Source organism: uncultured Psychrobacter sp. (assembly GCF_947495825.1).
GTDB lineage: Bacteria > Pseudomonadota > Gammaproteobacteria > Pseudomonadales > Moraxellaceae > Psychrobacter.
Genome location: NZ_CANMAH010000004.1, coordinates 57,672 through 274,949, shown reverse-complemented (window position 1 = coordinate 274,949; position 217,278 = coordinate 57,672). Strand labels below are relative to the sequence as shown.

At 43.7% G+C, this 217,278-nt stretch carries 186 protein-coding genes, 4 tRNA genes and 3 pseudogenes (1 of these 193 cut by a window edge); 110 read left to right on the top strand and 83 right to left on the bottom strand.

Going from position 1 to position 217,278, the window contains the following annotated elements; genetic code table 11:
- Positions 1-77 precede the first annotated feature (77 nt).
- From Q0895_RS06740 to Q0895_RS06730, 3 genes and pseudogenes are all read left to right on the top strand, one after another.
- Positions 78-875, top strand: a pseudogene (locus Q0895_RS06740) (ATP-binding cassette domain-containing protein); the annotation flags it as partial.
- Positions 876-877: 2 nt separating this feature from the next.
- Complete coding sequence (locus Q0895_RS06735; protein ID WP_299186813.1) at positions 878-2,047, top strand: HlyD family efflux transporter periplasmic adaptor subunit; 1,170 nt, start codon at positions 878-880, stop codon at positions 2,045-2,047.
- 107 nt (positions 2,048-2,154) lie between these two features.
- Positions 2,155-2,835: a YetF domain-containing protein gene (locus Q0895_RS06730; protein WP_299186810.1), complete on the top strand. Its 681-nt coding sequence runs from the start codon at positions 2,155-2,157 to the stop codon at positions 2,833-2,835.
- 3 nt (positions 2,836-2,838) lie between these two features.
- Here the strand turns inward: Q0895_RS06730 and Q0895_RS06725 are convergent, their stop codons facing one another.
- Positions 2,839-3,321 carry a CinA family protein gene (locus tag Q0895_RS06725; RefSeq protein WP_299186807.1) on the bottom strand — a complete coding sequence of 161 codons (483 nt, stop codon included), beginning with the start codon at positions 3,319-3,321 and terminating at the stop codon, positions 2,839-2,841.
- 235 nt (positions 3,322-3,556) lie between these two features.
- Entirely contained in the window at positions 3,557-3,835 is a 279-nt protein-coding gene (locus Q0895_RS06720) for a CsbD family protein (RefSeq protein ID WP_366139918.1), read from the bottom strand.
- A gap of 394 nt (positions 3,836-4,229) precedes the next feature.
- On the opposite strand from Q0895_RS06720, the gene Q0895_RS06715 reads away from it, so the two are divergent.
- The 17 genes and pseudogenes from Q0895_RS06715 to Q0895_RS06635 all read left to right on the top strand — a co-directional run bounded on the left by Q0895_RS06715 (position 4,230) and on the right by Q0895_RS06635 (position 22,061).
- A complete protein-coding gene (locus Q0895_RS06715) occupies positions 4,230-4,664 on the top strand; it encodes an MgtC/SapB family protein (RefSeq protein ID WP_299186805.1) in 435 nt (144 codons plus the stop codon).
- Positions 4,665-4,959: 295 nt separating this feature from the next.
- On the top strand, positions 4,960-6,159 hold the full coding sequence (locus Q0895_RS06710) for a globin domain-containing protein (protein WP_299186802.1): 1,200 nt from the start codon (positions 4,960-4,962) through the stop codon (positions 6,157-6,159).
- A gap of 345 nt (positions 6,160-6,504) precedes the next feature.
- Positions 6,505-6,849: a multidrug efflux SMR transporter gene (locus Q0895_RS06705; RefSeq protein ID WP_299186800.1), complete on the top strand. Its 345-nt coding sequence runs from the start codon at positions 6,505-6,507 to the stop codon at positions 6,847-6,849.
- 31 nt (positions 6,850-6,880) lie between these two features.
- Positions 6,881-7,456, top strand: coding sequence for a TetR/AcrR family transcriptional regulator (locus Q0895_RS06700; RefSeq protein WP_299186797.1), 576 nt, complete (start codon positions 6,881-6,883; stop codon positions 7,454-7,456).
- Between the two features lie 129 nt (positions 7,457-7,585).
- A complete protein-coding gene (betB, locus tag Q0895_RS06695; RefSeq protein ID WP_299186795.1) occupies positions 7,586-9,100 on the top strand; it encodes a betaine-aldehyde dehydrogenase in 1,515 nt (504 codons plus the stop codon).
- 158 nt (positions 9,101-9,258) lie between these two features.
- Positions 9,259-10,959, top strand: a complete 1,701-nt coding sequence (gene betA / locus Q0895_RS06690; RefSeq protein WP_299186792.1) for a choline dehydrogenase — start codon at positions 9,259-9,261, stop codon at positions 10,957-10,959.
- Between the two features lie 349 nt (positions 10,960-11,308).
- Positions 11,309-13,354, top strand: a complete 2,046-nt coding sequence (gene betT / locus Q0895_RS06685) for a choline BCCT transporter BetT (protein WP_299186789.1) — start codon at positions 11,309-11,311, stop codon at positions 13,352-13,354.
- Positions 13,355-13,595: 241 nt separating this feature from the next.
- The gene (locus Q0895_RS06680; RefSeq protein WP_299186786.1) at positions 13,596-14,084 is read left to right on the top strand and encodes a M48 family metallopeptidase; all 489 of its coding nucleotides are present in this window, start codon (positions 13,596-13,598) and stop codon (positions 14,082-14,084) included.
- A gap of 425 nt (positions 14,085-14,509) precedes the next feature.
- Positions 14,510-15,415 (top strand): urease accessory protein UreD, encoded by a 906-nt coding sequence (locus Q0895_RS06675; RefSeq protein WP_299186839.1) that lies wholly within the window; start codon positions 14,510-14,512, stop codon positions 15,413-15,415.
- Between the two features lie 102 nt (positions 15,416-15,517).
- Positions 15,518-15,820: an urease subunit gamma gene (gene ureA / locus Q0895_RS06670; RefSeq protein WP_299186783.1), complete on the top strand. Its 303-nt coding sequence runs from the start codon at positions 15,518-15,520 to the stop codon at positions 15,818-15,820.
- Positions 15,821-15,831: 11 nt separating this feature from the next.
- On the top strand, positions 15,832-16,179 hold the full coding sequence (locus Q0895_RS06665) for an urease subunit beta (RefSeq protein ID WP_299186781.1): 348 nt from the start codon (positions 15,832-15,834) through the stop codon (positions 16,177-16,179).
- Positions 16,176-17,879, top strand: a complete 1,704-nt coding sequence (gene ureC, locus Q0895_RS06660; protein ID WP_299186778.1) for an urease subunit alpha — start codon at positions 16,176-16,178, stop codon at positions 17,877-17,879. The genes Q0895_RS06665 and ureC overlap by 4 nt, the downstream gene beginning before the upstream one ends.
- A gap of 21 nt (positions 17,880-17,900) precedes the next feature.
- Positions 17,901-18,437 carry an urease accessory protein UreE gene (ureE, locus tag Q0895_RS06655; protein WP_299186776.1) on the top strand — a complete coding sequence of 179 codons (537 nt, stop codon included), beginning with the start codon at positions 17,901-17,903 and terminating at the stop codon, positions 18,435-18,437.
- On the top strand, positions 18,412-19,134 hold the full coding sequence (locus tag Q0895_RS06650) for an urease accessory UreF family protein (protein WP_299186773.1): 723 nt from the start codon (positions 18,412-18,414) through the stop codon (positions 19,132-19,134). Before ureE ends, Q0895_RS06650 begins: the two co-directional genes overlap by 26 nt.
- A gap of 98 nt (positions 19,135-19,232) precedes the next feature.
- A pseudogene (ureG, locus tag Q0895_RS06645) lies at positions 19,233-19,870 on the top strand (urease accessory protein UreG).
- 124 nt (positions 19,871-19,994) lie between these two features.
- Positions 19,995-20,594 carry a HupE/UreJ family protein gene (locus Q0895_RS06640; RefSeq protein WP_299186771.1) on the top strand — a complete coding sequence of 200 codons (600 nt, stop codon included), beginning with the start codon at positions 19,995-19,997 and terminating at the stop codon, positions 20,592-20,594.
- 189 nt (positions 20,595-20,783) lie between these two features.
- Positions 20,784-22,061 carry a RidA family protein gene (locus Q0895_RS06635; RefSeq protein ID WP_299186768.1) on the top strand — a complete coding sequence of 426 codons (1,278 nt, stop codon included), beginning with the start codon at positions 20,784-20,786 and terminating at the stop codon, positions 22,059-22,061.
- 189 nt (positions 22,062-22,250) lie between these two features.
- Here Q0895_RS06635 and Q0895_RS06630 read toward each other — a convergent pair whose 3' ends face one another.
- The 6 genes from Q0895_RS06630 to pstS all read right to left on the bottom strand — a co-directional run bounded on the left by Q0895_RS06630 (position 22,251) and on the right by pstS (position 28,052).
- On the bottom strand, positions 22,251-22,628 hold the full coding sequence (locus tag Q0895_RS06630) for an MliC family protein (protein WP_075102757.1): 378 nt from the start codon (positions 22,626-22,628) through the stop codon (positions 22,251-22,253).
- A gap of 102 nt (positions 22,629-22,730) precedes the next feature.
- Positions 22,731-23,504: a phosphate signaling complex protein PhoU gene (gene phoU, locus Q0895_RS06625; protein WP_299186761.1), complete on the bottom strand. Its 774-nt coding sequence runs from the start codon at positions 23,502-23,504 to the stop codon at positions 22,731-22,733.
- A gap of 98 nt (positions 23,505-23,602) precedes the next feature.
- Complete coding sequence (pstB, locus tag Q0895_RS06620) at positions 23,603-24,361, bottom strand: phosphate ABC transporter ATP-binding protein PstB (RefSeq protein WP_299186836.1); 759 nt, start codon at positions 24,359-24,361, stop codon at positions 23,603-23,605.
- 250 nt (positions 24,362-24,611) lie between these two features.
- Positions 24,612-25,499, bottom strand: a complete 888-nt coding sequence (gene pstA / locus Q0895_RS06615) for a phosphate ABC transporter permease PstA (RefSeq protein WP_299186833.1) — start codon at positions 25,497-25,499, stop codon at positions 24,612-24,614.
- Positions 25,500-25,584: 85 nt separating this feature from the next.
- Complete coding sequence (gene pstC, locus Q0895_RS06610) at positions 25,585-26,538, bottom strand: phosphate ABC transporter permease subunit PstC (RefSeq protein ID WP_058369301.1); 954 nt, start codon at positions 26,536-26,538, stop codon at positions 25,585-25,587.
- 353 nt (positions 26,539-26,891) lie between these two features.
- Positions 26,892-28,052 carry a phosphate ABC transporter substrate-binding protein PstS gene (gene pstS / locus Q0895_RS06605; protein ID WP_299186752.1) on the bottom strand — a complete coding sequence of 387 codons (1,161 nt, stop codon included), beginning with the start codon at positions 28,050-28,052 and terminating at the stop codon, positions 26,892-26,894.
- Positions 28,053-28,497: 445 nt separating this feature from the next.
- Between pstS and Q0895_RS06600 the strand changes: the two genes are divergently transcribed.
- The 18 genes from Q0895_RS06600 (at position 28,498) to Q0895_RS06515 (ending at position 45,486) form a co-directional block, all read left to right on the top strand.
- Positions 28,498-29,169: a 2Fe-2S iron-sulfur cluster-binding protein gene (locus Q0895_RS06600; protein WP_299186749.1), complete on the top strand. Its 672-nt coding sequence runs from the start codon at positions 28,498-28,500 to the stop codon at positions 29,167-29,169.
- Entirely contained in the window at positions 29,166-30,158 is a 993-nt protein-coding gene (locus Q0895_RS06595; RefSeq protein ID WP_299186746.1) for a xanthine dehydrogenase family protein subunit M, read from the top strand. Before Q0895_RS06600 ends, Q0895_RS06595 begins: the two co-directional genes overlap by 4 nt.
- Positions 30,159-30,160: 2 nt before the next feature.
- The gene (locus Q0895_RS06590; RefSeq protein WP_299186744.1) at positions 30,161-32,656 is read left to right on the top strand and encodes a xanthine dehydrogenase family protein molybdopterin-binding subunit; all 2,496 of its coding nucleotides are present in this window, start codon (positions 30,161-30,163) and stop codon (positions 32,654-32,656) included.
- 122 nt (positions 32,657-32,778) lie between these two features.
- Positions 32,779-34,098, top strand: a complete 1,320-nt coding sequence (locus Q0895_RS06585; RefSeq protein ID WP_299186742.1) for an XdhC/CoxI family protein — start codon at positions 32,779-32,781, stop codon at positions 34,096-34,098.
- Positions 34,095-34,793: a nucleotidyltransferase family protein gene (locus Q0895_RS06580; protein ID WP_299186740.1), complete on the top strand. Its 699-nt coding sequence runs from the start codon at positions 34,095-34,097 to the stop codon at positions 34,791-34,793. The genes Q0895_RS06585 and Q0895_RS06580 overlap by 4 nt, the downstream gene beginning before the upstream one ends.
- A 261-nt stretch (positions 34,794-35,054) precedes the next feature.
- Positions 35,055-36,350: a gephyrin-like molybdotransferase Glp gene (gene glp, locus Q0895_RS06575; protein ID WP_299186737.1), complete on the top strand. Its 1,296-nt coding sequence runs from the start codon at positions 35,055-35,057 to the stop codon at positions 36,348-36,350.
- Between the two features lie 201 nt (positions 36,351-36,551).
- Positions 36,552-37,589, top strand: coding sequence for a GTP 3',8-cyclase MoaA (moaA, locus tag Q0895_RS06570; RefSeq protein WP_299186830.1), 1,038 nt, complete (start codon positions 36,552-36,554; stop codon positions 37,587-37,589).
- 66 nt (positions 37,590-37,655) lie between these two features.
- A complete protein-coding gene (moaB, locus tag Q0895_RS06565; RefSeq protein ID WP_299186734.1) occupies positions 37,656-38,186 on the top strand; it encodes a molybdenum cofactor biosynthesis protein B in 531 nt (176 codons plus the stop codon).
- A 24-nt stretch (positions 38,187-38,210) separates the two neighbouring features.
- Entirely contained in the window at positions 38,211-39,008 is a 798-nt protein-coding gene (locus tag Q0895_RS06560) for an NTP transferase domain-containing protein (RefSeq protein WP_299186731.1), read from the top strand.
- A gap of 18 nt (positions 39,009-39,026) precedes the next feature.
- Positions 39,027-39,548 (top strand): cyclic pyranopterin monophosphate synthase MoaC, encoded by a 522-nt coding sequence (gene moaC, locus Q0895_RS06555; protein ID WP_299186729.1) that lies wholly within the window; start codon positions 39,027-39,029, stop codon positions 39,546-39,548.
- Positions 39,549-39,615: 67 nt separating this feature from the next.
- On the top strand, positions 39,616-39,924 hold the full coding sequence (locus Q0895_RS06550) for a MoaD/ThiS family protein (RefSeq protein WP_366139917.1): 309 nt from the start codon (positions 39,616-39,618) through the stop codon (positions 39,922-39,924).
- Positions 39,925-39,975: 51 nt separating this feature from the next.
- Positions 39,976-40,467 (top strand): molybdenum cofactor biosynthesis protein MoaE, encoded by a 492-nt coding sequence (locus tag Q0895_RS06545; RefSeq protein ID WP_299186726.1) that lies wholly within the window; start codon positions 39,976-39,978, stop codon positions 40,465-40,467.
- Entirely contained in the window at positions 40,460-41,287 is an 828-nt protein-coding gene (modA, locus tag Q0895_RS06540; RefSeq protein ID WP_299186723.1) for a molybdate ABC transporter substrate-binding protein, read from the top strand. Before Q0895_RS06545 ends, modA begins: the two co-directional genes overlap by 8 nt.
- A 50-nt stretch (positions 41,288-41,337) precedes the next feature.
- Positions 41,338-42,036, top strand: coding sequence for a molybdate ABC transporter permease subunit (gene modB, locus Q0895_RS06535; protein ID WP_299186721.1), 699 nt, complete (start codon positions 41,338-41,340; stop codon positions 42,034-42,036).
- A gap of 195 nt (positions 42,037-42,231) precedes the next feature.
- Positions 42,232-43,095: a universal stress protein gene (locus Q0895_RS06530; RefSeq protein WP_299186719.1), complete on the top strand. Its 864-nt coding sequence runs from the start codon at positions 42,232-42,234 to the stop codon at positions 43,093-43,095.
- A gap of 148 nt (positions 43,096-43,243) precedes the next feature.
- A complete protein-coding gene (locus Q0895_RS06525) occupies positions 43,244-43,981 on the top strand; it encodes an SDR family oxidoreductase (RefSeq protein ID WP_299186716.1) in 738 nt (245 codons plus the stop codon).
- 51 nt (positions 43,982-44,032) lie between these two features.
- Positions 44,033-45,121, top strand: coding sequence for an NAD(P)-dependent alcohol dehydrogenase (locus tag Q0895_RS06520; protein WP_299186713.1), 1,089 nt, complete (start codon positions 44,033-44,035; stop codon positions 45,119-45,121).
- A 77-nt stretch (positions 45,122-45,198) separates the two neighbouring features.
- Entirely contained in the window at positions 45,199-45,486 is a 288-nt protein-coding gene (locus Q0895_RS06515; RefSeq protein ID WP_299186710.1) for a DUF4031 domain-containing protein, read from the top strand.
- Positions 45,487-45,598: 112 nt separating this feature from the next.
- Here Q0895_RS06515 and Q0895_RS06510 read toward each other — a convergent pair whose 3' ends face one another.
- Together Q0895_RS06510 and Q0895_RS06505 are read right to left on the bottom strand one after the other, a co-directional pair.
- Positions 45,599-46,117 (bottom strand): DUF302 domain-containing protein, encoded by a 519-nt coding sequence (locus tag Q0895_RS06510; protein WP_299186708.1) that lies wholly within the window; start codon positions 46,115-46,117, stop codon positions 45,599-45,601.
- A 175-nt stretch (positions 46,118-46,292) separates the two neighbouring features.
- Entirely contained in the window at positions 46,293-47,195 is a 903-nt protein-coding gene (locus Q0895_RS06505; protein ID WP_299186705.1) for a LysR family transcriptional regulator, read from the bottom strand.
- 209 nt (positions 47,196-47,404) lie between these two features.
- Here Q0895_RS06505 and Q0895_RS06500 point away from each other — a divergent pair, with 209 nt between their 5' ends.
- On the top strand, positions 47,405-48,529 hold the full coding sequence (locus Q0895_RS06500) for an S-(hydroxymethyl)glutathione dehydrogenase/class III alcohol dehydrogenase (RefSeq protein ID WP_299186702.1): 1,125 nt from the start codon (positions 47,405-47,407) through the stop codon (positions 48,527-48,529).
- Positions 48,530-48,709: 180 nt separating this feature from the next.
- On the opposite strand, the gene Q0895_RS06495 is transcribed toward Q0895_RS06500, so the two are convergent.
- On the bottom strand, positions 48,710-49,405 hold the full coding sequence (locus tag Q0895_RS06495) for a haloacid dehalogenase type II (protein ID WP_299186700.1): 696 nt from the start codon (positions 49,403-49,405) through the stop codon (positions 48,710-48,712).
- Between the two features lie 156 nt (positions 49,406-49,561).
- On the opposite strand from Q0895_RS06495, the gene Q0895_RS06490 reads away from it, so the two are divergent.
- Positions 49,562-50,176: a TetR/AcrR family transcriptional regulator gene (locus Q0895_RS06490; protein WP_299186697.1), complete on the top strand. Its 615-nt coding sequence runs from the start codon at positions 49,562-49,564 to the stop codon at positions 50,174-50,176.
- Position 50,177: 1 nt separating this feature from the next.
- On the opposite strand, the gene Q0895_RS06485 is transcribed toward Q0895_RS06490, so the two are convergent.
- Together Q0895_RS06485 and Q0895_RS06480 are read right to left on the bottom strand one after the other, a co-directional pair.
- Entirely contained in the window at positions 50,178-50,846 is a 669-nt protein-coding gene (locus Q0895_RS06485) for a DsbA family oxidoreductase (protein WP_299186694.1), read from the bottom strand.
- Between the two features lie 65 nt (positions 50,847-50,911).
- Complete coding sequence (locus Q0895_RS06480; protein ID WP_299186691.1) at positions 50,912-51,466, bottom strand: carboxymuconolactone decarboxylase family protein; 555 nt, start codon at positions 51,464-51,466, stop codon at positions 50,912-50,914.
- Between the two features lie 279 nt (positions 51,467-51,745).
- On the opposite strand from Q0895_RS06480, the gene Q0895_RS06475 reads away from it, so the two are divergent.
- Positions 51,746-52,597: an SDR family NAD(P)-dependent oxidoreductase gene (locus Q0895_RS06475; RefSeq protein WP_299186688.1), complete on the top strand. Its 852-nt coding sequence runs from the start codon at positions 51,746-51,748 to the stop codon at positions 52,595-52,597.
- A 214-nt stretch (positions 52,598-52,811) separates the two neighbouring features.
- Complete coding sequence (locus tag Q0895_RS06470) at positions 52,812-53,147, top strand: GlpM family protein (RefSeq protein WP_299186686.1); 336 nt, start codon at positions 52,812-52,814, stop codon at positions 53,145-53,147.
- 12 nt (positions 53,148-53,159) lie between these two features.
- On the opposite strand, the gene Q0895_RS06465 is transcribed toward Q0895_RS06470, so the two are convergent.
- The 3 genes from Q0895_RS06465 to Q0895_RS06455 all read right to left on the bottom strand — a co-directional run bounded on the left by Q0895_RS06465 (position 53,160) and on the right by Q0895_RS06455 (position 59,495).
- Positions 53,160-53,399, bottom strand: a complete 240-nt coding sequence (locus tag Q0895_RS06465; RefSeq protein ID WP_299186683.1) for a hypothetical protein — start codon at positions 53,397-53,399, stop codon at positions 53,160-53,162.
- 194 nt (positions 53,400-53,593) lie between these two features.
- Positions 53,594-54,049: an outer membrane protein assembly factor BamE gene (locus Q0895_RS06460; RefSeq protein ID WP_299186680.1), complete on the bottom strand. Its 456-nt coding sequence runs from the start codon at positions 54,047-54,049 to the stop codon at positions 53,594-53,596.
- A 100-nt stretch (positions 54,050-54,149) separates the two neighbouring features.
- Positions 54,150-59,495, bottom strand: coding sequence for a YadA-like family protein (locus Q0895_RS06455; protein ID WP_299186677.1), 5,346 nt, complete (start codon positions 59,493-59,495; stop codon positions 54,150-54,152).
- A gap of 648 nt (positions 59,496-60,143) precedes the next feature.
- Between Q0895_RS06455 and Q0895_RS06450 the strand changes: the two genes are divergently transcribed.
- Positions 60,144-60,716: a GNAT family N-acetyltransferase gene (locus Q0895_RS06450; RefSeq protein WP_299186674.1), complete on the top strand. Its 573-nt coding sequence runs from the start codon at positions 60,144-60,146 to the stop codon at positions 60,714-60,716.
- A 354-nt stretch (positions 60,717-61,070) separates the two neighbouring features.
- Here Q0895_RS06450 and Q0895_RS06445 read toward each other — a convergent pair whose 3' ends face one another.
- From Q0895_RS06445 to Q0895_RS06425, 5 genes are all read right to left on the bottom strand, one after another.
- Complete coding sequence (locus Q0895_RS06445) at positions 61,071-61,691, bottom strand: hypothetical protein (RefSeq protein ID WP_299186672.1); 621 nt, start codon at positions 61,689-61,691, stop codon at positions 61,071-61,073.
- 47 nt (positions 61,692-61,738) lie between these two features.
- Entirely contained in the window at positions 61,739-62,416 is a 678-nt protein-coding gene (locus Q0895_RS06440; protein WP_299186670.1) for a hypothetical protein, read from the bottom strand.
- An 84-nt stretch (positions 62,417-62,500) separates the two neighbouring features.
- Positions 62,501-63,256: a phosphate/phosphite/phosphonate ABC transporter substrate-binding protein gene (locus Q0895_RS06435; protein WP_299186667.1), complete on the bottom strand. Its 756-nt coding sequence runs from the start codon at positions 63,254-63,256 to the stop codon at positions 62,501-62,503.
- Between the two features lie 3 nt (positions 63,257-63,259).
- On the bottom strand, positions 63,260-63,754 hold the full coding sequence (locus Q0895_RS06430) for a PAS domain-containing protein (RefSeq protein ID WP_299186665.1): 495 nt from the start codon (positions 63,752-63,754) through the stop codon (positions 63,260-63,262).
- 49 nt (positions 63,755-63,803) lie between these two features.
- Positions 63,804-64,166: a roadblock/LC7 domain-containing protein gene (locus tag Q0895_RS06425; RefSeq protein WP_058369317.1), complete on the bottom strand. Its 363-nt coding sequence runs from the start codon at positions 64,164-64,166 to the stop codon at positions 63,804-63,806.
- A 676-nt stretch (positions 64,167-64,842) separates the two neighbouring features.
- On the opposite strand from Q0895_RS06425, the gene gdhA reads away from it, so the two are divergent.
- The 5 genes from gdhA to Q0895_RS06400 all read left to right on the top strand — a co-directional run bounded on the left by gdhA (position 64,843) and on the right by Q0895_RS06400 (position 72,215).
- Complete coding sequence (gdhA, locus tag Q0895_RS06420) at positions 64,843-66,189, top strand: NADP-specific glutamate dehydrogenase (protein ID WP_299186657.1); 1,347 nt, start codon at positions 64,843-64,845, stop codon at positions 66,187-66,189.
- 707 nt (positions 66,190-66,896) lie between these two features.
- Positions 66,897-68,633 (top strand): glycosyltransferase family 2 protein, encoded by a 1,737-nt coding sequence (locus Q0895_RS06415; protein ID WP_299186655.1) that lies wholly within the window; start codon positions 66,897-66,899, stop codon positions 68,631-68,633.
- A 73-nt stretch (positions 68,634-68,706) separates the two neighbouring features.
- Entirely contained in the window at positions 68,707-69,912 is a 1,206-nt protein-coding gene (locus Q0895_RS06410) for a glycosyltransferase (protein ID WP_299186652.1), read from the top strand.
- Positions 69,913-69,980: 68 nt separating this feature from the next.
- On the top strand, positions 69,981-71,186 hold the full coding sequence (locus tag Q0895_RS06405; RefSeq protein WP_299186649.1) for a hypothetical protein: 1,206 nt from the start codon (positions 69,981-69,983) through the stop codon (positions 71,184-71,186).
- A 42-nt stretch (positions 71,187-71,228) separates the two neighbouring features.
- A complete protein-coding gene (locus tag Q0895_RS06400; RefSeq protein WP_299186646.1) occupies positions 71,229-72,215 on the top strand; it encodes a glycosyltransferase in 987 nt (328 codons plus the stop codon).
- A gap of 73 nt (positions 72,216-72,288) precedes the next feature.
- Here Q0895_RS06400 and Q0895_RS06395 read toward each other — a convergent pair whose 3' ends face one another.
- On the bottom strand, positions 72,289-73,122 hold the full coding sequence (locus tag Q0895_RS06395; RefSeq protein WP_299186644.1) for a hypothetical protein: 834 nt from the start codon (positions 73,120-73,122) through the stop codon (positions 72,289-72,291).
- A gap of 243 nt (positions 73,123-73,365) precedes the next feature.
- Between Q0895_RS06395 and Q0895_RS06390 the strand changes: the two genes are divergently transcribed.
- A complete protein-coding gene (locus Q0895_RS06390; protein WP_299186641.1) occupies positions 73,366-73,983 on the top strand; it encodes a PepSY domain-containing protein in 618 nt (205 codons plus the stop codon).
- Positions 73,984-74,095: 112 nt separating this feature from the next.
- On the opposite strand, the gene hutI is transcribed toward Q0895_RS06390, so the two are convergent.
- The 5 genes from hutI to hutU form a co-directional block, all read right to left on the bottom strand.
- Complete coding sequence (gene hutI, locus Q0895_RS06385) at positions 74,096-75,433, bottom strand: imidazolonepropionase (protein WP_299186638.1); 1,338 nt, start codon at positions 75,431-75,433, stop codon at positions 74,096-74,098.
- A 38-nt stretch (positions 75,434-75,471) separates the two neighbouring features.
- Entirely contained in the window at positions 75,472-76,539 is a 1,068-nt protein-coding gene (gene hutG, locus Q0895_RS06380) for a formimidoylglutamase (protein WP_299186825.1), read from the bottom strand.
- 204 nt (positions 76,540-76,743) lie between these two features.
- Complete coding sequence (gene hutH / locus Q0895_RS06375) at positions 76,744-78,306, bottom strand: histidine ammonia-lyase (RefSeq protein ID WP_299186635.1); 1,563 nt, start codon at positions 78,304-78,306, stop codon at positions 76,744-76,746.
- 141 nt (positions 78,307-78,447) lie between these two features.
- On the bottom strand, positions 78,448-79,839 hold the full coding sequence (locus Q0895_RS06370; protein WP_299186633.1) for a YjiH family protein: 1,392 nt from the start codon (positions 79,837-79,839) through the stop codon (positions 78,448-78,450).
- Between the two features lie 67 nt (positions 79,840-79,906).
- On the bottom strand, positions 79,907-81,640 hold the full coding sequence (hutU, locus tag Q0895_RS06365; RefSeq protein ID WP_299186630.1) for a urocanate hydratase: 1,734 nt from the start codon (positions 81,638-81,640) through the stop codon (positions 79,907-79,909).
- Positions 81,641-81,944: 304 nt separating this feature from the next.
- Here hutU and Q0895_RS06360 point away from each other — a divergent pair, with 304 nt between their 5' ends.
- From Q0895_RS06360 to Q0895_RS06345, 4 genes are all read left to right on the top strand, one after another.
- Positions 81,945-82,712, top strand: coding sequence for a UTRA domain-containing protein (locus Q0895_RS06360; protein ID WP_299186626.1), 768 nt, complete (start codon positions 81,945-81,947; stop codon positions 82,710-82,712).
- 272 nt (positions 82,713-82,984) lie between these two features.
- Complete coding sequence (locus Q0895_RS06355) at positions 82,985-83,821, top strand: amino acid ABC transporter substrate-binding protein (RefSeq protein WP_299186623.1); 837 nt, start codon at positions 82,985-82,987, stop codon at positions 83,819-83,821.
- Positions 83,821-84,558 (top strand): amino acid ABC transporter permease, encoded by a 738-nt coding sequence (locus tag Q0895_RS06350; protein ID WP_075102776.1) that lies wholly within the window; start codon positions 83,821-83,823, stop codon positions 84,556-84,558. Before Q0895_RS06355 ends, Q0895_RS06350 begins: the two co-directional genes overlap by 1 nt.
- 54 nt (positions 84,559-84,612) lie before the next feature.
- Positions 84,613-85,356: an amino acid ABC transporter ATP-binding protein gene (locus Q0895_RS06345; RefSeq protein WP_299186620.1), complete on the top strand. Its 744-nt coding sequence runs from the start codon at positions 84,613-84,615 to the stop codon at positions 85,354-85,356.
- Positions 85,357-85,507: 151 nt separating this feature from the next.
- Here the strand turns inward: Q0895_RS06345 and Q0895_RS06340 are convergent, their stop codons facing one another.
- The 8 genes from Q0895_RS06340 to uraD all read right to left on the bottom strand — a co-directional run bounded on the left by Q0895_RS06340 (position 85,508) and on the right by uraD (position 93,273).
- Entirely contained in the window at positions 85,508-86,458 is a 951-nt protein-coding gene (locus Q0895_RS06340) for an EamA family transporter (protein WP_299186617.1), read from the bottom strand.
- Between the two features lie 160 nt (positions 86,459-86,618).
- Positions 86,619-87,173 (bottom strand): ureidoglycolate lyase, encoded by a 555-nt coding sequence (locus tag Q0895_RS06335; RefSeq protein WP_299186614.1) that lies wholly within the window; start codon positions 87,171-87,173, stop codon positions 86,619-86,621.
- 69 nt (positions 87,174-87,242) lie between these two features.
- Complete coding sequence (locus Q0895_RS06330; RefSeq protein WP_299186612.1) at positions 87,243-88,076, bottom strand: bifunctional allantoicase/(S)-ureidoglycine aminohydrolase; 834 nt, start codon at positions 88,074-88,076, stop codon at positions 87,243-87,245.
- Between the two features lie 68 nt (positions 88,077-88,144).
- On the bottom strand, positions 88,145-89,125 hold the full coding sequence (puuE, locus tag Q0895_RS06325) for an allantoinase PuuE (RefSeq protein WP_299186610.1): 981 nt from the start codon (positions 89,123-89,125) through the stop codon (positions 88,145-88,147).
- 127 nt (positions 89,126-89,252) lie between these two features.
- Entirely contained in the window at positions 89,253-90,764 is a 1,512-nt protein-coding gene (locus Q0895_RS06320) for an NCS1 family nucleobase:cation symporter-1 (protein WP_299186607.1), read from the bottom strand.
- Positions 90,765-90,896: 132 nt separating this feature from the next.
- On the bottom strand, positions 90,897-92,273 hold the full coding sequence (locus Q0895_RS06315; RefSeq protein ID WP_299186605.1) for a urate hydroxylase PuuD: 1,377 nt from the start codon (positions 92,271-92,273) through the stop codon (positions 90,897-90,899).
- Positions 92,274-92,339: 66 nt separating this feature from the next.
- On the bottom strand, positions 92,340-92,708 hold the full coding sequence (gene uraH, locus Q0895_RS06310; protein WP_058369291.1) for a hydroxyisourate hydrolase: 369 nt from the start codon (positions 92,706-92,708) through the stop codon (positions 92,340-92,342).
- Between the two features lie 43 nt (positions 92,709-92,751).
- On the bottom strand, positions 92,752-93,273 hold the full coding sequence (gene uraD / locus Q0895_RS06305; protein WP_299186598.1) for a 2-oxo-4-hydroxy-4-carboxy-5-ureidoimidazoline decarboxylase: 522 nt from the start codon (positions 93,271-93,273) through the stop codon (positions 92,752-92,754).
- A 300-nt stretch (positions 93,274-93,573) separates the two neighbouring features.
- Here uraD and Q0895_RS06300 point away from each other — a divergent pair, with 300 nt between their 5' ends.
- Positions 93,574-94,236: a TetR/AcrR family transcriptional regulator gene (locus Q0895_RS06300; RefSeq protein ID WP_299186595.1), complete on the top strand. Its 663-nt coding sequence runs from the start codon at positions 93,574-93,576 to the stop codon at positions 94,234-94,236.
- A 147-nt stretch (positions 94,237-94,383) separates the two neighbouring features.
- Here Q0895_RS06300 and Q0895_RS06295 read toward each other — a convergent pair whose 3' ends face one another.
- Positions 94,384-95,823 (bottom strand): nucleobase:cation symporter-2 family protein, encoded by a 1,440-nt coding sequence (locus Q0895_RS06295; protein ID WP_299186593.1) that lies wholly within the window; start codon positions 95,821-95,823, stop codon positions 94,384-94,386.
- Positions 95,824-96,533: 710 nt separating this feature from the next.
- Between Q0895_RS06295 and Q0895_RS06290 the strand changes: the two genes are divergently transcribed.
- Both Q0895_RS06290 and Q0895_RS06285 read left to right on the top strand, forming a co-directional pair.
- Entirely contained in the window at positions 96,534-98,624 is a 2,091-nt protein-coding gene (locus tag Q0895_RS06290; RefSeq protein WP_299186590.1) for a TonB-dependent receptor, read from the top strand.
- 257 nt (positions 98,625-98,881) lie between these two features.
- Complete coding sequence (locus Q0895_RS06285) at positions 98,882-99,637, top strand: siderophore-interacting protein (protein WP_299186588.1); 756 nt, start codon at positions 98,882-98,884, stop codon at positions 99,635-99,637.
- A 26-nt stretch (positions 99,638-99,663) separates the two neighbouring features.
- Here the strand turns inward: Q0895_RS06285 and Q0895_RS06280 are convergent, their stop codons facing one another.
- The 4 genes from Q0895_RS06280 to Q0895_RS06265 all read right to left on the bottom strand — a co-directional run bounded on the left by Q0895_RS06280 (position 99,664) and on the right by Q0895_RS06265 (position 103,988).
- Complete coding sequence (locus Q0895_RS06280) at positions 99,664-100,425, bottom strand: ATP-binding cassette domain-containing protein (protein ID WP_299186586.1); 762 nt, start codon at positions 100,423-100,425, stop codon at positions 99,664-99,666.
- 80 nt (positions 100,426-100,505) lie between these two features.
- Positions 100,506-101,600, bottom strand: coding sequence for an iron chelate uptake ABC transporter family permease subunit (locus tag Q0895_RS06275; RefSeq protein WP_299186584.1), 1,095 nt, complete (start codon positions 101,598-101,600; stop codon positions 100,506-100,508).
- Between the two features lie 171 nt (positions 101,601-101,771).
- Positions 101,772-102,875, bottom strand: coding sequence for an iron chelate uptake ABC transporter family permease subunit (locus Q0895_RS06270; RefSeq protein ID WP_299186581.1), 1,104 nt, complete (start codon positions 102,873-102,875; stop codon positions 101,772-101,774).
- A 57-nt stretch (positions 102,876-102,932) separates the two neighbouring features.
- The gene (locus Q0895_RS06265) at positions 102,933-103,988 is read right to left on the bottom strand and encodes an ABC transporter substrate-binding protein (protein WP_299186579.1); all 1,056 of its coding nucleotides are present in this window, start codon (positions 103,986-103,988) and stop codon (positions 102,933-102,935) included.
- 436 nt (positions 103,989-104,424) lie between these two features.
- Here Q0895_RS06265 and Q0895_RS06260 point away from each other — a divergent pair, with 436 nt between their 5' ends.
- From Q0895_RS06260 to Q0895_RS06250, 3 genes are all read left to right on the top strand, one after another.
- Positions 104,425-105,372, top strand: coding sequence for an energy transducer TonB (locus Q0895_RS06260; RefSeq protein WP_299186577.1), 948 nt, complete (start codon positions 104,425-104,427; stop codon positions 105,370-105,372).
- A 120-nt stretch (positions 105,373-105,492) separates the two neighbouring features.
- Entirely contained in the window at positions 105,493-106,176 is a 684-nt protein-coding gene (locus Q0895_RS06255) for a MotA/TolQ/ExbB proton channel family protein (protein WP_299186575.1), read from the top strand.
- Positions 106,177-106,288: 112 nt separating this feature from the next.
- Positions 106,289-106,690, top strand: a complete 402-nt coding sequence (locus Q0895_RS06250) for a biopolymer transporter ExbD (protein WP_299186573.1) — start codon at positions 106,289-106,291, stop codon at positions 106,688-106,690.
- 245 nt (positions 106,691-106,935) lie between these two features.
- On the opposite strand, the gene Q0895_RS06245 is transcribed toward Q0895_RS06250, so the two are convergent.
- Positions 106,936-107,487, bottom strand: coding sequence for a DUF2799 domain-containing protein (locus Q0895_RS06245; RefSeq protein WP_299186571.1), 552 nt, complete (start codon positions 107,485-107,487; stop codon positions 106,936-106,938).
- A gap of 352 nt (positions 107,488-107,839) precedes the next feature.
- On the opposite strand from Q0895_RS06245, the gene Q0895_RS06240 reads away from it, so the two are divergent.
- Both Q0895_RS06240 and topA read left to right on the top strand, forming a co-directional pair.
- The gene (locus Q0895_RS06240; protein ID WP_299186568.1) at positions 107,840-108,436 is read left to right on the top strand and encodes a hypothetical protein; all 597 of its coding nucleotides are present in this window, start codon (positions 107,840-107,842) and stop codon (positions 108,434-108,436) included.
- A gap of 257 nt (positions 108,437-108,693) precedes the next feature.
- Entirely contained in the window at positions 108,694-111,372 is a 2,679-nt protein-coding gene (gene topA / locus Q0895_RS06235; RefSeq protein WP_299186566.1) for a type I DNA topoisomerase, read from the top strand.
- Between the two features lie 99 nt (positions 111,373-111,471).
- Here the strand turns inward: topA and Q0895_RS06230 are convergent, their stop codons facing one another.
- Positions 111,472-112,026, bottom strand: coding sequence for a superoxide dismutase family protein (locus tag Q0895_RS06230; protein ID WP_299186564.1), 555 nt, complete (start codon positions 112,024-112,026; stop codon positions 111,472-111,474).
- Positions 112,027-112,406: 380 nt separating this feature from the next.
- Entirely contained in the window at positions 112,407-114,956 is a 2,550-nt protein-coding gene (lon, locus tag Q0895_RS06225; RefSeq protein ID WP_299186561.1) for an endopeptidase La, read from the bottom strand.
- 386 nt (positions 114,957-115,342) lie between these two features.
- Here lon and Q0895_RS06220 point away from each other — a divergent pair, with 386 nt between their 5' ends.
- Positions 115,343-116,719: a Na+/H+ antiporter NhaC family protein gene (locus Q0895_RS06220; RefSeq protein WP_299186559.1), complete on the top strand. Its 1,377-nt coding sequence runs from the start codon at positions 115,343-115,345 to the stop codon at positions 116,717-116,719.
- Positions 116,720-116,729: 10 nt separating this feature from the next.
- Here Q0895_RS06220 and Q0895_RS06215 read toward each other — a convergent pair whose 3' ends face one another.
- Positions 116,730-117,185 carry a hypothetical protein gene (locus Q0895_RS06215; protein WP_299186557.1) on the bottom strand — a complete coding sequence of 152 codons (456 nt, stop codon included), beginning with the start codon at positions 117,183-117,185 and terminating at the stop codon, positions 116,730-116,732.
- On the bottom strand, positions 117,166-118,065 hold the full coding sequence (locus Q0895_RS06210; RefSeq protein ID WP_299186554.1) for a 5-formyltetrahydrofolate cyclo-ligase: 900 nt from the start codon (positions 118,063-118,065) through the stop codon (positions 117,166-117,168). The genes Q0895_RS06215 and Q0895_RS06210 overlap by 20 nt, the downstream gene beginning before the upstream one ends.
- Positions 118,066-118,246: 181 nt before the next feature.
- Here Q0895_RS06210 and fumC point away from each other — a divergent pair, with 181 nt between their 5' ends.
- Both fumC and Q0895_RS06200 read left to right on the top strand, forming a co-directional pair.
- Positions 118,247-119,650 (top strand): class II fumarate hydratase, encoded by a 1,404-nt coding sequence (gene fumC, locus Q0895_RS06205; protein WP_299186552.1) that lies wholly within the window; start codon positions 118,247-118,249, stop codon positions 119,648-119,650.
- Positions 119,651-119,934: 284 nt separating this feature from the next.
- Positions 119,935-120,462, top strand: a complete 528-nt coding sequence (locus Q0895_RS06200; protein WP_299186549.1) for a peroxiredoxin — start codon at positions 119,935-119,937, stop codon at positions 120,460-120,462.
- Positions 120,463-120,930: 468 nt separating this feature from the next.
- Here Q0895_RS06200 and Q0895_RS06195 read toward each other — a convergent pair whose 3' ends face one another.
- From Q0895_RS06195 to Q0895_RS06165, 7 genes are all read right to left on the bottom strand, one after another.
- Positions 120,931-121,359 carry an Hsp20/alpha crystallin family protein gene (locus tag Q0895_RS06195; protein WP_075102789.1) on the bottom strand — a complete coding sequence of 143 codons (429 nt, stop codon included), beginning with the start codon at positions 121,357-121,359 and terminating at the stop codon, positions 120,931-120,933.
- 108 nt (positions 121,360-121,467) lie between these two features.
- On the bottom strand, positions 121,468-122,328 hold the full coding sequence (locus Q0895_RS06190; protein WP_299186542.1) for a DMT family transporter: 861 nt from the start codon (positions 122,326-122,328) through the stop codon (positions 121,468-121,470).
- Between the two features lie 148 nt (positions 122,329-122,476).
- Complete coding sequence (locus Q0895_RS06185) at positions 122,477-123,286, bottom strand: MipA/OmpV family protein (RefSeq protein WP_299186539.1); 810 nt, start codon at positions 123,284-123,286, stop codon at positions 122,477-122,479.
- A 114-nt stretch (positions 123,287-123,400) separates the two neighbouring features.
- On the bottom strand, positions 123,401-124,306 hold the full coding sequence (locus tag Q0895_RS06180; RefSeq protein WP_299186537.1) for a rhomboid family intramembrane serine protease: 906 nt from the start codon (positions 124,304-124,306) through the stop codon (positions 123,401-123,403).
- 163 nt (positions 124,307-124,469) lie between these two features.
- Positions 124,470-125,678 (bottom strand): alpha-hydroxy acid oxidase, encoded by a 1,209-nt coding sequence (locus Q0895_RS06175; RefSeq protein ID WP_299186535.1) that lies wholly within the window; start codon positions 125,676-125,678, stop codon positions 124,470-124,472.
- Positions 125,679-125,769: 91 nt separating this feature from the next.
- Positions 125,770-127,542: an L-lactate permease gene (locus Q0895_RS06170; protein ID WP_299186533.1), complete on the bottom strand. Its 1,773-nt coding sequence runs from the start codon at positions 127,540-127,542 to the stop codon at positions 125,770-125,772.
- A 488-nt stretch (positions 127,543-128,030) separates the two neighbouring features.
- A complete protein-coding gene (locus tag Q0895_RS06165) occupies positions 128,031-128,348 on the bottom strand; it encodes a glutaredoxin family protein (protein WP_075106799.1) in 318 nt (105 codons plus the stop codon).
- Between the two features lie 219 nt (positions 128,349-128,567).
- On the opposite strand from Q0895_RS06165, the gene mtgA reads away from it, so the two are divergent.
- Positions 128,568-129,254 carry a monofunctional biosynthetic peptidoglycan transglycosylase gene (mtgA, locus tag Q0895_RS06160; protein ID WP_299186525.1) on the top strand — a complete coding sequence of 229 codons (687 nt, stop codon included), beginning with the start codon at positions 128,568-128,570 and terminating at the stop codon, positions 129,252-129,254.
- A gap of 106 nt (positions 129,255-129,360) precedes the next feature.
- Complete coding sequence (ppk1, locus tag Q0895_RS06155) at positions 129,361-131,559, top strand: polyphosphate kinase 1 (protein ID WP_299186523.1); 2,199 nt, start codon at positions 129,361-129,363, stop codon at positions 131,557-131,559.
- Between the two features lie 6 nt (positions 131,560-131,565).
- On the opposite strand, the gene Q0895_RS06150 is transcribed toward ppk1, so the two are convergent.
- Positions 131,566-132,111 carry a DUF2058 domain-containing protein gene (locus Q0895_RS06150; protein WP_299186520.1) on the bottom strand — a complete coding sequence of 182 codons (546 nt, stop codon included), beginning with the start codon at positions 132,109-132,111 and terminating at the stop codon, positions 131,566-131,568.
- A gap of 324 nt (positions 132,112-132,435) precedes the next feature.
- Here Q0895_RS06150 and Q0895_RS06145 point away from each other — a divergent pair, with 324 nt between their 5' ends.
- The 4 genes from Q0895_RS06145 (at position 132,436) to Q0895_RS06130 (ending at position 133,813) form a co-directional block, all read left to right on the top strand.
- Positions 132,436-132,606 carry a hypothetical protein gene (locus Q0895_RS06145; protein WP_299186518.1) on the top strand — a complete coding sequence of 57 codons (171 nt, stop codon included), beginning with the start codon at positions 132,436-132,438 and terminating at the stop codon, positions 132,604-132,606.
- Positions 132,607-132,701: 95 nt separating this feature from the next.
- Complete coding sequence (locus tag Q0895_RS06140; protein WP_058369214.1) at positions 132,702-132,953, top strand: hypothetical protein; 252 nt, start codon at positions 132,702-132,704, stop codon at positions 132,951-132,953.
- Between the two features lie 70 nt (positions 132,954-133,023).
- Entirely contained in the window at positions 133,024-133,506 is a 483-nt protein-coding gene (locus Q0895_RS06135) for a hypothetical protein (RefSeq protein WP_299186511.1), read from the top strand.
- An 88-nt stretch (positions 133,507-133,594) separates the two neighbouring features.
- Entirely contained in the window at positions 133,595-133,813 is a 219-nt protein-coding gene (locus Q0895_RS06130) for a hypothetical protein (RefSeq protein ID WP_299186508.1), read from the top strand.
- Between the two features lie 200 nt (positions 133,814-134,013).
- Here the strand turns inward: Q0895_RS06130 and Q0895_RS06125 are convergent, their stop codons facing one another.
- Positions 134,014-134,718 carry a tRNA-(ms[2]io[6]A)-hydroxylase gene (locus Q0895_RS06125; protein WP_299186505.1) on the bottom strand — a complete coding sequence of 235 codons (705 nt, stop codon included), beginning with the start codon at positions 134,716-134,718 and terminating at the stop codon, positions 134,014-134,016.
- Positions 134,719-135,406: 688 nt separating this feature from the next.
- On the opposite strand from Q0895_RS06125, the gene Q0895_RS06120 reads away from it, so the two are divergent.
- From Q0895_RS06120 to Q0895_RS06060, 13 genes are all read left to right on the top strand, one after another.
- Complete coding sequence (locus tag Q0895_RS06120) at positions 135,407-137,605, top strand: malate synthase G (protein WP_299186503.1); 2,199 nt, start codon at positions 135,407-135,409, stop codon at positions 137,603-137,605.
- 589 nt (positions 137,606-138,194) lie between these two features.
- A complete protein-coding gene (locus Q0895_RS06115; protein ID WP_299186501.1) occupies positions 138,195-139,274 on the top strand; it encodes a porin in 1,080 nt (359 codons plus the stop codon).
- A 196-nt stretch (positions 139,275-139,470) separates the two neighbouring features.
- Positions 139,471-140,583, top strand: a complete 1,113-nt coding sequence (locus Q0895_RS06110) for a porin (protein WP_299186498.1) — start codon at positions 139,471-139,473, stop codon at positions 140,581-140,583.
- Between the two features lie 260 nt (positions 140,584-140,843).
- The gene (locus Q0895_RS06105; RefSeq protein ID WP_299186495.1) at positions 140,844-141,971 is read left to right on the top strand and encodes a porin; all 1,128 of its coding nucleotides are present in this window, start codon (positions 140,844-140,846) and stop codon (positions 141,969-141,971) included.
- 230 nt (positions 141,972-142,201) lie between these two features.
- A complete protein-coding gene (locus tag Q0895_RS06100; RefSeq protein ID WP_299186493.1) occupies positions 142,202-143,836 on the top strand; it encodes a CTP synthase in 1,635 nt (544 codons plus the stop codon).
- Positions 143,837-144,058: 222 nt separating this feature from the next.
- Positions 144,059-144,934, top strand: a complete 876-nt coding sequence (gene kdsA / locus Q0895_RS06095; RefSeq protein ID WP_299186491.1) for a 3-deoxy-8-phosphooctulonate synthase — start codon at positions 144,059-144,061, stop codon at positions 144,932-144,934.
- 24 nt (positions 144,935-144,958) lie between these two features.
- Complete coding sequence (locus tag Q0895_RS06090; RefSeq protein WP_299186489.1) at positions 144,959-145,213, top strand: hypothetical protein; 255 nt, start codon at positions 144,959-144,961, stop codon at positions 145,211-145,213.
- 226 nt (positions 145,214-145,439) lie between these two features.
- Positions 145,440-145,664, top strand: a complete 225-nt coding sequence (locus tag Q0895_RS06085; protein ID WP_058369205.1) for a cation transporter — start codon at positions 145,440-145,442, stop codon at positions 145,662-145,664.
- A gap of 361 nt (positions 145,665-146,025) precedes the next feature.
- Positions 146,026-148,374, top strand: coding sequence for a cation-translocating P-type ATPase (locus Q0895_RS06080; protein WP_299186484.1), 2,349 nt, complete (start codon positions 146,026-146,028; stop codon positions 148,372-148,374).
- 316 nt (positions 148,375-148,690) lie between these two features.
- Positions 148,691-150,007, top strand: coding sequence for a phosphopyruvate hydratase (gene eno / locus Q0895_RS06075; protein ID WP_299186482.1), 1,317 nt, complete (start codon positions 148,691-148,693; stop codon positions 150,005-150,007).
- A gap of 114 nt (positions 150,008-150,121) precedes the next feature.
- Complete coding sequence (locus tag Q0895_RS06070; RefSeq protein WP_299186479.1) at positions 150,122-150,430, top strand: septum formation initiator family protein; 309 nt, start codon at positions 150,122-150,124, stop codon at positions 150,428-150,430.
- A gap of 123 nt (positions 150,431-150,553) precedes the next feature.
- On the top strand, positions 150,554-151,321 hold the full coding sequence (locus Q0895_RS06065) for a 2-C-methyl-D-erythritol 4-phosphate cytidylyltransferase (RefSeq protein WP_299186477.1): 768 nt from the start codon (positions 150,554-150,556) through the stop codon (positions 151,319-151,321).
- Between the two features lie 465 nt (positions 151,322-151,786).
- Positions 151,787-152,389 (top strand): BLUF domain-containing protein, encoded by a 603-nt coding sequence (locus Q0895_RS06060; RefSeq protein ID WP_299186475.1) that lies wholly within the window; start codon positions 151,787-151,789, stop codon positions 152,387-152,389.
- A gap of 187 nt (positions 152,390-152,576) precedes the next feature.
- Here Q0895_RS06060 and Q0895_RS06055 read toward each other — a convergent pair.
- The 3 genes from Q0895_RS06055 to pyrC all read right to left on the bottom strand — a co-directional run bounded on the left by Q0895_RS06055 (position 152,577) and on the right by pyrC (position 155,222).
- Positions 152,577-152,652: transfer RNA gene (locus Q0895_RS06055), tRNA-Glu, on the bottom strand.
- Positions 152,653-153,206: 554 nt separating this feature from the next.
- Entirely contained in the window at positions 153,207-153,866 is a 660-nt protein-coding gene (gene rnt, locus Q0895_RS06050) for a ribonuclease T (RefSeq protein ID WP_299186822.1), read from the bottom strand.
- Between the two features lie 276 nt (positions 153,867-154,142).
- The gene (gene pyrC / locus Q0895_RS06045; protein WP_299186472.1) at positions 154,143-155,222 is read right to left on the bottom strand and encodes a dihydroorotase; all 1,080 of its coding nucleotides are present in this window, start codon (positions 155,220-155,222) and stop codon (positions 154,143-154,145) included.
- Between the two features lie 482 nt (positions 155,223-155,704).
- Here pyrC and Q0895_RS06040 point away from each other — a divergent pair, with 482 nt between their 5' ends.
- A complete protein-coding gene (locus Q0895_RS06040; protein ID WP_299186469.1) occupies positions 155,705-156,943 on the top strand; it encodes an argininosuccinate synthase in 1,239 nt (412 codons plus the stop codon).
- A 120-nt stretch (positions 156,944-157,063) separates the two neighbouring features.
- On the opposite strand, the gene Q0895_RS06035 is transcribed toward Q0895_RS06040, so the two are convergent.
- Positions 157,064-158,323: a hypothetical protein gene (locus Q0895_RS06035; RefSeq protein WP_299186467.1), complete on the bottom strand. Its 1,260-nt coding sequence runs from the start codon at positions 158,321-158,323 to the stop codon at positions 157,064-157,066.
- Positions 158,324-158,460: 137 nt separating this feature from the next.
- Between Q0895_RS06035 and Q0895_RS06030 the strand changes: the two genes are divergently transcribed.
- Complete coding sequence (locus Q0895_RS06030) at positions 158,461-158,976, top strand: L,D-transpeptidase (protein ID WP_299186465.1); 516 nt, start codon at positions 158,461-158,463, stop codon at positions 158,974-158,976.
- 134 nt (positions 158,977-159,110) lie between these two features.
- Here the strand turns inward: Q0895_RS06030 and Q0895_RS06025 are convergent, their stop codons facing one another.
- Positions 159,111-160,712, bottom strand: a complete 1,602-nt coding sequence (locus Q0895_RS06025; RefSeq protein ID WP_299186462.1) for a CYTH and CHAD domain-containing protein — start codon at positions 160,710-160,712, stop codon at positions 159,111-159,113.
- Positions 160,713-160,843: 131 nt separating this feature from the next.
- Positions 160,844-162,430, bottom strand: a complete 1,587-nt coding sequence (locus Q0895_RS06020) for an isocitrate lyase (protein WP_299186460.1) — start codon at positions 162,428-162,430, stop codon at positions 160,844-160,846.
- 785 nt (positions 162,431-163,215) lie between these two features.
- Here Q0895_RS06020 and Q0895_RS06015 point away from each other — a divergent pair.
- Entirely contained in the window at positions 163,216-164,205 is a 990-nt protein-coding gene (locus tag Q0895_RS06015) for a LysR family transcriptional regulator (protein WP_299186457.1), read from the top strand.
- Positions 164,206-164,582: 377 nt separating this feature from the next.
- The gene (locus Q0895_RS06010) at positions 164,583-165,965 is read left to right on the top strand and encodes an NAD-dependent succinate-semialdehyde dehydrogenase (protein WP_299186455.1); all 1,383 of its coding nucleotides are present in this window, start codon (positions 164,583-164,585) and stop codon (positions 165,963-165,965) included.
- A gap of 145 nt (positions 165,966-166,110) precedes the next feature.
- Here Q0895_RS06010 and purN read toward each other — a convergent pair whose 3' ends face one another.
- Complete coding sequence (gene purN, locus Q0895_RS06005; RefSeq protein ID WP_299186452.1) at positions 166,111-166,803, bottom strand: phosphoribosylglycinamide formyltransferase; 693 nt, start codon at positions 166,801-166,803, stop codon at positions 166,111-166,113.
- The gene (gene purM / locus Q0895_RS06000) at positions 166,803-167,864 is read right to left on the bottom strand and encodes a phosphoribosylformylglycinamidine cyclo-ligase (protein WP_299186449.1); all 1,062 of its coding nucleotides are present in this window, start codon (positions 167,862-167,864) and stop codon (positions 166,803-166,805) included. Before purM ends, purN begins: the two co-directional genes overlap by 1 nt.
- 361 nt (positions 167,865-168,225) lie before the next feature.
- On the opposite strand from purM, the gene Q0895_RS05995 reads away from it, so the two are divergent.
- From Q0895_RS05995 to Q0895_RS05985, 3 genes are all read left to right on the top strand, one after another.
- Positions 168,226-169,332 carry an AI-2E family transporter gene (locus Q0895_RS05995; RefSeq protein WP_299186446.1) on the top strand — a complete coding sequence of 369 codons (1,107 nt, stop codon included), beginning with the start codon at positions 168,226-168,228 and terminating at the stop codon, positions 169,330-169,332.
- A gap of 321 nt (positions 169,333-169,653) precedes the next feature.
- Complete coding sequence (hda, locus tag Q0895_RS05990; RefSeq protein ID WP_299186443.1) at positions 169,654-170,457, top strand: DnaA regulatory inactivator Hda; 804 nt, start codon at positions 169,654-169,656, stop codon at positions 170,455-170,457.
- A gap of 99 nt (positions 170,458-170,556) precedes the next feature.
- Positions 170,557-171,264 (top strand): DUF2057 family protein, encoded by a 708-nt coding sequence (locus Q0895_RS05985; RefSeq protein ID WP_299186440.1) that lies wholly within the window; start codon positions 170,557-170,559, stop codon positions 171,262-171,264.
- A gap of 102 nt (positions 171,265-171,366) precedes the next feature.
- On the opposite strand, the gene Q0895_RS05980 is transcribed toward Q0895_RS05985, so the two are convergent.
- Positions 171,367-171,852, bottom strand: coding sequence for a Dps family protein (locus Q0895_RS05980; protein WP_075102806.1), 486 nt, complete (start codon positions 171,850-171,852; stop codon positions 171,367-171,369).
- Positions 171,853-172,091: 239 nt separating this feature from the next.
- Positions 172,092-172,754 carry a YcxB family protein gene (locus Q0895_RS05975; protein ID WP_299186437.1) on the bottom strand — a complete coding sequence of 221 codons (663 nt, stop codon included), beginning with the start codon at positions 172,752-172,754 and terminating at the stop codon, positions 172,092-172,094.
- A 531-nt stretch (positions 172,755-173,285) separates the two neighbouring features.
- Here Q0895_RS05975 and serS point away from each other — a divergent pair.
- From serS to Q0895_RS05960, 3 genes are all read left to right on the top strand, one after another.
- The gene (gene serS, locus Q0895_RS05970) at positions 173,286-174,572 is read left to right on the top strand and encodes a serine--tRNA ligase (RefSeq protein ID WP_299186435.1); all 1,287 of its coding nucleotides are present in this window, start codon (positions 173,286-173,288) and stop codon (positions 174,570-174,572) included.
- 276 nt (positions 174,573-174,848) lie between these two features.
- Positions 174,849-176,846 (top strand): transketolase, encoded by a 1,998-nt coding sequence (gene tkt / locus Q0895_RS05965; RefSeq protein ID WP_299186433.1) that lies wholly within the window; start codon positions 174,849-174,851, stop codon positions 176,844-176,846.
- 606 nt (positions 176,847-177,452) lie between these two features.
- On the top strand, positions 177,453-177,842 hold the full coding sequence (locus Q0895_RS05960) for a hypothetical protein (protein WP_299186430.1): 390 nt from the start codon (positions 177,453-177,455) through the stop codon (positions 177,840-177,842).
- 284 nt (positions 177,843-178,126) lie between these two features.
- On the opposite strand, the pseudogene Q0895_RS05955 reads toward Q0895_RS05960, so the two are convergent.
- A pseudogene (locus Q0895_RS05955) lies at positions 178,127-179,287 on the bottom strand (alpha-hydroxy-acid oxidizing protein).
- A gap of 352 nt (positions 179,288-179,639) precedes the next feature.
- Between Q0895_RS05955 and Q0895_RS05950 the strand changes: the two are divergent.
- Complete coding sequence (locus tag Q0895_RS05950; protein WP_299186428.1) at positions 179,640-180,593, top strand: MBL fold metallo-hydrolase; 954 nt, start codon at positions 179,640-179,642, stop codon at positions 180,591-180,593.
- A gap of 170 nt (positions 180,594-180,763) precedes the next feature.
- Here the strand turns inward: Q0895_RS05950 and Q0895_RS05945 are convergent, their stop codons facing one another.
- From Q0895_RS05945 to Q0895_RS05935, 3 genes are all read right to left on the bottom strand, one after another.
- A complete protein-coding gene (locus tag Q0895_RS05945) occupies positions 180,764-181,105 on the bottom strand; it encodes a DUF779 domain-containing protein (RefSeq protein ID WP_299186425.1) in 342 nt (113 codons plus the stop codon).
- 183 nt (positions 181,106-181,288) lie between these two features.
- Positions 181,289-182,317: an alcohol dehydrogenase AdhP gene (gene adhP / locus Q0895_RS05940; protein ID WP_299186422.1), complete on the bottom strand. Its 1,029-nt coding sequence runs from the start codon at positions 182,315-182,317 to the stop codon at positions 181,289-181,291.
- Positions 182,318-182,454: 137 nt separating this feature from the next.
- A complete protein-coding gene (locus Q0895_RS05935) occupies positions 182,455-183,981 on the bottom strand; it encodes an aldehyde dehydrogenase family protein (protein WP_299186420.1) in 1,527 nt (508 codons plus the stop codon).
- A gap of 466 nt (positions 183,982-184,447) precedes the next feature.
- Between Q0895_RS05935 and Q0895_RS05930 the strand changes: the two genes are divergently transcribed.
- The 3 genes from Q0895_RS05930 to Q0895_RS05920 all read left to right on the top strand — a co-directional run bounded on the left by Q0895_RS05930 (position 184,448) and on the right by Q0895_RS05920 (position 187,770).
- Positions 184,448-186,388: an AAA family ATPase gene (locus Q0895_RS05930; RefSeq protein WP_299186417.1), complete on the top strand. Its 1,941-nt coding sequence runs from the start codon at positions 184,448-184,450 to the stop codon at positions 186,386-186,388.
- A 53-nt stretch (positions 186,389-186,441) separates the two neighbouring features.
- On the top strand, positions 186,442-187,617 hold the full coding sequence (locus Q0895_RS05925) for a type I glyceraldehyde-3-phosphate dehydrogenase (RefSeq protein ID WP_299186414.1): 1,176 nt from the start codon (positions 186,442-186,444) through the stop codon (positions 187,615-187,617).
- Between the two features lie 62 nt (positions 187,618-187,679).
- Positions 187,680-187,770: transfer RNA gene (locus Q0895_RS05920), tRNA-Ser, on the top strand.
- 147 nt (positions 187,771-187,917) lie between these two features.
- On the opposite strand, the gene Q0895_RS05915 is transcribed toward Q0895_RS05920, so the two are convergent.
- The 5 genes from Q0895_RS05915 to Q0895_RS05895 all read right to left on the bottom strand — a co-directional run bounded on the left by Q0895_RS05915 (position 187,918) and on the right by Q0895_RS05895 (position 191,614).
- Positions 187,918-188,691, bottom strand: a complete 774-nt coding sequence (locus Q0895_RS05915; RefSeq protein ID WP_299186412.1) for a hypothetical protein — start codon at positions 188,689-188,691, stop codon at positions 187,918-187,920.
- A 391-nt stretch (positions 188,692-189,082) separates the two neighbouring features.
- Positions 189,083-189,412: a CopG family transcriptional regulator gene (locus tag Q0895_RS05910; RefSeq protein ID WP_299186409.1), complete on the bottom strand. Its 330-nt coding sequence runs from the start codon at positions 189,410-189,412 to the stop codon at positions 189,083-189,085.
- Between the two features lie 237 nt (positions 189,413-189,649).
- Positions 189,650-189,725, bottom strand: a tRNA-Asn gene (locus Q0895_RS05905).
- Between the two features lie 339 nt (positions 189,726-190,064).
- A tRNA-Asn gene (locus tag Q0895_RS05900) sits at positions 190,065-190,140 on the bottom strand.
- A 271-nt stretch (positions 190,141-190,411) separates the two neighbouring features.
- Entirely contained in the window at positions 190,412-191,614 is a 1,203-nt protein-coding gene (locus Q0895_RS05895) for a pyridoxal phosphate-dependent aminotransferase (protein ID WP_299186407.1), read from the bottom strand.
- A gap of 336 nt (positions 191,615-191,950) precedes the next feature.
- Here Q0895_RS05895 and Q0895_RS05890 point away from each other — a divergent pair, with 336 nt between their 5' ends.
- Both Q0895_RS05890 and Q0895_RS05885 read left to right on the top strand, forming a co-directional pair.
- The gene (locus Q0895_RS05890) at positions 191,951-192,517 is read left to right on the top strand and encodes an acyl-CoA thioesterase (RefSeq protein WP_299186405.1); all 567 of its coding nucleotides are present in this window, start codon (positions 191,951-191,953) and stop codon (positions 192,515-192,517) included.
- A gap of 152 nt (positions 192,518-192,669) precedes the next feature.
- Positions 192,670-193,734: a cation diffusion facilitator family transporter gene (locus Q0895_RS05885; RefSeq protein ID WP_299186403.1), complete on the top strand. Its 1,065-nt coding sequence runs from the start codon at positions 192,670-192,672 to the stop codon at positions 193,732-193,734.
- A 176-nt stretch (positions 193,735-193,910) separates the two neighbouring features.
- Here Q0895_RS05885 and dps read toward each other — a convergent pair whose 3' ends face one another.
- Positions 193,911-194,393 carry a DNA starvation/stationary phase protection protein Dps gene (gene dps / locus Q0895_RS05880; protein ID WP_299186400.1) on the bottom strand — a complete coding sequence of 161 codons (483 nt, stop codon included), beginning with the start codon at positions 194,391-194,393 and terminating at the stop codon, positions 193,911-193,913.
- Between the two features lie 431 nt (positions 194,394-194,824).
- Here dps and uvrB point away from each other — a divergent pair, with 431 nt between their 5' ends.
- From uvrB to Q0895_RS05865, 3 genes are all read left to right on the top strand, one after another.
- Complete coding sequence (gene uvrB, locus Q0895_RS05875) at positions 194,825-196,936, top strand: excinuclease ABC subunit UvrB (RefSeq protein WP_299186399.1); 2,112 nt, start codon at positions 194,825-194,827, stop codon at positions 196,934-196,936.
- 244 nt (positions 196,937-197,180) lie between these two features.
- On the top strand, positions 197,181-198,233 hold the full coding sequence (locus Q0895_RS05870; RefSeq protein ID WP_299186396.1) for a histidinol-phosphate transaminase: 1,053 nt from the start codon (positions 197,181-197,183) through the stop codon (positions 198,231-198,233).
- A gap of 335 nt (positions 198,234-198,568) precedes the next feature.
- On the top strand, positions 198,569-198,949 hold the full coding sequence (locus Q0895_RS05865) for a hypothetical protein (protein WP_299186393.1): 381 nt from the start codon (positions 198,569-198,571) through the stop codon (positions 198,947-198,949).
- 130 nt (positions 198,950-199,079) lie between these two features.
- Here the strand turns inward: Q0895_RS05865 and Q0895_RS05860 are convergent, their stop codons facing one another.
- Together Q0895_RS05860 and Q0895_RS05855 are read right to left on the bottom strand one after the other, a co-directional pair.
- Entirely contained in the window at positions 199,080-199,460 is a 381-nt protein-coding gene (locus Q0895_RS05860) for a hypothetical protein (protein WP_299186390.1), read from the bottom strand.
- Between the two features lie 193 nt (positions 199,461-199,653).
- Complete coding sequence (locus tag Q0895_RS05855; RefSeq protein WP_299186388.1) at positions 199,654-200,169, bottom strand: hypothetical protein; 516 nt, start codon at positions 200,167-200,169, stop codon at positions 199,654-199,656.
- A gap of 294 nt (positions 200,170-200,463) precedes the next feature.
- Between Q0895_RS05855 and recJ the strand changes: the two genes are divergently transcribed.
- On the top strand, positions 200,464-202,227 hold the full coding sequence (gene recJ / locus Q0895_RS05850) for a single-stranded-DNA-specific exonuclease RecJ (RefSeq protein ID WP_299186385.1): 1,764 nt from the start codon (positions 200,464-200,466) through the stop codon (positions 202,225-202,227).
- Positions 202,228-202,307: 80 nt separating this feature from the next.
- Here the strand turns inward: recJ and Q0895_RS05845 are convergent, their stop codons facing one another.
- From Q0895_RS05845 to Q0895_RS05820, 6 genes are all read right to left on the bottom strand, one after another.
- Complete coding sequence (locus Q0895_RS05845) at positions 202,308-202,943, bottom strand: trimeric intracellular cation channel family protein (protein ID WP_299186383.1); 636 nt, start codon at positions 202,941-202,943, stop codon at positions 202,308-202,310.
- 132 nt (positions 202,944-203,075) lie between these two features.
- Positions 203,076-204,149 (bottom strand): multidrug resistance efflux transporter family protein, encoded by a 1,074-nt coding sequence (locus Q0895_RS05840; protein ID WP_299186380.1) that lies wholly within the window; start codon positions 204,147-204,149, stop codon positions 203,076-203,078.
- A 99-nt stretch (positions 204,150-204,248) separates the two neighbouring features.
- Positions 204,249-204,980 (bottom strand): 7-carboxy-7-deazaguanine synthase QueE, encoded by a 732-nt coding sequence (gene queE / locus Q0895_RS05835; RefSeq protein WP_299186377.1) that lies wholly within the window; start codon positions 204,978-204,980, stop codon positions 204,249-204,251.
- A 328-nt stretch (positions 204,981-205,308) separates the two neighbouring features.
- A complete protein-coding gene (gene dapD / locus Q0895_RS05830) occupies positions 205,309-206,130 on the bottom strand; it encodes a 2,3,4,5-tetrahydropyridine-2,6-dicarboxylate N-succinyltransferase (RefSeq protein WP_299186375.1) in 822 nt (273 codons plus the stop codon).
- Between the two features lie 124 nt (positions 206,131-206,254).
- Entirely contained in the window at positions 206,255-207,205 is a 951-nt protein-coding gene (locus Q0895_RS05825) for an alpha/beta fold hydrolase (protein WP_299186372.1), read from the bottom strand.
- Between the two features lie 113 nt (positions 207,206-207,318).
- A complete protein-coding gene (locus tag Q0895_RS05820) occupies positions 207,319-209,097 on the bottom strand; it encodes an amidohydrolase (RefSeq protein ID WP_299186370.1) in 1,779 nt (592 codons plus the stop codon).
- A gap of 350 nt (positions 209,098-209,447) precedes the next feature.
- On the opposite strand from Q0895_RS05820, the gene arsS reads away from it, so the two are divergent.
- The 4 genes from arsS (at position 209,448) to Q0895_RS05800 (ending at position 212,702) form a co-directional block, all read left to right on the top strand.
- Entirely contained in the window at positions 209,448-210,425 is a 978-nt protein-coding gene (gene arsS / locus Q0895_RS05815; protein WP_299186368.1) for an arsenosugar biosynthesis radical SAM (seleno)protein ArsS, read from the top strand.
- A 73-nt stretch (positions 210,426-210,498) separates the two neighbouring features.
- The gene (locus Q0895_RS05810; protein WP_299186366.1) at positions 210,499-211,320 is read left to right on the top strand and encodes a DUF547 domain-containing protein; all 822 of its coding nucleotides are present in this window, start codon (positions 210,499-210,501) and stop codon (positions 211,318-211,320) included.
- Between the two features lie 9 nt (positions 211,321-211,329).
- Positions 211,330-212,040 (top strand): TIGR04283 family arsenosugar biosynthesis glycosyltransferase, encoded by a 711-nt coding sequence (locus Q0895_RS05805; RefSeq protein ID WP_299186364.1) that lies wholly within the window; start codon positions 211,330-211,332, stop codon positions 212,038-212,040.
- A 17-nt stretch (positions 212,041-212,057) separates the two neighbouring features.
- Entirely contained in the window at positions 212,058-212,702 is a 645-nt protein-coding gene (locus Q0895_RS05800; protein WP_299186363.1) for a TIGR04282 family arsenosugar biosynthesis glycosyltransferase, read from the top strand.
- Between the two features lie 104 nt (positions 212,703-212,806).
- On the opposite strand, the gene mtnP is transcribed toward Q0895_RS05800, so the two are convergent.
- Positions 212,807-213,739 (bottom strand): S-methyl-5'-thioadenosine phosphorylase, encoded by a 933-nt coding sequence (mtnP, locus tag Q0895_RS05795; RefSeq protein WP_299186361.1) that lies wholly within the window; start codon positions 213,737-213,739, stop codon positions 212,807-212,809.
- 240 nt (positions 213,740-213,979) lie between these two features.
- On the opposite strand from mtnP, the gene Q0895_RS05790 reads away from it, so the two are divergent.
- The 3 genes in view from Q0895_RS05790 to Q0895_RS05780 are tightly spaced (each overlapping or abutting the next) and all read left to right on the top strand, a layout consistent with a single transcriptional unit that may run on beyond the window.
- Entirely contained in the window at positions 213,980-214,984 is a 1,005-nt protein-coding gene (locus tag Q0895_RS05790) for a TAXI family TRAP transporter solute-binding subunit (RefSeq protein ID WP_299186820.1), read from the top strand.
- The gene (locus Q0895_RS05785) at positions 214,965-215,489 is read left to right on the top strand and encodes a DUF1850 domain-containing protein (RefSeq protein ID WP_299186359.1); all 525 of its coding nucleotides are present in this window, start codon (positions 214,965-214,967) and stop codon (positions 215,487-215,489) included. The genes Q0895_RS05790 and Q0895_RS05785 overlap by 20 nt, the downstream gene beginning before the upstream one ends.
- Positions 215,461-217,278, top strand: the 5' portion of a protein-coding gene (locus tag Q0895_RS05780) for a TRAP transporter permease (RefSeq protein ID WP_299186357.1). 267 nt of this gene lie beyond the right edge of the window; only the first 1,818 of its 2,085 coding nucleotides appear in the window; it begins with the start codon at positions 215,461-215,463; its stop codon lies beyond the right edge, outside the window. The genes Q0895_RS05785 and Q0895_RS05780 overlap by 29 nt, the downstream gene beginning before the upstream one ends.

Sequence of the window (217,278 nt, the reverse complement as noted above, 5' to 3'; positions counted from 1 at the left end):
CTGTACTTTTTTACTTAGTTTACAACGGGTTATCTTCATAAAAGTAGTCTAGCATAGTGCTTATCTACTACAGCCCCAAGGGTTTTTATCAATGCAATAATGTCGTCTTTAACTATCAAGACAATGACCGACCTGCTATTGATATTCAAAAATTAACCATTCGCCCTGGTGAGCGTATTGCCATTCTTGGGCCTATAGGGTCAGGTAAGTCTACTTTACTCAAAGTGTTGTCAGGTTTATACGCACCGACAAAAGGGCAGGTATTATTAGATGGTTTAGATATACATCAGATAAGCCGCGAGACATTGAGTGAACGTCTGGGTTATTTACAACAAGACCACCGTTTATTCCAAGGAACGTTGAGAGATAACCTACTCATAGGAATGGCAGCACCTGATGATGATGTTATGCAAGAAGTATTAAGAAAAACGGGTTTAATAAATTTAGTAGCTAGCCATTCAAGTGGCCTTGATTTACCAATTAGTGAAGGCGGGCGCGGACTATCAGGCGGACAAAAACAACTTGTCGCTTTTACGCGCTTATTGTTGACCAAGCCAGATGTGTTTTTACTCGATGAACCGACCGCGTCTATGGATAACAGGCAAGAGCAACGTTGTCTACAAGTGCTTAAACAAGAGCTTAAGAGCGGACAAACCTTTATAGTATCCACTCATAAGACCGCGCTACTCGAGTTAGCTGATCGGATTATTATTATGGAAAATCAACGCATCATTATAGATGGTCCAAAACAGGCTGTCCTCGATGAGCTTATGAATAATAAACAAGCAAAAAATCAAACACCCTCAACGATGAGCCAACCAATTAAACCTAAGCCTATCATCACCAAAGCTTCAGCAGACGTTCAAGGTAAATAGATATGGCAGACTATAAGTATACACCCACTACCGTTGAAGTAAATCGTTCAAGACTGAGTATTTGGATCGCCTTAATCGGTATTATAGTTTTATTAGTATGGGCATCATTTGCCAAAATTGATCAGGTAACTCGTGCTAAAGCCACGGTGATTGCTAGTGCCCGAACACAAGAGATTCAAGCATCAGAAGGCGGGGTGTTAACAGAGCTTGCGGTTACGGAGGGGCAGGAAGTGCAAGCAGGTCAACTGCTTGTCGTTTTAGAAGAAGAGCGCGCAAAAGCAGCAGTAGACAACTCCGCCTCTAAAACAGCAGCGCTCAAGGCTAAATTGGCTCGATTAAATGCAGAAATCTTCGATAAACCCTTGGTATTTCCCAAAGAAGTAGAAAGCTATCCTGAATACATACAGAACCAAAGCGCATTGTATAGCCGTCGTCGTCAAGCTATTAATGAAGAGGTCTCTTCTCTGAAAAAAACACTGGTACTGGCCCAAAAAGAGCTTAGTATGAATGAGCCATTATTAGAGTATGGCGATGTCAGCCAAGCAGATGTTATTAAACTGCGCCGGCAAGTCGCTGATATTGAAGCCCAAATCAATAATAAGCGCAATAAGTATTTTGAAGAAGCGCAGGCAGAGATGACCAAAGCACAAGAGGAGCTTGATACCGAGCTTGAGCAATTACGAGATCGCATGCAAGTATTAGAAGAAAAGCGTTTGATGGCGCCTACAGAAGGTAAGATTAAAAACATCAACGTAACCACTATTGGCGGTGTCGTAAAGCCGGGCGAGGTAATCATGCAAATCCTGCCAACCAGTAGTGATCTAGTCATAGATGCAAAGGTTAGTCCTGCTGATATTGCCTATGTCAAAGAAGGTCAAGATGCGTCCGTTAAGCTTGATGCGTATGATTATTCAATTTTTGGCGCGATGACGGGTACTGTAAATTATATCAGCCCAGATACCTTGATAGAGAAAACTCCTAAAGGAGAGGAGCCTTATTATCGAGTATTAATCGTTATTACGGGTGTTGAGTTTGCAGGACGAAGTGATGAGATTGTAATCAAACCAGGTATGACGGCTGCTGTCGATATCAAAGCCGCGGAGCGTACAGTATTGTCTTATCTAACGAAACCGATTACCAAAACCTTGTCAGAGGGAATGGGAGAGCGTTAAAACAAACCCCAAAGCTGATGGTTTAAAACTTGCGCTAGCCTATCTAAAAAAATAGATCCTATCCGTGCTATAGTCGAATGCTCAACACATCCTAATAAGAGAGCAAAATGGATTGGGTAAGCATTTTTATATATGACACGACGTGGTCTTTTGCGGCAGAAATAGTCATACGTACCACCTTCATGTTTTGCCTAGTTATTTTATTACTACGAAGTACCGGCAAGCGCGGCATCCGCCAACTTTCTATTTTCGAATTAACGATTATTTTATCACTGGGTTCTATCGCTGGTGACCCTATGTTTACCGAGGATTTACCGCTTATCCAAGCGGTGCTCATCATGGGTCTTGTTTTACTTCTTTATAGACTTTGTACGTGGTTCACTACAAAACACAAGCTCTTTGAGCTTCTCTTAGAAGGTGATCCTACTTACATCGTAGAAAATGGTTTGTTAATTATGAAAGATGTTGAAAAAGGTAGAATGTCGCACGACGAGTTCTTTACTGAAATGCGTCAACAAGGAGTGCGTCACTTAGGACAAGTAGAAGTAGGCTTACTCGAAACAGATGGTGAATTTAGTGTATTGTTATTTCCACACGATGAAACGCAGTATGGACTGCCTATTTTCCCTAAAGAGTTTCAGGCAGCAAAAGTATTAGAAGATGGACATCCTTATGCCTGTATGCACTGCGGCTATGTGCAATGTATCTCAGCGCTAAATGAAGTATGTAATCGTTGCCTTCATTCAAGAGGATGGGCCAAAGCTCTTAATAATAAAATCGTGAACTAGTCATTAATGATTGTTTACAATATCAATAATGCTCTTACAAATAAGGCTATTTATGCTGCGTAGTTTTTGCTCAGGTGGCCCCTCACATAAGCTGCGAAAATCATATACTTCACCCTTATAGCCAATACAATAAAAAAAGGTACCAACAGGCTTTTCTTCGGTCTCAGAGCCTCCTTTTTTTAGCAGACCTGTACAAGCGACATGTAAGTCTGCATCAAACATCGTTTTAGATTTATTGACGAGCTCTTGCGTGACTTCTGATGATTCAGGAGTACAATCATCAATCAATTGGCTGGACACATTTAATACATTCTTTTTTATTGAGACGTCATAGCATACCAGTCCACCCATTAATACATCACCTGAATACGGGCACACAGAGAACCGATGCGATAAATAGCCAGCGGTCGCACTTTCAATAAAGACAATAGTCAGTTGCTTATCCGCTAACACTTTTGCACAGCTATCAGACAAGATAACCTCCATTAGACAATCAGAACCAATCCCAAATATTACAGTACTATTCCATTTAAAAATCAATCTATGTCGTGATTGGATTGCGTAATAATATGTCTTCCATTTTATTATCGCATAGCACTGGTAATGGCATTGATATGTAACGCACGAAGTAAAAAAAACTGCATCATATATCGATGCAGTCCTTTTTTCATTTTAATGATAGACGATAATACAGAGTGATACGCCTACCGAAAAGTTGTTTTTAGTATTGATTTTCACGGCGCCATTCATCTACGTCACGTTCAGCATCCGCTCTTGAATGACCGTAACGCTCTTGGACACGACGAACTAATCTATCACGGTCGCCTTCAATATGATTGAGGTCATCATCTGTTAAGTCAGCCCACTTTTGTTTGACTGTATTTTTAAGTTGGTTCCATTCGCCTTTTAGGGTCCGATTGTCCATATTATGCTCATCCATTTTTTGTTGATTTTTGTATTGATCATCCATACTTTCTTCATGGGTGGTTTGATTGTCCATTGTAGTATTCCTTTTTTGTTTATTGTCATGTAATTTTTATGTATCAGCCTTTTTATTTGACTGATATAAATAATATAGAATAACTACTGCCATGTTGTCTGTACGGAGAGTGTTTATAATTATATTAAGTTATTAATATTATTACTTTAATCTTTCGTCCATTTAAAATTATTGTCAGACTATCAGACTATCAGACTTATAAATACAACAGATATTTGCGTAATTTTGCGAAATGAAGTGGGGATTTTTTAATAACCCAACGCTTGATACGGGCTATGATTTCAGCTTAGACTAATTAAATGATAGTTAAAAACCTATGGTTAGCTTGTAGGACGCAATATCTACTGCAATAAACAATGTCACTTAATCCTAAAACAGCTTTTAGGTCATATCTATGTTTGAATTCGATATTAGTTTGAGGATCTTAACGTACCATGCCTTTCAGTTAGGCATCGCTTTTATACTGTCGCTACCAATCGCACTGAATCGTGAGCTTGAAGACAATGGTGCTGGGCTAAGAACCTTTCCCTTAGTGACGATTGCATCATGTGCTTTTATGCTAGTAGGCATGGATATCTATCAAGGATCTGATGCAGAAGCTAGAATTATGTATGGCATTATTACTGGGATGGGCTTTATTGGTGGTGGGGCTATCTTTAAGAATGAAGATGGTGCAAAAGGCACGGCAACCGCTGCAGGACTATGGAATACAGCGGCTATCGGTATCTCTGTTGCCTATAGCCGTTATGAGATTGCTATTATACTGTCTGTAGTCGGATTTTTAATCCTGCAATTCTCAAAACCCTTTAAGCCGGGACATGAGCGATAAAACTATCAATGACGAAGAGACTTGTTAAATAAAAAGATTCCCAGTTTAACGACTGGGAATTTTTTTGCCTATAAAACATGGCTGTAGCGAAAGTAGAAGCAATCATAACAGCGATACAGATTGATATTGTCATAAAAATATTATAAGATTCATTTTAAATGAATTTTTAAGAGTAGGCGACCTATACTTTGAGTATTTGTTCTAACAAGGCTGAATTAAGAGTCAAAATTTTAGTTACTGTTGCCGATGTCAGTACCTCGACTTATCAATGTAATGAAACACTAAGGAAAATATTATGGCTTCACCAAAAACGATAGAGATTGTAAAAGCAACCGTACCTGTACTCGAAGAGCATGGCACTGCGATTACTACCGTGTTCTATCAAAACATGTTCAAAGAGCATCCTGAGCTGTTAGACATCTTTAATGAGACCAACCAAAAGCTAGGTCGGCAGCAGACTGCCCTTGCGACCACGGTTTTAGCCGCTGCCAAACACCTTGAAAATTTGGCAATCTTGCTGCCGCAAGTGACCCAAATCAGTCACAAGCATCGCGCTTTACAAATCCTACCAGAGCATTATCCGATCGTGGGCAAGCATCTACTTGGTGCGATAAAAGAAGTACTCGGCGAGGCGGCTAATGACGATATCATTGACGCTTGGACTGAAGCTTATGATGAGATTGCTGGCGTCTTTATTCAGCTCGAAAAAAATATGTATGAACAAGAGATGTGGGAGGGTTTTGCGCCCTTTAAGGTCGTAGAAAAGACGGCTACAGCCACCGATATCGCGGCCTTTACTGTCGTTCCAGTCAATAACAATGCAAAAAACAGCCAAGACATTGACCTAAGTAAGCTCAATCTAACTGCCGGTCAATATATCACGGTAAAAACGGATCCAAAAGACAGTGACCATCTCGCCCTACGTCATTATTCTTTATATTCTGCCGATACTGATAAGGGTATCCAGTTTGCTGTCAGACGCGATAATCGCAATGAGCATTATGGTTTGGTCTCCAACTATTTACATGATGAAGTAGAGGTTGGCGATACTATTTTATTATCTGCCCCTGCTGGCGACTTTGCGCTCAACCAAGATTTGGTGCAGCAAAACGATATTCCATTAGTTTTGATGAGTGCTGGCGTCGGCGTCACGCCCATTTTATCGATGTTAGAGACGCAAGTAATAGCAAACCCAGAAAGACCTATCATCTGGGTATATGCGTGCCAAAATGAAGAGCATCATGCTTTTGACGCTAAGGTCGATAAAATTTTAGAGACAGCGGCAAATGTGAATAAAAATATTTTCTATTTTGACGCGGGGCAAATACTCGATGAACGTTATCTTGCGACGCTGCCAGAGCCTGCTGATATCTATGTATGCGGGTCAATGCCGTTTATGGAAAGTATGATTGATGGTCTGATGAAGCTTAATCATGGGGTAGATAATGTCCATTATGAGCCATTCGGTCCCAAGATGAGCTTAGAGCTGTCTTAATTTAATAAATAAAATATATTTAAGTCATTACTGAATAAAAATAATAGAGCGACATTTAAACGTTTTATTGAGTGGCATTAAAGCCATTCACGTTTAAGTGTGGCTCTATTTTTTGTGTTTAGCTTTGACAAAAACAAAGTAGCGTACTTCTCCTTAGTAATTTTACATTTATGTAGTTACCTTATAAACAAATAACAAAAACAGAAACTTACCCTTCACATTACTAGAGTATTTGTATAAAATACCGTCTGTATGGTTTCTTTAAGATGTATTGATATAGTTTATTATTGGCCCTTTTACGTTCAATCGAGAGAATATGCTTGATTTAAAACAGGTAATTTAATTATGAGTCCTACCACTATTGCTTACGGTTATCTCGCGATTGCTATCATTTGTGAAGTGGTTGGCACGACGTTTTTGGTTAAGTCAGAGCAATTTACGCGTTTGGTGCCGACCCTGATTATGGGCGTGCTTTATGCCATCTCGTTTTATTTATTGACCCAGACCATCAAGACCATTCCGCTTGGCATCGCCTATGCGCTGTGGGGCGGTCTAGGTATTGTACTGACCTCACTGGTCGGGGTGTTCTTTTTTAAACAAAGTCTCGATACAGCGGCGGTGGTTGGCATAGCGATGATCGTCGGCGGTGTGGTGGTGATGAACGTATTGTCAAACTCGGTGGTGCACTGACAGGTAGGTAAAAATGAACATGGACACAAAAATGGAAACAAAAAACGCGCATAAACGTAAAAAACAGCCAGAGCTGGTGCGGCGGGCGCTGCTCGATCAAGCAGCGCGTATCACGCTAGAGCAGGGCTTGTCTAAAGTGACCTTTCAAGCGGTGGCAGATGCCGTCGGTGTGACCAAAGGCGGAGTGATGCATCATTTTGCTACCAAAGACGCGCTTATCTTAGAGGTGTTTTATGATGCGATGGCCAAGTTTGAGGCAGAAGTCAATGCCGCCATGGCAAAAGATCCGGTCAGCTACGGCTCGTTTACCCGCGCTTATATCGATGCCACGATTAGCTTGGGCGAAAAAGGGCAGGCCGAGTTTAATAGCCAAGCGACCTTGTATGTGTTGATGCTAGGAGACCGGATGCTGCGCGAACGCTGGGCTGAGTGGTCAAATGAGCAGCTAAAAAAACATGCCGCTACCGATAATACTGAAACGCTATGTATGGTGCGTTTGGTCGCCGATGGTATTTGGCTCTCTGATTTTTCGGGTATCGATATCTCGGACAAAGCCTCAATACGTGAGCGCTTGATAAATATGACGCAGCAAGACTTTGATAACTGACTTTGATAAACAGCCTTGATAAATAATTCTGATAAATAACACGCACACAGGAAATTTACCCTTTAACCCATGACGGCAAGATTTACTGAACGCTTTTTTATAAAGCTTTAATCGCCTTAAGGAAAACTTATGACAACTACTCAGACAAACGTAAATAATTTACAAGACATTATCGATTTAACACAAACGCAGACCGCTTATATCAACGGTCGCTATCTGGCGGTCGATGAAACGCTGACTACCTTTGACGATATCAACCCAGCGACAGGTGAAGTGCTGGCGACCATTCAGCAAACCACTGCCGAGCAAATCGATGAAGCGGTAAAAGCGGCGCAACAAGGGCAAAAAGTGTGGGCGGCAATGACCGCAGTTGAGCGCGGCCGTATTTTATCAAAGGCAGTTGCGATATTGCGCGAGCGTAATGACGTGCTAGCACTGCTTGAAACCAAGGACACCGGCAAAGCATACTCTGAGACTAAGTACGTCGATATCGTCACTGGTGCCGATGTCGTTGAATACTATGCAGGGCTTGCGCCAATGATTGAGGGTCGTCAGATTCCACTACGTGATAGCAGCTTTGTCTATACGCGCCGTGAGCCACTCGGCGTCGTCGCTGGTATCGGTGCGTGGAACTATCCGATTCAGATCGCGATGTGGAAGGCTGCGCCAGCGTTGGCCGCGGGTAACGCGATGATTTTTAAACCCTCAGAAGTCACGCCATTAACGGCGCTGAAACTGGCGGAAATCTTTACTGAGGCGGGCATGCCAGATGGCGTGTTTAACGTCGTACAAGGCGATTATAAAGTAGGCGAAGCATTAACTCAGCATCCTGATATTGCCAAAGTCTCGTTTACAGGCGGCGTGCCAACGGGCAAAAAAGTCATGGCAAGTGCGGCATCATCATCTCTCAAAGACGTAACCTTAGAGCTGGGCGGTAAGTCGCCATTGATTATCTTTGACGATACCGATATCGATATGGCAGCGGACATCGCCATGATGGCGAACTTCTATAGTACCGGTCAGGTCTGTACCAATGGCACACGGGTGTTTATACCAAAAGCGCTACAAGCCAAGTTTGAAGAAGCGATTTTGACGCGGGTCAAACGTATCAAACTCGGTGATCCGATGGATGAAGATATCAATATGGGGCCGCTAGTGAGCTTCCCTCATATGGAGCGAGTGCTTGGCTATATCGAGCAAGGTAAAGCCAGCGGCGCGCGTTTATTGGCGGGTGGTGAGCGAGTGACGACAGACGAGCTGGCTAAAGGCGCGTATGTCGCGCCGACAGTGTTTACCGATTGCACCGATGACATGACCATCGTACGTGAGGAAATCTTCGGCCCTGTGATGTCGATATTGACTTATGAGACTGAGGAAGAAGTCATTCGCCGTGCTAATGATACCGAATACGGCTTGGCGGCTGGGGTGGTAACCAAAGATCTAACCCGCGCGCATCGCGTCATCGGTCAAATAGAGGCGGGTATTTGCTGGCTAAATACTTGGGGCGAGTCGCCTGCGCAAATGCCAGTCGGTGGTTATAAGCATTCAGGTATCGGCCGCGAAAATGGCATCGAAGCCCTTGAGCATTATACGCAGACTAAATCTATCCAAGTCGAGCTGGGTAAGTTTGAATCGGTATTTTAATGGTTTATTAACTGCCTGTTTTTTAACTATCTGTTTTAACCACCTGTTTTAATGTACAAAGAAAGCTGTCGTCAGTAAGCGCGTCCTGTAGGCGGATATACCCGCATGATGTGAGCTTACTGATGACATGACGTATTTTTACTATTATGGAGCGTTTTATGACATCAACCACACCTGAGTATGACTACATCATTGTCGGTGCAGGCTCAGCTGGAAACGTGCTGGCCACGCGTTTGACCGAAGATGCCAACATTAAGGTGTTGCTGTTAGAGGCGGGTCGTCCAGATCATCGACTAGACTTTCGCACGCAGATGCCAGCGGCGCTCGCGATGCCGTTACAAGGCACTACTTATAACTGGGGCTATAAAACTGATCCCGAGCCATATATGAATAACCGCGTCATGGACTGTGGCCGCGGTAAAGGGCTGGGCGGTTCATCACTCATCAATGGCATGTGCTATATCCGTGGTAATGCGCTCGATTTTGACGATTGGGCGAAAATCAAGGGCTTAGAAGACTGGACGTATCTCGACTGCTTACCGTACTTTAAGAAGTCAGAGAACTGCGACGCAGGCGAAAACGACTATCATGGCGTCGGTGGTCCAGTAGAAATGACCACCTCAAAACCTGGGGTCAATCCGTTGTTTGAAGCGATGATTGAAGCAGGCGTGCAAGCTGGCTATCCGCGTACCGATGATCTAAACGGTTATCAGCAAGAAGGCTTTGGGCCAATGGATCGTTTTGTCACGCCTAATGGTCGCCGCGCATCAACGGCTCGTGGGTATCTGGACCGTGCCAAACCGCGTAGCAATATTACGATTTTGACTGGTGCCTTGACCGATGTGATTTTATTCGATGGTAAGCGCGCGGTCGGTGTCAAAGTAGAACACCAAGGTCAGACTAAGCATTTTTATGCCGCTCGTGAAGTAATCGTCTCCTCAGGTGCCATTGCCTCACCGCAATTATTGCAGCGCTCTGGCATTGGCCCTGGCCAGTGGCTCAAAGATTTGGGGATAAATGAGGTTTTAGAGTTGCCAGGCGTTGGTAATAATCTACAAGACCATTTAGAGCTGTATATGCAGTACGAATGTAAATTGCCGGTATCGATTGCCCCTGCCAATAAATGGTGGAATAAGCCTGCGATTGGTGCTGAATGGTTGTTTATGGGTACCGGACTTGGTGCGTCTAATCAGTTCGAGGGTGGCGGCTTTATCCGTACCGATGAGAAATTTACCCATCCCAATATCCAGTATCACTTCTTGCCATTAGCGGTGCGTTACGATGGTCGCAGTGCCGTAAATTCTCATAGCTTTCAAGCACACGTCGGCTCATTACGCTCTCCAAGCCGTGGCCGCGTTAAGCTGACCTCAAAAGACCCAAGCGCGCATCCAAGTATCTTATTTAACTATATGTCGCATGAGCAAGACTGGCAGGAGTTCCGCGCGGCGATGCGTATCACTCGTGAAATTATGCATCAGCCAGCGCTTGACCCGTATCGCGGCCACGCTATCGCGCCGACCGATGATCTGGTGACTGATGCGCAGCTCGATGAGTATGTCCGTAACCATAGCGAGACCGCTTATCATCCGTCGTGCACCTGTGCGATGGGCGAAGGTAATGATTCGGTAGTCAATGGTGAGGGGCTAGTGCATGGTATCGATGGCTTGCGAGTCGTTGATGCGTCTATCATGCCAAATATAATTAGTGGTAATCTTAACGCCACCACTATTATGCTGGCCGAAAAAATCGTCGATAAGATGCGCGGTAAACAATTACCACGCTCGACAGCGGACTATTATGTCGCCAATGGCGCACCGCTCAGAGCCGAGCCGATGCGCGCTTATGGCGCTGCTGTTTAACCGCCTGTATAAGCGATTTAACATTATTGGATAATTTCAACAAGAAGGCCTTTCAAAGTAAAGGTCTTTTTTATCAGCGTCAATCTATTTGTGCTGGCAATAAACGAGAAAAACTTGTTCCTAGCTATAGGTTCTCGGTTTTTATTTGACTATAGCGTAATCGCTATTCTTGTTTATATTGCTGGTTTTTGAGGTCTTGTTAAGGAGTCTGCGGACTGCTTAGTAAGTTTTATTGATTGGTACTGCTTTGTGCATCCTGCGCTTATATAGATAACGTGGTAATTCTGCACTATGTTATGACGGACAAAGCACTATCAGATCCTGTTTCATTTACCTATTGAGGTCTTTTATGTACAGTTCGCCATCAGAAGATGCGACGAAACCCTTGAGCCTAAATAAAGCGGTTTTTTTAGGCTCTGCGATTATTTCTATTTTATTGATTATCTGGACGATTGCCTTGCCAGATTATAGTGAGGCATTATTAGGCGCGAGCATGGCCTGGGTATCAGAGAGCTTTGGCTGGTATTACATGCTGGTGGTCGCCGCTTATAGCATATTTGCATTATTTGTGGGCTTTTCTAAATATGGCGATATCAAGCTGGGACAAGACCACGAAAAGGCGCAGTTTCCTTTTTTAGCATGGGCGGCGATGCTGTTCTCTGCTGGTATTGGTATCGATTTACTATTTTTCGGTGCCTCTGAGCCATTGATGCATTATCTCACGCCGCATACGGGGCTTGAGCCTGCTAGTGAGGCGGCTATGCGCGAAGCACTGTCGCAGACCTTCTTGCATTGGGGTCTACATGGTTGGGGCATTTATGCGCTTATCGGCATGGCGCTAGCGTACTTTGCCTATCGTAAAAATATGCCGCTGGCGTTACGTTCACCATTGACTCCAGTCTTTGGCGAGCGCTTAATCAAAGGCTGGCTCGGTGATGGTATCGATACCTTTGGTGTGGTCTGTACCTTAATGGGTATTGCCACTAGCTTAGGTATCGGCGTGTTGCAGGCCAATGCAGGCTTGACCCATGTCTTTGGTATCGAGTCGAGCAAGATGGTACAGAGCCTGATTATTTTGGGCGTAGTAGCTGCTGCCGCTATCTCAGCCATGACCGGTGTAGAGCGAGGCGTACGCCGTTTATCTGAGTTCAATATGCTCTCGTCGATACTGCTATTGATCGCGATACTGGTGATGGGCAATACGATATATTTGCTTAATACTTTTACCCAAAGTATCGGTCAGTATTTTCAGACCATAGTTTACAAGACCTTTGATGTTTATGCTTATGATGGCAGCGCTGGGGCCGATTGGAAATCTGGCTGGACGATATTTTTCTGGGCATGGTGGGTCGCTTGGGCACCGTTTGTCGGTTTGTTCATCGCCCGTATTAGCCGTGGCCGTACCTTGCGTGAGTTTGTCTTTGGCGTGATGTTTATCCCGCTAGGCTTTATCTTTGCGTGGTTCTCTATTTTCGGTAACTCTGCAATAGACTTGGTCGCTAATGGTGCGACAGAGCTTGGTGAAATCGCTATCAATGACGCTGCGATGGGCATGTTTGCCTTGTTTGAGTACTTTCCTTACAGTGATATTTTATCATTCGCTGGTGTGGTTATTGGCTTAGTGTTCTTTGTGACCTCAGCGGACTCTGGCGCTTTAGTACTGGCTAATCTAAGCTCAAAAGGCATGACCAATGACACCGATGCACCGGTTTGGCTGCGTCTGTTTTGGGCAGCAGCGACGGGTTTGATTACCTTAGGTCTATTGTTCGCTGGCGGCTTTGCTTCCTTGCAGTCGGTGTCTGTCATCGCAGGTTTGCCGTTCTCGCTTATTTTAGTGCTCTACATGATGTCGATGTGGAAGTCGCTCAAAGAAGAGGGCAATAAGCGTAAAGCCAGTACGGTTGGCACGGCTAACGTCCTCGATAATGGCAAGAGCTGGAAGGCGCGTCTGCAGCGTATTGTCAGCTTCCCAGGCCATGCGCAAGTGGAGAGATTCTTGCAGACTGTGGTCATGCCAGCGATGAGCGAGTTTGAAAAAGAGATGCAAGCAGGCGGTCTCAATACTGTTTTAGAGAGCCATAACGTGGACAATATTAGCGATAATATCAATGCAAATATGGATCACGATACTCATCATATAGATGGTGTCAAACTGCGCGTTGGTCATGGCGATGAAGACGACTTTGTTTATGAAGTGAATCTCATCAAAGCTGAGCGTCCAAACTTTACCTTAAACACTTCGACTAAGCATGCTGAGTTCTACTACCGTGCTGAGGTGTTCTTAAGTGATGGCTCGCAAGAGTATGACTTGGTGGGCTATACCAAAGAGCAAGTGCTAGTCGATATCTTGCATCAGTACGAGTGTCATTTGCAGTATCTACATTTAGAGCGTTAATGAGCTAGATGTTAACTGGCTAGATGTCGTGACAAGTTTGTCTTTTATATGACCTCATAAGTTGGATGCAGCTTATGGGGTTTATTTATGGACTGACGATAGGTAAGTAGGAAGGATAAAGTAAAATATATAGAGATAAATTTTAAAGTATAGTCAGTGAAAAGTGATGTCTATACCAGCAGTACTGTAGTGTACTCAAAGTATTTTGACTAAGACATACCCTATATAAAAGGATAAATCTGTGACCACACTCAAGTACATCGCTCATTATTCTGAGCACATCCAAAGCCAAGCGGCTCGGCTCATCAGTGAGGGCAGGCTGGGCGATTATCTAGAAAGCAAATATCCCAATCGCCACCAAGTGCAAAGCGATAAGGCGCTTTATCAATATATAAACGACATAAAAAACCAGTCTATGCGCAAAATTGGCCCTCTATCGAATGTCAGTTATAGCAGCAAATTAAAAGTCCTCAAGCAGGCGCTGGGAGTTCATACCGCCCAGTCTCGCGTCCAAGGTAGTAAGCTTAAATCGCACAACAGCATCACGGTGGCCAGCTTATTTAAAGAAGCGCCGCCTGAGTTTTTGCGCATGATCGTCGTGCACGAGTTGGCGCATTTTAAGGAGCATGAGCATAACAAAGCGTTTTATCAATTATGCTGTCATATGGAGCCAGAGTATCATCAGCTCGAATTAGACACGCGTTTGTGGCTGCATTGGCGTGAGTTATGATTTGATTAATTGTACCAATCTAACTCATTGATATAATTTAGATTCAACCATAGTTTACCCTTCGCTAAATTCTCAGTATTATCCTGACAAGCCTATACGAATGGCCTATAAGAGTTATAGAGTATAGGCTATTTCATAAGCGTTTTTTACGCATAGAATAATCAACGCCAACACATACCAAAGGATATATCTAATATCTTGACGTTTGATCTGACGATCATTGCTTTACAGTTTTGAGGCAATCAATGCCTATACTTTGACATTCATTAATGGCTGTTAAGCCAGTGTTGTCAATCTCACCTGCGCACGTGAACGATTTTGATCATTTTGCTTTTTTAAGTTCATTACCTGCCTATCAGGACGATTGAGTGACGATTCAGCGATATATGTCGCGCTGGGTTTATAAAAAAGGATTTGATGGAATGATGACATTATCCGATAGTTCTACAATACAACAGATTGCCAAAAACTCCGGACACCACTTCGATGCCAACCGTCGTTGGGCAGCATTTTTGACGTTGGGGTTTGGGGCGCATGTTGATGATGATACCCTTATCACTCGTATGAATATAGCTCGCCATTATGGTCCCCTACGTGTCCAAAGACCATTCTATCCTGAAGGTCGCGATGGTTGCTGTCATGTCTATCTGCTACATCCCCCAGGTGGTATCGCTAGTGGTGATACGCTCAACATCGATGTTACTGTAGCGTCAAACGCGCATACTTTGCTAACGACAACTGCTGCCAATAAGCTTTACAAAGCTGATAGTAATGGCGTTGCTTGGAACCAACACACCCACCTAAAAATCGCTAATGATGCCATTTTAGAGTGGTTACCACAAGAAACGCTCTCTTTTAACGGCTCTCGCGGCGAGCAGACCATCATCATTGATTTAGAAGACAACGCTAAATGCTTGGGGTGGGAGATTCTCGGTCTTGGTCGTCCTGCCAGCAAGCTGCCTTTCGTCAGTGGTCGCCTCGAACAGCGTTTTCAACTTACTCGTAATGGTCGCCCATTGTGGATAGAGCGCCAATGCATAGATCCAGATCATCCAAGATTCGCTGGCATGTGGGGGCAGGGCGGTGCCACCGTACATGGGACGCTGTGGGCGGTAGGATTGGACGATTCACAAGAGACCATCGCCGCGTTACGTGAGTATATACCCGCTGCCAATCACTGGGCTGTGACCTATCGGCGCGGCGTATTGCTGCTACGCTATTTAGGCGTTGAGCGTAACGAAGCTTGGGAGATATTTCAGCAAGCGCGAGAAGTACTGCGTCCGCGTTTGACCGGACACACCGCTATCACACCACGAATTTGGTTGACTTAATTACCTATTGATAATCAAGAATGAATAAAAAAAGCCTTTTTATAGTGGCATGGGCTTTTGATAAAACGATAACGATAAACATAATATAAGAAGGAGTCAGCGATGGAGTTAACGCCAAGAGATAAAGATAAGTTGCTATTGTTTACAGCAGGGCTGCTCGCTGAGCGCCTTAGGGCTAAAGGCCTTAAACTGAATTATCCTGAAGCAATAGCGCTGATCAGTTGCGCCATTATGGAAGGCGCGCGTGAAGGCCGTACCGTGGCAGAGATGATGAGTGCCGGACGCGAAATCCTTACCCGAGATGACGTCATGGATGGCATCGCTGAGATGATCGAAAGCCTGCAAGTTGAGGCAACCTTTCCTGACGGCACGAAGCTTGTGACCGTTCATAATCCTATTGTCTGAGGAGACTTGCTATGATTCCTGGTGAATATCAGCTAAAAAGTGATGATATTGAGCTATGTGCCAATCGTGAAAGCATCACTATCAACGTCGCCAATACAGGTGATCGACCTATTCAAGTCGGCTCTCATTACCACTTTGCCGAGACTAATGCAGCCTTAGACTTCGACCGTAAAAAAGCTTATGGGCACCGCTTAGCGATTGCGGCAGGCATGGCGATACGTTTTGAGCCGGGACAACATCGTGATGTGCCGCTGATTCCTTTTTCAGGCTTATGCCGTATTTATGGTTTTCGTGGTGAGGTCATGGGACCCTTAGATCAAGGTCAGGACCAAAACTCAGACTCAGGAGCGACATCATGAAAATTACTCGTCAAGCTTATGCAGATATGTATGGTCCAACGAGTGGCGATAGAATTCGTCTAGGCGATACTGAGCTGTGGATTGAGATCGAAAAAGACTACACGCATTATGGCGAAGAAGTCATGTTCGGTGGTGGCAAGGTGATTCGTGATGGTATGGGTCAAAGTCAGCGCTGCGATGATGCTGTGATGGATACGGTCATCACCAATGCTGTCATTATCGACTGGTGGGGTATTGTAAAAGCCGATGTGGGCCTAAAAAATGGCCGTATCGCTGCTATCGGTAAAGCTGGCAACCCTGATACCCAGCCTGATGTCGATATCGTTATTGGACCTGGTACCGAAATCATCGCTGGTGAAGGTCAAATTTTGACAGCAGGTGCGGTTGATACTCACGTGCATTATATTTGTCCGCAGCAGGTTGATGAAGCGCTAATGAGTGGTCTAACAACGATGATTGGCGGCGGTACGGGACCTGCGACTGGTTCAATCGCGACCACTCACACGCCAGGCCCTTGGCATTTGGGCAAAATGATGCAAGCCGTTGATGACTTACCTATTAATATTGGGTTTTTGGGCAAAGGCAGTGCCAGCACGCCAGAAGCCATTGTCCAGCAAGTAGAGGCGGGTGCGATGAGTCTAAAAATCCATGAAGATTGGGGCGCGACCCCAGCCTCTATTAGCAATGCCTTAGATGTGGCTGACCGTTATGACATACAGGTTGCCATTCATGCTGATAGCTTAAATGAGTCAGGCTTTGTAGAAGATACGATAGCGGCATTCAAAGATCGCTGTATTCATACTTACCATTCTGAAGGTGCTGGTGGTGGTCATGCACCCGATATTATCGTCGCTTGTAGCCTACCCAACGTCTTGCCTTCCTCTACCAATCCGACACGCCCATATACGATTAACACCGTTGATGAGCATCTCGATATGTTGATGGAATGCCACAATCTAGACCCAAGTATCCCAGAAGATGTCGCCTTTGCCGATTCGCGTATTCGCCGCGAGACTATTGCTGCCGAAGATATCCTGCATGATATGGGTGTGATTTCGATGATCTCATCTGACTCACAAGCCATGGGCCGTATCGGTGAAGTAGTGTGCCGCACTTGGCAGACCGCTCATAAAATGCGTCTGCAACGCGGTCTATTGCCAGAAGATCAAGAACGCGGCACAGATAACTTCCGCGTGAAGCGCTATATTGCTAAGTACACTATTAATCCAGCCATCACTCATGGCGTGGGCCATGAAGTCGGTTCTGTCGAAGTCGACAAGCTGGCAGATCTTGTGCTGTGGAAGCCGGGCTTCTTTGGGGTGAAACCATCCATTGTTCTAAAAGGTGGCATGATAGCTGGCGCTGCTATGGGTGACCCTAATGCAGCTATCTCTACCCCGCAACCTGTACATTATCGCCGTATGTTCGGTGCGCTAGGCCGCGCCGCTGCCGCTACTCGAATTACTTTTGTCAGTCAAGCCGTCATGAATACGGGACTAGAAGAAAGACTTGGGCTAAAGAGCAGGCTGGTTGCATGCAAAAACGTTCGTCAAATGCGTAAGAGCGATATGAAGCTTAATGACGCTTGTCCAGAGTTGACAGTGGATCCACAAACCTATGAAGTTCGTGCAGATGGCGAGTTACTAACTTGTGAGCCATTGTCCGAGTTACCATTAGCCCAACGTTACCATTTGTTTTAGAGCGCTTGTAAGGATATCAATATGCTTGAATTAATACAGAGAATCGATGGCAGCACTCAGGCCGATGTATACGACACCCTGACTCTCCCTTATGAGCTACGCATACGTGGCCGGCTAAAGGCTGTGACTGATAGCGGCCTTGATGTTGGCTTGTTCCTTGATCGTGGTCCGGTACTGCGTCAGGGTGATTTGCTACAAGCGAGTAGTGGTGAAGTCATTCAGATTCGTGCCGCTGATGAGCCTGTCACGACAGCTTATGTTGAGGACGGCTTAGCGCTGGGACGGCTAAGTTATCATTTGGGTAATCGCCATGTATCACTTGCTCTTGGTAGTGATACAGATGGGCGCTACTGGGTTCGATTTCCGCCAGATCATGTGTTAGAAGAATTAGCCGTTCTGCTTGGAGCCACTTTAAGTCATCATCAAGCGCCATTCGATCCAGAATCTGGTGCTTATGCACAAGCTGGCCGTGAGCATTCGCACTCTCATAGTCATTCTCACGAACACCATCATGCCCATGGACATTCTCACGATGACAACCACAACCATGCACACTGACACCCAGCCAAACACAACCAGCGATTTGGCGCTGCTCGGACTGATGCAGCTGATTAGCCCTGCATTGCCAATCGGTGCATTCGCTTGGTCACAAGGCTTAGAGAGTGCATTTGAGCTAGATTGGGTATGTAACGAGGCTGAGCTTTATGAGTGGCTAGTAGGCGTACTTAACGATGGTTTGTCCCGCTGCGAATTACCAGTGCTGGCACGCTTGCAAACCTGCTGGGAGAATGGGGATAGTGAAGGTCTTGCTTTTTGGAATGATTGGATACATGCCAACCGTGAGACTGCTGAGCTGAGCGACGAAGACATACGTTTAGGACAAGCACTGATGCGCTTGCTCAACAGTTTAGAGTTGCAGCCGCAGTCAGAGTTAGGTCATGCCACGCTACCAGAAGATCCTGGTTATGTGACGGTTTTTGCTTGGACTGCCCATCAGCGACAAGTACCGATACGCCAAAGTCTACTTGGCTTTGCATGGGGCTGGCTAGAAAACCAGCTGGCAGTCGCCTGCAAAGCTATGCCCCTTGGTCATACTGCCGCGCAGCGTTTAAACGAGCAGCTTCGCCCGCAACTGGTCGCTGCTGTCGATACTGCGCTGGCTTTAACCGATGAGCAGTTGGGGCCGATTTTACCGGGTTTAGCACTCGGTAGTGCCCAGCATGAAACCCAATATTCAAGATTATTTAGAAGCTAATCGTTTTTGCAGCCGTTTTTATTTAATGGTCGCTTTAATTTTATAACAACTTCGTTTTTATAACCGCTTTGACTAACAAGATATAAGGAAAGATAGCCATGAAACATTGTTTACGAGTAGGAGTCGGTGGGCCAGTTGGTTCTGGCAAAACGGCCTTATTACGCCAATTATGTAGCGCCCTAAAAGATCACTATGACATCGCTGTAGTCACCAACGACATCTACACCCGTGAAGATGCTGACTTTTTGCTAAAGCACGACGCCTTGCCTGCTGACCGTATTCTTGGTGTGGAAACTGGCGGCTGTCCGCACACGGCTATCCGCGAAGACGCCTCTATGAATCTGGCCGCCATTGATGACTTACAAACGCGTCATCCCAAACTAGAGCTGGTGTTAGTAGAGTCTGGCGGTGACAACCTAGCGGCTACCTTTAGCCCAGAGTTGTCTGATTTAACCCTATACGTCATCGATGTCGCTGCTGGTGACAAAATCCCTCGTAAAGGCGGCCCAGGTATTACCAAATCAGATTTATTGATTACAATAAAATTGATATCGCAGAATATGTACATGCTTCACTAGATGTGATGGAACGTGACTCGAAAAAAATGCGCGGCGAGCGTCCTTTTATATTTACCAACTTATACGACGGTGTGGGCGTAGAAGAAATCATTAGCTTTATTTTAAAGCAGGGCATGTTGCCTGAGCGTCGTCCTGAAAAGCTCAGCGATAATGCTTAATCAATCATAAAGCGCCGCTGCTAAATTGTTAGTACTTAAACATAGCTATAACCACTGTACAAACATGAAAAGAAAAAGCAGTTATAGATAAGCGAATAATAAACAGAAAAAGAGGGAGATTACCATGAATAAAATGACCAAGTTGCCAGCGGTGAAACTATTAATGACCATTGGGCTGATGCTGACAGCGACTTTAGCTATTGCCCATCCTGGTCATGGCGAACATGTAAGCAGCGGCTTTCTTAGCGGCTTATTACATCCATTGATGGGTCTGGACCATTTATTATCCATGGGTGCGATTGGTTTTTGGAGTATCCGTCAAAACACCACGATGAAACGCGGCACGCCTTTGTTTGTCGTAGGTGGCATGATAGCGGGTGCAGGCCTCGCTTGGGCGGGTGTCAGCTTGGCTGGGATAGAGACAGGTATTGCTATGTCAGTACTGCTAGTTGGCGTGCTAATCGCGACGCTTGCAAAACTGCCGACTGCTGTAGGTGGCACTTTGGTTGCGCTGTTTATGGTCGCTCATGGTTACGCTCACGGCACTGAGATGACCCAAGGCTCAAGCTTGCTACTTTATATGGCAGGCTTTGTGGTCGCAACTTTAGCGATTACCTTTTTGGGTCGCGGTCTAGGTAACATGATGCTCAAAGCTGATAACCGTATTACTCGTGCATTAGGCGGCGTGGTTGCTGTCATTGGTGGAGTATTGGCTGCTGGCTAATCCCGACTAGCTAATCTCTACTAGTACTGTAACCCAACTCTCATAAATCTAAAAAGCCGCACAGATTTCTTGCGGCTTTTTGAGTTTAAGTATCTGATTTTACGCCACTGCTAGCTTTTAGTGGTACGCGTTACTGCTTTATTAAACTGAGATTCATATAAAAACACATATCAAATAGGGAATACCGATATGAACGACACTACTAATGACACTATCATAAAAGTATCAAGAAACACGGACATTGCCCCGCAAAACTCACTCTCTACCCAAACCGTTGCGTTTTCGCATTACAACTATATCTCAGCACAACTGCCTGTGAATATTACTACTGGCGCTTTGGTCGCAAATGATATAAAAGTACAGGCCGCACAATGCCTAAAAAACATCAAAACCATTGTAGAAAGCATCGATCATGATATGAATGATGTGATTAAAATTAATATATTTTTAAAAAATATCGCCGATATTAAAGACATAGATACGATTTATCCTGCATTTTTCCAAGGTTATCTGCCGACACGGACAGTCATAGCAGTCGCAGAATTGCCGATAAATAATGCCTTAGTACAAATGGATGCTGTCATATCAAATGGAGAAGGCACGTATCCGCAAGCGCCAGTTGAGCTGGTAAAAGTACCAAGAAACAATGAAAATGTTCCAAAAGATTCTGTATCTCCGCATACCATCGCTTTTTCACATTACAACAATATCTCAGCGCAACTGCCTGTAGATACCACCACAGGGAAACTGGTCACTGGTGGAATAAAAGCGCAAACGCAGCAATGCCTAAAAAACATCGAAGCGATTTTAGATAGTATTGATGTTCCTCTTCAAGAAATTGTCAAAGTAAACATATTTTTAAAAGACGTGGCCGATGTAGACGCGGTGAATGACGTTTATAAAACATTTTTTCCAGAGACAACCAGTACTGGCGATCCTGCCTATTTACCTGCCTTGACGATAGTTATAGCGTCAGACTTGCAGCTAGATGCCTTGGTGCAGGTTGATGCAATCGTGTCTCATGGAGACGGCACACCGCCCCAAGCCACGGAAGATAAACATGGTATCACCATTAAAGCGAACAACACTGATAAAGCACCAAAGAGCCCGCTATCAACGCAAACAGTAGCATTCTCCCATTACAACCATCTCTCAGGTCAATTACCTATCAATCCTGAAACCGGCAAACTAATCGACGGTGATATAAAGGCGCAGACCAAGCAATGCTTAGAAAATATTAAAGCTATTGTAGAAAGTACCGATCATGTGATGGATGATGTGGTAAAAATGACCATTCAGCTTAACAATATCAAGGATATCGATACGGTTAATGAGGTATACAAAACCTTTTTTGACAACGACTTGCCAGCTAGGACGGTGATTGGCGTCGCTGCTATTCCGATGGACGCATTGATACAGATTGATACTGTTGTATCCAACGCTGAGGGTACGCCACCAGCGTCATAATGGTAGCGAGTATTACCATTATTATTTAGTAGACGTTAGATTTCTTAATAAAAAAGTGCCAGTCATTTTAACAACTGGCACTTTTTTTAAATCTTCCTAACAATAGGAAGAGGGTTTATTTAGAAAAAACGTTAATTAAAAGGGGTGCTATTTAAAAAAGGAACTGTTTAAAAAGAGACAGTGCGGCTTTTATAGTTGGCAAGTAATGCTGTATTTACGATCGTTTACTGAGCGGATACTCAGAACGCCGCGATTGGCTTTGGTATGCCACTCATAGCTGGCTTTAGAGCTTGATTCTTTAATGTAGCGCGCACCAGAGCCCGATACTGCTCGTTTAAGACTTACTCTTTGATTTTTTGTACCAAGTTTGGGCAGCGTCAAGCTTAAATTAGCCACTTTACCATTCGCTGAATAAATAGCAGTCACTTTACTATTATCTTCACAGCTAAAAGCATAAGATTTTTGTATTTGAGGTTTATGTCCACTATGAGCGTTGTTTATTGGTGCATTAGTCGCACATGCTGCTAATAATAAAATAGTAGGGGTTACAACCAGTAATTTTTTCATGATATTCCTCGATAGTGCTAGTAGCTGATAAGAGTAGCAATGCGAGGCGTATCTTACAATATGTGGCGGCTATTTTATCAGTCGCTATTATTATTTAGCGCATCAATGATTGGGTGCATTAATATCTGCCGCTGCCACGTTATCAGTTTGACGCGCCGCCATTCGATCATTGGCTTCTTGCACCGCTTTTTTGACCAGTGCATAGTCTGAGTGGCGTACATCTTGGCCACTGATATAGTTGATGACCAGCTCAGCGATATTTTGTGCATGATCGCCAATCCGCTCAAGCGCACGCAATACCCACACGATATTGATAACCTTGGAGACGTGGCGCGCGTCCTCCATGATATAAGTCATCAAGGCACGAATCGCTGACTGATACTCTTCATTGACCACATCATCATTGCGCATCACCTCAAACGCCTGCTCAGCATTGGACTGACTAAAAGCCTCTAGCGCATTGTGCAGCATCAGACGTACTTGATTGCTCAGGTGCTGCACTTCGGCATAGCCATACGCTGATTTGCCTTGGGCGGCGAGCTTATTGGCCATTTTGGCAATTTTGACCGCTTCATCACCGATGCGCTCCAAATCCACCACGCCTTTACTGATGGACATCACCAAACGTAAATCACTGGCCGCTGGCTGGCGTTTGGCGACCAATAACAAGATATGCTCATCGAGCTCGACCTCCTGCCGATTGATATCAAAATCCATCTCGATGACTTCTTGCGCCAGTGTATCATTTTTATCGATAAGGGCGTGAATGGCTTTGGCAACTTGGCTGGCTGCATGGTCGCCCATCACCAAAAACAGACGAATGGCTTCATCCAAATCTTGATCAAAACTTTTGGAGATGTGCTTGTCACTTTGCATAAGAGGTATTCCCTAAATATCTGTATATTAATGGCGTGCTGCTGGCATAGCTGTATTGTTGTTATTAAAAATTAACGATAGTTTTTATTTGCACAGCGTTAGCCATAACGACCCGTAATATAATCTTCCGTGGCTTTTTGCGCCGGTGTGGTAAATACTTGATTCGTCTCGCCCATCTCAACCATATCGCCCAGATACATATAGACCGTATAGTCTGAGACGCGCGCCGCCTGCTGCATATTATGAGTGACGATGGCGATGGTGTAGTCTTGTTTTAAATCTTCAATCAAATCCTCAATGGCGCCTGTCGAGAGTGGGTCAAGCGCCGAAGTTGGCTCATCAAGCAGGAGTACTTCAGGTTTGGTAGCGACACTACGAGCGATACACAGACGCTGCTGCTGGCCGCCTGATAACGACAAGCCTGAGGCTTTGAGCTTGTCTTTTACCTCCGGCCATAGTGCCGATTTTTTTAGCGCCCATTCCACCCGATGGTCCAGCTCAGCTTTGCTTAGCCTTTCATAAAGACGCACACCAAAGGCGACATTGTCATAGATGGACATTGGGAACGGCGTCGGCTTTTGAAACACCATACCGACCTGCGCACGTAGCAGGTTGACATCGATGTCTTTGCCCAAGATGTTTTTGCCATCGAGGTTGATACTGCCTTCTGCACGCATGCCAGGATATAGGTCATACATACGGTTAAAGGTACGGAGCAGGGTCGACTTGCCGCAACCTGACGGGCCGATAAAGGCGGTGACTTTTTTATCAGGAATGTCGATATTGATATTTTTTAGCGCCTGAAACTCTCCGTAATAAAAGCTTAAATCACGAATCTGCATCTTCGCTGCTGGCATGTCTTTGGGGATATCATGCAGGGTTTGCTTATTTAAGTTTGCTGCATTTGGCTGCGACAGTTGCGTGGTCGTCGCCATCGATCTATGTAGTAAGCTGGCTGTGGTCGTATCAAAGTTACTGCTATCTGCTGTGCTACGCGTTTTGCTGATGACGTCATTCATAATGTTATCCAACCTAGCTTGATGAATATAAATTTAGGTAAATGGGTATATAAAGTGATTTGGTGGCAGGCCTTATCGACTCTGGCTGCTATTTACTGGAGCTGCGACCACCGATAAATCTTGCCAAAATATTTAGTACCAATACCGAAGCGGTAATCAGCAGTGCAGCGGCCCATGCAAGTGCATGCCAATTGTCATAAGGACTCATGGCAAACTGATAAATGGTGTTCGGCAAGTTGGCAATCGGCTGACTCATATCGGTACTAAAATATTGATTGTTCAATGCCGTAAATAGCAATGGCGCCGTCTCACCGGTAATTCTGGCAAAGGCCAACAGCACACCAGTGGTCAGCCCCGCTCGAGCCGCTTTAATCGTCACTTGCGTGACCATCTTCCACTTCGGTGTACCCAGTGCGTAGGCCGCTTCACGAATGCTATTGGGCACCAGATTGAGCATGTTTTCAGTCGTTCGTACCACCACAGGCACCACAATCAGCGCCAATGCCAATGCGCCCGCCCACCCAGAGAAGCTTTGACCTTTTACCATCAAGGCATAAATAAACAGACCAATGACAATCGAGGGGGCAGAGAGCAAAATGTCATTTAAAAAGCGCGTCACTTTGCCAAGCAGGCTGCCTTGCGCAAATTCAGACAAATAAATCCCTGTCATCAGGCCAATGGGCGCACCGATAAATAATCCCGAAAACGCCAACATCACCGAGCCGACAATGGCGTTACGTAGGCCGCCTGCGCTCATCGGTGGCGGCGTATCGGCGGTAAAGATAGGCATCTGTATCATGCCCTGAAAGCCTTCGACAAACAGCGTCACCAATATCCAAAACAGCCAAATCAAGCCAAATACCATCGCCGACATGGCAAAACCCAAGCCCAGCTTATTGGCCCAGCGCCGTTTGTTATAAAGACGCTTGTCGTAGCGGCTATCAAAGCCAGTCTGCGCAGGTAACGCTGAGTGCATCGCATTAGTAGGCATAAAACTCATTTCCATTTTTCAAGATTTTTTATCAGCCTGTACATCACTATTGTCTGTATGTCGTTATGTGTTAGCGGTTGCCTGCTTTTTGATCCATACGCATCAGCATGAGCTTAGCCAGCGACAGCACAATAAAGGTGATGATAAACAGTATGAGGCCAAGGTGCAGCAGCGAGGCCAGATGCAGCTCACTGGAGGCTTCGGCAAACTCATTGGCCAGCGCTGAGGTAATGGTGACGCCAGAGGTAAATAGACTTGGACTGATATTAAAGGCGTTACCAATAAGGAAGGTCACGGCCATGGTCTCGCCCAGCGCCCGACCCAGCCCCAAGATAACCCCACCGACCACACCAGCTTTGGTATACGGCAAGATAATCTTAAACATCACTTCCCAAGTGGTCGCACCCATGCCATAGGCTGATTCTTTGAGCAGGTCTGGCACCACAGAGAAAACATCACGCATGGTAGCGGCGATAAAAGGAATGATCATGATAGCCAGGACAAGAGAGGCGGTAAACATGCCCAGTCCCATTGGCGCACCGGTAAACAGCTTACCGATGATAGGTAATGGGCCGATATGCTCGATAAACCACGGTTGAATGTGATCGCCAAAGAAGGGCGCAAATACAAACAACCCCCACATACCGTAAATGATAGAGGGGATACCTGCCAGCAGCTCAATGGCGATGCCAAGGGGCTTTTTTAAAAAGTTTGGACACATCTCAGTCAAAAATATCGCAATGCCAAAGCTGACGGGTACAGCGATTAAAATGGCGATAAACGAAGTCACCAGCGTGCCATAAATAGGCGCCAGCGCACCATACTCATTGGCGACCGTATCCCAGTTATTACTGGTATAAAACCCCAGACCAAATGCTTGAATACTCGGCCAAGCGCCAATGATCAAAGAGAGCAAAATACCGCCCAATGATAGCAGCACGAGGATGGCAAACGCCTTGGTGGCATTGACAAATAGTGCATCGTAACGTTTTTGTTTTGCCAGTTGCGACCTTAAATCATTCATAAGTGTCTCAGCATTAAATAATGTTAAATCAAAATCTTTAAAAGACTCATCAGGTCTTATCACAGCAAACTAAATCTTAATAAAGGGTGCTATTAACGATGCAATTAAGTCAATATGAAAGAGATACCGCAAGACTGGAATAAATTTTTTGCAGCCTCTGTCTGCGCAGGCACAGCAAGCAAGAAAAATTGATACCAGTCTTGCACTATAAGGATAGATATCCACTTTATTTATTATTGACTATCGTTAACGGCTCTACTTTTAAATTTGTTGTGATAAAACCTTTGAGACAACCACCGGAGAATAGGTGTCTCAAAGGGGCTCACAAGTGCTGCTATACATATATAGACAAACTACTGAGCTGGGGTGTAGACAGGTTGACCATCATGGCCTTTGACTTCATTCCACTTGTCTTTAAACAGTGCCACTGCGGTATCAGAGAAAGGCACATAATCAAGCGCCATGGCACTATCATCACCTTGGGCATACGCCCAATCAAAGAAGTTCAACACGCCAGCCACTTGCTGCGGGTTTTCTGGCTGCTTGTGAACCAAGATAAAGGTGGCAGCAGCGATGGGCCACGCCTGCTCAGTCTCAGAGTTGGTAATGACTTTATAAAAGCCTGCTTGCTGTGACCAATCGATGTCACCTGCCGCGGCAAAGGTCTCAGCAGATGGCTGCACGAAGTTACCCGCTGCATTTTTCAAAGCCGCATGCGCCATGTTGTTTTGCTTGGCATAAGCATACTCGACGTAGCCGATAGCGTTTTTCATACGATTGACGTAACTTGATACGCCTTCGTTGCCTTTACCGCCTGCCCCTGTGGCAGAGGTAGGCCATTTGACGGTTTTATCAACACCCACGCTGTCTTTCCAGTCGTTTGAGACTTTGGCTAGATAATCGGTAAAGTTAAAGGTCGTGCCTGAGCCATCTGAGCGAAATACGGTAGTAATGGCAGCATCTGGCAGGGTCAAATCTGGGTTCAAGGCGGTGATGGCAGGGTCATTCCATTTGCTAATCTTACCCAGATAGATATCGGCTAGAGTTGCGCCGTCCAGCTTTAGCTCACCTGGCCCCACGCCATCGATATTGACAATCGGTACCACGCCACCGATAACGGTTGGAAACTGAATGAGACCTGCCGCATCCAGCTCTTCAGGGGTCATAGGGGCGTCAGATGCGCCAAAGTCGACGGTTTTTGCTTGGATTTGTTTGATGCCGCCTGAGGAGCCGATAGACTGATAGTTGACCTGACCGCCCGTTGCGGCATGGTAGTCATATGACCATTTAGCATAGATAGGCTGCGGGAACGACGCGCCAGCACCAGTGATGTTCATGGCGATGTTTTCAGCTGATTTAAAATCGCTTGCTGATGATGATGTTTTGTTGGTGGTTTCTGTATGAGTTATGGCGCTACTACTATCAGCAGCAAGCTCTGTCGTATCGGTGGATTTATTACAAGCGGTGAGTACTAAGGTGCAACTAACGGCGACTGCCAATAACGAATAACGCATGTAGGACTCCTAAAGTTTGACAACAACACAAATTTGGAAAAAGCAAAAACGACTACCTGTGAGATGCGTGGTAGTTTGCCAAGCTTTCATGACAGTTTGATGACAATAGGAAATTTATCTTGTTAGCAGTGATATTTTAATTTCGCAAGCACAGGTGAAGAAGAGCGGTATTTGTTTAGTGTTAACACTTTTTGCCTATCTACTACAAAAAAACAATATCGTAAGTTTTGCTGAGCATATTAATATATAGATTGTTTTGATTGTATTTTTCTATATTAATGATGACGTTAGCGCATATTAAAGGCATAAAACTAGTCTGTGGTAATGTCAAAGTTAAATGTTCAATACGTCTTAATATTAAATAATCAATACTAAATAACTAGATGGATGGATAAAAACTCATCCGCGAATTCTTATCAACTGCCAGCGAGAAGCCAGCATGTCTATGTCTACGATAACTTTGATGATCAACGGTGAACAGCACCGCTTTGAGAATCTCGACACCCGCACGACAATTCTAGATTTATGTCGTCAACATCTACAAATTACCGGACCCAAAAAAGGCTGTGATCACGGTCAATGCGGTGCCTGTACCATTCTTATCAATGGTGAGCGCATCAACTCGTGCTTGACCCTTGCGGTTATGCATGACGGCGATGAGATCACCACGATCGAAGGCATCGGAATGCCTGAGTCGTTATCAGCCTTGCAACAAGCCTTTAAAGATCATGATGCCTTTCAGTGTGGGTATTGCACGCCAGGGCAGATTTGTTCCGCCACGGCTTTAATAGAAGAGGTGAAACAAAACTGGCCAAGCTATGTGACGACCGATCTCAAAAACCCGAATGGGTTGTTAGTCCAAGAGATCGCTGAGCGCATGAGTGGCAATATTTGTCGCTGTTCTGCTTACCCCAATATCGTGGATGCTATCTCACAAGTGCTTGAGAGCGAAGTGTCAAATAAGCGTGCTTCTTCTAGTGAAGAGACGACTACAGGTTCGCTGCAAGACTCAGCAGTGACAGGTATTTGGTCACCGCCGCCCAGTCAGTCCCAACTTGGTAACCAATCAGTAAACCATAATAAAAATACCAGTAGCACAGCAGGAGGCCGCTCATGAAACGCTTTGAATATATCCGTGCCCTTGAACCGCAGCAAGCGGTAATGTTTGCTACTCCTAAAGAAGCCTCGTTTATCGCAGGCGGTACCAATTTGCTTGATCTCATGAAGTTTGAGATTGAAACGCCAACTAAGCTGGTTGATGTGACACGCTTAGAGCTTGGACAGATTGAAGACACTGCCGATGGCGGCCTACGTATCGGAACCTTAGTAAGCAATAGTGATTTGGCCGCGCATCCTAGCGTGATTGCCAATTATCCGGTATTGTCTCGTGCGATATTAGCAGGGGCGACCGGACAGCTGCGCAATAAAGCGACGACTGGCGGTAACTTCCTGCAGCGTACGCGCTGCTACTACTTTTATCATACCGATAGCCCTTGTAATAAGCGTGAACCGGGTACGGGCTGTCCTGCAATTAACGGTGAGAACCGCCCCCTTGCAATCTTAGGCACAAGTGACGCTTGTATTGCTCAACACCCGTCCGATATGGCGGTCGCTATGCGTTTGCTTGACGCTACTATTGAGACTGCCAAAACCGATGGATCAACTCGGCAGATTCCAATAAAAGACTTTTATTGTCTGCCAAAAGACACTCCCCATATCGAAAACGTTTTAGAGTCAGGCGAGCTTATCACGCATGTCGTGCTGCCAGCGCCTATTAAAGGTATACACACTTATGACAAAGTGCGTGACCGCGCCTCTTATGCTTTTGCGCTTGTATCGTGTGCAGCTGTGATAGACGCTGATGATAATGGTAATTTGGCGACAGTACGCTTAGCATTTGGCGGTATTGGTACTCAGCCATGGCGCAATGAAGATGTGGAAGATTTGTTGACGGATACGCAGGGCGACGATGACACTATCAATCAGGCAGCAGATTTGTTGTTAAAAGATGCCAAAGGTAGCGGTCAAAACGATTTTAAAATACCACTAACACGCCGTTTGCTAAAACAGGCCATTAAGCGTGCATTAGCGGGCGAGGGAGCATAATCATGTCATTATTAGATTCAGTACTACCGGCAGAGCCCACTAACAAAGAGAAGATGGATAAGCCGGTTGAGACGTTATTCGGCAAAACAGCGAGTAATTTGGTAGGTAAACCAATTAACCGCGTTGAGGGCTCGTTAAAGGTTAGCGGTCAAGCTCATTATTCGGCAGAGATTCAACTAGACAATAAAGTGTATGGTGTCTTGGTTGGCTCAACCGTCGCCAAAGGAAAAGTTGAAAAAATCGATAGCGACTCGATTGCCCATATATCAGGTATTATTAAAGTCGTCACTGATCCTAAGCGCTTCTTACGTAACTCACAGCAAGGCGGTGAGACCGAAGCACCGACTCAGGGTGTGAGTGAGGTTTTTTATCATGGTGAGCCTATCGCAGTCGTTGTCGCTGAAACTTTTGAAGCAGCGACCGAAGGCGCCAAGGCCCTTAAAGTCACTTATAAAGACGAAACCGATCAAGCGGCTTTGGATTTTACTAAAGAGCTACCTAACGCCCACGAGGTAAATGAGAAAAAAGGCTCGGATAAGAATGCTAAACACGGCGATCCAGAGCAAGGCCTTGCTGATTCGGCGGTAACCCTCGATAGTGTGTACCATACCCCAAGTCAGAGCAACTCACCGATGGAACCGCACGTTACTTTGGCACATTGGGAAGATGACAAGCTGGTCTTATATACTTCAAACCAGATGATCGCCTCTTGTAAGCAGCAAGTAATGGACGCATTAGATTTGAAGAAAGATCAAGTCGAGCTGATCTCATACTATGTGGGCGGTGGTTTTGGTAGTAAGCTAGGTATCGCGCCAGAATCTATTGCTGCCGCTATTGCTTCTAAAGAAGTCGGTCGTCCGGTACTCATTACTATGACGCGCCCGCAAGTGATGGAGGCGACGGTAAGACGCTCAAACACCCGTCAGCGTATTGCTATTGGTTGTAATGAAGAGGGTATTATTAATACCTTTATTCACGATACCACGACCAGCAATTTACCAGGCGAGGCGTTCTTTGAACCAACAGCATTATCCACTCACTTTTTGTACCGCGGAGAGAATCGCCGCGTCAGCTATCAGATGGTGGATATGAATCACGTATTATCAGGCTCTATGCGTGCTCCTGGTGAAGCGGTGGGTATGATTGCTGTTGAATGTGCGATGGATGAGCTGGCGAACAAGCTTGAGATCGACCCTATTGAACTGCGCCGCCGGAACGAACCTGAAGAAGACCCTAGCAAAGAGATTCCGTTCTCCACACGTCAGCTGGTCGCCTGTATGGAAAAAGGCGCTGAAGCATTTGGTTGGGATGAGCATAATCCCAAACCTGCCAGCCGACTAGAAGGCGACTGGTGGATAGGTACCGGTATGTCTGGCACTTCTCGTGGTAACACGTTACAACCTTCTGAAGCGCGGGCGATACTACAAGTCGATGACTCAAAAGAACTTGGCGTCAAAGCCATCATCGAAACGGATATGACAGATATCGGCACTGGCTCTTATACCGTATTTACTCAGGTCGCAGCTGATTTGTTAGGACTGCCTATCGATCATATCGAGATGAAACTTGGCGACAGTGATTTACCGCCAGCATCAGGTTCTGGCGGTAGTTTTGGCGCGGCCAGTGCTGGTAGTGGGGTTTATTTGGCTTGTGAGCAGCTACGCGCCATGTTAGCCAAAAAAGTAGGTCTACATGCCGATACGATTCGTATAGATAACGGTCAAATCAAAAAATCAGGTGAGCACGAACCTAGTAAAGTAGAAGTAGCCATTGATACGGGTAAAGAAAAAGTCACAGAGCTGGTTGATGAAAAATTGGCTAATAAAGTCTCAGGCTTAATGGATAAAGCCGTAGATTTGATGGATATAGCATCAGAGAAAACAGGTATACCGCTGCCAGAATCGGCATCAAATCTGAAAACAGCAACCGAGCATTACGATTTTGATGATAATCAGTCCTATGCACTAGCTGATATCATCGCTGAGTTTGACGAGCAAGAAATCAGCGCCAAAGGCCAGATCAAACCAGGAAAAAGTGAGAAAAACCATCGCCAAGCCTCGTTTGGGGCCAACTTCGCTGAAGTGGCGGTACATAAAGTCACCGGTGAGATTCGCGTCAAGCGTATGACTGGCGTGTATGCAGCAGGACGCATTCTCAACCATAAGCTTGCAACCTCGCAGTGTTATGGCGGTATGATATTTGGTATAGGTTCTGCTTTGATGGAAGAGGTCATTCATGACAAGCACGATGGGCGCTTATGTAACCATGACCTTGCCGAGTACCATGTGCCAGTCAACGCTGACGTACCGCAGTTGGATGTGATTTTGTTAGAAGAGGATGACCCTTATACCAACCCTATGCATATTAAAGGCATTGGGGAAACCTCTATTTCAGGGTCAGCGGCAGCCATTGCCAATGCCATCTATAATGCAGTCGGGGTGCGTGTTTATGATTTTCCAATTACACTGGATAAGCTGCTTGCTGAGATGCCAGAGTAAGGGTTATTGGTAGATTGTTTATCAATACCTATCATTTCCACCTCAAGAACCCGCTTTAGATGTTTGCTAAAGCGGGTTACTCTTTCTTTAAAATGGTTATCTCTTAATATAAGAGGCATATTATGACGCAAATTGCTGACATTCTTAGGCTAGCAGACAAGGCGCAGCAGCAAAAAATCGATGCCGTACTCGCAACCGTAGTACGCACCGAAGGTTCAGCGTATCGCCGCGCCGGGGCTATGATGCTCATTTTAGAGGATGGGCGTTCAGTGGGGATGATTAGTGGCGGCTGTCTTGAACCGCACATTATCAAGCGCGCCTTTTGGCTGACTCGTAATGGCGCAAGTGTACAAGTCTACCAAACGGGCGATGATATTGGCTATACTGAGGATGGCAAGGCTAAACCTGACTCTGAGTTTACACAAAACGATGTAAGGGACGACTCGCATGATGATTTATACTATGAAATGGATGAATTGAATTTTGGTCTAGGCTGTAATGGGCGTGTACATGTACTGTTTGAGCGTCTGACGTCCGCTATGCCTTTATTAGCTGCTGTTCAACAAGTGCGTGCAACGCAGCAACCAAGGAAGATCGCAACATACATTCGTTCTGTTGATCAGCAAAATTTACACTCTAAATTTCCAATCGGTCTGCGTATTGATTTGGATAATTATACTGAGTCAGGACAAATCACCACAATTGGCGCTGATAAAATCGGTATCAATAACAAGACAGATCAAGCTGGAGCTAACACTTCAAATGTGATTGTAGATACGGTTAAAAAGTTAGCACAACATGAGCTTGGTGATAAAAATGCCGAGTACATTGTTTTAAGAAACGATAACAACGATGACAATGCTAACTTGTCAACAGAGTGGCTCGTACAAAGCATACAGCCGCAGATACGCCTGCTGATTTGCGGCGCGGGCGATGATGTGATGCCGCTGGTGACAATGGCAAAATTGCAAGATTGGCATGTCACAGTTGTAGATAGTCGTCCAGGGTACGCGACTCGCTTGCGCTTTTCTCAAGCAGATATGGTGACGCAGTTGCCTCTTGATGCGACAGATGAGTTACTGGCGCTAAGTGAAAATGCGGCAGTGGCGCTTATGTCGCATAGTTTGACTCAAGACCGTACTCGCCTTGCAACCCTACTAGAGCATGCCAATCATTATAAATATCTTGGACAACTAGGACCGCGCTATCGTACCGAGCGTTTAATTAACGAGATTAGCGCGACCAAAGCTGACCCTCGTGTTTTAAATGCCGGGATTAATAAACTGCATTATCCAATCGGCTATAAGTTAGGCGGTGATGGCCCGGAAGCCTTGGCGCTTGGTATCATGGCTCAAATCAATATGGTTATGCATAATCAAGCATCGCCAGCTAAATGTGTAGATTTAGCCAATAGCGATATATCTATGATGAGCCACGCATGATGACTAAAAACCATGCCGTTATTATCTTAGCAAGTGGTCTTAGTCAGCGCCTTGGTCAAGCAAAGCAGCTACTTTATAAAGATGGTGAAACATTGATCGGCTATATGATTAAGCTAGCACTAGCGACTCAGCCGCAAGCCATTACCGTTGTTATTCCTAGTGAACATTCATCAATAGCAGAGGCGGTGGCTAAGCTGGCAGCGCAGCATGCTGTTATTCACACGGTTGTAAATCCAACACCCAAAATCGGTATGGCGCACAGTTTATATTTAGGGATAGATGCGTTAAAAGACTTAGAGAGCCGCGAGAGTTTGGTAGTGGACCGAGTATTAATCATAGGCGTTGATCAAGTGCTTCTTAATAAAGAGCATTTGCAAGTCTTGCTGGCAGGGTCGCAGAGGGTGGTTGCTAGCAGATATAGTAGTTTAAATAATTGGTGTGATGAGCAAAATTTGGATAAAAATATCGCTAATAGTCCCTCAAACAAAAATATTATTGGATTGCCTCTAGTCATTAATTACGAGCTACTGACACAATGGCAAGCATCATTAGCAGGGGATAAAGGGCTACGTCACTTGATCAGAGGGCTGTCAGCTGACCAAATCAGTAGCGTGAATAACCAGCAGCTCAGCTATGATATTGACACGCCAAGTCAACTTGCACATGCTAGAGCGCAGAGATGGATTGATGATTGATTTCATTTTTCATTCAAAAGTAATATAGAGCTATGGATATAAGTTTTTCCTAGCCTCTGTCTACGTAGGCACCGCAAGCGAGGAAAATTTATATTCGTAGCACTTTATAGTAAGTGCAACTTCCGTATTTTGAACTGATTATAGTTGATCTATTAATGACAATAAAAACAGGCTAAGGACGTATTTACATTGGTGAAATCTTTTTGCCTGCTAATTTTTAACCTATTATCCCATTCCTATAAGTAAAAAGAGTATGCCTTTATGATTACCATGGAAGAGTTGCAATCAGCGATAAAATTACGCATAGACAAGTACAACGATAACGACTTTACGCGGCAGCAAAGAGCCATTAAGGCTTGCAAACTGCTGGATAGTCAAAACCAAATACTGGCGCAAGATATCACCTCACCTTTTGATATACCCAGACAAAACCTATCGGCGATGGATGGCTATGCGATAGCGCAAGGCAGTGAGCTTGCCAAAGACAACACCATCGATATCATCGGTGAATCGCAAGCCGGCAGTGCTTACACGGGCCAGCTTGTAGCGGGACAAGGCGTACGTATCTTTACTGGGGCAGTCGTGCCTGATGATTGCGATACAGTCATCATGCAAGAAAACACCAATTTTGCGGAGTTAAAAGACACGGTTGATAAGTCGCAGCCTTATAAGGTAACACTGACCCAAGCGGCCAAAGTGAATAATAATATACGCTGGCAGGGTGAAGAGATCGAATCAGATGAAGCGGTACTAAAAATAGGTAAACGCATCAATCCTGCTGATATTAGCTTACTGGCAAACTTAGGGGTCAATGAAGTTAGCGTCTTTGAGCCGCTTATCGCCGGGCTACTGGCAACTGGTGATGAGCTGGTCGCTGTGGGTGATGAGCTGACAAGCCTTGCACAAATATATAACTCCAATACCCCAACTCTTAAAAGCTTGCTGGCAGATTTGCCTATTACCATTCGCGATTATGGCATTATCCCTGATGATTTAGACAAGACCACGGCTGCTGTCAATGAGGCTATGCAAGACTGTGATGTGCTGATCTCGACCGCTGGTGTATCGGTGGGCGATTATGATTTTTTGACTACCGTCATCGAGCAGCTAGGGCAGATTAATCATTATAAAGTGGCGATGAAACCTGGTAAGCCCTTTGTGTTTGGTGAATTAAATAAAGATCTTGATAAGCCTGTACTATACTTTGGCTTACCTGGCAACCCACTATCTACGGTAGTAGGCGCGCTGCAGTTTGTGTTACCAGCACTGTGGCAACTATCAGGGGCGGCCGTGTCAGAGCAGCCTATGCAGCTGAACCTCAAAGCGACACTGATGAATGACATTAAAAAATCAGTCGGTCGCAAAGATTTTCAGCGCGGTGTACTGTCGCAAAATGCAGCAGGTAGTTATCAAGTTGAGTGCTTTTTAAGTCAGCAATCACACAGAATCAAGCAGCTAAGCTATGCCAATTGTTTTATTGTGTTAGATAAGGACAGCGGCAATGTAGCAGCGGGCGATACCGTGACCGTACAGCCTTTTCCTTGGCTACATCGTTAAATAAGCACTTGCCAATTTACTATAAGATGACTACAAGAAAACCCAAAATAAACGTTACAATAGGTTGATAAATTCGAATAAAAAAGTAATGCTGATAACCAGTAATACTGATGGCAGTAAATTATGAATGATGATAATACTAAAATAGGCAATGCTCTGATAGACAGTGCTCAGATATATTCGCCTACCTCAGCACATACTATGTTTGATAGTTATAGAGCGTCATCTGTAACTGCACCTGCTGCTAGTACGATTGATACTCATCAGCCATTAACGGACGGTTTCTCTCGTCGTCTGACTTATCTGCGTTTGTCTATCACTGATTTTTGTAATTTTCGCTGTGAATACTGCCTACCAAACGGTTATCAAGGCAAGCGTCCTGATGATGAGTTGAGTGTGCCTGAGATTGCGACACTTATTCGCGGGTTTGCGCAAGTCGGCACCAAAAAGGTCAGAATCACAGGCGGTGAACCCTCCATTCGCCGTGACGTCGTTGATATTATTCAAACCATCAAACAAACCGAAGGCATAGAAACCGTCGCTATGACCAGTAACGGTTATAAGCTGGGTAAACATCTGGCTAATTGGCAAGCGGCTGGATTAAATCAGTTGAATATCAGCATGGACAGCTTTGATGCAGACACCTTTCATAAGATGACAGGCTTTAATACGTTACCGCAGTTGCTGTCAGATATGGATACGTTATTAAATACCACAGAGATTAAGCTGAAGATAAATAGTATTTTGATGGCAGAGACCGCGTTTGAAAACTTGATGGACGCCATCGACTATGTCAAAGACCGACCCGTTACTTATCGCTTTATTGAATTTATGCAAACCAGTGATAACAGCGATCTGTTTTTTGCTCAGCATGCGCAGTCCGATGTCATCATCGATTATCTGACTGAGCATGGTTGGCAGCCACACGTGCGCGGTAGTAGTGATGGTCCAGCGGTAGAGTATAGTCATCCAGACTATGTTGGGCGCATCGGTATGATTGCCCCTTATGCCGCGCATTTTTGTGATACGTGTAACCGTCTCAGAGTCAGCAGCCAAGGTAAGGTGCATCTGTGTCTGTTTGATCAAGGCAACTACGATATTCGTCAGCATCTGCAAACAGGGGATGTGCAAGGTTTGGTTGAAACTTTACACAGCTTTATGCCGATTAAACCTGAGCACCATCATTTGCATGAGTCCAATAGCGGCATTATGCATAATTTATCGATTATCGGTGGTTAGCATTATTGCACTCTAATCATCAAAGCTATATTTGAATCATAAAAACTGTACTTTTGAGGAATCCCTATGAGCAAACCTGCTGCCGAGTTTACCCCACTTAATATTGCCGTATTGACCGTTTCTGACAGTCGGACGCTGGCAGAAGATACGTCAGGTCAGTACCTAGCAGATAGCTTAACCGACGCAGGCCATCATCTAGCAGATCGCAAGCTGATTACCGACAACATTTATCAGATACGAGCCGTGATTAGTGGCTGGATTGCTGATCCAAATGTGCACGCGGTCATTACCACGGGCGGTACAGGGTTTTTTATTAGAGACAGTATGCCAGAGGCAGTAAATGTATTGTTTGATAAATCTATCGACGGCTTTGGCGAGATGTTTCGTCTGATCTCAAAAGATGAGATTGGCATGTCAACGGTACAGTCGCGCGCGGTTGCAGGCATGGCAAACGGCACGGGTATCTTTTGTTTGCCAGGCTCATCAGGCGCGTGCCGTACAGGTTGGGAGAACATCCTCAAAGAGCAGTTTGATAGCCGTACGCGGCCGTGCAACTTTGTACCACACTTTATGGCACAAAACCCAAGCCATGACTGAGGTGATGATAAGTAAAGTGCGTCTATGATAAATGGTTTGAAACCCTTAGACAGCTTAGCTGGTATTGTTATTTTAGCGGGCGGTGCTTCCAAACGAATGGGCACAGCCAAAGCGGCGCTTATGTTACCAACAGGGGAGTGCCTGCTGGATTATCATGTCCGGCATGCGCTGGATTTGGCTCAAGCTCATACTGGCAATAACAAAGACATACCTATTATGATTGCTGATAATGGGCGTGGCTTTCATGTTGGTTCAGAGCTGATGGATAGCGACTCACAAGCGCCTGTTATGCATATTGCTGATTATGGCGCTGATACGATTAATGACCAGAATGCTGATAGACAAAGTAGTGCTGGCCAAAATAGTAACGGTCAGATTAGCAACAGCCAAATTCACACGGGCGGTGCATTGGTCGCTATCGAGTCGGCTCTGCAAACTGTGATAAAGACTCAGCCATCAGATGCTTTAACGGAAAACCAGTCATCATGGCTGTTGGTGATTAGCTGTGATAGTCTGATACCTGCTACAGAGTTATGGCAAAAGTTGCAGTCTGTAGCGACTCAAATAAACAAAAATCAAGAAGCTGATAAAAAGGTGATTTGCTTAACCGATAATAGCCATTTGTATCCGTTGTTAGGGCTTTATCAGTTAGGTATTGAGCCTGATTTAAAGGCCTATATTGATAATGGCGGACGGCGCGTGATGGCCTTTCTTCAGCCGATGGCGCAAGCGGTGCCTTTAGCAAGCAACTGGCAGCACTTGACTAATTTTAATACGCCAGCAGAGTTTGCTCGCGCCTGCGGCTCGTTAAGCAATCTATAGATATTAGAGAAAATAACAATGAATAACAACGCCCAAGCAGACAATCAAACTACTGCGAGCCAGTCCACTTTATCGCATTTAGACAGTGACGGTGATATCACTATGGTTGATGTCAGTGGCAAAACTGCCACCACGCGAGAGGCTAACGCAGCAGGACAAGTACGTTTCCCAAGTGAGATTTATCAGCAGATTAAAGCCGCTGATGGCATGACCAAAAAAGGTAGCATCACCCAAACTGCTCATATCGCAGGCATTATGGCTGCCAAGCGCACCCACGATCTGATTCCGCTGTGTCATCCGCTGCCATTAGATAAGATTGGTTTAACCTTTAAATATGATGATACCTGCAACAGCATAACTGTCAGTGGTACTGTCAAAGTCACGCATAAAACGGGGGTTGAGATGGAAGCCTTGACTGCAGTAAGTATTGCTTGCTTGACCATTTATGATATGACCAAAGCACTATCGCACGATATCGTTATTGATAATGTACACTTGCTAAAAAAGACAGGCGGCAAATCAGACTATAGTCATGCTTAGAGTCATAAGACTTTTTTTAAGACAGTAAGACAGAAAGCTAAGTAGCTTGTAGAGAATGGAGAGTGTGATGAGCGCTATCAAAACAAAAACCGATGAATCAAAAACCGAGTCAGCAACCAGCGTCGATACCGCTATGGATATCAATGTTTTATATTTTGCTAGCCTCGCTGATGAAGCAGGCTGCCAGCAAGAAACCGTTAGCGTGGCGCAGTCGACCTCATTGAGCCAGCTATACGAGCAGCTTCGTCAAAAGCATGGCTTTAGTCGTCCGCAAGCTGAGCTGCGGGTCGCTGTCAATGATTACTTCGTTAAATGGACAGAACAAATCCACGACGGCGATAGCGTGGTATTTATCACCCCAGTCGCTGGTGGTTAGATAAGTGTTTATTAGCGGCTATATAGCTAAGAAAATAAGTAGAGATAACCCATGACAGACAACCTCCATAGCCAATCAATGACCATCAAACGCAGCGTTGACGAAGTATACGCAATCGCTGAACGCGATGGTTTTGCCTTATTAGATATTGCCATAGATGAAGAGCGACTTAAAAGCACGCTTGATGATGATAGCTGCGGTGCCTTTGTCTGTTTTGAAGGTCGCGTGCGCAATCATAACAATGCTACCAGCGTGGATCGCCTTACGTATTATGGTTATGAAGATTTGGCAATTAATCAGGGTCGCGCCATTATTGAGGAAGCCAAACAGCGTTTTGAGATTACCCATGCCATTGCTATTCACCGTATTGGTGCGCTGGAAATCGGTGACGTGGCTGTATGGGTAGGGGTCGTCTCTGCGCATCGTTATCCGGCTTTTGACGCTTGCCGCTGGATACTTGACACCATCAAGGCTGATATCCCTGTGTGGAAGCAAGAGTATTATGAAGATGACTCTTCTAAATGGTTAAGTAACAATGGTTAAAATAGCGGTTTTAGTTGGTGCGGTACTGTCTTTAAGTGCATGCACGCAAGAGAATACTACAAATACAGCTTCTGCTGCTGACATTACTGACCAAACACAAACGCTACGTATCGCTGCCGCTGCCAATTTGTCTGACGTACTGCCTGAGATTATAGCGGGCTATAAAAAAGACAATAATCTGCCTGCACAAACTATCCATGATATAGACGTCACTTATGCCTCTTCTGGCAAACTATACGCGCAGATTACAGCAGGCGCGCCTTACGATATATTCTTATCTGCCAATCAAGCATTCCCTGCTAAGCTTGCTGATACAAGCGAGCAAGGCGTAACGTTTCATAAGCCTTTTACTTATGCGCAAGGCCAACTGGCACTATATAGCATTATGAAACCTTTGAATGACCTGAATCCAAAAGCGCTGGCTGATATATTGATGGGCGATACCAATAGCAAAATCACTATCGCCAATCCCAAGCTTGCACCTTATGGCGCGTCGGCAAAATCTTATCTGCAATCGCAGAAGATATATGATGCTTTAGAGCAGCAAAAACGCTTAATACAGGCAGAAAATATTGGGCAAGCCTTTCAGTACGCACATACGGGAAATGTCGATTATGGCTTTGTGGCGCAATCACAGCTCGTCGCTATCAATGCCAAACCTGAGCAATTTATCACATTAGAGCCAGCGTCATATCCTGCTATTTTACAAGATGGTATCATCATTAGTGACTCTGCTATGGCGACAGACTTTCGCAACTATCTGCTATCGACAGCTGGGCAACAGCACTTTTTACAAGCAGGATATTTAACTGCTCAATAATGATTAGCGGGATAGAATAAATCCTTATTACAATAATGAGCCATGACATTATGATAGACCCCTCCCTGATGTCAGACATGCTCAGCCCATTCTTAGTCAGCCTTAAGCTCGCTTTCATCACTACCTTATGTTTACTACTTCTTGCCACCCCTGTGGCTTATTGGCTTGCCAAACCAAGCCGTGGCCACTTTGTGGCACGTGTTAAAGTGGTACTGATGGGCATTATTGCCATGCCGCTGGTACTGCCGCCGACCGTCATTGGTTTTTATTTATTATTACTGCTTAGTCCCAGCTCAGGCATCGGTCACTATCTTCATGAGCTTGGGGTTAGTCCCTTAATTTTTACCTTTGAAGGGCTGGTCGTCGGCTCCATCATTTATTCCCTGCCATTTTATATCCAGCCTGTCTATGCCCAGTTTTTACGTATTCCCAAAAGCGTGATGGACATGGCAAGCTTATTAGAGCCCAGCCGGCTCAAGCGCTTTATGAGAGTGGCACTACCACAAGCCAAGGTCGGTATCATTTTGGGTAGTCTTATCAGCTTTGCCCATACCATTGGCGAGTTTGGTGTGGTACTGATGATCGGTGGCAGTATTTCAGGTGAGACCAAAGTGGTGTCGATTGCGATATATGAACAAGTCGAAGCGCTCAACTATGACGCTGCGCACATGATGTCAGGCGTTCTTATTATTATAGGAATGATAATGGTGGCGCTTATTGCAAGCATAAATAAGCTGAACCAGCGTTAATCTGTACAAATCGTAAAAGTACATCTTGAAACGGTTATCTAATATTAGAGGTGATATGCTAAATATTATGATCATCGCCGAGGTTTTCAATTTTTAAGTTTTTAAGTTGCTGTATATCAACAATCAAAGGCGTAGATCGACAAGTCGAGCTGCACAAAAAGGGTTGCGGCCATCACTAAAATTTAAGGATGAATCATGAAAACAGAACAGCACGTTTTAGCCTGTATTGATGGCTCAGCGGTTACTGAGTCGGTTTGTGATTATGCGGCATGGTACGCCAGCAGATTGGGATTGCCTGTTGGGATACTCCATGTCAGTGATGTTCCAGCATCGACCAGACGCGATTTATCAGGGGCGATAGGAATGAATAGTCGCGAATTCTTATTGGAAGAATTAACTGAATTGGACGAAAAAAGAGCCAAAGTCGTCAATAGCTATAGTAATGCATTGACACAAGATGCAAAAAGCTATTTGCAAAGTAGCTTTAAGGAAGTAGACGTCCATATCTATCAACGCCGCGGTAAGCTGTTACCTGCGATTGAGCACTTTAAGGAAGAAAATCGTGCCATCGTTATGGGGCGTCGCGGTGAAGATCATAAAAATAGCCGCATCAATATCGGTAGCCAAATCGAAACCGTTGCACGAGCATCAAGCGTACCTGTCTTGATTTGCTCAGAAAAATTTGAAGCGCCAAAGTCTTATATGGTCGCATTTGATGGTAGTAAAACGGCTATCAAAGCCACACAGATGGTAGCAAAGAGCGATCTATTGCGAGGGCTAAAAGGTCACATCGTCATGGTAGGTAATGATAAAGACTCAGCCAAAAAAAGCCTTGCTGATGCTGTTGAGCATTTAGCGTCAGCGGGTTTTGCAGTAGAGGCTCATATTTTGCCCGAGCTTGATGCGGTTGATGGACTATTGACGTTCCAGATAGATAATGATGTCGATATCATCGTGGTTGGTGCTTATGGCCATTCTAAGTTGCAGCGTCTGTTTTTGGGTAGTACCACCACCGAGATCATTGCTAGTACAGTGTCGCCAGTAATTTTGGTGCGCTAAGAGCTATCAGACATTAGAAGCCAGCCAGATGTGGTCAAAGGGTTGTTACTATAACTCAGTCTATAACTGCTAAGGCAACTGCCTGTCAAATCAATACCTGATAAATTACTGCCTGATAAATTAATAAAAACTTAAAAGGAAAAACAAAATGAAATTAAAAGATAGAGTAGCCATCGTATTTGGCGGCACATCTGGACTTGGTGAAGCGACTGCTAAAGCTTATGCAGCCGAAGGCGCAAAAGTGGTTGTCACTGGCCGAGACGAAACAGATGGTAAGCGTATCGCTGATGAGATAAAAAACAACGACCAACAAGCCATTTTTGTGGAAGCGAACGTAACTGACGGTGCAGAGATACAAGCTGTTATAGATAAGGCTTTAGAAACGTTTGGCCAAATCGATATTTTATACAATGGTGCTGGTATTCATGATGCTTATAAGACAGCGGTAGAATTAGAAGCAGACGAGTACGATAAATTGATGGCTATCAATGTAAAAGCGCCATATCTAGCGGCAAAAGCGGTGATTCCACACTTCTTGGAAAGAGGGAAAGGCACTATCATTAATGTAGGCTCACAAGCGACACAGGTAGCAGGTCCTGGAGGCTCAGCCTATGTCACATCCAAGCATGCTATATTAGGTTTTACCAAGCAGCTGGCTTTTGATTTTGGTAGCAAAGGCATTAAGGTAAACCTTATTTCTCCTGGATTTATAGAAACACCAATGACTAAAGGTATAGAAGATGAGCGATTAGACGACATCCCAGCGGAGCGTACGGGCAAGCCGGAGGAGATTGCTGCACTTGCTGTATTCTTAGCTTCTGATGATTCTAACTACATGCATGGCTCTAACGTGTTTATGGATGGCGGCTGGGTTCTTGGAAGATAAAAAGCTTGTTAGATGTAGCCTCTCATTTTAGTAGTCAACAAGGTGAATATAATGGATATTAAAGCAGCAGTCACTCACAACCAAGGCGAAGCTTTTGAATTAGAGCCTGTACAGCTTGCAACGCCTAAGATTGATGAGATACGAGTAAAAGTCATTGCGACAGGTGTCTGTCATACCGATGTGGTCGCGCGCGATATGGGCATAGCGCCATTTCCTATCGTACTGGGTCATGAAGGGTCTGGAATAGTGGATGCTGTCGGCGCAGGGGTAACTGATTTGCAAGTCGGTGATCACGTGGTGTTATCATTTGCGCACTGCGGTAATTGCGGGCATTGCCTAACGGGTCATCCAACCGTTTGCGACACTTTTAATGAGTTGAACTTCGGTGGTGCGATGGACGATGGCACACGTAGACTTGCACAAGATGGTGAGACGCTGGCGACTTTTTTTGGACAGTCCTCATTTGCCACTTATGCGATTGCTAAGTCTAGAAATGCCGTAAAAGTCGATCCAGAGGTCGATTTAGCGCTACTTGGACCGTTAGGATGTGGTATTCAGACTGGCGCTGGAACGGTGTTAAATCGCTTGATGCCAGAGTTTGGCTCTAGTATCGTGATTTACGGCGCTGGCGCAGTTGGTCTCAGTGCAGTAATGGCAGCCAAGATTGTTGGCTGTCAGCATATCATCGCCGTTGATGTGCATGATAGTCGTCTTGAGCTGGCAAAAGAACTTGGCGCGACCCATACTTTGAATGGTAAAAACGTCGATGTCGTCACAGAAGTCAAAAAGATAACGGATGGTGGCAACCACTATGCGGTAGAGACCACAGGCGTCCCCGCGGTGGTCAAGCAGTCTTTGAATGCCTTACGCTCTTTAGGTACAGTGGCAATTGTCGGTATTACACCAGAGATGAATATTGATGTCCATAATGATTTGATGGCTGAAGGCAAGAGCATGATTGGTGTCATCGAAGGTGATTCTATTCCGCGCGTATTTATCCCGCAATTGATTGCTTACTTCAAGGCGGGTCAATTCCCATTTGATAAGCTGGTTAAATTTTACGATTTTGAGAACATTAACCAAGCGTTTGAAGATTCGGCAAATGGCATTACCATCAAGCCGATTTTGAGAGTAGGGTAATAAGCAAAACGCAAAGTTAAATTGGTGTTTCATTACTCTAAAAGCAGATTGTTTTTGAATTTTAAAGGTACATGTTAATGGCGGTATATGTGGATTTTATGCAGATAGAATTTAAAGGCTATAAATGGTGCCACATGCTGGCAGATACTTTGCAAGAGTTGCATGAATTTGCCGCATTGATTGAGGTGGATGCGCGCCTATTTCACCGTAATGCCAGCTATCCCCACTATGATGTGACAGTACAAATGCGAGAGACAGCGATTAAGTATGGCGCCATACCGGCTAATAGAAGAAAAATTATTGAGTGTGCGAAAAAGCTTAAAATAGAGCTGCATGAGCAAGTAGCGCGATCTGAGAATTGCTAATAAGTGAATCTGGTCCAGAGACAAAAAAGGTGGATCATGCTTTTGCACTCCACCTTTTTTATTACTATAAATATGACCGTTTTCAATGTTTATTATCAATGTTTATTAATAGCTACTTTGCAGTAGCAGCCTTACTAATACCATCAAGGGCTTTTGCGATATTAGCGAGCTGGGTATCACAGCCTTTTATATTATGACGCTCTTTTAGGTATTCAGGATGGTTATACGACAGCCAGACTTTTTTATCGGCATCTTCACTGATTAGGATTTTTTGCGGCAAATCAATAGCGACGCTTTGTTCGCAGTTCATCAATGGCGTACCCGCTTTTGGGTTACCAAACATAATTACTTGCGTCGGTCTTAAGGTTAAATCAGCTCCTTGCGCATTTTTTTGATGATCGACGCGCGCAAATACTTTCATGCCTTTACTTTCGATAATCGATGCCAACTTATCAGCAGTGGCTTGTACCGAATGCGAACTTTGCATCGTTACCAAACCCTTTTCAGCATTGATAGCAGCCATCGTTTCTGGCGTCGACTGTATGTTATCCGGCGTATTTAAGAGGTTGTCAACGCTGGCGCAAGAGGAGAGCGCTAACGCGACGGCAGCAACAGAGATAATTTTAAGCATAAAAAGTCCTTTTTTTATTGTGGCTGTTTATTCAGTGAGTGATGGTTGGTAATATCGAATATTCATTGTGAACCATAACATTGTGCGTAATAAACTGTGCATAGTAAAGCACCGTATTGCAACACCTCTTAACGAATGACTAAGTAAAAACAAATGCCTAGGCAAAAACAGAGGACTATGCCAAGCGCGTCGCGAGGTAATCTACCAGCAACCTAATCTTAGGTGATAAATGACGGTTGTGCGGATAGACGGCCCAAATGCTCTCTTCAGGCTCTCTATAATTATCTAGTAAGCTGACCAGCTCACCTGATGCTAGATGTTGCTGCACATAATAATCAGGTAGCTGCACGATACCTAAACCTTTTAGGGCGGCATCGACTAGGCTATGACCGCTGTTATATTGCACGCTGCCAGACACTCGCAGGTTTTTTTCTTTATCTGCTTGCTTATCCACTTCCTTATTAGCGTGTTTATCATTGTCGATAAAATGCCAATAATCACGAGTGCCAAGTAAGCAGTTATGTTTATGCAAATCAGACAGCGTACGCGGCGTGCCATATTTTTTAAGATAAGCGGGCGCAGCGCAGACGAAGTTGGTACGACGGCTGAGTTTTTTTGCCATCATGGTTGAATCGCTTAATTTGCCAATACGAATCGCCAAATCATAGCCGCCATCTACTAAGTCGATTTTTTGATTACTCAAAAATGCCGTGACTTCAATATCACGATATTGCACCATAAAGTCATTAACCAATGGCAATAGTTGCTGCTCACCATAAGTGACAGGAGCGGTCAGTTTAATTCTGCCTTGGGGCTTTGATTGCAGATTGCTCACCGCTTGTTCAGCGGCATCTAAGCCATCGAGCACACCGCGGCAATGCTGATAAAATATGCGGCCTTCTTCTGTTAATGACACTTTACGTGTCGTGCGATACAGCAGTTTGATATTTAAGCGCTTCTCTAACGCACTGATTTGCCGACTGACTTGCGCCGTTGACATGCCCAACTCTTTTGCGGCGCGAGTAAAGCTCTCGTACTCTGCTACATAGACAAACTCACTGATACCATCCCAACGCATGATTATTACCACTGTGTAAAAGATATTTGCAAATATAGCACATTGTTATCGTTTCAGAAAAGACTATAATAGTTAGCATAAATTAACGTTTTACAGACCAAGGCAATGTAACCATGTGGCAATAGTAGCTTGCCTCTATTTAGTCAGCGCTATAAGATAAATAGGTCTGCGTTCAATCAACGATAAAATCAACTAAAAGAGAGAATACTATGTCAGATAAATTTATTAAATCTAAAGCCGCCGTCGCGTGGGGGCCAAATGAGCCGCTATCGATCGAAGAAGTGGACGTCATGCTGCCGCGCAAAGGCGAAGTATTGGTAAAAATCATCGCCAGTGGCGTCTGCCATACTGACGCTTTTACTTTATCTGGTGAAGATCCAGAAGGTGTATTCCCAGCTATCTTGGGTCACGAAGGTGGCGGTATCGTCGAGCAAGTCGGTGAAGGCGTGACCAGCGTGCAAGTTGGCGATCATGTTATTCCTTTATACACCGCAGAGTGCGGCGTTTGTAAAATGTGCCGCTCAGGTAAGACCAATCTGTGTTCAGCCGTACGCGAAACCCAAGGTAAAGGTCTAATGCCAGACGGCACCACCCGTTTTTATAAAGATGGTGAGCCCATTTATCATTACATGGGTTGCTCGACTTTCTCTGAATATACCGTCCTACCAGAGATTTCATTGGCCAAAGTTGACGCTGATGCACCGCTTGAAAAGGTTTGCTTGCTTGGCTGCGGCGTGACTACTGGCATGGGCGCGGTTATGAATACGGCTAAAGTCGAAGAAGGTTCTACGGTTGCTGTTTTCGGTCTTGGTGGTATTGGCCTTGCCGCTATCATCGGTGCAAAAATGGCCAAAGCCAATCGTATTATCGGGGTTGATATCAACGAAGATAAGTTTGAGCTTGCCAAAAAACTAGGCGCAACCGATTGCATTAATTCTAAAGACTATGACAAGCCTATTCAGGAAGTCATCGTTGAGATGACTGATGGCGGCGTAGACTATTCGTTTGAATGTATCGGTAATGTCGATGTCATGCGCTCAGCACTTGAGTGCTGCCATAAAGGCTGGGGCGAGTCAGTCATCATCGGTGTCGCTGGTGCCGGACAAGAAATCTCAACCCGTCCATTCCAGCTGGTGACTGGTCGAGTTTGGAAAGGTTCAGCATTTGGCGGTGTCAAAGGTCGCACCGAATTACCAGGCTACGTCGATCGTTATATGCAAGGCGATATCCCATTAAATGACTTTATCACCCACACTATGCCATTAGAAGATATTAATGAAGCGTTTGATCTAATGCATAAAGGTGAGAGTATTCGTACGGTTATTCATTTTTAAGAGATGCTTTTTAGAATAACGTTATTGGTTGTAAATTTAGCGTTATAAAATAAAAATGCCGCTCCTAATGGGGGCGGCATTTTTTTAGCATTAAAATATAGTCAGTGAAAAGTAATATCGATATATCAGCAACACCGTAGCGTTTTTAGGATATTTTGACTATAGAGTGTTAAATAACGGTTAGCCTTGAGTATTAAGAATAATCTGCTCAGCAAGCGTGACCAAATCTGAGGCCACAAAGTCTGGTGTCGGTACATTGGATGCAGGCAACATGGTGTTATAAGGACGTTTGAGAAATGCCCCTTGGCAGCCAGCAGCTTGTGCGCCAATCGTATCCCAAAGATGACAAGCCACTAAGCACAAATCTGACATATCAGCAGCCAGCTCTTTGGCGACCATTTGATAAGTCTCAGGCGCAGGCTTGAACTTTGCAACCTGCTCAACGCTAAAAGATTGCTCAAAGAACTCACTCAATCCTGCCTTCTCTAGCGGCGTAGGAGAGGCGCTGGGTGCTGAATTGGTAAGCGTTACTAGACGAAACCCCGCGTCACGTAATTTAGTTAAGGCTGGGATGGCATCAGGATGAGCAGGAATTTTGCTCATGCGCTCTTTTAACTCATTAATATCGTCATCTGTTAGCGTTACTTCATGGATATCAGCTGTCATCTGTAACGCACCGACGCCAATCTCACCAAAAGGCGTATACAGTCCTGATAAAGTCATGGTTTGCGAATAAAGCACCAATTGGGCGAACCATTCTCTTAGCATATTTTCGTTATCGAATAGGCGCGCAAATAAGGGCTCTAAAGTGGTAATGTCGAGTAGCGTTTCATTGACATCAAAGACGATAATCGAGGGTGATAGACTGTTGAGCATAAAAACTCCTTTTTAGTAGTTATGAGTACCGTCTAACTTTAACTAGACTTGAGAGGTTGTACAAGATAAAATTGAGCAATCACTCAAATTAATATTGTTTTACAACTTTGCTGCATCTGATTGCAGCTTGGCACAGCCTGAATATTGGAATTGGATATGTCTCGTACGACGCTTTATAACCGACAAGACTCTTTAGAGCGAGCTTTACAGCTGTTCTGGCAAAAGGGTTTTCATGCAACGTCTTTAAAAGACTTAGAAAAAGCACTCGATATGCGACCGGGGAGTATTTATGCCGCTTTTGGTAGTAAGGATGGGCTATTCCAAGAGGTGCTAGAGTATTATGCGCGTTTGGCACTAGCTGAGCTTGAATATACGTTGAAGACCCATAGCTCGCCATTGATGGGGCTAGCTGCCTACTTGCGACAGCTTGGCAGCATTCTCGATAAGGGGCTGCCAAGTCGCGCTTGTATGCTGGTCAAAAGCCTATTGGAGCTTGGCGCCCGTGAGCAATCGGCCTTACAAAAGGTTGAGGCCATGCTGGCTGGTATGGAAGCGCGATTTATTGACTGCTTTACCGAAGCTCAGCAAATAGGGGAGCTTGATAGTGAGCTTGACTCTGTAAGGCTAGCTCGGCGCTTACAGGCTGAAATAATGGGGCTACGTGCTTTTGCACAGCGCGATGTAGACAGTGTTGCTGTACATGAGCTTGCCGAAGATATGGCGCAATCAATAGAAGCGTTGCGTAATGATAGCGCCATAGAATCGACATAATTTAATCAGCCATGTCAGCCAATTGCTTCAAGATTTGAGTATAGTTCTCAACCCCTTGAGCACCGCTAACCAGATGGCGCTCATTGAAAATGATGGCTGGTATGCTCTGAATACCTTGTTGTTGCCAATGCTTCTCAGTCTCTCGTACATCTTTGGCAAATCGTTGATCTTCTAGTACCGCCAATGCCTCACTACGATCCAGTCCAATCTCCGCTGCAATATCAGCAAGTACTTCTTTATCAGAGATATTACGACCATTAGTAAAGTGCGCGGCAAACAAAGCTTGTTTTAAGTCGTGCATACGGCCCTGTTGATCCGCCCAATGCAGCAGCTGATGCAAATTAAACGTATTGTGCATACGTGTGTCATCATCAAAGTTGAATGTAAAGCCCACCTCATTACCAGCTTCAGTCATTCGGGCGCGGCTCGCATCTGACTCGGCTTTGCTTGAGCCATACTTCTCCATGATATGCTCACGCAAGTTTTGACCAGCGCTCGGCATATTAGGGTTTAGCTCAAATGGATGCCAATGTATCTCATAGTCGGTATCGGTTTGCTCAAGCGCTTGTGCCAACTGACGATAACCGACGACGCACCAAGGACAAACCACGTCCGATACAATATCTATGCGCAATGGCTGCTTTGATGATAATTGCTTTGAATGTTCCATATGACCTCTCGTTAGCTCTTGTTATAATTTTCACTCACAAAACTACTGCGTGTTAGCCTAGGTAATTAGTCAGCCTTTTGCCATTCAAACTTTTGGAACGGCTTATCAATTGGCGTGTTAGCAAGATGATTGGTGTAGTTACTCATCACTTTTTGCGCGGCTGCAAGGATGACTTCCAAGACTTGACGCTTAGTAAAACCTGCATTTAAGAATGCTTGTACAGCGTCATCGTTAACATTAACACGATCCCGGACGACAGAGAGTGTAAAGTTACGTAGTGCTTCCAACTTCTCAGTCGGTAGTGGGGTCTCATTACGTAACGCTTCGGTGATAGCATCATCTACTTTCATACTTTTGGCAATGCCAGTATGCGCTGGCACGCAGTAATGACAATTGTGCTCAACGTTGATCGTTTGCCATACAACGGTGGTCTCTTCATCATCGAAGCTGCTGTCTAAAAACAGCTGATGCAAACGTTGATAGCCTTCTAACAGCCCTGGTGCTTCTGCCATAACAGCATGTAGATTTGGAATCATACCAAAGGCATCCATAGAGTTATCCAGCAACGCTTTGCTATCTTCTGGTGCGCTTTGTTTGTCGTGTAGAGTAAAGTCAGTCATATAAGAATCCTTATCATAGTTATGATGATTGAGTGGCAAAAGCTTTTATATTGAATCAATTATTATTTGAGTGATTGCTCAAATTGATAGATGATGCATACTTAAGCAAATTGATTGCAATCACTATAAATCATTTTGAGCGTACGTTCAAGAATAATTAAGAGATTGTCTGAATCACAACACTTTCATTACAATGCGCTGTATTACGATAGTTAAAATAGAACACATTCAAGACGTAAATATTAGCGTAAATAACAACTCAAACAATAAGGACGACTCATGGCGAAGACTATTTTGATTACTGGCAGTACTGACGGCATTGGTAAATTGACGGCTTTAAAATTGGCAGAGGCGGGACATCAAGTATATTTGCACGGTAGAAATGCGGACAAACTTGCCAGTGTCATTGCAGAGGTCAACGCAGTCGCGACAGGTGCAGCAGTAGACAACATTGATGGGTTTGTGGCTGGTTTTTCAGATTTAAATGCGGTACGTAAAATGGCAGCAGAAGTCAGCGAAAAGCTACCAAAGCTTGATGTACTCATAAACAACGCAGGGATTTATACCACCGCATCGGCAATGACCAAAGATGGCTTGGACATACGTTTTGTGGTCAATTATTTGGCGCCTCATGAACTAACTCACGCCTTATTACCGCTACTCAAGAAGTCAAGTGAAGCCCGCATCATTAATCTAAGCTCAGCGGCGCAAGCACCGATATCTTACAAAGCATTTGCAGGACAAGACCATCTTGCTGATAAGGACGCCTATGCCCAAAGCAAGCTGGCTCTTACGATGTGGAGTATGGATTTAGCCGACACAGTCGCGGCAGATGACATCAATGTCATCGCTGTCAATCCAGGCTCACTACTAAATACCAAAATGGTCGATGAAGCTTATGGTCAGTATTGGTCACCGGCGGATAAAGGGGCAAATATCCTAACCGAGCTTGCTGTCTCAGATGAGTTCGCTAACGATACTGGCAAGTACTTTGATAATGATATCAAGGATGGCGCGCATGGTGATGCAAGAGGGGAGTTTGGTCAACCGCATACAAATGCTTTAAATAAAGAAGCCATTGCAGAGCTCAAACACCAAACTCAAGCAGTATTGCAGTCGCTTCCTATATAAGTTATCGATTTTCGAATAATTTGTCAGCTATATCTAATGATATAATCCGTCACTTTGGCTTCTATGTCTTTATGACCTATGTTTAAGTGACTTAAGTTTCACGACTTAAGCTTCATGATTTTTCATAAGCTAGGCACATTTATCAAGTTTTTAATAATAGCTAAAAATCAATAATAGCGTAGCTAGTTTGTGTCCAACAGGAGATAACCCCATCATGATTTGGCTAAAAATGCTTGTTGGCGCGTTGGTGGTATTATTGATTCAACTGTTCGCTCAAAGTCGGTTTTTTTATTTGGCTGCACTTGCGCCACTTTTTCCAACCTTTACTTTAATAAGTCATTTTTTAGTCAGTACTCAGCGTAATGCTACAGATTTTAAAGTTGCACTGATATTTAGTATGCTAGGTGTGATACCGCATCTTATTTATACGCTGGTGGTGTTTTTTAGTTTTAGCCACATTGGGCTGTATAAGGCGTTATTACTAGGTATCGCAGGCTGGTTAATCGCTGCTGCTGTTTTGGTATTTGCATGGCAACATCTGCAAATATAATCAATCGATATATTAAGCGCTTCTTTTATTGGTCATGCGATCAAACCATGCATCATCATAGACAGCAGTGGCAGAATCAAAGTGCACATATATTTTTTCGTTGTTTAGCGTCGCGTACCAATGTTCGTCATTGTATCCTGTGAGCACTTCAAAGTATTTTTCATTCACAAAATCGCCTACAACGTAGGTGTTTCCTGCTGCAAAAAAGGTATTGCCAGCCGTACAGAGTAGTTTATCACCAGTATTTATCATAACTCCCTACTTGTATATTTGATTATATTCGGAAAGGTTAATATATTATTTTAGCCGAATATAAAATCAAATACTACAAGGTAGGGTGCAATGAATACGTTTTGTAACGTAATTTTTTACGCTTCCATGCAAAAAAGCAAGACAGTAGCTGCCTTGCTTTTTAGTTAACTTATACAATTTATTTTTTTAACAAATTAACGCCCATACTTAGCACAAGAGGCGGGTTGCCAATAAAATTCAGTGGCGACGAATTCATCATCACGTAGACGACCTTCATAACTATCGTCAAATATGATCTTATATTGACAAGTCTCGACTCTGTCATCGGCATCGTAAAATTTAAGGATATAATCCCATTCGCGAGCGTTAAATCCTTCACTAAAATGGGGGGTACCAATTAGTTTATAGATTTCATCTTTAGTAGTACCCACCTTGATTTTGACAATATCATCATGATTGACAATAGTACCGCCTTTTTGCCACGCTTTGTTTGGGTCAGGGAATACCAAGTCATCGACATTAACAGAGCCGTGCTGAGCACCAGGGGTCAAATGCCATGTCGGCGTTATGTTTTTTTGGGTACAGCCAGTCATTGCAAATAGTAGAGCAGTCGTGGCTAACAAGCCGTAACGATATGCAGATTTTTTCATGATCCATTCCTTAATATATGTTGTGTGTCATTTGACAACGTTTATCTATTTATAAGAAGCTATCTATAGACAAACGCTGCCATGAGGTAATGTGTTTGTACTAGAAATGGAAGCCTGCACCGATTGCACCGCCAGCATTTCCTTGCGTATCCGCTGTACCATTCACTTTAATTACCCAGCGACCATTGTCAGACACTTTAGACACACCAACGGCCACTGCGCTTTCGCCATTGTATGAGGCGATACCGCCGCCAACCATTGACTTACCTGGAATGTATGCTTGCGGTAACGAAGACATCGCCATCGCAGCCGAGATACCAGCATTGGCATCGTCTTCGACTTCACCAATTCTGTAACCTAGCGCGTTGACACTATCGCCAAGCTTTTTATCAAGGGCATGTAGCTGACTACCGTTAATCGCATCAGTACTGTCCGCTGCAATGTTGCCAGCTTCAACTCCAGTGATGACGGTATTGGCAGCATTAAAGCCTTCAGTTGTCATGCTAGGACCGTCTTGAATAGTGACGCCATTATCATTAACCACTGTGTTGCCTGTAGTGACGCTATCGACTTCGATGTTGCCATCAAGGCCGATTTGGATGCTGCCACCTGTTGTGCTAGTGGTAATGTTGTTACCGCCCTCAAATTGAATGCTGCCACTATTACCGCCGACGCTTTGACTGATATTGTCACCATTATCCGCGCCAAAGCTGATACCCGCGTCAAGACGACCAGTATTTTCTGTGATCTTCTCGTTATTGGCTTGGATATCTTCGTTGGCCTGCGCGTTACCTTGATTAATAGAGGCAATGGCATCACTGATGTTACCTTTGCCTGTACCGCCAATGTTACTAGCGGTCAAGTTACCATCTGCATCATAGCTAGCATCACCACCGATAATACCGGCGACGCCGCTACCAAGATTATCTAACTGACCTTTATTAACTGCATCTGAGGCTTGAACTCCATCGGCTACGTTAGTGATAGTAGTACCTTCAGCGCCGCCTAACGTGATGCTGCCTTTATTGACAGTATCGTCTGGGTTTTTGTCATATTGAACCGCGGCATTGCTAAGTGAAGTATTGCTATCACCAAGCGCGTCACTGACTGCTTTTAGCTGTGAGACGTTGACGGCATCAGAGTCAGCCGTACCAGCAGCAACGCCTGTGATTTGACGATATACACCATTTGAAGCATTACCTACAGCAACTGCGCCTGTAGTGCTGCGGGTATTGAAAATATCTTGATTAATTATTTCACCACCATTATTAGTAGCTAAATAACCAATAACTCCTGCACCAGTAGCAGCACCAGAATCTGTACCCAAAACAACAGAACCTTCCGTTGTCTGCGTTACATCGTTACCTAATACAAAAGTATCGTCGCTATTAATCGTATTGTTATTACCTACTGAGTAACTGTTACTACCATTAATAATACTTGGATCACCAAAGGCACCAGAGTTATCGCCATTGACGATGTTACCTGTACCGATACTGATGGACTGCGTGCCATTGGCTTGAGCGTTATCACCGATGGCAACAGAGGAGGCGCCTGATACTTTTGAACCTGCTCCAATAACCACTGAGTCGGTTGCCGTCTCTGTCGCTTCGGTGTCGTGCCCTAGAGCAACCGTGCTGTCAGCGCCTTCTTTGATAATGGCATTGACACCAATGGCGGTTGAATCAAAGCCGCCTGCACTTGAGTCGTTGGTCATACCAACGCCGCCTATACCATTATCTCTAGCATTGGTGTGAGCAAATTTTACGCCTTCAGTGTTCATCTTTTGTACGGTTTGACCAATGGTTAAACGATCAGTGACTTCTTGTCCTGTCTTATCGTAAGTTAAGAACAATGAATCTAAATTATCATTATCTACAGAAGTGTTAGCGACTTGCTCAGCGACATTAATGGTCACTTCGTCCCCGCTGCTATCAAAGACTTTAACTTTGGTAGCGCTGTCGAGCTGACCTTTATTGACTGCATCGGAGGCGTTGATACCATCAGCAACGTTGGTAAGCGTCGTGCCACCACTGATGACGATATCATTATCACTATCATCTTTACCAATAACAGCCTGTGTACCGTTAAAGCTAACTCTATCGTAGTTTACCGTATTGTCGTTATTACGATCATACTGAACGCCGCTTGCACTTATGTTGCCAGTAATAGCATCTAACTGGGCCTTGTTTACCGCATCATTGTCAGCCGTACCTGCAGCCACGCCTGTGAGTTGACGATTAACGCCATCAACATTGGTAAAGTCAACGCTGGTACCGCCCGTTTGAGCGCCAACAGTGATCGCGCCTGTTCCGTTGTCTTGACGGACAAGGCCCGTTTTACCTGAGGCCAGATCTGCAAGACCAGAAGTGTTTGCCGTGGTGCGACCATCTAAGTTGCCTAGTGCGCTACCGACATCGTTATAGCCTGTGGTGCCAGCGTCATTGTTACCGTTGTTTAAGGTATAAGTGGGTGCGTCAACTACACCTGTTGCAGCGTTATAGCTTGCACCGCCGCCTAGGTTGCTTGCGGTGCTGTTGCCTAGAGCATCTACTTTGCCATCAACGTCTTTAACTTGACCAAAGGTTGCCGCATCATCGTCCACTAGACCATCTGCAACTCGAGTAATACGGTTGCCACCGTTATTAAGACCGTTATTGCTTAAGGTTACGGTTTGGTTTCTGCCTCCAATTAGGGTGACACCTGACCTATTAACTGTAGTACTGCCTGTGCTAACGCTACCATTTGTTCCAAGGTTAATATTTTCTGCTAGATCATAGTTGATGCCATTATTACTAACGGTTGAGACTAAGTTGCCATCAGTATTGGTGAAGGTGACGGTTTCACCCAGCTTTACATTATCAGCAGTACCATTGTCAGCGTTAATATTAAAGCCTTGGTTTGCTTGAGCTTGAATGTCAGCAATGTCACTTGTGTTGGTGGTGGTGCGACCATCTAGGTTTCCTAATGCGCTACCGACATCGTTATAGCCTGTAGTGGTCGCATCATTATTACCGTTATTTAATGTATAAGTAGGGGCACTAACTACACCTGTTGCAGTGTCATAGCTTGCACCGCTGCCTAAGTTACTTGCTGTGCTAGTGCCTAAAGCGTTTATTTTAGCGTTACTAGCATTTTCTACTGCATCAAGTTGACCTCTATTAATAGCGTCTTCAGGTGCAATGCCATTTGCCACGTTAGTAATGCGGTTGCCGCCATTATTGAGACCGTTGTTGCTCAAGGTTACGGTTTGGTTTGTACCACCAGTTAAAGTGACACCTGATCTATTAACGGTAGTATTACCTGTTCTAACGCTACCATTTATCCCAAGATCAACGCTCTCATTTAAACTAACTTGTACGCCATCGGCGGTGGTAGTGCTGGTTAGATTACTGTCACCAGTGACATTAATAGTATCGCCTAGCGCAAAGTTATTGTCTGTCGTGCCATTCCCAAAGCTAATACCTTTATTGATGTCAGCGGTATTATCAGTGGTACGAGTATCTAAGTTACCTAGCGCAGCACCAACGTTGTTAACCGTGGTATTGGTAGTCGTATTAGTCCCGTCATCCAAGGTGTAGGTTGGGGCAGTATAGGTATCGGTTGCTGCATTATAAGCTGCGCCGCCACCTAGAGCAGCTAGATTGCCAGTAGAGCGATTGCTATTGTCGGCGATGTTGCCTGCGTTGATATCGATGTCTGTTCTATTAGCAGTAACACTAGTATTAGTAGTGTTTAATTGATCACCCGTCACTGCATCACTTGATCCAGCAGCAATAGTGCCGTTAGATAGGTTAGTGATCTTATCACCGCCGACATTTAAACCATTAGCTGTGCTGGTCAGTACTGTATTGTTGGTAGCATCACCAATAGTCGCTTGGGTGACACTAATGTTCTCTGCTAAGTCGTAGTTAATGCCATTGTCAACAGTGTTAGTCACAACTAGGTTGCCATCAGTATTATTGAAGTTAACGCTTTCACCTAATTGAACGTTGTCGTTAGTACCACCAGCCGCACTGATGTTAAAGCCCTTTGCAATAACAGCAGTATTATCAGTGGTACGAGTGTCTAGGTTACTTAGGGCAGCGCCCACATTATTGACCGTGGTGTTAGTGCTAGTGTTAGCACCATTGTCTAAGGTATAGGTTGGAGCAGTATAAGTATCTGTTCCCGAGTCATAGCTGCCACCAAGAGCTGCCATGTTGCCTTCAGAACGCGTGGTATTGTCTCCTGATCCTGCACTAACTGTGCTTTGCAACTGTGCTACCGTTACAGCGTCACTAGGTGCTGCACCATCAGCCAAGTTAGTAACACGACGTTTTATCGTGTCGCTACCGACCGAGACGGTGCCATCAGCTGTAGATTCGACATTAGTCATGTAAGATTTGCCACTTTGTGCTACAGCAACCGAGTTTTTTCCTAACGCAACACTGTTATCACCTGTAGTTTGTGCATTTAAACCGATAGCTACACCACCTGTAACATTAGTATTCGCACCATCACCAATTACAACTGAATTAGTTGCTGTTGCATTCGCATTTGTACCAATAGCAACTGACTTTTCAGCGGTAGCGGATGAAAAAGCACCAAGCGATAAAGCATTATTTGCCGTTGCTTGTGCGCCGCCACCAAGTGCAATAGAGTCTTGAGCAGAGGCTTCAGTTTGTCCATTAGGTTGATAACCCGCACCTGTCTGTCCAGCGACTTCATCGGCATTATCGATATCCGGTGCACCAATGGCAATAGAACGATATCCTGTTGCTGTTGCAGAATGACCTATAGCAAGTGAACCTGTACCAGTAGCCGCCGATACATTGCCTAGAGCTTGTGCAAAGTCACCTTGAGCGACGGATTGTCGCCCTATAGCCAACGATGTGTTACCCTCAGATAAAGAACCGATACCGATTGCCACACTAGCAACATTGGTAGAAGTTGCATACTCACCTAACGCTAGTCCAAATGCCTCTTCAGCTCTTGCACCTGTTCCAATCGCTACAGATCCTCCTACTTCGCCCCCTGGGGTATATGCAATAGTACCAGTATAAAAAGGATTGCCACGATCAGCGATAGGACTACCCTCACTGTCGGCAACGGCTTCACAACCAATTGCAATATTTCTATCACTAGTCCCTGAATTTGCTTGATTACCCGCCGGAGCTCCAAGCACATTCGGATCACAGACAGATATCGCTGTCCCAGATCCTGTACCTCCAGTAATACCTGCCACAGCAAACGCCTGCGTAGACAGCGTAAGCCCTGTTGCTGCCAGTGCGACCGTCAAGCTACTTAGACGCAGCAACTGTGCCCCTGTCGATACAGCGGCTGATGCGCTAGAAGTAGCGCTTACAGTGGAGGTTGAAGACTTTCCTCGGCTCTTTGCATATTCTGCGACTGCCATAAAACAGTTTAATGACTGATTCCAAATAACTTTATAATTGCGATTCATAAGTTAACATCCTGTATTGGTCAAAACCCTGCCTAATAACAGTAAAGCCTGTTGACAATAAATTGACATAGAAACAATAAAACCAATGGCTGGTTAATAAAATATAATTTATATTCACTTAAAAGAATTTATTAATGTAAATTTCATATATTTATATATGTGAATTTATGAATGTTAAGGGATAAATATTCATTATTGTGAATATAAAACGATAATCGTTATTTTTTATATAAAAGATATAGATATAACGGACGAGTAGGTTTGACCGTCAGGAGATGCAGGGCCTGAGATGGATAGTAATTTATACGTCTGTGGTGGTGTTTATAAACGTCTTTTGAATACCATATAAAATATAATATTTAAATAATAGTAAAAATATTAATTTATTTATATTATAAATATTATTTAATTTTATACTAAAATAAAAATAATAAAATTTTATAAATATAATTTTAATTACTCTAAAAGAGTCGAATTATATAAAACGAATTTTTTTAAAACGTTAATAAAATTAAAGAATAAATTAATTGCATTAAATTAAAATGTTCATTAATATATATAATTATATGTGGCCAATAATTAGACTGGACTACTAGAGAATAAAAGGGCAGTCTGCACATTATTGAGGGTTTCTCAGGATGACTGATTATGACGCAAACAGTGATAACAACAGAACGACTCTATCTTAGGCAATGGCAGCCAAGCGACTTTGCCGTGTTTGCTAAGATGAATGCTGATCCTGAGGTCATGAAATACTTTCCCAAGCTCTTAGCGCCCACACTCAGCGATGCAATAGCTCATAAATGCCAGCAGCTTATTGAAGATAATGGCTGGGGGTTTTGGGCAGTGTGTCTAAAAGAGAGCGATGCTTTTATTGGGATGGTTGGCTTAAATGAAGCACATGCTGACATGCCTTTTGCGCCCAGTGTGGAGATTGGTTGGCGCCTGCATAAGGATTATTGGGGGCAAGGTTATGCCACTGAGGCGGCAAGAGCATCGTTGAGGTTTGCATTTGAGAGATTAGATCTTGATGAGGTCGTTGCCTTTACTGCGGTTATTAACACGCACTCGCAACTGATTATGCAGCGTATCGGAATGAGAAATACGCAAAAAAACTTCAGTCATCCTTTTCTTAATACCGCTCATCTCCTTTCTGAGCATGTTTTATACAGAATTACTCAGCACCAATGGCAGATATCTATGCTTAAAAATCGTGGTTGATGATTAACGAATAAAAGATAAAGCTGTACTGCATAAAATATAACCAACTAGTAAAGCAATTAATTGTATTTAATAAACAATTTATTAAATATTAATCTAAGTTATATTGTAATTTTATGTTTCTTTCCAAAATCTTATCTTTTCCGTAAATGTATCCTGATGGTTTTTCAGTTGGCAACCATACATAAATATTATCTATAGCTTTATTAGATTAATCTTCAAAACCTAATTCAGCATTCTTAAGTTTTGTTTATATATTAGGCAACCCAAAGATATGCGGCTTCTACTACCATTTATGTTTGATGTGTGCTGCCCGTAACTCGCTATAACCTCTAGCATTGTTAATTTAAGCTATCAAATCGAGCTGTCGAATCTGAGCCCAGAGGTTTTGATTCCCCAGATTAGCTCCACAAAAGCGCGGTTGTTGGTCAAGGGTTCACCATCGATGATGAGGGCATAGCCGCCACCATCAATCCACAAAAATACAAAGCTGGTCTCAGGTATCAATAAATCAACTTGCTGAAAAAAAGATATCGCTTGGCTTTCAATCGCCCAGCCGCGCTGCTTTTGACGTAGCATAAATCCAGAGAAATCTGCGGCTGCTACGCTTAGCATGTCCGCTTCTTCTTGACTGTAGCCAATGCGCGCTAAGCAAAACCCTTCATCTGAGGCTATAGCAGCGCGGCGCTTACCAGATAAGCTTGCGACCACATACGGTAAAAACTGATCAAGTGGTAGGTTGGGTGCAGGCAAAAAGGTAGACAGCTTTTCGATAAACCCTTGCTCAACGAAGCTATTTAGCCATCGCTCCGAGTATTCCTCTAACCATACTGCGACCAGCATCGTTTCACGATATGATAAGAGCGCTTGTAGTGCTAGCTGCTGTGCGGTTGGTTCGTGTTGAGAAAAGGCCTCGAACACACCAGCAGGGGTTAAAGTAATATAAGTTTTGTCGGCATTATCAAAAATGGACATAAAAACGTTCTCGTTGACAAAATGAGTAAAGAATGGGTAAGTAATGGCTATGCGCTTGATTTATTGTCTAAGTTTTGCGTGTTTTTTTGGGGTGTAGAGCCAGTTTGTTCTAGTTGCTGCTGGCAGTTGCGCCAGCGTTCATCAAACTGCCAATCGCTTTTGCCCAAACCAAACCAAACGATGGAGAAAGCCAATCGATCAGTACAGGCCAAACAGTGGGCAAAAAACTCGCGTTCAACTTGTTCAATTGTACTCCAGTCTGCCGCAGCACGCGCGCTCAACAGCTCAGTAGTAATGTTTTTGGCGATTTCTTTTGCATCGTCGCTACTGATACGTAAACGATGGGTTTGTACGTTTAATGATGGTGTCACCAACACGCTCCAGCGCGTTGCAAACTCACTACTGTGCTTTATGTAATCGAGCTTGTTAATACAGTTATGAAAAGCATGTTCTATCTGCGGGTGCAGGCGACCTTGGATACGGGCAAAGATGTCTTTGACATCGTAAGGAATGTCATACCAACAGCCAAAGAAAAAATCAGCGACTGCGCCTTGTAGGGGTTCTTTTTCGTCAAGCAGCAATGCAGCATTGATGCGCTGTTCGTGATAGTAGCGATTATTAGGATCGGCAAAGATTTTTCGCGCATAATAACGATACGTATGACGTGCAGTCATCTCGCTATCTTTAGACAACGATAAATCGTCAGTTGCAGATAAATCATCCATAACGGTGTCCTAAATATAAGAGGTATGCTGGGTTTTGGCGCTACAAGCAGTACGTGATTTTATAAAGAAAACGTCTTTTAACGTTTAATCAAGCAAGGTTTCCATAAGATCTAACATAAATTCGCCATCTTCTTCGCTCATTGCCTCAAATCCTTGTGGCATACCAAGCTCAGTCAGTGCTTCTTTACCGCTATCATCTTGATGAAAGGTCAATATCGCTTGACTTAGTGCTTTTTCATCAGCGAAGTCATCTTTAATCAGCAATACATGGCTGATGTCTGCCAAATCACTTTCGATCAGCACTGACAGTTGCGCTTTGGTCAAACGTGAAAAACCATGGAAAATTTCTGCTAAGAAAAACGCCACTTGAGCCTCACCTTTGATGACCTGCCTTGCCGCCGCTTGATAGGTCTCGGTCACCTCCCAGCTTAGATCCGCTTCTTCTAAGTCCACTGCTTCTAGTAAGCGCAGACCGATAAGCTTTACATCGCGGTTGTCTGCCATCGTGACGGTTGCACCTTTGGACAAATCCTCTAAGCGCTTAATATCACTATTAGCAGACGCTGCAATCACCATCTCATCCGATTTACCGACTGGGCGAGCGATGGCACGATAGCCTTTTTCGCGAATCAAAGTAGCAGCATCAAAGGGGTTGGCATAGATAATATGTATGTCACCGGCATCGACCATCTCTTCTTGCTCAGCATGAGAAGTGGGCGTGTTGAGATGTAAGTGAATGTCGGCACGCTTTTGGATCAAGGTATTAAACATGTGCCAGCCTGCAAAACGCTCAGGCGAAAAATCAGGAGCGATTAATAGGTTATATGTCTTTTCATTCATGGTTTAACCTTCCTCATTTTGTTTCATTTGGGCGTATTGCGCGATCGCGGCTTCTATCTTGCTACGTGAAGGCTTACGGCGTACAGAGGTATAACCGACGGTTTGACCGCGGCGTATGTTAGGAACGACCGTTGCATACACCCAATAGTGACTACCATCTTTACACAGGTTTTTGACGTAGCCATGCCATTTTTGTCCTGATTTTACCGTCTGCCATAAGTCTTGGTAGGCGGCCTTTGGCATATCAGGATGGCGCAATATATAGTGCTGTTGACCGATTAGCTCATCTATCGTATAGCCACTAATTTCGACAAATGCATCGTTTACATGGGTAAGATGACCGTCCAAGTCAGTACGTGAGACAATAAGCTTACCATCAGGATAGGGACGCTCAATCCCCGAATCATAAACGGTACGCGAGACACCGTCATGATAGGTTATGCTAACTTTTTCGGCTGGCATATCAGGCTTTACAGCATCTAAAAGTGGAGAGCCCATAAGTATTTCCTATATTTACTGTTCTAAATTCTTGGTTATCTAAGTCTGTTTAGATGAGCTTTGCAAGAGCTTCTGATGCACGCTTAATATCCAAAAAAATCAATCCAAGTTTGGCATTTGGCTTGGCCATAATCGTAAGGACTGCTTCATCACCTGATGAGGTCGTGATTACGTAGCCTTTTTCGCCTTGGATCATAATTCGGTCAATACTGCCCCGGGCCAACTCGCGACCTGCACGATCTCCCAGCGATAAAAGCGCTGCTGACATAGCACCCACACGGTCTTCATCGATGCCTGTTGGCAATGCTGAAGCTATCATTAAGCCATCGTTTGAGATTAGAGCAGATGCTTCGACATCTGCTGATGAGCTATTAAGGTCTTCTAGTATTTGTTGGAACGTATCTGTACGCATAGATATCTCACAATCCTTCATAGTTAAATGGACATAGGCCATTTATTGGTAAAGTTAAAAAGGAGTATTGTACTCAGGTAAACGATGTATTCAGGTAAACGATTATAATGCCTTACTGACAATGTGGTTATTATAAACCCATACTTATTATATTGATATAGAATTATTGGGATTCAGCCAATTTTTTTTCCATTTGTTTTGTATTTCGTACCGTTTATACTATTTTTTAGTCTAATATGGCTTAAGAATCAATGAGATACATCAGGATGAGTTTCGCCTAAAATTATAGCCATTCATAATTGGTAGCATTTATATTGCAATACGGGATTGACTTTTTTCAGTAGCAAGGTAAATTAAATAAGAAATATCAAGCAACCAGCCGTTCTGACCCTATACGCTGCGCACTATAATTACTGTCTTTGTCATATCTATCCCATCTATGCACAATCAGTATTTCAAACCGTAGTCTCAAAGTAATGTGTAATAGAGCTAATCTATCAATGTCACGACGCCTATCGGTTGCTTAACTTATGGGCTTTTAAATCCGCAAGCCTTTTATTTACTGCACAAAAAAACCCAATCCTGCATCAGTATCTACAATATAGCCATCCTTTGACGGCCGCGTTGTAGGGATGTAATTCAGCACGACCACACGTTTTATAGTTAAGGAAGATATATGAGTATTAGTCAGGCCATCGAAAACATCGAAGCACGCTACGCCCATCAACCTGAGTTTATTCAAGCGGTTAAGGAAGTTGCTCTTACCATTATCCCTTTATACGATGCTCATCCTCAATACGAAAAATTCAAAATATTTGAGCGCCTAGTAGAGCCTGACCGCGTTATTGCTTTTCGTATCAACTGGGAAAACGACAAAGGGGAAGTCCAAGTCAATCGTGGCTGGCGTGTACAGTTCAGTAATGCGTTAGGCCCTTACAAAGGCGGCGTCAGGTTCCATCCTACTGTCAACCAATCAGTGCTAAAGTTCTTAGGCTTTGAACAAATTTTCAAAAATGCTTTGACAGGTCTGCCCATGGGCGGCGGTAAAGGTGGCTCAGACTTTGATCCTAAAGGAAAGTCAGATAGCGAGATTCGCCGGTTTTGTTATGCCTTTATGCGTGAGCTGCATCACTATGTAAATAAAGACGTTGACGTACCAGCTGGTGATATTGGTGTTGGGGGGCGTGAAGTGAGCTACATGTTTGCAATGTACAAAAACCTGACTCATGAGCATGGCGGTGTATTAACTGGTAAAGGCGTGGGCTTTGGTGGCAGCTTGGTGCGTACGGAGGCCACAGGCTATGGTGCGGTGTACTTCTTAGAAAACATGCTTACAGCGCAAAATGAAGTCATCGAAGGTAAAAAGGTATTAATATCAGGCGCAGGTAATGTCTCACTACATGCCGCTGAAAAAGTCTGTATGCTTGGAGGCATCGCAATTACGGTGTCTGACTCAAAAGGCACCTTGTATGATGAAAAAGGCTTTAATCAAGAAAAGATTGATTGGCTAAAAAAACAAAAAGAACAAAGCAAACCACTGTCTGACTATATAGATGTCTATGGCGGTGAATGGTTCGCTGGTCAAAAACCATGGCATATCCAAGGAGATATTGCGATACCATCAGCGACTCAAAACGAGATTGACGAAGATGATGCCAAGCTTATGGTTGAGAATGGCATCAAATATGTCGTTGAAGGCGCTAATATGCCACTGACTGCCAAAGCGGTTGACTATATTTGCCTACATCGCGTGCATTACGCCCCAGGCAAGGCCGCCAATGCGGGCGGGGTTGCTGTGTCAGCGCTTGAGATGTCACAAAACTCAGTCCGTCAATATAAGAGTTTTGAGCAAATTGATAAGCGACTAAAGCTCATTATGAAAGATATTCATGATTGTGCAGCAGATGCATCAGAAAAGTATGGTCAGACTGATAATGGCTACATAGATTATATGGCAGGAGCCAATATCGTAGGCTTTAAACGCGTCGCTGATGCCCTAGTGGCTTATGGCGTTTTAAACTAACTTAGAATACAAGTTAATTGGTCCTATAAACCAGCCACATCTAGCTAAACTACAATAAATACAAATACCGCTGCTATCTAATAGTTGCGGTATTTTTTTGTGCAAAATAACGCTATAAGACAAGTCTTTAATAGGACAAATGTCGCCTTAACATCTTAAAAAATATTAAATCGAAGATTATTAGAATAATGTCTGGTGTGACCTATAGAAATTAAACCACAAGCCGTATTCTCAAAATTGTACAGACGATAACTGCATTTATATGGACGTTAAATAGCTAATATAGCAAGACTTTTACAATAATTACGAGACGTTACACTACTAGGTTGTTGTATACATTTCATACGTAAACTCTAGTATTTATTTCAATTATTATAAAACTTAATACACATAGTTAGTAAGAATAACTACAAATATTGCTCAGAAAAATTTATATATAAGCAAAAACTGAGTGTCAATTAAGCAAATATAAATACATGCGTTGACCCTCTCACGAGTAGATAAATTGTCACAATAATAGAGATCGAAACGTTTCTATTTTTGACTTAATCTTCTTTTCAGTTAATGGGTAAACATAGGAACAGGACATGGGCATTAACGAGATAAACTGTTTTACAAAAACGCCGTTATCTATGAGTGAGGAGGCCATAAGACAAAGGGCTATAAAAAGGGATGTTATAGCAGAAGATACAAGAAGGAGAGCTGGTATGAAAAGAGTGGATATAACAGAAATAGGTACAAACCAACATACTGGGATAAGTGAAACAAGAGAAAACGTGACTGGCTTGAATTTAACTAAGAATAATACATTAAAGATTCGTAGCTTGGAGGATTCTGCAACACCAATCAACAAACGAGCGAGAAGCGAGTACAGTGAAAGTTTTAGGAACGACAGTTTCAATGAAGCTATTTCAAAAAAGAAAAATAGCCAAACCTATAAAAGTGCATTAAATAATAATAAACCACTTAGTACAAAAGCGCCTGTACGCTTGAGCTTTCAGCTAATGACTCGTGCTGAGCCAGCACAAATGGTCATTGATACTATTAAATCATTATTGGCAATCAAAGCAGACGACGATGAGATTTTAATTGTCGATAACAACCATACTAAGCGTGAGCTTTATGAGCCTTTGGCACAGTTTTGTGCCAGTCTTGATACGCGTCATAACGTGCATTTTTATCATATCGATGCGGTAGCTGGTTTTAAAGCTGGCGCGCTTAATCTAGCACTGGGTCTTATGGACCCTGAGTGTAGTCATGTGGTCGTAGTCGATAGTGACTATCAAGCATTACCACAAGCGCGTATGTCTATTGCAAAGGCCATTGAGCGTTACCCAGACCACGCACTATTACAGTTTCCGCAGTTTTATCGTGATGCGGGAAAAGAAGACGTCCATAGCGAATTAAACCACTATTTTAACCATCATTTATACCGCTCATTTAACCGTCAGCGTGCACTATCGACGGGAACTTATGCGGTTATCCGTCGTCGTGCGCTGCTCGCGATGGGCGGTTGGTCAGGTGCCTCAATTACAGAAGATGCACAGATGGGAGTGCTGATGCATGGTCGCGGTTTGCGTACTCGATTTATTCCCGAGGTCATTGCCACAGGTCTATTACCAACTACGTTGCATGATCTAATGAGTCAGAGACGTCGTTGGATCTACGGTAATATGCAGGTGCTAAACACTTACTTTTCTACGGTATCAAATTCGCCTACGCCCAGCTCATCTACAAAAAAGAAACTTAGTGAGCGCCTAGCTTATATGGGCGCACACTTATCACAGCTGAGCGCATGGGTAAATTTTACGGGCATATTTATTGTATTGCAGTTGGTGACACTACTTATCATCACGGGTGCGCTACTATTTAGCTCCAGTCTTAACATTCATGCTTTACTTGCTCCTTTATATGCGGTGTACGCAAGCTATGCAATATTTTTGGGTAGGCGCTTATGGGCTTATATGCAAGATAATGCTCCGCTTAATCAGCAAACTGACGATGGCGTGGCACCAAGCTTAGGCAGTCGACTTCGAGCTTGGGCGTTACATCTGAATTTTTGGGAGCTTGGTGCTTTATCATGGTGGCCTGTGCTTTGGGGACAAAAAAAGCCCTTTATCTGTACACCTAAGCAAGCGCTTGTACGTACACGCACGTCTGTTTATGCAGCCAACCTAATGGCAATGCCTAAAGCGCTATTAATGTTAAATATAACCACAGCTATCATCGTGTCGCCATTTTCATTATTGTATTCACCATTGTTATTTGGCTGCGCGATGACAGTCTGTATTTTAAAGATATGGGCTGCCAAGGTAATGCTGGTTAATTATGGTTATGAGAAGCGCTGTGCGACTAATAAAACGGTAGCGGTTAAAACTGCCTTTGCCAAAAATTTATCTCAACTGCAAGCAGTCAGTATCAATAAGTCAAAAAACAATCCGTAATTGTGTTTACTCAAAGCTAATAATACTAAAAACTATTGGATTTATCCCTTTAATAATTTATGTTGGACTCGTTATGCTATCTAGCCCCACTAATATAACAAATATTACTAATTATAGTCATGCAAGTGCAGATTATGCTCCCGTACTACGTATTGCGGTTATCGCTCACTCGTTATATCCCATTGCTCAGCCTTATGCAGGTGGTCTTGAGATGATAACTCAGCTGATTTGTGATGAGTTGGTGGCTCAAGGCCATCAGGTGTTGCTCTACGCTCACGCCGACAGTCAAACCAACGCCACACTAGTACCCTTTATGACCCGTGATGAATTTGAAAAGACAGTTTATCCCAATGAGCATAAGTCAGTAGAGATGAGCCGCGAGGAGCTGTATCAGTATTTGGTCTACCAGCAGGCGCTGCGCGATATTATCAGTCGTGATGAGATGGGAATGATCGATGTGGTACACAATCATAGCTTGCATCATGTGCCGATGATGATGGGGCAGGCGTTTGGCGCGCGGTTTTTTACCACGTTTCATACGCCGGTTTTTCCACAGCTGCGTTTGGCACTATTGACGCTACGGCAAGGCACTCAAACTCAATTTACAGCGATCAGTGGTCATCAGCAGCAGTTGTTTGCTGAGTTTGTGCCCTCGCATGTGGTCTATAACGGCATCGATGTCCACTCATTTACTGCCAATACAAACCCAATTGCTGATGAAGTGTATTTTTGGTACGGGCGCATCTGTCCTGAAAAGGGCACGCATTTGGCAATGGACTACTGCAAAGCGGCAGGCAAGCGCCTGATTATTGCAGGACCCAAAAGTAATGAGGAATACTTCGATGACTATGTGGCACCGTTATTAGAAGCCGATAGAGCGAGCGCTGCGCCGTTATTTGATTATGTTGGTCATTTAAGTAAGAATCAAATCAACAAGCAGTTAAGCCAAGTCACCGCCATGCTATTTACCAGTACTTGGGATGAGCCTTATGGCTTGACGCTCGCTGAGAGCCTCGCTTGTGGTACGCCCGTGATTGGCTTTGATGTCGGTGCTAGTGCTGAGATTATCACACATCAGACGGGTATTATCGTACCCAAAAAGGATAAAAAGGCATTTATACAAGCGTTTGCTGACATTCAGCATATTTCACGAGCAGCCTGTCGTGCTCACGCTGAGCAGTTTTGTTCAGTCGCTACAATGGTCGATGGTTATCTGCGTTTATATGAGCAGGCAGTAGCGGTTGATGACAGCGATAGCATCCAAGAGGCGTTTGTCTAGCGTTCTTTCCTTTTTTCTTTATGTAGTAAATATCAATGACTGCCTTAATTTGTTAGGAACTATTTACCATGCGTATCGGCTACTATGCTCATCATCACGGCTCGGGGCACTGCCGCCAAGCAGACAAACTGGCCGCCTTACTATCACTAGAGCTGCGTCAGCAAATGACGGTGTTTACTAGCTTACCTGCCGATGGTTATCGCTTTAGCAGTATAAATGATGAGCACATCGTACGTTTAGACGCTGAGGATGAGCGACCAGATGATGTGCTAGCGGGGCGAGCAGGTGAGTATTGGCAGCCAAGCTGTTTGCACTACTCGCCAGTAGGCAACAAAGACATTCAGAGACGCAGTTGGCAGCTGCTTGATGAGATACATCAGCGCCAGATTGACCTGATGATTATTGATGTTAGCGCCGAAGTGGCTATGCTATGCCGTACCGCTAGCGTGCCTTATCTCTATGTACGGCTGGCAGGCGAGCGTGATGATGCGCCGCACTTAAACGCCTTTGCGGGCGCGCTTGGATTATTAGCCCCTTATCCTAAAGCATTGGAGGCGACAGCCACGCCGGACTGGGTACGACGAAAAACGTTATATCTTGATTTTTTGCCAAGTAAAGCCCAAGGTTTGCCTAGCTTTTGTGAGTTTATGGACGAGCTTATGACATTGACCAATGATGATGCTATTCATAAACAACTGGTCGCCAGTGTCGATAAGTCTTCTATCGTTACTGTGATTAAAGGCTATGGCGGGCACGAAGCGATTGATGCCAAGTTGCCAAAGCTACGCCAAATACTACCAGACGCTATAATTGTCTCTCTTGGTCCTATCAATGATGAAGTACGGCATTGTGTCGATATTGCCGCCCACGTCGATGATGTAACGCCATTTATCGCCTATAGTAATCTGCTATTAATGGCGTGTGGCTTGAATGCAATTGCGCAGGCCTATGACTATGCGACGCCGCTTATTGTATTGCCTGACGTGCGCCCGCACCGTGAGCAAGAAGTGATGGCAGAAGCATTAATCGAACAAGGTCGTGCGCTTAGTTGGCCACAGTTTATCGCCAAAGCCTCTAGTATGGATAGTCAGAACCTATTGTCTTCTCTTTCCATGAATAATAAGTCGATTGACCATGAGCAGACTGCTTTGACGAGTAAGCAAGCCAATCTGGCGGCGCAACGCTTTATGAATAGCATTGCTGACTATACTTCCGTAAAAGCTTGGTTTGCAGAATGGCTATTGCCGCAGTTGGACTTAAAACCTAAAAAATAAGAAATAACAAAGAAACTTATAATAAAAGCAAAGAAGATATTTATGACTACCATACCCCAAGTAGCAAACGCTGCACATATCACTATTCCCACTAACGTTCCTTTAACGGTCATCACTACCTGCTATGGGCGCAATCGTCATCTTTACAATCTACTTGGTAGTCTAGCGCAAGGTAGCGTCAGGCCGAGCGAGGTGGTTATCGTTAATGATGACGCCGAGCCTGAACGTCTGGCAGACTACGATTTAAATATTATTAAGATAGCAACGACTACAGCGACTGAGCATGGATTGGCGAGTAGCGCCTCGTTTGATATCGGTCGTAACCGTAATCTTGGCGCTGCACGTGCTAGCTATGAGGCCATGATTTTTTTGGATGTGGATTGTATCGTCGCCTATGACTTTATCGAAGGGTTATATGATAAATTGCAAACGTATCCTGATGCGCTACTGATGGGCCAGCCACGTTATTTAACGCGCCCTTTGACGGATGATGAGGGTAGTCAGCTACAGCAAGGTCAAATGGCCGCCGATGCCTTAGACAAGCTATCGGTATTTAACCCTTATCGTGATAACTTTACCCAACATCGCAATGACAATGTCGATGCTAATATTAAAAAAACGCAAGACTATGGCGCATTTTGGAGTCTATGCTTTGCGATAATGCGTCATCAGTTTGAGCGGATTGGTGGCTTTGATACCGATTATATCGGCTACGGCGCTGAAGACACAGACTTTGCTTTTATGGCACGTGCTTTAGACATTGATTTTTATTTGACCAATGACGTGGTTTACCATCAACAGCACAGCGTCTACCGGCCGCCACTCAATCATCTCGATAGCATAGTCATCAATGCCAATCGCTTTTATGACAAATGGCAACACTGGCCGATGGCAGGCTGGCTGGTAGAGTTTGCGCAGCTAGATTTGATTGACTGGCAAGAGGCGCAGACAGTGCCTATTGAGATTCTTCGGCAGCCAAGTAGAGCTGAGGTTGACGCCGCACATTGTTCAGATGCGCCTTATGTTTAGACGGACTGAAGGCTTAGTTCTGCCTATAACGATACATCACTAGTATCAATGAGTAGTTAGTTTTGATGAGCAACTAATACTGACGAATAATCTCCACACCTGTAGGCGGCGTTGCAAGCTCTTGCCGTTCAAACGCCCAATTATGACCTTCCCAAAAATGCGCGGTTTTATCATCATTATTAAAACCTAACATGATGATCGATAGCGGCGTCTCAGCTTTCTGTTTTTGCTGAATATACAGGCGCGCAGATAAGAGTAACCGGTATAACAAAAACCCTGACGTCGGTGCCGATGAATGGATATCTGCAAAGATAGGATAATCCGCTACCACACTGTGCTGTTCTGATAGCACAGCGCAATGCTCATCGCTGCGTAATAGTTTCTCAAGCTGCTCTGGAATCTCTAGCACTCGGTTAGCCGTTATGGGATCATCAGCGGGGCTTGGATCATCGCATGGCATTGGGAACTGATAGGCAGCATTTCCAAACAAAATGCCAAGCGGTGCTTGCTTCGCCATATCGAGCATCGCTGTCACATTATTGCTGCGTGGTGGTAGGCCAAAATGCAGCTTACTGTCACCGATTTGTCTAAAAAATAGCAGCTTTGGCAAATCTTTGGCGAGCGGATGATTGGCAAAGAAATCTGCATGAATAAAGTCATTAAATAAAACCAGTACATCAGTAGGCTGCAATAGCGCCTTTAAGCTCGCTGTATCTATCGACGGGTTATTGGCAATTAATATAATCCGCTTACTCTGTAATAATGGTTTTTGAAGGACAAGCGGTAAGCTTGTAAAAGCCAAAGCCGATAGCGTATTAGAATCAGTAGCAATATCGAAATCAGAGTCACTTATAGAGTGAGAAGTGCTATCGTACAAAGAGTCTGTCAGGTGGGACTTATTTAGCATAGAGGCTTAAATGACCTAAGTAGAAAGAAAAATTAACATTATAAAAAGTAGGGAAACATTATACCGTAGGGCCATCAAAATAACACTATCTAAGACTATGATAAACATAGTAAAAAGGTAACTATTAGACAATGTTTCGTAATACATAGATGCTACATATTGCAACCTTTTTACCTTAGAATCATTTTTATATATCCGTAGCATAAGAACAATTGCATCACAACTAACTATAAGGATTGACTAATGAAAAAGACACTTAAAAACTTTAAACTAACGACATTGGGTGCTTGTCTAACTGTGGCATTGACGACAGGAGCATTAAGTACCGCTGTGGTCGCGGCAAATAACTCTGATGAAGTAAGCGTGGCGCAAGCAGCTAAAGTCAGCTTAAAGCAAGCTGTTGCTACAGCAAGTAAAGAAGCTTCTGGTACTTTGATTAGTGCAGAGCTGGACGATAATGATAGTGATGCTCAGAAAGGTAATAGTGTCTACGAATTAGAATTTAGTAATGACACCACCAGCTACGAGATAAAAGTCGATGCCATGACAGGCGAGATCGTAACGTCTGAGACCGAGCAACTTGATAAAGAGGACATTAATGATTATCAAGTTCAGCAACAAGCAAAAATAAAGATGACGGATGCCATTGATATTGCTGAAAAACAAACCGATGGTCGTACTATAGAGATTGAATTTGAGATTGACGAAGATAAGATGGATCATCCAACTTACTATGAGGTTAAGGTATTCAAAGACAATCAAATATTTGAATTAAACATAGACGCAGAGACGGGTACAGTGTTTGAAAATTCAATTGATGATATAGACGCTACGCCAGATATGACGGCAGTCGAGTTATAACACTCTTAAAGTTTATCAACTGTATTCATTTTTAGTCAACTACTATCCATAACAAAGCCCCAATCATTGCATGATTGGGGCTTTGTTATGGATAGGTTTTTATAGTGGTTTGTTATACCGTCTCACGCCATCTGCCTTGTACCATGATACCTGCGATAGGATTTAGCCCCATCTGATAAGCAAGGTCAGCAGGACGGGCGATGTCCCATAATACCAAGTCAGCATCACAGCCGACTTCTATCTTGCCTTTTTTGGTTAAGCCTAATGCTTGCGCTGCATGCACGGTCGCCCCTGCCAGTACTTCTTCCGTAGTAAGATAAAATAAGGTACAGCCCATATTCATCGCCAATAACAGCGAGGTGAGCGGCGAGGTACCGGGGTTGCAATCGGTTGAGATAGCCATCGGCACGTGATGCTTGCGCAACTCTTCAATCGGTGGCAGCTTGGTATCACGCAGCGTATAAAAAGCCCCCGGTAATAGCACGGCTACCGTGTTGCTTGCGGCCATTTTCTTGATATCGTCTTCTGCTAAGTGCTCAAGATGGTCGCTTGATAGCCCTTGATAATCAGCGACCAAAGCGCTGGCACCTATATTTGATAGCTGCTCGGAATGCAACTTCACTGGCAAGTCTAATGAGCGAGCAACGTCAAAGACCCGCTTAATTTGCTCACTACTAAAGGCGATGTTTTCACAAAAACCATCGACCGCATCGACCAAGCCCTCGCTATGTAAGATGGGCAACCACTGGCAAACTTGCTCAATATAGTCATCGGCCCGGTCTTTGTACTCTGGCGGTAGCGCATGGGCGGCCAAATACGTGGTGCTCACATGAATGTGGTGTTTGTCACCAAGTGCGCGGGCGACTTTTAGCATTTTGCGTTCAGTGTCTAAGTCTAGCCCATAGCCAGATTTGATCTCGATACTGGTCACGCCTTCTTTGATGAGGGCGAGCAGGCGTTTTTCGCTTTGAATAAATAATTCTTCCTCATTCGCTGCACGAGTGGCGCTCACTGTCGAGACGATGCCGCCACCTTGTGCGGCGATATCTTGATAACTGGCGCCTTGTAAGCGTGCTTCAAACTCGTTGCTGCGATTGCCGCCATACACGATATGGGTATGACAATCGATAAGTCCGGGCGTGATCCAGTTGCCATGTACGTCTTTGATTTGATCGCTTTTATAATGAGTTAGATGCGGTTTGATTTGCTTATGCGTACCAACCCATGCGATTTTGCCGTCTTTGATACCGATAGCAGCGTTTTCTAATTGACCATAAGGGGTGCTTTTGTTTTGATCATTGCTTTGATTGTTGCTCTGATTGTCACTGTAAATATCAAAGCCGTATTGCGCTGAAAAGGTGGCAAGATTGGCATTGATAATAATGTGATCAAATGAAGTCAGGGTATTAGTAGCATTATTGTCAAGTATTTGGGCGCTAGTGTGGTTCATAATAAGCTCCTGCTTGTGGTTAACCAACTATTTCTTGTCTATGTTAAAAGTAAATGCTGCTCGATAATAGTCGTTAAGAGGCGAGCCGCGACTTTACAGCTGCGTGCATCAATATCAAAGGTCGGATTAATCTCGGCGATATCAGCCATTTTTACTTTGCCTGATGCCATAATCAGTTTGACCGCGCGCTCAACGAATGCCAAGTTAATGCCATAAGCAGCGGGTGCACTGACGCCCGGTACCACGCTCGCTGGCAAGCAATCCATGTCAATGGTTAAATAGATGACATCAACGTCATTGATAAATTTCTCTATTTGCGCCGCAAGTTTTTTCCATTTTTTATTGGTGCAATCTTCATCACTGATAATATGCACGCCTAACTGCTCAGCACGGTCAAAGAGTGCGGCAGTGTTAGAAAATCGACTGACGCCGATACAGCAATAGTGAAATGGCTGATCTTGCGCCTCAAGGTGCTCGGCAATTTGGCGAAAGGGCGTGCCAGAGGTGGCGACATCAGACTGACGAATATCTAGATGCGCATCAAAGTTAATAATGCCAATACGCGGCGACGCATCGTTGTTACTGGTAGCATCTGCCTGCTGTAGCGCTTGCCACAATCCCAAAAAGCTGCCATAAGCGATGGCATGACCGCCACCAAGTCCGACAGGCAAACCGCCTTGCTGGATAATGTGACTGACTTTATCAGCGTAGGTTAATTGAGCTTGCTCGAGGGTGCGCTCGGCAAAGTCATTATTATCATGACAATGTATGTCACCAGCATCACCCAGTAGCGTTGATAGTTGCCCATCAAAGCGTTGTTGCAGCTCAGCGATGACGGGCAGCGCCGCAAATACTTGACGAATCAAAGGCGGCGCCGCTCTGGCTCCCACGCGTCCTTGATTGCGTCTGACGCCTTGGTCACAAGCAAAACCAACCAACCCAATGCGCTGGCCGTTTTGCTGGTTGTTTTGTTGATTGCTGCTATCAAAGATATAAGGCTGCGCTATTTGATACCAATAGCGGGCGCGTGCAGACTCAAACGGCTCGGCACGTCCAGTCCAGCGGCTCATATCAGCGGCGCTGTGGCTCACGGCTGTGTCAGACATTGATAGGCTCATCGCTGATTTCCTTTAATCCGTATTGCTTGTGTATATTTGATCCGCTATAAAATAAGTACAGTGCGACTGGTATAAATTTTCTTTGCTTGCTGTGTGACTTCGTCACTCCAGAGGCTGCATAAAATTCATCCCAGTAGCACGCCATAAAAGCTGTACTCTTTTTATTTAGCACTTACTATAGAAGGATGCTATTTATTTAGACTCGTACCAGTCACTACGCAGTGCCTGCCAATGCTTTGTCAGTGCGCTATTTAATACCAGCTGTTTTGCCGCTTCGATATCAGGGGCTAGATAGCGATCTTTGTCATAAAAAGCGACTTGCTCACGCAATTTTTGATGGGCGTCCTGTAATGCTTCGGAAGTAGCAAGGTTACGATGGAAGTCAATCCCTTGACCAGCAGCCAATAGCTCAATGCCAACGATGGTAGCGGTATTTTGCGCCATCTCATATAGGCGGCGGGCGCTATAGGTGGCCATCGATACATGGTCTTCTTGGTTGGCAGAGGTTGGGATGCTATCGACACTGCCTGGGTGAGCCATAGACTTATTTTCTGAAGCCAGCGCTGCTGCCGTCACGTGAGCGATCATAAAGCCGGAGTTCACCCCTGCATTTTCCACCAAAAATGGCGGTAGGCCACCTGATAAGGTTGCATCAATCAATAGTGCCACACGGCGCTCAGACATAGAACCAATCTCAGCGATTGCTAAAGCGAGCATATCTGCGGCAAAGGCCACTGGCTCGGCATGGAAGTTACCCCCTGAGATAGCCACTGGACCATCTTCATTGTTAAAAATAAGGGGATTATCCGTCACCGCATTGGATTCAATTAATAACGTCTTGCCTGCTTGGTTAATGATATCAAGGCAAGCGCCCATCACTTGTGGCTGACAGCGTAAGCAATACGGATCCTGTACTCGATCATCTTGTTCGTCATTGTGCGAAGCACGAATAGCACTGCCTGCAATCAAGCTTCTGTGAGCTTTGGCGATCTCTATCTGACCATGGTGACCACGCACTTCATGAATACGCGCATCAAATGGCGCATCCGAGCCTTTGGCGGCATCAATAGACATGGAGCCGACGATGGTGGCGGTCTCTAATAAATCTCTTGCTAAAAAGTAACCGCGCAGTGCCAGTGCTGTTGAAACCTGCGTACCATTGATAAGGGCAAGGCCTTCTTTGGCCGCTAGGGTGATAGGCTCAAGACCATGCTGTGCTAATGCCTCAGCAGCGGGGACTTTTTTGCCGTCAACATAGACGTCACCTTCGCCCATCATCGCCAGCGTCATATGCGATAAAGGCGCTAAGTCGCCAGAAGCACCAACAGAACCTTTGGCAGGAATGTTTGGGGTAATTTGATGATTAATTAAGCCAAGTAAACTATCGACTACCTCGCGGCGGACGCCAGAGACGCCTTGAGCGAGGCTGGCTACTTTCATCACCATAATTAGCCTGACCACGTTATCCGGTAGCGCCTCACCCGTACCGACTGAGTGTGAGATGATCAGGTTGCGTTGAAGCAACTCAAGTTGATCATCGCTGATACGAGTCTTGGCTAATAGACCAAAACCAGTATTGATACCATAAGCGCTCTTATCACGGGCGATGATGGTACGTACATCTTCATGTGAGGCATCTATCGCTTCATAAGCGCTGGCGGGCAAGGTGAGGTGGACTGGGTGATTATAGATATCACGTAGCATCTCAAAGCTTAGCTTACGTGGATGGAGGGTCAGAGTTTTGATGTCAGTCATGCGAGTTGTCCTAATTTTATGAGCTATATGTTAATTGTATTTTTTGTTGTCTATACATTTTAGTTTATGCTTTGTTGTTTATAAACAGCTAAAAGCTATACTTTCTAAATTGTTTAACCGATCCTGCTTGTTTTAGTCCTTCTAACTGATCCAGCCTAAATATATCGCTAGATGTCCAAAAGGTGCGGCGATTAGAATGCTAAGTACTACGCGCTCAAACCAAATGATGACCATCTTAGGGACTGACAGCGGAATCTCAGTTGCCAACACACAAGGAATCATCGCTGAAAAGAACAAAATACTACTGATAGAGATGACCCCTGCTACATAGCGGGTCAACACCTCAGCTTCCGCTAACAGTAGGGCAGGCAAGAACATCTCAGCCAATCCCGCTGACATACCTTTAGCAGCTACTAGTGGCTCAGGCATACCGGTTATCCAAGTGAATGGATACAAGAGCAAACCTAGCACATCAAAGACAGGGGTATATTTGGCTAATAATAAACCCGTTAACCCTACCGCGATAATCGAGGGTACAATCGCTGCCGCCATCGTCACACCATCGCGAAAGTTCGACCACATAATTTGTTTGAGGTCAGTTGCACGACGTGATGTGGCCAGTCCCAAATGATACGCTGCGGCTAAGCGATTGCCTTGTTGGTTATCCAAGTCTGGACGATTGACACTGTCATCAAAACTTCGAATCGGTGGAATACGTGCGGTAATGGCAGTGACAATAAAGGTAATAATCAGTGTTGACCAAAAGAACAGATTCCAAAACGCCATCAAGTTTAAGGTTTTGGCAACGATGACCATAAAGGCTGCCGATACCGTAGAAAACCCAGTAGCAATCACGATGGCTTCACGGACCGAATATTGTTTTTGTAGAAATACCCGATTGGTAATGAGCAGCCCGATAGAGTAACTGCCAACAAAGGACGCAACGGCATCAATCGCCGATGAGCCGGGCGTTTTCCAAATCGGCTTCATAATAGGCTGCATAAGCACCCCAAACATCTCCAGCAAACCAAAACCGAGCAAAAAAGCGAGGATTAATGCACCAATAGGGACGATCATGCCCACCGGCAATGCCAGCTTTTCAAACAAAAACGGCATCATGTCCTTTTCCATGATGATGGCAGGTGCTATATCAGTGATATACATGATGGCAAGTACTAGCCCGATAATCTTAAAGGCAGTTAATATCATATTAGTGATATTTTTACGCCATGAACCGTCGTAAATAGGTTTGCTGACACCATAAATCATCAGTAGAAATAGCAAAAATACAGCAAGAGTGTGCTGCTGAGTGACCAGATAAGTTGCCCCATGATCAAATAAAATCGTACTCTTTTCACCAATAGTGAAGGGAACGAAGAACATCACTAAGCCAATAGCACTAAATACGATTAGCTGTATTAGCGCGACAGGTTTGGATAGCAGCTTTTCAGGCGGCGGGCTAGCAGGCGCTGGACTGTCTAGAGGCGTGCTAGGCACAGAGCTGCCTGGAGGCAAAATATCACGTTCAGACATATTATCGTCCTTGATAAAGTGTTGATGATGTCCTTATATCATTTGAGCATATAAGGACAGGAGCAAGCTATTTAATCATCGGCAGATTTAAACCATAGTCCTTGGCGGTTTTGATCGCCAGCTCGTAGCCGGCATCGGCATGACGCATCACCCCTGAGCCGCAATCATTGACCAGTACGCGCGCCAAGCGCTTGGCTGCGCTATCTGTGCCATCGGCGACGATGACCATGCCAGAGTGCTGCGAGTAGCCCATGCCCACGCCGCCGCCATGATGGAGGGACACCCAAGTGGCGCCGCCTGCGACATTGAGCATGCCGTTTAATAGCGCCCAATCCGACACCGCATCTGAGCCATCTTTCATACTCTCGGTTTCACGGTTTGGGCTGGCAACAGAGCCGGTGTCCAAATGGTCACGGCCGATAACGATAGGGCCTTTGAGCTCACCGTTTTTGACCATCTCGTTAAAGGCAAGTCCTGCTTTGTCACGCTCACCCAAACCTAACCAGCAAATGCGGGCAGGCAAGCCTTGAAATTGAATACGCTCTTTTGCCATATCCAGCCAGCGATGCACGTGGGTGTTTTCAGGGAACAGCTCTTTGATTTTTTGATCAGTTTTATAGATATCTTCTGGATCACCTGATAGCGCCACCCAGCGAAACGGCCCTTTACCTTGGCAAAACAGCGGACGTACATAAGCGGGGACAAAACCTGGGAAATTAAAAGCGTCTTTTACCCCTTCATCAAAGGCCACTTGGCGGATGTTATTGCCATAATCAGTGGCAGGGATTCCCATGTCTTGTAGATCCAGCATGGCCTGTACGTGTACGGCACAAGAGGCGGCAGCAGCTTTGCTCAATGCCGCGTGTTGCTCTGGGTTTTCTTGTGCTGCTTTCCACTCATCAACGCTCCAGCCACTTGGCAAGTAGCCATTGATTAAGTCGTGAGCAGAGGTTTGGTCAGTAACTAAGTCAGGTTTTATCTCGCCTGCGTTCGCACGCTTGACCATCTCAGGCAAGATATCTGCGGCGTTACCAAGTAACGCAATAGAGACAGCTTCACCAGCAGCGGTATGCTGCTTGATCAGCTCATAAGCATGGTCAAGATTGTCGGCTTGCTTGTCGACGTAACCGGTGCGCAAACGAAAATCAATACTGGATTGCTGGCATTCGATGTTTAAAGAGGTCGCACCAGCAAAGCTTGCGGCCAATGGCTGCGCGCCGCCCATACCGCCAAGACCAGCAGTCAAAATCCAGCGTCCGCTCCAGTCTCCATCATAATGCTGGCGACCTGCTTCGACAAAGGTCTCATAAGTGCCTTGGACGATGCCTTGGGTGCCAATATAAATCCAGCTACCAGCGGTCATCTGACCGTACATAAATAAGTCTTTACGATCAAGCTCGTTGAAATGCTCCCATGTGGCCCAGCGCGGGACGAGGTTGGAGTTGGCGATCAATACACGCGGCGCATTTTCATGAGTTTGAAAGACGCCAACTGGTTTGCCTGATTGCACGAGTAGGGTCTCATCGTCTTCTAACTCTTTAAGAGAGGCGAGGATTTGATCATAGCTTTCCCAGTTACGGGCGGCGCGGCCAATCCCGCCATAGACGACTAGGCTCTTTGGGTTTTCGGCCACATCAGGGTGCAGGTTGTTTTGAATCATGCGATAAGGCGCTTCGGTCAGCCAGCTTTTACAATGTAGCGTACTGCCAGTTGGCGCGGCGATATCACGGCTTTCATCACGGCGGGTAAAGGTGTTTGCCTTATGGGTATTGTCTGTAGTGGTTTCCTTGGCAATAGTCATGAACAGATCCTTTTGAGTGTGCGTCGCTTATTTACGCTGCGTATTTACGTGGTCTATTTGCGAGGCATTTAGCGATAATATTGGGAGTGTTTAATAAGTTGTATATACAAATTATCAAAGATTATTTTTTCATGCAAGTGTTTTTTTAAAAGTCGCTGAATTATTTTAAGATTGCTCGGTTAGATAGGTTGTTCTCATGGTGATTGTGATAATGGTCATGATATTATGTCAGCACTTTCATAGCTGCATAGTCGCATAGTTGAAATCAACAGCAGAGACAAGCATGACAAAGGTGAAGCGTGACATGACAAAATCAGTTCCAGCATATCAACGGATTAAAAACGCCATATTGGATAACATCCATTCTGGAAAATGGCAGGCGGGCGAGGCTATCTCCACCGAAATGGCATTGGCAGAAGAGTTTGAGGTATCGCGCATGACGGTCAACCGCGCGCTAAAAGAGCTAAGCGAGGAGCGAGTATTAGAGCGCAGGCAAGGGTCAGGGACGTTTGTCGCTCAGCAGCAGTTCAATCATACTTTTGTAGAAGTGCGTAATATCGCGCAAGATTTAAAATCAGCCAACCGCGATTATCAGGCACAAGTGGTGAGCAAACGTGCGATCACCGCAAGCATGTTAGATAATGAGATGCGCCGTAAGTTTGATATTGAAGAAATAGTTGTGTCTTCTAATTCTAAGAGCGCTGATTCAAATAAAATTGAGAGTGCTGAGCCGGCTGTATTATACGAAGTAAAAATCATTCATTTCGCTGATGGTCAGCCCATACAGTTTGAGGAGCGCTGGGTCGATGCGACAAAAGTGCCAGAGTTCATTGAGCAAGATTTTAGTGTGGTGAATACCAGCGACTATCTGATTGCCAAAAGTCCACTTGAGCGCGGTAACTATACCATTCGAGCCTTATCAGCACCTGATGAGATCGCTTGTGCGCTACAGATTGCTCCGCAGTCACCGACGTTAGTGCTACGTCGTCAGACTTACTCAGCAGGACGGGTACTGACTTTTGTCAAGATGTGGCACGCAGGCGATCGCTATCAGTTCTCTGGTGAGCTGTAACAATCTTACGTATGCTCACTGTTTTTGTACGGTTATTCTTACCAATTTGCCATACTATAAGTAAGAGATAGCAGACGCTTATCAACCATTGAAGTTTGTTTTTACTAGATAAAATTTGAATGCAAAAAGCTTATTATAAAAAAATACTATAAAATAGTATTGAAAGATGCAGATAATATCCTCAAATCGGGCAGCCAAAGCAATATATAATTTATAGTTTGTCTAACTTGGTCCGCTCATTACATTACTTATTCACCTTATAAGGACGCCTTATGAAACGTCGTAATCTTTTAGCCCTCGCCGCCAGTACTGTATTGCTTGCTGCTTGTGGTCAGTCTACTACCAATGAAGCAGAAACCAGTGCTACTGATACTGCTGCAGCGGAAGGTTCTGATTTGCTACAACGTATTAACAATGGCGGTACGATCAACGTTGGTACAGAAGGCACCTATCCTCCGTTTACTTATCATGATGAAAGCGGACAGCTAACTGGCTACGATGTCGAAGTGACTCGCGCAGTCGCTGACAAGCTAGGCGTCGATGTCGAATTTAAAGAAACCCAGTGGGATGCGATGCTGGCAGGTCTTGATTCTGAGCGTTTTGATATAGTTGCCAACCAAGTGAGCTTGACGACACCTGAGCGCCAAGCGAAGTATGACCTCGCTCAGCCTTATAGCTGGTCAGGTGCTGTAGTCTTAGCTGCAACCGATGACAATCGTTATAGCTCATGGGAGGCATTAAAGGGATTGCGTAGTGCGCAATCATTAAGCAGTAACTATGGTGAAATGGCAGAGCGCTATGAAGCAGAAATCGTCCCTGTCGATGGGATGGCGCAAGCGATTCAGCTAGTAAAGCAAGACCGTGCTGACTTTACGATGAATGACCAACTTGCTGTACTAGACTATCTCAAAAAATTCCCAGATAGTGGCTTAGAGATTAAACTGGTTGCACCAAAAAGTGAGCAGCGTGGTTCAGGTTTGATACTATTAAAAGGTAATGATGCTGTCGTGGAAAAACTGAATGAAGCCATGGGTGAGTTGCAAGCGGATGGCACGTTAACTGAGCTTAGCGAAGAGTTCTTTGGTGCTGATATAAGCCAACAAAAATAATGCTAGCTTCTATAACGTCGGTGTTAGCTGATCTATTGGCATTATTGCCGTTTATGAGCCCTGATCGGGCGCAAATCGTCATCAATTCATTTTGGCCAATGCTCAAAGGCGGTATCTATTATTCGATACCGCTGGCATTGATATCATTTGCTATTGGTATGGTGATTGCGCTGACAGTCGCGCTCATTCGTATTGTACCGCGGACAGGCTGGTTCCATAAGATTATCTATAGACTTGCTCGCATTTATGTTTCCGCCATTCGCGGTACACCGATGCTGGTGCAGCTATTTATTATCTTTTATGGCCTGCCAAGCGTTGGGGTCAAGCTCGATCCATTTCCTTCAGCGATTATTGCTTTTTCATTGAATATTGGTGCTTATGCGTCGGAGACGGTGCGTGCCTCGATTTTGTCGATTCCAAAAGGCCAATGGGAAGCAGGCTCGACCGTCGGTTTGACATACTTGCAGACCTTTCGGCATGTCATTTTGCCGCAAGCGCTACGGGTATCGGTACCACCGTTATCCAATACCTTTATCAGTCTGGTAAAAGACACTTCTCTGGCCTCATTGGTGCTGGTTACAGAGTTGTTTAAAGAAGCCCAAATTATCACCGCACGTAATTACGAGTTTATGCTGGTCTATACCGAAGCGGCGTTTATTTACTGGGGTATCTGCCTATTCTTGACCTTTATTCAAGGTAAGCTTGAAACTAGGCTTGATCGTTACGTGGCTAAGTAGTTCATCGACTCATTCATCAGCAGTTTTAGTATTATTAGCACAACAGGAACCTCTATGATTCAAGTCACTAATATTCACAAAGCCTTTGGTCATAATCAAGTGCTAAAAGGCATCGACTTGACCATCGAAAAAGGTAAGGTGGTGGTGATACTCGGGCCATCAGGGTCTGGTAAGACCACCTTTTTGCGCTGCTTAAATGCGCTAGAGATACCCGATCAAGGTATTATTGCTTTTGATGATGACAGCTTGACGGTTGATTTTGCTACCAAGCCTAAGAAAAAAGCGCTGCTGGCACTACAACGCAAGTCTGGCATGGTGTTTCAGTCGTATAATTTGTTTCCGCATAAAACCGCGATTGAAAACTTAATGCTCGGACCGACTATCGTGCAAGGTCAGAGCAAAGCGCAAGCTCGCGAACAGGCTTTAGAATTGTTAAAGAAGGTTGGACTATCGGACAAGGCGGATCTTTATCCGTTTCAGTTATCTGGTGGTCAGCAGCAGCGTATCGGTATCGCGCGGGCGCTGGCGATCGAGCCATCATTATTGCTGTTTGATGAACCAACTTCTGCACTTGATCCAGAGCTGGTGCAAGACGTGCTTGAAACGATGAAACAGCTGGCCTCTGAAGGTTGGACGATGGTGGTCGTGACGCATGAGATTAACTTTGCGCGTGATGTGGCCGATCATGTGGTCTTGATTGAAGATGGGCATGTGGTCGAAGAAGGCAGTGCCAAGCAGTTATTTGAAGACTCAACGCATCCTCGCACGCAAGCGTTTTTGCAGCGTATTGAGCAGTAATAGGGCCAAATAGACGTTGTATAGCGCAAATCCGTGACTTTTAAATAAGCCTTTACGTAAATAATAGCCCCAACGATGACATCATGGTTGGGGTTTTATTCGTTTTTTACGCTACTTTTTAAGCTAGTTTTTCACTAAGGCTTTTGTTTCGCTAAGAAGGTTTTGGTCGTCGTCTGAGCCAGCGTGGTATGCGAGTGGTCGTACCATTTAACATAGCATTTAATAGAGCTGCTAACAGAATAAGTACCACGCCTATATATTGAATCCATGATAGTGACTGGTGTAGTAGTAGTAGCGCCAAGGCAATGGCAGTCAACGGCTCAAAGATAGTAAAGACTGATGCGCGTGTGGCAGGGAGTTTTTCTAACGCTTTCATATAAAGCGCAAATGGTACCACTGTGCCAATTAAAGACAACCCTAACGCATAGCCCCACGTATGCAGCGGCAAAGTTAGTAGCTGCTCATAAGTATGATAGGTCTCGGGTAGTAATAGCAACACGCTGGCGCTGATAATAATGGAGGTAAAAAACACTAAGGGAGCAGGGTGGGCATAGTGCATCGCGCGCTTGCCAAGTACGCCATAAAGCGAATAACACACGCCAGATAGCAGCCCAAGCGCGATACCCCAGTTGACTTGCGCTTCATCCCCAAGCATCGTTAATCCCACACCAAATACCGCCATCAAAGCCAGTAGTGCCGACTGCCGAGTAATAGACTCATTTAGCAAAAAGGCAGAAAACAACAGGCTAAAAACAGGCGCGGTATAAAGCAGCGCGACTGCAGGTCCAGCGCCGACATAAATGACAGCAAAAAAATAACAGATCGACATACCCAGTACGCCAATCAACGATTGTAGTGCCAGCCCTAGCCACTGCTTTGGACGTAGCTTAATTAAATGGGGCCATAGCTTTGGTAGCATAACTAGAATAAGAAAGGCGGCGGTTACGATACGCAAGATAGTAATTTGCCAGCCACTAAAGCCGTTTTGGTTGAGGTAGGTAGAAAATATGCCAAGCGTACCCCAGCAGACGGCAGCGGTAATAATTTGAATAGTACCTATCCATGATTGTCGCGCTGACATTATGCTACTGGTGTTTGCCATATCGTTCTCTTTTTAATGTCTAATTGACAAAGGCAGTTTTAAAATAAGAAAAGACACCCGATTGACGGCTGTCTTTTTTATATAAGCATTCATTTAATACACAAACTGTTTGTCGTTAATTTGCTAAAGAAAGGCCAATACAAAGCAGCTAAGCGTAAACTTAACTGTGCTCGCTCTTAGTTCCGCTGGCAGATTCACGATCAATTTCAATCTGAACTTGCCAATCGTCTATTTCCAACTCATAGCAATTATTACCTTCACCGTTAATACGGTCAATAACCAAAAAGTCAGAGTCACAACCAAGGGCTAATAATGGATGATGCCAGACGTTGGCGTCGTATTGTACGCCTTGATGTGACTTGGCATAAAACACGGTTAAATCATCAGCAGACTGAGGCGGCTTACCCGCAGGCGCTACAACGACAATGTAGTCCTGACCATTCATCGAAAAGAATGCTTGCGTGCCAAACGGATGATACTCCATTACGGATAAAGCGATAGGAAGCTCACGTTTTTTGGCACGAAAGATACTCATGCCCACAGTGCCCCCATCTAATGAAGCTTCAGCAATGGCATGGTGGCGACATGCGTAGCCCCTATTAATATAGTAGCAATTATCAGACGTCTGTTCTTCCTTATCATAAGGTTCGATAACCTTACCATATGGCGCAAAATCAGCTTTAGTCAAAGGTTTGGTTACGATTGTTGTGCTCATGAATTCACCTTACTATAGGTTAGCAATATCAGTTAATTGGTAGAGTTATTTACTATTCTGAATCACTTATTATTCTGGACGAATAAACGGCATATGTCTATTTACGTCTTTGTATAGTAAGTATCTAAAGGGACCAGGGCCGCCGGCGTAACAAGACTGTGGGCAAAATGCACGTAGCCACATAAAGTCACCCGCTTCAACTTCTACCCATTCAGCGTTTAAGTGATACACAGCTTTACCTTCTAGGACATACAGGCCATGTTCCATCACATGAGTTTCATCGAATGGAATCACGCCGCCTGGCTCAAAGGTCACGATATTTACATGCATGTCGTGACGCATATCAGACTGCTCGGTAAATCTGGTGGTTTTCCAAACGCCATCTGTATCTGGCATCGCGATTGCTTCGACCTCATGATCGCTGGTCACAAAAGGTTCGGGCACATCGATGCCCTCTACAAACTGATAAGCTTTACGGATCCAATGAAATTTAACGTGCTTGTCGCTGTTGTTTTTTAGCGTCCATTTGCATGCTGGCGGTAAGAATACATAACTACCGGCTTCAAGATGATGCGCCTTGCCCTCAATGGTAATATCCATCTCACCTTCAACGACAAACAATACTGCTTCGGCTTTAGCATCTAGCTCAGGCTTGTCAGAGCCACCATTGGGCGCGACTTCAACGATGTATTGTGAGAAGGTTTCCGAAAAACCGCTTAGTGGACGTGCAATCACCCACATGCGCATGCCTTCCCAAAACGGCAGGTAGCTAATCACAATATCAGTTAAGACGCGTTTGGGAATAATCGCATAAGCTTCGGTGAAGATAGCGCGATCGGATAGAAGTTGTGTTTGTGGCGGCAATCCGCCAGTTGGTGCGTAATAAGTACTTTTTGTTGCCATGGTTAATAATCCTTGGTAGTTGTGTGCCGCAATGAACTTACGTCTAAAATTGGTAGCTGAACTTAGGGTTACATCCAATTTGCAGTATTATCTGCTGTAGCTGGATGATTTTCATACCAGTGCTTAGCGATTTCATCGCGGCGACATACCCAAACGTCAGGTTTACTGGTGATGTACTTTAAAAATTGTTTGAGCGCCGTGATACGGCCAGCGCGGCCGATAATGCGGCAGTGCAAACCGATGGTTAGCATTTTGGGGGTATGTGCGCCTTCTTCGTATAAAGTATCGAAGCTGTCCTTTAGATAGTGATAAAAGGGTTCGGCGTTGGTAAAGCCAGGGCTCGACGCAAAGCGCATATCGTTGGTTTCAAGCGTATAAGGGATAACCAGATGCGGCTTACGGGTAAGCTGGCTGCCTTCTTCTACCTTAACATTGAGCCAGTAAGGTAGCTCATCAGCGTAGGAATCAGAGTCGTAGATATAGCCGCCTTGTTCAGCGACCAGCTCACGCGTATTGGGGCTATCACGTCCAGTGTACCAGCCTAGAGGCTGATCACCAAGCATGCGTTTAAAGATTTCAGTCGCTTGGCGTACGTGCTCACGTTCTGTCTCACGATACATATATTGATAAGTGATCCAGCGTAGTCCGTGGCTTGCCACCTCATGCCCATCTTCTAGAACACGCTCAATAATATGTGGTGTCTTTTCGGCAGCAGAAGCACAAGTAAAAGTGGTAATGGGCAGACCGTACTCTTTAAAAACATCTAACACTCGCCAAACGCCTACACGGCTACCGTATTCAAAAGCCGACTCGATAGACTGGTGACGATTATTAAATTCAGGTGTCCCTAAGACATCTGATAAAAAGCGCTCAGACTGACCATCACCATGCATGACGCTGTTTTCTGCGCCCTCTTCGATGTTTAGTACGAACTGCACAGCGATCTTTGCGCCGCCTGGCCAGTTTGCTTGTGGTGGATTGCCACCATAGCCTTTTAGATCGCGTGGGTAGGCTTCGTGATTAAAGTCGCTGGTAACCTTTTTTTTCATGACGTTTTATCCTTTGTAAAAACAGAGCAATATAGTTGCTCGAAACTTATTAAATAATTGATCAGTACAAAGATAGAAGCGTTTGTACTGATTTTTATCAAACAGACTTACTTTTATACTGTGTTTTTCATTCTACTATCGTGTCAGGGTCCACTGCATATGGGCGCATTAAGATCCAATATACAACACCACCCAATGCAGCGCCTAACAAGAAACCATAACCTTCAAGCTTGGTCAGCGCTGGTATCAGTACCGTAGCAATAGAGAACAAAGCACCGATAGCAAAGGCAATAAGCGCACGGATGTTCCAGCCTTTATAGTAATAATAAGCGCCTGTTGGCTGAGCTGAAAACAAATCATTCATATCAATATGTTGACGTTTAATCAGATAGTAGTCGATTACTAAGATACCAAAGAATGGCGCGATGATGGCACCGATAGCATTGACGAAACCAACAATACCGATCTTACTGATAAATGATAACCACAGTGCGCCAACGAAAAAGGCGATGACAGCAGTGATTAAGCCACCTCTACGAAAGTTGATATGTTTAGGAAACAAATTGGCCAAGTCGTAAGCAGGAGGAATAAAGTTTGCGACCATATTGATACCGACAGTAGCGGCAAAAAAGGTCACTGCTGCAATGATAGTCAAGGGTAGAGCGTCCACGCGATCAACGATGTCCGATGGATTGGTCAGCGCTTCACCGAATATGACCAAGGTGCCAGCAGTAATGACCAAAGCAATAAAAGAGAAAAACACCATGTTAATGGGCAGACCAACTAAATTGCCTAAGCGCATATCACGCTCACTACGTAAAAAGCGTGAAAAATCACCGAAGTTGATGACGACTGCGGCAAAGTAAGCAACCATTGTACCGATGATAGCAGTAAAGGCTTGTATGGAGTTACCGCTATAATCACTGCCACTTGCAAAAATAGAGTTGATGGCTGGTAGCAACTCAGAACCTGACTGATACCAGATGACCGCCATAAGGACAACCATCACGACATAAACTAAGGGGCCCGCCCAATTTAAAAAATGCTTAATCGGTTCGATACCCGCCCAAAATAGCAGGATTTGAAATACCCAAACGATAACAAAAGCGATCCATGCCGTACTGTTTAAACCTAAGAATGTCGTATCTGGACTGCCTATAAAAATAGCCAGCAAAATGGCGACTGCGGTTGAAGCAAAGTAGGTCTGCACACCGTACCAAAAAATACCAATAATAGCGCGTAGAATAGCAGGTAAATTGGCACCGTTAATGCCCATGCTAGCACGTACTAATACAGGGAAGGGGATACCATATTTGACACTAGGTTTACCAGTTAAGTTTACCATCCACATGACAATGAAGCCTGAACAGATAATAGCTGCCATTACCCACCAGCCACTCAAGCCATAGCTCAAAAACAAGGAGGCTGCAAGGGTATAACCGAATAGACTTTGGATGTCATTAGACCAGACGTTAAATATGGCAAACCAGCCCCAATTACGCTCTGCCGGCTGTAGAGGCGCTAAATCGTCGTTATATAATCTTGAGTTTTTGCGTTCTGGATTAAACTTATTGCAGTCATAAAGAGCGGTGTTTTTATGATTGCTTTGCCGACTTCCTTGCTCATTCGCAGTAGACATCCTTTTATCCCTTTAGGTTAGAGTCAATCGAAACAAAGATTGTTAACACTTAATAGTATCCATTGTTAACACTTTAAGGATGTCTACGTCATTGGTCAAGATAATTGTTTGTTTAGGGATTAGAAAGCTTATTTATAACCCAGAAGCATACGCTACAATTTGCTGACGCTCTTCATCCGTCAACTGTGTAAGATTGCCAAGTGGCATATAGCCAGTTTGTACCGCCGTTATGATTTTGGCTTTGTGAATTTTCATGTCTTCAGGGGTTTGAAGGACAATACCTGCTGGCGGTGCAGCGAAGCCTTGTTGAGTTGGCTGCACGGCATGACAGGTACTACAACGCGTATGCACGACAGCCATAATAGCATCGTCGGCCGAGGCGGTAACTGGCACAGTTTCGGCAGCAGCACTTTCACTTTCATTCGCATTGGCATTAGAATCGACATTAGAAACAGTACTGGCAGTAGTATTGGAGGTGGCCTTAGCAGCAGTAGCATGGTCTGCTTCACTCTCTGTACTAGCAGCAGGGGGCGTACTGTCGGTTACTGGCGCGGCAGCCACTGGAGCACTAGTAGCAGGTAATGGTTCGATTGGCGCTGGGCGCATCCAAATAATTAATAGCACCGTTAGTAATGCCGGGATCCAGAGGAATTTTGTTTGTGTGTTACCTAGGTGTTTTTGGTTAAAGTAATGACGTACAAGGGCAGTGATGATACCGACAAATACCAATATCAACCAACCGTGCGCATGAGAGTACATCATCGGATAGTGGTTGCTAATCATGGTAAAAATCAGCGGTAAGGTAAAATAGTTGTTCATTAGCGAGCGGTTTTTTGCTTGTAGCGCCAAGTCTGCTACTTCTTTACCGGGTTTTTCACCGCGCCGCACACAATCTACAAGCGCGCGCTGAGCTGGCATGATACCAAAGAGTACGTTGCCCGCCATGACCGTACCTAAGATGGCCCCAATATGAATAAAGGAGGCGCGATCGCTGAACAGCTGATACGATCCCCACGTCGCGATGATCAACAATATAAAAATAAGCGAGCTAAAGATAAAGGCGTTTTTGCCTAAGTGACTGCGAACGATCACTTCATAGATGAAATAGCTGCCAAATAAAAACAGTAAGCTTGTCGATATGGCTCCGACGCTACTGCCAAAAGCGACTTTGCTGGGGTCAATCAGATAAGCTGTGGCGTTGGCATAATAGACAATAGAAAGCATTGCCATACCAGTTAGCCACGTCGTATAAGCCTCCCATTTAAACCAGTGCAGGGTTTTTGGCATCTCTTCAGGTTCAAGCTTGTATTTAGCAATCTCATAAAAACCGCCACCATGTACCGCCCATAAGTCGCCTGAGATACCTTTATCGGCTTTCCACTGTGGCGGCTTACGAAGGCTCAGATCTAACCAAACAAAATAAAAAGACGCGCCAATCCAAGCAATCCCAGCGATAACGTGAAACCAGCGAAAAAATAAAGCGACCCAATCGAGAAGATATGCACCCATATGGCAAGTGTCCTTTTGTCTAATGTTCTTTTATCCAGTGTATGTTTACACTATGACGTACTAAATTTACGAACCGCGATACGTGCTGTAGCCATGTGCGCTAAGTAGTAGCGGTACATGATAGTGACCGTTGTCACTTATCATAAAATCGATGACGACCTGCGGATAAAAAGCCGTTAGGTTTTGGGCATCAAAATAAGCCTGAGTATCAAACGTTAAAGTATAACGGCCAACATCCAAGTGATATTCGGCAATATCAATAGTTGGGTCAAACGACCAGCTATCTGGGGTCACGCGTCCATCAGAGTTGGTGACGCCATTGGCTAATAATGACGCCTCACCGCTTGCGCTTACGCGATGTAGCGTCACTGCGATATCAGCAGCAGGTTTGCCAAGATGGGTATCTAAAATATGTGATGAGAGAGTACCTGACATGATAATTCCTTTTATATATTGAACCAGTAAGGCAAAGTTTAGGTTAAGCGGCGCCTAGCAGTTTTTGTAGGCGTAAACGCGTGATTTTATTTTGCTCAGTAGCGGCATTGGCCAGCTCGGTGTCGCGATCGTTTGGTAAACGCGCTAACAGTAAATCAAGCATTTGCTGTGCACTCTTGCCGGTTGCAAATACGATAAAGATAAAGCCGAACTTATCGAGATAATCTTGATTGCCCTGAGCCAATGCTGCAATCACTTCATCCTCAGCATCATTTGCGCCTGATTGCTCATGTGCGGCGCTATCTTGAGTGTTACGGTATTTTTCTTTTAGCGAGTCGACGTTGCCGATTTGCGGATGACCGTCGAACGCCTCAAGCAAATTCGCTTCAGTTGTTTGAGCCTGTTGCCATGCTTTGTCGCTACGAGCCAGCAAGGTGTCCATGTCTGCAAAAGGACGTGCATTTGCCATCTCATGCGCCCAGCTGGTACTCGTACAGCAGGTCAGTAGGCGTGAAGTCGCTTCTGCCTGCGAGAGATTGTTAAACTGTGGTAATGTTAAACTCACGGTGACATCCTTTTATTTTTATACAAAAACTCAGTAATATAACTGCCCAGCGTTTATGTAGACTTATATCGTCATAATAAGTTTTATCAATTAAAAACTACGTAAAACCCATGCAAAAGTACTATTACTCGGACAGTTATTGCTTTAATATTATCTATTCTGCTTAAACCTGACCATTTGGTCAACTACTTTATAAGAAATACTTGTATTTATCTTGCTATGTTGCATAAAAACTAAGGATTTATTTCAATAGTTTATTAGGATATAGCTACCTATCAATCATACCTAATGGCACAAAATATGGCTAATCAGAACCAAGCGAACACGTCATCTGCCTCAGAGGCATCTTCTCATCGTAGTCAACAAGATATTCGCGCGCAGAATCAAGCACTAATCTTAGCGGCGGCTGAAGAGGAGTTCGTCCTACAAAGCTATCGCGGAGCCACCATGCAAGGTATCGCTGATCGAGCAGGGCTACCAAAAGCCAATATTCATTATTATTTTAAAAATAAGAAGAATTTGTACAAGGCGGTGCTACATTCTATTATTCAAGAATGGAATGAAGGCCTAGTTACTATGACGGTTGATAGTGACCCGAAGACCGTCATCGAAAAGTTTGTACGTACCAAGTTGCATCAAGCGTTTGCAAATCCAAACCGGCATAAGCTGTTTGCGCTTGAGGTCATTGGCGGTGCACCGCATCTCCACGACTTTATGTCGACCACGATGAAAGAGTGGGCACTTGATAAAACACAGGTAATGAAGACATGGCACGAGCAAGGCAAAATAAGTATTGCTGATCCCTTACAATTGCTGATTTTGATTTGGGCGACAACCCAAAGGTATGCTGAGTTTGAGACAGAAATCGTTGGTTTAATGGAAAAAAATGCTTATGATAAGCAAGATGAGGCGCGGGCAGCTGAGTTTTTGGTGCCGTTTATTTTGCGTGGCTGCGGTCTTTAATAGTAAGTATAGACTCTTGTTTTATAAAGACAAAACCACTTTAACGCTAGTCGCATTGGTCAATGCTCTATCGCTAAAGTGGTGATTGAAGTGCAACGAAAGCTTTTGTCTGACTCTCTTTGTTTGTTCGATTAAGTTATGTGCAAATCATAACGTTTGACCTTCTACGTCAACCTCACTCTGAGACATTTCACGAACAGGCCTTAGTTCATCATCAGCATGCTGCTCTGGCTCATCAAACTCAACACCATAACTTTTCGGTAAAATCATATCAAGAACGATAGCAACGATACCTGACATGGTCACCGCTGAGCCAAAGATATTACGGAAAAACTGCGGCGTTTGGGCAAATACATCAGGGACAAAAGCAACACCCATTGAGAGACCTAATGAAGTTGCGATGATTAAGATATTACGATGGGTAAAGTCCACGGTTGATAGGATGCGAATACCTGCAGTCGCTACCGTTGCAAACATCAGTAATGTCACCCCGCCTACGACAGGTTTTGGTAACTGGGTAAATATAGCGCCCAAAACAGGGAATAAACCCATGATGAATAAGATAGCACCAACATAAAAACCGACGTAACGACTGGCAATACCCGTCATCTGAATCACGCCATTATTTTGACTAAAAGTCGTCACTGGGAAGGTGTTAAATACAGCAGCAATCAGCGAGTTGACACCATCACCTAATACACCACCCTTAATACGTTTTTCATATACTGGGCCTTTGATTGGTTCGCCTGAAATCATTGAAGTGGCGGTTAAGTCACCTGAGGTCTCAATACTGGTAATAATATACATAAAGGCGATAGGAATAAAAGCTTGCCAGTCAAAACTAAAACCGTATTTAAAGGGTACGGGTAGGGTAAATACGGGGGCTTGAGCGACTAAAGACAAGTCAATACGTCCCATAAGCATTGCTACAAATAGACCGAGCATTAATCCAATAAAGATAGCACTTGAGCGAATTACTTTATTGTTAATAATGCTAATAAGTACCACACTGACCAACACCCCGCCGCCCAGTAGCAGATTTTGCATACTTCCAAAATCTTCTGCACCAACGCCGCCTGCCAGATCAGTCAATCCCACTTTGGTCAATGACAGACCGATAGTCACAATCACACAGCCTGTAACGATAGGGCTCATCAAAGACTTAAGCTTGGTAATAAATTGGCTTAAAAAGATTTCGACAAAAGCACCAAGAAACGAGACACCAAAGATGACAGAGAGTATCTCCTCTGGGCTACCGCCTCGATTTTTTGCCACAAAACCTGCTGCCAATACCGCAGCTAAGAAGCCAAAGCTGGTGCCTTGTAATGCCATAAGGCCAGAGCCTACAGGACCAACCTTGCGCGTCTGAATAAAGGTAGCAACCCCTGATACCATCAAAGACATGCTGATGAGGTAGGGAATGTGCTCACCCAAACCCAAGACACCACCAATAATCAATGAAGGGGTAATAATACTGACAAAGCTGGCTAGTACGTGCTGTACAGCACCTAAGAATGCTTTTGCAGGAGCAGGACGGTCATGCAATCCGTATAACAAATCAGGGTTTCCTTGAGTATTTTCACTCATTTTGGCTTCCTCCTAAGGTGACTTTTAGTCCAATCTTTGTCGGTAACATTAAGCGATACAAGGGATGTCTAGGCTAGAACCCCTATATGGCCGAGTCCTATTAACGACTCGTATTAATTAGCTGTCTAACAAAGAGTCGCACTGATCCTTGTGCTAATAAATAAAACTGGCAGCGATCATTGACTGCTGTTAGCTGTTTATTTATTAAACCTACTAATCATCTTACCCTAAAACCTGACTAGTTGGTCAGCTATATTAGGGTATAGTGAAAGCGTTAGTCATTGCAATGTTTTTTTTCGAATTGGTGCGTTTATTTATTTTTAGATATGGTTGATTAGCTAGTTGTGGTGCAAGTTGCTGACTTTAGACGTCATTGTTGGATGCTAAAAGTAAGCAAGTGAGAAGATTTTTATTTACACACACGCTTTGATACAACGATTAAAGTAAATTTCTCATATTAATTATTGCCAAAATGTTATTACTCCGTTATTATGCCTCTCACTATTAAATGCTAATCATTATCATTAACATTTATAATATTTTTTTCTATATATAACTAACAATGATTAATAAATTCAATTATTGCAAAGCTAGTCATTGTAAGACCAGGTAAGTATTTGAAAGGTGAGTCGAGGCAAGGACCGTTTATAAACGGCTTTTAATAGCAATTTTAAAAATCTAATTTTGATCGTCATTAAAGTGAGTGTGTTATGCGTGAAGTAAAGTTACCAATCTCGTCCAATCAATTGACCGTGTTATCTATGGGCGTGGCAGCCATATTGTGGACGCAGGCAGCCAGTGCGGCAGCAGAAGACATGCCAAGTACCACACTACAGACCATTACCGTCACGGCCAATAGCTCAGTACGAGATAAAGTACAAAAGGATGGCGTGTATGTCGAAGACTATACACCAGCTGCACAGGCAAGCCACTTAAGTGATTTTTTGGATGTCATACCAGGGGTTGAGGTCGGTGGCACCTCATCAGTCAATCAGCGCGTGCGCGTGCGCGGTCTTGAAGATAGCAACCTAAAAGTGACGATCGATGGCGCACGCCAAGAAGGTAAATTGTTCTACCATATGGGCGATATCACCATTGATCCTGATTTGCTTAAGCAAGCAGAGGTGGCGGTAGGCAACAATTCTGTCACGCTAGGTAACGATGCCATCGGCGGCGCAGTAGCATTTGAAACGGTCGATGCAGTAGATTTGCTAAAGCCTGGTCAAAAAGTTGGTGCCAAGCTAAAAACGGGTTATGCCAATAATAATGACGAGCTACTGACATCTGCCACCATCTATGGTGCACCAACTGACAACGTCGATTTGTTAGCCTACTATGGCAAGCGCGATGCAGATTCTGGCGAAGATGGTAGTGGCCGTGAGCTTTTTGAAGACAGTGAAAGCGAAAACATCTTATTAAAAGCAGGGGCTTCTATCCTTGACGATCACCGTGTGGGCGCCAGCTTTAGCCGTACCGAAAAAGAAGGTATTTTCCCATTTCGTCCAGACTTCCCAAGTCTTCCTAACAGTGGTGGTTCTGATGTCATACCACAAAAAGTAAAGCGCGATACTTATACACTCGATCATAACTTTAATCCAGCAAACTCACTTATTGACGTTGATACCAACGTTTATCAAACCGAAACGCAAATTTCACGTGATAATGGTATTGAGGCTGTGTCAGGGTATGATTGGGATGCAAAAGTAAAAACCACAGGTGGTAAGATTGAAAACACCAGTGTGATTGATGCAGCCTCAGGACGCCATAAACTGATCGCAGGGGTAGAACATTATAAAAAGCAATCAGACTTTTATAGCGCTGAAGACCGAACAACCAAACTGCCAGTATCAGGAAAAGACAGCGCCAAAAACACCTCAGTGTATCTAGAAGACCAATGGCAAATGGGCAAACTGACGCTGACGCCAGGCGTGCGTTATGACCGTTATGAGGCACCAGAATTTATTGCTGGCGGTAAAACTTATGATAATGTCGTCGGTGCGCTAGCAGCCAGTTATGAAGTCGCGCCACGTACGCAAGTGTTTGCCAGCTATACTCAGTTGTTCAATGGTCCAGACTTGAGCCAAGCGATTTTTAATCGAGATGGTACTGGCACTGTTGTTAATAACGATTTAAAAGCTGAAGAGGGTGATAACGCTGAAGTGGGTGTCGTAACCACCTTGCGCAATCTCACCACGGCGAATGATGCGCTACAGTTAAGTGGTAAATACTTTGAAACCAATATCGAAAACTATATTGAGTTTGTACGCTCAGGTCTAAGTTGTGGGCCAAATCTTGGCAATGATTGCCAAGGTGCCGTCAATAAAGATGAAGATTATAAAATCAAAGGGGTAGAGCTTGCCGCTGATTATAAAATGAATAACTTTAGTATAGGCTTAAGCTACGCGCATGCTCGTAGTAAAGGTGAAGATACGGGTTATAGTTTTTATTCACAGACAGGGTCAGGATCAGATGCTGGTGATAAATACATGGTCAATCTGGCCTATCAGCCAACTGATACCACTGAGCTTGGCTGGCGCAGTACCTATGTAGCCCCTGTTACGCAAACCTTTATAAGTCGAGGTGAAGAGACGGAAGTTAGAAAGCCAAGCTATGATGTGCACGATGTGTATGTGAACTATTCACCACGTCAGTTTGATGGTCTAAAAGCCACAGTTGGGGTTTATAACCTGTTTGATGAAACTTATGCTAGCCACGCTTCACGCTTAAATCCAGCTGATGCTACGGCTACAGATTTTGAGATGGGTCGTAATATCAAAACCTCTCTAACTTATCAATTCTAAAAGTCGTCAACTCTAAAATCTATCAGCGCTGACTGCATAATCGTAGTGTGACTGATGAAAAATAAAAAGCCAGCTGTCTGACGAGGAGAGCTGGCTTTTCTTATCGTAATTTTAGACCCCACCAAGATGGTTGTATGACTGTGCTACTGGTATAAATTTTCTTTGCGTGCTGCTTACACAGAGGCTGCACAAAATTCATCCCAGTAGCACTGCATCGTTTTTAAAGTGGGTTAACTAGACAGCTAAAAGGATAAAAAATGACCAAACCTAATCCAAGAGTATTAGAAGTAAAAGGTATCGCTGATATCACCCCAAACATGCGCCGCATTACGCTTGGCGGAGCGGGCATGCAAGACTTCCCAGTCGAGCAAGAAAGCGCCTATATCAAATTGATGTTTGCAGGGGAGACAGGAAAAAAGCCCATCATGCGCACTTATACCATTATCCAGCAACGTGATAATGAAATCGATGTCGACTTTGTCTTACATGGTCTCAATCACAAAGGCGCTGAAGGTCCTGCTTCACATTGGGCCAAAACCACACAAATCGGTGATACTATTTTGATCGGTGGGCCTGGTGCCAAAAAGCTTATCAATCACGAGGCGGATTGGTTTTTATTGGCGGGTGATATGACCGCGCTGCCCGCCATCACGGTAAACTTAGCACAGCTACCCGAGGATGCCGAGGGCTATGCCGTCATCGAGGTGCTGAGTGAGGACGATATCCAGCCGCTGCAAAAGCCGAAGAATATAACGCTTGAGTGGGTAATCAATGCCGAAGCAAGCAGCAGTCATTACCCCATTCTTGAGCGTATTAAGACGCTAGGCTGGCCGGCTGGTGAAGTGGCAGTGTGGGCGGCGTGCGAGTTCAATAGTATGCGAGTGCTACGCCAGTACTTTAAACAAAAAGAAGTGGCTAAGAGTCATCTTTATATCTCTAGCTACTGGAAACTTGATAGCAATGAAGATGAGCATAAAATCGTCAAACGCGAAGATGCTGCATTAGGGTTATAAGGTGACGTAGCTACAGTCCTGCTTAACTATAACAATGTATCGACAATCACTGGCCGACCTTGATGGTTAAGTACCGTCACATCGACGTTATATAAGTCTTTCATGGTATCTTTAGTGATGACATCGACAGGCTGCCCAACCGCCATCACTTGACCAGCTTTCATCATGACCACAGTATCGGCAAACTGCGCGGCTTGGTTGATATCATGTAGGACGATGACCACGGTTTTTTGCTGACTGCAGCTAAGCGCGCGCAGCTCACGCATCAGACGCCCTGCATGGTACATATCCAGATTGTTTAGCGGCTCATCGAGCAGTAGATACGGTGTGTCTTGGCAGACAATCATCGCAATCAGCACGCGTTGCCGCTGACCACCAGATAGCGTCGATAAAAAACGCTCGGCTAATGGCTCAAGCTCAAAACGCTCGATCACTTCTTGTACCTTTTGCTCGTCCTGTGCGCTCGGCTGTCCTTGATGATACGGGTAGCGGCCAAACATCAGCAGCTCATGCACGCGCAGGCGACCTTGCACTTGGTTGTCTTGCCCAAGCATCGCCACTGTCTTAGCCAAAGTGCGCGCAGGACAGCTAACAATGTCATGCTCACCAAACATTACCTTCCCAGACTGTAGCGGTTGTAGCCTTGCCATGACCGAAAATAAGGTAGATTTGCCCGCGCCATTGGGGCCGATTAGGGCAATCACTTGGGCGCTTGGTAAGGATAAGCTGATGTCATGCAGGATTTGTTGTTTGCCAATATGGTGGGAGATACTATCGAGTTTAATCATAATAATTCTTATTTTTTAGATAAATTTTAATCAGTTTTAAATAGTTTATGATTTTTTATATAGGTTAGTACGACATGTTATCAACGACGCTGAGTCATAAAAATCAAAATTAAAAACACCAAGCCGCCCGCCAGCTCAATCACCACGGATAACACTCCCGCCATGCCCAGTACTTGCTCAAACAGCGTCTGACCAAGAACCAAACAAATCATCGCCACCAAACTGACCAATATCAGGCGCTCGCTATGATACATATGCCGTGCGATGCGATTGGTCAAGGCGCAGACCAGCAAGCCAAAAAAAGTCACCGGCCCGACCAGTGCCGTGGCTGTGGCGACCAATACCGCAATGACCGTCAACAGCCCAAATGCGAGGCGTTGATAATTAATGCCCAAATTAATCGCTTGCGCCTTACCGAGCATCAAGACATCGCATTGATAGCGCCAGCGCCAAATACACAGCGCGCTAATGGTGCAAATAATGAAGCTGATACCCAATAACTGCGGGTTGACGGTATTAAACTGCGCGTAACTGGCTGACTGCACCACGACAAAATCATCGGGGTTAATCAGGCGCGCAATCAATGCTGATAAGCTGCGAAACAACACCCCAAAGATAACGCCCACCAGTATTAGCCGCGTCAAATCCTGACTGCTTTTTGAGAACAGCAGGCGAAATAACAATAATGACGCGCCAAACATCAGGACAATCTCAAGGGCGAATTTGGCAATAGGATTGATGCTGGTAAAGCTCATCGCCCCCAAAAAAAACACCAATAAGCTTTGGAGCAGTACATATAGAGAGTCAAAGCCCAGTAGAGAAGGGGTCAAAATAGGATTGTGCGTTAAGGTTTGAAAGAGCAGAGTCGATACGCCAATCGCATAGCCGACCACCATGAGCGCCAGCAGTTTTTTACCTCGTAGTGGCAAGGCAAAGTCCCAATGACCATTGACATTGAGCGTCAAAAACAGCGTCATCGAGATCAGCAAAATAATGGTGGCAATCGACTTTGGATGTTTGCTGATCCATGCCCAAAGCTGAGCCAAGCGACTTTGGGTAGAGGGGGCTGCGTGGTTCTCGTTATCTAAATTATTATTTTTTAAACGACGTTTCTCTGCTGAGTCAGTCTTTGTAGAGCGGCCAGTTATAGAGCCATGCTTAGACGGTGAAAACATACGTAAATCCTACTATGCTACCTGTAATAGTAACAACGCCACGCTTATCTAAGCAGACAACAGGACGAATAAATAAAGAAAAGGGTCAATGGTGGTGAGTCAGCTACTTTATGGCCAGATGCGTTATTATGCGTTACATTATTGTTATGAGGTGCCTTATTACAGGACACCTTATCGCTCAGCAGGCGCGCGCAATAATAGCCATAAAAACAGCACCGTGCCGACCACACCAAACACCGTGGCGACCGGCACTTCAAAGGGGTAGTGGATAGAGCGCCCGATGATATCGCAGAGCAATACTGCCGATGCGCCCAGTAGCGCGACAGCTGGCAAGCTACGGCGCAGCTTATCGCCCATCAGCCGACTGACTATATTGGGCACCACTAGACCAATGAAAGGAATCATGCCCACCGTCACGACGACGACCGCGCTCATCATCGCCACCATACCGACGCCAAGCCAAGTGACCTGCCGCTTACTAATGCCTAAGTTTAGAGCGATATTATCGCCTAGCCCAACGATGGTTAGCTTATCAGCGATGATATAAGCCAGCACGCACAGCGCGCCCGTCAACCATAGCAGCTCATAACGCCCTGCCAAAACGCCAGAGAAGTCGCCAAATTGCCAAACACTGAGCATCTGCAGCGTCTCGGTCTGATAGGCAATAAAGGTCGTTACCGCTTCGATGATACCGCCAAAGACGATACCGATGAGCGGAATCATCAAAAAATCCGTCGGTGGAATGCGGTGAATGAGTAGCATAAACAGCATCATGCCACCGACTGCCGCGATGGTGGCGACACCCATTTTGACCAGTAGCGCACTGGCAGGGAACAGCAGGCTGACAACCAACAAACCCAGTGCTGCGCTTTGCGTTGCCCCTACCATCGATGGCTCGACGAAGCGGTTTTTTAGCACCACTTGCATGATCATCCCTGCCACCGCCATGGCGACACCGGTCAAAATAATGGCAATGGTACGCGGTATGCGGCTCACCAGTAGTAGCGAGCTGTCTGAGTTGGCGCTATGGTTGATGAGGCTATGAAAAATACCAGACCATGAAAAATCCGCCACCCCAATGGATAAACTTAACAACACCAAAAGCCCCATCATGATGAGGCTGGCTGTGTTGATAAGCCATGGCGGTATGGCCGCACGCCGACGCGTATGACTCAGAGCCTTGCTGCCGCTTTGCCAAGGTGATGATGTGGGCAAAGCGGAACTGGTCTCAAGACTATTGGTGCGGGTCTGGGCACGCGATGAAAATAACGACATAACGGCTACTGGCTCATTAAATAATAGGTCAAAAAATAGCTGGTATGGTTGCCGCGTTTATTGTGCGCTTGCAAACGCATTTTTTATCGTGGTCAGATCTTGTATCCACTGATAATAACCACCAAAGGCAAGATAAGAATCTGGGCTTAGATAAACCACTTGGTCTTTTTGCCACGCGGTGGTTTGGGCGACCAGCGGATTGTCTAAGACCGCTTTGGCACCTACGCCGTCTTCACCGATAGCGGCGCTACGATCGACGACGAATAGCCAATCAGGGTTGGTCTTTTGTAGATATTCAAAAGAGATTGGCTGACCATGACGACCTTCTTTGATTTGATCATCAGCGATCGGCACATTGACGACATTATGAATAAACCCATAGCGTGAGTCAGCGCCATAGACAGACATTTTATTGCCATTGACCATCACCACCAGACCGGTGCCACTGTCTTTAGTGACCGCTTTGGTCTCTGTGATTAGGCTGTCGATATTGCTTTGTAATTTGGCTGCTTGCGCACTTTTACCAAACAGCGCGCCAAGATCGTGCAAACGCTGTTTACTCGACTCATAGATGTTGGCCGTATCGATGGTCATATCTAGCGTTGGCGCGATGCTTGAGAGCGCATCGTATTTTTCGGCCATCCGCGAGCCGACCAAGATGGCTTGGGGCTGCATGGCGTTTAGAGCCTCAAGGTCTGGCTCAAATACCGTGCCTACTTCTTTTGGTTCAGGCTGCGTCTCTGAATGCAAGTTATCCAAATGTAGGCCACTTGGCGCTCCATCGACAGCGACGTCCAACGCTGCCAAATCCTGTAGCAAGGTCATGTCATAGACGACCAATGGCGATGGATTCATTGCCAGATCCATATCCCCTCTGGCGGTATCGACAGTAATGGTATGCGTCGAGACAGCATCGTTATTGGCGACGTTTTCGGCATGGTCAGCGGTTGGGTTTTCGGTCTGAGCGTCTGCTGGCTCTGAGTCGTTGGACTCAGGAGAGCTACAGCCTGCCACACTGATCGTCGCAGCAAGGGCAGTGGCCATCGCTGTCCATAATGGACGTTTAAGTAAAGGAGTAGTAGAACGGGTAGAGGACATGGGGTTAGTAGACATAAATAACTCGGTATATGACGGATATAGGCAGCTTATTAGTAATGTATCTGCCTGTATTGATAAACAATAAGCATCTGATGCTTTTATAGAATAGAATTATAAGACAGGGGATATCATAAAGTAATTGAGACTCATTATCAATAAAAATGATAATGGTATTTATTACTGAGCATTTTATTTAACTAAAGTAAGTAGGATTATTAGTTAAACATTGCGTTTTTAGCCAAATGTTTTTATAGGCATGCTTTATTATACAAAGAGGTTTTTGAGTAGGAAGGCTTAACTAAAATAAGGCCTTTTTAATATAAATAACCTTGCAATAGCAGCAAGATAATCTTTGACTAACAATAAAATATCATAATTTATTATTGATAATAATTATCGTTTGCACTATCATCTACACCATTCTACCTCAGTTAATGAATATTAGAGTGTTATGAATTCAACGAGTTTAGACGCGCCATCTCCTAAATTGACACTGACAGCTATTGCGATAGCTGCAGCGCTACATGCGCTGACGGTAGTCGCATTAGCATCGCTCAAAACACCTGAGATAGAAGAGTCGCCAAAAAATCAGACGTCGCCTATTGAGATAGAAATGGTGACTTTGCAAAAAGAGCCTGTCGCAGTGGTGGAGGAGGTGGTTTCTGATATACCGCCAGCTACGCCGCCCGAACCTAAAGCCGCGCCTGCCGTCAAGGCTCAACCAAAACCGGTCAAAGAGCCGGTCATCAAAGAAAAACCGCCTAAAGCAACACCACCAAAAAAAGTAACGCCGCCTAAAAAAGTAGTAGAAAAGCAGCCTGACATCATCAAGACAGAAACGCCAAAAACACCGATAGCTGAGCCTAAAGTTGATACCCAAGCAGCTGATGAACAACGCAGAGCCGAAGAACGTCGTATAAGAGAGCAAGAACAGCGGAAGGCTGAGCAAGAAGCACGTGACAAAGCAGCAGCGCAAGAGGCTGAGAGGTTGGCGGCAGAGCAAGCTGCTAGAGAAGCTGAAGCACTGGCTGCCCAGCAAGCCGCGCAAAGAGCGGCTCAAGCGAAAGCGGCCAAAGAAGCCGCTGCGGCTGCAGCAAGCAATACGCCAGTGAACTTTACTGCCAGTAATGCAGATTGGGCATCGCCGCCGAGATTGAGCTTTCCTGAGCGCGCTGCTCGTAATGCTCGCTCAGGCGATACGTTTAACGTGGTGCTGGTGTTAAGAGTCAATAAGCAAGGTGGTATCGATAGTGTGCGAGTGGCACAGTCTTCGGGCAATCCAAGAGTAGATAAAGAGGCGCAGCGTCAAGTTCGCTCTGGCAAGTTTAAGCCTTTTACACAAAACGGCGTGCCTGTGGTGGGTAATGTAACACTACCCGTCAGCTACGCTGTACCTTAGAGCTTTTTTTATTGAATTTATCTCATTGATTTTAAAAGATATTTATGATTTTTATGATAAGGCTAGCTGTGACATACGTAGCGCTATCATATGATGGTATTAAACATTAAGGATTCTAACATGGACTTTATGCACTACTGGCAAATCAGCGATATGGTGACCAAGACCTTGTTCTTTTTGCTATTGATTTTATCTATTATCTCTTGGGTGACGGGGATTATCCGTGTGCTACAAAGCCGCAAACTGGCTACCACTGTCGCCGACGATTTGAGTCAGCAGATGATGGTCAAGCAGCCTGAGCTGGACGGTTGTGATGCAGCCCAGCGTCGCCTAGTTACTGAGCAAACATTACTCAAGCATATCGGCCGCTACCGCTTTGCCAGTGAGCGCGGCCTGCCTATTCTCGGGACGACCGCTGCGATTGCCCCCTTTATCGGGCTATTTGGGACGGTATGGGGCATCTTTCATGCGCTGCACAATATCGGCATGACCGGACAAGCAGGACTTGGACAAGTGGCAGGGCCTGTCGGTGAGGCACTGATCATGACAGGTCTTGGTATCGCTGTCGCCATTCCAGCGGTGGTGTTTTATAACCTTTCGGTGCGTATCAATCGCCGAGTGATGTACCATGCCAATGACCGTGCCCATGATCTGTTGGCGACATCTGCTTCTGCTAAGCAAGCAGTGGCCAATAGCCGTCCAAGTACCGTCCCCGCCGCACAGGTGGCAAAAGATAAGCAGGTCACTCAAAAAGACGCACAGCACACCGCGCACTATCGCAACTCAGCCCCATCGCAGGGATAGTGGCTTCCCTCTAACAAGGTCGTTAAAACTGATGAGGGTCGTGATTAGGTAATGAATGTAAGTGGTAACGTGAATAACCAAACGAATTGAAAGCAGTATATCGAGGGAAATTATGGCATTTCAACTGGGTGATGACGACGTTCAAAGCATGAATGAGATGAACCTTATACCGCTGATTGATATCATGCTGGTCTTAATGATTATATTTTTGTTGACGGCGACAGTGCTTAATCCTACGGTACCCTTAGATTTGCCAAAGACCAGTGCAGAAGTCAATGAGCCGCCACCAAAAGCCATTCAAATCAGTATTGATAAAGACGCAGGTCTATTTTGGGACAGCGATCCGATTAGTATGGAGGCGCTAGAGGCGAGGCTACAAGAGCAGAGTGCGACAGGCGAAGACCCTTCAGTGCAGCTACGCGCTGACAAAGATAGTAAATACGATACCGTGGCACAAGTGCTGGCCGCTGCGAGTGAAGCCGGACTGTCCAAGATAGCCTTTGTCAATGAGTAACTTTTTAAGTAACTCTTTTTAAGTAGTTCTTATAGATGAGCTATATTGAGAGATTAGCAGTTATAACAATAAGCTTGCTAAAAAAACCAACAAACCCAGCAATAAGAATATAACCAAAACAATAAGAAGAATAATTAAAATAATAAATTTTTCCTCCAGCCTCGCTTGGGCAACCTTGTGAGGTTTTCTTTATTATAGAACATTTTAAGTTGTCAGCATTGTTTATCAACGTCGGACTATACTTGTTACCAGCCATAACCAAATGGACGATAACCGTAACCAAAGCGTCCAGGCCCATAGCCGAACGGATAAGGCGTACGTAGGTAGTCGAGGTCACGCTGACGAATATAGTAGTAGCGCCCTTGCGAGTAGGCTTCTTCTAACTTTTCGATACCTTCGAGCGGGCAAACAGGCTGCCAGTCGTAGCCTTCACGGCCAAGTTTATAAGCATTGAGCTCGGTACAATAATTTTTGAGGCCTTGCTTGCGTCCTTGCTCCCATTGGATACGGTTAGGCATAGCACCGTTAACGCTTGCGCATTGATTGGTATAGTGTCCAAAGTAAGCCCCTGAGCGACCGCGGATTCCATCTGCATAGCCAACTTCCTGCCAGTTGCTGGTTTGACACTGCTGCGGCGTAAGTTTTTTCGTCGTGGCACAGCCTGATAGAGCGAGTACAGATGCACCTATTATCGCTAAAGCCATACTGGATTTATGCGTCTGTATATTACTCACTGTGTTAGGCGCTTTGCTGCGTAAAGCAGGGGTCGATGCGTTTTGTTTAAAAAGATAGTTCATAATAAACCTGCGCGTGTTTAAAATTATGGTTTATCATAGCATTTTTTGTACGAGTGGCTTTTATATCTTGTTATTGAGTTGAATTATTATCTCTTTTTAAGTGATTGATATAGAAGTGTTTGTTTGTCTATTCTTTATGCAGAATAGAAGCTTGTGCTTGAATTTTGTGTACAAGACCGCGATATTAGTCTGCGCATAGCATCTTGAGAGTGTCTCTTAGTTAGCTAATAGCACACTGGCTTAGTATATAGTAACTATAAAAGAGCTGGTCATATTTGATGATGGCTAGCAAACAAGTACCATTTATAACGTTAATAGATGCTTATTAACCAAACGATAAGGCAAGTTTTTCATGGGGTTATGGATCGCAGTTATCATTGTACTATTTGTATTAGGGAGTATGATGGCGCTCAAACCGAACGGTATTGATCAGCGTTTAGATAAGCTGCGTATGACGGCGCGTCGTCTACAGCTTAATCCAAAGCTTGTTGCTTGTCCTGATTGGATCAAAGGCCGTGACAATGAATATGGTCGCGGGATGCTTGGGCAGTACTGCCTCGTGCTCGACGATACGCAGCTGCCGCATATGCGTTATCAAGTGATTGATGGGCAATGGCGACCAGATAGCAATTTTGTCGATACGAGTACAGATGATAGTAAGCTTACGATTCCAAGTGTGATTCGCACTCACCAAAGTGGCACAAATACGGTGCTCAAAAAGACCAATTTTGCTCTAGACAAGGCGCCGCTGGATTTGCCTGTCAGTATCGAGCCGTTTGTAAAAGGTTTACTAACTAAATCTAATAGCATTGTTGTTTATTGGGAAGATATCGCTTATGTTCGTCCAGCGACCAATCCCAATTACCAATCAAAAATGATTGAGACCGACTTACTAGCGCTTAAAGGAAATCTTGAAAAATGGGCCTTAGCTATGCAAAAGCAGTCGTGAAGCTGGTAAATAATTTTTTCACCTCCATTAAAGGACACTGAGCAGAAGTTTTTGGCAAACTCTAAATTATTTAAAGTTGACAGTTTCACTCTTAGCAGTGTAACGTCTTTATAACCACATTTTTGTTTTATGGTTATTGTTTGTTAAACGACCGTATTGCTGGCAGCTACTAATACAATAAATCGCTGAGCTATTATGATTAATTAACAAAATCGCCACGCTGCTGAATTTATCCTTACTTTTAATCTACTTATATTATGGTGTCGTCACATATGGCAAAAACTACAACCAAAAAAGGGGCAACTGCTGCTGACAAACCGAAAGGTAAGTCTTTAGTCATTGTCGAATCACCAGCCAAGGCCAAAACCATCAATAAATACCTTGGCGATGATTTTATTGTCCGCTCAAGTATTGGTCATGTCCGCGATTTGCCAGTCAGTGCCAGTAAAAGTGCAAAAAAGACAGCTGCGGCCAAAAAAGATGAAAGTTTGAGTAAAGAAGAAAAAGCGCAGCAAGCACTGGTGCGCCGTATGGGCGTCGATCCAGAGCACGACTGGGCAGCAGTCTATGAAGTACTGCCGAACAAGACCAAAGTCATCAAAGAGCTTAAAGCCTTAGCTAAAGACGCTGACAAAATATATCTGGCAACGGATATGGATAGAGAGGGAGAGGCAATCGCTTGGCATCTAAAAGAAGTCATTGGCGGCCCTGATAGTAAGTATCAACGTGTGGTCTTTAATGAGATTACCAAATCCGCCATTCAAAATGCGTTTAAAGAGCCTTCTAAACTCGACATCGATCGTGTCAACGCCCAGCAGGCGCGGCGCTTTTTAGATCGAGTCGTAGGCTTTATGGTCTCGCCATTACTATGGCAAAAGGTCGCTCGTGGTCTGTCTGCAGGTCGCGTACAGTCGGTTGCTATGCGCTTAGTGGTCGAGCGCGAACACGAAATTCGCGCTTTTATACCAGAGGAATACTGGCAGATTCATGCCGATACCCATGTTGCCAACAGTACCGCCAAAAAAACGGCAGACGCTGAGCAAGCTATTATTCGCTTAGAAGCGACCAAACAAGGCGGCAAAACGCTTAAGCTTGTCAATAAAGAGCAGACTGACAAAGTTTTAAAGGTACTAAAATCAAGCGATTTTGTCGTAAAAGAGCGTGAGGAAAAACCAACACAATCACGTCCAAGTGCGCCGTTTATTACCTCGACCTTGCAGCAAGCCGCCAGCACACGCTTAGGGTTTTCAGTTAAGAAGACCATGATTTTGGCACAGCGTCTGTATGAAGCGGGTCACATCACTTATATGCGTACGGATTCGACCTTTTTGTCTGGTGACGCATTGGCTGCTGCACGTGGCTATATCGAAGACAGCTTTGGTAGCAAGTATGTACCAGAAAAGCCAAACTTCTACGGTAATAAGCAGGGCGCTCAAGAGGCACATGAAGCCATACGTCCTTCTAATGTCAATATGAAGTCAACGCAGCTAAAAGGTGTTGAACGCGATGCCATACGTCTGTATGAGCTGATTTGGCGTCAATTTGTCGCCTGTCAGATGCCGCCAGCGAAATACTTATCGGTAAACCTATTCGTTAGTGCCAGTGATGTTGAGCTAAAGGCTCGTGGTCGCACCATGACATTTGATGGTTATACTAAAGTCATGCCACCAGCCAAAACAGATGACACGCTGTTACCTGATGTCAAAAAGGGTGATCAGCTCACCCTCGATAAGCTTGATCCAAGTCAACACTTTACCAAGCCGCCACCGCGCTATACTGAAGCAAGCTTGGTTAAAGAGCTTGAGAAAAAAGGCATCGGCCGTCCATCGACTTATGCTTCAATTATTTCAACCATTCAAGATCGCGGTTACGTCAAACTTGAAAACAAGCGCTTATTTGCCGAAAAAATGGGCGATATTGTCACTGATAGACTGACAGCAAGCTTCCCAGACTTGATGGATTACACCTTTACCGCAGCATTAGAGGACAAGCTTGACCATGTCGCAGAAGGTGACCAAGATTGGAAAGATGTGCTAGATAATTTCTATGGTGACTTTAAGCTTAAGCTTGAACATGCCAAAGATAAAGACGGCATGCGTCCTAATGATCCAACAGATGTGCCAGATGTGCACTGTGATATTTGCGATCGTCCGATGCAACTGCGTACTGGTTCAACGGGTGTGTTCTTAGGTTGTACTGGCTACAACTTACCGCCAAAAGAGCGCTGTAAAGGTACAAAAAACTTAATGCCAGTCGAAGCGTTTGCCAATCTTGATGATGCTGAAGGAGACGACGAGGCGGCCGAAGTCAAAGATTTGATGGAAAAAAAGCGCTGCCCGAAATGTGGTACAGCCATGAACGGTTATATCGTCGATGGTGGTCTCAAGCTACATATCTGCGGTAATAATCCTGATTGCGACGGCTATATCTTAGAAGAAGGTAAATTTGAAGTCCCAGGCTCAGACGCACCGACCATTGACTGTGACAAATGTGATGGACAGATGGAGCTAAAGACCGGTCGTTTTGGTCCTTACTTTGCTTGTCAAAAATGCGACAACACACGTAAAGTGCTCAAAACCGGAGAAGCTGCCCCGCCGCGTATGGACCCAATTCATATGCCGGAGCTCAAATCAACCAAGCATGATGATTATTTCATTTTACGTGAAGGGGCGGCTGGGATGTTCTTAGCAGCGTCTAAGTTCCCAAAAGTACGCGAAACGCGCGCACCAAAGCTTGCAGAGCTACGCGCAGTCAAAGACAAAATGGAAGATAAATTCCAATATTTGTTTGAAGGTCCAGATGAGGATCCTGATGGTAATCCAACCATTTTACGCTGGTCACGTAAGAAAAAAGAGCAATATATTGGCTCTGAGAAAAACGGTAAAGCCACGCGTTGGGGTGTATATTGGCGTAAAGGCGAGTGGGTAGAAGAATAAACCTCTTTTACCTTTGCCATAAATAGTTTTAAGCACAAAAAACCTCTTAGATCATCTAAGAGGTTTTTTAGTATTGATAAGAGTTAAGCTTAAGCGTGATTAGTTCTTTTCGATGATACCGCAAGCAATACGGTCGCCAGCATTACCTGCTGGTTGACTGGTATAGTCATCAGCGCCAGCATGAACGATAAAGGCGCGGCGATTGACACTATACTTACCTGTTTTAGCTGCAGAAATCTGCTTGTTTACATAATTAATAGTAGCCACACCATCTTCATTTGCTGTTAAGTTAGGCAAGTCACCTGCATGGCCGTTCATATCATCTGGGTTAGAATGCGGGAAGTTATCAGGATTGAAGTGGCCACCTGCCGCTTTACCCATATCCGCACAGCTACCAGTTTCATGGATATGCAGCGCTACTGTTTTACCTGGCTGCATATTCATAAGCTTGCCATAGACTTGTACACCGCCATCAACAGGACGCAAGAATACTTGGCCTACTTCTTTGTTATTATCAACCGTCTTAATCGTTGATTTTAAGGCAGGCTGACTAAATGGATTGCCTGTTTGGAGCTGATCTTGCACCGTTTGACAACCTGTCATTGCCAACGCAGAACCACATAATAAAACACTTGCAAGCATCGTCTTTTTCATTGTTTTCTCCATTTATTTAATTATTGAACGTTTTTATTGATAGGTAAGTCTACTCTTTACATAGGATTGTTCTGTACTACTCGTTCTGTACTATTCATAGACATCACAGTCAGTATAGACAAACACTCGCTATAGTTATTCACCATAAGCGCAACAATCGGTTAATAAGTGTAAGTATTGTATGGGTTTGAAAAGTAAAGATAAGAATTAAAAGTGAAAAACCTAGTTTGTAAGCATTGAATAATACTTATAAGCCGTTAGAAAAGGTGAGTGCAGTCATAGCATTTAAAAATTGGCTAATCCAAAAAATTAAACAAAAAAAAGACCGTAATATTAATTACGGTCTTTTTGCATCTATTAACTCTTAATAACCTTACAGCTTAATTGTGCAGCGCTTTACCTGAGGTCTTATCAACCGTCACTTTAGCAGGCTTCAATGGCGTTGGCATACTGACTAAGGCAACTTTTAATATCTCATCGATCGTTGCTACTGGCTGAATGGTTAAGCCTTCTTTCACATTGTCAGGGATATCAGCCAAGTCGCGCTCATTACTCGCTGGAATCAATACGTGTTTGATACCACCGCGATGGGCTGCGAGCAGCTTTTCTTTAAGACCACCGATACGCAATATTTTACCGCGTAAGGTAATCTCACCTGTCATCGCAATATCCGGACGAATGGCAATGCCAGTCAAAGCAGAGACCAGGGCGGTCGTAAGCGCTCCACCTGCAGATGGACCATCTTTTGGTGTTGCACCCTCTGGCATATGTACGTGAACGTCAGTGGTTTTGACGGTCTCGTAGTCGATGCCTAAACTATCACCGCGAGCACGAACGACACTCATGGCAGCGCGAATAGACTCTTTCATCACATCACCTAGTGAGCCCGTAAAGCTAAGCTCACCTTTACCTTTCATTGCCACCGCTTCGATGGTTAATAACTCACCACCGACCTGTGTCCATGCAAGGCCAGTAACACGACCAATCTCAGGGTCTTTTTCAGCCAATCCATAATCGTATTGATGTACGCCTAGATAGTCATCGATGTTTTTATCATCGACCACGACCAGTTGACGCTCATCTTTCTTCGGTGCGCGTGCACCATGGTTTTCAACCGAACCGCGTACGACTTTACGGCAGATTTTATTGACTTCACGCTCAAGGTTACGTACACCTGCTTCACGTGTGTAGCTACGTACGATGCTATGCAACGCTGCTTCTACGATTTCAATCTCGCCTTCTTTAAGACCATTTTGCTTGATCGCTTTTGGCACAAGATACTTTTGCGCGATGTTGACCTTTTCTTCTTCGGTATAACCCGGTAGACGGATAACCTCCATCCGGTCAAGAAGGGCAGGCGGGATATCCATGCTGTTAGCAGTACAGATAAACATCACTTGCGATAAGTCTAAGTCCATATCTAAATAATGGTCGTTAAACTTGTCGTTTTGCGATGGATCTAATACTTCTAATAGCGCTGATGCTGGATCGCCACGGAAGTCTTGTGCCATTTTATCGACTTCATCTAGCAAGAATAGCGGGTTTTTCACCTCTACTTTGGCTAAAGACTGGACGATTTTACCTGGCATTGCACCGATATAAGTACGGCGATGACCACGGATTTCAGCTTCATCACGGACGCCGCCTAATGCCATACGCACAAACTTACGACCAGTTGCTCGAGCAATCGACTCACCTAATGAGGTCTTACCCACACCAGGAGGACCCACGAGACAAAGAATCGGACCGCGAAGTTTTTTCACGCGCGACTGTACCGCTAAGTATTCTAGGATGCGATCTTTCACATCTTGTAAGCCATAGTGGTCTTCATCTAGAGTGGCCTTAGCTTTTTCTAGATTAATAGAGACTTTGGTGGTCGCATTCCACGGCGTATCCAAAATCCATTCAATATAGTTGCGTACAACCGATGACTCACTTGACGCAGGCGGCATCATTTTAAGCTTTTTAAACTCTTGCTCCGCCTTTTTACGGACGTCATCAGGTAAGTCAGCTTCTTCTAGACGCTTTTCAAGCTCAGCGACATCATCATCACCATCGAACGCACCATCATTCATATCAGACAGCTCGTTTTTGATGGCTTTCATTTTTTCGTTTAAGAAGTACTCGCGCTGATTGTCTTCCATTTGCTGACGTACCGCATCTTGAATATCTTGTTCGATATTCTGCTCGGCACTTTGCTTAACCAAATACTCAGTCAAGGTATTGATGTGAGCTTTGATGTCGTCATTTTCTAAAAACGACTGCTTGACATCAAGATCCATCGATACGCGAGTTGAGATAAAATAGACCAACTCTAACAAATCATCGATACGCTTCGCTACGCGAGTAAGCTCGCGGGCATTGCGCAGACGTGCATCAGCATAGCCTTCAAACAAGCTGGTTAAAGCTTGAATGGTGTTTTTTTGTTGGCTCTCGTCCATTTGCACATCAAGATCAGCGCGCTCAAAGCTTGCCATCAAGACATTATCATGACTCTGGATGGTATCGACACGCGCACGATATTGACCTTCGATAAGAACTTTAATGCAATCCTCATCACTGTCATGTGGCATCGTGCTGACGATGCGACACACCGTACCGTATTGATACAAGTTGTCATGATTGATATCTTCGGTCAGCGAGTCTTTTTGCGCCACGACCAATACTTTATTACCATATTCAGCTTGCGCGAGCTCAACCGCTTGCACGGATGGCGCACGGCCAACGAATAGGGCAATTTGCATATGTGGATAGACCACCACATCTCTAAGGGCTAGAAGTGGCAAGTAGTCTTCAGCATTATCATTTTTGACAACGTCGGATGACGCGCTCGTTTCTTCTATAGGCGAGCCGTCTGTTTCGTTATCATTGTCAATAGCAGATGATACATCGATGTCGATGTTATCTTTATCAATATTATGTTCACTCATATATTTTTCCTCGTTAACCAGACTTGTAAAGTCAAGTTCGTGGTTCATGTTTAGATAAATGGAGTCCCCATAAAAAATTGCAAGGCCTTACTATAGTCATTGCTAAATAAAATCAAGACATCGATAACCACGCGCAACTAAGGCAAATTATCTCACTTAAGCGCAGATAGTATCGCTTGCTTATTTTTCCTTTGGTTAATGTCTACTTCGTTCTGAGCATAGGTTTTACTTACAAAATCAGGTAAACTGACGCCCTTCTAAAACCGTCTTGTCTAAAGTAGAGCGTTGTAGTTACTAGAGCGAAATTTAGAATTTTTAAGGTTTATAGGTTTTAAGATATTAACCAGTCTTTATCAGGCTAAAGCAAAAAGCAAAAGGGGCAATATATGACAATTAACGCAGTATTATTGGCAGTAGTCATTATGCTTGGTCTGTCACTCGCGCGCGTACATGTGGTGCTAAGCTTATTAATCGGAGCATTAGCAGGCGGACTCATTGCAGGTCTTGGTATTACCGATACTTTAGAAGCATTTCAAGAAGGCATCCGCAATGGCGCACAAATCGCTCTGTCCTATGCGTTATTGGGTGCTTTTGCGGTAGCGATAGCTCATTCTGGTTTGCCGCAGTCATTAGCAGGAACAGTTATCAAACGTATTGACGCTGCTGGCACTGGCGGCATGATTAAGTATATGCTGTTTGCAGGCTTAATTGTCATGAGCTGCTTTAGTCAAAACTTAATTCCTATACACATTGCCTTTATTCCGCTGCTCGTGCCGCCGTTATTACTCGCCTTTAATCGCATGCAAATTGATAGACGGCTTATTGCTTGTTTGTTGACCTTTGGTTTGGTCACTACCTATATGTTTATCCCATATGGCTTTGGTGATATTTATCTCAATCAAATCATGCTAAAAAACGTGGGTGAAGCAGGTATAGATATCGCTAACATTTCTGTCATTCAAGCAATGGCGATACCCGCGTTAGGTATGTTCATCGGTTTATTGACAGCAGTCTTTATCAGCTATCGTAAGCCGCGTCAGTATCAACAAGTCGCTATCGATAAAGAAGCTCGCGATGCCGCTGTTCAAGGTAAGGGGTTAAAAGATGATGAACTCAGTAAGACAACCGCTGGTGCCAAGGCGCAAAGTAAATTAAAAACGCTGGTAGCACTGGCTGCTATTGTGACTGCTTTTGTGGTGCAGCTTTATACGGACTCGTTACTACTCGGCTCAATGTTTGGCTTTGGCGTCTTTATGGCGACAGGCGTGGTCAAGTGGCGTGATGCCGATACGGTGTTTAACGATGGTATCAAGCTGATGGCGATGATTGGCTTTATCATGATTACCGCGCAGGGTTTTGCCGAAGTTATGAAAGCGACGGGTGAGATTGCACCATTGATTGATGGTGCAACCAACTTATTTGCTGGTAATAAAGCCATTGCCGCTTTGGTCATGCTTGGGATTGGTTTGGTGGTGACGATGGGGATTGGCTCATCATTTTCGACCATTCCGATTATTGCCGCAATTTATGTGCCGCTGTGTATCTCTTTAGGGTTTTCGCCGCTCGCCACTGTTGCAATTATTGGTACGGCTGGGGCGCTTGGTGATGCAGGTTCTCCTGCGTCAGATTCGACACTCGGGCCAACCTCTGGTCTAAATATCGATGGCCAACATGATCATATCAAAGACAGCGTGGTGCCGACCTTTTTGCATTACAATATCCCGTTATTGGTCTTTGGTTGGATTGCGGCGATGGTGTTGTAGGTTATAAAACTCACGATCTACCCAAGAATCGCCTTAAAACAAATAAACAGACCTGCCAAAAGCAAAGTAATAAAAATAGTAAAGATGACAGGAATGTCCAAAAAATCATCCCACCTAATGATGGCGGTGCATGCATCGCCATCATACCGAAATAAAGTAAAAACAAGACGCTAGTAACTAGCATAGCCAAAAGCTTCCAGCGACTACGCATGTATATATCTAATGTTACCAATAAGCTTAAATGAAAAAGCGTTGCCATCAACAGTATGACGACTAGTTCTATAGGGTAAGAATGCGGCTCAGGGTCATCAAGAACATGTAGCGCATAAGGGTTTGGTTCAAAACCTAAAGCAATAATAAGACCGACAAAAAAAATCCATAAAATAGCAAAAACTACCCTTAGTGGTTTTGAGCGAAAGTAGTTCATTACAGTCTTTGCAAATCTTTTATGGGTCTTTATTGTCATCTTCAAAATCCCCAATCTCACCACTTAAACTAGCCAAAAACGCATCACTCTGTGCCAGCAACTCATTTAAGCGTTCTTCATTGATAACGCTTGCCAACTCATCAGAGCCAAAAGATTGTTCTTGACTGTAGTAAAGCATTTCTCTTTTGTCATCACCTCCTAATGCTTTTAAATACGTATCAACAGTATCAGCGCTAGATGCTTTTTCCTCAGCACTGTCGTTGGCCTTTGCGCTATTATTTGGTTTAAACCACCTTAAGCCACTTGGCGTGATTACCCCATCCAATGGCACATCCCATGGTTGCCGCTCTAATTGCTCAACGACTTGAAAGTCGTAACACCAGCCAATCTTTAACGGTTTTTTTGACCCTGCCTGATAGCTTTTGCCAAGCGTCGTATCATAAAAGCCGCCACCCATGCCCATACGATTGCCGCGTTTATCAACTGCCACTAACGGACAAATAATGACGTCTAACTCTCGTGCCCAACGTAACCTGCGATGATGGTTTTGTTTCATGCCTAAGTTATGAATCCGTGTCGGTACGTTTACCCATTTTGAATGATAAATCGGCACAAAGCGCAGACGTTTATCATCATGGCCAAGCGAACCAACCACTGGTAAATAAGGCAGATAGCCTAAGCGCTGGCACCAAGTAAGTAGTGGCTGGGTCGGCAGCTCGCCAAAGCCATCATAATATAAGCCAATACGTGCACGTGGAGGCAAGCGCTGTTGCAACTTAATTAAATGCAGGCTAGCCATGCGTGCGTATTGTCTGCGCTCGCCATCTGTAAGATTACGACGCTGACGGGTAAATTGCCGTCTTGGCGGATTGCTAGGTTTATATTGATTCGTTTCAATGTTACTTGGCTTAGGATGCATAGATATACTATCCGTTAATGTATTAAATTGATGGTGGCTGGCGCTTTTAGGTATCAGCAATCCCTATTTGTGAATATTCAACACGTCCTAGTCATGCTATCATAACGCCACTTTACTTCCTATTTTTCATCATGTGCAGCAGTTGTTGCACTTTTCATAATAAATAACACAGAGGACAGTTATGTCGACACAGAATCAGGCAACTCGTACCGAAAAAGATACCATGGGCAATGTGGAAGTCCCAAGCGAAGCTTATTGGGGTGCGCAAACCCAGCGTAGCCGCGAAAACTTCAAAATCGGTGGCGAGACCCTGCCGCGTCCGATGATTGAAGCGATGGCACTGGTGAAAAAAGCCGCTGCTATTACCAATGCAAGCCTTGAGCGTATCGAAGGCGATAAGCGCGACCTCATTGTGCAAGCTGCTGACGAAGTCATCAACGGTGGTCTCACCGATCAGTTTCCATTAGTTGTATGGCAGACTGGTTCTGGCACGCAGTCAAACATGAACATGAACGAAGTACTCGCCAACCGTGCTAACGAAATCGCAGGCAGTGAGCGTGGTAGCTACGCGCCAATTCACCCAAATGACCATGTCAACCACGCCCAATCTACCAACGACAGCTTCCCAACGGCAATACGTGTCGCTGCTGCGCGTCAGATCAACAGCCTGCTTATCCCAGCGGTAAAAGCCCTACGCGACACGCTAGATAAAAAAGCTCGCGAGTTCGATAGCATTGTCAAGATCGGCCGTACGCATTTACAAGACGCCACGCCTTTGACTTTAGGGCAAGAGTTTAGCGGTTATGTGAGCCAGCTTGACCACTCTTTGACACGTATTGATAACGCACTGCAAGGTTTATATGAGCTGCCACTAGGCGGTACAGCGGTCGGTACAGGTCTTAATGCTCATCCTGATTACGCAGTAAAAGCCGCTGAGCAATTAGCTGAGCTAACAGGCTTGCCATTTGTCACATCACCGAATAAATTTGAAGCGCTAGCTGCTCGTGATGCCGAAGTATTTGCTTCTGGCGCGCTAAAAACGCTAGCAGGTAGCTTAAACAAAATCGCTAATGATGTACGTTGGTTGGCTTCAGGTCCTCGCTGTGGTCTAGGCGAGCTTACCATTCCAGAGAACGAGCCAGGCTCATCTATTATGCCGGGTAAAGTAAACCCAACGCAGTCAGAAGCGATGACCATGGTTGTGGCGCAAGTGATGGGTAACGATACGACTATCAGTATGGCAGGCGCGTCAGGTAACTTTGAGCTAAACGTGTATAAGCCTGTAATTGCTTTTAACTTGTTGCAGTCTATCAAGCTATTAGGTGACACTTGCAACAGCTTTAATGACAACTGCGCGGTCGGCATCGAGCCAGTAAAAGAGAAAATCGACGACTTCTTGCACAATTCATTGATGCTGGTGACGGCACTAAACCGTCATGTCGGCTATGAAAACGCCGCGAAAATCGCTAAGACAGCGTACAAAGAAAACAAAACCTTAAAGCAAGTCGCGGTTGAATTAGATCTGATGACCGAAGCACAGTTTGATGAGTGGGTGACGCCTGCGGATATGGTACATCCTTCTTAACCGTAGACCAAATAGTGACCTGCTATGGGGTCAAACTCGCTCAATGTACGACGAGTACAATTTTTGCTCGTCTGCCTTGTAGCAGTGTCATATTTGTTCCACTGAGAAGTTAATCATCTAAAAAGACCTTGTCAGGTGGCAAGGTCTTTTTTTTGGTTAATATTTTTAAAGTTAGTTTTATAGTGAATACAAGCTTAAAAGTTTGCTTATGACCTGACATAACTATTATTATATCTACGCAGCATTTAAAAACAAAAAGACAATAACCCAAATAGGAGTAAATAATGATTACCCATGTACCTGATGTAACCTTTAAAACTCGTGTTCGTGATGAGTCCATCGGCGGAGACAACCCCTTCAAATGGTATGATCTAACCACAGATGAGTTATTCGCCAACAAAAAAGTAGTGGTGTTCTCACTACCAGGTGCCTTTACGCCAACGTGTTCGACCAGCCATCTTCCTCGTTATGAAGAGCTGTATGATGAGTTTAAGGCGTTAGGTATAGATGAAATCGTGTGCGTTTCTGTCAATGATGCGTTCGTTATGTACCAGTGGGGCCTAAAGCAAAACCGCGAAAACGTATTTTTGCTGCCTGATGGTAATGGTGAGTTCACTCGTAAAATGGGCATGCTTGTTGATAAGAGTAATCTTGGCTTTGGTATGCGCTCATGGCGTTATTCAATGCTTGTCGACAATAAAGCCATTAAAAAAGTGTTTAAGGAACCTGACTTTGGCGACAACTGCCCAATCGACCCATTTGAAGTATCAGATGCAGACACTATGTTAGAGTATTTGAAAAGTAATGCTTAGTTTCTGTTGAACATTCAGTTAGTAGGTTGAGTTAGCAATAGCGTAACCCACCGAGTGTATTCGAACAAAAGAAAGTATTTGAATAAAAAAAACCTTGCCATCCTCTATAAATGGGTGGGCAAGGTCTTTTTTTGTTTATTAATGGTAAAAAAAGATTTTTACCAATTAACTTAGGTCGTTCTGACAATGTCGGTACCGTGTTTGGTGACGAAGAAAACTTTAGTATCATGATAGGGCCTTTGCGTTTAAATAATTATCATAAGTCTTCCAATATCTAAAACGCTAAGAGCGAGATACTCTATAAAGGCTGTGATGTCGCCTCTATCGTTAAGCTTAAAGGCTAGTTATGGCAGTTTGATACATTTATGACAAAATCTAAATTACAAAGTCTCGTTTCTATAAAAAAAGGCACATGATGATTCATGTGCCTTTTGATTAACTAGCCTTCTTATTAAAGCTTATCTGGCTTTATTTAATTTCAAGCTTTTTGCGCTCTGAGCTGGTCTCTTTTGGTAGTACCAGTTTTAGTATGCCGTTTTCATAAGAGGCTTCTGCTGCATCAACCTTTACTTTGGATGGCAATTGGAAACTACGCGATACTGAGCCAAAGTAGCGCTCGCTGCGTAGTATCTTGTCGCCGTCTTTTTGCTCATCGTGCTGCGCAATCTCAGCGCTGATCGAAACTATATCTCCGGTAATAGACAGGTCGATATCTTCTTTAGCAACGCCAGGTATCTCAGCGTTTACATGGAACGCATCATCTTTTTCACTGACATCAATCTTGATTTGGCTAGCATTAGGGAGCGCTTCACCATGCAGCGGACGCATCACAAAGCTAGGTGCCATCTCATCAAAGAAGTTGTCAAAGATTGAATTGCGTGTAACAAGTTTACTCATAACAGTCTCCTTATCATTGATTGTTTACTGTGTAACTAACCTACTATATATATAAAGGTAGGCTATATAATTTCAAGGGTTAACTTTAAGATGATATGGTCTAATATATTAATGAGGAATTTCGTCTTTATCTATTCTTCTAGAATAGATATTTAACGAATTACCAGCGACAATAAGTAAGATGCCTATCAATAAGGCAACGGTAAAACTTTCAGAATATAAAAGCACACCAATAATGGATATGAGGGGTAATCTAAACAAATCCATAGTCACGACGAATGTCACCTCTGCGTACTGCATGGCTTTGGTCATACAATAATGTGCCGATAGCGCTGTTACACCTATAACTATAAGCCATAGCCACTGAATACCTACTGGCGTTGCCCACCCGTCTATAAATAAAAGCAATCCCAAAGGCGCTTGTATCAAACACATCATAAAAATAATCGTGATTGGGTTATCTGTATTAGATAACGATTTTGTAGCCACATGAGAAAAAGCATAACAGATGGCTGCACCCAACACGATTAGTGACGCATAGTGAGCAACATCTAAGCTAGGTTGAACGATGACTATTATCCCAAGAATGCCTAATAGTACGGCAATAACTTTTTTTACCGTTATAGACTCTTTTAAAAAGAGATACGAGATGATTATCGTCCAAAAGGGGACAGTAAATTCAATAGCGAAAACGGTCGCTAGGGGTAGTAGTCCTATGCCTAAAAACCAGCCGTATTGCCCCGCGAAATGAAATAGATTCCTTATTAGGTGTAGTTTGATACGTTTGGAAAATGAAAAACGCGCCTTCTTCAATAACAATATGATTGGTAACAACACCAATAGGCCAACTATACTGCGGGAAAATAAAATCTGGAAAACACCGATTTCACTATTAAGCTCACGAGCACCAATAGCCATCAAACAAAACGAAGTAAGCGCACCAATCATCCAAAGGGTAGAGCGGATCATACAAGACATCCCTATAGATAAAGCGTTGAAATTCGTTCAAACTGTAGAGCCAATACTTTGTGCCAATGAATGAATAAGTTACAACAAAAAGCTGGGCTAAAAGCCCAGCCTACGCCAAATATCGTAACTTATATTTTAAAACAAAATTCTAAAACTTATAAAGCAAACCAAGCGTCGTACGGGACTCAGTGCGCGAGTCAACCATTGGGCTGTCGTATTGCTCATCCGATAGATAGCTTAAGCTTTGATTGGCAAAGCCTGCCCAGCGCTCATTAAAGTCATAATTGGCACTGATATTGATGTAGGGGTTGAAGCTTGAATCAGGTGAGTATGAGTCAACTCCAGTACGTGCTGATTCTTCATCACTGACACCATAATAATATTCATTATAGTCTTCGTTATTCCACTCAATACCGATACTTGGATAGACCGTCAGTTTATCTTTGCGGTATTTAGCAAGGTAAGTTAGGCGGCCAAATGTACCATCACTACGATCTAAGACGTCAGTGGCGATTTGTCCACGTAGGCCACCGATAGGAGTGCGGCGTAGATAAGTCAGACCCGCAGCGGCTGAGGCTTTACGTTTATCAAGACCTTGAAGCGCACCATTGGCATCATCAGGGTCAAACTCCATACCTGCCAGCTGTGCATAAGCCGATAGCTGATTGGTCCCATCATTGATGATATATGCACCAGCTTGAGCACCGCGCGCATAAATCTTATTGTTATCATAAAAAACCCCTGGCAATACACGCACTTCGGTATTGTCGTCCAAGTCATAAGCTGATTTTAAAGCCATGACATTGACCCCAACGCTTAGTTCTGCGTCTTGATCGGCAGGTAGATTCTTAAAAGGAGCCGCACTGGACAAGCTAGCCACACTAAGTAATGCAGTAGCTGTTAAAGTACTAAGCAAAACTTGCTTAGTGTTATTAGAAAGTGCTGCAATTTTGAACATAATTGAATCTCATCAGTGAGTGAAAATGATCGGACAGAAAAAAGCGAGTAGGGCAAACTATACTAACCTGCTGCTTTTATAAGCTATCTAGCAATAATAAATAAGTATGAGGGTTTACTCAATGGTTTTTAGCACTTGTAATATTTGCTGGTGAATATCCTGCCACCACCACACAAAACCAATGCTAATCAGTAGCATTACAAGCCATGGAAGTAGCTCCCATATCATTGCAGGTTTAGTGGGTGTCTCTAGCGAGATAGAGCCAAAGGGTTCATGACTGTTAGTAGTATTTATGGGTTCATCGGTAGTAGGATAGACAGTATTTGCATCATGGGCATCGCCATACTCAGGCATATCGTAAGTATGAAAATGTGTCATCGGTGCCACTGATGAAGTCATACGTTGACGATGGGCAAGCGCAAACCCAAAGGCGATAAGCAGTCCAGTAATAGCCCCACCAATGTGACCGGCGTTATCGATTCCCGGTACAGCAAAACCATATACAAGATTGATGCCCATAATAAATATCAGGCTTCTTAAATTGAGTACCATGCCGTTAACAGATATTTTAAATAGTGCGGCTATCAAGAGCGCAGCGCCGATACCCATGATACCCCCAGAGGCGCCAGCTGATAGCCCAGGTTGTCCTGTTCCATCCAAGATACCTTGCCATGTCACGTAATTATTGAGTAAATTACCACCGATTGCCGAAAGCAAAAATAGCGCCAAAAACTTGGCAGAGCCAAACATCGGCTCAGCGATTTGACCAAAAAAATACATCGCAAAGCTATTAAATAATAAATGCATCAAGCCAATATGCAAAAAGCCGCTAGTAATTAAGCGCCAAGGGTCCTCGCCCATGGTATAGGGTAGAGCGTTTGCGCCCCAATTCAATAACTGCTCAGTAGAAGGGTCATTGGCATCGACACCTGTGAGCAGTTGTATGATAAATAGCCCAATAAAACTGATAAGTAATACAGTGGTGATAGGCGCGGTGGCGAATAGCTGCTTAATAGTCATAAATGCCGTTATTTATTAACAGTAATTAAAGAGTAGCAGTATAAAGGTTTGCGCGGCTACAACAAACAATCCGTATGTATATAGCCATCTTAAATACTCAAGAGTTTAAGCTAAGCTTTGTATAGCTTTGAGCTTAATATAGCTTTGAACCTACAAGATAATACTACCAGCGCATCGGCGCAAGATAAGGTAAAGCGGATTTGAGCTGCTCATAAGTACCATTGACTAAGATGTCGTCAGTGACTTTATTGATATCAGTATGACCACAAAACGCCATGCTAATATCGCACTCTTTGTAGATTAGCTCCAATGCGCGGCGCACGCCGTCTTCACCATAAGCGCCCAGTCCATACAGAAACGCACGTCCAATCATCGTACCATTTGCGCCTAATGCTATTGCTTTAAGCACATCTTGCCCTGATCTGATACCGCTATCGAGCCAAATCTCAATCTGGCTATTCTCAGCTTTCACCGCTTGCACGATATCGCTTAGCGCGGCGATAGAAGAGGGTGCGCCATCGAGCTGACGACCGCCATGGTTAGAGACGACTAGAGCATCAGCGCCACTACGCGCGGCTAATATTGCATCTTCAGGCTCCATGATGCCTTTGATAATTAGCTTGCCGCCCCACTGATCCTTGATACGCGCCACATCATCCCAGCTCAGTCCTGGATCGAATTGCTCTGCCGTCCAAGCAGAGAGTGATGACAGATCCTCAACATTTTGTGCATGACCAACGATATTGCCAAAGGTTCGTCTTTTGGTGCCGAGCATATTTAAGCACCATTCAGGCTTTGTCATCAGATTAAGTATATTAGCTAACGTAGGCTTCGGCGGTGCAGAAAGACCGTTTTTGATATCTTTATGACGCTGGCCGAGCACTTGTAGATCGGCGGTTAATATCAGCGCTGAGCAGTTGGCGTCTTTTGCGCGTCGTATCAAATTGGCCATAAACTCTTGATCACGCATCACATACAGCTGAAACCAAAACGGCGCATTAGTATTCTGTGCGACATCTTCTATTGAGCAAATACTCATGGTCGACAACGAAAACGGCACGCCAAACTTCTCAGCGGCGCGCGCAGCATGAATCTCACCATCCGCCCACATCATGCCAGTAAAGCCAGTAGGCGCGATGGCGACAGGCATCTTGACTGGCTCACCGATCATTGTGGTTGCCAGTGAGCGATTTTCCATATCGACGAGTACGCGTTGACGCAGCTTAATACGATCAAAATCGGTTTCGTTATTCCGATAGGTGGTTTGCGTCCACGAGCCTGAATCGACATAATCATAAAACATACGCGGCACTTTACGCTCAGCAACGCGGCGCAGATCTTCGATTTCGGTGATTTTAGTTAAGTCTTTCATAGGTTTATCTCTTATTGCTGTTATGTTTTAACTAGAAGACAACCTTAACCTAACGCTACTAGATCTAGTTTAATAGCATCAGCTTGCCTGATTATCGTCCATTCAGTTTTCTACGGGAAAATTTGCCACAAAAAGACATCAGTCCAAAGAATGTTATGGGCCAGAGAACGGCTAAAGCCCACCACCATATTTGACCGAAGATGATAGCCATACCGATCAAACCTGCTTGCACGACATAATAAATCATCGCTAGCAGTGTTTTGCGAATCACATAGCCTTCTTTATCCACCAAGCCGACTACTGCGCAAGCAGCTACCACATTATGCACCGAAATCATGTTACCAGCCGCACCACCCACAGCTTGCAAGGCTATTACTTGTGCTGCAAGGTCACTATTGAGTCCGATCTGATTGGCTGTTGACCATTGAAAATATGCAAACATCATATTGCTAATAGTATTTGAACCGGCGATGAAAGCACCCATTGCCCCAATCCATGGAGACACTAGCGGCCACGCATTTTGAAAAGCATCGGCAGCACTTTCAGCCAGTAATATTGGCATAGCCGGTAGCGCAGTAGCGACTTCAGCGGCTGAGCCTGAATTAATGAATACTTGTACCATAGGCACCGAGAATAGCAAAGCTGGTGCGGCAGCAACCATGGTCTTTGCCGAGTTACTCCAACTGCGCTTCACCGCTTGGCTATTCATTTTGAACAGTAAAATACATAATAAAGAAGTAATAATTAGAATGCTACCAGGAGAATAGGCGAGCTGTATCTTACTAGAGATTGTTGTACCAAAAAGATTAGTAAGGCTAATGGTTGTTAAATCCCCTACCAGAAAAGCTTTGAGTGGTGCAATCACTCGAGTTATGACCAATAAGGCAATCACAATGAAATAGGGCGAAAATGCACGAATTAAAGAGAACTTTGGGGTTGCTGAATCATCATATTTTACCTCGTCTAAAGTACCCAGCCAGTCTTTGTCCCATTTTGCGCGCGGGGCAAAATCAAAAGTATCTTTAGGCATCAAAAAACCACGCTTAGCAGCGGGAAGTACAATTAACAACCCAATGAAACCGCCAATGAGTGAAGGGAACTCAGGCCCTAGAAATTTAGCAACCAAAAAATAAGGAATAGTAAAGCAAAGACCTGCAAAAATGGCAAATGGCCATACTTTAAGCCCTTCTATGAAGGAGCGTTTTTCACCAAAGAACCTTGTCAAAAAAGCACTTAAAACTAAAGGTATCAAAAACCCAATAAGCGCATGTACAAGGCCTACGTTAGCTGTAATCTGTAATAAATAATTTTCGGCAGTAGTAGGGGCAATGGACTGTGCTAAATCTTGTTTATCAGTAATACCAGACCAAACGCCAAGTAGTAGAGGCGTACCAACTGCACCGAATGATACGGGTGTAGATTGAATGATAAGAATAACCATGACCGATGCCATCGCTGGAAAGCCTAAAGCCAACAACAGCGGAGCACCCACTGCAGATGGTGTTCCGAATCCTGATGAACCTTCTACTAAAGAGCAGAACAACCATGCCACAATGATCGCTTGGACGCGCCTATCAGGTGAAATATCCATAAAGCCCTTACGTATGGCGATAAGAGCGCCGCTTTCTTTCAGCGTATTCAGCAGTAAAATAGCTGCGAATACAATGAATAAAATAGTAAGTGCCACAATAATCCCATTAACAGTAGCAGCCGCTACCTGAGCACCACTAGCGTGCCAAATGAAAAAGGCTAGCAGAGCTGTCACCAAATAGGCAATACTCATAGCTATCTTAGCTGGCAGGCGCATAACTATGAGTAGTATGAATACAACGAGAATTGGCGCTAAGGCTAAGAAAGTGTACATAATTAACAGTCCTTATTGTTATTAACAGTCCTTATTGTTGTGTATACCAGCTTATTTTTTACTGGTTTTAAAGTCATACTAAGTTATTACTATAGTCGATACACTCTAAAAATGTCATAGCGCTACTGGGATGAATTTTGCGCAGCCTCTGGGAACGCAGCACGCAAGTAAAATTTATACCAGTAGCGCGTTCAAATCCATAACAGTTTTACATTCAGCTAACTATATTTATTAAGGCGTGTTAAACACGCCCTAATAGTTGCTCTTAGGTGCTTTCGCTGAGAATTGTATGTATATGATTTAACAGAGTGCAAGGTTAGAGATTTGAGATTATTGATCAGTAAATCATTAGCATTAGTATAATCAATTTACCAAACAGAATATAAAAGTAGTCTAGCAAATATTGAAATACCATACTAGCTAAAATTAGCGGTAGATATTCTAATATAAGAAATTTAAAAGCTCTATAACATCAAAACAAAGTGCCGTTAGTTGTGAGCTAACAGTTGCTGTAAATCCATGACTGAAAATGGATAGTCTAATCGTTTTGATGGCGTCAGAATTACGGGAATGGTGGTGGCAAACTCCATCATCAGATCTTCATTAAAGTCTGCAATATCGACATTCTCGTAGGTAATAGGTTGTACGCTTTGAAAGCGCACCATAAGTTGCTCAGCGATTTCACACAGATGGCAGCCAGAGGTACCGAGTAGCCACCACTTATCAGAACTTTCAGCGCTGCAAAGATTTGGGCTCGCTTCAATAATACGTGCGCGCAGTGCTTTTATATTATTACCATTATGCATATTTATTCTCTTATTTTTATGCTTGTTATAAAGTACTTATCTTAAACCCTTAAATAAAAAGTGAATACTGTTTATAGCTCATTACATGATAAAGAAGTGGGGTAAATAATGACAGCGATTGTGAGATTAGGTAAGATGACCTGCTATTTGAGTTAACTGCTTGGGCTGTTTTTGGATAAGCGGCTACCTTTTATATTTTCAATCACTTGGATATCGCGCATGGCAAGTTTTGGCACATTTATCAAACGAGTATTTTTGGCGTTCATGTTGTTGGTCGTGGTTTTTCATGTTTTGGTCGCAGGGCTATTATTGATTTGGAAAACGCAGCCGGTCAATAACAGTATGTTTATGCTAACTCATCGACTCATGGGCGGCACAGTTACTCAAACTTGGGTAGAGTATGACGACATTGCCAAATCTGCCAAACAAGCAGCAATTGTCAGCGAAGATTCGACATTTAGTCAGCACAATGGTTTTGATCTCAAAGGTATAGAGGCGGCACGCAAAAAGAATGAAGAGACAGGCAAGATGTCCGCTGGCGGCTCAACGATCAGTCAGCAGCTGGCAAAGAACTTGTTTTTGACGTCACATCGCTCTTATATCCGTAAAGGTGAGGAGGCTATCATTACTGTTATGATGGAAAGCTTATGGGACAAGCAGCGTATTTTGACCGCGTATCTAAATGTGGCAGAGTTTGGTAACGGTATTTATGGTATCGAGGCCGCAGCGCAGCATTATTTTGATAAATCCGCTGCCAATCTGAATCGTGATGAGTCAGCATTGCTGATTAGTATGTTGACCAATCCCAAGTACTATGAAGACAATCAAGGCGATAGACGCTTACGTAATAAACAGCGGATTATCAAAAAACGTATGAAAAATGCTGTCTTGCCGCAGGTCGCATAGCTTAATAAAAGCAAAGTCTGACTATCAATGACAAAGCTTGCTGGCAATGACAAAGCGCACTGGAATAAAGGTTTAGCCACGATACATAACTATAAAGGACTGCGATATGAGCACTGCCAACCATGCATCAAACGTTACTATACAACGCGACAATATCGATAAGCCTGATCGAACACAAGATCACAGTCTCACTCAGATAGCTTGGCAACGCTCAGAAGATGGCAGCTACTCACCCAGTAGTTATATCAATCGCGACTTATCTTTATTGCAATTTCATCTACGGGTGTTAGCACAAGCAGCAAGCCCGCGACATCCGTTACTTGAGCGCTTGTTTTTCTTGATTATTTTTTCATCAAACATTGATGAGTTTTTTGAGATTCGTGTCGCAGGTATCATGCAAAAGCTTAATATCGGTGATGTCTCAACGAGCGCTCATGGCATGCGTCCTAGCGAGGTATTGAATGAGATATCAGCCATTGCGCACGAAGCCATAGATGAGCAGTATCGTATTCTCAATGAAGACATCCTACCAGCCCTCGCCAAAGAAGATATCCGTTATCTAAAACGCGATGAATTAAATGCTGATCAGTCAGCATGGATGAAGCGTTATTTTACGGAGCAAGTATCGCCAGTACTAACGCCCATTAGTATTGATCCTGCGCATCCATTCCCGCGCTTGGTTAATAAGAGCCTAAACTTTATCGCAACGTTAGAAGGCAAAGATGCCTTTGGTCGCGATATCAACCTAGCCATTGTGCCTGCGCCGCGTAGTCTGCCGCGCGTCATTCGCCTGCCTGATGAATTGACGGGCGGTAAAGAGCATCATGTCATGCTCTCTGCTGTCATTCATGAGCATATTGGTGAGCTATTCCCTGGTATGAATGTGACAGGCTGTCATCAGTTTCGACTGACGCGCAATGCAGATCTGGACTTGGCAGATGATGTCGAAGATATCGCTAAAGCGCTTGAAGGTGAGCTTGAAAATCGCCGTTTTGGCGATAAAGTGCGGCTTGAAGTCACCACCGATTGTCCAACGCCCATCAGTGATTATTTGCTCAATGAATTTGAGTTACATGACAATCAATTGTATCGCGTCAATGGACCAGTAAACCTAACGCGCCTGCTCTTTGATTTTAATATTCCAGCGCTGCGTTATCAGCCGTTTACCCATGTCGTGCCAAAAGCTTTTCGTAGGGAGGCCGACAAACTTGAAAAGGCGACGAGTATGTTCGCTGCCATGCGTAAAAGTGATGTCCTAGTGCATCATCCTTTTCATGCATTCTCACCTGTGGTGAACTTATTATGGCAAGCTGCTAACGATCCAAAAGTCTTAGCGATTAAACAGACTTTGTATCGTTCAGGTACCAATTCAGAGATTGTACAAGCGCTCGCTGCTGCCGCTCGTAATGGTAAGGAAGTGACCGCCATTATTGAGTTACGTGCACGTTTTGATGAAGCGTCTAACATTGCGGTTGCCAATTATTTGCAAGAAGCAGGGGCAGTCGTGGTCTATGGTATCGTCGGTTACAAAACCCATGCCAAGCTGATGCTCATCATACGCCGTGAAGATGACAAAATCCGTCGTTATGTGCATCTAGGGACGGGTAACTACCATGCAGCTAACGCCAAGGTCTATACGGACTATGGTTTGTTTACCGCTGACGCTGATATCTCAGAAGATGTGCACAAAATATTTCAGGAGCTAACGGGGATGGGCAAACCTGCCAATCTCAAAAAACTGTTACATGCCCCTTTTACTTTACATGAAAAGTTGATGAGCTTTATTGATGATGAAATCACTCATGCCAAAGCAGGCAAGCGTGCGCATATCATTGTTAAAGCCAATGCTCTGACCGAACGTCGTCTGATAGGTAAGTTATACGACGCCTCGCAAGCAGGGGTTAAGATTGAGCTGATCTTACGGTCTATGTGCTGCTTACGTCCACAAGTACAAGGACTGTCTGAAAACATCACAGTGCGCTCAGTCATCGGTCGCTTTTTAGAGCATACTCGTATCTACTACTTTTACAATGCTGGTGATGAACGGATGTATTGTGGCAGTGCTGACTGGATGGATCGCAACTTATTCCACCGGGTCGAAGTTGCGTTCCCAATTGAAGACAAAAAGATATTTGCTCAAATTTATCAAGATGGTTTACAAAGCTATCTACAAGACAATGTACAAGCATGGACGCTCGATGGAAATGGGTGTTGGGAGCAGGTGCAGCCAGCAGCGGGCGAGCCACTACATATTGCCCAAGAGCATTTGTTAAAAACCATCAATCACGTTGGTGAAAAAACCTAACAATCCCTACCACATCAGATCATCTGGGATCACATAGGCTGCATAAGGATCATCATCATCTATCTCAGTGTCTGACTTGTCGTTGGACACGACGATAAACCCTTCTAACTTGGCATCTATACGATCTGCTAACGGGCGGGGAAGTAGCGCATACCCCTCTTCTAGCCGCGCAATAACCACATGACCAGCCACTATCTGATCATACAGTTTTTGAGTGATGTGGATCTTTTTTATTTTAGACTGATCAACGAATTGATAGCTAACATCACTTTCTGTACCCGTGAGTGTCTCTTTAATCTGATGCTGTTTGATCATTTGAATGATATTAGCTTTTAGCGTTTTTTGTTCTAAGATTTGCTGTTTTTCTTGATTGAGCTTCTGATCCTTTTCTACCTTTTTTGCCTGCGCTTCTGCCAGAGCCTTTTTGGCCTCAATATTTGATGAGTCACCAGTACGTTTGGCATGTTGAGACTGTTTGTTTAACTTTTTAGCTTTTTTGCTATCAACCAAGCCAGCTTTTAAAAGTTGAGCTTGTAGGGCATTTTTGGCCATAATTTGATTACCTAGACAATAAACGATGAGTCACTTTTTTAAAGATACGTGGTTTTTAAAAATATATGGTAGCAAATTTTGTTAGCGCGTGTCGTGAGTTCTGCCAAATTGCATAAAACATGCAAAAAGTATAAGTAGCCGACTGTTATCAATCGTCCGCCGTCTAAGGTTACAAACTGTCTTTTAACATCACATTTATTCACATATTGATACGGCAGTACACTAGTGCTATCAATTACTTGGCACCTATAATCAATGTAGATTTAAATAATAAAGTCAATTTTATAAACCAATGATAGATAATAAAAAAGGTAGGAGCCTATTATGAGTGATACAAATAACAATGTTTCAGATGTCAAAAAAGCTGCAGAACAAGTAGATACTCAACAGATTGACAAAAACTTAAATAACACCAGTCAGACTAATACTGCTGAAAATCTAAGCGAGGAAGAGCAGACGCCTTTTATTGAAGAAGATCTGCGTACAGACAAATAACCTGTATTTAGAGCTATAACCGTATTAGAGTTATAACCCTAATATCTTAAAGAAACTTTCAGACCATATTAGACTATAAACGCGAGGAACATGCTATGCCAGACAATACTCGTCCAAATAATGAAGAAGCCGTGCCAATGGATGATCCTGCGTCCGCGCGCCCAGAGAACCCTAAAGACAGTTATGAAGGTCGTAAGTATGAGCCAAATATAGATGGGCCAGAGCAGACATCTCAAGAAACAGATGAAGTGTTTGTTGATCCCCGTAAGGAAGAGGATCTGCCTCCAGGAGGCAAAAATGTCGCTGATCTAAATGCTCATGACTTAAGTCAAAAGAACAACCCATAGGACTCTATAAGCTTTTAATCATTACTCGACCAATTCAATAACTTTATAATAAAAAGATAAGGAAATATTCATGCAAACTAAAGATCCTGCCCTGACCAAGACGCCTATTACAGACGATAGTGTAGATAGCGGTGTAGACAAAAAGGACTTACGCAGTAACGATTTAGAACGCAATAATCTAGAGCGTAACAACTTAGAACGTGATGATGTGAGTAATCCGCCATTGTCGGAAAAGTCAGCCACGACCGATAAAGAAGATTTTCATGACAGTCGTGATGAAATTGAGGCCAATACCTCAGTTAATAAAGGGACTGATACCTTCAATGATGAAGTGGTTGACTCAGAGCATGTAAATGATGGTGATAATCCAGCACGTCAGCCTGATCGCCGCGATCAAGAAGGCGGTACAGCGTTTGATGATGACATCAACGAAGAAACCGTTGGTAGTTCAGCGCCCAAAAGCGAAGAGATTACTGATACAAATCGCTATGCTAGTGTTGCCAATGCCCAGTCACGTACTTTAAATCCAGACGAAAAGAATTCAATTCGTTAGTAAGTGACACCGTGTATTTTCTTTATAAGTCCTATATAAAATGGTCTGTATTTAATTTAACTGGTCACTATAATAATAAGGAAAGCTGATGAGTACGCCACAAGACAATAGTGTTAATAAAAACAACAATGTTGATGAAGACTATGAATTAAAAGACGCAGATGATAATAACGGTATTGTGCCTGATGATGCTTTGCAAAAAGCGAACCCAGCCGCTGCCGAACGCAAAAGCGATGATCATGATCCGCATAATATCGCAAAAGATGTCAAGCAATACGATAGCCCACTTATGGAAGATGACAAGTAGCGAGTACCTTTGTAAATCGTAAAGGTTAGAAAGTAAAGGCGAACGATTGGCCGTATCCAGCTAACGTGATGTTATAAAAGTCATGTCACCATAAAAGACAAAGGTACTATAACTGAAAGGTACTACCACTGGCTACGTAAAAAACCTTAGTCAGTAGTAGTAGCTTCTATTATTATAAGACTATATATTATAAATCGTCCCTACACTGGTGTACCGCTGTGAAAGCGTAGCTCACTATCTGGACTGGATATTAGCTCTGCTTCTACTTCTTTAAATAGTGCCACACGATCATCGATATTGTCATCACATAATGACTGAGCGAGTGCCAGATAATCTTTAAAATGGCGACTTTCTGACTTGAGTAAGTAACGATAGTATTTGGCTAAGCGTTCATCATCAATGACCTCTGCAAGAGCTGCAAAACGCTCACAAGAGCGTGCTTCTATAAAGGCACCGATAATGAGAACATCTACCATAGCAGCTGGCTCATAAGTACGTTTATGCTTTAACATACCTTTTGCATAACGACCAGCACTAAGATACGTCCAATCTTGACCGCGCTCGTTCATGATGCCAAGTACTTGTTCATAGTGGAGCATCTCCTCGCGTATCAGCTGGGCCAGTTTACGCTGTAAATCATAAGAGAACTCGTAACGAAACAGTAGATTCATCGCAGTCCCTGCCGCTTTCTTTTCACAATTGGCATGGTCTTGGATGATTAGTGGTAAGTTAGCAATAGCAGCGTCTACCCAAGTTTGTGTGGTTCGACTACCCAAGAATTCGTAGATAGGAGACATGTCTACCTTAATAGGTGTCCGTAATTGGGTAATATCAATACTATCGTCGTTTTGACGGTTGTTGTCTTGAAAAGTATTATCGTTTATATTATTTATTACATCACTCATGAGGTTCTCTACTACTGGCTATTAACGTAACGATTTTATTTCAAACTGGCTGGAGTTAGCATCCATCTAGTTAGCACTGATATTATCAGCACTAATAATGAGCAAAATGAATAAAAAACAGACAGTTCAATCTGTGGGCGACACAGTATAACAGTAGGCTGTCATTACATGAATCATTAACCAATCATGTAAATAGTGGGAAACTGCTAAAGCCACTGCTGATAATATTCTACTCTGTAATCATTGCTTACAGTTTATACTTACCCTTGAGTCATTTCCTTGAGTAGTATCTGTTATAGCCTCCAAAGCTTATGGATTCTACGACATCATTTTTATACAGCTCAAACATTTATTTTGTGAATGTCTCGCTGTTGTTTATTTCGTAATTTGATAGTAGGATAATATTTTGTTTTAGAGACATTTTATTCTAATATCAATTGCCAGTATGACAACCATCAACGATGTTGTAATACATACTGTCAGTACCAAGACTATATAGGTAGTGCTGTCTTAACTGTTATCAGATATTGATCGTCTCATCTATATAGTTTACATCAAGCTCTACAACACTTGCTTGGCACTCTATTCAAATTTGGATTGAATACTGGGTGCTAAACATCTCCCAAGCGTAACCGCTATTATAATAAACCACCATTGAATTCTATCATCAACAGATAAGGACACCACTATGAACCAGACTTCTCACTCTAATCGTATCCAAAAAGGCATTCTCGCAATTGACCAGCAAATGTATAACTTCATTGAAAACGAAGTACTGCCTAAAGTTGGCGTTGATTCGGATAGTTATTGGTCAGGTTTTGAAAAGGTTGTCAAAGAGTTTACTCCGCGCAATAAAGAGCTACTGGCTATCCGCGATAAAATGCAAAGTCAGATTGATCAGTGGCATTTAGACCATCCTGCCAAAGACGGTGAGATTGACTATCCTACTTATAAAGCTTTCTTAAAAGAGATTGGCTACTTATTACCAGAAGGCGAGGACTTTAAAGTAAGTACCCAAAATGTCGATGATGAGATAGCTCATATCGCAGGACCACAGCTGGTCGTACCTGTACGTAACGCTCGTTATGCCCTAAATGCTACCAACGCACGTTGGGGCAGTCTCTATGATGCGTTATATGGTACTGATGTGATTAGTGATGAAAATGGTCAAGAAGCAACAGGTGGTTACAATCCTACTCGCGGTGCTGCGGTCGTCGCTTATGCCAAAAACTTCTTAGATGACAATTTTGCATTGGCATCAGGCTCTTACAGCGATGCTACAGGCTTTAAAGTAGTCGATGGCAACCTTGAAGTTACGCTAGGCGAGGGCAGTACGCAACTACAAGATCCAGCTAAGTTTGTCGGTTATGTTGGCGAGGCTGATAGCCCAACGGGTATCTTGTTAAAGAATAATAATCTACACGTTGAGATTCAGATTGATGGGAGTCATCCAGTAGGCAAAGACGATCCTGCAAATATTAAAGACGTACTGCTAGAGTCTGCCATTACCGCTATTCAAGATTGCGAAGACTCCATCGCTGCTGTCGATGCAGAAGAAAAGGTTGAAGTATATCGCAATTGGTTTGGCCTTATGAATGGCAACTTGCAAGAGACCTTTGAAAAAGGCGGCAAGACTCGTACGCGTAAACAAAACCCAGATCGTGAATACAACACCCCAGATGGCGGTAAGCTAATCCTACCTGGTCGCTCACTGCTACTCATTCGTAATGTCGGTCACTTGATGCAAAACCCTGCCATTTTAGTCGACTTAGGTGATGGGCCTGAAGAGATATTTGAAGGGTTAATGGATGGTTTAATCACGCCGTTATTGTCTTTAAATGACATCAAGGGAAGAAATGAGCTGTCGAACTCTCGCACGGGCTCAATGTATATCGTCAAACCAAAAATGCATGGTCCTGAAGAAGTCAAAATGGCCAATGACTTATTTAACGCCTCAGAAGACTTATTGGGCTTAGAGCGCAATACGATCAAAATCGGCATTATGGATGAAGAGCGCCGCATGACGGTCAACCTAAAAGAAGCCATTCGTCAAGCAAAAGAGCGCGTCATCTTTATTAACACAGGCTTTTTAGATCGTACTGGTGATGAGATGCATACCAGCATGAACGCTGGAGCATTTGTACCCAAAGGTGAGATGAAGTCGCAGGCATGGCAACCAGCCTATGAGCAGTGGAACGTTGATATCGGACTAGAGACTGGTTTGCAAGGTCATGCTCAGATTGGTAAAGGCATGTGGGCGAAGCCTGACGAGATGAAAGAGATGATGGATACCAAAGCTGCGCATCCAAAAGCGGGTGCCAATACTGCATGGGTGCCATCACCAACTGGGGCAACCTTGCATAGCATGCACTATCATCAAGTAAACGTCGCTGATGTCCAAGACAGTCTAAAATCACGCCAGCGTGCAAGCTTAGATAATATCTTGACCATTCCATTGGCAAAAGATACCAACTGGACAGAGGAAGAGAAGCAACAAGAGCTTGAGAACAATGCTCAAGGTATCTTAGGATATGTCGTGCGCTGGGTAAACCAAGGGGTTGGGTGCTCTAAAGTGCCAGATATCAACGATGTCGGCTTGATGGAAGATCGCGCTACTTTACGTATCTCAAGTCAGCACATCACTAACTGGTTACACCATAACGTCGTTAGTGAAGAGCAGGTCATGGATGCGATGAAACGTATGGCAAAAGTCGTGGATGAGCAAAACGCAGATGACCCAGATTATCAGCCAATGGCTTCTGACTTTGAGCATTCATATGCATTTAAAGCTGCCTGTGATCTTGTATTCAAGGGACGCGAGCAGCCAAGCGGCTATACTGAACCACTATTGCATCAAGCCCGTTTGGACTTAAAAGCCAACGTATAAGCTGATTAAGTAGCCAAATGAGCCATTATTGACCCTATAATGAAACATAATCTATCAAAATACTCATTATTTTTGTGCGAATTGAAAATATTTTTTGAGAGTTTTTGCGTAGTTTATAGGTAGTAATAGGCGCTCAGTAAGTAGTTTTACTAATCACCGTAATAAGTAGCACCACTAGTCTTTTCAAAGGCTGGTGGTGTTTTTTATGGATATTCATTTTTAATTGATAAATATCTCTCAAAATTTGTCTTGTAAATATTCAAGCAATATTCTGTAATTAAGCAGCAAAAAAGATGTTGCAAATTATGTCAGAGTTGTTATGCTTGTAGGCGAAGTATGAGTTTGGTAACGGATGTTACGCACTAGAGCGTTAAAGACCTAAGTTTACATAATGGTTACGCGGTCAGTATCAGTTATGTAAGTCATGGTTTTTTTCATCTTACGGTAATAGAACTTCGCCACACTTGTTTCTGACTAATATCGGTAGCCAGTTACACATTATATCTTTGAGGATCTGTGACGATACCATTTTGAGCACTAGCTAATAACAGCTCGCTCATTACTAAAATTGTAAAGTGGAGATACACCCATGAAAAAACTACTTTTAGCTTCAGCCGTTGCAGCTTTATCTGTATCTGCAGCCAATGCAGCACCAACTCTATACGGTAAAGCTTTTTTAGCAGCTGACTATGAGAACGTTGAGTTTGATGGTCCTGCTGGTAACATGTACGACGAAGATACGTTAGAGATTAACTCTCATGCTTCACGTATTGGTCTTAAAGGTTCTGAAGCCATGACAGCTAATACTGATGTGATCTATCAGTTAGAGTATGGCACAAGTATTGATGGCGATAATGCTACCTTCACTAACCGCGATACGTATCTTGGTGTGGTAAACAAGCAATTTGGTGAGTTCCGTGTTGGTAAAAACCAATCGAGCTTAGCGCGTATTGACAACGTTGTTGTAAACCAAGGGTACTGGGATAACCTAGGTCAGACTCAAAATGAAAGTGAGGTTGTTGAAGCGTTAAACATGGCAGATAGTGGCCGTATTAATAGCTCAGTTATCTGGACTGCACCAAAATATGATGGTCTACCAGTACAACTGTCTGCTATGTACAGCTCTGATGATGTAAATGGAAATGAGAACGAAGGCTTTGGTGTAGCAGCGCTATTTGATCAAGGTACTGGCTTTACCGCTGGTATCGCTTATGATAAGGATCAAAACATCGACGGTGATATCATCCGCGGTACCGCTACTGTAGATCTGGGTAAATATATGGCAGCTCCAGTAAGATTGGGTGCGCTATATCAAGTTGCTGATTATGACTCTGCTGGCTCTGAAAAAGAGAAAGGTTTCATCATCAGTGGTGAAATGGGCTTAACTAACTTTGCTCGTCCAGCTTCTATCTATACTCAGTACAATAATACCTCTAACTTAAATGGTTTTGATAATTCTGACTCAGATCAAATCGTTGTTGGTGGCAAATACATGTATAAAGATAACATTATTGCACATGCCTATGCTGGTATGAATAAAGCAGATAATATTGGTTATACATATAATACTAACGAACAAGATCCTGATACTAACGAAGATATATTCGCTACTGCAAGCGGTGATGCAGAAGTGCTTGTAGTTGGTGCTGGCCTAGAATACTTATTCTAGTAACAACTAGAATTTTTTTCTAAAAAACTCATCCTTCGGGGTGAGTTTTTTTGTTGTGTTGATTTTGTTTTAGAACAGACAGAAAAAACGTAAAAACGCTAAGGCCATTCTAGGTTTTATGTGGTTTATTAAGTAGACTATAATGCGTTTAATAACCTGCCTATATAATCACCAAGTGTTAGAGTAGATATCTACTATGAAAAAACTCCTTTTAATTCCAGCCATTTTAGCGGTGTCTGCACCTACTGCCCAAGCCGCACCAGAGCTCTATGGCAAAGTATTTGTGTCTGCTGATTATGTCAGCGCTAAGGCTGACAATATTAATAACAATTATAACTCTAAAGAACCTAGCAGGAATTTATTAGAAGTCGGCTCGCACTCATCAAGATTGGGTTTTAGAGGCTCTGAAGCTATTACTGCTAATACTGATGTCGTGTATCAACTAGAGTACGAAGTCGAGATCGATGAAGAGGATGAAGGCGTCGCGTTTACTAGTCGAGATACTTATCTAGGCTTAAAGAATCCAGCCTACGGCGAGTTTCGCTTTGGTCATAATACCTCCGTTTTGGATTATGTAAACAATGTAGATGTGAGTGAGGGCTATTGGGACAACTTAGGCGTATCTAGACTTGAGCAAGAAGAAGAGCTTAAAGGTCTAAACATGCTCGATTACTCTCGACAAAGTAACTCTGCTGTATGGATTGCGCCTAAATACAAAGATTTGACGCTTGCGTTACAATATGCTGCTGATGAAGAGGCTAATAAAGATGGCTATGGGGCTTCTTTGATGTTTGATAAAGGTACAGGCTTTACCGCAGGCATCTCTTACAGTAAGGATATGGATGTCGATGACTCTATGACTGTGGTCGACTCTAACGGCACAGATGCAGTGGAGCAGACGCTGACTTATGGTGGCGATGTGATTCGGGGAACGGCAACTATTGATTTGAGTCAATTTACCGATTATCCATTAAAACTAGGTGCGATGTATCAGCAGACTGATTATGACTTTATAGGCTCGGACAAAGAACAAGGCTTGCTGGTAAGTGCTGAGAGGGACTTGGCTAATTTTAATAAGCCAGCCGCTATTTATGTACAGTATAGCCAAACGACTAATCTAAATGGTTTGGATGATAATGATTCGAACCAGATTATATTGGGCGGCAAATACGACTTTACAGAAAACATCATTGCTCATGCTTATATTGGACAGAATAAAGCTGATTATACCCATCCAATGGACCCTACCAATACAGTTGAAGATATTAGAGTATTTGCTGTCGGTGGCGGCTTAGAATATCTGTTTTAAGATCGATTTTATAAAGCTCAGTTTCTATCAGTCTCTGTACCTATCTGCTCTAGTAACTGTCAGCTTTAATGCTTATATGAATATTGCAACGTGTGTCAAAGTTGATATGCTTATCGCAAATTTATGAGCTTGTAATAGATGTTTCTTATTATGCCTTCTACTTTCTTTAAAAATTGTTAACCGAAATTAGTAGAGACCTCGCTATTTTTTTAACACGTTATAGCCGTCCGTCATTAAAATTGTAAAATAGAGATCTTTTTATGAGAAAACTACTTTTAGCATCAGCGATTGCTATTGTATCTGTACCAGTTGCGCAAGCAGCACCGGAAATCTATGGCAAAGCATTTTTGACCACTGATTATGTTAATGGTGAAGCGGATTACAATAATCGTGTAGATGATGCCCCTCAGGATTCTGATGTGGACTTAGTACAAGTTAACTCAAACTTTTCACGGCTAGGTCTCAGAGGTTCTGAAGCGATTACTGCTAATACTGATGTGATTTATCGATTAGAGTATGGCGTTGATATCGATGGCGATGACAGCAATACTTTTACAAGTCGTGATACTTATCTAGGCCTAGTAAACAAAGACTATGGTGAGTTTCGTTTTGGTCGCAACTCATCGGTCTTTAGCTATTTGTATGGTCCTATATTCAATAGGGCTTACTGGGATAATTTAGGTAAAAGAACGCTTAACGATAACGGCGGTGTTGCTGCATTGAATATGCTTGATTATACACGCCAAAATAACTCAGCATTGTGGATTGCACCCGAATACAATGGCCTGGAATTGGTACTACAGTATGCGGCTGATGAAAGTCTTGATGATGGCAGTAAAGATGGCTATGGCGCTGCATTAAAGCTAGATAAAGGGACAGGCTATACAGCCGCTCTTGCTTATAGTAAAGATATTGAGGCGAGTGGTAGTATTAATACCTTAGATTTTGCCACTGATGATAATGTTGATGGTCTTATAAATTATGGCGGCGATGCCTTTCGCGGTACGGTAACCGTCGATTTAGATGAATATATAGATATATCCACTCCCTTAACTTTAGGGGCGGTATATCAGCAAGCTGACTATGACTTTGCAGGCTCTGATAAAGAAAAAGGCCTGATAGTTAGTGGCAAAATGGCATTAGAGAACTTTGCTCACCCAGCTTCTGTTTACCTTCAATACAACAAGACAGATAACCTAAACGGCATCAGTAACAATGACTCGGATCAAATTGTATTGGGCGGTGAGTACGAGTTGAAAGATAATGTGATCGCTCATGCTTATGTGGGTCAAAATTCAGCCGATTATACCAGTCCGACGGATCCTACCAACTCTGTCGCAGATATCAGGGTCTTCGCCGTTGGTGGCGGCTTGGAGTATCTGTTCTAGTGGCTTTTATCTAAGTAGCCTTTATTTTAATATCATTCAAGTCATAGTTAATCATTATGACTATATAATGCTAAAAGACTCATCCTACGGGATGGGTTTTTTCATTATGTCAACTTTAATAGAGAAACATTGAGCAAAACCTAAGAGTTTAAGAGACTTTGAGTTTTTGCCCTATATTTTATGACGCTTTTTTAGTAAAATCCTCTTTTACCAATTACCGATAGAGTACTATGACCAAGTTTATATTTGTGACCGGTGGGGTAGTGTCCTCACTAGGGAAAGGTATTACCGCAGCTTCCCTTGCCGCGATATTAGAAGCGCGCGGTGTGAGTGTAACCATGACCAAAATGGATCCGTACATCAACGTTGATCCAGGGACGATGAGTCCGTTTCAGCATGGTGAAGTATTCGTCACTGAAGATGGGGCGGAGACGGATTTAGATTTAGGCTATTATGAGCGTTTTTTACGTCATTCTAAGATGAGTAAGAGTAACAACTTTACTAGTGGTCGCATTTATCAAAACGTATTGAATAAAGAGCGCCGCGGTGAGTATCTTGGCGGTACGGTACAGGTTATTCCGCATATCACTGATGAGATTAAGAGTAAGATTCTTGCCAGTGGCGAAGGCTATGATATTGCCATTATCGAGATTGGCGGTACGGTCGGTGATATCGAATCACTTCCATTTATGGAAGCGGTACGCCAGATGCAAGTGGAGCTTGGTCGCAATCGCGCCATGTTAATGCATCTAACGCTCGTCCCTTATATTGCCAGTGCCGGAGAGACCAAAACTAAGCCAACTCAGCATTCAGTCAAAGAGCTGCGTTCGATTGGCCTTCAGCCTGATATTTTAATTTGCCGCTCTGATCATCATATCTCGCAAGACAACCGCCGTAAGATTGCGCTATTTACCAACGTCGAAGAGCGTGCAGTCATTATGTGTGAAGATGCACAGAGTATCTATCAGATACCGCGCACTCTTCATGAGCAAGACCTTGATGATTTGATTTGTGAGCGTTTTGGTCTTGATGTACCCGAAGCGGATCTAAGCGATTGGGACAAGGTGGTTGAGGCTCAGTTAAACCCTGAATCAACCGTTACTGTAGCGATGGTCGGCAAATATGTCGAATTGCCCGATGCTTATAAGTCTATTAACGAAGCATTGCTACACGCGGGTATTACTCACAAAGCAGATGTCAAAATCAATTACATTGATGCTGAGCATTTAGAAGATGATGATAGCTTACTGACACAGTTAAATGATGCTGATGCCATCTTAGTGCCAGGTGGTTTTGGAGAGCGCGGTACGAATGGCAAGATACAAGCTATTACTTATGCTCGTGAAAACAACGTCCCATATCTAGGTATCTGCCTTGGTATGCAGCTAGCAGTGATTGAGTATGCGCGTAATGTAATTAAGATTGATGCCAACTCTTCTGAATTTGATCGCAAGACCGCAGAGCCTATTATAGGCTTAATCACTGAATGGTTAGATGAGCGCGGCGAGTTACAGATTCGCAGCGATGATTCAGATCTTGGTGGTACGATGCGTCTGGGCGCACAGCAAGCTGAACTGGTTTCTGGTAGCAAATTAAGCCAGATCTATGGTGCTAGTAATATCACAGAGCGTCATCGTCATCGTTATGAGATGAATAACCGTTATATCGAGCCATTAGAGCAATCAGGCATGACTATATCAGGTTATTCAGCCAAGCAGCATCTGGTTGAGTCGGTTGAGATTGCGGACCATCCATGGTTTATCGCGGTACAGTTCCACCCTGAATTTACCAGCTCGCCACGCGGTGGTCATCCACTGTTTAACAGCTTTGTGAAAGCTGCAAAGAACTATAGCGAAGCTAAGTAAGGGTTTAGGCTTTTATTACAGCGCTTATACCAATCAAAAGACTGATCTTCGGATTGGTCTTTTTTTATGAGCTGATAGTCCATTGGTATTTGATAGTATTTGCGTCTGTTACTCTACAACTTGTCTGTTGTCACTAATTACGCTTATACACTTTTTTTAATTTAGCCATCGGTTACAATAGCGGGTAGAGATATTGATAACTATAAAGAGGATAACTGTTTCATGGATAATTTATCTACAGCTCAATCACATATTCAGCTTAACACGCCTAATAATAAGACGATAAATATCGGTAATGATCAGCCGTTTGTATTGTTCGGCGGTATGAATGTTTTAGAGTCAAAAGAGTTGGCATTTGAGATTGCCGAGCAGTATGTAGAGATATGCCAACGTTTGGGGATTGGCTATGTATTTAAGGCCAGCTTTGATAAAGCTAACCGTTCAAGCCTGCATTCGTATCGTGGTCCTGGATTAGAAAAAGGTATCGATTGGCTAGGACAAATTAAAGAAAAGTTCCAAGTGCCAATCATTACTGACGTGCATGAACCATATCAAGCAGCACCAGTTGCTGAGGTTGCCGATATTATTCAGTTGCCTGCATTTTTATCGCGTCAGACTGATTTGGTACATGCAATGGCAAAGACAGACGCGATTATTAACATCAAAAAAGCACAGTTTTTAGCGCCGCATGAGATGCGTCATATCGTCAATAAATGCTTGGAAGGTGGAAACGACAAGCTTATCCTATGTGAGCGTGGCAGCGCCTTTGGTTACAATAATTTGGTCGTCGATATGCTCGGGTTTGATACCATGAAGCAGATGAATATACCAGTATTCTTTGATGTGACGCATAGTTTACAGCAGCCAGGTGCACGCAGTGATAGTGCAGGCGGTCGCCGTGAGCAGATTACCACGCTTGCACGCGCAGGTATGGCAACCGGACTAGCAGGTCTATTCTTAGAGGCGCATCCCAATCCAGAAACGGCAAAATGTGATGGACCTTGTGCTTTGAGAACCAGTCAATTAGAGCCGTTTTTGCGCCAGCTTAAGCAAATTGATGATTTGGTCAAAGGTTTTGAAGTACTAGATACCCATTAATCGATAGGTAAAGAGGACAGCACAATGGCGATTCAGACAGCACAAGTGAGTATCGAAAATATCGATGACGCTGAAGGATTGGACAGTGTCATGATAGCGTTAAAAAACATCACAGGCGTGACGGCGATAGAGCTTGATGCAGCGAGTAGCGTCGCAACTGTGCGCTACGATGATACAGATACCAGTATTCATGCCCTAACAGCTGCGATTAATACGGTCGATTATGTGACCCAGCCATATCCCATTGATGCACCGCAAAATCCACATTATGATAATTAGATAACCTTATCATGTTAGCAAAAAGCTATTATTCTTTAATAAAGTGATAACCAAAAGGTGTTGTTGTTAACGATGATTCGGCTTATGCTAGTTGAACGCTGTTTTGATAGGTCTTTAATAAGGTAGGTCTTTAATAGATAGTTACTAGAAGTTAGTTACCAGAAATAGCTAATTACCAGATCTTCATACAAGCAGTTCGTTAATTTATAATAATAAGGAGCCAAACATGGCAAGCCAAACACGTATTATCAAAATCGACGGTATGACTTGTGGCGGTTGTGTGGCAAGTGTACACACTGCGACTGACAGTATCGATGGTATAGATACCATTTCTGTCGATCTTGCTGACAATCTAGCAACGGTGACTTTTGATGACAGTAAGACCAGCGCAGAAGCCATTGCATCTGCGATCGATGAGGCAGGATTTGATGCCACAGTCGCCAATTCTTAAGCTTTTTTTCTACCATAAAACCAGCTACGATGGCTGGTTTTTTTAATGGCTTCTTAATGGCTATGCGGTGACTACAAGTCATAAAGTCATATGTAGTAGTTATGCTCATATCTAGCATCTATATTTGCTTTGTTTAATGATATCGCCTTGAAATCTTAGTCGTCACAACCATCTACTATATATCATCAATATGTATTTTAGTATAATAATACAAATATTATGCGAGAGCGACAAACTAGATACCTATACACAGACCTAACTAAACTTCCTGATTTACTTAGATTTTTATCTAATTACTAGTCTTTTTTATAACTCATAACGCTCCATAAGCGCTCCATCAACGTTGTAACGAGTTTTACTTATGAATGATTCTATCCGTACTGCCAATGACCAATCGTATGATGTTGACACTGATATTCAGTCTAATACGCTGCTTGAGCCTCAGCGTGCGCACTTGCAATTAGCCATTGATGGTATGACATGTCAAGCCTGTGCGTCTAGAATCGAAAAAGTCCTTAATAAGAAGCCCTCAGTTTATAAAGTGAGTGTAAACTTCGCGGGCGAGACTGCCAATGTCGATTATGATCCAGCGCAGACAACACCTGAACAAGTCACAGAGTGGGTGAATAAAACGGGCTTTGTCGCAAACTTGCAGGCCGCTGACAACTTGTTTGCCAAGACAGATAAAGATACCGCGACAGAGTATCCGTGGCGATTAATTGCGCTATGGGTCTGCTTGGTGCCGTTTTTAATCGGTATGGCGGGGATGCTCTTTGGACAGGGTATGGCGTGGATGCCACCTGTCTGGGTACAGTTTATCCTTGCGACCATTGTACAATTTGGCTTGGCGTTGCCATTTTATAAAAGCGCTTGGGCATCCATCAAAGGTGGTCTTGCCAATATGGATGTGCTGGTCGTCATTGGTACAGTGACTATTTGGGCGTATTCAACCTATTTATGGCTCACGCATGGCGATGGTACACTAAATGGTCTATTGCAAAATAGCCATAGCAGTGGACATGGTCCTGCAGTATATTTTGAAGCAGGAGTCATGGTCATTGCTTTTGTTCGTACGGGTAAGTATCTAGAGGAACGCACTAAAAAGCATAGCTTAAATAGCATCGATTTATTATTGTCATTGACACCAGATGAAGTCGAACAACAACAGCCAAATGGCGACTTCCACAATGTAGCACTGCAAGACGTACAGGTCGGTGATATCCTGCGTGCCAAACAAGGAAGTCGCGTTGCCACTGATGGTGTGGTCATTGATGGTAGTGGTTGGTGCGTAGAGAGTCATTTAACTGGCGAGTCTGTGCCCCTAAAAAAAGAAGAAGGGGGTGAGCTGCTTGCAGGCGCTTTGGTCGAGAATGGTAGCTTATTATATCGCGTCAGTGCAAAAGGTAGCGATACCAAACTTGGTGATATGGTGCAAGCGCTTAGCGATGCGCAAGGCTCCAAAGCCAATTTGGCGCGTCTGGCTGATAGAGTAACAGCAGTATTTGTCCCAGTTGTTGTGGTCATTGCTGTCGTCACTTTTGCGCTGACATGGTGGTTGACCGGTGCGATTGATACCGCTTTAATGCATGCCGTCTCGGTGTTGGTGATTGCTTGTCCTTGTGCGCTTGGATTGGCGACGCCAGCGGCTATTATGGCGGGTATGGGTGTCGCTGCGCGTCATGGCGTCTGGTTTAAAGACGCGCAAAGTCTTGAGGCAGCAGGCAATATCGATACCGTCGTTTTGGATAAAACCGGTACATTGACTGTCGGTAAACCTACCATTGTTGACCAAGTGATGGTCGATAAATCCTTACCAATAGATGATGTGTTGCAAATTGCTGCAAGTGTTGAAGCGCATGCCAGTCATCCGCTAGCAACGGCGCTTATTAATGCGGCAAAAGCGCGCAATCTGTCGTTGTTGACGGTCACTGATGTCAGCGTCATCAAAGGTGCTGGTATACAGGCAAACATAGAAGGTCTTGGTCTGGTTAAGGTCGGTACTGCAGAGTTTGCCAGTTTAAATCTACCAAAGCTGATGCCAAAGGTGTGGCAAATCGCCAGTACTGTTGCCGTCAGTGTCAATGATGAACCCTTAGGCGCTTTTGCCCTTGCTGATGATCTAAAGACTGATACCTCGCAGGCTATTACTGCACTACAAAACTCTGGCATCAATGTCATTTTGATGAGCGGTGATAAACAGTCGGTCGTCGATCATGTGGCAGGACAGCTAGGTATCGAGAAAGCGTATGGCAAGATGAGCCCACGGGATAAAGCCAGCCAAATTGCCGTATTGCAAACGGCAGGTCATAAGGTTGCGATGGCAGGAGATGGGGTCAATGATGCGCCAGCGATGGCCACCGCTGATGCAAGTTTTGCGATGTTTGAGGGGACAGATGTCGCCCAGCATAGTGCGTCTGCACGTCTGATGGGCGAGTCGCTCATGCATATAGACGCTGCACAAAAGATCGCTCAAGCAACGTTACGCAATATCAAACAAAACTTATTCTTTGCCTTTATCTATAATTGTTTAGGCATACCGCTTGCCGCTTTCGGGTTTTTAAACCCGATGATCGCTGCTGCTGCTATGGCGCTAAGCTCTATCTCAGTATTGATGAATGCGCTACGATTAACACAGTTTAAGACGAAAGTTGAGCTTGAGAATACAGTATCTACGTCTACTCTTGATAGCTATGACCCAGCAAAGACCTAAAAAAGATATTTTTTTAATAATATATGCACTTAAACGAGATAATAACGGCCAGCGTTATATGTAAGTTTGGTTTTATGGACGCAAGTTGGTGTAAGATAAGGGAAGTTTGACTAAATATATGCTATGATGCCAAGCACTATAGCCGAGTATTATTGTATCAAATAGACCTTCAATGACACTCAAAAACAGCCGGTTGGATAAGGTGTATTATTATTTTAAATACATGCGCTATAAGATATTTTGCTTTACTTTTTGTATTCTAGTTGCCGTTTTTTATCCCACAAACTTGGCATGACCAAAGGAATTAACAGACATTATGTACGCTGAAGAAATTACCAACGTCACCGCAATTAAAGACATTCGCGCTCGTGAGATTTTAGACTCGCGCGGTAACCCAACGATTGAAGCCGATGTTATCTTGGCTGATGGTACTATTGGCCGTGCTGCTGCCCCAAGTGGCGCATCAACTGGCTCACGTGAGGCGCTTGAGCTGCGTGATGGCGACAAAGATCGCTACATGGGTAAGGGCGTCAAAAAAGCCGTTGCCAACGTCAATAGTCAAATTCGCAGTGCATTAATGGATAAAGATGTCACTGAGCAGCAAAGCATCGATGATGCGATGATTGCGCTAGACGGTACAGAAAATAAAGACAACCTAGGCGCTAATGCCATGCTAGCAGTTTCTCTAGCGACTGCCAAAGCTGCTGCCAAATCACAAAATTTGCCATTACATCAATACATTGCCAACTTACGTAATCAGACCTCTTTGACGATGCCTGTACCGATGATGAATATTCTAAACGGTGGTGAGCACGCGGATAATACGGTTGATATCCAAGAGTTTATGATTGAGCCAGTTGGTTTTACAAGCTTCTCAGAAGCACTACGCGCTGGCACTGAGATTTTTCATAGCTTAAAGTCTGTCCTAAAATCACAAGGCCTAAATACAGCGGTTGGTGATGAAGGCGGCTTTGCGCCAAACTTGCGTAGCAACGAAGAGGCCATCACCGTTATCTTGCAAGCGATCGAGCAAGTCGGTTATAAAGCTGGTGAAGACGTCCATTTGGCTCTAGACTGCGCTGCTACTGAGTTTTACAAAAATGGTCAATACGTTTTGGCAGGCGAGGGTAACAAAGCCTTTGATAGCCAAGGCTTTTCAGATTATCTAGTAGGACTGGCGCGCCAGTATCCCATCATCTCTATCGAAGACGGTCTTGATGAGTCTGATTGGGATGGCTGGAAGTATTTGACTGAGCAAATTGGTGATAAAGTACAATTGGTCGGTGATGATTTATTTGTGACAAATCCTGCTATCTTGCAAGAAGGCATCGATAAAAATATTGCTAATGCAATTTTGATTAAATTTAATCAAATCGGTACTTTATCAGAGACCTTAGATGCGATTTATCTTGCGAAGAAAAACGGCTACGCAACGATTATCTCGCATCGCTCAGGTGAAACTGAAGACAGCACAATTGCAGATTTGGCCGTCGGTACCGCAGCCGGTCAGATCAAAACTGGCTCGTTGTGCCGCTCGGATCGCGTTGCGAAATACAATCAGCTATTGCGTATTGAGCAACAAGTACGCGCAAGCTACCGCGGCCGTGAAGAGTTCATCGGTCTACGTGGTTAACATTTAAGCTATATTGATGGTTAATACTAGACGATATATGAGGATTTATATATCGTCTAGTAAGCTTAGCTAGTCTTTATTTGGTATCTTTATATTATTTGGCGTTATCGTTTTATGAAATACTTTAGCCAATTTATATTACTCGCTTTAGCTGTTGCAGTACTATTAGGACTGCAATATCAGTATTGGTTGGGTGAAAATGGTCGATTTGAGCATAAAAAACTGCTTACTCAAATTGAAGATCAGCAGCGCCTAAATGATAATCAAGTGGCGGCCAATAACTTGTTACGTACTGATGTGCATGACCTAAAAAACGGTCTTGAAGCAGTAGAAGAGCACGCTCGTTTAGACTTAGGATTAATTAAGCCAAACGAGACCTTTGTGCAAGTATCAACCGCACCCACCACCCACAGTCGACAGTAGCTTTTTTGAGGTTTCATCAAATCCTTCCTGTATAATGACGACTCTATTTATCTCTATGTTAACTCTTAAAATATATCTTTTTTGAGCAAGGTTGTGATGGACTGTAACCATGAGTAGCACGTTATGAATACCAAACCTAGTGTACACGCGATGATTGTCGCTGCAGGTCGCGGTAGTCGTTTCGGTGCATCTATCGCTAAGCAATATACAAAATTGCAAGGACAGACGCTACTACAAAACAGCGTAGCAAGACTTGCTAGTAGTGCATATATTGATGAGTGCCTATTGGTGATAGCGGCAAATGACAATACGGCGCAGACGCTCAATTTTAAGCTTCCTATACATTATGCTATAGGTGGAATTGAACGTTGGCAGTCGGTACTAGCAGGTGTCAAGGCAATTAGTAACGCAGGTGCCAAAGATTCGGATTTGGTTCTGATTCATGATGCCGCGCGTCCTGCCGTTCCAAGTCTTGATATTGATAAAGTCATCGAAGCGGCAATGCTAGAGCCGTATGGCGCTATTCTAGCTACTCCTGTCGCCGATACTCTAAAGGAGTCCTGCCTGCAGTCTAACGCTATATCTGAGCTTGCAAACATCCCTTCTGTGAGTGATGCTATGATTGGCGGTAGCACACACCCCTATGCTAAGCGCACGATCGATCGTAGTAACATGTGGCAAGCGCAAACACCGCAAGTATTTCGCTTGGATCAATTGCAGCAAGTATTGGCTTATGTGTCTGAACATCAGCTTATGATTACAGATGAAGCCAGCGCCTTTGAGCACCTAAACCTTCCTATTCGACTGGTTAATGGCAGTCGTCAAAACATCAAGCTTACCTATCCTGACGATGCTATATTATTAACAGCCATCTTAACCGCCCAAAACTAAAACTCTTCTTTTTCTATATCTCTATTCCTATCGACGATAACGGCTATCAGTAGCAAACTTGTTACGCTATCTGTCATTTTTATCGATTCTTCCTTATCACAACACAATAGTTATAAGTGTCTATTAACGTAGTGTTGACGTAGTACAGTAACAAAATTATTTATTTTATGTTTGCTCGGTTATAAACTGCGTTAGCCCTTGATATATCTACATTTGCGAATATAAGGCGAAGTATAGAACATTGTCTGGTTACAATTCTTTGGGGCTATGTTACGTATTAAGTTGCTTAGTTGACCAAACTGCCTTATCATGTAACTAAGTTAATACAATTAACAATAAAACTTATAATATCAACAATATGACAAGATATTAAGTCTTGTTTTTGGTTTTGTTTTTTTATTTTAAAAATGATGGGCGCTCATTCGCTTGACTTTAAGGGGCATTTACTTGTCAGACGTTATTACTATGAACAAATCAGAAGAATTAGATCTTTATCAGTTTGTGTATATTAGCCGAATTACTTCTACTGGACTGTCAGGCGCTGGCACATTAAATGACATTGCTGAATGTTCTATAAAAAACAATAAGGACGATAACATCACTGGTGTACTTTGCTATGGCAATGGTTATTTTTTTCAGTGCGTAGAAGGGTCAGAGCAAGTATTAACCAATTTAAAAAACCGTCTTTTATTAGATGATAGACACAAAGATATACAAACCCTAGAGTTTTCGGCGATTGATGAGCGCGGTTTTACTGGATGGTCGTTACGCTCCATCATCCTTGAACGTTGGATGATTAATGATCCTAAAGCGAAGGCACTTATGCCTTTTAAACCCTATAATTGGGCCCCTAATGAATGGAAGCAATTCTTGAAAATATTAAAAGGTTATTATAAAGAGCAAGAAGAAACAGGCGACGTCGATGCTCAACCGATAAAGTATAATGCACTAGGTCTGACGTTAGGAAAGGTGGTGGGACAGCACCAAGCCTTTTTCTTGATTCAAACGGTACTAGGTGCACTTATTATATTGGCATTGTTATGGTTTATGCTCTCTGATAAGTTTTAGTAGTAGATAAATTCATAATGCTCTATAAAAAGCCAGCGTCCTGCTGGCTTTTTATATTTTGCGTATAGAACAACTAGAACAGCGAAGCCACTAGAGTAAAATGACAGGCATAAAAAAAGCCTATAAAATCCGTTAGATTTTATAGGCTTAAAAAACGCTAAATTAACTGCTATAGCGATTTAATATATGGCGTCCCCAGGGGGATTCGAACCCCCGTTACCGCCGTGAAAGGGCGGTGTCCTAGGCCTCTAGACGATGGGGACTAGGTACTACACCTTCAGCTGCTTTCACCGTTTATGCTGAAGTGGTGCACATTCTAATGGCGTCTACGCTTTGTGTCAAGCCTTTTTCTTCGTCTTTTTAAAATTAAATATCTTTTTTTGATAGCGCGGCGGGGATGCAAGTCCTTACTTTTTAAATGATGGCGAATCCATAGAGAAGTGCAAGCACTGATAGTCACGGCCAGTAACATATAACCAAGAATGGTAGCCCATAATTTAAATTGTGGATCCATTATAAAGTCCCTCCGTCGTTCCTATATAGCGTATTGCGTACATGACATAGGATGTGAGCAACTCAGATCATCTACAGAAAATTACTGTGTTGATATGGATAGAGGCCATAGAAGAGAAGTGCGCTATCAATTTTACTTATGCAGTAGAATGTATGAACCTTAATAGACAGTCATCTTTCTTATTGTTCACTATGGTTTTCACAGTTATCTTCTTATTGATTATAAAATCAAGATGGTGAAGTTATTTAAGTACTAAAATCAACTTACTGACCAATAAATGTAATAATATCCATCTGCTACTGTTTATTCGTCGTCGTTGTCATTCAACTCTACCTCTGTTTGCTCAGTATGTAAAGCATTAGGCAGCATAGGATAGTGGTTTAAAATATGACAAAATAACTCAGCAGTCTTTTGGGTATCATAGAGTGCTGAGTGAGCGTGATTACCGTCAAACTCAAGACCCGCGGCTTTACAGGCACGTGCAAGTACTGTCTGACCAAAAGCTAGCGCTGATAAAGTAACCGTGTCAAATACTGAGAACTGATGAAACGGATTGTGATTTTTGCTATTGGTACGCATGACCGCAGCATTTAAGAATGCTAAGTCAAAATGAGCATTGTGACCGACTAGCACGCATTGACGGCAGTCTTCGGCGCGGCGCACTTCTTTTAAACTTTTAAATATACGGCGTAGGGCCGTTTTTTCATCTTCTGCAATCGCTTTACGCATTGGATTGTTGGGATCAATACCAGTAAATGCCAATGATCGCGGCTCTAAATTGGCACCTTCAAAAGGCTCAATATGAGCGTTAAGCGCTTCTCCTGGATAAAATATGCCATCCTCGTTTAATAAGATTGGAATACAAGCAATTTCAAGCAATGCGTCAGTTTGTGCATTAAAACCTGCTGTCTCTACATCTACAATGACGGGTATAAACTTACGAAAGCGCTCTTTCATAGTCATGGGAGCCAAGTCTTGCTCAGTCTCCTCATTGGTTTGGTTGGCATTAGAGTCAGTAGGTGAGTCTATACCTTTATTATTACATGAAGGCTTATTAGTTTGAATGTGTAATGAATCATCATTAGACAAGGTAGCGTCGTTTTGAATGGTCATATTAAGTTAAGTCACTTTTATCGATGATATAAATACATTGACATGCTAAAAGTGTCCAATACTACTAACGTAGTAGCAATGGAACACTCACAGCATCTCAGTCGCATTAAGGGTTTTAAGTACGGTTTAAGCTTTGATAGACCATGGTAGCGTCTCACCAGCCATAAGTGGGGTAAGCGTTTGTCCATCAAAATAAGGGTAACCTGCCGGTACTTGCATAGGATTATTGGTTAGAGTAATGGTGTTTTCATTGACTGGCAGTCCATAAAACTGAGCACCAAAACGACTGGCAAAGCCTTCTAATTTGTCAATTTTACCAATACTATCAAATGCAGTGGCATATAAAGGCAGCGCTATTGATGAGCTATAACAGCCCGCGCAGCCACAAGCAGCTTCTTTTTTGTCTGTGGCGTGTGGCGCTGAGTCTGTGCCCAAAAAGAACTTTGGACTGCCACTAGTAGCCACATTGAGCAGTACTTCTTGATGCTGTTTGCGTTTTAGGATAGGCAAACAGTAGAAGTGTGGCTTGATACCGCCAAGCAGCAAATGGTTACGATTAAACATTAGGTGCTGCGGGGTAATCGTAGCTGCTACCTGATTGCCTTGTGCCAAGACAAAGTCAGCGGCGTCACTAGTAGTAATATGTTCCATCACAATCTTAAGAGTAGGGAATTTGGCGATAATTTGTCCAAGCACTTCTTCCAAAAATCGCTTTTCACGATCAAAGATGTCGACATGATCGTGCGTTACCTCGCCATGCAATAGCAGAGGCAGATTGTGCTTTTCCATGGCTTCGAACACATTAACGCAAGCATTGATGTCAGTTACGCCATCGGCAGAGTTGGTTGTGGCTCCTGCTGGATAAAGCTTAACTGCTTGTACGAAACCAGACTGTGCAGCCAGCTCGATATCTTTTGCAGTGGTTTGGTTGGTTAGATACAAAGTCATTCGCGGATCAAAGGCCGCTTTGCGCTCAGCATCTAAATCGCTGGCTTGTAGGTGTTGCAATATGCGCTCACGATAAGCGCGAGCATCATCTAAGTTTTTGACTGGTGGTACCAAGTTTGGCATGCAAATAACGCGATTAAAACTGGCTGCTGCATGTTTGACAGTGGTCGCTAGTGCTTTATCATCACGTAAATGAATATGCCAATCATCAGGCTGAAGGATGGTTAACTCTTTAATGGAATCAGTAGTTTGAGTCATAGTGTTCTATGTCTTGAGGTAGTGAAAAAAGAGGGTAGTAAACTATACTAAGCTATAAACACTGCAACGAGGTAATTTTGATTTGGGCAAAGGTTTTTGATCTAATATCTTAATTATAAAAAATTACGATCAAATGGCTTGTTCTACATAACGATAACGCTGCTTGTTCGTCACTGTGTTTATTTATAACGAGGTATAAACCCCAACCATCATAGCAGATTTGACCGCTGGACTAAATATATGCACAAATATAACTACCTAATCTGCTATTAATAATAGTAGCATTTTTCATGCGCGCTAGCTTTGCCCGCATGCCCTAACATTACTAGTATATATGGTAGATATATTCGATAAATCACCATCTACAAAGCCGTTGTCCTTTTGCCAATTGTGAATATGATGTACACTGAGTAGGCAATTTAATCTTCGATTCATTATCAGTATTTTTTCTGATAACTAAATTCTTATATTAGGAGTTGTTCATGGCTCAGCTTGATCCAAAAAATATCAATAAAATCGTATTAGCATATTCAGGTGGCCTTGATACCTCAATTATCGCTAAATGGCTGCAAGAAACTTATGATGCTGAAGTGATTACTTTTACTGCTGACATCGGTCAAGGTGAGGAAGTTGAACCAGCACGTGCCAAAGCTGAAGCGATGGGTATCAAAAACATTTATATCGAAGACTTACGTGAAGAGTTTGCTCGCGATTATGTGTTTCCAATGTTTCGTGCCAACGCTATCTATGAAGGTGAGTACCTACTCGGCACCTCTATTGCACGACCATTGATTGCCAAGCGTTTGGTTGAAATTGCCAAAGAACACAATGCTGATGCAATCAGTCATGGCGCAACTGGTAAAGGTAATGACCAAGTGCGTTTTGAGCTTGGTGCAGTTGCTTTGTCTCCAGATGTGGTAACCATTGCGCCGTGGCGCGAGTGGGATTTGTCTAGCCGTGAGAGCTTGATGCAGTACGCCGAAGAGCACGATATCGCAATCGACTATGCCAACCAAAAGACAAAGTCACCATACTCGATGGATGCCAACCTTTTGCATATCTCTTATGAAGGCGGTGTGTTAGAAGAGCCGTATACAGAAGCCGAAGATGATATGTGGCGCTGGTCAGTGAGCCCAGAAGAAGCGCCTGACGCGCCGCAGTATCTAGAACTAGAGTATGAAAAAGGGGATATCGTTGCTATCGATGGTGAAGCCCTTAAGCCTTATGAAGTCATGATTAAGCTAAACGAGATTGGCGGTAAACATGGCATTGGCCGTTTGGATATTGTAGAAAACCGTTACGTCGGTATGAAATCACGCGGTTGTTATGAGACGCCAGCTGGCACGATCATGCTAAAAGCGCATCGCGGTATCGAGTCGTTGACGCTAGATCGTGAAGCTGCGCACCTAAAAGATGAGCTGATGCCGCGCTACGCAAAAATCATCTATAACGGTTATTGGTTCAGTCCTGAGCGTATGATGCTACAAGCGTTGATTGACAAATCACAAGAGTATGTCAATGGTACGGTACGTGTGAAGCTATATAAAGGTGCGGTGAGCGTCGTTGGTCGTAAGTCTGATGATTCATTATTTGATGAAAAAATCGCAACTTTTGAAGATGATGCGGGTGCCTACGATCAAAAAGATGCAGAAGGCTTTATCCGTCTAAATGGGCTGCGTTTGGCTATTGAAGCTAGCCGTGGACGCGACTTATCGAAATAAGCAAAAGAAACTATTAAAGAAACCATCTTTGGTAGTCAGTTAATGCTTTAAACAATAAAAACAGAGACCTATATCCATAGTGTCTCTGTTTTTTATGGTTGTTTTGATGACTGTCTTTGTCTATTCAGTTTTTACGGTGTCTAAGCTGGTAGAATCTTCATGATCTACTTTGACAATGGCGATATCTTGTTGCTGACGTTCTTTAACAAGGTCTTGAGCCACTACTTCTTCTGTTGCAGAGACGACACCAGTGGATTTTTGCGTCTGATATTTTAAGGTGGCAAGGGCACTAAGACCTCCGATCACAAGAATAATAACTAGGATAACAGGGTTTTTCCAAATGGGAGTCGGTGCGTCATACTCAATCGGTTTTTCGCTGATGGTTGCCGGAGTATTGTCGCTATTACCATTGATAAGCCCTAGGCTGACCAGTGGAGGTTTTGGTGGGTTTGCAGGCTCAGAAGTAATACGTAGGCGATTACGCTGTAAGTAAATCTCTGAAATTTTGGCCAACTGTAGTAGCCAGCGCTGGTGTGGTAATGTGATAGCAGGCATCTCTGCAAACATCAGTAAATCGTTATGTCCGCCTTGCTGGATGTTCTCAGATGAACGGCCAATGGCCTTTAAATAATTACCAGTTGCAAGCTGCATATCTTGTATAGGTTCATTATTGTCAGGTTTAAATGCAGTCAGCTCATACCAAAATGGATCGAAGGCCGGTGGCGTACTGGATAACTGCTCGTTATTTAAGCGTTTTACCTCTGTGTTTTCTGGCACTACCTCTGTAGTTTCTATATTGGGTACTGTGCTTGTAGTAGGTTCTACGTTTGTAGAGATAGAGTCTGGTGCTGGCGTCTTACTGGCAAACCGATCCGCTGACAAAAACTGAGGTTGTAAAGCAAACCATTTGTCTATCTCATCATTATCAAGCTGACTATAGTCCGCTAATATAGCAAGCTCGCGTAAAACGATAACGCATAAACAGCCGAGTAAGGCTTGTACCTGCACAGTAGTAGCGTCGATTTGATTGGCAATATATTCGCTAGCTTTAACTATATCAGCGTTGTCTTTAAATACGGTATCAGCAGCATCATGACGATAATATAAGGTTGCCTCGATAGTGGCAAAGTTCATAGAGTTATATCGACGTAACTCTTTTACAGCACTACGATTAAATAGTTTTTTGCTGACAGATTGACCTTGATAATGCTGCTGGTAAGCGAGTAAAGCACTCACAATCACTTGTAAACCAGAACCAACGGCAAGGCGTGTCTGCGGTATTGATAGCTGAGCCACATCAGCTAATAATGATATCATGGGCTGGGTATCTTGATATAAAAAGTCATACATCGACACGCGTGTCGGTGAAATAGTCGTCATAATCTGCTAGCATCAAAAAGTGTGCCTCTATATTACGGTGCCAAATGCCTTGATACAATCCCTTAATAATAGAAATTTTTAATCATTTTTAATCATAACGTCATGAGTCGTTTGATGAATCACAATCGGATGCTTTTATGAACAACCACGTTAGTCTCGAAAAACAGCTGATTATTAACGTTGCACAGCAGACTTTAACTCTATATCAGCAGGATAAAGTCGTTGTCCAATATATAGTGTCAACGGCAAAAAACGGCATTGGCAGCCAGCAAGATAGTGGTTGTACACCGCTTGGTAGACATGTCATTGCAAAAAAAATAGGTAACGATGCGGCTATAAATGCTGTGTTTGTAGGACGTGTGCTTACAGGAGAAGTATATGATGCCAAGTTTGGTCAGCTGCACCCTAAGCGCGACTGGATATTGAGCCGTATCTTATGGTTAAGTGGTCTAGAAGAAGGTGTGAACAAGGGCAGTAATAGTCAAGGCGGCTGCGATACTTATCAGCGTTACATTTATATTCATGGCACGCCAGATACGGAGCCAATGGGCGTGCCGCTCTCACATGGTTGTGTGCGTATGCGTAACGAGGACATCATTGAGCTATTTGAACAAGTTGAAGAGGGTGATACTGTCACTATTATCGCGAGCTAATGAATGAGTGTATAGACAAAATGTGTAGATAACAAATAATGCTATCTTCATTAATTTAAAGCTTAAAAAGACAGCACTTATCAATATGGCTGTCTTTTTTATTCCATATTTCTGTTATACCGTTATAAGCATGTTCACCAAAAGGTGGGACTATCTTGAACTTTAGCCAAGCGTTTTTTGGCATGTTTCAGGTCTTTTTTTAACGTGGCAGCAAACCAGCCTGTACCATATAACGCATTGGTATCAGTCGCTGAGCGTCGCTCATAATACTGTTGGTACTGCGTATGAGTGCGATATTGTGCCAATGCCTGTTGTGCTTTGACCAAACGTTTCAACCAAGCTTTGGCTTTCTTTTTAGCTTTTTTCTTACTTAATAAGAGTGAGGCAAATTCACTGGCACAACGTAAGTCTACCAACTGACAGTATAAATCATGCTGTGTCTGGTTGTTATCTTTGCTTTTTAAATCAGGGTTTTTTAGTTCAGTGCTTGCCAAAGCTTCACTACCAAGCTCATCGCTTTTATCTTTTAGGCTTTGTTCGGTCTCAATAAATGCTGCATACTGCTTAGATAGCGTCTTGGTGACTTTATCTACAGCAGGCTTGTCTGCTTTGGGTTCGAGACTTGGATCGCTCATAGTAAAAGCAATCAGTTCTAGCAAAGTAAGCTGAAAGTCATTGGCGCTTACAATGTCAATTGGCTGAATCTTGAGGGCTTCAATATCTGCTGTCCAATCAACGGCAGGTGCACCGTGACTTTGTAGTTTGGGCTCAATGTGAGTGGTGAGATAGGCAAGCGCTTGATAGTCAGCAAGTAAGGTCGCTGTTTGTTTTAATATTGGAAGCCAATCAGGATTAATCTCATCAGAGAAGCTGGCAAAAGCTTGTAAGGCGGCTTGCAAGCGAGTAAGTCCGATAGTCAGCTGCAAGATATGTTCATTGTCATCGCTACCAGCTACGATAGCACTACTATTAGGCAATATATGTAGTAGACAGTTATGTACGGCGGCGCGTATAAAGTCTGGCGCGTTGCTATTTTTATCAATGGTTAGCTGGCTAATATCAGCGCTAACTGCTGGACTGTAACTTTGTCCTTTTATGAGTAGGCCACCGCGCTCAGCTTTGGTCACGGTAGATAAGCAAAGCTTATAACGTTTGCACCAGGTTTTGGCGGTCGTGAATAAAAAATCTACGTCTCCTGCTACCAGCTCAAACTCAATCTCTTGAATAGAGTTTCGCTGAGTACCATCATTACCATGGATAACCTCGCCACGATCGTACGCTATCTCAATCTTACTGCTGTCTTCATCATTACTGTCTTCTATTAGCAAGCGTGTGATGCGCTCTACATCAGTCACATATAATCGTGTGAGTTTTTTCGCCAGTTTTTTGAGCTTAAAGTCAGCAAGAGCAGGGGCAATTGAAGTGTCTTTGTAAATTGTCAAATCAGGCATTAGCGTGTCGTTATCTAGCATTGCCTTTACTTGTTCATTGTCTAATATGGCATTATGCTCTAGGCGTGCAGCGATTCCATCACCACCAGCTTTGATGGTCTGAACCCAAGTAACGCCTTCTTGACGAATACGTAGACCAATACCAGCTTGGGCAAGCTTTTGATCAGACGTATCGTAATAATGGGCGGCCAGCTGCGTGGTCTGTGAGGATTTAACCTGCGCTTGGCGCATCAAACCCTTAAGCCGTGACTCTGGCACTAGAAATTTCAGCTCTATTTCTTGCATGATGGCTCCTATTCATCTTGTCTAATAGTTCTTAGTCTACCATTCTATAATGGTTTAAACTGCAACAAAAAAGCCGCCCTATAGTGTATAGGGCGGCTTTTTTTAATATTATACTTAAGAGCTCTTGGGTATTAGAACTGGTTCATAGTGTTCTTTTCGCCGCCAGCTTTTAGGGCATTGTCGCCTGAGAAGATTTCTTTGTGATCATCACCTAAGTCAGAGCCTGCCATTGCTTGGTGCTTAACACAAGAGATGCCTTCGCGAATTTCTTTACGCTGTACGCCAGCTGCATATGCAAGCATACCTTCTTCACCAAAGTAACCTTTAGCAAGCTCATGCACGCTAAGAGCGGTGGTGTGGTAAGTTGGTAGGGTAATCAAGTGATGGAAGACACCTGCTTCACGTGATGCATCACGTTGGAAGTTTTGAGCGGCAACGTCAGCTGCTGCATCAAGTTCAGTACCATCATAGTCGCTGCTCATTAAGTCGTCTTTATTGTATTTAGAGACGTCTTTGCCTTCTTCTTCCCACTGAGCGATCACTTGCTTACGGAAGTTTAGCGTCCAGTTGAACGATGGGCTATTGTTATAAACAAGCTTAGCTTTAGGCTGCTGCTCTTTGATACGATCAACCATCATTTTAATGTGCTCGACGTCTGGCGTTGGTGTTTCAATCCAAAGCAAGTCAGCACCATTTTCAAGCGCAGTCACACAGTCAAGTACAACGCGGTCGATGTTGGTATCTTCACGGAACTGGTATAGGCCGTTTGGCATACGAACTGGACGTACCAATTTGCCGTCATGCTTGAGTAGGCTATCGTTCTCGTTGGCGTCTTCAATGCTCACTTCTTCCATTTCTAAGAAGTCGATATATTTAGAAGCAAGATCGCCTGGTTCGTTTGATACTGGGATTTTTTGCGTGAGTGATGCGCCCTCACTATCGGTACGAGCCACGATGACACCGTCTTCCACACCAAGCTCTAAGAATGCATAACGAATTGCATTGATTTTGGCGATATAATCTTCATGCGGTACGGTTACTTTACCTGCTTGGTGACCACACTGTTTGGCATCAGATACTTGGTTTTCAATTTGGATAGCACAAGCACCAGCTTCGATCATCTGCTTGGTTAACAGATAAGTGGCTTCTTCATTACCAAAGCCTGCATCGATATCGGCGATGATTGGTACAACATGTGAATCAAAGTTTTCGATTTTTTCTAAAATAGCTTTGGTGTCTTGGCCTGCTTCTTCAGCTGCGTTTAGCTCACGGAAGTAATCGTTTAGGACTTTAGCATCTGCTTGACGTAGGAAAGTATAGATTTCTTCGATTAGCTTTGGCACAGAGGTTTTTTCGTGCATAGATTGGTCAGGTAGAGGACCAAACTCAGAGCGAAGGGCGGCTACCATCCAACCTGATAGATAGATATAAGTTTTAGACGTTGTGCCAAAGTATTTTTTCTTAGCGTACATAGTTTGCTGGGCAATAAAACCATGCCAAGCACCTAGAGACTGTGTGTACTGAGAAGTGTCATTGTCATAATCTTCCATGTCTTGACGCATAATTTTTGCTGTGTATTTTGCAATATCTAAACCAGTCTTAAAGCGGTTCTGTAACATCATACGTGCAGCATCAGTTTCGCTGATATTCTGCCAATTACCGTGCTTTTGCTTTAATTCACGTACTAAATCGATCGCTGATTTATAATTAGTTGACATCTACAGTCTCCTTGTTGGGGTATTAAAAGTTTAACGAACAAAAAATCAAATGGTAAAATGATAATAACGGTACTTGCGTGGAAGTTACGCGAACTATGATTACACTCAAGACATTCAAATTCAATGGTTGCTAGTACTACTAAGAATACGTTGAAGTTTTATCCATAAACAACGAATAACAATCTGCTATAAACCTTACCTCTATTACCCTAAACAAACCCAACAACAAATACAAGCGCTTTGCTCAACTGTATTTGAAAATTCAGACGTTAGGCAGATATTTATACAATTTTTAATGCTCTTATCTTTATGTATTAAAACAGATAGGCAAATCATGACCTATTAATAAGATAAGAGATGTTACAATAATCAAAGGCGTAACAGGTGACAGATGAGCAGAGTATTATGTGCTACCACTACTAAATCGTTATACTGCAACTGAGTTAAATAGCTAAATACATTAACCAGCTATATGAGGATAACCATGATTTGTGTGAAAGTTATCGTCTACGTTGCAAATCATTCATATAACTCACTATAGCGGGGATACCTAGATTTACCTAATTTATGATTGTTATCTTTGGTATTTTATCTATATATAGTATAATTAAAACAATAATTTATATTGACTAAATCACGTTATAATAATCAAAATTTAATGATTTTTAGACAAGATTTTTAATAATCATATTGAGATTTGTCAGGTAAGCGATAGCAAGTATAATAATCACACACAAAATGGCTAATTACTAAGTAGCATTTATTCTAAGTAAAAGAGAAAACGTATGAATCTGCAGCGGGTTGATTTGAATTTATTGGTGCATTTAGATGTATTATTAAGAGAAAAAAACGTCACACGTGCTGCTGAGCAGTTAGGCATTACGCAGCCTGCAATGAGTAATATTCTGCGGCGTTTGCGTAAATTGTTTAATGATCCATTGTTAGTACGCTCATCTGAAGGCATGACTCCGACAGAAAGAGCTTTAGAGCTACAACCGCGTATTCGTGAAATACTTGCCGATTTGACTCAAGTGCTCGAACCACGTACAGAGTTTCGTCCTTATAGCACATCACGCGTCTTTCGTATCATGACCTCAGACTATGCGGAAGCAACGTTGGTGCCAAAGCTGGTCAAAGCGTTACGCTCTGAAGCACCAAATGTCATTTTGGACTTTTTAACGCCATCAGATGTGTCTTATCGTGATATGGAGCAGGGCCGAGTCGATTTGGCTATTAACCGTTTTAATGAAATACCCCAAAGCTTTCATCAAGTATTGGTTTGGCGTGACACTTTTAGTTGTTTGCTAGCATCAGAGAGCCCTTATGCTAACCGTTTTAATCTCAAAAACTATCTAAAAGCGCAGCATGTATGGGTGTCTAAGACTGGTATGGGCGTAGGGTTTGGTGTCAATCCAGAAAAATCTGGCGGACTTGGCTCTATTGACCAAGCATTGCAGCGCTTGGGCCAAAAACGTCAAATTAGCGTTTTTACCCGCCATTATCAGATGCCAGCAATGCTTGCAGCAAATAAAGATTTGATTGCCACATTGCCGACACGAGTTGCACGCATGCAGGCCGACAACGACAGCATCATGATGAAAGAGCCACCATTTTTTATTCCTGAGTTTGAGCTAACGATGGCGTGGTCACCGTTACTACAGCATCATCCAGCTCACCGCTGGTTACGGCAACTAATTATGCATGTGGCACGGCAAGTGGTCGCTGATGAAGAAAACCAAGAGCAAGAGGTACCTACTATTAATCATCTGTTCTAAAAAACTAACGAATAAAGTATCTCTTATTCATGTATTTATTAAAAAAGAGACAGTATAGAACCAGCCACCGTGCTGGTTTTTTATTTGCTTAAAATTAGTATTGGTTAAGTAATTCTTAATAACATAGTCACACTATTAACATATTAAGCACATTTCTTTATATCTTGTAAAACTGTAAGCCAAATAGTTTTGTTATGATAATTCCAACTTAGAAAAGTCAAACGTTAAGTAAAAAGTTATTTAAAACGAACCTTTTTAAAACAATAGCTAATTGAGCCTAGATAATAAGGCTAAAAAACATATGTTTTATAATTAGTGTCATCTAAGCTACTTAGCAATTTATCAATTAATTAAACAAATAAATAAGGTTAATAATCATGGCAGATATTACGACTGTAAACCCAGCAACGGGCGAAGACATTAAAGAATATAACTATATGAGTAATGATGAGGTCAACAAGATCGTTGAAGCCTCACATCAAGCGTTTTTAGAATGGCGTAAAACCAGTCATGAAGAACGTGCAAAGGTCATCAACTCTATCGGTGAGACCTTGATGAAATATAAAGAAGAGCTATCAAAGCTTATGACTGAAGAGCGCGGTAAGCTCTATAGCCAAAGCTTGAGTGAAGTTGATTTATGCAAAGCAATTTGTGACTACACGGCAGAAAAAGGTGTTACTGCTCTTGCGGATGATGAGCGTGATGTCGAAGGCATGAAGAAAGGCATCATTACTTATCAGCCAATTGGTGTTATCTATGGGATGCAGCCTTGGAACTTCCCAGCTTACCAAGTATTTCGTTATACCATTGCCAATTTGATGGCTGGTAATAGTATCTTACTTAAGCATGCAGCGAATGTAACGGGATCTGGCTTATTAATTGAAAAAATATTCCATGAGTCGGATTTACCAAATGATTTATTCCGTACAATTCTAATCGATCATGACCAATCGGAAGTATTGATTGGCCATGATAAAGTACGCGGCGTTACGCTGACTGGTAGTGATGGTGCAGGTAGCATCGTTGGTCAGCAAGCAGCAAAAGCAATCAAAAAATCAGTATTAGAGTTGGGCTCGAATGATGCCTTTATCGTTTTAGAAGATGCTGACTTAGAGCTTGCCGTACAAACTTGTACACAGGCACGTCTCATTAATAACGGTGAAACTTGTGTTGCTGCAAAACGTTTTATCGTTGTTGATAGCTTATATGATGAGTTCCGTGATCGCATCGTTAAAGAATTTGCAAGCAAAAAAGCTGGCGATCCAATGGATGATAGCTCAGATCTTGGTCCATTAGCGCGTAAAGATTTGCAAGAAAAATTGCATGAGCAAGTGGAAGAGAGTGTAAGTAAAGGCGCTACAATCTCTGTTGGTGGTACGTTACCAGAAGGGAAAGGTAGCTTTTATCCTGCGACCATTTTGGAAAACGTCGAAAAAGGTCAACCAGCTTATGATGATGAGTTATTTGGTCCAGTAGCATCGCTAATACGTGCTAAAGATCAAGACGATGCGCTGCGTATCGCTAACGATAGCCGTTATGGTCTGGGCGGCGCAATCTTCTCTAAAGACGAAGACAAGGCAATTCGCCTAGCCAGTGAAGAGTTCGATACAGGTATGGTCTATATTAATGGTTATGGCCTTGCCAATCCAGCAATACCATTTGGCGGCGTCAAGAACTCTGGTCATGGCCGTGAACATGGTGGCTTTGGTATCAAAGAGTTTGTTAATATCAAAGGTGTCCATGTCCATAAAGGCCAATAACATATAAAGATATTTAGAGTTAAAACACTCTAAATGTCTTTGAAAGTAAGACAAAGCCCAGCCATTCAATATATGAATGGCTGGGCTTTTTTATGATCGATAGGTTTAAATAGCTAATACCTTTTTTTGTTTCTTGCCGTTACCTTTAACTGTCTAAATATAGCTTCAAAGGTAATGTCGGCATACAGGTAGGTTGCTGATTTGGTAATTGCTCGTTGTTCAACGACAAGACACCTTTAGCCAATAACAAAATTGTCCAAGGCAACAGTTGATGCTCAAGCTTTTGTACACGTGTCTGCAAGTTATTAGCAGTATCTTTGTGATTGATTTCCAGCAGGGCTTGGGTCAGGACAGTGCCTGCGTCGAGCTCAGCGGTTACCACATGGATACTACAGCCATGATGACGATCGCCTGCCTGTATGACGCGTTGATAAGTATCAAGGCCTTTATAGGCAGGTAACAAAGCAGGATGTAGATTAATCATTGGAGCTGGCGCGTTATCTATAAATTCGGCACTTAGTACCCGCATAAAACCAGCCAAAACAATCAGGTCGGGTTGCCATGTAGTTAGCTGCGCGCTAGCATGAGTTTCAAAAGTCTTAATCCCCATACGTTTGCCGCTAGCAACGTGTGACAACACTGCAACTGGAATAGTGGCATCTTTAGCACGTGTGATCGCATAAGCATCCTCACGATTGCTAATGACGCCTACTATTTCAATAGGTAGTGCACCTGCTTGCATGGCGTCTATTAAGACTTGCAAGTTGCTACCACTGCCTGATACCAAAACAGCCACCCGTAATGGCTTATGATTACCTTTTTCGTTGCTGTCTATCATTAACGGTACACCACTGCGTCCGCACTGTTGTCAGAGCCACGCTCGACCATTTCGCCTAACTGCCATGCTGTTTCGCCAGCATCATTTAGAGTCTTAATAGCGATATCAGCTTTGTCTTTTGGTACCACGACGACAAAACCAACACCGCAGTTAAAGGTACGATACATCTCGCTTTGCTCGATATTACCTTGGGTTTGTAGCCAAGTGAATAGCTCTGAGAATTGCCAGCTATTTGTGTCAATGCTAGCGGCCAAGTTATCTGGTAATACGCGTGGTAGATTGTCTGTTAAACCGCCACCAGTAATGTGAGACATGGCATGTAAAGCCGAGCTACCAAGCGTATCTTGCAAAGCTTTAATAGCCTTGACATAGATACGAGTCGGTGCCATTAAAGCATCTTGGATAGGCTGGCCGTCCAGCTGCTCATCACTGTTAGTGACATCAACATCGCTTACCTCAATGACTTTACGTACAAGAGAATAGCCGTTTGAGTGCGCGCCACTTGAGGCAAGAGCGATCAGCACGTCGCCTTCGCTGACGTTTTTGCCTGTGATGACCTCACTTTCTTCGACCACGCCGACACAGAAACCCGCCAAATCATAATCATCATCTTGATACATGCCTGGCATCTCAGCCGTTTCGCCACCGATAAGTGCGCAGTTGGCAAGTTTGCAACCATCACCGATGCCTGTGACCACAGTTGCCGCCACGTCAACATCTAGTTTACCAGTCGCATAATAATCTAAAAAGAATAACGGCTCTGCACCGCATACTAATAAATCATTAACACACATGGCGACCAAATCAATGCCAATAGTGTCATGACGGTTTAGTTGTAACGCCAATTTGAGCTTAGTACCAACACCGTCAGTACCGGATACGAGTAGCGGAGAAGTGTACCCTGTCGGAATACGACATAACGCGCCGAAACCGCCTAGACCACCCACAACTTCAGGGCGTGTAGTGGCTTTTGCTACGGATTTGATTCGTTGAACCAACGCATCGCCTGCATCAATATCAACGCCGGCATCTTTGTAGCTTAAAGAAGGCTTGTCACTCATAGTCATCTCACAATTGGGGATAGATAATTGGAATCAATCATTGAAGTTATTCATCAAAATGAATAGTTGCAGTCAGTATTACAGAATCTAAATGTAGTGCGCGCATTATACCCAAAAATAGACCATACTCGCAAAGCAACTTACCAATATTTAGCCAAGATTCGTTATAAGTCATCAATAAAAAGCTAAGACACAAAAAATGACTGCTTTTTTACTGTACTTTGCGATAATAAGACGCATAAGTAATTATAAAATTAACGTACTAATGATGGCTGCTAAAGTAAAGTTATTTAATAAATGACATACTAAGACGTTAGTAACGTTATCATTTTAAATCAGATTAATTGTAGGATTGTCCTTAATGATAAACCAACCGATAGATCCATTTTTTCGGCGCTTATTTATCGTCGTTGCTATTGTCATAACCCTATTTTTGTTGTATTTAATGATACCGGTCATTATACCGTTCGTAATTGCTTTTATATTGGCGTATTTATTAAATCCATTGGTCAAACGTTTATCAAAGTATGTTAGACGCTGGATAGCAATCATCATTGTCTATGCCATATTGACGTTAAGTATGATACTGGTACTTTGGTGGATTGTGCCAACATTATGGCATCAACTACAAGCTGCTTGGGAGTATCTACCCAAGATTTTGAGATGGTATGATGAGGTTGTGCGCGAATGGTTTAGTGCCAATACTCGTTATCGCCTACCAGAGTTAGAGGCAAAAGGGTTGTCTGAGACATTAATGGACTATATGCAAACGCATTATAGGTTTTCGGACGCCAGTACTTGGATGAGTCAAATAATCGCCTCAAGTATGAATTTTATTAATAGTGCTGGACTTATCGTGCTAGTCCCCATTTTGACCTTTTACTTTTTGTTTAATTGGGACAAACGTTTGCTTAGCTGGAAAGTCGCTATTCCTGCTGCTTATTGCAAGACGGTCGTCGAGATTGCTCAAGAGTGTGATCGTGCATTGATGGCTTTTATCAAAGGTCAGTTACTGGTCATGGTACTATTAGGAATCATTTATGCTGTACAGTTACAATTGATTGGGCTTGAGCTTGGTATAATCATTGGTATGGGCGCAGGTATCGCAAGCTTTGTCCCTTATCTAGGCTTTGGGCTTGGTTTTATTGCTGCTATTATCGCTTGTCTATTCCAGTTTGGTTTAAATTGGACATATTTGTCTTTGATAGTGGGGGCGTTTTTGGTAGGCCAAGCGGCAGAAGGTTATATTCTACAGCCCTTATTATTAGGGGATAAGATTGGCTTGTCACCACTATGGGTCATATTTGCAGTATTGGCAGGCGCAAGTCTGTTAGGGTTCGTCGGTATGTTGATTGCTTTGCCCGTATCCGCTGTACTCAACGTATTGTTTCATCATTTATATGATTATTACCGTTCTACTGACTTGTATAAGGGACGCAAGCAGTTAAACTTATTTGAAAAAAGATAAGTCATACAATATTGCAGCTTATAGCCTACATTGATAGCGCTGGTCAGATAGTAGCTCATAGATGAGTGGTTAATGTAGGTTAGTGAGTAAAAGAGTTGTCAGTCATTTTATAAATATGTTATATATAGGCGCAGTATTGACTAGAGCAGTTGCTTGTCTAAGGCTTTTTAAAAGAGATGTTCGCTAACAAGACGTCAGTTAAAAGAGTCATGGTCAATAGCAGCAAATTCATGTTACACAGTATTTAAGCCAGTTAAAAGAAAGTCGTTTATCATGTGGTGTTTTCTTTTTTTTGTGCGATGCAAAACGAGTTGATGATTCATGGCAGAAGCACAGCTAAGTCTTAATTTGGACATTAAACACGATGCAAGTCTCAGTGACTTTGCAGGTCCAGGTTGGATGTCGATTATTGATGCAGTGCGGCAACTACATGTCGGCCTGATAGGACAGTTGTACTTATTTGGCAGCCCTGCTACTGGCAAATCCCACCTACTGTCGGCTATTTGTGAGTCGTTTATTGAGATGGACAAGACAGCAATTTGTTTGTCGCTTAATGAGTTGATTCATACTGATGTCCACGTGCTGTCGTCTTTAGAAAACTTTGATCTTATCGCTATTGATGATTTGGAAGTACTAGAAGATAGCAGTCAATGGCAAGAAGCACTATTTCATTTGATAAACCGTAGCCGAGAAGGGCAGCGTCAGCTACTATTTGCTGCTAATAGGCCAGCCAGTGAGCTGCCGTTTCAGCTGACTGATTTATTGACACGTTTAGCGCAAGCGCCTACTTTTAAAGTGCCTAATGGTCATGAGTTAGCAGATCGTCAAGCACTACTTCAATCTATTTTGCGTAGGCGAGGTTGGCAGTTCGATCAGCGTATCATTGACCATTTGCTTACCGAAGGTCCGCATCGTATCGGGGCGATGATGGAAGTACTAAATTATATTCAGCCAATGTTTTCTAATCTTGGACGTAGCAATATATCAAAAGCAGTCATAAGTGATGCACTCCGTACTATTGATGAGCAAACGCTTGCCGCCGAGCTTGCTGATATCGCTCAAGAAGCCCATGAAGACAGTGAAGCGGCAAATAATGACAATCATACAATACCCTTAGATTTTTAGATGTCAAAACTCACTAAAGAAAGCTTATTAAAGATAGATAGCTTAACGCTATAACTGTTAATTTTCTCACCAAATTTTTTATCGTGGATAGGATGTCTTATGAAAATCTCTGCCTCTTTGCTCAAGAAAATGACCATTAGTACGCTATTCGTTAGTATAGGTTCGGTATCTATGCTCTCACATGCAGCGGTTACTCTAAACGTTGATGATCATATCAAAGTAACGGCTATCAATGGGCAAGAAGTCAAACAAAGTGCCTTTCAACCCCTAACGAAGACGTTTACTCTACAGCCAGGCCAGCATGCCATTACTGCTAAATACGATCGTTTATATAAATTACCTCGGGATCAGCATGACTATCTGCGTTCAGGTAACATCAGCATAACAGCAGAATTGGCCGACAATCAAACATACCGTTTGGCCATGTCCAATCAGCCAGAAGACTATGAAGCTGCCAAAGAGTATGCTGAACGTCCCACGCTAGCTATACTGAATAATGATACAGTGGTTGCAAGTCAACAAAGCCTCGGCGGTAATAAAGGTGGGTTACTTTCAGGTATCGGAAAGGCTCTAGGTGGCGTATTCGGTGGTAGTAGCAATGCTGAGCTACAGAATCAGCGTGCTATCGCTGCAATAGAACAGCCAAGTACACCACAGGCAGTGACCGCTCAGCATAGAGTGAACACTGGTACGGTAAGCTCTACCACTACAACACAGTCTGTAAATACCCTCGATAGTTTCATGCAGATTTGGCTTAACGCCACACCTGCTGAGCGCGAGAAAATGCGTCAATGGATTCAAAAATAGAGCATGGTTTTTGTAAAATAATAATTTTTGTAAGATAAGCGATAAAAAAAGCACCTAATGATAGGTGCCTTTTTTATGAGTTTTTATATTCTAGTCAGTTTATTAACCTAAAAAAGCGTTATACATCCAGATCAGTTTTTCTTGCTGCTGTACATATTCATCTACTAAGTCAGCGGTACCTTGATCTTCAGCTTGTTCAGCTAGTGCTGATACGTCACGTTGCTCTTCAATAAGAGATTGCAAACCAGTCACCACGCCTTTCACACAAGCATTACCGTCTTTAACATTCTTATCTTCAGGAATACTGGTGTGCTGAGCAAAGTCGCTATAAGCATGGAGTGGCGTACCACCTAATGTCAAAATACGCTCAGCGATCTCGTCGATTTCTACCTGTAAGCTAGTATATAGTTCTTCAAACTGAGGATGTAGGGTGAAGAAGTGCTCACCTTTTACGTTCCAGTGGTAACCGCGAACGTTGATATAAAACATATGATAGCTTGATAATAAGCTGTTGAGCTTGGTGATTACTTCGCTCATATCTGCTTTTTCTAGGCCGATTTGGTTAGTTGCATTATTGGTATTACTCATAATATTATCCTTATAGTGTGAGTGTAGATTATGTGGATTATAAAGTAAAAGTATAGCAAGTTATTCCATTTATACTTAAACGCTTTACTTCAATAGGACTTTAAAAATACAGTAAACATATCCCAAAAAGCAAATAGAACAATCACAGCGCCATACCCTGTAATGATTATAATAATAGCAAAACGTGAATCATTAGTTAAGTTTGATAAATATAATGCTATGATTGATTCTATAAAACCTTACTTTGAAGGCGGTTGTAGGCTTTCAGGATTTAAGCCGCGTATTGGAACGACTTCTTGTAAATGCTGACGGACAGTATCAATAGGGAACTTCTGTGCTTGTAAACGTTTGGGTACGATTTGGCTACCTTGTTGCCCCTTCATTTCAAACATCATAAAGATATAGTCATCAGTCTCGTCCCAGCTTTTGACCGCAGTCCATGGAATCACCGCTTGCTGAGTGGCACCCGCTCGCATTTGCATACCACGCATCTTATTGTTGCTCATCAAGTCAGGTTGATTGCTCGGCATTGCCATGACTAGACCGTGCTTTTGTACGCCTAATTTCATCTGGCGCATCTCATCTGGCATCTCTTGCTCGGCCACTTGCTTTTCAAACTCTCTTTTGACATACCATTTAAAGCCAAGGGTACGAGCCAATAAGTAAATCACGACTGCAACCAGCATCAACCAAAAAATAATAGTAGAGTAGCCTGTAACAAAGACCAATCCAGCAATCGCTAATATCACGACCACCGCCATAATGATCCATTCTTTGGTTTTAAAACTCGATAAACCAAAAGAGGGACTGGCACTGGCAAACAGTTCATACTGTGCTTGATGAAATTCAGCCTCAGTTAGGTTTAAGGCGACAGGTTGGAGCGTGTAGGGGTACAGGGCCATAAAGGTTTCTCAAATACTTATATTAAAAGCGTGGGGTTTAAATCGCCAGAGCAAGGCAACTATACCGCACTTGGCTAGAAGTGGAATAAAGGTATGCGCTTATCTTACCGAAAAGTACTCTTAAATGAAACATATAAGCAAGTCTGTTCACTGATAGATGTCATATAAATGGCATGAACGCTGGTATTTGCAGCTTACTTGGTTAAATAGTAATCTTAAAATGTAAACAGGGTAATTTAAAATTATGGTGTATTCGCTTACTACAGCAAGTATGCTGATGATAATACGTCATAATCCCTAACAGTTATAACGAAAACTTAGCTAAAAAATGGTCGAAATACCGATTAGACAGGGTTGCAATATGGTCAAAGCTACTGGGTCTTGGTATTATAGCGGCTACAATATATTCTCATGAAAAACAGGCTCTCATAACCAAGTAATAGGGTTGAGCGAGGTATCAAAGCTAGACTGGCCCGCCTATTACTTTTCCTTTATATTTTTTACTCACTTTTAGCGTTACAGGCAACTATTATGATTGATCCAAAACTCTTGCGCGGCGACTTAAGCGATTTACAGCAACAACTTGCCACTCGTGGCTACGAGCTTGACATGGCCTTTTGGCAAAGCATCGAAGCTGAGCGTAAATCGCTACAAGTTAAGACCGAAGAGTTGCAATCGCGCCGTAATGCAGGTGCAAAACAAGTGGGCGCGCTAAAAAAATCAGGTGAAGATGCCAGCGAGCTATTGGCCCAAATGCAAAGTGTCAGTAGTGAGATTAAAGTCGCTGAAGACGAGCTGCGCACTCTACAAGAGCGCATCAACCAAGCTGCTTTGCAAATCCCGAATATCCCAGCAGCAGATGTGCCTGTCGGGACCTCAGAAGATGATAACGTTGAAGTACGCACTTGGGGGACCCCGCGTGAGTTTGATTTTGAGATTCAAGACCATACTCATATCGGTGAGACGCTTGATATGCTCGATTTTGAAGCAGCAACAAAGCTCACTGGTAGTCGCTTTAATGTGTTGAAAGGCCAGCTTGCACAGCTTCACCGCGCCTTGATTCAGTTTATGCTAAATACCCATACCATTAAGTACGGCTACACTGAGACCTATGTGCCTTATATTGTCAATAGCGAGAGCCTAAAAGGCACAGGTCAGCTGCCGAAGTTTGAAGATGATTTGTTTAAACTGACCAATCATACTAATAACGATGAGATGGATTTTTACCTCATTCCAACGGCGGAAGTGCCGATGACCAACTTGGTACGCGGCGAGCGCTTAGATATCAAAGAGCTACCATTGAAGTTTACCGCGCATACGCCTTGTTTTCGTAGTGAAGCAGGCTCACATGGCCGTGATACCCGTGGTCTCATCCGTCAGCATCAGTTTGAAAAAGTTGAGATGGTCAATATTGCCTCAGCTGAGCAGTCAGATGAGCTATTAGAAGCGATGACAGGACAGGCCGAAGATATTTTGCAGCAGCTCAATCTACCATATCGCACGGTCAAATTATGTACTGGTGATATGGGCTTTGCCGCACAAAAAACATATGACATCGAAGTATGGTTGCCGAGCCAAGACACCTATCGTGAAATCTCAAGTTGCTCAAACTGCGGTGACTTCCAAGCACGCCGTATGGGTACGCGGGTTAAAGACGGCAAGCAGACCAGTCTTGCGCATACGCTAAATGGCTCAGGTCTGGCTGTTGGTCGTACATTACTTGCAGTGATGGAAAATTATCAGAACGCTGATGGTAGTATTACCATTCCAGAAGTATTGCGTCCGTTTATGGGCGGTGCTGAGACTATATCAGCTTAATAAATGTTTTACTGTAGTAATGGCAAGTTAGCATGATAACTTGTCATTTATTACTTTTAGCCGATTATTAAAGGTTGTTTGACAAAACCAATATAAGCCATAAGTTAAATACAAACGATTTTATGATGTCGTTTTTGGCTTGCCTCATAGCAAATATGTTAATATTGCAGCTTAAATAAATACCTTATGTTTAAGAGTACTTATTGCGCTTTTTCTATTGTTTAATCGATCTTCCTCTTATCCTCCATACTTCTCATTTGAATATTAGGACACTCTATGCCCACCCCAATTAACGAACGTAAATTAGCCAATGCCATCCGTGTACTGTCGTTTGATGCGGTTCAAAAAGCCAACTCTGGACATCCAGGTGCGCCGATGGGCATGGCTGATATTGCTGAAGTTCTGTGGCGCAAGTTTTTAAAGCACAATCCTGCTGATCCGCAATGGCACAACCGCGATCGCTTTGTGTTATCGAACGGTCATGGCTCGATGCTTATCTATTCGTTATTGCATCTAACAGGCTATGACGTCAGCGTCGATGACCTAAAGGGCTTTCGTCAGCTACATTCAAAGACCCCAGGCCATCCTGAACTTGGCTACACCCCAGGCGTAGAGACCACGACTGGTCCACTAGGTCAAGGCATCGCCAACGCGGTTGGCTTTGCTATCGCCGAAAAGACCCTTGCCGCGCAGTTTAATCGTGACGGTCATAATATCGTCGACCACCATACCTATGCGTTCTTAGGTGATGGCTGCTTGATGGAAGGCATCAGTCACGAAGTTTGCTCGCTCGCTGGCACGCTAGGTCTTGGCAAGTTGGTATTCTTTTATGATGATAACGGTATCTCTATCGATGGTGATGTCGAGGGCTGGTTCACTGATGATACGCAAGCGCGTTTTGAAGCGTATGGCTGGCAAGTTATCAGTGTTGATGGTCACGATACCGATGCGATCACGCAAGCCACTGAGCAAGCGATCAAAGAGACCACTAAACCAAGCTTAATCATTTGCAAAACCACTATTGGCGCTGGTAGCCCGAACAAGCAAGGCTTAGCGGCTAGCCATGGTGCGCCACTTGGTGATGATGAAATTGCTTTGACTCGTGATGCGTTGTCTTGGAAGCATGCACCGTTTGAATTAGACGATGAAATCTATGAAGCGTGGGATGCCAAAGCCAAAGGCGATGTACAACAAAAGAACTGGGATGCGGACTTTGAAGCTTACAAGAAGGCTTACCCAGAGCTAGCAAGCGAGCTATTACGTCGCTTAAATGGCGAATTACCAGCTGACTTTGATAAGCAAGCAAAGGACTATATCCAGCAAACTCAAGAAGCGGGCGGTGATGTCGCCAGTCGTAAAGCCAGTCAAAATGCGATTAATACCTTGCAGCCATTATTACCAGAATTATTAGGCGGTTCAGCGGATCTAGCAGGTTCTAACCTGACGCTATTTAAAGGTGCGAAAGGCATCGAGACCGACAGCGACGGCAACTATATCTACTATGGTGTGCGTGAGTTTGGTATGACTGCTATCGCCAATGGTATCGCGCTACATGGCGGCTTTATCCCTTACGTGGCAACTTTCTTGATGTTTATGGAATACGCGCGTAATGCCGTGCGTATGGGTGCATTAATGAAGCAGCGTGTCATCCACGTCTACACTCACGACTCAATCGGCCTGGGCGAAGATGGCCCAACGCACCAGCCAGTCGAGCAATTGACTAGCCTACGTACCACGCCGAACTTGCGCACATGGCGTCCTTGTGATGCAACTGAATCGGCTAGCGCATGGGTAGAAGCGATTAAGTCAGAAAATAATCCATCAGCACTTATCTTTAGCCGTCAAGGCCTGCCACATCAAGCGCGTGATACAAGCCAAGTCGCTAATATTGCTAAAGGTGGTTATGTGCTAGCTAAAGAAAAAGGCGAGCTGCAAGCCATTATCATCGCTACCGGTTCAGAAGTTGGCTTGGCTATGGAAGCGCATAAGACACTTAGCGAAAATGGCGTTGGCGTCCGTGTGGTCTCTATGCCTTGTGCAGAGATCTTTATGGAGCAAGATGCTAGCTATCGTGAAGCGGTATTACCTGCTAACATCCGTGCTCGCGTCGCTGTCGAAGCGGCCCATATCGACTACTGGTATAAGTTCGTCGGCCTTGATGGTAAAGTTATTGGCATGACTACTTATGGCGAGTCAGCACCAGCCAGCGACTTGTATAAAGAGTTTGGTATTACTGCGGATGCAGTGGTTAATGCGGTAAATAGTTTGGTCTGATTTGTAGGCTACGGCTATAGTCTAGCATTTAGCTATGGTTCATAGTTGAGTTAATAACATTGTACGAAAAAGAGCTGCTGGATTGATCTGGTGGCTCTTTTTTTATGGTTGGTTTTTGGGGCTCATTAAAAAATTGCACGCAATTAGACATACAATAAGTTGAGTAGGTTGACATCGAAGCACGATACCTAAGTGACGTAAAAGCGAAGCACTGCTTCATTAGACTTGCTAGGGAAATTCTTTAAGTAGAATTTCTTATTATTAATTCAAACAAACCGACCCATACCTCGCATATTTCCCTACCTTTAATGCACTCATATCTAGAAGCTAATCTTTTGTTTTTAAAGTGACTAAATCAGTCGCTGGTAAGCTGATAAATCTGTAGTATCGGGGCATGGAATGTACCTTATGATTCTTTCGTATTCCGTACAGAGACGTCGATCAATTGCTCTATAAGGTCTAACTAACATTATTCTTTGTGATTGAATCTAAAGAAAAAGTTTTTTGAAGTTTATATTTGTAGTGGTAAGTTGACTAAGCAGAAGTACTAACTTAATATCTAGTAACAAGATATCCTACACAATCATATAGTTAAGGAGATACATCATGTCAAATAAGTCTTTTAATACAAATGAAATAGATAATAATCAATTAGATAAGAAGGCACAAAAACAGCAAAATAAGGTGGAAAAAGAGCGCCAAAAAGAGCAGGATAAGATAGAGAAGAAGCGCCAAAAAGAGCAAGATAAAGTTGATAAGAAGATTCAAAAAGAGCAAGATGAAGTAGACAAAAAGCATCAAAAATTGCTAGATAAGATTGAAAAGAAGCGTCAAAAAGAGCTGGATAAAGTAGATAAAAAAATACAGAAAGCAATAGATGGAATTAATCAAAAGGCTCAAAAAAGACAAGACAAAATAGATACTAAGGTCCAAAAAAGACAAAATAAGAAAACAGGCAATATTGATAAAAGCCAAGATCAGAAGTGGCAGTACTAAATTTTCTAAAAAGCTAGCATATTATATGCGAAGGCTCTTAGATTGTAGAGCCTTTGCATAGCTTATGTTCAAGCTAAAGAAAAAACCGCTTATATCATCGTGCTGCTAACAAAAACTAATTCTAGACGTTAGAACCAAATTTTTAAAATTGGACGTTTAGAATTGGATTTTTTATTGCCATAATACCCGTCTCAACCAAACTACATACCAAAAAAAAGAGCCACCAGCATCACTGGTCGCTCTTTTTTGCATTTTAAAAGTAAGGTTTAAAACCTCAAAAAGCCCTAACCTTCAAACGTACTATATTCTTCATTTTGTCCGACGATTTCAATATAGTCTGGATTCAAATCAGATAATTTTGCAGCGCCTGTTAATAGCATCGTATTTTTCAAGTCCGCGTTTAGGAAGTTAATAACGGATTCCACTCCTTGTGCGCCGCCTAGACCTAAGCCATATAGCATCGGACGACCGACTGCTACCGCATCGGCACCCATCGCAATCGCGCGGACGATATCGATACCACGGCGGATACCACCATCCAAAATAATCGGCACGCGATTATTGACGACTTTGACGATAGGCGGCAACGCAGTCATGCTGGCAGGGACGCCATCGATTTGACGGCCGCCGTGATTAGAGACTTGAATGGCATCAGCGCCCGCACGGATAAATCTGTCAGCATCATCTGGACGTAATACTCCTTTGACGATGACCGGCAGTCCTGTAAGTCGTTTGATGAACTGAATGTCTTTAGGCGTGAGTGCTGTTTTTTGATCAAAGAAGTCACCGGAGCCGTCTTTTTTGGGGTCATGATTACCAAAGTTTCGGTCGGGGCGGAACGGGCTACCCATCGCTTTAAAGTCATCGGGCTGTCATGGTCCTAGGGCATCAGCCGTTAGAATAATAGCACTATAGCCAGCTGCTTTGGCACGTGTCAGTAGTGAGCGCGTGACTTGTATATCGTTGTTCCAATACAGTTGAAACCATTTCGGTCCGCTGGTGGCTTGGGCGATTTCTTCTAGCGTCGCGTTTGAAGCACCTGATGAGCAATACAAGGCTTTGGCGAGACTGGCGCCGCGAGCCGTATCCTTCTCTCCTTGGTCATGTACCATGGCATGGGCGCCCATGGGGGCAACCATGATAGGGGATGGCATATCTAAGCCTAACAAGCGTGTTTTGATATCGATATCATCACTAGATAGGCCAACTAGGCGTTTGGCGGCGATACGATAGTCATTAAAGGCACGGCGATTTTCGCGTAATGTCCATTCATCACCTGCGCCGCCTGATACAAACTCATAGCCTGCTTTTGGAATCGCGCCGCGCGCCTCGACTTGCAATCGATCAAGACTGATGATATCGAGTTTCTTCTCTGCGGTGCTGGCAAGATAGGGCGTTGGTGGTCTACTAGCATCATTCGCTGCTGCAAACACTTGCGTGCTCATCAAAGGTAAAGCACCTAGGCCTATGCCAGCTGCACCTAACAACTTGCGTCTTGAGATAGTTTTTTTGGTTAATTCGTTAGTGTCGTTCACTGATAGTTCTATTATTCATTCTCTTGTCGGTTAGTTATAGGTATGAATATTTATGAACACATTATTATAAAAAGTGATTATTTATTGTTAAATAATTGTTAATTATTAAAGTATGGAGTTAATTTAAAATTTAAATAGCCCTTTGTTTATTATGTATTATTACGAGTTAGTAACGTCTTGTGACTTACCTTTTCTATTCTCTAACTTTTTTTTTAGGGTTAAGCCAATACCAATATTATTTCAATAACATGAGGGGCTTGTAATGAATTTATTCAAAAAATCCATCCTGACGCTTGCCAGTCTTGCTTTATCTGGGGCGGCAACTGCTGCTTCTGATACGGGTATCAGTGTCGATAAATCAAAAGTTGCCAAACGTGCTGTATTGCCAGACTTTACAGTAGGTATGTGTGATGACGCAGCGCCAACGTTGACGAAGCTCAAAGACAATTTATATTGTCATACCAATGGTTCAGGCTTGGCTGTACACAGTGGCATCGTGATGATTACCGATGAAGGCGCGCTAGTCGTTGATGGCGGCGCAACTTATGCTACAGAATGGCTCAGCAAAGAGATCCAAAGCCGTTTTGGTGTGCCTGTTAAATATAACGTGTTAACCCATGCTCATGCTGATCACATGGCAGGTAGCCAAGTGTTCCAAAAGCAAGGCGCGACCATCGTCGCACACAGAAATGCGATTGAACCTATCATCGGGGAGAGAATGCCTTATGCCATTCCTGATAGAGTGTTCGATGAAGACATGACCATTACTCTAGGCGGTGAGACGGTTGAGCTACATCGCGTCGATCCTAGTCATTCAAACAGTATGACCATGGTATTATTCCCGCGTCAAAAAGCCCTACAATGTACCGATGTCTGCCAAAATAAAACCATGCCTTACAATGATTTTTTAGACTTTTATTATGATGGCTGGATCAACACTTTAGATTGGGTGATTGAGCAAGACGTTGATATTATCGATATCGGTCACTACACGCCAGCGACCAAAGCTGAGCAAGTAGCACTACGCGATTATATGGTTGATTTGCATAAGCAAGTATTGGCGCTTGAACGTGCTGGACAAAGCTGGGATCAGTTGTATCGTAATGTTGAGTTTAGCCCAGAAGTACAAAGCTGGACCAACTTTAGCAACATGAAAACACTGAATACGCTTGGTATGCACCGCTGGGTGAAGAATCATCGCCGCGGTATGTGGTAGGCCAATTTCATTGATTGAAAGTTACAAGGTTGTATGGAAAAAAGAGCTGCTGGATTATTTTGGCAACTCTTTTTTGTGAAACGAGAAAAGCAGCGCCCTAAGGTCAAATGTTTTTTGACTGTAGCCAATTTCCTAAGTGTCGCGATGAGGTGACTGTTGATGAGTTGTGATTAACTGGCGCTGTTGTCGATCGCACAAATCTCTGAGCGCACGATAAAGCGTTTACCCTCTGGTATCTCAAGTGAAAAACTCGCACCGCGACCGTCTACCACATCGATAGTTAGATCAGTATGCTGCCATAGTTTATATTGTGCTTTACCCATATAAAACGGACAGCCAGCCAGCTCACCAACCAATACATCTTGCCCGCCAACTTTAAACTCGCCTAACGGATAACACATTGGTGAGCTACCATCGCAGCAACCACCCGATTGATGGAACATGAGCTCGCCATGCTTAGATTTTAGTAGTTCGATTAATTCTTTACAGGATTCTGTCGCTTCAAGTTTCATGTCGGACTCCTTGTCATGACAATAGTTTATGCAGTTTATTCTCTACTAACAGCTAAGAATAAAAAGGTCGTATCCCTTCAACTCAAACTGCTAGTAACGCATGGTTGAAATGATACGACCTGTTATTAATGATTAAAGACGATAATCATTAAACCAATGTCAAAATGTCACAAAGCTATAAGGCTACATAGCGTAGTCAATCACAATGCGACCCTCGATTTTACCTTGGCGCATACGTTCAAGAATATCATTGATATTCTCAAGCGGCTCAGCAGCTACGGTCGCTTTCACTTTACCTTCCGCTGCCATATCTAACGATTCTTGCAAATCGAGACGCGTACCAACGATTGAACCACGAATAGTGATGCCGTTTAGTACCGTGTCAAAGATAGAAACAGGGAAGTCACCCGTTGGCAGGCCGTTACATACCAAAGTACCACCGCGTCGTAACATAGTTAAGGCTTGATCAAACGCCTTAGAGGATACGGCAGTCACGAGCACTCCATGAGCGCCGCCGATCTCTTTTTGTAGATACTCACCAGGATCGGTGTTCTTGGCATTAACGGTAACTGTTGCGCCTAGTTTTTTTGCAAATTCAAGCTTCTCATCGTCAATATCGACAGCGGCAACATTCAATCCCATAGCAATAGCGTACTGTACCGCCATGTGACCAAGTCCACCGATACCTGAAATAACGACCCAATCACCTGGCTTGGTGTCAGTCATTTTAAGACCTTTGTACACAGTAACACCTGCACATAGAACAGGGGCAATTTCAACAGAATCGACGCTCTCAGGGATGATGCCAACATAGTCAGCATCTGCTAGTACGTATTCTGCAAAGCTACCATTCACTGAATAGCCGGAGTTTTTTTGTTTTAGACATAAAGTCTCCCAGCCGCCCAAACAATGAGTACAGTGACCACAAGCAGAGTAGAGCCAAGGGACGCCGACTCGGTCGCCTTCTTTGACATGACGTACGTTTTCGCCAACAGCGGTAACGAGGCCTACGCCTTCGTGTCCGGGGATAAATGGCGGGCTAGGTTTGACTGGCCAATCTCCTTCAACCGCATGCAAATCAGTATGACAGACACCTGATGCTTGCATTTTGACTACGATTTGACCGGCACCTGGGGTCGGAATATCAACTTCTTCAATTTGTAAAGGTTGACCAAACTCATGCAGAACAGCTGCTTTCATTTTATTACTCATGATGTAACTCCTTATTACTAGCAGTCACTAACGCTCAACTCAATCGTTCAAACCGCCAATTATTCTACATGTAGATGCTTAGTAAGCATCAAGGTCGCACTTTACGGTTTTGCCATAAAGTGCATTGAAAGATAGAGTTAAAAGAAGCCCATTTTTTTAGGACTGTAAGACACCAGCATGTTTTTGGTTTGTTGATAATGATCAAGCATCATTAAGTGGTTTTCACGGCCAATACCGGATTGTTTATAACCACCAAAAGCAGCATGAGACGGGTAAATGTGATAGCAGTTGGTCCATACACGACCTGCCTGAATACCACGGCCAAAGCGGTAAGCCTTGTGTACACTACGCGTCCAAACGCCTGCGCCTAGACCATACAAAGTATCATTGGCGATTTGCATAGCTTCGTCATCGTCTTTGAACTTTGTGACGGCAAGCACAGGTCCAAAGATTTCTTCTTGGAACACACGCATGTCATTGGTGCCTTCAAAGATAGTTGGCTTAACATAGTAACCATCTGATAAGTCGTCATCATGTTTGGCTTGGTCGCCGCCAACTAAAACTTTTGCGCCTTCTTTTTTACCAATATCCAGATAAGAGAGGATTTTTTCTAACTGATCTGAGCTGGCTTGCGCACCTATCATGGTATCAGTGTCTAGTGGATTGCCCATTTTGATGGCTTCGACACGCTCGATACAGCGTTTCATAAATTCATCATAAATACTTTCGTGCACCAACGCGCGTGACGGACAAGTACAGACTTCACCTTGGTTGAGGGCAAACATTACTAGACCCTCGACTGCTTTATCTAAGAAGTCGTCGTCTTCATCCATGACATCAGCAAAGAAGATGTTGGGGCTTTTGCCGCCAAGCTCGAGCGTCACAGGAATGATATTTTCACTAGCATACTGCATGATAAGTCGACCAGTCGTGGTCTCACCAGTAAACGCCACTTTATTGATACGTGGGTTAGAGGCGAGCGGCTTACCTGCTTCGACACCAAAACCATTGACGATGTTTAGGACGCCTTTTGGCAAGATATCAGCGATACCGATGGTCTCAAGCATAAACAGAACAGACGCTGGCGTTTGTTCGGCAGGCTTCATGACGATACAGTTGCCAGCGGCAAGGGCTGGGGCAATTTTCCATACGGCCATTAGGATAGGGAAGTTCCATGGGATAATTTGTCCGACGACGCCTAGTGGCTCATGGAAATGATAAGCAACCGTGTCTTCATCGATTTGACTGATGCCACCTTCTTGCGCACGAATGGCACTGGCAAAATAACGAAATTGATCAATAGCCAGTGGAATGTCTGCCATGAGAGTCTCACGTACAGGCTTGCCATTTTCATAACATTCGGCAATGGCGATAGCCTCTAGATTGGCTTCCATCTTATCAGCGATTTTGAGTAGTAGGTTCGCACGTTCAGCGACACTGGTTTTGCCCCAAGCGTCTTTGGCAGCATGAGCGGCATCGAGCGCTTTTTCGATATCTGCTTCTTTTGAGCGAGCGACTTGGCAGATGACTTTGCCATCGACAGGGCTTGGATTGTCAAAATATTCACCATCAACGGGAGCAACCCACTCACCATTAATAAAGTTGTCATATTTTTCGCGGAATTGGACAGGACTGTCTTCAGTATTAGGGTAGGCGTATAACATTAACGACTCCTTGTTATGTTGTTTGAAAGGGGTATCACATGGAAGTTTATTTATTGTTTTATAAAATATTATAAAAAATATATACTTACGTGTTTCATAACTAGTCTCCCTGACTAATTACTCACTCTATCGTACTTAGCTTTAAACCAGAGGAATAATGACTTTTTATAATGATATATTTTGCATCATATAACTTTAAGTTATGTAAGCGATGAAGATTAAAATGGTTCGCAAAACTGGCGTAGCTGTTATAATTGTTGCCAAATGATGTAAGCTACTATCTTCACAGCGCTTATCAGTCATATTGGCTTTAGTTTTGCCTAGTATGCGAAGTGTACTCTTTATATGCAGACCTGCTTATTTTCTTTAAGTTGCCTCAACTATACGTGCGTAAAGTATGGGTGCGTAGTCGGTGGCTTTATTGCTTATGCTTTTTTCTCATTGTTCACTTAATTGGTTTAGATATATGCGTCAATCTTCTGCTCTTGATATCCTAAAAACAGGTCAAAACGTCTTTTTGACCGGCTCAGCAGGCTCAGGTAAGACTTATACGCTCAACCAATATATCGATTATTTGCGCGCGCGCCGTGTACCAGTAGCGGTTACGGCAAGTACGGGCATTGCGGCCACGCACATGAGCGGTACCACCATTCATAGCTGGTCGGGTATCGGTATCAAAGATGAGCTGACGGATCGAGATTTAACCAATTTATCACGCAAGCAGTTTTTGGCAGATAGGTTAAAAGATACAGCGGTACTAATTATTGATGAAATCTCGATGCTGCATGCCAAGCAGCTCAATTTGGTCAATCAAGTTCTCAAGCATGTGCGCAAAAACGAAAAAGCGTTTGGTGGTATTCAGGTCGTCGTCGCAGGGGACTTTTTTCAGCTGCCGCCGATTGGCAGTAAGGGCGAGAGCAATCGTGAGAAGTTTGCTTTTATGTCCGAGGCTTGGCTTGATGCTAAGTTTCATATTTGCTATCTGTCAGAGCAGCATCGACAAGTAAGTGAGGCGGCTAATGGCGGTCTTGATTTGGACGATATTTTGAATCAAATCCGTCGGCAAGAAGTGACCTTTGAAGCCATTGCTGCGCTTGAAGCCACCTATGATCAAAACGTCGATATTAAGCGTACTCGTCTTTATACGCATAATCTCAACGTTAACAAAATCAATGACAAAGAGCTGGCAGCCTTAGATGGTGAAATGATGCGCTTTGAAGCTACCTCTACGGGCGATAACAAGTTGGTTGAGACGTTAAAAAAGACCGTGCGTACTCAAGATGAGCTGATTCTTAAAGTTGGCGCTAAGGTGATGTTTATCAAAAACAATACTGAACTTGGCGTCTCGAATGGCACGATGGGTGAGTTGATTGGTTTTGCCGCTGTCAAAGTCGATGACAGTAAAGACAGTAGTGATACGCTGATTGAAGATGATGACAACAGTAGCAACAGTGAGGCTGATACTACTAAGGATACTAAACAAAAAACCAAAAACAGCAAGAAAAAAGATGCTGATCAACCCAAAACTAAAAAAACCACCACGCAAAAAATGCCTGTGGTGAGACTAAATTCTGGTCGTGAAGTCATCGCTGAGCCTGAAGAGTGGATCATCGAAGATGAAACGGGAGATGTGCTGGCAAGCTACAATCAAGTACCACTATGCTTGGCGTGGGCGATTACCATTCATAAGTCGCAAGGCATGACTCTTGATGCCGCTGAGATTGATTTGTCGCGTACCTTTGAGCTTGGGCAAGGCTATGTAGCATTGTCACGGTTAAAGTCGCTGGCAGGTCTGCAACTGCTGGGTATGAATGATATGAGCTTACAACTTGATCCGCTAGCACGCGGTGCAGACAAAAGATTTTTGGTACTATCTGATGAAGCCGATGCTAATTATGCGATGCTCGATGAAGAAAGCATGAAGCAGGCGCATGAGAAATTCATTTTAAAGTCAGGCGGTACCTTGAGCAAGTCGGTGATTGATGCCTATGCTAACTTACAAAAAAAACGCCGTGAGCAGCAACAAGCACAACAAGATAAGAAACAAAAACTTGGCAATCAAGTCTCAGATAAGTCGCAGAGTACTTTGCTTGCGACACGGCTACTATTAGAAGAGAGCCTATCCATCGCTGATATCGCTCAGACGCGTGAGCTTGCGCAGTCAACGATTATGCGCCATATTAGTGATCTTAAACGCCAAGACCCAAGCTTGGCTTGCGATCATCTGCGTCCTGATGACGATGTGATGATGGCGGTAGGCAATGCTTATGTGGCGATTAAAGTGGCTAATAACCCCAATGATTTTAACGATAATGGCAGTGTAAAAATCAAGCCCATTTACGAGAGTCTGAAACAAAGCATTGATTACAATACCATTCGATTGGCCCTAATTTTTATTACACCATAGGCTTGCTATTTTTGCTCCTACATCATCTCCTACATTTATAGCGATACTTTGTTATGCCGGATTTTTCTAGTGCCAATTATCAACTGACCTCCGACCCAGTAGCTGCGTTTCATGCTACGAGCGAGCACACTCAGCCTCTAAGGATTGCTATTAACGGTTTTGGGCGTATCGGGCGTAATGTGCTGCGCGCCTTGCTAGAGCGGTTTGAGGTGCTTGGACGAGCCATTCATGTAGTGGCGATTAATGATTTGGCACCTGCTGATATTTTATTACACTTATTGAAGTTTGACAGTACGCACGGACGTTTAAGCCGTCTTGGCGTCGATGCGGATATAGTAGAGAGCGTGGCTGATGAGTATGGTGAAACTCAGTTATGCCTGACCAAGAATAAATACATTTATTGTATTCGTATGCTCTCAGAGCCTGACCCAAAGCAGTTGCCTTGGCAGACGCTTGGTATCGATATAGTCCTAGAATGTACGGGACATTTTCGCTCTTATAGTCAGGCAAATTTGCATATAGAAGCAGGTGCTCAGCAAGTTATCATCGGTGCTGCGCCTTTCGATAATGTTGATGCTTGTATCGTCATGGGCGTCAATACCGAGCTACTGACGAGTGAGCTACCGATTGTCTCCAGCGTATCTTGTACCACACAAGCCTTAGTGCCGCTGATCGATACACTTGATAAAGCCTTTGGCGTTAAGTCAGCAATGATGACAGAGATTCATGCTGTCACGGCTGATCAAACAGTACTTGATCAAGCACATCGTGATCCAAGACGCGCACGAGCTTCTGGTCATAATATCATTCCTACAACATCTAGTAGTATTGCAGCGACAGAACGCGTGCTGCCAGCGATGGCGGGTAAGATTAATGGACATTCTATTCGAGTACCCACCATCGATGTTGCAGCAATCGATGTAACTTTCGTGTTTAATGCAGCAGATATCAGCATCGACGACATACGCGAAGTACTCAAGACCGCCAGTCAAGCGCATTTACTAGATATTATGGCTTATACTGATGAACCTCTGGTTTCAAGTGACTTTATTCATCAAACAGAATCACTTATTATCGATGGTCAGCAGCTTATGCAAGTAGGTGAGCAATACAAGGTTTTTGCTTGGTACGATAACGAGTGGGGCTATGCCAATAGATTGCTTGATATGTGTTTGCATCTGGCTTCTAGCAAGCAGGCATTCATTAAAAAACACCGAGGAATAAAATAATTTAATTTATTTTAGATATGTGCTTGCAATATGAAATGATATCTATATAATGATGCACCAATGGAGACGTGGCAGAGCGGTTGAATGCACCGGTCTTGAAAACCGGCAAGGGTTCATAGCCCTTCGAGAGTTCGAATCTCTCCGTCTCCGCCAAATTCAAAAGGCCCCAATCAGTCAATGATTGGGGCCTTTTTTTATGGCTGTTTTTTATATAGTTATAATCTTTGTACTTGTTTTATTTATGACTGACTATAGTGCTGTTGACTCCAGAAGAGTACCTTAACATTAGATAAGAGCATCTCAAAACTCAATCTGCTGACCATCCGTTAAATGTAGAACACCCTCACTAATCTCTATCGTGACATCTTGTGCGTTCCTAATCGCACGCATGACATTAACGTCCTCAATACTACTTTCAATGACGATTTTACCTGACTGTTCAGGCTTAATGGCTGGTTTAAACTGCGTGGGCGGAACATTGAATTTTTTACCTTCTGTCAGTTTTGCATCTTTCATAAGCAAAGTGCCCTTAAAGCTCTCAATAGGCACCGAGCCATGATTGGATAGCATAAACTGCAGCTTTACCTGGTTTAAGCTGTCACTATCGCTGCTTTTGACAGGCAATAAGGCAAGAGGGTAAGTCGACGTATTTATAGCATTTATCTGCTGGCTGACCGCAACAGGACTTTTTTTGCCAGTTGGATTGTTGGGGTGCAGACGCTCGTATTCGCGCTGCTGTATTAGCGCCTGCTTAATCGTTATGCGCGGCATGGCACCAGACTCATAGGCACCGCTAAGCTTCATCCGTAGCATATAGCGGCTAAGAAGCTGTCTGTCACTCTCTGACAGTTGCTCAAACGTATCTCCCAGCTTTTTCTGCCATTGGTCAGAGTTCGTAGGTATAGTCTGCTTACTTGGGTCGGTTTGCGGTTGTGAGCAGCTACTCAATAAGGCAGTTGTCGCTACAGACAAAATAAGCAATACAGTAAGACCTATGTGCTGATGAAAATGTTTAGTATAAAGTGTGGGCAGGACATTGGCATGACGTAATAAAATGGGTACATTTGCTTTCAAGTGCTTTTTAAAGGCTTTGTCATGATCTACCTCCTTGTTATTCTTATAAGCTCTACAAACGATGTTAATTGCAATATACCTCAATTTGGTAAATAGTATTATGAGTCATCGTTGGCTATTATGTTAAATTATGCTTAACACTAATGCCTTGCATAATATAAGAGCATAAGACAAAGGCTTGAATAATAAATGCAAAAGTTACAAGTTGAAGAAGTGTAGAGTGGTAGAGTGACAAGGTAGATAGTCAAGTAGGCTGTTGAGAGTAAAGTAAGTAGAATACCTTGAGCAAAAAAGCCAGTCGCTAAGTGTATCTTGGTCACTTAGCGACTGGCTTTTTTATGGCTATCTTAAAGCATCAGTAGCAGCAGTTAACTTAATAAAGACGTCAGCGTTAATCGTCGTTTTGTAGCTCAGTCAACGGATGCGTAATATTATTATTGTGAGTGACCACAATCGCTTCATCAATGATACGTTGGCTGACACCGCGCTTACGCAGAGTTTCGATAAAAACTTCATCATGCGCTAGAGTATAGTCTTGATGATCACGGTCAAGACCTTGACGAATATACAAGCGGATTAGCCCTTGAATACGTTTGAATCCAAGCTCTGACGAGGTTGCCTCTAGCAGCTCAATCATCTCTTCAGAAAGACGAATGCTGACTGGGCGCATGATTTTTTGCGGATGAGCAGAGAACTTATTTTTTATGCGTACAGGTATCATAATAAACCATTACTTTTAGTGACTAAAAACAAAGAACTTCAACGAGAATGATAGTAGCTATTCAGTTGCAATCAAGGCGTAGAGTAGTTACTTATAAATATTGTAGATAGCCGTCATAAACAAACAGTTATCAATACTACTTACCATACAACAAAATCACTATAAAAAACACTACAGTAGTAAAAATAGCAACCATAAAAAAACCTTCATCAATAATAGATGAAGGTTTTTAGTATATGGCTCTCCAACCTGGGCTCGAACCAGGGACACACGGATTAACAGTCCGTTGCTCTACCAACTGAGCTATTGGAGAATAAGCTGTGATAACGGCAAACCTACTGTACGTGTCTGACATAGCAAGCACTAAGCTCGTTTGCGTTATGTGGGGCACATTTTAGCCAAGTAGCTGCGGCCTGTCAACCAAATAAATCATTAATCTTGAGTTATTTATAAAAATTTCTGTTTTAGTAAGATTTAGGGTGTGCCGTACGACATATTCGTCAGTTTCCATGAGCCATTTGACTCAACTATAAAAGTATAAACATAGCATTGTATCTATGTTATCCATAAAAAAACCCTCATCAAATCGATGAGGGTTTTGGCAAATGCCATAATTGAATTAAAAATAATTCAAATTTTTACAACTAAAATGTGGCTCTCCAACCTGGGCTCGAACCAGGGACACACGGATTAACAGTCCGTTGCTCTACCAACTGAGCTATTGGAGAATAGGCTGTACGTACATAATACGTGACAACAAGACTTAGAAAGCCTCTAATGAGTTCTTGCTAAGTGGGGCGTATTCTAGCAAAGATAAAAAATACGTCAAGCCTTTTTTTGCATAAATTGCAAAGATTGTCATTTCAATGAGAAAAGAGAGCTTTTTTATCAAAAACCGTCATAAAAAAACGCCCACATAACAAATATGGGGCGTCTTTTTTTACTGCTTTTTAATGATCAGGCTATTTAGCTTAAATGCCTTTTTGCTTAGCGACTTGCTTATTCAGCAACGTCTAAGTCAGCCACGGCTTTTTCGATACGTGATAGTGCATCTTTTAGCGTCGCTTCGTCAGTGGCATAAGAGATGCGCATATAGCCGCCAAGACCAAAGGCGTCGCCAGGGACGACCGCTACGCCAACTTTATCCAGTAGCCATGCGGAAAACTCTGTACATGAAGACAGGCCAGCGGCTTTGATCAGTGGTTTGATTTCAGGATAGACGTAAAATGCACCATCAGGACGCAGGCAATTGATGCCTTTAATGGCATTTAGACCATCAACGACCAAGTCACAACGCTTCTCAAAGGCTTCTACCATTGGCGCAAGTACGCTCTGGTCACCGCTAATAGCAGCTTCGGCAGCCACTTGGCTGATTGACGTCGGGCATGAAGTAGACTGTGACTGTACTTTTTTCATCGCGCCGATGAGTTTTGCTGGGCCGCCAGCGTAGCCGATGCGCCAGCCTGTCATGGCATAGGCTTTTGAGACGCCGTTTAGGATGATGGCGCGCTCTTTTAGCTCGGGTGCAGCGTTTAAGATATTGTAGAACTTCTCACCTGTCCAGCGTATGTGCTCATACATATCATCTGAGGCCACATAGACTTGTGGATGCTTTTTTAATACGTCAGCGATGGCTTTTAGCTCATCTAAGGTATATATCATACCCGTTGGGTTAGAGGGGCTGTTTAGCACCAACAGTTTGGTTTTGGCCGTGATGGCATCTTCTAGCTGTTCAGCTGTAATCTTGAAGTTCTGCGCTGCTGGACATTCGACGATGACAGGTTTGCCGTCTGCGATGATGACCATGTCAGGGTAGCTGACCCAGTATGGTGCTGGGATAATGACTTCGTCGCCTGGGTTGATAAAGGCTTGGGCAAGGTTAAAGAAAGACTGCTTACCACCGACTGAGACTAGGATTTCATTTGGCTCATAGCTGATGTCGTTATCGCGCTTGAACTTCTCGATGATGGCTTTTTTGAGCTCTGGTGTCCCATCGACAGCGGTGTATTTGGTAAAACCGTCATTGATTGCATCAATGGCTGCCTTTTTGATGTGCTCTGGCGTATCAAAATCAGGTTCGCCAGCGCCAAGGCCGATGATGTCTTTGCCAGACGCTTTTAGCTCTTTGGCTTTATTGGTAATTGCTAGAGTCGGTGATGGTTTGATGCTATTGACGCGGTCAGACAATTGCAGTTCACTCATAAGAGATCCTTTTTAACTGGAAGGGAAACTGGATGATCGAGACTAGTTGTATGGTGTTGTAATTATTGTCAATACAAGATAAAAGCATGTTAAATAAAGAACGTACTACCCTTTATATTAGCGCTTATAACCTTGCTTTTAGCATTGTAGCATGCTGATATTGTGCTGTCTCGACGGTTAATAGGGGATGGGAGACTGATTTGGCACCATGTGATAAATGTTATTAAGTTAAACAGTGTTATGAGGTTAAGGGCTGTCATAAAACAGGTGGTTTGCGTTACACTAATGCCAAATACTTACATCACTTTTAACTGCTCATAGCGAAATGGGAAGACTATGCCACAACTAAACACCTCATCCACAGCCAAAAAAGCACCTCTAAATCATGAATTATATATGTCGGTACTTATGACGCCCGATATGGCAAATTTCATCGGTAATGTGCATGGCGGTGATTTGCTCAAAATGCTTGACCAAGTTGCCTATGCTTGCGCCAGCCGTTATAGCGGTAGTTATGTAGTGACGCTATCTGTCGACCAAGTGATGTTCCGTGAGCCCATCTATGTGGGTGAGCTAGTCACATTTGCTGCAAGTGTCAACTATGTGGGCACCACCTCGATGGAGGTTGGTATTCGCGTTGAGGCCGAAGATGTGCGCGCACGTACTATCCGGCATACCAATAGCTGCTATTTCACAATGGTTGCTATCGATGATAATGGCAAACCTAATCCAGTTCCACCGCTTGACATCAAAAACGCCATGCAACAATGTCGTTTTGATGCCGGTCTGGCACGTAAAAATCTACGTATGGACAGCTCAAACCGTCCGAGTTGCGATATCGATGAAATGATTGGAAAATCAGCAGACACAACCAATAGTAAGCCTGAACAAGGTAAAATTTAATCATATAAAAACCATAACTCTCTGACATGACTCACTAAAAAGCTACTGATATTTTAAAGCACTTATTTTAAGCTAAGTCGTTATCTTCCATAAACAGCATGGCTTTAATAAAGTGTACATGCCTTATCACGTAACGTTTTATAGAGTTTAGTATGAGTTTAGAGCCGCCCAATACCAACCTACAATCCCATTCTACTGATGATCCCAACATAGCAAGTACGCGCACGCGCAGTGTTGGGAAGTCTGATGATAATACTCTTGCATCTGAGCATAAGTCTTCAAGTTCGCTGACGACAGTATTGATCGCAGTTGGGGCAAATCTTATTATCGCTATTGCTAAGACGGTGGCCGCATTTATGACTGGTTCTGCATCGATGATAGCGGAATCAGCGCATTCTTGGGCAGATGCTGGCAATGGGACGCTATTGATTGTCGCTGAAAAAAAAGCAGTGAAACCTGCTGATAGAAGTCATCCTTTGGGCTATGGTAAAGAGTCGTATGTCTGGTCGATGATTGCTGCTTTTGGTGTTTTTATGGCAGGCTCTATTGTTTCTATTTACACAGGTATCACTGAGTGGAATGCAGCGGAGAGTGAGACCAACTATACCATTGGTTTTATTATCTTAGCGATCGCTTTTGTACTTGAAGGGTTTTCATTAGTACAGGCTTATCTGCAAAGCAAAAAACATGGTGAAGCGATTGATGTCAGTGCGATTGGTTATGTTGTCGATACGTCGAACCCAACGCTACGCGGCGTGTTCTTTGAAGACTTGGCAGCTGTGATCGGTTTGCTTGTCGCTGCTGCTGCGATGGGTATGCACGCTTATACTGGTCAGCCATTTTGGGATGCACTAGGCTCTATCATTGTTGGTTTGCTGTTGGGCGCAGTCGCCATATTCTTAATCAGTCGTAACCGTGATTTTTTAGTAGGGCATAAAGTCTCTGATAAAATGCATCGTTATGTGTTAGGCAAACTACTTGAACATCCAGATGTCGATAGCGTGTCGTATTTACATTTGGAATGGGTCGGTCCCAAAAAGATATTTATGGTGGCAGCAGTAGATATTGCAGGCAATCAACGCGAAGAACACCTGGCTCGTAAGTTTGAAGCTATCGAAAATCAATTCCGAGCCAACCCATTGTTCCAAGAGGCTATTTTAACCTTATCAGTACCTGACGCTAAGGTTTTAAGTTTAGAGAGTAGTGAGGCCGTTTGATATTTCTGAAAGGTTTACAACGAGTGATAACGCCTCTTAATGCTTCATAATAAATGGGAAATTGGTAAATCTCTAACATTGGGCAGATAAGTATAAAAAAACAGATAAGTATAAAAAAAGGGTCACTTATTTAAAGTGACCCTTTTGTCTTTAAGACAATATCTATATGCTAAATATTATTTTTTTGGTGCGTTGGCACCAATGAACCAAGCATCTTTATCGATAATACGGCTAACTTCAGTAAATAAGTCCGCTGTATCTTCATCGCCAGCTTCTCCAGCTGAATCAATAGCTTTACGCAGCTCTTCAGCGATCGTCTTATAACGGTTGGTAAGCTCACGAACATGCTGATCAACTTCGGTAATATCAGTAGGATAAGTCTCTAATACAGAGTCTTCTACGACACGTTTTGAGATACCATTTGCTTTACCACCAAGGATAACAATGCGCTCGGCTATCGTGTCATAGGCTTCTGTCAAACGCTCATAGGTGTCGTCTAATAATTGATGCACACCAATAAAGCCAGTACCTTGTAGATTCCAGTGGCACTGTTTACTGTCCATACTCAAATCAATTAGATTTGCTAGGTTAGAGTTTAGCAAATCGACCATTTTTTCTGCTGTCTCATCAGTAATACCGCTTGCGTAACGTTCTCTCATATTTTACTCCGTTATTTAAAGTTATTTTATTGAGTTTAGAAATTTTAAGATGAATTGTTCTTTATTAATATATTTCTTAAACAGCTGTTTAACGCTAGTTTCTATATTTTATTTAAAGGAAGTCTAAAAACCATAACGTTTGATTAAAAAACTAACGTGTCGCTTAAGTGTTGCTAGTCAATTCATAGACGATGATAGCAGTTTACATTAATGTTTGAACCCTCAAGCGTTATGCTTTATTAGGTGGTCGTGTAACGACTTTGTTAATCGTGAAAAGCTTTGTAAATTTGAGCAGTGTAATGAGCATTATGGCAAGCATCATTGGATATGAATTTTGACATTTATATCTCAGGGTAAAGCCTGCTATTGTCCTTTAAAAAGAGCGGTTTGACCCCCATATCATTTTAAACTTAACGAGGAAGAAAGCCATTATGCGAATGCCTGAACCGCGCTCGTCGCGTCAGTTAAACCAATTGGCCACTCAGCTCCAAGGCGAAGCTGAAATCGTTGGTGTCAATGCGTCTGGAACGCAAATATCGAGTCGTGCCTTTGAGATGGTCACCGATTTTGAGCCAGCAGGCGATCAGCCGCAAGCGATTGAGAAACTGGTCAATGGTGTCAATAAGGGAATGGATGAGCAGTTGCTTCTTGGGGTGACGGGTTCTGGTAAGACTTATACCATGGCCAAGGTCATTGCTGAGTGCCAACGTCCAACTATTATTATGGCTCACAATAAAACCTTAGCTGCTCAGTTATATGGTGAATTTAAAGCGTTTTTTCCCAATAATGCAGTTGAGTACTTTGTCAGTTATTATGACTATTATCAGCCGGAAGCTTATGTCGCAGCCAGCGATACCTTTATCGAAAAAGACAGTGCCATCAACGATCATATCGATCAGATGCGTCTGTCAGCGACACGAGCGCTGCTTGAGCGCCGTGATGCAATTATTGTTGCATCAGTCTCTTGTATCTACGGTCTAGGTGACCCTGAGAGTTACCTAAAAATGCTGCTACATGTCGTGGTTGGCGACCGTATAGATCGTACTGCGACGATTAAGCGTTTGGTTGAGATGCAATATACCCGTAATGAGCTGGATTTTGGCCGTGGTACCTATCGTCTGCGCGGTGAGCTTTTGGATATTTATCCTGCGGAGTCCGAGCAGCTTGCTGTGCGTATCCATTTGTTTGACGACGAAGTAGAAAAAATCACATGGTTTGACCCTTTAACGGGTAAAACCGTGCGCAGCGTACCGCGTATTACCATTTATCCAAAGTCACATTATGTGACACCGCGCAACCGCCTTGAGGCCGCCAGCGAAACTATTCGCGAAGAGCTTGAGCCGCGGCTTGAGTATTTCCGCGACAATAATAAATTGGTTGAAGCGCAGCGCCTCAAAGAGCGCACGCAATATGATCTAGAGATGATTCAGCAGTTGGGCTACTGTAACGGTATCGAAAACTACTCGCAGCATCTCTCTGGTCGTCCATCAGGAGAGGCGCCGCCGACACTGTTTGATTATATCCCAGAGGATGCATTACTATTCCTCGATGAGTCGCATGTGACGGTATCGCAGATTGGGGCGATGTATAAAGGCGATAGATCGCGTAAAGAAAACTTGGTCAATTATGGTTTTCGTCTGCCAAGCGCGATGAATAACCGTCCGATGAAGTTTGAAGAGTGGGAGCGTATTAAGCCCAAGACTATTTATGTGAGTGCTACGCCTGCGCAGTATGAGCTCGAACACAGCGAGCAAGTGGTAGAACAAGTGGTGCGTCCGACTGGTTTGATTGATCCAGAGATTGAGATTCGTCCTGTACTCACGCAAGTCGATGATGTGCTATCGGAGATTATCAAGCGCCGTGAAAAAGACGAACGCGTACTGATTACGACATTGACCAAACGCATGGCAGAAGACTTGACCAGTTACCTTAAAGAGTATGATATCAAAGTCGCTTATCTACACTCCGATATTGACACGGTTGAACGTATGCAGATCATCCATGAGCTGCGTACTGGTGTGCACGATGTGTTGGTCGGTATTAACTTGTTGCGTGAAGGTTTAGATATGCCTGAGGTGTCGTTGGTGGCGATATTTGATGCCGATAAAGAAGGCTTTTTGCGCTCTGAGCGCTCGCTTATTCAGACTATTGGTCGTGCAGCGCGTCATTTAAATGGTAAAGCGATTCTCTATGCCGATCGTATTACGCCAAGTATGCAAGCGGCGATAGATGAAACGGATCGTCGCCGTGATAAGCAGATCGCCTTTAATATTGAGCATAATATCACGCCAAAAGGCGCACGACGTAGTATCACAGATAAGATCGATACAGGTGAGAGTTTAGATGTCAATGACAATCAAGTTATTCCTGTCAAAAGCAATCTACCCGATGTCGATATTAGTATTTTGCGTAGTCCTGATCTACTAGCTAAAGAAATCAAGCGTTTAGAGAAGCAAATGCAACAAATGTCACGAGACCTAAAGTTTGAGGAAGCAGCGAAGACCAGAGATAAAGTGCTTGAGTTAAAAGCGCATTTAATCTAATCGGTTATCTGAATTGTAGTTAGTATCCGTTTTATTGAACTTTTAAAGGGTGAGTTGCATATTTGCAATTCATCCTTTTTTATTGGTTATTAAGTTATTGAAAACATAAAGGTTTTTATTAAACATAACTAATAACTAATGTTTGGGGTTTAGAAAACTTGTAATCATACTAAATGCCACTTAATATGAGATCAGACATTATATTTCATTTTATTTTTCACTGACATTTAGGCGTATCGTCCCTATGCATAATAATAAATTTTTAGAGTTAAACGCGAACGAGAACTCGCTCGGCATGTCAGATTCTGCCAAACAAGCCATTACAGACTCTTTAAGTGCAGGTTTTCGTTATCCAGACAATCCACGTGCTGCACTCATCGGCAAAATCGCCACCATGCATAGCGTGGCAGAAAACCAAGTCTCGTTAGGTAATGGCTCGACTGAAAATATTCGCGCTACCATACAAATGCTGCAACATAAAGCGTTAGAGGAGGGCAGGCAGTTTCAAATGGTGATTCCCGTGCCAACGTTTGATTGTGCAGAGATGTATGCAAACTCTATTGGAGCCTCGGTAGTCAAAGTACCTTTAACAGCCGAAAATTACGATTTAGACCTTCAAAATCTACAAAAAGCCGCTGATGAGTTTGACGGTATAAGTTTACTTTACCTTTGCAATCCTAATAATCCAACAGGGACTATTACTTCAACAGCTAAGCTTAAAACATGGATAAGCAGTGCACCGGATAACCATTATTTTTTGTTGGATCAAGCTTACTTAGAGTACGTGACAGACCCAACCTTTGAGAGTGGGTTTGAATGGATAAAACAAGGGTTGTCAGACAACCTTATTGTTATTCATACTTTCTCAAAGTTATATGCCTTGGCTGGTATGCGAGTGGGCTACGCCATATCCAATCCGCAAACTACCGCTGACATTGAAGCGTTTATGTCGATAGACAATACCAACTTATCAGGTGCGGTCGCTGCTCTTGCGACTTTAGATGATATAGAGTTTTTAAAGCTAAGTTCACGCACGACCAAACAATCCCGTCAAATGGTTGAAGCAGCATTAGGTGAGCTTGGACTCCGCTACTTACCCTCACAATCCAACTTTATTTTCCATGAGATAAAAGGCGACTTACGCACATACATCAATAGGATGCGCGACAGTGGTATCAAAGTTGGTCGCGAGTTTCCACCTATCACAGGGTACAATCGCTTAACACTTGGTACACCTGATGAGATGGCAGTATTTATTGAAGTACTAAAGTCATTTCGTGAAAAAGGTTGGGTCTGATTGATGCTTTAAAGAATCAGTACGTTTAAAGTCAACCAATATAAAAAAGGTGAGTTGCTCTATTTGCAGCTCACCTTTTTTATGTGATTTTTATTTGATAATTATATTATCCAAACTCATCTGACTTTTATAAGCTGACATTTGTGAACCTACTTTAATATCAAGGCCAACGACTGCCTTTCACTATTACTAACTGCAAACGCACAATTACATTTTTTGTCTTAAAAACAAAGTGGACATCTTATAATATGAAAAATAAGACAAGGTTTGGATCATAATTATATGTATGATTATGATCAATTTATTGACAATAAACACAAAGGAGTATTTGACAGATGGATATTAAAGACATCTTCAAAAAAGAAGTAGAAAAACAGCTGCTCGATGTGGAAGATTACATTTTTACGCCTGAACGTATTGACATGGCGATTGATAATGGTGAGCTCAATTGCGTGTTGAACAGTGACGGCTCGGTAAATATGTTTTATACCAAAGAAGGCATTACAGATGTGCGGGCCGCAGCGCGAAAGCATCCCTTTACTGCGTTTGAGACTGAGCTGCATCATGGTATCTATGATGATGTAATCGAAGATTTAATCGATGGTGTGAACGACATTATCAGTAGCCATTCTAAATATTTCCGTCCGTCTAGGGTCTTGCCTATGGGAGCCTCTCTAGGCAATGACGGGGTAATTACAGATGCTGATAAGTACTAGACAATAAAAGCTAAACAGAATAGACGTTAGAAGTAACAGACGCTAGAGAAGTTAAACGCTAGTAATTGCCAATACCCAAAGTGCTTATTTATAGAGCACATTGGGTTTTTTGCTTAAATAAATGGATAATTTATTGAGTGAAGCTTGCGTAGCAAGACTGCAATGATTTGGCAACCACGCGTGTGACCAGTTTGGTTCGGTATTCGGCATCAATTGCCGCATTACCCAGCTCCACCACTGTCACATGTTGGGGCGCTTGCTCGCTCACGCAGCCGCAGACCTTACTTTTCACCGCTTCTTCTTGAGTCTCAGTCATAGCTGCGCTCGCAATACGCCAAGCACTTTGGTTTTCAATTTGACTACGGCATTGATTGTCAATGGCAGCTTTAAATACGTTCATACCGATTTCATTGGCTGTACCCATCGCAGTGCCCGTATTGGTTCCTGTTGTCATGCATCCAGCCAATATTAGTGATACAAGCATAGTAGTTGAAACTAGGACTTTTTTCATGATTTTTCCTTCAAGGTTTTTAGGAGAGGGTAAATAAGACATATTAAAAGACAGCTATGAATACTTGATACTGCCTAATTATATATTTTGGCGGATTAAAATCTAAAAAACCAGCTAAGATACTTTATCTTAGCTGGTTTTATTTTTTACTCTTACTTAGATCATATCGTATATTTAAAACGTTTTAATGGTTTTAAACATTTTTGCTATGTTGTTTTTTCTGAATATCTTTTGCTAGTTTGTAGCATTCATCGATATGGTCATTCGCAATCTTTTTGAAGATCATATAGCCCATCGTAGCGGCTACCATCTGTCCACCAAGTGGAATAAACTTAGTAACTTGCTTGGCGGCAATACGTCCACCGAAGCCTTGTATGGTCTTTTTGACAATACCACGTGTCGCCATAAGACCTGCAAAATCTACAGTACGATCCTTTAAAGCACCCCAATGTATTGCACGTGAATCTAGATCCACAGCTGACTCACGTCCTTCAATCAGACCAAAGCGCTCGCTTATCTCAGGTAGTAACTGGGTAAGCATACCAGCATCGACTGCAACATCAAAAAAAGGGACAGGAACGACGGCTACACCAGCAGAATATTTGGCGCGTTTTTTGACCAGTTGTTTGCATTCTTTTTTGATTTGGTCTAAGTCTAAGTTTGGGTCGATAGTATTCGGTAGTTTTTCAGCTGCTGGAGTGGTTTTCATAAAGCTTCCTTATAAAAAATGAAAAGTTTAACAGATAGCAAATATCTCAGATGGTTACCATTTTATGGATTTATAGGCGGCTTACAATCATTGCTTTGTATCAAAATGCAGAAAAATACAGCCACTATGCACAGTTTTTGTAAAAATATAGATTTTTGAATAAAAAGCTGGTTCAAAGGATACGGCAAGAAATAAGCAAATATAGAGAGTAGGGATTACAGTGATTATCTATTATGTACTCAGTCGTTATAAATTACCGTTGTGACCCTTTAGCAAAGCCAGTAGAATACGGTTATGCTAAATTTAACCCCCCGTTATACCAGCACTCGCATCGACGAGTTGCCTACTGCGTTGCAACCCCTTGCTGCTCAATCACTTACGCTTGCTCGCTTGTATGCAGGTCGCGGTATTACTGCGCCTGCTGAGCTTGAAACTGGGTTGTCTGGTCTATTGCCTGCTGAGCAGCTGCATGGCGTCGTTGATGCGGTGCGCTTATTAGACGTGGCCATAGATGAGGGTCAGCGTATTCTTATCGTTGGTGACTTTGACTGTGATGGCGCGACCAGTACTGCGCTGATGATGCGTGCGCTAACCAAGATGGGCGCGGTCGTTGATTTTTTGGTGCCAGATAGGTTTAAGTATGGCTATGGTCTGACGCCTGAGATTGTCGAGCTAGGTATTGAGACTTATCAGCCAGACATGATCGTGACAGTGGATAATGGCATTTCAAGTCACGAAGGTGTCGCCCGTGCGCAGGCTGATGGCATCACTGTGATTATCACCGACCATCACCTGACGACCAAAGCAACTCCGCCAGCTGAAGCGGTGGTCAATCCCAATCAGCTCGATTGTTATTTTGGCAGTAAAGCACTGGTGGGTGTTGGCGTGGCGTTTTATGTACTTGGGCGACTTGCAAAACTGCGCCGTGAAGCTGGCAAGTCTACCGTACAAGTCAGTCAATATTTAGACTTGGTGGCGCTTGGCACGATTGCCGATGTTGGCGTACTCGATAAAAACAACCGCATCCTAGTGCATCATGGGCTAAACGCCATTCGTCAAGGGCGCTGCTGTATGGGTATCTTGGCACTGCTTGAACAGGCAGGACGCGACCCAAAGCAGCTACATGCGCAGGACTTTGGTTTTGTTTTAGGTCCGCGTATTAATGCTGCTGGACGTATGGACAACATGCGTATCGGTATCGAGTGCTTATTGACAGAAGACTGGAGTACTGCACAGTGCCTAGCGCAAGAACTTGAACAGCTAAACCGTACGCGTCGTCAGGTAGAAGGCGAGATGCGCGCGCAGGCAGATAATATCGTACAGACGCTAGCGGACACTTCTAGTAGCACAGATAAGCGCAGCATTATTTTATATCAAGATGACTGGCACCAAGGTGTCATCGGTATTGTCGCCGGACGTTTAAAAGAAAGTCATTATTTGCCCAGTATCGTCTTTGCACCAGCGGATACAGAGCGTAGGGGTGATGATGATGCTATCAAAGGCTCAGCGCGATCTATTGCTGGCGTGCATATTCGTGATGCGATTGAGCAAGTCGCTGAGCGCTATCCTGACTTGATCAGCCACTTTGGCGGTCATGCGATGGCGGCTGGCTTGACGATCAAGCGTCGTCACTTTGACGGGTTTGTGGCGGCGTTCAATGAGGTCATGGCAGAGGTAGATGACGAGGTGTTTGCTGAGCAAAAATTCACCGATGGGCCACTGCAGGCAGGTGACTTTAGCTTGTGGTTCGCCGAGCATCTAGCCAATGCCAGTATTTGGGGACATGGCTTTGTGCCACCGATATTTGATGGTGTATTTGAAGTATTAAGCTTTAAGATTTTAAAAGACAAACACCTTAAACTGTCACTGCGTTATCCTGATGTGCAATATCCAATCGAAGCGATTTATTTTAATTTTGATAGTAGCGCTTGGGATTATCGCGCTGAAAAAGTACATTTGTTGTTTCAACTAGGTATTAATGAGTGGAACGGCAAACAAAGCCTACAGCTTATGGTGAAAGATTTGGCACTTGTAAAAGAGACGGTAGAAGCAGACTAGGGTATTGAGTAAGCTTAACATTGCATATTTTTAGTATTTCCATCATTCTTATGGACCAATGCAAGAACCGCTTTACCACTTTAATCAACCAAACGAATAGAAGGCAGATGCCAATCAAAGCGCAGCGCCAGCATTCGTACTGCAAAGATAACACCAAGCATGATAAATTCATTGAGTCCTGCATCTACACCTAGGCGCTCAAGTAGTAAATAAGTCACTGATCCGGCGATACTGGCAGAGATATAAATCTCACGCTGTAATACCAGCGGTATCTCATTACAAATAATATCACGTAGCATACCGCCAATAATCGCTGTCCAAACACCCATCATAATGGCAATCATCGGAGACACGTCTTGGTTTAATGCAACCTTAAAACCAATGACGCTAAATGCGGCCAAACCAATGGCATCGAAGAGTTTGAGCGCATTATCGATCTTGTGATACAAATGAAAGAAGATTTGTAGAATTAAAGAGGTCGCAGTAATGACTATGACATAATTGAGGTCAGTCATCCAGAATAGAGGATGACGATCTAACGCTATATCACGTAGCGTGCCACCGCCAATCGCATTGACCATCGATACCAAGATACAGCCAGCAATATCAAAGCCCTTATGCTGAGCCAGCAACGTACCAGCGATAGCACAAGCAATCACGCCAACCATATCAAGTAAATATAATAAAATATCTGGAAAAATTAAATTATTGGTCATGGTTATATTGCCAAGCACCGACTATCAAAGTTGATGGAACGCTCTAACCTGAGCAGTGTTTAATGCTAATAACTTATATCATATCATTGTTATAACTTTTACTAAGCGGCTGGATCATGCGGCAACCGTTTTTTAACCATCTTTTGCAAACAATATCAATCCTAGCATAATCAGTACAATACCGATGAGTCCCATTGCTGAGGGTATCGCATTGTCCAACAATAACATTCCGCCAATTAAAGCAAATATCACCTCGCTAGCTTGGGTAGAGTCAACGCCAGCAACTTCACTTGATGTCTGCGCTTGATCACGAGCATACAAAAAGATAGTGGTCGCTGCTACCCCTGCCAACAATGCTACTAGTAGCGTATTGAACAGTTGTGAAGTATCAGGCAGTTCAGGACGCACTATAATGCCTAAAAGCAGCCAAAATGGCAAACTACCGAGCGTCATTAGCCAGACTTTATTAAAAGCATTGTGTAAGAGCGAGGTGTCAATAGCGGGGATGCGTGCAATCAAAGTTTGGAGGGTAGATTGAGGTTGAATGGGAATGACGTTACTTTGTTGAATGACATGGTCCGCTAAGGTTTTATTTTCCTCAGCGTGACGCTTAGCGGCCTTGATTTTTTTGGCGTTATAAGAGACTTGCCAGACTAACTGGTTGCCAATGGGGTAACTAAAGGCGGCAATTAGCGCGGGCAGGGCACCGTAAAACAGCATTTCTGCCATGGGCGCGCTATCAATATCGGCTAGAGTAGAAGCGCGCAAGCCTTCGCTGACGTTGACCAGTACCACACCGATAAAGACCAATAGCGCATAGATAATAAACTTTTTATCGAAGCGTTGTCCAAATGCCAAAAGGACAAGCAAACTGGTCACGACGGTAAACATAAACGTCGCTGCGACGACCCAACCTGCAACGTGGTCGGCAGCATAACAGATACCCGTATAAAATAACCCAAAGCCAATACTACCAGTCACACACCAAAAGCCCCAATGCTGACGAAAAATAGTGCTCAGCTCTTTAATACGGTAAGCACCATATTGCATCATAATGATAACGGTAATAATGAGCCACATAAAAACATAGCGCAGACTTGCTGACCAAAACCAATGTCCACCAGCTGCACTCATCAGCTCATTTAAAATAAACGTCGAGCTAAAAAATGCCCCAGCCAGTAGGCCTAACAAAATCAATCTGACCATCCCTGTGTCCTTACAGTTGGCTGTTATATACTTTTAAGTGTGAGAGTTGATTACTACGGTCTTACTAAGACAAATCGGTTAACAGGCTTTAATTATAAGTTATTTACCTTTGGCATCCGCCCAAATGATCTTATGTAACTGCAATTGAAAGCGCACAGGTAATGCATCAGCGAGCATCCATTCTGCCAACTCGCGAGCAAGTACCGGTACATCAGGGCTAAACGCTTCGTCAATATCATCTGCTACATTGAACATGGGTGAAAACCAAACGGTACCAACCACTTTATCAAGCTGATGCTCAAACAGTTTTGCCTTCGCCCAATCGTAATCGGTGCGGTTCATAATGACAAATTTAATCTGATCATGCTCGGTTAAATGGTCAAGATTTGACCATAGGTTTTTATCAACTTCACCTGAGCTTGGCGTTTTAAGATCCATGACTTTGCTGACCGCTAGCGGTACGTTTTCTACCGTGAGCGCACCCGCTGTTTCAAGAGAGATTTCATAGTCGTCAGCTAATAAGCGTTTAATCAGCTCAATGGCATTCGGCTGTGCTAAAGGCTCGCCACCAGTAAGGCAAATGCGTTTGCAAGGATAACTTTTAATCGTGGTTATAATGGTATCAAGCGCTTGACGCTCACCGCCACTAAAAGCATATTCAGTGTCACAATAGACGCAGCGTAGCGGACAGCCGGTCAGGCGTACAAATATCGTCGGCAAGCCTGAGGTGACGGCTTCACCTTGCAAGGAATAAAAGATTTCAGTCAAACGCAGGCCCGCGGTCGGGTCTGTGACGGGAATATAAGTGTTTCTTAGAGAAGGCTCATTCATAGTATTTACAAACAGAATAAGGTGTCGATACCGTGGCTAAGTGTCTTAAATACACAAACTAAAAATAAGAAACAGGCTAAATTAAAAAGGCTGTTACCGCATGGTTATCAGACAATATAAAAATAAGACACACAATAGCTGGCAAGCTTAAGGACTTGACAAGAGATGTGTATAATTTGGGTATTGCTTATTAGATAGGACAATCAATGCAATGTCGAATTATAACGTAAGATAGCTTATTAAGCTGCAAAAAAAGATGCTGAAGCTTATCTCCAGCATCTCAATGTTCGTTTTAGCTATATACGTTTATAAGCGCTTATAAAAGCGCTTATGCTAAGCGTAACAGCTCGTTCACTGAAGTTTTAGCACGCGTTTGTGCATCCACTTTTTTGACAATAATAGCAGCATATAAGCTATGTGTGCCATCTTCTGATGGCAGGCTACCTGGTACGACAACTGAGCCTGCTGGTACGCGGCCACGATGAATCTCACCTGTTTCGCGGTCATAAATACGCGTAGACTGACCGATATAAACACCCATAGAGATGACTGCGCCTTCTTCGACGATGACGCCTTCAACGATCTCAGAGCGCGCACCGATGAAGCAATTGTCTTCAATGATAGTAGGGTTGGCTTGTAGTGGCTCTAGTACGCCGCCGATACCCACGCCACCTGATAGATGCACGTTTTTACCGATTTGGGCACACGAGCCAACCGTCGCCCATGTATCTACCATCGCACCTTGATCGACATAAGCACCAATATTAACGTACGATGGCATTAATACTGCACCTGCTGCGATGTAAGAGCCTTTACGAGCGATAGCAGGCGGTACGACACGTACGCCAGCTTCTTTAAATTGCGCTTCGGTCCAATCAGCAAACTTAGTCGGTACTTTGTCATAGAACTGCACATGCTTGCCTGCTGGCATCGCGTAGTTGTCGTTTAGACGGAACGATAGTAAAACTGCTTTTTTGGCCCATTGATTGACGACCCATTCGCCATCCTTTTTTTCAGCGACGCGCAGGCTACCGTTGTCGAGTTGCTCTAGCACTTGCTCGATGGCTGTGCGTACGTCTTGTGGCATCGTACTTGGGCTATACTCGTTACGGTTTTCAAAGGCTTGTTCGATGGTTTGTTGTAATGACATAAAGAGTTCCTAAAATTAATAAAAGGGAGAGCTTATAAGAAATAAGGACGTTAACTTAGATAAAAAACATACTTGCCGTATTGTCGCTAATTTAGCGAGTTTTAGCAAACCAACTCAGCGTCCATTACGCACTTAAATGTCGTATCCAGTTTAAAATATCATGATAGACCACACTATGATCTTGCTCATGTAACGGCTCATGACGCATGTTAGGGTATAAACGCGCATCGGTATTACTAAAACCTTGCTTGTGTAAGTTTTTGGTGATGTTGCGAACTCCGCGTCCCATATTACCAATGGGATCGTTCTCGCCACTGACAAATAACATCGGAAAGCTCTTGTTGATGGTGGACGCCCAGCGTTGATGTAATCCAGCTTTCATCAATGTGAATAGGGTCATAAAGCCATTGTTGGTGAAATCAAAGCCAGTTAGTGGATCAGCCTCATATGCTGCGATATTATCGGTATTTTCACTTAACCAAGCAAAGGGAGAAGGAGAGAGGCGTTCTTTAAGCTTGGCATTAAGCACCTTATTCATGATTTCAGCAAATACAGTATTTGGTTTTTTGGGAGCTGTTTTGGCAAGGATAGCATTTAACGGAAGCAGTACTTTTACTAATGGGTTAGCATCAGCAGTCCCCATAAGAATGGCACCTCTAAAGTCTTGCGCGTGATGCTTGAGCACGACACGCACTATAAATGAGCCCATAGAATGACCCATAATAAAATGCGGTACGTCAGGGTGGCGCTCTTTTAACGTATTCGCCATAACAATAACATCTTTTAATAATGACTGTGCTGGATGCTCATTACCAAAAAAACCTAACTCATCTGATGATTTAATCGTACGCCCATGACCGAGCTGATCATAGGTAGCAACTGCGATGCCGTGATCGGCTAAAAACTGCGCGAAATCTACATAACGACCGCTATGCTCTGCCATGCCGTGTACGATGAGCAAAGTGGCTTGTATGGCAGTATCGTTATCACTTGGCTCAAAAAATCGATGATGCAAATAGTGAATATTATCGGAAGATAAAATATGCTCATTACTGCTATCGGTGTTGCTACTCATAAAAAGTTCCTGTAAGTCGGTCAAATACTGGGCGCGTTATTTTATAATACGGATTGTACACAGCGCGATATAAGTTGTCTTATCTTTTAGATTGGCGATATGGCTGTTATCCGCTATTGTACTGGACGCTGATAAATAGTGTTGCCTTCTTTGATGGTTTTTAGCACATGAATATCGCGAATCTTATCTGCTGGAACCGTCAGAGGGTTACCATCTAAGATTACCAAATCCGCGAGTTTACCAGGATCTAGCGTGCCTTTGGTATCTTCTTCAAAATATTGATACGCTGCATTACTGGTGATGGCTTTTAGGGCTTGATAGGGGGTTACGCGTTCATCAGCACCGATGACTTGACCTGTGCGTGAGGTGCGATTGACCGCTGTCCAAACAGAAAACAGTGGATCGACTGGCGTGACAGTGTCGTCAGAGTGATTGGTATAAGGGATGCCCATTTTATCAACTGTGGCAAGAGGGCTTAGAGAGTTGGCGCGTTTTTCGCCCAAGTTTTTGATATGGACATCGCCCCAAAAGTAAGCATGGTTGGTAAAAAATGACGGCACCATATTGTACTTTTTAAACGCCGCTAGCTGGTCTGGTCGCGCAAACTGCGTATGAATCGGCACGATACGGCGGTCTTTATCAGCGGCTTGTCCCGTTTGTTTGACCGCATATTCGTGCGCTTTGATGATCATATCAGTGGCCGCGTCGCCATTATTATGAATAAATAACTGATTGTCATTTTTATAGGCTTTGACAAACATCTCGTTCATCTTATCTTGGCTGATACTCGGCAAGCCGCGGCAGTCGCTCTCGCAGTCTGGTACAGGCGTCAGATAGGGCTGAGTAAAGTAAGCGGTCTTGCCTTGCGGGGAGCCGTCGGCGATGATTTTGGTGCCTTGTACCTTAAAACCGTTTTGATAGGTTTGCCATTTAAAGTCTTTATCGGCTAAGTTTTCGTCCAAATCACTAACCCCTGCCAAGGAGACCAAGTCGATTTTAAGCTTGCCGTCATCGGCTTGTTTTTGAAAAAACTGAATAGCATCACGGGTGGTAGAGCCGTCTTGCGCTGTGGTCACGCCGTACTTGGCGTAGTAGTCTTGAGTTTGATCAAAAAACTGCGCTTGCTTGGGCTCAAGCGTCTTGAGCAATTGATACATAAGCGGATACATCGCCGTCTCTTGTAGCAGACCATTTGGCTCGTTTGAGCCTTTGACTCGGGCAATATTACCACCTTCAGGTGACCGGCTATCGGCAGTAATGTCCATAGCAGCCAGCGCACTGGAGTTGGCAACCCCCATATGACCGCTGGTATGCTGTAAATACACTGGATTGTTTGGCAAAACGCTATCAATCTCTTCTTTGGTCGGATGGCGATCTTCGGTGAGCTGCGTCTCATCATAACCCCAGCCAAATATCCACTCGCCATCAGCGATGTTATTGTCTTTTTTATAAGCCTTTAACGCTTGCAGCATTTTATCGATGCTGTCGACCTTGCCAATCGGCGGCGCGCTCAGATCCACTTGTCCCATAGTGTTGGACACCAAGCCAAAATGGCTGTGTGGATCGATAAATCCTGGCAGCAGCGTCTGATGTTGCAAATCGACAGTCGCGGCGTTTTTATAGTTGTCTTGCGCTTGTGTTAAGCTACCGACATAAGCAATCTTACCGTTTTGGGTGACCAATGCTTGCGCCAGTTGCGGCTTGTCACCCTCCATGGTAATGATATTGCCGTTGTAATAAATGGTTGCTTGACTGGTCGCTGTTTGTGAGGCGGGCTGGGTTGCCGCCGAATTGCTGCTTGAATTGATTGTCCCTGGGGTGACTGCACAGCCAATCATGCCCAGTAGGCCAATGCCTAATAAGGTCGGCCTTATAAATAGATTTGTATTCATTGTATTTTCCTTAATAATGACGAACGTACCGTATGATCTGCCATAGACGTCAAATATAACCAATCTAACTATAATGACAAATGCGGTCAATATCCTTTGGCGATTTGTTGCTTTTCTATCCTGTGTGAGCCTGTAGCGCCTAGAGTGAGTGTTCGTGCTGATATGGAATAACCAGCTAAATACCTAATATTAATGATAATGCTTAAGAAAAAATAAGGTATGATTTATGAAGTATTCTTTATTTTGCCCATAAACTTATAATGACGCTATGCTAACAATGATAGTGTATACATCAAAGTTTTAGTACGATTTTTTATCGTAAAAAGCTGCCAAATGGATTCTATACCACTATGAAATCTACTATTGAATTACTCGAAGCGACGGATTTTCCTGCTATCAAAAGACGCAGCCTTAACGTCCTACAAATCAATATGGGCTATCTGTGTAATATGTCTTGTGTGCATTGTCATGTCGCAGCCAGTCCATACCGTACCGAGATGATGTCGCGTGAGTTGGTTGAGCTCATTCCGCAAGTGCTGCAAGCGCAAAATATCGATACACTTGATTTGACCGGCGGCGCGCCTGAGATGCACGAGGATTTTAAATACTTGGTAAAAGAAGCGCGTAAGCTTGGCGTTAAAGTCATTGATCGTTGTAACTTGACGATCTTGATGGAAGAAGGCTATGAAGACATGGCGCAGTTTTTAGCAGATAACGAGGTCGAAGTGGTCGCCTCACTGCCGTGTTATTCGCTTGAAAACGTCGATAAACAGCGCGGCAAAGGCGCATTTGACGACAGTATTTTAGGGCTGTATAAGCTCAACGCTTTGGGTTATGGAAGAGCAAATACAGGCTTGATTTTGAACTTGGTTTATAACCCGCAAGGCGCGACCCTGCCGCCCAATCAGCAGATGCTAGAGGCGGACTATAAGCGTGAGCTCAAAGAACACTTTGATATTGAGTTTAATCAGCTATTTGCTCTGACTAACATGCCCATTCAGCGCTTTGGGGCAGTACTGCTTGCTAAAAACGAGTTTTATCCTTATATGACGCTGCTCAAAGACAACTACGATGCGCACAATCTCAAAGACGTCATGTGCCGCTCGACCATCAGTGTCAATTGGCTGGGCGAATTGTTTGATTGTGATTTTAATCAGCAGCTACAGATACCGGTGCCGAATAAATCGCGCCGATATCTAAAAGACTTATTGACGCAAAATCTTGAGGGCGATGACATTGCTATCGCTGACCATTGTTACGGCTGCACGGCCGGACAGGGCAGTAGCTGCGGCGGCGCCTTAGAAGAAGACGGGATGAAAGTGGTTTAGAAATGGTTCTAGGCACTGTTTTTTAACACTAATATCACTATCAGCTACTTTTAATACTAATGGAGCTTTCCTTATGCCTATTAACAAAGCACACTTATCTATCCCATTAACAACCAAAGCTCTTCTTGCCGCTACTCTTATGCTATCGAGCGCCGCTTATGCAGATTTTAATCATAGTAGCTGGGATAGCTTGCTCGGCAAACACGTGACTATGACCAATGGTGGTAAAGCATCGAGAGTTAACTATGCAGGCATGAAAGCGGATAAAGCTAAGCTTGATAGTTATCTTGCTGCTACGAGTAACGTTAGTCAGTCAGAATTTAACGGATGGAGTAAAGATGAGCAGTTGGCGTTTTTGATCAATGTCTATAATGCTGGCACCGTAGATCTAGTGCTAACTAAATATCCTAATATTAAGTCAATCAAAGATATCGGCGGTATATTTGGCTCACCTTGGAAACAAGACTTTGTCAACGTACTGGGTAAAAAGCGCTCACTGGATGATATCGAACATAACCTAATTCGCGGCTCTGGGCGCTACAACGAACCGCGCATACATTTTGCAGTCAACTGTGCAAGCATTGGCTGTCCTGCATTATTAAACGACGCCTACACGGGTAGTAAACTCGATAAACAATTAGAGCAGGTCACCAGTAAATTCTTAGCCGATAGCAGTCGCAACCGCCTACAAGGTAACACTTTAGAGGTCTCGCCTATATTTAAATGGTATAAAGAGGACTTTGAAACGAGCTGGCGCGGCACCAAAAATCTAGAAGGGTTTTTGGGACGCTATAGTTCATCTTTGGGACTGAATAAATCTCAAGCTGCCGATTTAAAAAGCGGCAAGACTAAGATAAGCTACACCGATTATGATTGGAAGCTAAATAAGAAGTAGCCAGATAGTATGCTCACAATTTCTATCATCATTCCTACATTCAATGAGGCAGATAACCTGCCGCATTTATTTGCGCACATCACTGGACTAAACCCACCTCCGCAGCAAGTGCTATTGGTTGATGGTGGCTCAAATGATGAGTCTTTTAAATTGGTTCAAAACCTTATTGCAGATGTCACTCGTGATAATCTGTCAGACATCGACTGGCAAGTGGTTAAGTCACAAGCAGGTCGTGCACGGCAAATGAACAAAGGCGCAGCGCTCGCTACGGGTGATGTACTGCTGTTTTTGCATGCAGATACCAAGTTGCCAGCTCAAGCTATTATGGATGTAAAAACTGCTACCCAAGATAAAAAATGGGGTCGTTTTGACGTACGTCTAGATAGTCCTGATTGGATGCTAAAGCTAGTCAGCAAAATGATAAACTTACGCTCGCGGCTAACTGGTATCGCCACGGGTGACCAAGCTATTTTTATTAAACGAGATTTGTTTGAACAAATTGGTGGCTATCCTGATCAAGCGTTGATGGAAGATGTTGAGATTAGTAAATGTCTAAAAACCATTGGCAAACCTGCTTGTTTAACAACTAAAGTCATCACCTCAGCACGGCGCTGGCAGCAGCATGGCACTTGCCGCACAATACTACTGATGTGGCAGCTGCGCTTTGATTATTGGCGCGGCGTACCTACTGATAACATTTGGCAGCGCTATTACCGATAAAAGAATAAATCCTTATCATGAATCAAAACTCATCAACCTGTATCATTATCTTTGCCAAATTCCCCGCTGAAGGTAAGGCAAAAACGCGCTTGCAACCGGTGCTTGGGATGACAGGCGCAGCGCAAATAGCTCGCAAGTTGCTTTTACACAGCATAGAGCAAGCCGTCGCTACTGGTCTAACCGTCGAGCTGTGCGTGAGTCCATCACCAAACGATTCATGCTGGCGAACGCTTAATTTACCCGGGTCAGTACAGTGGTCAGGGCAAGCAGAGGGTGATTTGGGGTTACGTATGCTCACCGCCAGTCAAAACGCGCTTAAGAAATTTGAGAAAATATTATTAATAGGCTCGGATTGTCCTGCTTTAACCGCTACTAAAATTCATAGCGCTGCTCAGCAATTAGAGACTCAAAATAGCGTAATGATTCCTGCCTCGGATGGCGGTTATGTGCTTTTTGGCTTTAAACGAGTAAACGCACATTTATTTTCAAACATGACATGGAGCGTGAGCGATGTTGCCGCAGTTACCCGTCAGCGCATTCAAGATCTAAACTGGTCACTAGCTTTGTTAGCGCCTTTGCCGGATATCGATGAGCCTGAGGACTTACAGTATTTGCCCGTGGGCTGGCTGGACGGTGTAAATGTTAGCGACAATAGTTATTAATAAAACAAAACTTTGAATCAACTTCTCAAAAATAAAAAAGACCATAAAATGCTTCGATAGTCTTTTATGTGTGCGAAAACGTCATAAATTTAAGATTTCAACCATTAAGGAAGTAACGCTGCCAGTCTTGTTTTGGTTTGTTCATCCATTGCTGTAACGGGCGTGACTAATGCTTGCTCTAGAGCTGTGTGAGCAATGGATTTAGGCTGTTCGGCGGCGAGTAGGGCAACGGCTTCTTTGATGACTTGCTGGGCGTTATCGGCATTTTTCATCAGGTTCTGAATAGCGTAGTCGGCGCTGACTGCTTCCTCAGTAGGGTGCCAGCTATCAAAATCGGTCACTAGTGCAAGCGTGGCATAGGCGATACTGGCTTCACGTGCCAGTTTGGCCTCTGGCATATTGGTCATACCGATAATGTCAGCATGCATTTGCCGATACCACTGCGACTCAGCACGAGTGGAGAACTGCGGGCCTTCAATACATAGATAGGTCGCTTTTGAATGGCACTGTCCATCGACAATATGCGCTTTTTCATAAGCTCTCGATAAAATATCTGCCACTTTAGAGCATAATGGGTCGGCCATCGATACATGCGCAACCGCACCATCACCAAAAAACGTACTAACACGCTGCTTAGTCATATCAATCATTTGATCAGGGACGACCATATCTAGAGGCTTTAGCGACTCTTGTAATGAGCCAACCGCTGATACGGAGACGATATAACGCACACTTAGGGACTTTAGCGCATAAATGTTGGCGCGGTACGGTACCTCGGACGGCATGAATTTATGACCCTGACCATGACGGGTCAAAAAGGCAACGGTAGTGCCGTTCAGCTCACCCAATACAATATCATCAGACGGCTTACCGAAAGGCGTCTCAACTTTAACGCGACGTTTATTGGTCAAGTCTGTCATTTGATACAGGCCACTGCCACCGATGATGGCGATATCAGCGGTTTGTTGAATGGTTGTAGAGGTGCGGTCGTTTAAATACGCTCTATTTGCGTCTTGGCTGTCTTTTATTGTGCTCATCCTAATAGGCTTCCAATTGGTTATCATTGTGGTCAGCATAACCTATATTTTTTCAAAAAATAAACCACTATTATTAAGTACCTATAGGTATAACACGAAAAATTCGTTAGTTATCATTTTTATTTAAAGTAAGTTGCGGTATGCTTACAAGGTTATGAAGCAATTAGATCAACTGATAACCAAAAACAGTCTTAACCATCAAGGAAGAAATCAATGAAATTGACTAGTAAGACGGCACTAATGATAGCAATGATTGCCTCTAGTTTGGCATTCACCGCATGCTCTAATACAGAAAATGAAGCAGCAAGCGCTGAGGATTCAGCAGTCTCTGGCGAGTCAGAAACCGCTGCCGCTACTGCGAATGACAAGCTGGATACGAAGTTTGTCACCATCGCCACAGGTGGCGCATCTGGCCCTTATAATATCATTGGCACTGCTTTGTCTGAGGTTTATGCCAAAACCTTTGGTGTCAACTCAAAGACGCAGACGACAGGCGCTTCAGTTGAAAACGTCAATTTATTAACCCAAGGCAAGGTAGATATGGTGTTGGCGCTGAGCGATGTCGTCACTGATGCTGTCGAAGGCAAAAACAACTTCGATCAGCCAATTGACAACATTCAACAGATCGCTGTGCTGTATCCGAATGTGGTACAAATTGTGACGTCTCAACAGTCAGGCATCAAAAACATCGAAGATCTGCGTGGTAAGCGTATTGCGGTTGGTGATCAAGGTTCAGGAACCGAAGTTAACGCTCGAACATTATTAGAAGGGTTTGGCATTACTTATGATGATATCGATGTGGATTATCTAGGTTTTGCTGAAGCGGCCGATGGCATGAAAGCGGGTAAAATTGAAGCGGCGTTCTTTAGTAGTGGTCTACCAAACTCGTCATTAATGGAGTTAGAGCAAGGCCTAGACTTGCAGCTAATCACCATCGATCAAGACAAACTGAATGAGATCATCGCCACCAAACCTTACTTTAAAACCTTTGAGATACCAGCGGGTACTTACGGCAACGCTACCGCGATACCGACTGCCGCGATTATGAATGCGTTATTGGTGCGTTCAGACTTATCTGAAGACGATGGTTATAAGCTCACCAAGGCTTTGTTTGAAAACTTAGATGGCCTAAAAACAGCGCATCAAGCAGCCAACGATATCAGTTTAGAGTCTGCTAATACTGGTATGGTAGCGCCGATCCATCCTGGCGCTAAAAAGTACTATGATGAGCAAGCAGCTAAGTAAACACTTATGGCTATTAACTAGCGCGGCACTGGTTGCTGCGCTAGTTTTTTTTGTGCTGTGGGCCAACTTATCCCGTCAGCCCGTTGTCGAAGTGCAAGTCGATGGCACCACCTGCTATTTTACTGAGCCCAACTTTGAGCTGCGCTGGATACATTCTGTAGAAAAGCAGTGGTGGGAGGAGCAGTATCAGCGTACAGACGATGGTCTGCTATTGACCACCACTTATTTTGAAGCGTTTGGTGCAGGTACGCCGTCGACTGAAGCGCTGGCACCCATACAAAAACCTGGCTATTTGGGTTATCAAATCAACGAAAAACTGCCTAGTCTTAATTGGGTAGTATCTAGATTGACCAAGGGTGAGCTAAATTATGCCGACCATCGGCTTTTGATTCATGAGTGGGCGCCAGATTATGCTGAAGTAACGATTACGCCCAAGGCGTATCATTTAATTGATAGATTAAAGAAGGATTTTTGTCATGAGCTCTCAAGTGACGGATCACGATAATGTGACAACGATGTCAGCCAATCATGCTGATCTGCCCATCCATTCCAATACTGATGCTGATACCAATGTAGATGCCGAGCTCGAAGTGCAAGCTCATAATCAAGCCATATTAGAGAAGTATGATCGAGAGTCAATCACCCGTCATATCACTCAAGGTCCAGTTAAGTATTTTATCGCTGGGATTTGCATTTTATATTCTATCTTTCACTTGTATATAACCTTCAATCCAATGCCAGCGCTGCTGCAGCGCTCTGTACACGTCGGCGTTGGCTTTGCCCTGATATTTTTAATATTTCCTGCGAGTAAAAAAAGTAGCCGTAAGCGCGTCGCCTGGTATGACTGGATTTGGTTTGTGCTGTCCTTATCAGGGATGGCTTATCTGATATACGAGTACCAAGACATCGTGACCTCACGTGGCGGCATGGCCAATCCGGTTGATGTGATATTTTCTATTATTACCGTCATCTGTGTGTTAGAGGGCAGTCGCCGTATTACCGGTTGGATTTTGCCGATATTGGCGTCAATATTTTTGGCTTATCCATTTGTCAGCCATCTAGATTTTATGCCTGATCGATTGCTCACGCGTCCTTATGATATGGGTGATATTTTTGGTCAATTGTTCTTAAAGACTGAAGGCCTGTATTCTGTGGCGATTGGCGCGTCGGTGACGTTTATCTTTTTGTTCATCTTATTTGGGGCATTTTTAGCGCGCTCAGGGATGGGTCAGCTGTTTAATGATTTGGCACTGGCTATTGCTGGGGATAAAAAAGGCGGACCTGCCAAGGTGGCGGTCATCTCAAGCGGCTTTATGGGCAGTATCAACGGTTCAGCGTTATCGAACGTTGTCAGCACCGGCGCGTTTACTATCCCATTGATGAAAAAGGTCGGTTATCACAAAGACTTTTCGGGAGCAGTAGAAGCAAGTGCTTCTGTGGGCGGGCAGATATTACCTCCTATTATGGGGGCCAGTGCTTTTATCATGGCCGAAACCACAGGGCTGCCTTATAGCACGATTGCTTTGGCTGCGTTATTGCCAGCAGTGCTCTACTATCTAGGCGTTATTGCGCAAGTGCATTTTCGTGCTGGTCGCCGCGACCTAAAAGGCATCGCCAAAGAAAACTTGCCAGCCGTCAAAGAAGTATTAAAAGCACGTGGTCATATGCTACTACCGATTGTATTTTTGATATTTTTATTAATCAAAAACGTTCCTGTCGGCTATGCAGCGGCCTATACCATCGGTTTTACGGTTGCCATTAGTATGATACGCAAAGAGACCAGAATGGGGTTCTCGGACATTTTGGGTGCACTAGAAGATGGTGCTCGTCAGTCGCTAGCGGTGATGGCTGCGTGTGCGGTGGTCGGAGTGATCATCGGTGTGGTCAGCTTGACCAGCTTTGGTACGGTGATGACCTCATCTATCGTGACATTGGGCGCAGGGTCGTTATTCCTCACCCTAATATTGACCATGCTTGCATCTATGGTACTCGGCATGGGGCTGCCATCTATTCCTGCGTATATCATTACCGCAACGATGGCAGCGCCTGCACTAGCAGGTTTTGATATTCCGATTTTATCAGCGCATATGTTTGTGTTTTATTTCGGTATTTTTGCCAATATTACTCCGCCTGTTTGTTTGGCAGCGTTCGCTGGTGCGGGTATATCCGGTGGTGATCCGATGAAGACAGGGTTTTTGTCGTTGAAGCTGGCATTGGCCGGATTTATCGTGCCGTTTATGTTCATCTATAGTCCGACGATGCTGATGATAGATCCCACGGGTCTGGCAGTCACG

Coding starts and splice junctions, on each gene's coding strand:
- Q0895_RS06735 (WP_299186813.1), top strand. CDS start 878: ATGGCAGACTATAAGTATACACCCACTACCGTTGAAGTAAATCGTTCA.
- Q0895_RS06730 (WP_299186810.1), top strand. CDS start 2,155: ATGGATTGGGTAAGCATTTTTATATATGACACGACGTGGTCTTTTGCG.
- Q0895_RS06725 (WP_299186807.1), bottom strand. CDS start 3,321: ATGGAGGTTATCTTGTCTGATAGCTGTGCAAAAGTGTTAGCGGATAAG.
- Q0895_RS06720 (WP_366139918.1), bottom strand. CDS start 3,835: ATGGACAATCAAACCACCCATGAAGAAAGTATGGATGATCAATACAAA.
- Q0895_RS06715 (WP_299186805.1), top strand. CDS start 4,230: ATGTTTGAATTCGATATTAGTTTGAGGATCTTAACGTACCATGCCTTT.
- Q0895_RS06710 (WP_299186802.1), top strand. CDS start 4,960: ATGGCTTCACCAAAAACGATAGAGATTGTAAAAGCAACCGTACCTGTA.
- Q0895_RS06705 (WP_299186800.1), top strand. CDS start 6,505: ATGAGTCCTACCACTATTGCTTACGGTTATCTCGCGATTGCTATCATT.
- Q0895_RS06700 (WP_299186797.1), top strand. CDS start 6,881: ATGGAAACAAAAAACGCGCATAAACGTAAAAAACAGCCAGAGCTGGTG.
- betB (WP_299186795.1), top strand. CDS start 7,586: ATGACAACTACTCAGACAAACGTAAATAATTTACAAGACATTATCGAT.
- betA (WP_299186792.1), top strand. CDS start 9,259: ATGACATCAACCACACCTGAGTATGACTACATCATTGTCGGTGCAGGC.
- betT (WP_299186789.1), top strand. CDS start 11,309: ATGTACAGTTCGCCATCAGAAGATGCGACGAAACCCTTGAGCCTAAAT.
- Q0895_RS06675 (WP_299186839.1), top strand. CDS start 14,510: ATGACATTATCCGATAGTTCTACAATACAACAGATTGCCAAAAACTCC.
- ureA (WP_299186783.1), top strand. CDS start 15,518: ATGGAGTTAACGCCAAGAGATAAAGATAAGTTGCTATTGTTTACAGCA.
- Q0895_RS06665 (WP_299186781.1), top strand. CDS start 15,832: ATGATTCCTGGTGAATATCAGCTAAAAAGTGATGATATTGAGCTATGT.
- ureC (WP_299186778.1), top strand. CDS start 16,176: ATGAAAATTACTCGTCAAGCTTATGCAGATATGTATGGTCCAACGAGT.
- ureE (WP_299186776.1), top strand. CDS start 17,901: ATGCTTGAATTAATACAGAGAATCGATGGCAGCACTCAGGCCGATGTA.
- Q0895_RS06650 (WP_299186773.1), top strand. CDS start 18,412: ATGACAACCACAACCATGCACACTGACACCCAGCCAAACACAACCAGC.
- Q0895_RS06640 (WP_299186771.1), top strand. CDS start 19,995: ATGAATAAAATGACCAAGTTGCCAGCGGTGAAACTATTAATGACCATT.
- Q0895_RS06635 (WP_299186768.1), top strand. CDS start 20,784: ATGAACGACACTACTAATGACACTATCATAAAAGTATCAAGAAACACG.
- Q0895_RS06630 (WP_075102757.1), bottom strand. CDS start 22,628: ATGAAAAAATTACTGGTTGTAACCCCTACTATTTTATTATTAGCAGCA.
- phoU (WP_299186761.1), bottom strand. CDS start 23,504: ATGCAAAGTGACAAGCACATCTCCAAAAGTTTTGATCAAGATTTGGAT.
- pstB (WP_299186836.1), bottom strand. CDS start 24,361: ATGCCAGCAGCGAAGATGCAGATTCGTGATTTAAGCTTTTATTACGGA.
- pstA (WP_299186833.1), bottom strand. CDS start 25,499: ATGCACTCAGCGTTACCTGCGCAGACTGGCTTTGATAGCCGCTACGAC.
- pstC (WP_058369301.1), bottom strand. CDS start 26,538: ATGAATGATTTAAGGTCGCAACTGGCAAAACAAAAACGTTACGATGCA.
- pstS (WP_299186752.1), bottom strand. CDS start 28,052: ATGCGTTATTCGTTATTGGCAGTCGCCGTTAGTTGCACCTTAGTACTC.
- Q0895_RS06600 (WP_299186749.1), top strand. CDS start 28,498: ATGTCTACGATAACTTTGATGATCAACGGTGAACAGCACCGCTTTGAG.
- Q0895_RS06595 (WP_299186746.1), top strand. CDS start 29,166: ATGAAACGCTTTGAATATATCCGTGCCCTTGAACCGCAGCAAGCGGTA.
- Q0895_RS06590 (WP_299186744.1), top strand. CDS start 30,161: ATGTCATTATTAGATTCAGTACTACCGGCAGAGCCCACTAACAAAGAG.
- Q0895_RS06585 (WP_299186742.1), top strand. CDS start 32,779: ATGACGCAAATTGCTGACATTCTTAGGCTAGCAGACAAGGCGCAGCAG.
- Q0895_RS06580 (WP_299186740.1), top strand. CDS start 34,095: ATGATGACTAAAAACCATGCCGTTATTATCTTAGCAAGTGGTCTTAGT.
- glp (WP_299186737.1), top strand. CDS start 35,055: ATGATTACCATGGAAGAGTTGCAATCAGCGATAAAATTACGCATAGAC.
- moaA (WP_299186830.1), top strand. CDS start 36,552: ATGTTTGATAGTTATAGAGCGTCATCTGTAACTGCACCTGCTGCTAGT.
- moaB (WP_299186734.1), top strand. CDS start 37,656: ATGAGCAAACCTGCTGCCGAGTTTACCCCACTTAATATTGCCGTATTG.
- Q0895_RS06560 (WP_299186731.1), top strand. CDS start 38,211: ATGATAAATGGTTTGAAACCCTTAGACAGCTTAGCTGGTATTGTTATT.
- moaC (WP_299186729.1), top strand. CDS start 39,027: ATGAATAACAACGCCCAAGCAGACAATCAAACTACTGCGAGCCAGTCC.
- Q0895_RS06550 (WP_366139917.1), top strand. CDS start 39,616: ATGAGCGCTATCAAAACAAAAACCGATGAATCAAAAACCGAGTCAGCA.
- Q0895_RS06545 (WP_299186726.1), top strand. CDS start 39,976: ATGACAGACAACCTCCATAGCCAATCAATGACCATCAAACGCAGCGTT.
- modA (WP_299186723.1), top strand. CDS start 40,460: ATGGTTAAAATAGCGGTTTTAGTTGGTGCGGTACTGTCTTTAAGTGCA.
- modB (WP_299186721.1), top strand. CDS start 41,338: ATGATAGACCCCTCCCTGATGTCAGACATGCTCAGCCCATTCTTAGTC.
- Q0895_RS06530 (WP_299186719.1), top strand. CDS start 42,232: ATGAAAACAGAACAGCACGTTTTAGCCTGTATTGATGGCTCAGCGGTT.
- Q0895_RS06525 (WP_299186716.1), top strand. CDS start 43,244: ATGAAATTAAAAGATAGAGTAGCCATCGTATTTGGCGGCACATCTGGA.
- Q0895_RS06520 (WP_299186713.1), top strand. CDS start 44,033: ATGGATATTAAAGCAGCAGTCACTCACAACCAAGGCGAAGCTTTTGAA.
- Q0895_RS06515 (WP_299186710.1), top strand. CDS start 45,199: ATGGCGGTATATGTGGATTTTATGCAGATAGAATTTAAAGGCTATAAA.
- Q0895_RS06510 (WP_299186708.1), bottom strand. CDS start 46,117: ATGCTTAAAATTATCTCTGTTGCTGCCGTCGCGTTAGCGCTCTCCTCT.
- Q0895_RS06505 (WP_299186705.1), bottom strand. CDS start 47,195: ATGCGTTGGGATGGTATCAGTGAGTTTGTCTATGTAGCAGAGTACGAG.
- Q0895_RS06500 (WP_299186702.1), top strand. CDS start 47,405: ATGTCAGATAAATTTATTAAATCTAAAGCCGCCGTCGCGTGGGGGCCA.
- Q0895_RS06495 (WP_299186700.1), bottom strand. CDS start 49,405: ATGCTCAACAGTCTATCACCCTCGATTATCGTCTTTGATGTCAATGAA.
- Q0895_RS06490 (WP_299186697.1), top strand. CDS start 49,562: ATGTCTCGTACGACGCTTTATAACCGACAAGACTCTTTAGAGCGAGCT.
- Q0895_RS06485 (WP_299186694.1), bottom strand. CDS start 50,846: ATGGAACATTCAAAGCAATTATCATCAAAGCAGCCATTGCGCATAGAT.
- Q0895_RS06480 (WP_299186691.1), bottom strand. CDS start 51,466: ATGACTGACTTTACTCTACACGACAAACAAAGCGCACCAGAAGATAGC.
- Q0895_RS06475 (WP_299186688.1), top strand. CDS start 51,746: ATGGCGAAGACTATTTTGATTACTGGCAGTACTGACGGCATTGGTAAA.
- Q0895_RS06470 (WP_299186686.1), top strand. CDS start 52,812: ATGATTTGGCTAAAAATGCTTGTTGGCGCGTTGGTGGTATTATTGATT.
- Q0895_RS06465 (WP_299186683.1), bottom strand. CDS start 53,399: ATGATAAATACTGGTGATAAACTACTCTGTACGGCTGGCAATACCTTT.
- Q0895_RS06460 (WP_299186680.1), bottom strand. CDS start 54,049: ATGAAAAAATCTGCATATCGTTACGGCTTGTTAGCCACGACTGCTCTA.
- Q0895_RS06455 (WP_299186677.1), bottom strand. CDS start 59,495: ATGAATCGCAATTATAAAGTTATTTGGAATCAGTCATTAAACTGTTTT.
- Q0895_RS06450 (WP_299186674.1), top strand. CDS start 60,144: ATGACGCAAACAGTGATAACAACAGAACGACTCTATCTTAGGCAATGG.
- Q0895_RS06445 (WP_299186672.1), bottom strand. CDS start 61,691: ATGTCCATTTTTGATAATGCCGACAAAACTTATATTACTTTAACCCCT.
- Q0895_RS06440 (WP_299186670.1), bottom strand. CDS start 62,416: ATGGATGATTTATCTGCAACTGACGATTTATCGTTGTCTAAAGATAGC.
- Q0895_RS06435 (WP_299186667.1), bottom strand. CDS start 63,256: ATGAATGAAAAGACATATAACCTATTAATCGCTCCTGATTTTTCGCCT.
- Q0895_RS06430 (WP_299186665.1), bottom strand. CDS start 63,754: ATGGGCTCTCCACTTTTAGATGCTGTAAAGCCTGATATGCCAGCCGAA.
- Q0895_RS06425 (WP_058369317.1), bottom strand. CDS start 64,166: ATGCGTACAGATACGTTCCAACAAATACTAGAAGACCTTAATAGCTCA.
- gdhA (WP_299186657.1), top strand. CDS start 64,843: ATGAGTATTAGTCAGGCCATCGAAAACATCGAAGCACGCTACGCCCAT.
- Q0895_RS06415 (WP_299186655.1), top strand. CDS start 66,897: ATGAAAAGAGTGGATATAACAGAAATAGGTACAAACCAACATACTGGG.
- Q0895_RS06410 (WP_299186652.1), top strand. CDS start 68,707: ATGCTATCTAGCCCCACTAATATAACAAATATTACTAATTATAGTCAT.
- Q0895_RS06405 (WP_299186649.1), top strand. CDS start 69,981: ATGCGTATCGGCTACTATGCTCATCATCACGGCTCGGGGCACTGCCGC.
- Q0895_RS06400 (WP_299186646.1), top strand. CDS start 71,229: ATGACTACCATACCCCAAGTAGCAAACGCTGCACATATCACTATTCCC.
- Q0895_RS06395 (WP_299186644.1), bottom strand. CDS start 73,122: ATGCTAAATAAGTCCCACCTGACAGACTCTTTGTACGATAGCACTTCT.
- Q0895_RS06390 (WP_299186641.1), top strand. CDS start 73,366: ATGAAAAAGACACTTAAAAACTTTAAACTAACGACATTGGGTGCTTGT.
- hutI (WP_299186638.1), bottom strand. CDS start 75,433: ATGAACCACACTAGCGCCCAAATACTTGACAATAATGCTACTAATACC.
- hutG (WP_299186825.1), bottom strand. CDS start 76,539: ATGTCTGACACAGCCGTGAGCCACAGCGCCGCTGATATGAGCCGCTGG.
- hutH (WP_299186635.1), bottom strand. CDS start 78,306: ATGACTGACATCAAAACTCTGACCCTCCATCCACGTAAGCTAAGCTTT.
- Q0895_RS06370 (WP_299186633.1), bottom strand. CDS start 79,839: ATGTCTGAACGTGATATTTTGCCTCCAGGCAGCTCTGTGCCTAGCACG.
- hutU (WP_299186630.1), bottom strand. CDS start 81,640: ATGACTATTGCCAAGGAAACCACTACAGACAATACCCATAAGGCAAAC.
- Q0895_RS06360 (WP_299186626.1), top strand. CDS start 81,945: ATGACAAAATCAGTTCCAGCATATCAACGGATTAAAAACGCCATATTG.
- Q0895_RS06355 (WP_299186623.1), top strand. CDS start 82,985: ATGAAACGTCGTAATCTTTTAGCCCTCGCCGCCAGTACTGTATTGCTT.
- Q0895_RS06350 (WP_075102776.1), top strand. CDS start 83,821: ATGCTAGCTTCTATAACGTCGGTGTTAGCTGATCTATTGGCATTATTG.
- Q0895_RS06345 (WP_299186620.1), top strand. CDS start 84,613: ATGATTCAAGTCACTAATATTCACAAAGCCTTTGGTCATAATCAAGTG.
- Q0895_RS06340 (WP_299186617.1), bottom strand. CDS start 86,458: ATGGCAAACACCAGTAGCATAATGTCAGCGCGACAATCATGGATAGGT.
- Q0895_RS06335 (WP_299186614.1), bottom strand. CDS start 87,173: ATGAGCACAACAATCGTAACCAAACCTTTGACTAAAGCTGATTTTGCG.
- Q0895_RS06330 (WP_299186612.1), bottom strand. CDS start 88,076: ATGGCAACAAAAAGTACTTATTACGCACCAACTGGCGGATTGCCGCCA.
- puuE (WP_299186610.1), bottom strand. CDS start 89,125: ATGAAAAAAAAGGTTACCAGCGACTTTAATCACGAAGCCTACCCACGC.
- Q0895_RS06320 (WP_299186607.1), bottom strand. CDS start 90,764: ATGTCTACTGCGAATGAGCAAGGAAGTCGGCAAAGCAATCATAAAAAC.
- Q0895_RS06315 (WP_299186605.1), bottom strand. CDS start 92,273: ATGGGTGCATATCTTCTCGATTGGGTCGCTTTATTTTTTCGCTGGTTT.
- uraH (WP_058369291.1), bottom strand. CDS start 92,708: ATGTCAGGTACTCTCTCATCACATATTTTAGATACCCATCTTGGCAAA.
- Q0895_RS06300 (WP_299186595.1), top strand. CDS start 93,574: ATGGCTAATCAGAACCAAGCGAACACGTCATCTGCCTCAGAGGCATCT.
- Q0895_RS06295 (WP_299186593.1), bottom strand. CDS start 95,823: ATGAGTGAAAATACTCAAGGAAACCCTGATTTGTTATACGGATTGCAT.
- Q0895_RS06290 (WP_299186590.1), top strand. CDS start 96,534: ATGCGTGAAGTAAAGTTACCAATCTCGTCCAATCAATTGACCGTGTTA.
- Q0895_RS06285 (WP_299186588.1), top strand. CDS start 98,882: ATGACCAAACCTAATCCAAGAGTATTAGAAGTAAAAGGTATCGCTGAT.
- Q0895_RS06280 (WP_299186586.1), bottom strand. CDS start 100,425: ATGATTAAACTCGATAGTATCTCCCACCATATTGGCAAACAACAAATC.
- Q0895_RS06275 (WP_299186584.1), bottom strand. CDS start 101,600: ATGTTTTCACCGTCTAAGCATGGCTCTATAACTGGCCGCTCTACAAAG.
- Q0895_RS06270 (WP_299186581.1), bottom strand. CDS start 102,875: ATGTCGTTATTTTCATCGCGTGCCCAGACCCGCACCAATAGTCTTGAG.
- Q0895_RS06265 (WP_299186579.1), bottom strand. CDS start 103,988: ATGTCTACTAACCCCATGTCCTCTACCCGTTCTACTACTCCTTTACTT.
- Q0895_RS06260 (WP_299186577.1), top strand. CDS start 104,425: ATGAATTCAACGAGTTTAGACGCGCCATCTCCTAAATTGACACTGACA.
- Q0895_RS06255 (WP_299186575.1), top strand. CDS start 105,493: ATGGACTTTATGCACTACTGGCAAATCAGCGATATGGTGACCAAGACC.
- Q0895_RS06250 (WP_299186573.1), top strand. CDS start 106,289: ATGGCATTTCAACTGGGTGATGACGACGTTCAAAGCATGAATGAGATG.
- Q0895_RS06245 (WP_299186571.1), bottom strand. CDS start 107,487: ATGAACTATCTTTTTAAACAAAACGCATCGACCCCTGCTTTACGCAGC.
- Q0895_RS06240 (WP_299186568.1), top strand. CDS start 107,840: ATGGGGTTATGGATCGCAGTTATCATTGTACTATTTGTATTAGGGAGT.
- topA (WP_299186566.1), top strand. CDS start 108,694: ATGGTGTCGTCACATATGGCAAAAACTACAACCAAAAAAGGGGCAACT.
- Q0895_RS06230 (WP_299186564.1), bottom strand. CDS start 112,026: ATGAAAAAGACGATGCTTGCAAGTGTTTTATTATGTGGTTCTGCGTTG.
- lon (WP_299186561.1), bottom strand. CDS start 114,956: ATGAGTGAACATAATATTGATAAAGATAACATCGACATCGATGTATCA.
- Q0895_RS06220 (WP_299186559.1), top strand. CDS start 115,343: ATGACAATTAACGCAGTATTATTGGCAGTAGTCATTATGCTTGGTCTG.
- Q0895_RS06215 (WP_299186557.1), bottom strand. CDS start 117,185: ATGACAATAAAGACCCATAAAAGATTTGCAAAGACTGTAATGAACTAC.
- Q0895_RS06210 (WP_299186554.1), bottom strand. CDS start 118,065: ATGCATCCTAAGCCAAGTAACATTGAAACGAATCAATATAAACCTAGC.
- fumC (WP_299186552.1), top strand. CDS start 118,247: ATGTCGACACAGAATCAGGCAACTCGTACCGAAAAAGATACCATGGGC.
- Q0895_RS06200 (WP_299186549.1), top strand. CDS start 119,935: ATGATTACCCATGTACCTGATGTAACCTTTAAAACTCGTGTTCGTGAT.
- Q0895_RS06195 (WP_075102789.1), bottom strand. CDS start 121,359: ATGAGTAAACTTGTTACACGCAATTCAATCTTTGACAACTTCTTTGAT.
- Q0895_RS06190 (WP_299186542.1), bottom strand. CDS start 122,328: ATGATCCGCTCTACCCTTTGGATGATTGGTGCGCTTACTTCGTTTTGT.
- Q0895_RS06185 (WP_299186539.1), bottom strand. CDS start 123,286: ATGTTCAAAATTGCAGCACTTTCTAATAACACTAAGCAAGTTTTGCTT.
- Q0895_RS06180 (WP_299186537.1), bottom strand. CDS start 124,306: ATGACTATTAAGCAGCTATTCGCCACCGCGCCTATCACCACTGTATTA.
- Q0895_RS06175 (WP_299186535.1), bottom strand. CDS start 125,678: ATGAAAGACTTAACTAAAATCACCGAAATCGAAGATCTGCGCCGCGTT.
- Q0895_RS06170 (WP_299186533.1), bottom strand. CDS start 127,542: ATGTACACTTTCTTAGCCTTAGCGCCAATTCTCGTTGTATTCATACTA.
- Q0895_RS06165 (WP_075106799.1), bottom strand. CDS start 128,348: ATGCATAATGGTAATAATATAAAAGCACTGCGCGCACGTATTATTGAA.
- mtgA (WP_299186525.1), top strand. CDS start 128,568: ATGGCAAGTTTTGGCACATTTATCAAACGAGTATTTTTGGCGTTCATG.
- ppk1 (WP_299186523.1), top strand. CDS start 129,361: ATGAGCACTGCCAACCATGCATCAAACGTTACTATACAACGCGACAAT.
- Q0895_RS06150 (WP_299186520.1), bottom strand. CDS start 132,111: ATGGCCAAAAATGCCCTACAAGCTCAACTTTTAAAAGCTGGCTTGGTT.
- Q0895_RS06145 (WP_299186518.1), top strand. CDS start 132,436: ATGAGTGATACAAATAACAATGTTTCAGATGTCAAAAAAGCTGCAGAA.
- Q0895_RS06140 (WP_058369214.1), top strand. CDS start 132,702: ATGCCAGACAATACTCGTCCAAATAATGAAGAAGCCGTGCCAATGGAT.
- Q0895_RS06135 (WP_299186511.1), top strand. CDS start 133,024: ATGCAAACTAAAGATCCTGCCCTGACCAAGACGCCTATTACAGACGAT.
- Q0895_RS06130 (WP_299186508.1), top strand. CDS start 133,595: ATGAGTACGCCACAAGACAATAGTGTTAATAAAAACAACAATGTTGAT.
- Q0895_RS06125 (WP_299186505.1), bottom strand. CDS start 134,718: ATGAGTGATGTAATAAATAATATAAACGATAATACTTTTCAAGACAAC.
- Q0895_RS06120 (WP_299186503.1), top strand. CDS start 135,407: ATGAACCAGACTTCTCACTCTAATCGTATCCAAAAAGGCATTCTCGCA.
- Q0895_RS06115 (WP_299186501.1), top strand. CDS start 138,195: ATGAAAAAACTACTTTTAGCTTCAGCCGTTGCAGCTTTATCTGTATCT.
- Q0895_RS06110 (WP_299186498.1), top strand. CDS start 139,471: ATGAAAAAACTCCTTTTAATTCCAGCCATTTTAGCGGTGTCTGCACCT.
- Q0895_RS06105 (WP_299186495.1), top strand. CDS start 140,844: ATGAGAAAACTACTTTTAGCATCAGCGATTGCTATTGTATCTGTACCA.
- Q0895_RS06100 (WP_299186493.1), top strand. CDS start 142,202: ATGACCAAGTTTATATTTGTGACCGGTGGGGTAGTGTCCTCACTAGGG.
- kdsA (WP_299186491.1), top strand. CDS start 144,059: ATGGATAATTTATCTACAGCTCAATCACATATTCAGCTTAACACGCCT.
- Q0895_RS06090 (WP_299186489.1), top strand. CDS start 144,959: ATGGCGATTCAGACAGCACAAGTGAGTATCGAAAATATCGATGACGCT.
- Q0895_RS06085 (WP_058369205.1), top strand. CDS start 145,440: ATGGCAAGCCAAACACGTATTATCAAAATCGACGGTATGACTTGTGGC.
- Q0895_RS06080 (WP_299186484.1), top strand. CDS start 146,026: ATGAATGATTCTATCCGTACTGCCAATGACCAATCGTATGATGTTGAC.
- eno (WP_299186482.1), top strand. CDS start 148,691: ATGTACGCTGAAGAAATTACCAACGTCACCGCAATTAAAGACATTCGC.
- Q0895_RS06070 (WP_299186479.1), top strand. CDS start 150,122: ATGAAATACTTTAGCCAATTTATATTACTCGCTTTAGCTGTTGCAGTA.
- Q0895_RS06065 (WP_299186477.1), top strand. CDS start 150,554: ATGAATACCAAACCTAGTGTACACGCGATGATTGTCGCTGCAGGTCGC.
- Q0895_RS06060 (WP_299186475.1), top strand. CDS start 151,787: ATGAACAAATCAGAAGAATTAGATCTTTATCAGTTTGTGTATATTAGC.
- rnt (WP_299186822.1), bottom strand. CDS start 153,866: ATGACTATGAAAGAGCGCTTTCGTAAGTTTATACCCGTCATTGTAGAT.
- pyrC (WP_299186472.1), bottom strand. CDS start 155,222: ATGACTCAAACTACTGATTCCATTAAAGAGTTAACCATCCTTCAGCCT.
- Q0895_RS06040 (WP_299186469.1), top strand. CDS start 155,705: ATGGCTCAGCTTGATCCAAAAAATATCAATAAAATCGTATTAGCATAT.
- Q0895_RS06035 (WP_299186467.1), bottom strand. CDS start 158,323: ATGACGACTATTTCACCGACACGCGTGTCGATGTATGACTTTTTATAT.
- Q0895_RS06030 (WP_299186465.1), top strand. CDS start 158,461: ATGAACAACCACGTTAGTCTCGAAAAACAGCTGATTATTAACGTTGCA.
- Q0895_RS06025 (WP_299186462.1), bottom strand. CDS start 160,712: ATGCAAGAAATAGAGCTGAAATTTCTAGTGCCAGAGTCACGGCTTAAG.
- Q0895_RS06020 (WP_299186460.1), bottom strand. CDS start 162,430: ATGTCAACTAATTATAAATCAGCGATCGATTTAGTACGTGAATTAAAG.
- Q0895_RS06015 (WP_299186457.1), top strand. CDS start 163,216: ATGAATCTGCAGCGGGTTGATTTGAATTTATTGGTGCATTTAGATGTA.
- Q0895_RS06010 (WP_299186455.1), top strand. CDS start 164,583: ATGGCAGATATTACGACTGTAAACCCAGCAACGGGCGAAGACATTAAA.
- purN (WP_299186452.1), bottom strand. CDS start 166,803: ATGATAGACAGCAACGAAAAAGGTAATCATAAGCCATTACGGGTGGCT.
- purM (WP_299186449.1), bottom strand. CDS start 167,864: ATGAGTGACAAGCCTTCTTTAAGCTACAAAGATGCCGGCGTTGATATT.
- Q0895_RS05995 (WP_299186446.1), top strand. CDS start 168,226: ATGATAAACCAACCGATAGATCCATTTTTTCGGCGCTTATTTATCGTC.
- hda (WP_299186443.1), top strand. CDS start 169,654: ATGGCAGAAGCACAGCTAAGTCTTAATTTGGACATTAAACACGATGCA.
- Q0895_RS05985 (WP_299186440.1), top strand. CDS start 170,557: ATGAAAATCTCTGCCTCTTTGCTCAAGAAAATGACCATTAGTACGCTA.
- Q0895_RS05980 (WP_075102806.1), bottom strand. CDS start 171,852: ATGAGTAATACCAATAATGCAACTAACCAAATCGGCCTAGAAAAAGCA.
- Q0895_RS05975 (WP_299186437.1), bottom strand. CDS start 172,754: ATGGCCCTGTACCCCTACACGCTCCAACCTGTCGCCTTAAACCTAACT.
- serS (WP_299186435.1), top strand. CDS start 173,286: ATGATTGATCCAAAACTCTTGCGCGGCGACTTAAGCGATTTACAGCAA.
- tkt (WP_299186433.1), top strand. CDS start 174,849: ATGCCCACCCCAATTAACGAACGTAAATTAGCCAATGCCATCCGTGTA.
- Q0895_RS05960 (WP_299186430.1), top strand. CDS start 177,453: ATGTCAAATAAGTCTTTTAATACAAATGAAATAGATAATAATCAATTA.
- Q0895_RS05950 (WP_299186428.1), top strand. CDS start 179,640: ATGAATTTATTCAAAAAATCCATCCTGACGCTTGCCAGTCTTGCTTTA.
- Q0895_RS05945 (WP_299186425.1), bottom strand. CDS start 181,105: ATGAAACTTGAAGCGACAGAATCCTGTAAAGAATTAATCGAACTACTA.
- adhP (WP_299186422.1), bottom strand. CDS start 182,317: ATGAGTAATAAAATGAAAGCAGCTGTTCTGCATGAGTTTGGTCAACCT.
- Q0895_RS05935 (WP_299186420.1), bottom strand. CDS start 183,981: ATGTTATACGCCTACCCTAATACTGAAGACAGTCCTGTCCAATTCCGC.
- Q0895_RS05930 (WP_299186417.1), top strand. CDS start 184,448: ATGCGTCAATCTTCTGCTCTTGATATCCTAAAAACAGGTCAAAACGTC.
- Q0895_RS05925 (WP_299186414.1), top strand. CDS start 186,442: ATGCCGGATTTTTCTAGTGCCAATTATCAACTGACCTCCGACCCAGTA.
- Q0895_RS05910 (WP_299186409.1), bottom strand. CDS start 189,412: ATGATACCTGTACGCATAAAAAATAAGTTCTCTGCTCATCCGCAAAAA.
- Q0895_RS05895 (WP_299186407.1), bottom strand. CDS start 191,614: ATGAGTGAACTGCAATTGTCTGACCGCGTCAATAGCATCAAACCATCA.
- Q0895_RS05890 (WP_299186405.1), top strand. CDS start 191,951: ATGCCACAACTAAACACCTCATCCACAGCCAAAAAAGCACCTCTAAAT.
- Q0895_RS05885 (WP_299186403.1), top strand. CDS start 192,670: ATGAGTTTAGAGCCGCCCAATACCAACCTACAATCCCATTCTACTGAT.
- dps (WP_299186400.1), bottom strand. CDS start 194,393: ATGAGAGAACGTTACGCAAGCGGTATTACTGATGAGACAGCAGAAAAA.
- uvrB (WP_299186399.1), top strand. CDS start 194,825: ATGCGAATGCCTGAACCGCGCTCGTCGCGTCAGTTAAACCAATTGGCC.
- Q0895_RS05870 (WP_299186396.1), top strand. CDS start 197,181: ATGCATAATAATAAATTTTTAGAGTTAAACGCGAACGAGAACTCGCTC.
- Q0895_RS05865 (WP_299186393.1), top strand. CDS start 198,569: ATGGATATTAAAGACATCTTCAAAAAAGAAGTAGAAAAACAGCTGCTC.
- Q0895_RS05860 (WP_299186390.1), bottom strand. CDS start 199,460: ATGAAAAAAGTCCTAGTTTCAACTACTATGCTTGTATCACTAATATTG.
- Q0895_RS05855 (WP_299186388.1), bottom strand. CDS start 200,169: ATGAAAACCACTCCAGCAGCTGAAAAACTACCGAATACTATCGACCCA.
- recJ (WP_299186385.1), top strand. CDS start 200,464: ATGCTAAATTTAACCCCCCGTTATACCAGCACTCGCATCGACGAGTTG.
- Q0895_RS05845 (WP_299186383.1), bottom strand. CDS start 202,943: ATGACCAATAATTTAATTTTTCCAGATATTTTATTATATTTACTTGAT.
- Q0895_RS05840 (WP_299186380.1), bottom strand. CDS start 204,149: ATGGTCAGATTGATTTTGTTAGGCCTACTGGCTGGGGCATTTTTTAGC.
- queE (WP_299186377.1), bottom strand. CDS start 204,980: ATGAATGAGCCTTCTCTAAGAAACACTTATATTCCCGTCACAGACCCG.
- dapD (WP_299186375.1), bottom strand. CDS start 206,130: ATGTCATTACAACAAACCATCGAACAAGCCTTTGAAAACCGTAACGAG.
- Q0895_RS05825 (WP_299186372.1), bottom strand. CDS start 207,205: ATGAGTAGCAACACCGATAGCAGTAATGAGCATATTTTATCTTCCGAT.
- Q0895_RS05820 (WP_299186370.1), bottom strand. CDS start 209,097: ATGAATACAAATCTATTTATAAGGCCGACCTTATTAGGCATTGGCCTA.
- arsS (WP_299186368.1), top strand. CDS start 209,448: ATGAAATCTACTATTGAATTACTCGAAGCGACGGATTTTCCTGCTATC.
- Q0895_RS05810 (WP_299186366.1), top strand. CDS start 210,499: ATGCCTATTAACAAAGCACACTTATCTATCCCATTAACAACCAAAGCT.
- Q0895_RS05805 (WP_299186364.1), top strand. CDS start 211,330: ATGCTCACAATTTCTATCATCATTCCTACATTCAATGAGGCAGATAAC.
- Q0895_RS05800 (WP_299186363.1), top strand. CDS start 212,058: ATGAATCAAAACTCATCAACCTGTATCATTATCTTTGCCAAATTCCCC.
- mtnP (WP_299186361.1), bottom strand. CDS start 213,739: ATGAGCACAATAAAAGACAGCCAAGACGCAAATAGAGCGTATTTAAAC.
- Q0895_RS05790 (WP_299186820.1), top strand. CDS start 213,980: ATGATAGCAATGATTGCCTCTAGTTTGGCATTCACCGCATGCTCTAAT.
- Q0895_RS05785 (WP_299186359.1), top strand. CDS start 214,965: ATGAGCAAGCAGCTAAGTAAACACTTATGGCTATTAACTAGCGCGGCA.